The sequence below is a fragment of the Thalassotalea sp. Y01 genome (assembly GCF_012932945.1).
Lineage (GTDB): Bacteria > Pseudomonadota > Gammaproteobacteria > Enterobacterales > Alteromonadaceae > Thalassotalea_A.
Genome location: NZ_JABBXG010000007.1, coordinates 1 through 230,686, shown reverse-complemented (window position 1 = coordinate 230,686; position 230,686 = coordinate 1). Strand labels below are relative to the sequence as shown.

Annotated in this window: 191 protein-coding genes, 1 tRNA gene and 4 pseudogenes (1 of these 196 cut by a window edge); 85 read left to right on the top strand and 111 right to left on the bottom strand. The window is 43.2% G+C overall.

All coding sequences use genetic code 11. From position 1 onward, the window contains the following. Window positions 1-1,083 carry the 5' portion of an AbgT family transporter gene (locus HII16_RS12060; protein WP_169130434.1) on the bottom strand. 480 nt of this gene lie to the left of the window's left edge, so 1,083 of the gene's 1,563 nt are visible here — the first part of the coding sequence; the start codon lies at window positions 1,081-1,083; the stop codon falls past the left edge of the window. A gap of 131 nt (window positions 1,084-1,214) precedes the next feature. On the opposite strand from HII16_RS12060, the gene HII16_RS12055 reads away from it, so the two are divergent. Continuing rightward, the gene (locus HII16_RS12055; protein WP_169130433.1) at window positions 1,215-1,754 is read left to right on the top strand and encodes a hypothetical protein; all 540 of its coding nucleotides are present in this window, start codon (window positions 1,215-1,217) and stop codon (window positions 1,752-1,754) included. Window positions 1,755-1,811: 57 nt separating this feature from the next. Here the strand turns inward: HII16_RS12055 and HII16_RS12050 are convergent, their stop codons facing one another. Next, entirely contained in the window at window positions 1,812-2,312 is a 501-nt protein-coding gene (locus HII16_RS12050; protein WP_169130477.1) for a lactoylglutathione lyase family protein, read from the bottom strand. A gap of 91 nt (window positions 2,313-2,403) precedes the next feature. On the opposite strand from HII16_RS12050, the gene HII16_RS12045 reads away from it, so the two are divergent. The 3 genes from HII16_RS12045 (at window position 2,404) to HII16_RS12035 (ending at window position 5,509) form a co-directional block, all read left to right on the top strand. Next, complete coding sequence (locus tag HII16_RS12045; protein WP_169130432.1) at window positions 2,404-3,279, top strand: LysR family transcriptional regulator; 876 nt, start codon at window positions 2,404-2,406, stop codon at window positions 3,277-3,279. 114 nt (window positions 3,280-3,393) lie between these two features. Next, complete coding sequence (locus tag HII16_RS12040) at window positions 3,394-4,941, top strand: ammonia-forming cytochrome c nitrite reductase subunit c552 (protein WP_169130431.1); 1,548 nt, start codon at window positions 3,394-3,396, stop codon at window positions 4,939-4,941. 37 nt (window positions 4,942-4,978) lie between these two features. Further along, a complete protein-coding gene (locus HII16_RS12035) occupies window positions 4,979-5,509 on the top strand; it encodes a cytochrome b (protein ID WP_169130430.1) in 531 nt (176 codons plus the stop codon). Window positions 5,510-5,885: 376 nt separating this feature from the next. Here the strand turns inward: HII16_RS12035 and HII16_RS12030 are convergent, their stop codons facing one another. Continuing rightward, window positions 5,886-6,485 (bottom strand): hypothetical protein, encoded by a 600-nt coding sequence (locus HII16_RS12030; RefSeq protein ID WP_169130428.1) that lies wholly within the window; start codon window positions 6,483-6,485, stop codon window positions 5,886-5,888. Then, window positions 6,485-6,961 (bottom strand): sigma-70 family RNA polymerase sigma factor, encoded by a 477-nt coding sequence (locus HII16_RS12025; protein ID WP_169130426.1) that lies wholly within the window; start codon window positions 6,959-6,961, stop codon window positions 6,485-6,487. The genes HII16_RS12030 and HII16_RS12025 overlap by 1 nt, the downstream gene beginning before the upstream one ends. Window positions 6,962-7,137: 176 nt before the next feature. On the opposite strand from HII16_RS12025, the gene HII16_RS12020 reads away from it, so the two are divergent. After that, a complete protein-coding gene (locus HII16_RS12020) occupies window positions 7,138-7,563 on the top strand; it encodes a DUF393 domain-containing protein (protein ID WP_169130424.1) in 426 nt (141 codons plus the stop codon). Between the two features lie 153 nt (window positions 7,564-7,716). Here HII16_RS12020 and HII16_RS12015 read toward each other — a convergent pair whose 3' ends face one another. From HII16_RS12015 to HII16_RS12005, 3 genes are read right to left on the bottom strand one after another with little or no spacing between them, the layout of a single operon-like run. After that, window positions 7,717-8,076 carry an MmcQ/YjbR family DNA-binding protein gene (locus tag HII16_RS12015; protein ID WP_169130422.1) on the bottom strand — a complete coding sequence of 120 codons (360 nt, stop codon included), beginning with the start codon at window positions 8,074-8,076 and terminating at the stop codon, window positions 7,717-7,719. 21 nt (window positions 8,077-8,097) lie between these two features. Then, on the bottom strand, window positions 8,098-8,523 hold the full coding sequence (locus tag HII16_RS12010) for a hypothetical protein (RefSeq protein WP_169130420.1): 426 nt from the start codon (window positions 8,521-8,523) through the stop codon (window positions 8,098-8,100). 12 nt (window positions 8,524-8,535) lie between these two features. After that, complete coding sequence (locus HII16_RS12005; RefSeq protein WP_169130419.1) at window positions 8,536-8,934, bottom strand: hypothetical protein; 399 nt, start codon at window positions 8,932-8,934, stop codon at window positions 8,536-8,538. A gap of 328 nt (window positions 8,935-9,262) precedes the next feature. Here HII16_RS12005 and HII16_RS12000 point away from each other — a divergent pair, with 328 nt between their 5' ends. Together HII16_RS12000 and HII16_RS11995 are read left to right on the top strand one after the other, a co-directional pair. Beyond that, window positions 9,263-10,516, top strand: coding sequence for a serine protease (locus tag HII16_RS12000; protein ID WP_169130418.1), 1,254 nt, complete (start codon window positions 9,263-9,265; stop codon window positions 10,514-10,516). Then, window positions 10,507-11,490, top strand: a complete 984-nt coding sequence (locus HII16_RS11995; RefSeq protein ID WP_169130417.1) for an FHA domain-containing protein — start codon at window positions 10,507-10,509, stop codon at window positions 11,488-11,490. Before HII16_RS12000 ends, HII16_RS11995 begins: the two co-directional genes overlap by 10 nt. A 95-nt stretch (window positions 11,491-11,585) precedes the next feature. Here HII16_RS11995 and trpS read toward each other — a convergent pair whose 3' ends face one another. Beyond that, entirely contained in the window at window positions 11,586-12,590 is a 1,005-nt protein-coding gene (gene trpS, locus HII16_RS11990; protein WP_169130416.1) for a tryptophan--tRNA ligase, read from the bottom strand. Window positions 12,591-12,608: 18 nt separating this feature from the next. Further along, a complete protein-coding gene (rpe, locus tag HII16_RS11985; RefSeq protein WP_169130415.1) occupies window positions 12,609-13,286 on the bottom strand; it encodes a ribulose-phosphate 3-epimerase in 678 nt (225 codons plus the stop codon). A 310-nt stretch (window positions 13,287-13,596) separates the two neighbouring features. On the opposite strand from rpe, the gene HII16_RS11980 reads away from it, so the two are divergent. Together HII16_RS11980 and HII16_RS11975 are read left to right on the top strand one after the other, a co-directional pair. Continuing rightward, the gene (locus HII16_RS11980) at window positions 13,597-14,250 is read left to right on the top strand and encodes a TorF family putative porin (RefSeq protein ID WP_169130414.1); all 654 of its coding nucleotides are present in this window, start codon (window positions 13,597-13,599) and stop codon (window positions 14,248-14,250) included. 91 nt (window positions 14,251-14,341) lie between these two features. Continuing rightward, window positions 14,342-14,554: a DUF2970 domain-containing protein gene (locus tag HII16_RS11975; RefSeq protein ID WP_169130413.1), complete on the top strand. Its 213-nt coding sequence runs from the start codon at window positions 14,342-14,344 to the stop codon at window positions 14,552-14,554. 15 nt (window positions 14,555-14,569) lie between these two features. On the opposite strand, the gene HII16_RS11970 is transcribed toward HII16_RS11975, so the two are convergent. The 8 genes from HII16_RS11970 to HII16_RS11935 form a co-directional block, all read right to left on the bottom strand. Beyond that, complete coding sequence (locus tag HII16_RS11970) at window positions 14,570-15,397, bottom strand: Dam family site-specific DNA-(adenine-N6)-methyltransferase (RefSeq protein ID WP_169130412.1); 828 nt, start codon at window positions 15,395-15,397, stop codon at window positions 14,570-14,572. Between the two features lie 53 nt (window positions 15,398-15,450). Then, window positions 15,451-16,512, bottom strand: a complete 1,062-nt coding sequence (gene aroB, locus HII16_RS11965; RefSeq protein ID WP_169130411.1) for a 3-dehydroquinate synthase — start codon at window positions 16,510-16,512, stop codon at window positions 15,451-15,453. Between the two features lie 5 nt (window positions 16,513-16,517). Then, the gene (gene aroK / locus HII16_RS11960) at window positions 16,518-17,036 is read right to left on the bottom strand and encodes a shikimate kinase AroK (protein WP_135438941.1); all 519 of its coding nucleotides are present in this window, start codon (window positions 17,034-17,036) and stop codon (window positions 16,518-16,520) included. 197 nt (window positions 17,037-17,233) lie between these two features. Further along, on the bottom strand, window positions 17,234-19,306 hold the full coding sequence (locus HII16_RS11955; RefSeq protein ID WP_169130409.1) for a type IV pilus secretin PilQ family protein: 2,073 nt from the start codon (window positions 19,304-19,306) through the stop codon (window positions 17,234-17,236). After that, entirely contained in the window at window positions 19,306-19,851 is a 546-nt protein-coding gene (locus tag HII16_RS11950; RefSeq protein ID WP_169130407.1) for a pilus assembly protein PilP, read from the bottom strand. Before HII16_RS11950 ends, HII16_RS11955 begins: the two co-directional genes overlap by 1 nt. Further along, window positions 19,851-20,450: a type 4a pilus biogenesis protein PilO gene (locus HII16_RS11945; RefSeq protein WP_169130405.1), complete on the bottom strand. Its 600-nt coding sequence runs from the start codon at window positions 20,448-20,450 to the stop codon at window positions 19,851-19,853. The genes HII16_RS11950 and HII16_RS11945 overlap by 1 nt, the downstream gene beginning before the upstream one ends. Beyond that, entirely contained in the window at window positions 20,450-21,028 is a 579-nt protein-coding gene (locus HII16_RS11940; protein ID WP_169130403.1) for a PilN domain-containing protein, read from the bottom strand. The genes HII16_RS11945 and HII16_RS11940 overlap by 1 nt, the downstream gene beginning before the upstream one ends. Next, window positions 21,016-22,095 carry a pilus assembly protein PilM gene (locus HII16_RS11935; protein ID WP_169130402.1) on the bottom strand — a complete coding sequence of 360 codons (1,080 nt, stop codon included), beginning with the start codon at window positions 22,093-22,095 and terminating at the stop codon, window positions 21,016-21,018. Before HII16_RS11935 ends, HII16_RS11940 begins: the two co-directional genes overlap by 13 nt. A 129-nt stretch (window positions 22,096-22,224) precedes the next feature. On the opposite strand from HII16_RS11935, the gene HII16_RS11930 reads away from it, so the two are divergent. Then, complete coding sequence (locus HII16_RS11930; protein WP_169130400.1) at window positions 22,225-24,834, top strand: penicillin-binding protein 1A; 2,610 nt, start codon at window positions 22,225-22,227, stop codon at window positions 24,832-24,834. A 133-nt stretch (window positions 24,835-24,967) separates the two neighbouring features. On the opposite strand, the gene argH is transcribed toward HII16_RS11930, so the two are convergent. The 5 genes from argH to argC are packed head-to-tail and all read right to left on the bottom strand — an operon-like array spanning window position 24,968 to window position 30,867. Further along, entirely contained in the window at window positions 24,968-26,854 is a 1,887-nt protein-coding gene (gene argH, locus HII16_RS11925) for an argininosuccinate lyase (protein WP_169130398.1), read from the bottom strand. A 1-nt stretch (window position 26,855) separates the two neighbouring features. Next, complete coding sequence (locus tag HII16_RS11920) at window positions 26,856-28,070, bottom strand: argininosuccinate synthase (protein ID WP_211183506.1); 1,215 nt, start codon at window positions 28,068-28,070, stop codon at window positions 26,856-26,858. Window positions 28,071-28,121: 51 nt separating this feature from the next. Beyond that, a complete protein-coding gene (locus HII16_RS11915; RefSeq protein ID WP_348981416.1) occupies window positions 28,122-29,036 on the bottom strand; it encodes an ornithine carbamoyltransferase in 915 nt (304 codons plus the stop codon). A 36-nt stretch (window positions 29,037-29,072) separates the two neighbouring features. Continuing rightward, window positions 29,073-29,849, bottom strand: coding sequence for an acetylglutamate kinase (gene argB, locus HII16_RS11910; RefSeq protein ID WP_248289614.1), 777 nt, complete (start codon window positions 29,847-29,849; stop codon window positions 29,073-29,075). Next, entirely contained in the window at window positions 29,842-30,867 is a 1,026-nt protein-coding gene (argC, locus tag HII16_RS11905; RefSeq protein ID WP_169130394.1) for an N-acetyl-gamma-glutamyl-phosphate reductase, read from the bottom strand. The genes argB and argC overlap by 8 nt, the downstream gene beginning before the upstream one ends. Window positions 30,868-31,102: 235 nt before the next feature. Here argC and argE point away from each other — a divergent pair, with 235 nt between their 5' ends. Next, window positions 31,103-32,263: an acetylornithine deacetylase gene (argE, locus tag HII16_RS11900; RefSeq protein WP_169130393.1), complete on the top strand. Its 1,161-nt coding sequence runs from the start codon at window positions 31,103-31,105 to the stop codon at window positions 32,261-32,263. Between the two features lie 62 nt (window positions 32,264-32,325). On the opposite strand, the gene metF is transcribed toward argE, so the two are convergent. Genes metF through metB form a run of 3 tightly spaced genes read right to left on the bottom strand, consistent with a single transcriptional unit; the run spans window position 32,326 to window position 36,834 of the window. Further along, window positions 32,326-33,216 (bottom strand): methylenetetrahydrofolate reductase, encoded by an 891-nt coding sequence (metF, locus tag HII16_RS11895; protein ID WP_135438930.1) that lies wholly within the window; start codon window positions 33,214-33,216, stop codon window positions 32,326-32,328. Continuing rightward, on the bottom strand, window positions 33,217-35,646 hold the full coding sequence (gene metL, locus HII16_RS11890) for a bifunctional aspartate kinase/homoserine dehydrogenase II (RefSeq protein ID WP_169130392.1): 2,430 nt from the start codon (window positions 35,644-35,646) through the stop codon (window positions 33,217-33,219). A 3-nt stretch (window positions 35,647-35,649) separates the two neighbouring features. Then, entirely contained in the window at window positions 35,650-36,834 is a 1,185-nt protein-coding gene (gene metB, locus HII16_RS11885; RefSeq protein ID WP_169130391.1) for a cystathionine gamma-synthase, read from the bottom strand. A gap of 196 nt (window positions 36,835-37,030) precedes the next feature. Here metB and metJ point away from each other — a divergent pair, with 196 nt between their 5' ends. Beyond that, a complete protein-coding gene (gene metJ / locus HII16_RS11880; RefSeq protein ID WP_135438927.1) occupies window positions 37,031-37,357 on the top strand; it encodes a met regulon transcriptional regulator MetJ in 327 nt (108 codons plus the stop codon). 75 nt (window positions 37,358-37,432) lie between these two features. Here the strand turns inward: metJ and HII16_RS11875 are convergent, their stop codons facing one another. After that, complete coding sequence (locus HII16_RS11875; RefSeq protein ID WP_169130390.1) at window positions 37,433-38,686, bottom strand: malic enzyme-like NAD(P)-binding protein; 1,254 nt, start codon at window positions 38,684-38,686, stop codon at window positions 37,433-37,435. Between the two features lie 326 nt (window positions 38,687-39,012). On the opposite strand from HII16_RS11875, the gene HII16_RS11870 reads away from it, so the two are divergent. The 3 genes from HII16_RS11870 (at window position 39,013) to HII16_RS11860 (ending at window position 41,470) form a co-directional block, all read left to right on the top strand. Further along, a complete protein-coding gene (locus HII16_RS11870; RefSeq protein ID WP_169130474.1) occupies window positions 39,013-39,594 on the top strand; it encodes a hypothetical protein in 582 nt (193 codons plus the stop codon). A gap of 89 nt (window positions 39,595-39,683) precedes the next feature. Beyond that, the gene (locus HII16_RS11865) at window positions 39,684-40,268 is read left to right on the top strand and encodes a TetR/AcrR family transcriptional regulator (protein WP_169130389.1); all 585 of its coding nucleotides are present in this window, start codon (window positions 39,684-39,686) and stop codon (window positions 40,266-40,268) included. An 11-nt stretch (window positions 40,269-40,279) separates the two neighbouring features. Continuing rightward, window positions 40,280-41,470 (top strand): metal-dependent hydrolase, encoded by a 1,191-nt coding sequence (locus HII16_RS11860; protein WP_169130388.1) that lies wholly within the window; start codon window positions 40,280-40,282, stop codon window positions 41,468-41,470. 56 nt (window positions 41,471-41,526) lie between these two features. Here HII16_RS11860 and HII16_RS11855 read toward each other — a convergent pair whose 3' ends face one another. From HII16_RS11855 to HII16_RS11805, 11 genes are all read right to left on the bottom strand, one after another. Next, window positions 41,527-42,825 (bottom strand): adenylosuccinate synthase, encoded by a 1,299-nt coding sequence (locus HII16_RS11855; protein ID WP_169130387.1) that lies wholly within the window; start codon window positions 42,823-42,825, stop codon window positions 41,527-41,529. 159 nt (window positions 42,826-42,984) lie between these two features. Then, window positions 42,985-43,173, bottom strand: a complete 189-nt coding sequence (locus HII16_RS11850) for a DUF2065 domain-containing protein (RefSeq protein WP_135438922.1) — start codon at window positions 43,171-43,173, stop codon at window positions 42,985-42,987. A 90-nt stretch (window positions 43,174-43,263) separates the two neighbouring features. Next, complete coding sequence (gene hflC, locus HII16_RS11845) at window positions 43,264-44,148, bottom strand: protease modulator HflC (RefSeq protein WP_169130386.1); 885 nt, start codon at window positions 44,146-44,148, stop codon at window positions 43,264-43,266. A gap of 2 nt (window positions 44,149-44,150) precedes the next feature. Beyond that, complete coding sequence (gene hflK / locus HII16_RS11840) at window positions 44,151-45,311, bottom strand: FtsH protease activity modulator HflK (protein WP_169130384.1); 1,161 nt, start codon at window positions 45,309-45,311, stop codon at window positions 44,151-44,153. Between the two features lie 91 nt (window positions 45,312-45,402). Further along, window positions 45,403-46,689: a ribosome rescue GTPase HflX gene (gene hflX / locus HII16_RS11835; protein WP_135438919.1), complete on the bottom strand. Its 1,287-nt coding sequence runs from the start codon at window positions 46,687-46,689 to the stop codon at window positions 45,403-45,405. 29 nt (window positions 46,690-46,718) lie between these two features. Then, window positions 46,719-46,961 (bottom strand): RNA chaperone Hfq, encoded by a 243-nt coding sequence (gene hfq, locus HII16_RS11830; protein ID WP_135438918.1) that lies wholly within the window; start codon window positions 46,959-46,961, stop codon window positions 46,719-46,721. Window positions 46,962-47,142: 181 nt separating this feature from the next. Continuing rightward, window positions 47,143-48,090 (bottom strand): tRNA (adenosine(37)-N6)-dimethylallyltransferase MiaA, encoded by a 948-nt coding sequence (gene miaA, locus HII16_RS11825; RefSeq protein ID WP_169130383.1) that lies wholly within the window; start codon window positions 48,088-48,090, stop codon window positions 47,143-47,145. Window positions 48,091-48,105: 15 nt separating this feature from the next. After that, entirely contained in the window at window positions 48,106-50,031 is a 1,926-nt protein-coding gene (gene mutL / locus HII16_RS11820; protein ID WP_169130382.1) for a DNA mismatch repair endonuclease MutL, read from the bottom strand. Continuing rightward, window positions 50,031-51,338: an N-acetylmuramoyl-L-alanine amidase gene (locus HII16_RS11815; RefSeq protein ID WP_169130381.1), complete on the bottom strand. Its 1,308-nt coding sequence runs from the start codon at window positions 51,336-51,338 to the stop codon at window positions 50,031-50,033. The genes mutL and HII16_RS11815 overlap by 1 nt, the downstream gene beginning before the upstream one ends. Window positions 51,339-51,377: 39 nt before the next feature. Beyond that, window positions 51,378-51,851 carry a tRNA (adenosine(37)-N6)-threonylcarbamoyltransferase complex ATPase subunit type 1 TsaE gene (tsaE, locus tag HII16_RS11810; RefSeq protein WP_169130380.1) on the bottom strand — a complete coding sequence of 158 codons (474 nt, stop codon included), beginning with the start codon at window positions 51,849-51,851 and terminating at the stop codon, window positions 51,378-51,380. Between the two features lie 24 nt (window positions 51,852-51,875). Beyond that, a complete protein-coding gene (locus tag HII16_RS11805) occupies window positions 51,876-53,366 on the bottom strand; it encodes an NAD(P)H-hydrate dehydratase (RefSeq protein ID WP_211183505.1) in 1,491 nt (496 codons plus the stop codon). 21 nt (window positions 53,367-53,387) lie between these two features. On the opposite strand from HII16_RS11805, the gene queG reads away from it, so the two are divergent. The 3 genes from queG (at window position 53,388) to HII16_RS11790 (ending at window position 57,833) form a co-directional block, all read left to right on the top strand. Continuing rightward, window positions 53,388-54,527 (top strand): tRNA epoxyqueuosine(34) reductase QueG, encoded by a 1,140-nt coding sequence (gene queG / locus HII16_RS11800; RefSeq protein ID WP_169130378.1) that lies wholly within the window; start codon window positions 53,388-53,390, stop codon window positions 54,525-54,527. A 176-nt stretch (window positions 54,528-54,703) separates the two neighbouring features. Continuing rightward, the gene (locus HII16_RS11795) at window positions 54,704-56,719 is read left to right on the top strand and encodes a DUF3857 domain-containing protein (protein WP_169130377.1); all 2,016 of its coding nucleotides are present in this window, start codon (window positions 54,704-54,706) and stop codon (window positions 56,717-56,719) included. Window position 56,720: 1 nt separating this feature from the next. Then, a complete protein-coding gene (locus HII16_RS11790; protein WP_169130376.1) occupies window positions 56,721-57,833 on the top strand; it encodes a hypothetical protein in 1,113 nt (370 codons plus the stop codon). 75 nt (window positions 57,834-57,908) lie between these two features. On the opposite strand, the gene HII16_RS11785 is transcribed toward HII16_RS11790, so the two are convergent. Both HII16_RS11785 and orn read right to left on the bottom strand, forming a co-directional pair. Beyond that, a complete protein-coding gene (locus HII16_RS11785) occupies window positions 57,909-59,567 on the bottom strand; it encodes a hypothetical protein (RefSeq protein ID WP_169130375.1) in 1,659 nt (552 codons plus the stop codon). A gap of 172 nt (window positions 59,568-59,739) precedes the next feature. Then, complete coding sequence (gene orn, locus HII16_RS11780; RefSeq protein WP_169130473.1) at window positions 59,740-60,285, bottom strand: oligoribonuclease; 546 nt, start codon at window positions 60,283-60,285, stop codon at window positions 59,740-59,742. A gap of 107 nt (window positions 60,286-60,392) precedes the next feature. On the opposite strand from orn, the gene rsgA reads away from it, so the two are divergent. The 3 genes from rsgA to HII16_RS11765 are packed head-to-tail and all read left to right on the top strand — an operon-like array spanning window position 60,393 to window position 63,084. Then, entirely contained in the window at window positions 60,393-61,424 is a 1,032-nt protein-coding gene (rsgA, locus tag HII16_RS11775) for a small ribosomal subunit biogenesis GTPase RsgA (protein ID WP_169130373.1), read from the top strand. Between the two features lie 50 nt (window positions 61,425-61,474). Beyond that, a complete protein-coding gene (gene asd / locus HII16_RS11770; protein WP_348981415.1) occupies window positions 61,475-62,350 on the top strand; it encodes an archaetidylserine decarboxylase in 876 nt (291 codons plus the stop codon). Between the two features lie 5 nt (window positions 62,351-62,355). Continuing rightward, window positions 62,356-63,084, top strand: a complete 729-nt coding sequence (locus tag HII16_RS11765; RefSeq protein ID WP_169130371.1) for a glycerophosphodiester phosphodiesterase family protein — start codon at window positions 62,356-62,358, stop codon at window positions 63,082-63,084. A gap of 24 nt (window positions 63,085-63,108) precedes the next feature. On the opposite strand, the gene HII16_RS11760 is transcribed toward HII16_RS11765, so the two are convergent. From HII16_RS11760 to gspC, 12 genes are all read right to left on the bottom strand, one after another. Further along, complete coding sequence (locus tag HII16_RS11760) at window positions 63,109-63,855, bottom strand: type II secretion system protein N (protein ID WP_169130369.1); 747 nt, start codon at window positions 63,853-63,855, stop codon at window positions 63,109-63,111. A gap of 1 nt (window position 63,856) precedes the next feature. Beyond that, entirely contained in the window at window positions 63,857-64,330 is a 474-nt protein-coding gene (locus HII16_RS11755) for a type II secretion system protein M (RefSeq protein WP_169130368.1), read from the bottom strand. After that, on the bottom strand, window positions 64,327-65,565 hold the full coding sequence (gene gspL / locus HII16_RS11750) for a type II secretion system protein GspL (RefSeq protein WP_169130366.1): 1,239 nt from the start codon (window positions 65,563-65,565) through the stop codon (window positions 64,327-64,329). Before gspL ends, HII16_RS11755 begins: the two co-directional genes overlap by 4 nt. Further along, complete coding sequence (gene gspK / locus HII16_RS11745; RefSeq protein WP_169130364.1) at window positions 65,565-66,692, bottom strand: type II secretion system minor pseudopilin GspK; 1,128 nt, start codon at window positions 66,690-66,692, stop codon at window positions 65,565-65,567. The genes gspL and gspK overlap by 1 nt, the downstream gene beginning before the upstream one ends. Further along, window positions 66,676-67,305 carry a type II secretion system minor pseudopilin GspJ gene (gene gspJ / locus HII16_RS11740; RefSeq protein ID WP_169130362.1) on the bottom strand — a complete coding sequence of 210 codons (630 nt, stop codon included), beginning with the start codon at window positions 67,303-67,305 and terminating at the stop codon, window positions 66,676-66,678. The genes gspK and gspJ overlap by 17 nt, the downstream gene beginning before the upstream one ends. Further along, entirely contained in the window at window positions 67,302-67,676 is a 375-nt protein-coding gene (gene gspI, locus HII16_RS11735) for a type II secretion system minor pseudopilin GspI (protein ID WP_169130360.1), read from the bottom strand. The genes gspJ and gspI overlap by 4 nt, the downstream gene beginning before the upstream one ends. Then, window positions 67,663-68,244, bottom strand: coding sequence for a type II secretion system minor pseudopilin GspH (gene gspH / locus HII16_RS11730; protein WP_169130358.1), 582 nt, complete (start codon window positions 68,242-68,244; stop codon window positions 67,663-67,665). The genes gspI and gspH overlap by 14 nt, the downstream gene beginning before the upstream one ends. 19 nt (window positions 68,245-68,263) lie before the next feature. Then, window positions 68,264-68,728, bottom strand: coding sequence for a type II secretion system major pseudopilin GspG (gspG, locus tag HII16_RS11725; protein ID WP_169130356.1), 465 nt, complete (start codon window positions 68,726-68,728; stop codon window positions 68,264-68,266). A gap of 9 nt (window positions 68,729-68,737) precedes the next feature. Next, window positions 68,738-69,952, bottom strand: coding sequence for a type II secretion system inner membrane protein GspF (gspF, locus tag HII16_RS11720; protein ID WP_135438898.1), 1,215 nt, complete (start codon window positions 69,950-69,952; stop codon window positions 68,738-68,740). Between the two features lie 5 nt (window positions 69,953-69,957). Further along, window positions 69,958-71,535, bottom strand: a complete 1,578-nt coding sequence (gene gspE / locus HII16_RS11715) for a type II secretion system ATPase GspE (protein ID WP_169130354.1) — start codon at window positions 71,533-71,535, stop codon at window positions 69,958-69,960. Continuing rightward, window positions 71,528-73,600, bottom strand: a complete 2,073-nt coding sequence (gspD, locus tag HII16_RS11710) for a type II secretion system secretin GspD (RefSeq protein ID WP_248289617.1) — start codon at window positions 73,598-73,600, stop codon at window positions 71,528-71,530. The genes gspE and gspD overlap by 8 nt, the downstream gene beginning before the upstream one ends. Before the next feature lie 61 nt (window positions 73,601-73,661). Continuing rightward, entirely contained in the window at window positions 73,662-74,621 is a 960-nt protein-coding gene (gspC, locus tag HII16_RS11705; protein WP_169130350.1) for a type II secretion system protein GspC, read from the bottom strand. A gap of 352 nt (window positions 74,622-74,973) precedes the next feature. Between gspC and hslR the strand changes: the two genes are divergently transcribed. The 4 genes from hslR to HII16_RS11680 all read left to right on the top strand — a co-directional run bounded on the left by hslR (window position 74,974) and on the right by HII16_RS11680 (window position 79,002). Beyond that, window positions 74,974-75,384, top strand: coding sequence for a ribosome-associated heat shock protein Hsp15 (gene hslR, locus HII16_RS11700; protein ID WP_169130348.1), 411 nt, complete (start codon window positions 74,974-74,976; stop codon window positions 75,382-75,384). A gap of 7 nt (window positions 75,385-75,391) precedes the next feature. Beyond that, window positions 75,392-76,243, top strand: coding sequence for an Hsp33 family molecular chaperone HslO (gene hslO, locus HII16_RS11695; RefSeq protein WP_169130471.1), 852 nt, complete (start codon window positions 75,392-75,394; stop codon window positions 76,241-76,243). A gap of 260 nt (window positions 76,244-76,503) precedes the next feature. Next, window positions 76,504-78,132 carry a phosphoenolpyruvate carboxykinase (ATP) gene (pckA, locus tag HII16_RS11690; RefSeq protein ID WP_169130346.1) on the top strand — a complete coding sequence of 543 codons (1,629 nt, stop codon included), beginning with the start codon at window positions 76,504-76,506 and terminating at the stop codon, window positions 78,130-78,132. A gap of 531 nt (window positions 78,133-78,663) precedes the next feature. After that, on the top strand, window positions 78,664-79,002 hold the full coding sequence (locus HII16_RS11680) for a hypothetical protein (protein ID WP_169130342.1): 339 nt from the start codon (window positions 78,664-78,666) through the stop codon (window positions 79,000-79,002). Between the two features lie 9 nt (window positions 79,003-79,011). Here the strand turns inward: HII16_RS11680 and envZ are convergent, their stop codons facing one another. From envZ to greB, 3 genes are all read right to left on the bottom strand, one after another. Further along, a complete protein-coding gene (envZ, locus tag HII16_RS11675; RefSeq protein ID WP_169130340.1) occupies window positions 79,012-80,307 on the bottom strand; it encodes a two-component system sensor histidine kinase EnvZ in 1,296 nt (431 codons plus the stop codon). 28 nt (window positions 80,308-80,335) lie between these two features. Next, window positions 80,336-81,058, bottom strand: a complete 723-nt coding sequence (gene ompR, locus HII16_RS11670) for a two-component system response regulator OmpR (RefSeq protein WP_135438890.1) — start codon at window positions 81,056-81,058, stop codon at window positions 80,336-80,338. A 100-nt stretch (window positions 81,059-81,158) separates the two neighbouring features. After that, complete coding sequence (greB, locus tag HII16_RS11665; protein WP_169130338.1) at window positions 81,159-81,635, bottom strand: transcription elongation factor GreB; 477 nt, start codon at window positions 81,633-81,635, stop codon at window positions 81,159-81,161. A 94-nt stretch (window positions 81,636-81,729) separates the two neighbouring features. On the opposite strand from greB, the gene HII16_RS11660 reads away from it, so the two are divergent. The 4 genes from HII16_RS11660 (at window position 81,730) to HII16_RS11645 (ending at window position 86,501) form a co-directional block, all read left to right on the top strand. Further along, entirely contained in the window at window positions 81,730-84,045 is a 2,316-nt protein-coding gene (locus tag HII16_RS11660) for a Tex family protein (protein WP_169130336.1), read from the top strand. 104 nt (window positions 84,046-84,149) lie between these two features. Continuing rightward, window positions 84,150-85,292 carry a glycerate kinase gene (locus HII16_RS11655; protein WP_169130334.1) on the top strand — a complete coding sequence of 381 codons (1,143 nt, stop codon included), beginning with the start codon at window positions 84,150-84,152 and terminating at the stop codon, window positions 85,290-85,292. A gap of 124 nt (window positions 85,293-85,416) precedes the next feature. Further along, on the top strand, window positions 85,417-85,992 hold the full coding sequence (locus HII16_RS11650; RefSeq protein WP_169130332.1) for an NAD(P)H-dependent oxidoreductase: 576 nt from the start codon (window positions 85,417-85,419) through the stop codon (window positions 85,990-85,992). A gap of 113 nt (window positions 85,993-86,105) precedes the next feature. Then, window positions 86,106-86,501 (top strand): BlaI/MecI/CopY family transcriptional regulator, encoded by a 396-nt coding sequence (locus tag HII16_RS11645; protein ID WP_211183504.1) that lies wholly within the window; start codon window positions 86,106-86,108, stop codon window positions 86,499-86,501. A 5-nt stretch (window positions 86,502-86,506) separates the two neighbouring features. Here the strand turns inward: HII16_RS11645 and HII16_RS11640 are convergent, their stop codons facing one another. From HII16_RS11640 to HII16_RS11630, 3 genes are all read right to left on the bottom strand, one after another. Beyond that, window positions 86,507-87,067, bottom strand: coding sequence for a hypothetical protein (locus HII16_RS11640; protein WP_169130330.1), 561 nt, complete (start codon window positions 87,065-87,067; stop codon window positions 86,507-86,509). Continuing rightward, window positions 87,067-87,585 carry an RNA polymerase sigma factor gene (locus HII16_RS11635; protein ID WP_169130328.1) on the bottom strand — a complete coding sequence of 173 codons (519 nt, stop codon included), beginning with the start codon at window positions 87,583-87,585 and terminating at the stop codon, window positions 87,067-87,069. Before HII16_RS11635 ends, HII16_RS11640 begins: the two co-directional genes overlap by 1 nt. 179 nt (window positions 87,586-87,764) lie before the next feature. Then, window positions 87,765-88,250 (bottom strand): Spy/CpxP family protein refolding chaperone, encoded by a 486-nt coding sequence (locus HII16_RS11630; protein ID WP_169130326.1) that lies wholly within the window; start codon window positions 88,248-88,250, stop codon window positions 87,765-87,767. A gap of 156 nt (window positions 88,251-88,406) precedes the next feature. On the opposite strand from HII16_RS11630, the gene HII16_RS11625 reads away from it, so the two are divergent. From HII16_RS11625 to HII16_RS11615, 3 genes are all read left to right on the top strand, one after another. Further along, window positions 88,407-89,102 (top strand): response regulator transcription factor, encoded by a 696-nt coding sequence (locus HII16_RS11625; protein ID WP_169130325.1) that lies wholly within the window; start codon window positions 88,407-88,409, stop codon window positions 89,100-89,102. Beyond that, window positions 89,099-90,514, top strand: a complete 1,416-nt coding sequence (locus tag HII16_RS11620) for an ATP-binding protein (protein WP_169130323.1) — start codon at window positions 89,099-89,101, stop codon at window positions 90,512-90,514. The genes HII16_RS11625 and HII16_RS11620 overlap by 4 nt, the downstream gene beginning before the upstream one ends. Window positions 90,515-90,602: 88 nt before the next feature. After that, window positions 90,603-91,616 carry an alpha/beta fold hydrolase gene (locus HII16_RS11615; RefSeq protein WP_169130321.1) on the top strand — a complete coding sequence of 338 codons (1,014 nt, stop codon included), beginning with the start codon at window positions 90,603-90,605 and terminating at the stop codon, window positions 91,614-91,616. 32 nt (window positions 91,617-91,648) lie between these two features. Here HII16_RS11615 and HII16_RS11610 read toward each other — a convergent pair whose 3' ends face one another. Continuing rightward, window positions 91,649-92,563: a cation diffusion facilitator family transporter gene (locus HII16_RS11610; RefSeq protein ID WP_169130320.1), complete on the bottom strand. Its 915-nt coding sequence runs from the start codon at window positions 92,561-92,563 to the stop codon at window positions 91,649-91,651. 70 nt (window positions 92,564-92,633) lie between these two features. Here HII16_RS11610 and trmL point away from each other — a divergent pair, with 70 nt between their 5' ends. After that, window positions 92,634-93,101 (top strand): tRNA (uridine(34)/cytosine(34)/5-carboxymethylaminomethyluridine(34)-2'-O)-methyltransferase TrmL, encoded by a 468-nt coding sequence (gene trmL, locus HII16_RS11605; protein WP_135438877.1) that lies wholly within the window; start codon window positions 92,634-92,636, stop codon window positions 93,099-93,101. Window positions 93,102-93,220: 119 nt separating this feature from the next. Here the strand turns inward: trmL and HII16_RS11600 are convergent, their stop codons facing one another. The 3 genes from HII16_RS11600 to HII16_RS11590 all read right to left on the bottom strand — a co-directional run bounded on the left by HII16_RS11600 (window position 93,221) and on the right by HII16_RS11590 (window position 96,525). Further along, complete coding sequence (locus HII16_RS11600; RefSeq protein ID WP_169130318.1) at window positions 93,221-94,495, bottom strand: amidohydrolase family protein; 1,275 nt, start codon at window positions 94,493-94,495, stop codon at window positions 93,221-93,223. Continuing rightward, the gene (locus HII16_RS11595; RefSeq protein ID WP_169130316.1) at window positions 94,492-95,913 is read right to left on the bottom strand and encodes an amidohydrolase; all 1,422 of its coding nucleotides are present in this window, start codon (window positions 95,911-95,913) and stop codon (window positions 94,492-94,494) included. Before HII16_RS11595 ends, HII16_RS11600 begins: the two co-directional genes overlap by 4 nt. A gap of 111 nt (window positions 95,914-96,024) precedes the next feature. Beyond that, entirely contained in the window at window positions 96,025-96,525 is a 501-nt protein-coding gene (locus tag HII16_RS11590) for a hypothetical protein (protein WP_169130315.1), read from the bottom strand. Window positions 96,526-96,725: 200 nt separating this feature from the next. Between HII16_RS11590 and ubiD the strand changes: the two genes are divergently transcribed. Continuing rightward, window positions 96,726-98,213 carry a 4-hydroxy-3-polyprenylbenzoate decarboxylase gene (gene ubiD, locus HII16_RS11585; RefSeq protein WP_169130313.1) on the top strand — a complete coding sequence of 496 codons (1,488 nt, stop codon included), beginning with the start codon at window positions 96,726-96,728 and terminating at the stop codon, window positions 98,211-98,213. A gap of 18 nt (window positions 98,214-98,231) precedes the next feature. Further along, window positions 98,232-98,927 carry an NAD(P)H-flavin reductase gene (gene fre / locus HII16_RS11580; RefSeq protein ID WP_169130311.1) on the top strand — a complete coding sequence of 232 codons (696 nt, stop codon included), beginning with the start codon at window positions 98,232-98,234 and terminating at the stop codon, window positions 98,925-98,927. A gap of 79 nt (window positions 98,928-99,006) precedes the next feature. Here the strand turns inward: fre and HII16_RS11575 are convergent, their stop codons facing one another. Then, entirely contained in the window at window positions 99,007-99,771 is a 765-nt protein-coding gene (locus HII16_RS11575; RefSeq protein WP_169130309.1) for a hypothetical protein, read from the bottom strand. Between the two features lie 244 nt (window positions 99,772-100,015). On the opposite strand from HII16_RS11575, the gene HII16_RS11570 reads away from it, so the two are divergent. Continuing rightward, complete coding sequence (locus HII16_RS11570; protein ID WP_169130307.1) at window positions 100,016-102,895, top strand: M14 family metallopeptidase; 2,880 nt, start codon at window positions 100,016-100,018, stop codon at window positions 102,893-102,895. A gap of 78 nt (window positions 102,896-102,973) precedes the next feature. On the opposite strand, the gene HII16_RS11565 is transcribed toward HII16_RS11570, so the two are convergent. From HII16_RS11565 to HII16_RS11555, 3 genes are all read right to left on the bottom strand, one after another. Continuing rightward, entirely contained in the window at window positions 102,974-104,269 is a 1,296-nt protein-coding gene (locus HII16_RS11565) for a hypothetical protein (protein WP_248289613.1), read from the bottom strand. Window positions 104,270-104,274: 5 nt separating this feature from the next. Beyond that, window positions 104,275-104,688, bottom strand: coding sequence for a c-type cytochrome (locus HII16_RS11560; protein ID WP_169130305.1), 414 nt, complete (start codon window positions 104,686-104,688; stop codon window positions 104,275-104,277). A 94-nt stretch (window positions 104,689-104,782) separates the two neighbouring features. After that, window positions 104,783-105,082 (bottom strand): c-type cytochrome, encoded by a 300-nt coding sequence (locus HII16_RS11555; protein ID WP_135438867.1) that lies wholly within the window; start codon window positions 105,080-105,082, stop codon window positions 104,783-104,785. Between the two features lie 151 nt (window positions 105,083-105,233). Between HII16_RS11555 and HII16_RS11550 the strand changes: the two genes are divergently transcribed. Together HII16_RS11550 and HII16_RS11545 are read left to right on the top strand one after the other, a co-directional pair. Next, complete coding sequence (locus tag HII16_RS11550; RefSeq protein ID WP_169130304.1) at window positions 105,234-106,694, top strand: protein adenylyltransferase SelO family protein; 1,461 nt, start codon at window positions 105,234-105,236, stop codon at window positions 106,692-106,694. A 93-nt stretch (window positions 106,695-106,787) separates the two neighbouring features. Next, window positions 106,788-107,075: a DUF3630 family protein gene (locus HII16_RS11545; RefSeq protein WP_169130302.1), complete on the top strand. Its 288-nt coding sequence runs from the start codon at window positions 106,788-106,790 to the stop codon at window positions 107,073-107,075. On the opposite strand, the gene HII16_RS11540 is transcribed toward HII16_RS11545, so the two are convergent. Beyond that, on the bottom strand, window positions 107,061-108,089 hold the full coding sequence (locus tag HII16_RS11540; protein ID WP_169130300.1) for a zinc-binding dehydrogenase: 1,029 nt from the start codon (window positions 108,087-108,089) through the stop codon (window positions 107,061-107,063). The genes HII16_RS11545 and HII16_RS11540 overlap by 15 nt on opposite strands. Before the next feature lie 117 nt (window positions 108,090-108,206). Beyond that, on the bottom strand, window positions 108,207-109,196 hold the full coding sequence (locus HII16_RS11535) for an aldolase/citrate lyase family protein (RefSeq protein WP_169130299.1): 990 nt from the start codon (window positions 109,194-109,196) through the stop codon (window positions 108,207-108,209). Between the two features lie 421 nt (window positions 109,197-109,617). On the opposite strand from HII16_RS11535, the gene HII16_RS11530 reads away from it, so the two are divergent. The 6 genes from HII16_RS11530 (at window position 109,618) to HII16_RS11505 (ending at window position 117,186) form a co-directional block, all read left to right on the top strand. Beyond that, entirely contained in the window at window positions 109,618-110,739 is a 1,122-nt protein-coding gene (locus HII16_RS11530; protein WP_135438862.1) for an aldolase/citrate lyase family protein, read from the top strand. Between the two features lie 10 nt (window positions 110,740-110,749). Next, on the top strand, window positions 110,750-112,390 hold the full coding sequence (locus HII16_RS11525; RefSeq protein ID WP_169130297.1) for an acyl-CoA synthetase: 1,641 nt from the start codon (window positions 110,750-110,752) through the stop codon (window positions 112,388-112,390). 14 nt (window positions 112,391-112,404) lie between these two features. Continuing rightward, a complete protein-coding gene (locus tag HII16_RS11520; RefSeq protein WP_169130295.1) occupies window positions 112,405-113,313 on the top strand; it encodes a CoA ester lyase in 909 nt (302 codons plus the stop codon). A 23-nt stretch (window positions 113,314-113,336) separates the two neighbouring features. Beyond that, window positions 113,337-114,392 (top strand): MaoC family dehydratase, encoded by a 1,056-nt coding sequence (locus HII16_RS11515; RefSeq protein WP_169130293.1) that lies wholly within the window; start codon window positions 113,337-113,339, stop codon window positions 114,390-114,392. Window positions 114,393-114,425: 33 nt separating this feature from the next. After that, the gene (locus HII16_RS11510) at window positions 114,426-114,845 is read left to right on the top strand and encodes a DM13 domain-containing protein (protein WP_211183503.1); all 420 of its coding nucleotides are present in this window, start codon (window positions 114,426-114,428) and stop codon (window positions 114,843-114,845) included. Window positions 114,846-114,996: 151 nt separating this feature from the next. After that, window positions 114,997-117,186, top strand: coding sequence for an OsmC domain/YcaO domain-containing protein (locus tag HII16_RS11505; protein ID WP_169130292.1), 2,190 nt, complete (start codon window positions 114,997-114,999; stop codon window positions 117,184-117,186). Between the two features lie 43 nt (window positions 117,187-117,229). On the opposite strand, the gene HII16_RS11500 is transcribed toward HII16_RS11505, so the two are convergent. From HII16_RS11500 to HII16_RS11480, 5 genes are all read right to left on the bottom strand, one after another. Beyond that, window positions 117,230-118,384: a CoA transferase gene (locus HII16_RS11500; protein WP_169130290.1), complete on the bottom strand. Its 1,155-nt coding sequence runs from the start codon at window positions 118,382-118,384 to the stop codon at window positions 117,230-117,232. A 30-nt stretch (window positions 118,385-118,414) separates the two neighbouring features. Next, a complete protein-coding gene (locus HII16_RS11495) occupies window positions 118,415-119,767 on the bottom strand; it encodes an amidase (RefSeq protein ID WP_169130288.1) in 1,353 nt (450 codons plus the stop codon). Window positions 119,768-119,799: 32 nt separating this feature from the next. Then, on the bottom strand, window positions 119,800-121,203 hold the full coding sequence (locus tag HII16_RS11490; protein WP_169130286.1) for a phenylacetate--CoA ligase family protein: 1,404 nt from the start codon (window positions 121,201-121,203) through the stop codon (window positions 119,800-119,802). A 69-nt stretch (window positions 121,204-121,272) separates the two neighbouring features. Continuing rightward, window positions 121,273-122,679 carry an MmgE/PrpD family protein gene (locus HII16_RS11485; protein ID WP_169130284.1) on the bottom strand — a complete coding sequence of 469 codons (1,407 nt, stop codon included), beginning with the start codon at window positions 122,677-122,679 and terminating at the stop codon, window positions 121,273-121,275. A gap of 3 nt (window positions 122,680-122,682) precedes the next feature. Next, window positions 122,683-124,023, bottom strand: a complete 1,341-nt coding sequence (locus HII16_RS11480; RefSeq protein ID WP_169130282.1) for an MmgE/PrpD family protein — start codon at window positions 124,021-124,023, stop codon at window positions 122,683-122,685. A gap of 116 nt (window positions 124,024-124,139) precedes the next feature. Here HII16_RS11480 and HII16_RS11475 point away from each other — a divergent pair, with 116 nt between their 5' ends. From HII16_RS11475 to HII16_RS17070, 4 genes and pseudogenes are all read left to right on the top strand, one after another. Continuing rightward, window positions 124,140-124,880 carry a GntR family transcriptional regulator gene (locus tag HII16_RS11475; RefSeq protein ID WP_169130280.1) on the top strand — a complete coding sequence of 247 codons (741 nt, stop codon included), beginning with the start codon at window positions 124,140-124,142 and terminating at the stop codon, window positions 124,878-124,880. 103 nt (window positions 124,881-124,983) lie between these two features. Continuing rightward, window positions 124,984-125,142: a hypothetical protein gene (locus HII16_RS16970; protein WP_248289612.1), complete on the top strand. Its 159-nt coding sequence runs from the start codon at window positions 124,984-124,986 to the stop codon at window positions 125,140-125,142. 12 nt (window positions 125,143-125,154) lie between these two features. Then, window positions 125,155-125,352: pseudogene (locus tag HII16_RS17075) on the top strand (cyclic nucleotide-binding domain-containing protein); the annotation flags it as partial. A gap of 51 nt (window positions 125,353-125,403) precedes the next feature. Continuing rightward, window positions 125,404-125,691, top strand: a complete 288-nt coding sequence (locus HII16_RS17070; protein ID WP_348981417.1) for a helix-turn-helix domain-containing protein — start codon at window positions 125,404-125,406, stop codon at window positions 125,689-125,691. 106 nt (window positions 125,692-125,797) lie between these two features. On the opposite strand, the gene HII16_RS11465 is transcribed toward HII16_RS17070, so the two are convergent. Together HII16_RS11465 and HII16_RS11460 are read right to left on the bottom strand one after the other, a co-directional pair. Beyond that, window positions 125,798-128,650, bottom strand: a complete 2,853-nt coding sequence (locus HII16_RS11465) for a choice-of-anchor D domain-containing protein (protein ID WP_169130278.1) — start codon at window positions 128,648-128,650, stop codon at window positions 125,798-125,800. A 139-nt stretch (window positions 128,651-128,789) separates the two neighbouring features. Beyond that, window positions 128,790-129,713, bottom strand: coding sequence for a LysR family transcriptional regulator (locus tag HII16_RS11460; RefSeq protein WP_169130276.1), 924 nt, complete (start codon window positions 129,711-129,713; stop codon window positions 128,790-128,792). Window positions 129,714-129,822: 109 nt separating this feature from the next. Between HII16_RS11460 and HII16_RS11455 the strand changes: the two genes are divergently transcribed. The 7 genes from HII16_RS11455 to HII16_RS11425 all read left to right on the top strand — a co-directional run bounded on the left by HII16_RS11455 (window position 129,823) and on the right by HII16_RS11425 (window position 140,957). Then, a complete protein-coding gene (locus tag HII16_RS11455; protein ID WP_169130274.1) occupies window positions 129,823-131,280 on the top strand; it encodes an NAD-dependent succinate-semialdehyde dehydrogenase in 1,458 nt (485 codons plus the stop codon). Further along, window positions 131,277-132,566 carry a 4-aminobutyrate--2-oxoglutarate transaminase gene (gene gabT / locus HII16_RS11450; protein WP_169130273.1) on the top strand — a complete coding sequence of 430 codons (1,290 nt, stop codon included), beginning with the start codon at window positions 131,277-131,279 and terminating at the stop codon, window positions 132,564-132,566. Before HII16_RS11455 ends, gabT begins: the two co-directional genes overlap by 4 nt. A 39-nt stretch (window positions 132,567-132,605) precedes the next feature. After that, a complete protein-coding gene (locus HII16_RS11445; protein WP_248289610.1) occupies window positions 132,606-134,462 on the top strand; it encodes a PLP-dependent aminotransferase family protein in 1,857 nt (618 codons plus the stop codon). A 132-nt stretch (window positions 134,463-134,594) separates the two neighbouring features. Then, window positions 134,595-135,449 (top strand): carbon-nitrogen hydrolase family protein, encoded by an 855-nt coding sequence (locus HII16_RS11440; protein WP_169130271.1) that lies wholly within the window; start codon window positions 134,595-134,597, stop codon window positions 135,447-135,449. A 121-nt stretch (window positions 135,450-135,570) separates the two neighbouring features. Beyond that, window positions 135,571-138,051, top strand: a complete 2,481-nt coding sequence (locus HII16_RS11435; protein WP_169130269.1) for a TonB-dependent receptor — start codon at window positions 135,571-135,573, stop codon at window positions 138,049-138,051. Between the two features lie 87 nt (window positions 138,052-138,138). Beyond that, entirely contained in the window at window positions 138,139-139,737 is a 1,599-nt protein-coding gene (locus HII16_RS11430) for a sulfotransferase (RefSeq protein ID WP_169130268.1), read from the top strand. A gap of 17 nt (window positions 139,738-139,754) precedes the next feature. Next, window positions 139,755-140,957 carry an MFS transporter gene (locus HII16_RS11425; RefSeq protein WP_248289609.1) on the top strand — a complete coding sequence of 401 codons (1,203 nt, stop codon included), beginning with the start codon at window positions 139,755-139,757 and terminating at the stop codon, window positions 140,955-140,957. A 32-nt stretch (window positions 140,958-140,989) separates the two neighbouring features. Here the strand turns inward: HII16_RS11425 and HII16_RS11420 are convergent, their stop codons facing one another. From HII16_RS11420 to HII16_RS11410, 3 genes are read right to left on the bottom strand one after another with little or no spacing between them, the layout of a single operon-like run. Further along, entirely contained in the window at window positions 140,990-141,913 is a 924-nt protein-coding gene (locus tag HII16_RS11420) for a polysaccharide deacetylase family protein (protein ID WP_169130266.1), read from the bottom strand. Continuing rightward, window positions 141,913-142,884, bottom strand: coding sequence for a polysaccharide deacetylase family protein (locus HII16_RS11415; protein WP_169130264.1), 972 nt, complete (start codon window positions 142,882-142,884; stop codon window positions 141,913-141,915). Before HII16_RS11415 ends, HII16_RS11420 begins: the two co-directional genes overlap by 1 nt. Before the next feature lie 8 nt (window positions 142,885-142,892). Then, entirely contained in the window at window positions 142,893-143,606 is a 714-nt protein-coding gene (locus tag HII16_RS11410) for an isochorismatase family protein (protein WP_169130262.1), read from the bottom strand. A 132-nt stretch (window positions 143,607-143,738) separates the two neighbouring features. Between HII16_RS11410 and HII16_RS11405 the strand changes: the two genes are divergently transcribed. The 4 genes from HII16_RS11405 (at window position 143,739) to HII16_RS11390 (ending at window position 147,444) form a co-directional block, all read left to right on the top strand. Then, on the top strand, window positions 143,739-144,920 hold the full coding sequence (locus tag HII16_RS11405) for an acyl-CoA dehydrogenase (protein WP_348981414.1): 1,182 nt from the start codon (window positions 143,739-143,741) through the stop codon (window positions 144,918-144,920). Between the two features lie 152 nt (window positions 144,921-145,072). Continuing rightward, window positions 145,073-145,912: a hypothetical protein gene (locus HII16_RS11400; protein WP_169130260.1), complete on the top strand. Its 840-nt coding sequence runs from the start codon at window positions 145,073-145,075 to the stop codon at window positions 145,910-145,912. Between the two features lie 75 nt (window positions 145,913-145,987). Next, window positions 145,988-146,272: a hypothetical protein gene (locus HII16_RS11395; protein ID WP_169130258.1), complete on the top strand. Its 285-nt coding sequence runs from the start codon at window positions 145,988-145,990 to the stop codon at window positions 146,270-146,272. Window positions 146,273-146,646: 374 nt separating this feature from the next. Beyond that, window positions 146,647-147,444: an outer membrane beta-barrel protein gene (locus HII16_RS11390; protein WP_169130256.1), complete on the top strand. Its 798-nt coding sequence runs from the start codon at window positions 146,647-146,649 to the stop codon at window positions 147,442-147,444. A gap of 20 nt (window positions 147,445-147,464) precedes the next feature. Here HII16_RS11390 and hpt read toward each other — a convergent pair whose 3' ends face one another. Beyond that, on the bottom strand, window positions 147,465-147,992 hold the full coding sequence (hpt, locus tag HII16_RS11385) for a hypoxanthine phosphoribosyltransferase (protein ID WP_169130254.1): 528 nt from the start codon (window positions 147,990-147,992) through the stop codon (window positions 147,465-147,467). A 146-nt stretch (window positions 147,993-148,138) separates the two neighbouring features. On the opposite strand from hpt, the gene HII16_RS11380 reads away from it, so the two are divergent. The 5 genes from HII16_RS11380 to HII16_RS11360 all read left to right on the top strand — a co-directional run bounded on the left by HII16_RS11380 (window position 148,139) and on the right by HII16_RS11360 (window position 152,695). After that, the gene (locus HII16_RS11380; protein WP_169130252.1) at window positions 148,139-149,536 is read left to right on the top strand and encodes a sodium/proline symporter; all 1,398 of its coding nucleotides are present in this window, start codon (window positions 148,139-148,141) and stop codon (window positions 149,534-149,536) included. 136 nt (window positions 149,537-149,672) lie between these two features. Beyond that, window positions 149,673-150,440 (top strand): peptidylprolyl isomerase, encoded by a 768-nt coding sequence (locus HII16_RS11375; RefSeq protein ID WP_169130250.1) that lies wholly within the window; start codon window positions 149,673-149,675, stop codon window positions 150,438-150,440. A gap of 98 nt (window positions 150,441-150,538) precedes the next feature. Next, on the top strand, window positions 150,539-150,844 hold the full coding sequence (locus HII16_RS11370) for a hypothetical protein (protein ID WP_248289608.1): 306 nt from the start codon (window positions 150,539-150,541) through the stop codon (window positions 150,842-150,844). Between the two features lie 214 nt (window positions 150,845-151,058). Then, window positions 151,059-151,268 (top strand): hypothetical protein, encoded by a 210-nt coding sequence (locus HII16_RS11365; protein ID WP_135438754.1) that lies wholly within the window; start codon window positions 151,059-151,061, stop codon window positions 151,266-151,268. A 137-nt stretch (window positions 151,269-151,405) separates the two neighbouring features. After that, window positions 151,406-152,695 (top strand): YdgA family protein, encoded by a 1,290-nt coding sequence (locus HII16_RS11360; protein WP_169130246.1) that lies wholly within the window; start codon window positions 151,406-151,408, stop codon window positions 152,693-152,695. Between the two features lie 163 nt (window positions 152,696-152,858). Here HII16_RS11360 and HII16_RS11355 read toward each other — a convergent pair whose 3' ends face one another. Genes HII16_RS11355 through hppD form a run of 3 tightly spaced genes read right to left on the bottom strand, consistent with a single transcriptional unit; the run spans window position 152,859 to window position 155,506 of the window. Beyond that, entirely contained in the window at window positions 152,859-153,866 is a 1,008-nt protein-coding gene (locus HII16_RS11355; protein ID WP_169130244.1) for a fumarylacetoacetate hydrolase family protein, read from the bottom strand. Beyond that, window positions 153,866-154,411 (bottom strand): VOC family protein, encoded by a 546-nt coding sequence (locus tag HII16_RS11350; RefSeq protein WP_169130242.1) that lies wholly within the window; start codon window positions 154,409-154,411, stop codon window positions 153,866-153,868. The genes HII16_RS11355 and HII16_RS11350 overlap by 1 nt, the downstream gene beginning before the upstream one ends. Window positions 154,412-154,420: 9 nt before the next feature. Further along, window positions 154,421-155,506: a 4-hydroxyphenylpyruvate dioxygenase gene (hppD, locus tag HII16_RS11345; RefSeq protein ID WP_169130240.1), complete on the bottom strand. Its 1,086-nt coding sequence runs from the start codon at window positions 155,504-155,506 to the stop codon at window positions 154,421-154,423. 133 nt (window positions 155,507-155,639) lie between these two features. Here hppD and HII16_RS11340 point away from each other — a divergent pair, with 133 nt between their 5' ends. Both HII16_RS11340 and HII16_RS11335 read left to right on the top strand, forming a co-directional pair. Further along, a complete protein-coding gene (locus HII16_RS11340) occupies window positions 155,640-156,089 on the top strand; it encodes a MarR family winged helix-turn-helix transcriptional regulator (RefSeq protein WP_169130238.1) in 450 nt (149 codons plus the stop codon). A 284-nt stretch (window positions 156,090-156,373) separates the two neighbouring features. Next, on the top strand, window positions 156,374-157,030 hold the full coding sequence (locus HII16_RS11335; RefSeq protein ID WP_169130236.1) for a hypothetical protein: 657 nt from the start codon (window positions 156,374-156,376) through the stop codon (window positions 157,028-157,030). Window positions 157,031-157,125: 95 nt separating this feature from the next. Here HII16_RS11335 and HII16_RS11330 read toward each other — a convergent pair whose 3' ends face one another. The 5 genes from HII16_RS11330 to HII16_RS11310 form a co-directional block, all read right to left on the bottom strand. Next, window positions 157,126-159,705, bottom strand: coding sequence for a DUF748 domain-containing protein (locus tag HII16_RS11330; RefSeq protein ID WP_169130234.1), 2,580 nt, complete (start codon window positions 159,703-159,705; stop codon window positions 157,126-157,128). 74 nt (window positions 159,706-159,779) lie between these two features. Beyond that, a complete protein-coding gene (moeB, locus tag HII16_RS11325; protein ID WP_169130232.1) occupies window positions 159,780-160,523 on the bottom strand; it encodes a molybdopterin-synthase adenylyltransferase MoeB in 744 nt (247 codons plus the stop codon). 36 nt (window positions 160,524-160,559) lie between these two features. After that, the gene (gene thiD / locus HII16_RS11320; RefSeq protein WP_169130230.1) at window positions 160,560-162,125 is read right to left on the bottom strand and encodes a bifunctional hydroxymethylpyrimidine kinase/phosphomethylpyrimidine kinase; all 1,566 of its coding nucleotides are present in this window, start codon (window positions 162,123-162,125) and stop codon (window positions 160,560-160,562) included. 175 nt (window positions 162,126-162,300) lie between these two features. Beyond that, window positions 162,301-163,998 (bottom strand): mechanosensitive ion channel domain-containing protein, encoded by a 1,698-nt coding sequence (locus HII16_RS17145; RefSeq protein ID WP_169130228.1) that lies wholly within the window; start codon window positions 163,996-163,998, stop codon window positions 162,301-162,303. Between the two features lie 200 nt (window positions 163,999-164,198). Further along, window positions 164,199-166,460, bottom strand: a complete 2,262-nt coding sequence (locus tag HII16_RS11310) for a cellulase family glycosylhydrolase (RefSeq protein WP_169130226.1) — start codon at window positions 166,458-166,460, stop codon at window positions 164,199-164,201. Between the two features lie 590 nt (window positions 166,461-167,050). Here HII16_RS11310 and HII16_RS11305 point away from each other — a divergent pair. Continuing rightward, on the top strand, window positions 167,051-168,268 hold the full coding sequence (locus HII16_RS11305) for a helix-turn-helix domain-containing protein (protein ID WP_169130224.1): 1,218 nt from the start codon (window positions 167,051-167,053) through the stop codon (window positions 168,266-168,268). Between the two features lie 260 nt (window positions 168,269-168,528). On the opposite strand, the gene HII16_RS11300 is transcribed toward HII16_RS11305, so the two are convergent. The 6 genes from HII16_RS11300 to HII16_RS11275 all read right to left on the bottom strand — a co-directional run bounded on the left by HII16_RS11300 (window position 168,529) and on the right by HII16_RS11275 (window position 186,548). After that, entirely contained in the window at window positions 168,529-171,090 is a 2,562-nt protein-coding gene (locus HII16_RS11300; protein ID WP_169130222.1) for an exo 1,3/1,4-beta-D-glucan glucohydrolase, read from the bottom strand. A gap of 23 nt (window positions 171,091-171,113) precedes the next feature. Then, a complete protein-coding gene (locus HII16_RS11295; RefSeq protein ID WP_228445587.1) occupies window positions 171,114-172,280 on the bottom strand; it encodes a sugar MFS transporter in 1,167 nt (388 codons plus the stop codon). Window positions 172,281-172,557: 277 nt separating this feature from the next. Continuing rightward, window positions 172,558-176,196, bottom strand: a complete 3,639-nt coding sequence (locus tag HII16_RS11290) for a carbohydrate-binding protein (protein ID WP_169130220.1) — start codon at window positions 176,194-176,196, stop codon at window positions 172,558-172,560. 474 nt (window positions 176,197-176,670) lie between these two features. Beyond that, window positions 176,671-180,738: a ThuA domain-containing protein gene (locus HII16_RS11285; protein WP_169130218.1), complete on the bottom strand. Its 4,068-nt coding sequence runs from the start codon at window positions 180,736-180,738 to the stop codon at window positions 176,671-176,673. Window positions 180,739-180,908: 170 nt separating this feature from the next. Continuing rightward, a complete protein-coding gene (locus HII16_RS11280) occupies window positions 180,909-183,983 on the bottom strand; it encodes a TonB-dependent receptor (protein ID WP_169130216.1) in 3,075 nt (1,024 codons plus the stop codon). Window positions 183,984-184,073: 90 nt separating this feature from the next. After that, entirely contained in the window at window positions 184,074-186,548 is a 2,475-nt protein-coding gene (locus HII16_RS11275) for a carbohydrate-binding protein (protein WP_169130214.1), read from the bottom strand. 767 nt (window positions 186,549-187,315) lie between these two features. On the opposite strand from HII16_RS11275, the pseudogene HII16_RS11270 reads away from it, so the two are divergent. Continuing rightward, window positions 187,316-187,572: pseudogene (locus tag HII16_RS11270) on the top strand (IS4 family transposase); the annotation flags it as partial. Window positions 187,573-187,618: 46 nt separating this feature from the next. On the opposite strand, the gene HII16_RS11265 reads toward HII16_RS11270, so the two are convergent. Further along, window positions 187,619-189,745 (bottom strand): family 16 glycosylhydrolase, encoded by a 2,127-nt coding sequence (locus HII16_RS11265; RefSeq protein ID WP_169130212.1) that lies wholly within the window; start codon window positions 189,743-189,745, stop codon window positions 187,619-187,621. A gap of 368 nt (window positions 189,746-190,113) precedes the next feature. Here HII16_RS11265 and HII16_RS11260 point away from each other — a divergent pair, with 368 nt between their 5' ends. The 3 genes from HII16_RS11260 to HII16_RS16770 all read left to right on the top strand — a co-directional run bounded on the left by HII16_RS11260 (window position 190,114) and on the right by HII16_RS16770 (window position 192,988). Next, window positions 190,114-191,292, top strand: coding sequence for a helix-turn-helix domain-containing protein (locus HII16_RS11260; RefSeq protein ID WP_169130210.1), 1,179 nt, complete (start codon window positions 190,114-190,116; stop codon window positions 191,290-191,292). A 335-nt stretch (window positions 191,293-191,627) separates the two neighbouring features. Then, entirely contained in the window at window positions 191,628-192,284 is a 657-nt protein-coding gene (locus tag HII16_RS16775) for a phospholipase D-like domain-containing protein (protein ID WP_211183501.1), read from the top strand. Window positions 192,285-192,652: 368 nt separating this feature from the next. Further along, window positions 192,653-192,988 (top strand): hypothetical protein, encoded by a 336-nt coding sequence (locus tag HII16_RS16770; protein WP_211183500.1) that lies wholly within the window; start codon window positions 192,653-192,655, stop codon window positions 192,986-192,988. A gap of 130 nt (window positions 192,989-193,118) precedes the next feature. Here HII16_RS16770 and HII16_RS11250 read toward each other — a convergent pair whose 3' ends face one another. Genes HII16_RS11250 through HII16_RS11240 form a run of 3 tightly spaced genes read right to left on the bottom strand, consistent with a single transcriptional unit; the run spans window position 193,119 to window position 195,358 of the window. Continuing rightward, the gene (locus HII16_RS11250) at window positions 193,119-194,303 is read right to left on the bottom strand and encodes an NAD(P)/FAD-dependent oxidoreductase (protein ID WP_169130460.1); all 1,185 of its coding nucleotides are present in this window, start codon (window positions 194,301-194,303) and stop codon (window positions 193,119-193,121) included. A 13-nt stretch (window positions 194,304-194,316) separates the two neighbouring features. Then, window positions 194,317-194,847, bottom strand: a complete 531-nt coding sequence (gene ftnA, locus HII16_RS11245; RefSeq protein WP_169130208.1) for a non-heme ferritin — start codon at window positions 194,845-194,847, stop codon at window positions 194,317-194,319. 37 nt (window positions 194,848-194,884) lie between these two features. Further along, entirely contained in the window at window positions 194,885-195,358 is a 474-nt protein-coding gene (locus HII16_RS11240; RefSeq protein ID WP_169130206.1) for a peroxiredoxin, read from the bottom strand. Window positions 195,359-195,482: 124 nt separating this feature from the next. Here HII16_RS11240 and HII16_RS11235 point away from each other — a divergent pair, with 124 nt between their 5' ends. Beyond that, complete coding sequence (locus HII16_RS11235; RefSeq protein ID WP_169130458.1) at window positions 195,483-195,956, top strand: NYN domain-containing protein; 474 nt, start codon at window positions 195,483-195,485, stop codon at window positions 195,954-195,956. A 216-nt stretch (window positions 195,957-196,172) separates the two neighbouring features. Here the strand turns inward: HII16_RS11235 and HII16_RS11230 are convergent, their stop codons facing one another. Beyond that, the gene (locus HII16_RS11230) at window positions 196,173-197,075 is read right to left on the bottom strand and encodes a hydrogen peroxide-inducible genes activator (RefSeq protein WP_169130204.1); all 903 of its coding nucleotides are present in this window, start codon (window positions 197,073-197,075) and stop codon (window positions 196,173-196,175) included. 213 nt (window positions 197,076-197,288) lie between these two features. Here HII16_RS11230 and ahpC point away from each other — a divergent pair, with 213 nt between their 5' ends. Further along, window positions 197,289-197,852, top strand: a complete 564-nt coding sequence (ahpC, locus tag HII16_RS11225) for an alkyl hydroperoxide reductase subunit C (protein WP_211183499.1) — start codon at window positions 197,289-197,291, stop codon at window positions 197,850-197,852. A 123-nt stretch (window positions 197,853-197,975) separates the two neighbouring features. Further along, window positions 197,976-199,535, top strand: coding sequence for an alkyl hydroperoxide reductase subunit F (gene ahpF / locus HII16_RS11220; RefSeq protein WP_169130202.1), 1,560 nt, complete (start codon window positions 197,976-197,978; stop codon window positions 199,533-199,535). A 78-nt stretch (window positions 199,536-199,613) separates the two neighbouring features. Here the strand turns inward: ahpF and HII16_RS11215 are convergent. The 3 genes and pseudogenes from HII16_RS11215 to prlC form a co-directional block, all read right to left on the bottom strand. Next, a pseudogene (locus HII16_RS11215) lies at window positions 199,614-200,276 on the bottom strand (class I SAM-dependent methyltransferase); the annotation flags it as partial. 131 nt (window positions 200,277-200,407) lie between these two features. Beyond that, window positions 200,408-201,115, bottom strand: a complete 708-nt coding sequence (locus HII16_RS11210; protein WP_169130200.1) for a DNA-3-methyladenine glycosylase I — start codon at window positions 201,113-201,115, stop codon at window positions 200,408-200,410. 69 nt (window positions 201,116-201,184) lie between these two features. Beyond that, a complete protein-coding gene (gene prlC, locus HII16_RS11205) occupies window positions 201,185-203,239 on the bottom strand; it encodes an oligopeptidase A (RefSeq protein WP_169130198.1) in 2,055 nt (684 codons plus the stop codon). Between the two features lie 285 nt (window positions 203,240-203,524). On the opposite strand from prlC, the gene gorA reads away from it, so the two are divergent. Next, window positions 203,525-204,874, top strand: a complete 1,350-nt coding sequence (gene gorA / locus HII16_RS11200) for a glutathione-disulfide reductase (protein WP_169130197.1) — start codon at window positions 203,525-203,527, stop codon at window positions 204,872-204,874. A gap of 543 nt (window positions 204,875-205,417) precedes the next feature. Next, window positions 205,418-208,147, top strand: coding sequence for a DNA polymerase I (polA, locus tag HII16_RS11195; RefSeq protein WP_169130195.1), 2,730 nt, complete (start codon window positions 205,418-205,420; stop codon window positions 208,145-208,147). Between the two features lie 237 nt (window positions 208,148-208,384). Here polA and HII16_RS11190 read toward each other — a convergent pair whose 3' ends face one another. Further along, entirely contained in the window at window positions 208,385-209,086 is a 702-nt protein-coding gene (locus HII16_RS11190) for a hypothetical protein (protein ID WP_169130193.1), read from the bottom strand. 101 nt (window positions 209,087-209,187) lie between these two features. Then, window positions 209,188-209,841, bottom strand: coding sequence for a ribosome biogenesis GTP-binding protein YihA/YsxC (gene yihA, locus HII16_RS11185; RefSeq protein WP_248289607.1), 654 nt, complete (start codon window positions 209,839-209,841; stop codon window positions 209,188-209,190). A gap of 258 nt (window positions 209,842-210,099) precedes the next feature. Here yihA and HII16_RS16765 point away from each other — a divergent pair. Further along, window positions 210,100-210,717 (top strand): annotated as a pseudogene (locus tag HII16_RS16765) (c-type cytochrome); the annotation flags it as partial. 111 nt (window positions 210,718-210,828) lie between these two features. Then, window positions 210,829-211,332 (top strand): c-type cytochrome, encoded by a 504-nt coding sequence (locus HII16_RS11180; RefSeq protein WP_248289615.1) that lies wholly within the window; start codon window positions 210,829-210,831, stop codon window positions 211,330-211,332. Window positions 211,333-211,401: 69 nt separating this feature from the next. On the opposite strand, the gene HII16_RS11175 is transcribed toward HII16_RS11180, so the two are convergent. Next, on the bottom strand, window positions 211,402-213,048 hold the full coding sequence (locus HII16_RS11175; RefSeq protein ID WP_169130189.1) for a serine hydrolase: 1,647 nt from the start codon (window positions 213,046-213,048) through the stop codon (window positions 211,402-211,404). 161 nt (window positions 213,049-213,209) lie between these two features. On the opposite strand from HII16_RS11175, the gene HII16_RS11170 reads away from it, so the two are divergent. From HII16_RS11170 to HII16_RS11160, 3 genes are all read left to right on the top strand, one after another. Beyond that, window positions 213,210-213,494 (top strand): hypothetical protein, encoded by a 285-nt coding sequence (locus tag HII16_RS11170; RefSeq protein ID WP_169130187.1) that lies wholly within the window; start codon window positions 213,210-213,212, stop codon window positions 213,492-213,494. A gap of 112 nt (window positions 213,495-213,606) precedes the next feature. Beyond that, window positions 213,607-217,749, top strand: a complete 4,143-nt coding sequence (locus tag HII16_RS11165) for a hybrid sensor histidine kinase/response regulator transcription factor (RefSeq protein ID WP_169130185.1) — start codon at window positions 213,607-213,609, stop codon at window positions 217,747-217,749. Between the two features lie 157 nt (window positions 217,750-217,906). Continuing rightward, on the top strand, window positions 217,907-218,065 hold the full coding sequence (locus HII16_RS11160) for a hypothetical protein (RefSeq protein WP_169130183.1): 159 nt from the start codon (window positions 217,907-217,909) through the stop codon (window positions 218,063-218,065). Window positions 218,066-218,087: 22 nt separating this feature from the next. Here HII16_RS11160 and HII16_RS11155 read toward each other — a convergent pair whose 3' ends face one another. From HII16_RS11155 to HII16_RS11140, 4 genes are all read right to left on the bottom strand, one after another. Continuing rightward, window positions 218,088-218,531, bottom strand: coding sequence for a RimK/LysX family protein (locus tag HII16_RS11155; RefSeq protein ID WP_169130181.1), 444 nt, complete (start codon window positions 218,529-218,531; stop codon window positions 218,088-218,090). 29 nt (window positions 218,532-218,560) lie between these two features. After that, entirely contained in the window at window positions 218,561-219,562 is a 1,002-nt protein-coding gene (locus tag HII16_RS11150; RefSeq protein WP_169130179.1) for a succinylglutamate desuccinylase/aspartoacylase family protein, read from the bottom strand. 1 nt (window position 219,563) lies between these two features. Further along, window positions 219,564-220,460, bottom strand: a complete 897-nt coding sequence (rimK, locus tag HII16_RS11145; protein ID WP_169130177.1) for a 30S ribosomal protein S6--L-glutamate ligase — start codon at window positions 220,458-220,460, stop codon at window positions 219,564-219,566. Between the two features lie 235 nt (window positions 220,461-220,695). Next, window positions 220,696-220,771 (bottom strand) — tRNA-His (locus tag HII16_RS11140). Window positions 220,772-221,061: 290 nt separating this feature from the next. Here HII16_RS11140 and HII16_RS11135 point away from each other — a divergent pair. Further along, window positions 221,062-222,870, top strand: a complete 1,809-nt coding sequence (locus HII16_RS11135) for a GGDEF domain-containing protein (RefSeq protein ID WP_169130176.1) — start codon at window positions 221,062-221,064, stop codon at window positions 222,868-222,870. Between the two features lie 74 nt (window positions 222,871-222,944). Continuing rightward, on the top strand, window positions 222,945-223,487 hold the full coding sequence (locus HII16_RS11130; RefSeq protein ID WP_135438714.1) for a DUF1285 domain-containing protein: 543 nt from the start codon (window positions 222,945-222,947) through the stop codon (window positions 223,485-223,487). Here HII16_RS11130 and hemN read toward each other — a convergent pair. The 4 genes from hemN to HII16_RS11110 form a co-directional block, all read right to left on the bottom strand. Continuing rightward, a complete protein-coding gene (gene hemN, locus HII16_RS11125; RefSeq protein WP_169130450.1) occupies window positions 223,484-224,824 on the bottom strand; it encodes an oxygen-independent coproporphyrinogen III oxidase in 1,341 nt (446 codons plus the stop codon). The two genes, HII16_RS11130 and hemN, sit on opposite strands and share 4 nt — an antisense overlap. A gap of 169 nt (window positions 224,825-224,993) precedes the next feature. Then, window positions 224,994-225,305 (bottom strand): TraR/DksA C4-type zinc finger protein, encoded by a 312-nt coding sequence (locus HII16_RS11120; RefSeq protein WP_169130174.1) that lies wholly within the window; start codon window positions 225,303-225,305, stop codon window positions 224,994-224,996. 30 nt (window positions 225,306-225,335) lie between these two features. Then, window positions 225,336-225,830 carry a DUF2489 domain-containing protein gene (locus HII16_RS11115; RefSeq protein WP_169130172.1) on the bottom strand — a complete coding sequence of 165 codons (495 nt, stop codon included), beginning with the start codon at window positions 225,828-225,830 and terminating at the stop codon, window positions 225,336-225,338. A 5-nt stretch (window positions 225,831-225,835) separates the two neighbouring features. Continuing rightward, window positions 225,836-226,429 carry a GTPase-activating protein gene (locus HII16_RS11110; RefSeq protein WP_169130170.1) on the bottom strand — a complete coding sequence of 198 codons (594 nt, stop codon included), beginning with the start codon at window positions 226,427-226,429 and terminating at the stop codon, window positions 225,836-225,838. A 690-nt stretch (window positions 226,430-227,119) separates the two neighbouring features. Here HII16_RS11110 and HII16_RS11105 point away from each other — a divergent pair. Then, complete coding sequence (locus HII16_RS11105) at window positions 227,120-228,694, top strand: polysaccharide lyase family 7 protein (protein WP_169130168.1); 1,575 nt, start codon at window positions 227,120-227,122, stop codon at window positions 228,692-228,694. Window positions 228,695-228,739: 45 nt separating this feature from the next. Further along, window positions 228,740-229,801, top strand: a complete 1,062-nt coding sequence (locus tag HII16_RS11100) for a polysaccharide lyase family 7 protein (RefSeq protein WP_169130166.1) — start codon at window positions 228,740-228,742, stop codon at window positions 229,799-229,801. Window positions 229,802-230,686: the final 885 nt, after the last annotated feature.

Sequence of the window (230,686 nt, the reverse complement as noted above, 5' to 3'; positions counted from 1 at the left end):
GAAGAAAGCCATAACAATATAGGCGCCCATGGTTTCCATGCTTTTGCCCATTGCTTTGACAACATCATTGGAATCTTTAAAAACGCCTGCCATTTTACCGTAAATTAACCCAGGGATAATAAACAAGACAAAAATAAGCGGCACGATCATTTTCATAAGCGGCGCATTAAAGGCGGTAATTTCGCCATCTGGCGAACGCAGTGGTGAGTCGACAGGATAAATTGCTAACGCCAGTAAAACACAACCTAGTATCATGGCCCATCCAGCCCAACGAAAAGCCTTGGCTTCAACTTCGCTAAACGCTCCTAAGTCTTGTGCTTCTTCTACGTCATCATTTAATTTGACGCTCGCTAAACGCGGCTCAATTAATTTTTCGGTTACCCACCAACCAGCCAGAACGATTGGAATAGAGCTTAAACCGGTAAAAAAGATATTTGCTAATGGGTTTACGATATAAGCGGCATCAAGCACCTGTGCTGAGGTTTGGGTGAAACCCGCCAGCAATGGATCGATTCCTGACGGGATAAAGTTTGCCGAAAAACCACCGGAAACACCGGCAAAGGCTGCAGCTATACCCGCTAATGGATGCCGACCTGCGGCATGAAAAATGATACCACCTAACGGGATTACCAATACATAGCCCGCATCAGCGGCGGTATGGGACACAATGGCCACTAAAATAACCATCGGTGTTAGTAATTTGGCCGGGGTGAAGGCCAACATCTTCTTCAAACCCGTGGTAATAAAACCGGAAGAGTCTGCGACCCCAACACCAAGCACCGCAACTAAAACAATGCCCAGGGGCGCGAATGACGTAAACACAGGCACCATATTGGCCATAAAGCTCGCCAAAGCATCACCGGTCAACTGATTTTGAACAACTAAGGCCTCACCGGTTCTTGGGTTGATCAAGTCAAAACTGACGTTAGCCAGTAACGCCGAGAGTACCCAAACCAAAATTAGCGCCCAAAAGAAAAGCACCGTGGGATCGGGGATTTTATTACCAACCACTTCAATTGAATTAAGAAAGCGATTCATGAAACCTGATTTATTATTATTATTTTCTGCCTTATCCAATTGCATAGCAGCTCCTTTCAGACTATCAATAGACACTATATATCAGCGGATTCAACGCGGAATTGCAAGCTCGATATTACTTGGCGCCGATCTTATTCGCTGCTTACATCGTACAAAATAGTATCGAGGTATGATAGATGCTTAAGGTAAGCCAATTGTTAAAACTAGACACATGCAAAGACAGTTTTGCCATGGATGGGTTGCCGTTACTGACTATGTACGACGATAACTTGTTTATACGCAACGATTACGACATCTTATCTTTAGGCCAGCGAAAACACATACAAACTCATCTAAAAAACATTGGCTTTACACAAGTGACCGGTAAAATAATGCGACGGGAGAGCACTGAAGTCGAGTTCCCCAAACCAAATCATATGTTAAGCCAGTCAGGTTTTAAGCCGCATTTCATTGATACAACGAGTGAAAAAATTAATGTCATAACGCCGACCATGTTTGCCGAATGCCTTTGTTATTTAAAGCTGCAAGATGGGACATTAGATTTGCAACAGCAACTGCAGGCGCTTATCGATACATGCCCATTTAACATCGAGTTATTGCAAATACTGGCCATTAATACCGATTTTGAGCAAACGATAAATCGCTTGGCAGGCTATTTAACGGCATATCAAGCGGATGTTATAGAACGAAAATTCAAACGCAAACGTGCCTATTAAGCGGTTTAAGTCGATAAAAAAGGCCGCTGCAGCGACCTTAATTGATGCCGAGTTTAACTAATAAGCACCTGCCGAATAGGTTAACTCATAGCTATGGCTGTAGATCTCAAGAATATTACCAAACGGGTCTTCCATATAAATCATGCGGTATGGCTTCTCACCGGGATAATAGTAACGAGGTTTTTCCATGCGTTTCTTGCCGCCGGCAGCGACAATCTGTTCCGCCAACTCTTCAACGTTTGGATCTTGCACGCAAAAATGAAATATACCGGTTTTCCAATACTCAAAGTTATCTTGCGGATTTTCTTGGTTGGCGAACTGAAAAATCTCAACACCTATACGATCACCGGTAGATAAATGGGCAATCTTAAAACTCCCCCACCCAGCACCAAAAACATCGGTACACATTTCACCAATTGGACTGTCATCTTCTTCAATATCGGTGGGCTTCATAATTAAATACCAACCCAACACTTCGGTGTAAAACTTAACAGCTTTTTCTACATCTGGAACGGAAATACCAATATGTGAAAAGGTGCGCGGAAAAGCAGACATAATTAACTCTCCTGTATTTAAGATGGACTAATTATAGGCTAAGATTAGAAGTGCAAAAATTTATCATTTTTAACATAAATAAGTAGATATCGTAATGATTAATGCACTCTGGCTCAAAACGTTTTGTACCTTAGTAGATGTAGGTCACTTTACTCACACCGCTGATAAATTGTTTATGACTCAATCAGGGGTAAGCCAGCACATCAAAAAACTGGAACAATTGCTTGATACCGACTTGTTATTACGCACCGGAAAATCATTTAGATTAACGCCTGCAGGCTTGAAGCTATACGAAGACGGCAAAGAGATTTTGCTCGCACTGCAAAACGCCGAGCAAGCTATTAAAGAGGATGATCCACATCAGGGCACCATTACCATGATGTCGCCAGGTAGTCTTGGCCTTAAGCTGTACCCTTTTTTGCTTGATAAGCAGCAACAATTTAAGCAGTTGGTGATAAATTATTCATTCGCGTCCAATAAAGGCATCATTACTAGCCTACTTGCCGGCGATAGCGACCTTGGTTTGGTTACCAGCCAAGTCGCCAATAACGATTTGATTTTTGCTGAAATCGCCCAAGAACCGTTAGTATTAGTGGCGCCAGCCACACAAAAAGATATTGATTGGCCGCAATTGCTCAAACTGGGGTTCATATCTCATCCCGATGCCGATCATCATGGCAGTATGTTGCTGTCGGCAAATTACCCTGAATTTGAACATATATCGCAACTCAATCAATCTGGGTTTTCTAACCAAATTAGCATGATATTAGAGCCGGTCAGTCGCGGCTTAGGTTTTACCGTATTGCCTTTGCACGCTGCAATGGCCTTTGCCGCACAATCTATGATATCTATTCACACCTTGCCAAACGCGGTAAATGAACCTATCTATATTTGCCGTAAAAAATACAGCCCACTATTAAAAAGACAACAATTAGTCATCGATTGGATCAGTGAACAACTGGCGTTATAGGGCCAAGCTATGAGCGTCGATTTATGCGAATAAATTCTTTCAAGTAACTGGTAAAGAGCCAATTTATGACTAAGCTTTTAATCACAAACAGTTATTTGCAAAATGTGATTGCCCATGAAAATTGCAGGTTTAACCCGACTATCCTTGCTAACTGTATGCGGTCTGCTGTTTGCTCATCATATGAGCTTGTCTGCCTACGAAAAAGCGTCCACCAGAAGTGATGCTGACCCGACCATAAAGTCTTGGGGTGAGGAATACCCTTTGCATGTCGAAATGTATATGGAGATGCAAGATACCAGCAAGCCAACGGAATATGGCGGTAATATGCCTTACAGTAAATTAATACGCTTTCCACAATTAACTGAATTGTGGGGCGGTTATGCGTTTGCTTTAGATTTCAATGAAGAGCGTGGTCACTACTATAGTCAAATAGACCAGTACGAAACCAAACGTAACGACAAAGAGTTTCTCAATGCGCACGGCTTGAAAAAATTTAACGGCCAACCGGGTGCCTGCATGAACTGCCACAGTGGTTGGGTACCAGAATTGGTGCGAGAAATGGGTTGGGAAAACTTCAATCGCACACCCTACTGGGATACGGTAGACAAACTTAAAAAAGATCACGGTGAAGGCATACATGGTTCGGAAATGGGCAGTACTTGTGCCGATTGCCACAACGCTGACGATATGAGCTTACGAGTGACCCGTCCAGCCTACATCAATGCCATGGCTGGTCGTGGTTATGAAACCGATAAAAGATTCGGCCTCAAAGCGACACAAACAGAAATGCGCGATCACGTCTGTAAACAATGCCATGTTGAATACTACTTTTTAGGCAAAGACAAAGTCCTAACATTCCCTTGGGCCAACTGGCCTAAAGACAAGCCATTAAAAATTGAAATGGTTGAAGAGTATTATGACAATGCCTATGAGTCTGGCAGTTTTGTTGCTGACTGGACCCACGCGACGACTAAGGCACCGATGTTAAAGATGCAACATCCTGAAGCAGAAATGACATCAAGCGGTCGTCATACACGTGATGGTGTTAGTTGCGTTGATTGTCACATGCCGGTGATAGAAAAGTCTGGCGAAAAGGTCACCGATCATAATATTCGTTCACCATTACATGATTTAGTCGCCTGTAAGCAGTGCCATGCCCACAGCACGCAATCTGAAGATGAAATCCGCAAAATGGTAGCCGATGTACAACGCCATACTGCACAAGAATTACACCAAGCTGAATTAGCAATATTGGCACTCATTAATGATATTGCCGAAGTGCGTTCAGATCTTCGCATGCACGAACAATTTATGGCGATTAAGTCACCTGAAGAGCAGCAAGCTGCGATTTCAAAAGCTATTGAACCGGCGTTGATGATGCACAGACGGGCAAGCATGCGGTGGGATTTTGTCGGTGCCGAAAACTCTACCGGCATCCACAGCCCAAGAGAAGCATGGCGCATTCTAGATGATGCTGCAGATCAGGCGCGCCAAGGTCAATTGTTGCTCAATGAGGCCGCAGCGAAATATGGGGTCAAGTTCAGAATGACTTCTAAAGGGCCGATTCCAGCAGCACCTGAAGTTCTGCACCCTGGTAATATTGTTGGTGCACCACCGCCAGATATCGCGTTAAATGCTGATGACAGATGTGCTGTTCCTTAAACAATGACAATAACGAGCTGATTATTGAGGTAAACTAATGAAAACTTGGATTCCAGTTAAAGAATTTAGTAAAACCAATCGCATCGTCCATCATATATCAGCAGTTATGTTTATCGGTGCTCTATTATTAATGGCCTACGACCAGTACGTAGGCTCATCCGATGCCATGCTATTACATCAATCATTTGGCGTCGTAGTATTTGTGCTGTATTTTGGCCGCATTGTGCTTATGGGTTGGTTTGGTAAACCTGAAGCGCTTGGCACACAAATGGAACAGTTCCTTGCCCACATGGCGCATTTGGCGTTGTACGGTATTTTATTATTAATGCCTTTATCCGGTCTGATGCTTAACATAGCCCGGGCACGAGATACCGTGGTTTTTGGCCTATTTACCATACCTGGTTTTTCTGAGCGGAATATGGATATCTATCTAATGGCCCTGGATGTGCACTCGTTTTTAGAGTGGATTTGTTATCTACTGCTATTCGCCCATGTCGGCGCGTCAATGTTCCATCACTTTGTGCTTAAAGATGACACCTTAAAGCGCATGTGGGGCAAAACCGATTAGCGCTAAACCTGACTCTCTACGAAAGAGAGATAGCACTATGACTAATATAAAGCCTTCATCCTTGTAGCCTTTTGCATTACATTGCGACTTACTGTGAATTATCCCATCCTATGCTAGGATGGGATCTCCATCAGTTTCCTTGTCGATAACTATATATCGAGCTATATAGATGCTTTGGTCGTGGTTACGCACAATATAATAAACAGATAATCTATATTGTAACCGAGTCACTATTAGCTTTTATTAGCCGTATTTATTCATTTTCATGCTATTCTCAAGCTGTTTTAAAGACACAACTTAGCCGTAACAAACTTAGAGAAATTTGCCGCGCGTAAAAGTGCTGGATTGAACGTTAATTGGTAAAGTGCTGGGCGAGCTAGTGGGTTAACTCGGCTAAACGTTGCTCAATATTCTCTAGTAGCGGGCCAAACTTTTTCTTAGCAGCGCGTTTATTCAAAAAGTAAACACCAACAACCAATAAGACTACGCATCCATAATAAAAAAATAAGTGGGTGTTAATTTGCACAAAGCCAGATTCATTCACTGTAGCTCCTAAAGTAATCAACAAAATGGCACTTGTTAATGGTGCGATATACCACCAAACAATTGATTCTAGCAGTTGCTTTTGCTGTTTCACTTTTTGCTTTTCTGTAAGTAAAAAGTCTCTAATACTGCTGTTTTTTTGCGGTGTAATTTGCTTAGCGGATACTAGTTTGTAGGGAATATAGACACACGACAATATCGCAATGCACAGGCCAATGGTTTGCATAGTACTTACCGAATTAAACAAACCATATACCCATACAGGTATGAGTAACACAGCAATAGATATTTCCAATATATCTCGACGTTTAACTTCTTTATCCATTTTTTTCGTTTCTTTCTCTAACATGGTAATAACCTCATCTAAATTGTCAGGCACAGAAGCAGTAATGGTTTGTTGCCAATCTTTTTTTAAATCATCTAGCTTCATCATCACTCTCCTATATATTGATTTTCAAAATCATTTTTTATGCGCTTTATGCGCGATCTAACTGCATTAGCGCTAATACCTGTTACCTCAGCACAATCTTCAGAAGACAATCCATCGAGGTACATCATCATTACACTTGCGTCTGTGTCGTTTAGGCTATTCATGAAGTTATTAAGAATCTCTGCCTGACAGCTTTCTTGTGAAGGCTGACTATCACTAATCACTTTATGCAAAGCCGATTGCTTGATTTCTTTATGCTTGATAGAACTGCGTACAAAAGTACATGCGGTATTTAGCGCAACTTTATAGACCCACGTTTCGCGTTTCGCAGTACCAGTAAAAGATTCAAAACTACGCCAAAGCTGCAATAAGATTTCTTGGTACAAGTCATCGAATTCTCCCGCATGACAATAACGAGAGGCGATATAACGAATGCGCCCCTGGTTATTGATGATCACTTGTTCAAATTCTTTATGCATTGTCTCTCTGCGTATCGTTAATGAGTTAGATATATAGTTAGTCGCTCTGAATACATCATTGTGTCATGACAGGTGAAAAAAAAGACAGCTGTTTCGTATTAATCAAGCTAGCTAAGCAATCTCTATCGGTTGCCTATGCGTATATCCGATATGACTCGCTATGACTCGGAAACCAGATGTTAACCATCTTTTATGACGCTAACTGCCCACTTTGCGATGCGGAAATGCAAAGCCTCAAGCGCTATGATACTAAAAACGTAGTGACCCTTGTCGACCTGCACGCGCCATCGCTTGCCACATCGTATCCTGACATTAATTTTGAAGAAGCGATGAAAGTACTGCACGGTGAATACCAAGGCAATATTTTACTGGGCCTTGAAGTGACGCACCGCGCCTGGACTTTAGTCGGTAAAGGTTTTTGGGTGGCACCATTGAATTGGCCAGTTGTAAAAAACATCAGCCATTGGTTCTATTTGCTCTTGGCTAAATACAGACACCCTATTTCTGCGGCACTAGCAAAGCTATTTAAGATCAAAACAAGGAAGTGTCATGAAGGTGTTTGCTACAACAAGTCTGCACACCAGAGTAGAAAACTAAAATAGTGCTAACCACTGCGTTAGCGCCGTGATATACAGCATGATTATTTTCGTCAATTGAACAATAGCGACAAAGATTGATTTAGAAAAGTGGTTAGCTTAAAACCTATATTGATAATGCACCAAATAAAACGGCATTCTAACGCGTGTTAAGGCCATTTATAAATGAAGTAATATTACGTGTTGCGCTTTCTTGGTCATTTTGCTGACGACTAATTTAAACGAGTTATCGATTAACCGATGCACCTCACCTTCTGGCACGGAGCCATCAAGGCAGATACTAATCCAATGTTTCTTATCCATGTGATAGCCAGGGGTTATCGACTTGAAGATGTCTTGTAGGGCGAGTGAGTCATCCGGGTCACACTTTAAGTTAATCATCAGGCAATCATTGCACCAAGTGAGCAAGGCGAACATTTTATTGTTCACCTTGTACACATGGACATCTTGATTGAACGGAAATGAAAGTGTAGTTTTCGGTTTTGCCAGTAAGTACTGACTTAGCTGCTGCATATCCATAGTTGTTTATGGACTCGAGCCTTAACCATAATCGAGGCTGTTGGCCGATTGATTTTGGTCATGAATATTAGACATCTCAGTTTCTAACCACTGCAATGCCTGTTCACGACCTAACTGCAAGCCGCAAAACTGTTTTAGGTGCCAGTTATCTTGTCGACGCTGATCTAAAACAGATTGGGTCTGAGCCTGAGCTTCTGAATTATAATGAACAACCGCCATAACTTTTAAAAACTCTAATGAAGCGATATGCAATTTAGCTTCAAAGGTGTACGAGTAGTTGTTTAATTTATTGATCAACAACCCAAATGGACGGTCGAACATATTGAGGAGAAACTCATCGTACTCTTCGCACATTTCCAAAGACATTATTACGCCTTCGTCGATAATTACTTCTGCTAGGTGATCACTAAGTAAGTTGATCACACCAAAACTCATTTGAAATTTCATATTCTTACCCAGTTAAACATTTTCACTTTGCTTGAGAATTTCAAGCTCTAACCACTGTCTAGCCTTCATACGGCCTAACTGGTATGCGGAAAATGTCCTCATGGGTAATCGATGGTCTTGGGCAAGATTGATAAATCGTTTGGCGACGCGCTCATTGTCGCGCCAGTATGTCACAGACGCAATGCCTGCAACGTCTTCATTTTTTACGATAGGAGTAACGACATCGTTATCAAAGTCTGCTTTATTTACCTGATTAATGATAACCCCATAAGGTTTTTCAAAATTTTGATTAATAAATTCACGGTATTCTTTGTAGGTTTCTATGTTAAAGACCGAGTTTTCATCAAGAAAAATTTCAACAATATTATTGGCGACCTTGTGGATCATGCCAAAAGTCATTGTGTATTTCATAAGCGCCCCAAATAAAAAGTGGATATGTTAATACACGCTCTAATTAATTGTACATTTATACAATAAAACTTCAAATAGAATCAATGACAGCCTGCTCTGTTCGTACCACTGTAAAGTAATAGAGAAAAGTCAGGAAATGAATTCTTAGCGCATTTATGTTTTTATATAAATAAAAGTAGGACACTATGAATAAAAACGCTAATCGATTTGTCAAAAAAGTGTCATATTTTTTAAATCAGGCCAACTTTCCACTTTAACTTACTGTTTTTAAGAACTTTCACCAAGTAAAAGAAAATGGCACAATGAAACAAAATATTTTGGACTTCACATGAGAGCATTCGTCGTATTGTTGTGCTTAAGCCTCAGTCAAATGAGCTATGCCGCTGATAAAGCACAACAAATTTTTCAAGATTTGGCGCCGGCATTATTTCAAATTCGCTTGATAGATAAAGCTACCTCGGAAAAATCGAGTATTGGATCTGGTTTTCAGTTCAGTGAAAACGGCTATATTGCTACCAATTATCATGTCATTTCAGGCTATGCGCAGCACCCAGAAAAGTATGTTATCGAGTACGAAAACCATTTGGGTGAAAAAGGTGAGCTTTCATTGCAAACAGTCGATGTCATTAATGATCTGGCCATCGTTTTACTGCAAGGGCAAGACACCGACAATTATTTTCAAATATCTCAATCCGTGCCAGATAAAGGCGAAGACCTGTATTCGTTAGGTAACCCCCATGATTTAGGCATGATAGTCGTACCCGGTACCTACAATGGCCTCAAAAAAGAATCGTTTAGTGACCGTATTCATTTCACCGGTTCAGTAAACCCTGGTATGAGCGGTGGTCCGGTGGTTAACCAATATGGCCAAGTTGTTGGTGTGAACGTCGCATCATCAGGCAACCAAATCGGCTTTTTAATTCCCCATGACAAACTCGTCATCTTAATTAATCGTTTTGAGCAACAAGTTGAGCAAAGCTTTACTGAACAAATCAATGAACAATTACATACCTACCAAGAGCGGTTATATTCGCAAATTCTTGCCAAAGAATGGCAGACTAAACCGTTTGCATCAGCGCTAATTCCTGATACTGGCGTAAACTATATTCGCTGCTGGGGTGACTCTAATGCTGACCGCCCAGATGAGTTAATATTTAAAGCGGTAACCACCTGTCAAATGGAAGAGTATGTCTATTTATCCGATAGTTTCTCTACCGGTACCATAGATATGGAATTTCATTATTTTGATGCTGACGAGTTAAGCAGCAGTCGCTTTTATCAAATCTATCAACAATACATAGAAGATGCGCGTGCCGGTAATAATGCCAGTAAAGAAGATGTCACCGAGTTCTCTTGTCAACACGACATCACCAATAACAACAGTAATACCATACGTAACAAGACCATTTACTGCATTCGCGGCTACCGCAAGTACCAAGGGCTATACGATATCCTGTATCTCTCGGCATCGATAGATAAACAAAACAAAGCCATTGTTGGCCACTACACATTGTCGGGTGTTAATAAACAATCGGCTCAAGGATTTAATCGCAAGTTCATGGAGGCTGTGACATGGAACTAATCATTGAAGAGATCAGCCGCAATAAAAAAATTAAAGCACGCCACAAGTTTGCCACCAAAGAGATCAGTATTGGCCGCGGCTTTGATAATGACATTATTTTATCTGACCCGCATATTTGCCCAGAGCATTTGGCGATAAAATGGACAGATAATCAATGGTATGTGCAAGATTTACAAACGTTAAATGGCACCATGCTTAGTGATCGCCAACATATTGCCGATTGGCACCCAATCAAATCTGGCGACATTATCTTGCTGGGTAAAACTCAACTCAGGCTGTTTCTACCTAACCATCCTGTGGCGCAAAGTATTGCCTTTACTAAAGTTGAACAATTTGTTGAAAACTGCGGTCGCTGGACCTTCCTCATTGCCATGGTTGCCTTATTTTGTGCGATATCGTTTGCCTTAACTTACTTGCAAGTAAGCCAAGTTGAAGTGCCTTACAGCCAAATTGTTATGTCCGTTGTATACAGCACCATTGCCTATGCAATGTGGCCGTTACTATGCTCTTTAATGGCGTTTCTAAACAAAAATGAATCTCGGGTTGGCAGTCAAATGGGCGTCAGCTTTTTAATGCTTAACTTGTTTTGGTTAGTCGATTTTATTGATGCCAGTTTAGCGTTTAATTTATCCAGTCAAATTAATTGGCAATGGCTGACGACAGTATTGTATGTTGCGTTAACGTTCAGTTTATTTTGGTTCAACCTGTATATCGCATTTTCTCAAAGTAAATGGCGCCGAGTGACCATTTCTGCACTACTCACGGTGATTATATTTGGTGGATTGTACTTACAAGATCGCGGCGATACAGTGGACTTTAATCCGCACCCTGTATTTGATAGCACCATTATGATCCCTGCCTTGTCAGTTAGCCCAGCCAGCAGCGTTGATGAGTACATTGAAGACTCAAACCGGTTATTTGAAGAGGTCGATAAAGCCTCGAAGAAAAAAGCAAATGGCGAAGATGGGGAATAAGCCGCGTAGATAAGCGGCGCGCGCATACGGAGATCAAAACAGACGCTACAAAAAAGGGCCACACGGCCCTTTTTTATGACATCAAATAAAGCGTATTACGGCTTGGCAATAAAGCCAACAGCGTCATATACAGACGCTAATACCTTGCTCGCTTGTGCTGAGGCTTTCTCTGCCCCTTCACGCATAACCTGATTTAGAAATGACTGATCTTGACGATACTCATGGTACTTTTGCTGGATAGGTTGCAACATCGCTACAACGGCTTCAGCAACATCACCTTTAAGATGGCCATACATTTTATCTTCGTATTTCGGCACGAGAGATTCGACACTGTCGCCGGTTGCACAAGACAACAAACTCAACAAGTTTGAAACGCCAGGCTTCTCTTCAAGGTTGTAATAAATACGCGCTTGTTCATCAGAGTCTGTTACCGCACGCTTTATTTTCTTGGTGATTTTCTTTGGATCTTCTAATAAGCCAATAAAGTTACCCGGGTTGTCGTCCGACTTAGACATTTTCTTGTGAGGGTCTAATAAGCTCATCACCCGTGCACCGTTTTCTGGGATATAAGGATCCGGTACGTTAAAGGTGTCGCCGTATAAGTTATTGAAACGGTTAGCGATATCCCGTGCTAATTCCAAATGTTGCTTTTGGTCTTCACCTACCGGCACTCGATTGGCGGAATACAAAAGAATATCCGCTGCCATTAGCACAGGATACGTAAACAGGCCTGAATTGATATCAGCACCGGCTTTACTCGATTTATCCTTAAACTGAGTCATGCGGTTTAGTTCACCCATTTGCGTGTAACAGTTTAACACCCACGCTAATTGGCTGTGCTCTGGCACTTGTGATTGGACAAATATGGTGCTCTTATTATGATCGACACCACACGCCAAATATAACGCAAGTCCATCAAGAACCGCTTTGCGTAAATCATCAGGATTTTGTCGTACGGTAATCGCGTGCAGGTCTACCAGTGAGTAGAAACACTGATGATCATCTTGCATGCCCACCCATTGGCGCAAAGCGCCGAGGTAGTTACCAATAGTCAGCTCACCTGATGGCTGACAACCACTTAATACGATTGGCTTAGTCATTTTGGTCCTTATAGAGTGCTAACCTAGATCGGCCTGCGCCAGTTCACTGCGCATTTGGTCAATCACGGCTTTATAGTCATTTTCAGCAAAAATCGCCGAGCCAGCGACAAACATATCCGCACCAGCCTCAGCAATTTCTTTAATATTATTCACTTTGACACCGCCATCGATCTCGAGGCGAATATCATAACCACTTTGCTGTATTTTCTGCTTTACTCGTTTCAATTTAGTCAAAGTTGACGGAATAAAGCTTTGTCCACCAAAGCCTGGGTTTACCGACATCAGTAGAATAACATCCAGTTTATCCATGACGTAATCGAGTGCATGCAATGGTGTTGCCGGATTCAATACCAGTCCCGCTTTACAGCCGTTGTCCTTAATTAATTGTAAGGTACGGTCAACATGATCACTTGCTTCCGGATGAAAGGTAATGATATCTGCACCAGCTTTAGCGAATTGAGGGATCAACGAATCAACGGGTTTGACCATTAAATGCACATCAATTGGCGCCGTAATGCCATAATCACGCAGTGACTTACACACCATAGGGCCAATGGTCAGGTTCGGTACAAAGTGATTATCCATCACATCGAAATGAACGACATCAGCACCAGCTTCCAGTACTTTCGCAACATCATCACCCAAACGCGCAAAGTCAGCGGATAGGATCGATGGTGCAATTAAAAATGACGACATAATAACAGCCTAAGGGTTATTTTTTACAGGTGCGTTACTTTACCAAAAATAAGCGCTAATAGAGAAGTAACAATGCGTAAATAGTGCAAAATATTAGCAAATTTCAACACGCACAAAAAATGCACAACTCGCACTAAAATAGAGCAGCGACTCTAAATTGGTGTGTCTTTTGATCTCCATGGGATCCTCTACCGCCCTTTAATTGTATGGGTTATAGCATTTTTTTAACATTTGGCATTGCCTTTGCAACTCCATTGTCAGTTCGTTAATAACAAATTTAAAAAAATAACTTTATACAGGTAGGAATAAAATGAAAAATATCTTCAAAACATCGTTGCTGATGGCAACATTAGGGGCAAGTTCATTTATGGCCAGCACCAACGTTGCTTTGGCTGAAGTAAGTGGTAACGCAGGTGTTGTTTCTCAATACTTCTTCCGCGGTATCATGCAAACAGATACGGCTTCAGCAAGTGCCGGTCTTGATTACGAGAAAAATGGTTTTTATGTTGGTACTTGGGGTGCTGATGTAACTGACGGTTTAGAAATCGACTTTTACGCTGGATACGGTTTTGAAACAGAATCAGGTTTAGGCTTGAGCATAGGTGCGACTAGCTACCAATATACTGGCGATTTTGACTCTGATTATAACGAAGTCAACCTAGGTTTAAGTTATGGTTTTGTGTCTTTGTCATATAACGTCGGTGTTCATGGCGAAGATGATGATCTAGGCATTGAAGAGTCAGATTATGATTTTGCCTCAATTACTGCTGAATACGAAGGTTTTTACGCGACGTTCGGTACCTGGGGTCAAGATTTCGAAGGTGACTACTTTGAACTAGGTTACGGCGCAGAAGTTGCTGGTTTTGATGTAGGTGTTGCCATCATTAGCAACTCAGAAGAATTAGATGTAGAAACCGGTGAAGGTGAAGAGTCAATGGTATTTAGTTTAAGTAAAACTTTCTAAGACCAATTACTTTGTAGAGAAGGCGGCATATCGTAATGATATTGCCGCTTTTTTGATTGCAATTTGATCACCCTGCTCATATTCTGACACTATGAATGAAAAACCATCAAAACCATCACTCGGTTTAAAGCAAGTGATCAGCAGTGTCGCTGCAGCACTTCTCGGCGTGCAAAGTGATGACAATCGACAACGGGATTTTAGCGAAGGTAAATTTAGTCACTTCGCTATTGTTGGCGGTATTGCAGTAACGTTATTTGTGTTGGCATTAATCGCCATCGTGCAGATAGTGTTGAGTCTAACCTAGCTACTACGCTATGACTTAACGCTTAGGCTTGTATAGCGCCAGTAACTCACCGACCTTATTGCGACCATTCGCCTTTTGACTGATGGTACGAGCGACCTTAATCGACTTTAGCTTATCGGCGTGTTCATAAATTTTGCGCGTCCAAATGGTATCGTGATTAGAAATAAGCACAGTCACTTTTTTATCACGCGTCACTTCTTCTGCTGCGTTAGCTAAATCCGCTTGTTCGTCTAGACCAAAGCCATTACCAGCGTAACTGGTAAAACTGGCGGTTTTGCTTAACGGCACATAAGGTGGATCGCAATAAATAACATCACCATCTTCGGCACGCGCAAAGGTATCACGATAATTTTCACAGACAAAATCGGTGATTTGCGCTTTGTTAGCAAACGCGAGAAGCTCTTTTTCAGGAAAGTAAGGGCGCTTGTACTTACCAAACGGTACGTTGTAGCCACCTTTTGAGTTATAACGACATAAACCGTTATAGCCATGGCGATTCATATATAAAAACATCAAGCTGCGTTGATAGGCATCATTGGTGTCATTAAATTGACTGCGTAGCAGATAATACTCTTCAGCGACGTTATATTCTGGGGTAAACAGTTTGCGCGCATCGGCGATAAATTTCTCAGGGTTTTTCTTTAGCGTCAAATATAAGTTTATTAAGTCCTTATTAATGTCATTCAACAAGTACTGATCATAATTGCTATTAAGAAAAATAGAACCCGCACCAGCAAAAGGCTCAATTAAACGCTTGCCTTTGGGCAGCATCTTACCAATGGTATCGCTAAGGGTGTATTTGCCACCGGCCCACTTAAGGAAGGCTCTTTGCTTTTGCGTCATGTTATTGTTCTTGTACTGCTTATGCCCGGCGGCTGATAGGGGTTGCGATGCAGTTAAATAACCTGCTGCAACTGTTCACGGCTTATGTTATCAAAAATCTCGGTTTTGCCAATAGCCGTCGGCACAATTAACCGAATTTTCCCAGCCAAATTTTTCTTATCACGAGCCATATGCTTGAGATAAGAATCAATGTTCATTTCGCTAGGTCCAGCAATGGGTAAATCAAAATAAGCGATTAGGTTTTTAATACGCTCGACATCAGCATCGGTTAGGTGACCTAATAATCTAGCTAAGTTTGACGCTTGCACCATACCAGTGGCAACCGCTTCACCATGTAACCATTTGCCATAACCCTGCTCAGCTTCAATCGCATGAGCAAATGTATGGCCAAGGTTTAACATGGCTCTTACACCAGACTCTTTTTCATCCGCAGCGACGATATCAGCTTTTGCCTGGCAGCATTTAGCAATCATGCTAGCGAGAATGTGTTGGTCACCTTGCTTAATGCTCTGCTTGTTGTCTTCTAACCAGCAAAAGAATGGGTAATCCCCGAGAATGCCGTATTTAATTACCTCAGCCATACCCGCGGCAAATTCGCGTGATGGCAAGGTATTTAAGCTATCAACATCAATGAGCACCGCCTGAGGCTGATAAAAGGCGCCAATCATGTTTTTACCTAATGGGTGATTGACTGCGGTTTTACCGCCAACAGAGGAGTCAACTTGCGACAATAATGTGGTAGGGATCTGAATAAAATCAATACCACGTTGATAACACGCAGCAGCAAAGCCGGTAATGTCACCGATGACGCCACCGCCTAAAGCAATTAAGGTTGAATCTCGACCATGGATATTAGCCAGTAGGTGAGCCATGATTTTTTCAAAATTAGCCAATGACTTTTGCGCTTCACCATCTGCCAAAATAACAACGTCTAGTTGGTAGCTCGCCAATTGTTGCTTTAACGCGTTTAAATAAAGTTTATCGACCACATCATTAGTTACAATGCAGACGCGTTGGCCTTTAATATAAGAGGAAATTGGGCTGTCAGTTAACAGCCCTGATTCGATAAAGATAGGGTAACTGCGTGAACCGAGTTCAACTATCAATTCCGACATGGATATTAGAAATCCAGTTTATCGACGATCTTGTTAGCAACGACTTTTGCGCTTTGATCATCTGTTTGAACAACGTGGTCAGCGATTTCTTCGTACATAGGGTTACGTTCTGCTGCTAAACGCTCTAAAACGGTACGAGAATCTTCTTCCGTTTGCAATAGTGGGCGACGACGGTCGCGTTGTGTACGGGCTACTTGCTTATCAATGGTGGTTTCAAGGTACACGACGATTCCACGCGCTGATAAGCGATTGCGAATAAGATCACTGATTACAGACCCGCCACCTGTTGCCAGCACGATACCCTGTAGTTCAGTTAGATCATCAATTACTTTCTCTTCACGATCTCTAAACCCTTCTTCACCTTCTAGATCAAAGACCCAAGCGATATCAGCGCCAGTACGGCGTTCTATTTCTTGGTCTGAATCGTAGAAATCTAAGTGAAGTCTGTCAGCGATTTCTCTGCCAATTGTGCTTTTACCTGCTCCCATAGGGCCGATCAGGAAAATGTTACGTTTTTCTGCCATGAGCTTACTTTACTACTCGAAAATTGATTGTTAACGGAAACTGAGGACTCTCCTCGACAAAATTAAGGGCGCAATTATCGCAATTATTTTAGACTAATTGCAAGCACCTGCCTTAAAAAAACACAATCTGAACTAACACTTACCATAATTGGCAGTGTAAGTTCAGACTGATTTTATAAAACCGTTAACTCTTCGGTTTAAAATTTCTCTGTAACAATGCGAGGCGTTACAAAGATAAGTAATTCTTTTTTCTCGTTAAATTCGCTATTCGTTCGGAATAACCAACCAACGTAAGGGATATCACCAAGCACCGGAACTTTAGATACGGCATTTATTATCTGTTGTTGATAAATACCGCCTAGCACTATGGTTTCACCATTATTTACCAACACTTGCGTACCAATTTCTTGTGTATCGATGGCGGTCGCTAGACCAGTACCCGTTGCAATCGTATCACCACGAGTATCTTGGGTAATCACCAAATCAAGAATAATTCGATTATCCGGGGTAATTTGTGGCGTTACTCGAAGTCCCAAAACAGCCTTTTTAAAGGTTACTGAGGTAGCACCACTTGATGCCGCCTGAACAAATGGTATTTCGGTACCTTGCTCGATATAGGCTTCTTTTTGATTCGACGTGGTAATACGTGGACTGGCGATGATTTCACCCTTGTTCTCTTGCTCCATTGCTGAAAGCTCAAGGTCAAGAATGGTGCCATCCGCTAAACGAGCCACTTGAAAGGCAATGCTACCAGCCGGATCAACAACCGGTAAGTTGACGTTTAAACGGTCATCCAATGATGGTACAACGTTGCCATTAGCAATATCGGCACCTTCTAAGCTACCAGAGGTCGACGTATCACCACCGTTATGTGTCACACCCCAGCGTATCCCTAACTCTTCACTGATGTTGTCCTTAACAGTCACCATACGCGATTCAATCACTACCTGGCGAATTGGGATATCCAACACATCAATCATGCGTTTGATGTCTTCAATACTTTTCGCAGTATCACGAACCAATAAAGTATTTGTACGCTCATCGACGGTTACACTGCCACGATCTGATAACAAGCTCGTGCCTTCATTCTTTAATAATGAAGAAAAGTCAGCCGCTTTGGCGTAATTAATTTGTACGTATTCGGCGTATAACGGTGCAAGCTCTGATACTTGCTGTTGTGCTTGAAGCTCTTTCGCTTCACGGGCAACCAACTCATCGTTAGGAGCGATCATCAGAATATTACCGTCAAGTCGTTTGCCTAAGCCTTTGACTTTAAGAATGATATCCAACGCTTGATCCCACGGTACACCGTCAAGACGCAAGGTGATGTTACCATTTACGGTATCACTGGTTACCAAGTTAAAACCATTATAATCGGCAATGATCTGCAATACGGTACGAATTGGAATGTCTTGGAAGTTTAACGATATCGCTTTACCGTTAAAGTCTTTACCATTTTCCAAATACGACTTTTCCTCTTCCTGTTCAGCGACAGTTAGTGAGAAAATATTATCAATTTGGTCGTGCTCATAGGTGACTGGTTTGCTAGTGGTAATTTCCAAGCGAGCATTATTACCTTCTTTAAAGGTCTCAATGCTGGTCACAATAGTACCAAAATCACTCACATCCAGCTTATAGAGCAAGTCGTCCATTATATCGGTATTATGAAATTCAATATTCACTTTACCTAAATTATCACTGACATCAACGGCGGACTTACTGTCATCAAGAAATACCAATACTTGGCCACTATCCGCTTCACCTTTGCGAAAATCGATAGCTTGAATATTGTTGATGAAATTTGCGCTACTGTCGGCTTGTACGTCGGCTTTATCGAAGCTAGACATACCATTAAGCAGCATCACGAACTTACCTTCGATCAATTCTGCTTGATACATTTTCAGTTCTTCAAGATAAATCGTTGCTTTTACTTTTCCTGCAACTTGCTTGACGTCGATATGTTTCACACCAGCATGATTGACCTGAGTATCTGAGAGGGGGGCAACAAATTCTTCAGCGTCAAACGTAACTTCAATACGTGCTGGGTCAGTAAAGGTTTTTACGACAGGTTGAGACGCAATATCTTGCTCAAAACCAAAAGTGAATTCAATCTCATCGGCAAGCAACGTATTGTAATAAATATCGTTTAATTTACCTTCTGCAAAGCTGGAAAATGAAGACACAGCCAAAGCCGCGCCTAAGGCGGATTGCAATAACCCTTGCTTTATTCGATTTGATGTTTTTATTTTTTTTCTATCAAGACTCAACATTAATTCCTTTGCCCCTCTAGATCCGAATCAACCATGGCAACAGTTGTTTCACGTTCTACCCAACAGCCTGCGCCGTCGGGAATTAATTCAACGATGATGATCTCTTCATCGCCAACGCTGGTAATTCGACCATTGTAAAGGCCCATATAACTGCCAATAGATACCCTATGTAAGGTAGTATCACCGGCTTGTATTAGTGCCCAAATTATTCCCTCTTCCCCTAGTGTGCCACGCATGCTCATACTTTCCAATGCAAACTTTTCTAAAGGTTGCTTGCGACGGCGAGGATCGGGATGTAAACAATCGGACATTTGTTGCAGCTTCTCTGTCATCGCTTCAGGCTTAGGCGCCACAAATGGGCTGCGCAGCGCAAATGCCGAGTAATCAAAATGATTAAATTCGGTAATGGCTGGCATTGGCTCAATACGATTTGGAGTAGATGCTTTTACTTTTTCAATATGTGCGTGTAGATCTGTTTTATCATCAAAACAAGCAGTTAGCAAAAATATCGGTAATATTCCGAGTAACGGTTTAGACAAACGCATTATTTTCCTGCCTCCCGATATTTGTAGGTTTTAGCCTGTAACGTCAGCGTTAACTCACCATCCATACCGGCCTTAGTGCCAGCGATAGAAAAGTCATGCAAAGTAACGATACGCGGTAATCCTGATATCTTACTTACGAACTCACCGAAGTCATGATATGAACCAGTAACCTGCACTTGAATCGGTAATTCCACATAAAACTTTTGCTGAATTTCAGGTTGCCAATTAAGCTTTTTAAATTCCAGTCGAGACGTTGTTCCAACAAAGGTAATATCGTCAAGCAAGCCCGGTGTTTCATGGCTCTCTGGTAGACGTTTAATTTGCTTAGCAAACAACTCTTCTGCCTCTTCCATTTGCTCTCGGAACAACTCGAGATTGGCAGATACGTAATATTTTGCTTCGTAATCGGTTTTTAGTTTTACTTCGTTAGCAATTTCTTGCTCTAAGGTGGTGATCTTGTCACTGACCAGCACGTAGTAAACCAAGTAAGAAACAAAAGCCACAACAACTAAGGCTAATATCGTTTTCGCCACTACCGGCCATTGACCGATATTATTGAGGTCTAAGTCATTTAATTCTGATAAATCAATATTTTTCATTAGCGACCCCCTGCATTAATAAGCGCTTGTTCATCTAGAAGACCTTGGATTCGCAAGGTCATCTTAAAATCACTTAATAATTTCTCAGATGTACCACTATTGGTAATCGATTCCAGCTCAGCATCAGCTAATAAAGTTGAACTTTGCACCTCACGAATCATGTTTGCTAAGTGGTTATTCGACTCACTTTTACCCTGCAGCAATAATTGGTTATCTTGCTTGGTTAATTTCGTGAGATACACACCAGGTGGCACAACTTTGGCGATTTCATCGAGAACTTGGGTACCGACGTTACGACTTTTCTGTAGTTGCTCGATTAACTTCATCCGTTGAATCAAGTCTTTCTTTTTCTGCTCTAGGGTTTTGATCTCGGCAATTCGCGCATCCAATACTTTAATTTCATTGGTTAAGAATTGGTTACGAGCACGCTGACCATCAATTTTAGCCTGGAAGTATTGGCTTACTAGGAAAACCACCAAAAAGCTAGTCAATGCTAAAAAGGTTAATAGTGAAAAATATTGTTGCTGGCGCAGTCGCTGAGCTTCTTCACGCCACGGCAGTAAATTTATATGTGGCATGGGGAAAAACTCCTTATAGCAAGACCCGTTGCAACCATCAATTGAGGTGCAACTTGAGAAAGCTCTTCTTCATTAATTTGCTCACCGACCAACATATCTTTAAATGGGTTAGCAATAATGGTGTGAATGCCAAGTTCAGCAGATAATAGTTCTTGAATACTTTCAAGTGCGGCGGTACCACCCGAAATGACCAGATAATCGAGTTTATCTTTGCCACTGAAGGTCAAATACATTTGAATCGCACGACGAATCTGCTGAATAAGGGTGGTCTGAAATGGCGCCAAAACCTCAAAAGTATAAGTCGGCGGTAATTCACCGGTTAGCTTTTCTCGCTCAGCGTCTTCAAAGGTTTTATTGTAATAAGACACAATAGAGCGAGTATATTGCTCTGAACCAAACAATTGGTCTCTACTGTATATATTCGACTCGGTTTCATTGACCGTAAACAATGTCATTGTCGCGCCGATATCAATAAATGCGACGACTTTATCACTTGCATCTTCAGGTAAGGCCGGCATACATAAATCAGCTGCACGGCTCAAGGCATAAGATTCGACGTCAACAACTTTAGTTTGAAAACCACCGGTATCGAGTGCTGCAACTCGTGCTTCAACCGTTTCCGTTCGAGCGGCACTTAACAGAACGTTCACCTTACTTGGGTCCGACTCGTTAACATCAAGCTTTTCGAAATCAAGACTAACTTCGTCAAGCGGATATGGAATTAAGCTGTCTGCTTCAATCTCAATTTGACTGGCAAGTTCGTCATCATTGAGAGCCACATCCATATAAATAATTTTGGTAATAACGGTAGAACCGGAGATTGCGACTGCGGCATCTTGCACAGACGACAGGACTTTTTTACGAATTTTGCGAATGACAGCGCCAACGGCCTCGATGTCTTGGATCTTACGATCGACAACGGCACCTTTTGGAATTGGTTCAACAGCGAAAGCTTCAAGTTGATAGCCATCTTTGCCTTCACCGATAAGAACAGCCTTGGCGGAATGAGAACCGATATCGATCCCGACCATTTTAGCAGCGCTTTTATTCCATAACTTACTAAGCATATCTTCCCGTGAATTATTATTATTTTTTGTCTATTAAAGCATATTATCGTTAAAAATACATTTATTACAGCTTTAATCGATATATACTGGTAATATTATTTCTATATTTTTTATACTGGCAGTATTTTTGTGAACATTATCAAGCGGTTAGTACAATTTTCCTTTGCTCTTGCCCTACTTGGAATCCTAACCATCGGCGTTTTTTATTGGTATATGAAAGACGATTTGCCAAGCGTCGACGTATTAAAAGACATTCAATTACAAATTCCCATGCAGATCTATTCGAGTGAAGGAAAACTGATCTCGCAATATGGTACAAAACGCCGAATTCCAGTCAAGCTAAAAGATATGCCGCCAAAGCTTATTGAAGCGGTTTTAGCCACCGAAGATAATCGCTTCTATGAACATTTTGGTGTCGATCCAATCGGTATGAGCCGTGCTGTGGTATTGCTTATAAAAAGTAAAATAACCGGCGGTGAAATCGAAGGTGGTGCCAGTACCATAACCATGCAAACGGCGCGAAATTTCTTCTTAACTCGCGAACAAACCATTGTTCGTAAAGTGCGAGAGATTTTTATTTCTTTGCATATGGAAAAGCTATTAACCAAAGATGAAATTCTCGAACTGTATCTTAATAAAATTGAGTTGAGTCATCGTGCATTTGGAGTCGGTGCGGCGGCGCAGGTCTATTACGGTAAAGATTTGCACGAATTGACCTTGGGCGAAATTGCCGTTATCGCTGGTTTGCCTAAAGCACCAACGACCTATAACCCAATCAGTTCACCAGAACGAGCTAAATTCCGCCGTACCACGGTACTGCAACGTATGTTGGTCAGTGGCTATATTAGCAAAGAAGAATTTGAGCAGGCCAATAATGAAGAAATTCGTACTAAACGCCACGGTGTAAGAATTGAAGTAAGTGCGCCGTATGTCGCAGAACAAACTAATAAAAAAGTACTCGAGCTGTATGGTAAAGAATTTGCCTATGGTAAAGGCCTAAAAGTTTACACTACGGTTAAAGCGGATTTGCAAAACGCAGCGAAGCAAGCGGTGGTAAATAACGTTTATGCCTATGATCAACGTCATGGTTACCGTGGCCCTATTCAGCGATTGTGGCTATCTGAGCAAGACCAACAAAAAGTACTCAGCCAATACCAAACGTTTGTCGATGATGAGCAATTAGACACCTTAACCGACAGTTTTGCTCAGCTACCGACTCAAGCTCCAGAGCAACAAGACATCGTTGAACAACTGCAAGAGGTTAAATCCTATAATGATTTGCAGCCTGCGGTAGTCATAGAAGTTGCTGAGCAGGCGGCTAAAGTAATCGATAAACAGGGAGAGATCGTCGATATCCCTTGGGATGGCTTAAAGTGGGCGCGTTGGTATATCGATGACAAAATCCAAGGTAAAGCGCCAAAACTTGCACAAGAAATTGTTAGCGCCGGCGACATGGTGTATATCCGCCCTGCTGCAGAGCAACAATGGCAGCTAGCACAAATGCCGGATGTATCCGGTGGCATAGTGGCCATTTCGCCAGACAACGGCGCAATCTTAGCCAGTGTTGGTGGCTTTAGTTTTAGACAAAGCCAATTTAACCGTATTACCCAGGCAAATCGTCAGGTCGGCTCAAATATAAAACCATTTGTTTATTCTGCGGCACTGGCGAATGGTTATACCCTCGCCTCTATTGTTAACGATGCACCAATCAATCAATGGGATAAACGCTCAGGTTTTGCTTGGCGACCAAAAAATTCACCTGCGATTTACGAAGGTCCGTTACGAGTCCGCACCGGTCTAGCAAAATCGAAAAACGTGATGTCCATTCGACTATTACGCGGTATGAAGTTAAGCACCTTAATTGAGCATTTAACAAAATTTGGTTTTGAGAAAAAATCATTGCCTAAAAATGAGTCAATTGCTTTAGGCTCAGCAGTCATGACGCCACTGCAAGTAGTGACCGGCTACGCCGCTTTTGCCAATGAAGGCTATTTAGTCGAACCTTATATTGTCGATCGCATAGAAGACGCCAGTGGAGAGGTTATCTATCAAGCAGAGCCTAACGTTGCTTGCTATGAGTGCGAACAAGCGCAACAAGAATATGCTAATAGTTTTGATTCAAGTGATGAACTTGACGTTGAATTATTAACCCAACCAATTGCACCGCGCATCTTAAGTCGTGAAAATGCCTTTTTAGTTACAGAAGCGATGAATAGCGTCATTTGGGGCGGTGGTGGCAACTGGTCAGAAGGCACAGGTTGGATGGGCACAGGTTGGCGCGCTAAAGCACTTGAACGTCGTGATTTGGCTGGCAAAACCGGAACCACCAATGAATCAAAAGACGCTTGGTTCACTGGTTTTAGTCGTCATCTGGTTGCGAGCAGCTGGATTGGCTTCGATGATCCAAGTCGCAACTTGGGTCGCACCAATGTCAATGCAAACCTAGGTCGTAACCAAACAGCAGGCGGCGAAGCTGGCGCCAATGCAGCGCAACCAGCGTGGATTTCGTTTATGAATATTGCTCTAAACGAGTTCCCGTACGCGCCATTTAAACAGCCGGATAATATTGTTTCGATTCGCATCGACAAAGAAACCGGTAAGCGCACCAATAAAAGTGATTCGAGTTCGACTTTTGAATACTTTATTCAAGGCACCGAGCCAACCGAATGGGTTGATGAAGACAATGTGGAAGATATTCTAGAAAACAAAAAGGCTCGTGAAGAAGAAGAAATCTTTTAAGCACAACTACTTGCTTGCGGATTTGTACTGCTAATCATCAACTAAAGACGTTAAATAGAGGCGTTAAGACACAACAGCCATTATAAAAACAAAAAAGGCCCAAACGGGCCTTTTTTTAATGCGGTTTTAGCAATCAGACTTCGGCAACTTCAATAGAGCCCAACATTTGCGGCATGGTGTGATGTTCGTTCAAGTCATATTTTAACGCGACTTCATCACAGCAATCTTTCTTCGGACAAATCTCACAATCTTTCATCACTTTTTCTGGCAAGGTGGCTTTATCGCTCATTTTGAAATCAAGCTTTTCAAAAAAACCTGGCTTGCGTGTTAACACAAACACTTTAAGCAGCGACAATTGTTGTGCACGATCCAGTAAGTATTGACATAGCTTGTTACCATAGCCCTTTCCTTGATGATTATTGGCCACGCCTAATGAGCGAATCTCCGCCAAGCCGGTACTGTAGATGTAAAGTGACGCACACGCGACCACTTGGCCCGCCACTTCAACTACAGCAAAGTCTCGAATTGATTTAATTAAGTCATCTTCACTGCGAGGTAAGTTTTCTTCTCGATCAGAGAAGTAATTAACAAGTTTTCCGATTGAACGTAAATCCGTTAATTTGGCGTCTCTAACAGTGTATTCGGTACTGCCCAGCAGTTGACGATTTTGCTCAATAATCTTGCTTACAGGCTCGATGCCGGTGCCGCCAAGTATATTGCGTTTATCAACAAGGTATTCCAACTCTAGAATCGGATAAACGTCTTCCTCTATTAAATTTGAGAACTGTTTAAACTCATCCAGACGCAGATTTTCTAACGGTTCACCTTGGCCTATCGCATAAAGCACGACCGCACCGGTAATATCATGTGCGGTTCTAAATGGCACGCCTTTACCAACCAGGTAGTCTGCCAACTCTGTTGCATTGGCATAACCGCCACGAGCAGCGCGACGACATTCAGCAACATTCACTTCAATGGAATTAACCACTTCACAAGACATTTCTATGCATGAAAACCACTGTTCAAGCGCATCAAATAGGCCTTGTTTGTCTTCTTGCATGTCCTTGTTGTACGCCAGCGGCAAGCCCTTAAGGGTTACTAATAATCCTTGCAGTGAGCCATAAACACGACCACATTTACCACGAATTAACTCCAATGCATCTGGGTTTTTCTTTTGCGGCATCAATGAACTGCCTGAGGTCACTTGATCGCCAAGGGTAATAAAATTAGCTTCGCCGGAGTTAAAGAAAATTAAGTCTTCAGCAAATCGCGATAAATGCATCATACCGGTAGAGGCTGCAAATAATAATTCCAATACATAGTCACGATCAGACACGGCATCAAGGGAATTCATACATGGGCCATCAAAGCCCAAACTATTCGCCAATTCAAAACGATCAATGTCATAAACGGTGCCCGCTAATGCGGCGCAGCCCAATGGCGATTGATTTAGACGCACTCTGGCATCTTGCAATCTCGACACATCACGCTTTAGCATTTCCACATAGGCCATACACCAGTGGGCAAAACGAATCGGTTGTGCACGCTGCAAATGGGTATAGCCGGGTAAGATATGCTGCTTGTTGTTATCGGCAAGATTCAGTAATTGCGCAATACAACTATTTAGCATGTTAATTAGCTCATCAACCTGCTCACGCGCCCATAATCGTAAATCGGTACTCACCTGATCATTTCGACTACGGCCAGTATGTAATTTACGGGCAATATCACCGATCATTTCAATCAATTCGCTTTCAACGAAACTGTGAATATCTTCGGCATTTGATTGCTCGAAATTGATCTCCCCATTATCGACTTTCGCGGCTAAATCCAGCAACGCTTGCTCAAGTTTTTGCTGCTCATCTATAGTCAACACACCTGCTTTGCAGATCGCTTTAGACCAACCAATTGAGCCCTGAATATCCTGATGTACTAAGACATGATCAAACGGTAAGGAATCATTAAACGCCTTAAACTTATCGCTGCTACCGGCTTTAAACCGGCCACCCCATAATGCCATGTTATTTCTCCTGAGCTTTCAGTGCCTTGATACGACTCGACAAACTAAACAGACGAATAAAGCCTTCTGCATGTTTTTGATCGTAAACATCATCTTCACCAAAGGTGGCAAACTCTTCTGAGTATAAGCTGTTTGGCGAACGACGCTGAGTAACCACAGCTTGGCCTTTATACATTTTAACTACGACATCACCGGTTAATTGCTCGGCAAAGGCATGACATGCCGCCATTTGTGCTTGAGCTAGTGGTGTAAACCAACGGCCATCATAAATAACATGAGAGAATTCTAAGCCTACGGACTCACGGAACTTCAGTGATTCTTTATCAAGAATAAGGGTTTCTAAGCCTTTGTATGCTGCCATTAATACGGTGCCGCCTGGCGTTTCATAACAACCACGAGATTTCATCCCTACCAGACGGTTTTCAACGATATCGACACGACCAACACCGTGAGCACCGGCTTTGTCATTTAGATAAACCAATGATTGATACGGGCTCATGGTTTGACCGTCAACGGCAACCAATTCACCTTTATCAAAACTAAGTAAAACAGATTCCGGTGTATCTGGCGCATCCAAAGGATCGGTAGTCATGGTCCACACTTCTTTTGACGGCTCACACCAAGGGTCTTCTAATTCACCACCCTCATGAGAGATATGCCACGCATTGGCGTCACGACTATAAATCTTGGTTAATGACGCCGAACATGGAATGTTGCGCTGGTCCAGATAGGCAAGCAAGTCTTCACGAGAAACCATATCCCATTCACGCCATGGCGCGATAACTTTGAGTTGTGGTGCCAGCGCGGCAAAACACGCTTCAAAGCGAACCTGGTCATTACCCTTACCGGTACAACCATGACACACCGCGTCAGCGCCTACTTTTAGTGCGACTTCAACATGTGCCTTGGCAATCACCGGACGTGCCATAGAGGTACCCAATAAATATTGTCCCTCATATACCGCACCGGTTTTCACGATCGGATAAATGTAATCTTTAACAAACTCTTCTTTTAGATCGACGACGTGACATTCTGACGCACCAGAGGCAATGGCTTTTTCTTGAATACCTTCAAGCTCTTCATCGCCTTGGCCTACATCGGCACAAAATGCGACAACTTCACAGCCATTATAGTTTTCCTTCAACCAAGGAATGATTGCTGATGTATCTAAACCACCTGAATAGGCCAGTACCACTTTCTTAATATCTTGACTCATAATATCTACTCTTAAATCTATAAATTCTTTACTAAAATCTTGAAACTCGGCCTAATCAGCCAACAAATTAACCAGCACGGAGTTTTGTGCCCACATACGGTTTTCGGCTTGTAAGAAAGCCAATGACTTATCCGAATCAAAAACCTCTGTGGTTACCTCTTGCTCTAAGTGTGCAGGCTGACAATGCATTAACGCGCTCGCGCCTGCCTTTTCCATCAGTGTTTTGTTGACCTGATATGGCATAAAGGTTTGCAGTATTTGCTCAACCTTGGTGTTATCTCCCATAGATATCCAAGTATCGGTATAAATCACCTGTTGCTCTGCTGCAGCATTAATGTCAGTGGTAATGGTTAACGTGCTGCCGTTGGCCTTTGCCAAGGCTTGCGCTTTATCAACCATTTTGGCACAAGGCTCATAACCAACCGGCGAAATAACCGTGACGTTGACGCCAAGCACTGGCCCCATAAGCATTAATGAATTTGAGACATTGTTACCATCACCGATATAACACAGATTTAATCCGTTAAGTTGACCAAAGGTTTCGGTTAAAGCCATGTAATCAGCCAAAGCCTGACACGGGTGATATAAATCACTTAAGGCATTGATAACTGGAATACCTGCGTGCTCCGCCATCTCATCGAGTACCGATTGTTTGAACACACGGGCAACAATGGCATCGCTCCAACACGCTAAGTTTTTGGCAACGTCTTTAACCCGTTCACGCTCACCTAATTGGCCATTTTGCTGACCTAAATATAAGCTATGACCGCCCAATTTATTAATGCCAAAATCAAAACTAACATGAGTTCGCAAGGATGGTTTTTCAAACAACATAGCAACGGTTTTACCGGCTAGGGCATTTTGGTATTTTGGTAAGTTATTTTTAATATCAATCGCTTGCGTAATTAACTGGGTTAATTGCGTATTATCAAAATCACTATCTGCAAGAAAATGTTGCATCGACATATGTATCTTCCTGTTATTAAGAAAATTTATTAAGTTTTAAAGTGTAGGAATAATGCGGGTGCCAAACTCGCCATTACTGTTTAACACAAACAGTTTTTCAGGCGATTTCCAACTGGCAACCGCGATACTTCGTCGTAATCGGTTGGCTGCAGCAAATGCAGCGTTAACTTTAGCGATCATGCCACCGGCAATGACGCCTTGTTCGATAAGGTGTTTGGCTTGCTCACCATCAAGTGTAGCAAGGTATTTTTGATCGGCACCTTTAACCCCGGCGACATCAGTTAACAACACCAAATCAGCATTGAGTAACTCACTGATAGCCACCGCTGCATCATCGGCATTCACATTAACTAACGTGCCATTGTCTAAGCTGCCAATAGAACTGATTAACGGCAAACAGTTTGCCGCGACTAATGAATTTAACAAGCTCGCATTGCCCGCTTGAGGTATACCAACACAACCTAATTTGGGGTCAGCAGGCAAACACACAATGGACTGTCCATCATGCAATGCTAAGCCGACTGTTTTTAAACCACTATGGTTCGCTATTGCCACCATATGCTTATTAACCGTACCCGCTAAGGCGCCGCTAATAACCGCCATATGAGCCTGTTCGCTTACCCGTAAGCCATCGATTTTTTTACTGACAAATCCAGCTTGTTGCAACATATCATCAGCCACACAGCCACCGCCATGGACGATAATAACGCCACGGTCTTGTTGTAACTGGCTAACAACCTTAAATAAATCTGACAGAGCCTGATCAGACTCCATTATCGCTCCACCAATCTTAATAACCAGAGGCCTAGTCATGCTGACCTCCAAGTAATGCTAAGGTCGGTTGCAAGCCAAAACTAATATTAAAACATTGCACCGCTTGTGACGCCGCGCCTTTTAATAAGTTATCAATGGCGCAACTAACCACCAAAACGTGTAACGATTCATCATATTGCCAATAAATGTTGGCAAACGGCGTATTGGCAACATCATCGATTTGCGGCCAGCTTTTACTGATACGCACCAATGGCGTGTGTTGGTAACACTGCTCAAACGCCATATCTACCTGTTGTTTAGTCACAGTGTCTTGCAAGTTAAGGGTTACCGTTGCCATTAAGCCACGTTTAAACGGCGCAATATGAGGATTAAAAATGACCTGAGCACCGGCTTCTTGGCTTATTTCAGGCTGATGGCGATGCTGTAATATATTGTAGGCTTTTAGGCTTAACTCATTAAAGCTGGTTGCTAATGACGCTTTGCGACCAGCACCACTGACGCCACTGATACCATTGACAACGATTAAGCCATCTTTTTGCTGTAAGCCGGCATCGATTATTGGTTTTAATGACAATAAACTGGCGGTTGGATAACAACCAGGCACGGCAACAATATGAGTTTCAGCGATGGCTTGCTGATTAAATTCGGCCAATCCATATACCGCTTGTTGCAACAAGTCGGTATGTTGGTGAGCAAAACCATAATATTTAGGATAATCGTCGGCGTCTTGCAGACGAAAGGCACCGGACAAATCAAACACTTTAACGCCTGCATCGACAAAAGCATTCGCCCACTGCTGTGAATATTCATGAGGAGTGGCAAAAAACACCGCATCAATTTCAGATTGGTGATCTTTTAACCATGCCGCTGAAAAAGCCTGAAGAGGCAGATCACAAACACCCTGCATCGCCGGATATAACTCGCTGAACTCAAGATCTGCTGATGCACTATTTTCAGATACAAGTAATTGCAAAACATCCACTTGGGGATGCTTTGTTAGGATTTTAACTAATTCAGCGCCGGCATAGCCACTAGCACCTATAATTGCAACTTTCACTTAACCTCTCACTTGCAATTTTATTCAACAAGAATAAATGTATGATTTCTATCAGCAGGGTATTATCCGCGATCCACATCCGCTCTGGCTACTATTTATACAAAACGGTTACAATAAAATCCGACAACCTATGGTCTTTACCCAGAAGCTTGATTAAACTGTCCAAAGAAAGATAACAGCGATAATATACTTATGCAATAAAAAAGCATAAGTATTTGCAATAAAGAGTAAGTAAATGTCAACAATTGTAAAGCTACCCAATTTTCAGCAAGCACTTAGTGAATTAATCGCCAGCCCATCGATCAGTGCTGATTCTGCATCACTCGACCAAAGTAACTTGGCGGTAATTGAAATATTAGCGACTTGGTTCAAGGATCTAGGCTTTGCAGTGAATATTCAAAAAGTGCCTGGAACCAACAATAAATATAATTTGCTGGCTAAGATAGGCAGCGGCGAAGGTGGCTTATTACTGTCCGGCCATAGTGATACCGTGCCTTTCGATCAACAAGGCTGGAACAGCGACCCGTTTGCTATACATGAGAAAGACGATAAGTTTTTTGGATTGGGTACCTGTGACATGAAAGGCTTTTTCGCGTTTATCTTGCAAGCCTGCAAGCAGCTACCATTAACCAAGCTAACAAAGCCGTTATATATTCTTGCCACAGCCGATGAAGAGACAACCATGGCTGGTGCACGCTTTTTCATCGAACAACAATTGGCCAAACCCGATGTGGCAATTATTGGCGAACCGACCAACTTAAAGCCGGTAATTATGCACAAAGGACATATGTCTCATCGTATTACGGTGGTTGGCAAGTCAGGCCATTCCAGCCAACCGGCGAAAGGCATTAATGCCATTGAAATCATGTTCGAGATTATTAAGAGCTTAATGACCTTAAAGCAAGAGCTTAAACATCAATATCAAAACACTGCCTTTTCAGTTACTGAGCCGACCTTAAATTTTGGTGCTATAAAAGGTGGTGACAGTGCTAATCGAATTTGCGGCGATTGCTACTTAGATATCGATTTACGAGCGTTACCTGGTATCAAAGATGAAGAGCTGCTGTTTTGGTTAAGTGAGGCATTAAAAGCAACGGCAGAGAAATATCCCGGTAGAGTTAACATGCAGGAATTGCATGCCAGCTCCCCTGCCTTCGCTGAAAATGAGTCCAGTGAGTTGGTTCACGTCGCTGAAAAACTCTCTGGGCATTGTTGTCAGGCGGTAAATTACGCTACCGAAGCGCCGTTTATTCAGCAATTAGGTTGCCAAACCATTGTCTTAGGCCCAGGTTCGATTGAGCAAGCACATCAAATAGATGAATTTTTAGCATTCGATCAAATCAAGCCAACGGAAAAAATCTTATTGGATTTTATCCAACACTATTGCCTGCGATAAACGAAAAGGACAGTTTGTCATGTAAACAAACTGTCCCTGTGAGATAGCACTATGTAGATTGCTTAACCTTGTTGCGGGCGAATACCTAAGGTGTGACAAATTGCATAGGTTAATTCGGAACGATTTAGCGTATAAAAATGAAAGTCATTAACCCCTTCACTACGTAATATCTTCACCTGCTCCATGGCGATATTGGCACCAACCATGTTTCGCGTTGTCGGGTCATCATCGAGTCCCTCGTACAATTTGCCCATCCAATCTGGAACGTGCACGTTAGTTAACCCTGCAAAGCGTTTTAAAGTGGCAAAATTTGATACCGGCAAAATGCCCGGTACAATCTCGACATCAATACCAACCGCAACACAACGGTCTCGAAAACGTAAATAGGCGTCTATATCAAAAAAGAATTGCGAGATAGCACGCGTCGCGCCAGCATCAATTTTTCGTTTCAAGTTGACCAAATCAAATTGCGCATTAGGCGATTCGGGGTGGGTTTCTGGATAGGCGGCAACAGAGATTTCAAAGTCAGCGACCCCTTTTAATACCTCGACTAAGTCGCTGGCATACATATTTGGTTTTTCACTGCTGTTTGGTAAATCACCACGTAACGCAACAATGTGACGAACACCGCTTTGCCAATAGTCTTTCGCAATATCGATTAACTCTTGTTTACTGGCATCAATGCAAGTCAAATGTGGCGCTGCAACTAAGCTAGTGTCACGTTGAATTCGTTTAATAACGCCATGTGTTCTATCTCGGGTACCACTGCCTGCCCCGTAGGTTACTGACACAAAACTAGGATTAAGCGGTTCTAGACGTTCTACCGAATTCCACAAGGTGGTTTCCATTTGTTCAGAGTTTGGCGGAAAAAATTCAAATGACACATTTAAGTCGCGATCCAAATCACGGACAGTACGATTTAACAAATCAAGTTGGCGAGCTTTAGCATTCATTTAATATATCCCCTTAATGACAACTTCTTTTTTCTTATGTTCTAAACGCTGGCACAAATTAACTAAGTCAGAATGCAAGCCGCCAGCGGTAACATCTCGACCGGCACCAGGGCCGCGTATGATCAATGGATTCTCTTGATACCAGTCACTCACCAATAAAAAGATATTATCGCAGGCTGTCAGATTTACAAATGCGTGGTCCGCCGGCAGTATTTCCAAACCAACCTTCGCGGTAAGATTGTTATTATCTATGGCAAATCTAGCCACATAACGCAAATGCTGTTGCTGACTTTTTGCCTCATTTAACTTATTAGCAAAATACTCGTCCAATTCTGTAATGCGAGTAAAGAATTCATTTTTATCAATACGTTGTAACGATGGTGGCACAAGGTTTTCAACTTCTATGTTGTCCAATTCAAGCTCAAAACCAGCTAATCTGGCCAAAATAAGTAACTTTCTTTGTACGTCCAACCCAGATAAATCATCACGCGGATCAGGCTCGGTAAAACCTTGCTCAAGTGCATTTAAGACTAAATCTGAAAATGCCTGCTCACCGCTAAAGTTAGCAAACAGCCATGATAAAGTGCCTGAAAATATACCGGCAATTTCATGAATATTGTCACCGCTTTGCAATAGATCATTAATGGCGTAATTCACCGGTAAGCCCGCGCCGACTGTGGTATTAACTAACCACTGACTGCCGGTATCTTTTTGCACGTCTAATAATTGGCTGTATTGACTCTGCTCGCAAGAACCGGCGCATTTGTTGGCGCTGATGACATGGATACCACGTTCAAAAAAACTTTGGTATAACTGAGCAAAACTCTCTGACGGCGTAATATCAACAACCACTAACTCGTCATACGGATGTTGCTCTAACCAACCAAGTAATTGTTGATTATCATAGTCAACACTGCCGTCAGCAAATGACGGTAGTGCCTGACTTGGGTCGATACCATCGTTGTTAATAAGCGCTTTTTTTGATGTCGCAAGGCCAACCAAATGCACGTTTTCTAAACTTGAGATACGTGTTAACTGTTTTGGCAGCATGTCTAAAAATTTGCTGCCGATATTACCTAAACCTGCAACCACTAACCCTATATTGCGAGCATTTTTCGTTATGCTGGAATGCACTTGATTAAGTAATTCGACATTGCAGCTCTCGTTTAAAAACGCCAGCAAGCTGTGACCATTGTCACTGCCGACCAAAGCATCCAATGCTTCGTGGCGCAATACTCGTTTAAAACGTGCTTTAATTTCACTGCGACTCGCCACTTGATAGCCAACCACAGCCACTAACGATACTTGCTGGTAACTGAACTCAAGTTGATGCTGTTGCAGATATTCAATCGCCAACTGCGAAAACTGCTGGCTCACCACTAAGCACGACTTATCAGGGCATTGGTAAATCGGTTCAAAGCGGGCAATCACATGCCGCAAATACAGCTCGCTAACTTTATTTGTGTTAATTTTCACCAGATCATTATTGTGAGTAACCGATAGCTCGCTTTTGGCGATATCACCAAAGACACCGATTTCAGTACCATTGTCTTCGGGTAAAAAACTACTGGCGACATTCAATTGAATTTGCTGACATTGCAAAGGCGTTAATGTTTTCGCGTGTAGCACTGGATTGCCCAGTCTACCTAACTCCGCTGCCACTGAATTTTCAATACGATGTAGCTTGCGTGCGGTTGAAATAATACGAGGATCGGCACTGTAAATACCGTCGACATCGGTCCATAGCGTGACACTTTCTGCGCCGATAAGTTTGGCAACAATTGTTGCACTGTAATCGCTGCCATTACGGCCCAATGTTTGCGTTCTATTTTTGCTATCTGTGGCTATATAACCGGTAATTACCGTTAACTTTTCTGCTTGCTTAGCCGTTAAAAACGCTTGTTGTGAGCTATGCTCAACCAATTGATAATCATTGTCACAGTCAAGATGTAAAACTTGACGTGAGTCAACACCAATACATGGACATAACTGTTCATTAATCAGCGCCGATAACAAACGCATTGACCAAATTTCACCATGCGCTAATAGATCGTGTCGCTGATATATATCATCAAAATCGGTTTCGGCAAGCTTGGTAATATCCTTAGCGATTTGCTGGCATTCGGTTGCTGCCGCTGATGTAGATAGTAATTCACAGACCAAATTTTGCTGCTGATTTTGTAGCTCTGTTAATAATAACTGGCGCTGTTCGCTCTGTTGACAGTTAATGATTGCAAACAGCTTATCCGTGGTTTTACCGTTCGCTGACACCACTACGACGTCATCAAGTTGTGCTTCTTGCTTTAAAATTTGTATAACTCTTAATAAACACTCAGCATTGGCCAGTGAACTGCCACCAAACTTATGCACATTTACCGGTAGTTGTACCGCGTTATTTATATTTAACAAAGATGAGTTTGCTTGGTTCATGACTTATCCTTCACCGGCTTTATCACTAGGTGCAGTATATGCAGCATCAAGGGCTTGCTGTAAATCAGCAACAATATCGTCAGCATCTTCAATGCCTATAGACAGGCGAATCAGTGTTTGTGAGATACCTGCGGCTTTTTGTGCAGCTATATCCATACCCGCGTGTGTCATGGTCGATGGGTGTGCAGCCAAAGACTCTACGCCACCAAGAGACTGGGCTAGTGTAAACAACTGTAAAGCGGCAAAGAATTTACGAACCTGATTTTCATCGCCTTTAATATCAAACGACAACATTGAACCAAAACCGGCTTGTTGCGCTTTAGCTATCTCATGGCCAGGATGTGTCGACAGGCCAGGATAATAAACCGCCTCGACAGCCTGGTGCTTGGTAAGCAACGCAACCACCGCTTGGCTATTTTGCTGATGGGCTCGCAAACGTACAGGCAAGGTTTTGATGCCGCGTAAAGTCAGGTAGGCATCAAAAGCACTGCCAGTAATACCAATGCAATTTGCCCACCAAGCCAGATCATCGCCTAATTTCGGGTCTTTAGTGACAACGGCACCGCCGACAATATCTGAATGACCATTAATAAACTTAGTGGTTGAATGAATAACAATATCAGCACCTAGCTCTAATGGGCGCTGCAATAAGGGTGATAGAAACGTGTTGTCCACGGCAATTAAGGCGCCTACCTGCTTGGCGGCATCGCAAACCTTTTTAATATCCACTAAACGCAACAATGGATTACTTGGTGTCTCAACCAATACCAGTTTTGGCTTTTTGGCTAAGGCGTCGGCTAGCGCTTGACTGTCGGTTTGATCAACGACATCTAATTCAAATTGACCACGTTTGGCTAGATGGACAAACAATCTGTAACTGCCGCCATAACAATCATGCGGTATCAGTAATCTGTCACCCGCGCTGAGCAGTTGGCAAATTAGGTGAATCGCCGACATCCCGGTGCTGGTAATAACCCCTTTGCTGCCACCTTCTAAATGTGCAATAACCTCGGCCAGCGTTTGACGCGTTGGGTTACCCGTGCGCGAATAGTCAAATTGACGTTTTTCGTTAAATCCTTTGAGGCTATAGGTGCTCGATAAATGCATCGCCGGCACGACAGCTCCGTGATGCTGATCACTGTTTATTCCTGCCTGTACCGCGATGGTCGCTAATTTATCGAGTTTCATAATTTTGTTACCGTATTTATCATTAGATGTTTAGACGTCTATAAATCTATACGGATTAATTACTCAGGTCAAGAAGTTTTAGCCATCTATACATCTTTGCTTATAGATGTTGACTCAAACAACATATCCAGTACAATTTGATCAGCTGAGTAAAAACATCCAGATATAATTAAAAAACGGTTATTAGGGAGCAAAAATGGCTGACTGGAATGGCGAGTACATTAATCCATACGCGCCACACGGCAAAAAAAGTGAGCAAGTGAAGAAGATCACCGTATCTATTCCACTGCGAGTATTAAAAGTATTGACCGACGAGCGTACCCGCCGTCAGGTAAATAATTTACGTCACGCCACCAATAGTGAGTTGTTATGTGAGGCGTTTTTGCACGCGTTCACCGGGCAACCATTGCCAAGCGATAACGATTTGGCGAAAGATAACGAAAACTTGTTACCTGAAAGTGTGCGTAAAGTGCTGGAAGAAAATGGTATCACCGACTTTTCAGACTTCGAGAACGATGATTAAACATCATTGATGTCAATTCATTGAATAAAAAAAAGCGCTGATATCAGCGCTTTTTTATTGTTGTAATTTAACTTACTAGCTATTGCCCATACCCATATAGTTTTTAGGCAAGTCTATGGTCGACACGCCGGTTTCAACAGCGGCATTGGCGACAGCGAAGGCAACGTTGGCCAATAGTCTTGGATCCATAGGTTTAGGAATAATGTAGTCCTTACCAAACTCAAGTTTGTTACAACCGCTCGCATGCAACACCCCTTCTGGTACAGGCAATTTGGCAATCTCTCGAATCGCATCAACTGCAGCAACCTTCATGGCATCGTTAATTTGGCGAGAACGTACATCTAAAGCACCGCGGAAAATAAATGGGAAGCACAACACGTTATTCACCTGATTTGGATAATCAGAACGGCCGGTTGCCATAATCAAATCATCACGAGTAGCATGTGCCAACTCCGGCTTGATTTCTGGATCTGGGTTCGAGCAAGCGAAAACAACTGGTTTTGCAGCCATTAGCTGCAATTGCTCAGCTGATAATAGATTTGGACCTGATACACCAACGAACACATCCGCCCCTTCTAAGGCATCTTCTAAGGTGCGTTTATCGGTGTTATTGGCAAATAATTTTTTATACTCATTTAAGTCATCACGGCGGGTATGAACGATACCTTTGCGATCTAGCATGTAAATGTTTTCACGCTGAGCGCCGCAAGTGATCAATAATTCCATGCAGGCAATGGCCGCAGCGCCAGCACCTAAACATACAATTTGAGCTTGCTTTAGTTGTTTACCTTGTACTTCTAACGCATTAAGCATGCCTGCAGCAGTGACAATGGCGGTACCATGTTGATCATCATGAAAAATTGGCACCTTACAGCGTTCAATCAAGGCTTTTTCAATAACGAAACATTCCGGCGCTTTGATATCTTCAAGATTAATACCACCAAAGCTATCCGCAATATTCGCCACGGTATTAACGAAGTCTTCAATGGTATTGTGTTTAACTTCAATGTCGAACGAATCAATATTAGCAAAGCGCTTAAATAACAATGCTTTGCCTTCCATAACAGGCTTAGAAGCCAATGGACCTAGATTACCTAAACCCAAAATCGCCGTACCGTCACTGATGACCGCAACCGTATTACCTTTGTTTGTATAGCGATAGACATTATCTGGATTTTCTGCAATCTCTCGTACCGGCTCTGCGACACCCGGACTATAGGCAAGAGCCAAATCATCCGCCGTTTCGGCAGGGGTAGTTAATGCAACACTGATTTTGCCTGGTTTAGGCTGTTCATGATAATCGAGGGCTTGTTGACGCAGATCTGTCATTGACGAATTCCTTTAGAAAGACAAGGGTAGCTTAAGCTTAGTTAGAATAGTGAATGTTACCTGAAAACTTTCACAAGGGTTACATTTTTTAATGGCTATTTTGTTATAAGAAAGCGTTATTAGTAACAAATGATTTACGCATATATTGAACCTTGCATATCTAGTTTATTGGCCTGCATAAATAACAAAACCTGTTGCCATATCGGTGCGCTGTTTATGGTTATTATGTTGCCAAAGACAGCGTAAACCGCTACCGTTGTTGACAGTTGCAATTCATGTTTAAGAGAACCTATATGAACAAATCTACCATCAGCATTGCCTGCCTATTGACGTTAATTACCAGCTCAACGATGGCGACAGAAAACATAGCCGAAGCGCCTTTGGTATCGATTACTAGCCAAGATGCATTTTTTGATGCGATAAAACAGCACTGTGGTAAAGCATTTGCAGGAAAAGTTACTGTCGATAACAGCGACAGTGATGCATTTGCCAATAAACCGCTGATCATGCACGTGCGCAAATGCAGCGATAGTCAGCTGCAAATTCCATTTCATGTTGGCGATGACTCATCACGTACTTGGCTTGTCACCAAAACCGGCTCAGGTTTGTCGTTAAAGCATGATCATCGACACAAAGATGGCAGTAATGACGCGTTGACTATGTATGGTGGTCACAGCCAAGATGCAGGTTGGCCGCAAGTTCAATCTTTCCCTGCGGACCAATACTCAAAAGAAATGTTTGTTGCCCAAGGGATCCCACAATCGAACGACAATATTTGGCAAATGTTTATCTACCCAGAAAGCTTTTCGTATCGTTTGATTCGTCATGGCCGTGAGTTTCGCGTCGATTTTGACTTAAACAAGCCGGTAACACCACCAAGTGCACCTTGGGGTTACAGTGATAAGTAAACATAACTAAGGTTTGCCGTGTCGTTAATGTTTCGCTCAATGAGTTACTGTTTTCTATACTTAATAGCAAATGTGTCAATCGAGCGTAAATGTCGATGCCTAACGAAATGGAGCGGCGACAACAGATCATAGATACCGCATTGCAATTAGCGAGCAAACGTTCATGGCAAGCTGTTGCAATGCATGATATCAGTAATGAGCTAAAGCTGCCGTTGGTGCAGATTAAACCTTTGTTCCGCAGTAAAGACGCTATTGCCGAAGCCATTTTCGATCGTGCCGACGATGCAATGCTGGCGCTAAATGACAACCCCACCTTTCAGCAGCAAAACTCACAGCAGCGTTTATTAACCGCCATTATCACCTGGTTTGAAGCCTTACCTAACAACAAGGCGGTGTTAAAAGCGATCATGGCGTACAAATTTGAACCTGGGCACATCCATTTACAAGCACACGGCGTCACCAGAGTAAGCCGCACGGTGCAATGGTTTATCGATATTGCCAACATTCGCCAACAAGGGCTTAACCGAATATGTATTGAAATTAGCGTCACCGCGAGTTACTTGTTCAGTTTTGCCCATTTTATCCATGACAAAAGTCCTGGGCACGAGCGCACAAGGCATCGCTTAGCAAAGATGTTGTCCCGAATTGTTCATGCCGACACTCGGCAGTTATAGCTGATTCGTTGATGGATGCATTAACCCATGCAATCGTTGGCGCTGGTGTTGGCCAATGGTTTAAGCACAAACAAGATGATAATCGACTTGCCTCATGGCAATGCAGCGCAATCGGCGCGGTAGCAGCGTTATTGCCTGATCTGGATTATCTATTATTTTGGCTTCATCCTTTAGAATTCCTCGCCTATTGGCATAGAGCAGAGAGTCATTCTATTGTACTAGCACCACTATGGGCCTACCTATTTATGGGTCTATTATTACTTTGCAAACGGTACCTATTTGCACAGGTTCGCATCAACCGAAAATGGCTCTACACATTGCTGTTGACTGCCATCATGTCACATCTGCTGCTGGATGCGTTGACGGTATATGGTACGCAGTGGTTTGCACCGCTAAGCAGCTATAAAGTCAGCTTTTCACTATTGTTTGTCATCGATGGCTATTTCACTGGCAGTTGTTTGCTCGGTCTGCTTATTTATTGTTGCTATGATTGGCGCAATAGCAACACCAACCTAGAACAAGCAACAACAGGTAATAAAACATCCGCCATTAATATGGCAAAAAATAAGATGGCAAGACATGCGATTTGGACTGTGCCACTAAGTTATTTATTGCTGGTTGCCGGCATCAAGCAATACACACTCACATTACTAAGCAAGCAACCTTCACAGTTAGCTAGTGGCAGCACGATTAGTAATAGCAGGGTGAGCAAAAGCACGGTGTTGTTACCACAACCGTTTTCACCTTTGCTGTGGTTGGCAATAACGCAGCAGGATAATGGTTTGCAATACAGCTATATTCGTCTGGCTAATGACAAAGTGGCAAGACAACTTAGCTTAAGCCTAGGCAAGTCGGGTTACCTTGACCGTTATAACGATATCAACAGCAAATTAAGCCGTGATGGAAGCCGCGTGCAATGGCAACACACTTATCACCCAGCCAGCAGTGATGATGTCAATATCGTTAATGCTTGGCGGCATCCCCTAATGCAGGGCTTTAGAGACTTTGCGGTGTACCCGGTATTTTTGCAGTACAGCCGAAGCAAGGAGCAAGAGTGTTTTTGGTTTAGCGATTTACGCTATCACTGGCCATATTTTTTACCGTCATTTCGCTATGGTGTATGTCGAGAACCTGCCGCGACAAATGATTGGCATCTATACCGAAAACGATATCTAAGTAATGAGACGCAGGTCGTTAATTAACAAACTAGGCAAACAAAAAAGCCGGCATTAGCCGGCTTTTTCTTATAACGAAATGATTATTCGTCGAACGGGTTAACCAAAATCATGGTTTCTACACGATCTGGACCAGTCGAGATAATATCAATTGGAACACCACAAACTTGCTCAAGACGTTTGATATAAGCTCGTGCGTTTTCAGGTAGTTGCTCTACCGTTGTTGCACCAATAGTCGACTCACTCCAACCAGGCATGGTTTCGTATACAGGAGTGATGTTTTCGTAACCTTCAGCCGCCATTGGTGGCACGGTCAAAACATCGCCTGATTGAGTTTTGTAACCAGTACAAATCTTCAATTCTTTTAGACCATCCAATACATCTAGTTTGGTTAAACAGAAACCAGAAATAGAGTTAACTTGTACTGCACGGTGCATAGCGACGGCATCAAACCAACCACAACGACGTTCACGACCGGTAGTTGCACCGAACTCGTGACCAACAGTACCTAAATGGTGACCGACTTCATCGTTTAGCTCTGTCGGGAATGGACCTGAACCAACACGAGTCGTGTATGCTTTGGTAATACCTAATACATAGTCAAGGTAACGAGGACCAAAACCACAACCTGTGGCAACACCACCAACCGTGGTATTTGAAGAGGTAACATATGGGTATGTACCGTGGTCGATATCAAGTAAGGTACCTTGAGCACCTTCAAACATGATTGACTCACCGTTTTTGCGTGCTTGATCTAAGGTTTCGCTGATATCGTCCATCATAGCAATAATGGTCGGCGCGATAGCCATAACATCTTTGCACACTTGCTCAACGTCCAAAGCTTCTGCTTTGTAGTAGCTCGTTAATACGAAATTATGGTATTCCATGATTTCAGTTAACTTCGCTTTAAATGATTCAGCATCTAGTAAGTCGCCTACACGAAGACCACGACGGGCTACTTTATCTTCATATGCTGGGCCGATACCACGACCTGTTGTACCGATTTTCTTAGAGCCGCGAGCTGTTTCACGAGCATTATCTAACGCAACGTGGTACGGCATAATAAGAGGACAAGCATCACTGATTAGTAAGCGCTCACGTACTGGTACGTTACGCTCTTCTAACATGTTGATTTCTTTCATCAAGGCTGTCGGACATAAAACAACACCGTTACCGATCAGACATTTTACGTTGTCACGTAATACCCCTGATGGAATCAAGTGGAGAACAGTTTTTTCACCGTCAACGATCAATGTATGACCTGCGTTGTGACCACCTTGATAACGAACGACGTACTTCGCCTTATCCGTTAATAAGTCAACAACTTTACCTTTACCTTCATCACCCCATTGGGTGCCTAGAACAACGACGTTTTTGCCCATAATATATTTTGCAAATCGGAAAGAAAATTAGGCGGGGATCTTAGCAAATACGCGGGTCTAGATCATCTGTTTTATGAACTTTTTTGTAGTTAAATTGTTAACGGTGGGGTTAACAAATGTAAGAACTTAGAGTTATCGCGGTGAGTATTCTACAAATTGTTAATAATTGGCCATAAACAATACCGCGCCAATGGTCACTAAAACCAAACCAATTTGCCGTATTGTGGTTGGTTTTTCCTTAGCCAATTGCATCATAAAATTGCGCCAACGGTTAGGGAATAGTAAAGGTCCTAAACCTTCAAACATCAGCATCAAGGCAAAGGCAATAAGCACAATTTCAATAGTCATGAGCTTTCATCGATATTTTTATTAATATAGTGAATAGGCTAACGTAACGAGGCACAAATAAAAAGCCCACATTGAAGTGGGCTTTTGGGTTTATCTATTTGCTTTATTGTCTTTTAAGTAATGGAAGAAATCACTGTCTGGTTTAACGATCATGATATCTCCTTTATTACTGAAACTCTTTTCATACGCTTCAAGACTACGAACAAAGTTGTAAAATTCTGGGTCTTGATTAAATGAATCAGCGTAGACTTTAGCAGCCAATGCGTCGCCGGAACCACGTACTTCAAAAGACGTTTTATGGGCAGTCGCCAATAGAACGGCAATCTTCTTATTGATTTCAGCTTCAATTACCGCCGCTTTCTCACGACCTTTCGAGCGATGTTCTTTTGCTACCGCAATACGGTCAGCACGCATACGTTGATAAATAGACTCACTTACCTCATCCGGTAAGTTGATTCGTTTAACACGCACATCGATAACCTCGATACCAAGTTCAGCTTTACTCGACTCAGCACTTAGCATGGCTTCTTCCATCAGCGAGTCACGGTCACCGGATACGATCTGTTTAATGGTACGAGCACCAAACTCAGTACGTAGGCCGTTATTCACTTTTTGCTTTAATAGTGCTTCAGCATTGGCAAGATCACCACCACTGGTACGAACGTAAAACGTTGGGAAATCAACAATACGCCATTTCACGTAGCTGTCTACCAATACGTCTTTTTTCTCAGCAGTAACAAACCGGTCAGCACGGTCATCCAATGTTTGGATACGGGCATCAAGTTTATTGACACGTTCAATTAACGGAATCTTAAAGTGTAAGCCTGGCTCGTAAATTTTTACTTCACCACCACTATCACGTTTGATCTTTGAAAATTGAAAGACAATACCGCGTTCCATTTCATTAACGACGAATACCGATGATACGGTCAATAAACCGAGAATAACCAATACGATTAAAGAGAAATTTTTCATGATTAGTTTCCTCCTCGGTTAAAGCGATCGTTTCGCGATGAACTTGAATTAACGCTAGAGTTTTGACCTTGCGTTGGGTTGCGTTGAATTAACGGCGCAACTTCACGTTTAAAGGTTTGTGGTAAGTTTGATGATTGTTGCTGCATAATTTTATCTAGCGGCAAATACATCATGTTATTCCCACCTTCAACATCAACCATAACTTTCGAGGTGTTTGAATAGACTTTTTCCATAGTCGTAAGATACAAACGCTGACGTGTTACTTCAGGTGCCGCCTGATATTCTGGCAACAATTTATTAAACTTAGCAACATTACCCTGTGCTTCAAGAACAACCTGCTCGCTGTAACCTAGTGCTTGTTGCTCAATGCGTTTGGCTTCACCACGTGCTTTTGGCTCTTCTGATAAAGCATATGCTTCAGCTTCCAAAATGAAACGTTCTTCATCTTCTCGAGCCGCGATAGCATCATCAAATGCGTCTTTAACTTGCTCTGGCGGGCGAGAATTCTTGAAGTTAACGTCGGAAATCAAAATACCTAAATTATACGGTTCAATGATTTTCTCAAGCTCAGCCCATACCGATTGACGTACTTGTTCACGTCCAGATGTTAGTACTTCGTCCATGTTAGAATGACCGATTACATAACGGATGGCACTGTCAAACGCATGTTCCAGGCTGTTGTCAGCATTGGTAACATTAAATAGGTAATTACGCGCGTCAATAATACGATATTGCACTTGCATCTCTACGCTGACCAGATTTTCATCTTCGGTTAGCATAAAGCCTTTCGCTGCGATATTACGTGTTGTTTGCACATCAACTGGGATAACTTTTTGAATAAATGTCGGTTGCCAGTGAATACCTGGATCCACGAGAGTATTGTATTCACCAAATTGCAATACAACGCCCTTTTGAGCTTCTTTAATGGTATAAAAACCACTAAAAGCCCAAACAACCAATGCAATGATGACCACCAAACTGGCGCCAAAACCAGAAAAACTGCTGCCACCGCCCGGATTGCCAGGTTTTTTACCACCAAACATTCCACCAAATTTATTGCCTAGGTCTTTTAATAATTCATCTAGGTCTGGTGGCCCCTGATCGCGCCCACCTTTATTTTTCCAGGGATCATTATCATTTTTCCCCGGTTCATTCCACGCCATTATGGTCTCCGTAATTACCCAATTGTTATTCTCTAGTCAGACTTTCGCCTGCCTATAATCAAGTATAGTAAGTTTTAATCTTATCAGTAGCTTAGTGCTGGATAAAGGTTTCCAGTTCGGTTTTTCCAGCTTTCAACAATTTATTCCATTCCCGTAAAGGCAATGTTACATCTAATAAACAGTTACCTTGTTCGTCATACTGTTCGTCCTTGATGCAATTTAACTCATATAAGGTACCACGCCATTTACCCGCTGTAGGCGGTATTTTAAGGCGATATTCAACAATATCAGTTGCCAGTACTTCAGTTAATGCTTGGGACAGTAACTCAAGTCCCAAGTTAGCTTGTGCTGACAACCAAACACGAATCGGTTTACCTTGTTCGTCTCGGTCAATACGCGGCGCAACATCATCAAACTTGTCAATTTTGTTACAAATTAACAACTGTGGAATGTCATCGGCTTCTATATCTTGCAGCACTTGCTCAACCTGAGCAATATTGTCTGCGCGACGATCGTCAGCAATATCAATGACATGCAATTGTAGATGCGCTTCTCTCGTTTCCGTTAACGTCGCTTTAAAGGCAGCAACCAAATCATGCGGTAAGTGACGAATAAAGCCCACAGTGTCTGCGAGAATTATCCGCCCTACATCTTCTATATGGAGTCGACGCAAGGTTGGATCAAGGGTAGCGAACAATTGATCCGCTGCGTAAACATCTGCATTAGTGATGCGATTAAACAAGGTTGACTTACCGGCATTGGTATAACCGACCAGTGATACTGTTGGTATTTCTGCTCGTTCACGCGCTCGACGCCCTTGCTGGCGTTGCTTTTCAACCTTTTCTAAACGACCACGTATGGTTTGCATACGTTCGCGCAGTAAACGTCGATCCGTTTCCAGCTGTGTTTCACCAGGACCGCGTAAACCAATACCACCTTTTTGCCGCTCAAGGTGAGTCCAACCTCGAATCAAGCGCGAGCTGATATGTCGCAATTGCGCTAATTCAACTTGCAACTTACCTTCATGAGTACGCGCTCGTTGCGCAAATATATCAAGAATCAACGTGGTTCTGTCAATGACTCGACATTCACATAAAGCTTCAATATTTTTTTCTTGCGAAGGTGACAAAGCATGATTGAACAATATCACATCGGCATTATACATTTGTACAGCGTCACGGATCTCTTCAGCTTTGCCTGAACCGACAAAAAATTTAGGATGAGGTTTATCGCGTTTACCGCTGACAACGGTTAAAGAGTTGACGCCCGCTGAGGACACCAACATTTCAAATTCTGATAAATCTTCGCGAGCGTTTTCTTGGGGAAAGTCTATGTGAACAAGTACTGCTTGCTCACCTGCTTGATGTCTATCAAACAAATGAGCAACTCCAATTCATTTTCATTTAATTATTCCGCGGGCTGAGTTCCATCAACCGGTGCTGTATTGACTGCACGCGATGGCACAACCGTTGAGATTGCATGCTTATAGACCATCTGGCTTACAGTATTTTTTAATAAAATAACAAACTGATCGAAAGACTCTACTTGACCTTGTAATTTAATACCGTTTACAAGATAAATAGCTACTGGAATTCGATCACGTCGTAATGCATTTAAAAACGGGTCTTGTAATGATTGCCCTTTCGCCATTAGTTTGGCTCCTTATTGTTATTGTTAATCCAATTAACTTACACTTAAATATTCAACGAAATCATCAAACTAGATGACTCTCCATGGTTCACGGGTAAGTCATAAATACACCGAGCCATTTAAGTATACACGAAGATTTTAACTTTGCTAATCAATAAGCTAAGTCGTAAAAGTTTTTTAACTAAGCCTTAAAACCTATGATATCCATGACTTTTTTAAGGTTGTCAGGATCATTAGTTGTCAGCCAGTTCAGGTTTTGCCAACTGCGCAGCCATGTTAACTGTCGCTTGGCTAATTGTCGTGTTGCGCACACACCGCGAAACACCATTTCATCATAGTCGCATTCACCATTTAGGTGCTGCCACATTTGTCGATAACCAACACATCGTATCGACGGTAAATCTTGGTGCAAATCAGCACGAGTCATCAATTGCTTCACTTCCTGCTCAAAACCTTGTTCAAGCATTATTTGATAACGTAATTCAATGCGCTCATGCAACTCGCTACGTTGGTCCGTAGAAATCGCAAACTGATAAATATCACCTTCGAGAGTGTCACCCTTTATTGCGGTTAACTCGGTCAGCGATTTACCACTAATGCGATATACTTCTAACGCACGTGTTAGTCGTTGTGGATCATTTGGATGGATACGTTCAGCCGATACCGAATCAACATCCGCCAATAACTGATGTACATGTTGCCAACCGTGCTGCTGTGCTAACGCTTCAATATCAGCTCGTATTGCAGGGTCAGCTTTTGGCAATGGTGAAATGCCCTCTAACAGACTCTTAAAATACATCATGGTTCCGCCGACTAATATCGGAATACGACCATTACTTTGAATTTCAGCGATTTCACGCTTCGCATCGCGACAAAAGTCGGCTGCAGAATAACTCTGTGCAGGGTCGATGATATCGACCAATCGATGCGGATAACGTTGCAATTCGTCAGGGGTTGGCTTGGCACTGCCAATATCCATGCCTTTATAAATTAACGCAGAATCAACACTGATAATATCGCATGGCAATACATCACTGAGCTTGAAAGCCAGATCGGTCTTGCCTGAGGCGGTTGGCCCCATAATACAAATAATCGGCGGTTTATCGCTTGCCGGTATACGTTGGCTCATGAACTTGCTCTGCAATTAAGACAATAACGACTGAATGTCTGATGTAAGGTCTACTGCCTTTGAATTCAAGCGCATGTAGGTAAAAAGATCAAAGTTTTGTATTTGATTAACATCGACTAACAATTGTGCCGCCTTGCCAAGGTCGAAGTTTTGGCTGCATTTTAACTGAGCAATTGCCGTCATCCAATCGTTATCCGCAAGCTCTTGCTTGGTCATCAAAATCGTCAGTAACTCGATAAAACTGTCGCTAATGTCTTGCTCACGCAGTTGTGCGGGGTATTGGCGAATGACGACTTTGCTGCCATTGACACTGAGATGCACGCCAATAAATTCAAAGCTGGCAATGTTGCTAGCAATAAATTTAACTTGGCTTGACTGCAACTTAACAGCAACCGGCAATAACAATGGTTGCGATACCAAGCCTTGTGGATAACGGCTGGTTAAGCGGTAATGAAGCACCTGCTGACGCAGTGCTTTGAAATTACAACAATACAGACTTTGCTGCCATTCTAGTAATAACACGTGGTCGGCTAATACGCTGAACAACTTAATATCGCTATCCGCGGTAATGGCAACCTGTGGTTGGCTAGTCGCTGGCGGCATAGCCGGTGATGGACTCGTTGCCGGCGTAGCATTTGAGTCATCAGAGTGGTCAAAATCACTTTCTGCAATAGCGACTCGCTCAGCAGGCGACATCAATTTTTGATAGTTGCTTACTGCTTGGTCGCTGATCTTGTCGCGATAGTTTCGCCCAGCACTTGCTGTCGCTGAGCGAGCTGACGACGGCGTTGTCGATGGCGATTGATAAGATGTGGCTTGATAAGGTGTGGCATTAGTGTCATTACGCAATGGTTGCACATAATCACGATTGCCATGGGGATCGCTTGTTGCTCCCGCATCAACGCTAAGTAACTCACCGGTTTCGGTATCAAGAGCTAGTGATGCGTCATCTTGTAATGTTTGCTCAACGGCTGCGGCAATAAAATCATGCACCAAACGCGCCTGATGAAAGCGAACTTCGTGTTTCGCCGGATGGACATTGACGTCAACATCACCGTGATTCAATTCAAAATACAGTACAAATGCCGGATAAACATCACTGCTTAAACGATGACCATATGCTTGACGGATGGCGTGATTTATCAATTTATCGCGCATCATACGGCCATTAACATAGCTGTAGCTCAAATCATTTTGATTACGTGCATAACGTGGCGAGCCTACCCACCCCCATAAACGCATACCCGAATGTTGGTATTGCAAAGGCAAAGCGTTATCAATAAACCCCTGAGAACATACCGCAGCAATACGTTTTTCAATTTGTTTATCGGTTTGAGCAGAACGATAAGAGCGTATGGTTTTACCATTGTGATTAAGAATCAAAGTTAATTGCAGCTGCGATAAACCGATGCGTTTAATCACTTCGTCAACATGAGAAAATTCGGTTTTCTCGGTACGCAAAAACTTTCGTCTTGCCGGTGTATTGAAAAACAAATCTTCGACATCAATGGTGGTACCATCAGGGTGCGCAGCAGGCTTAATATCGACCTGCATATCACGCCCTACGGCGATCGCTTGCCATGCCGCTTGCTGCGCTGCCGGCTTTGAGGTTAATGTAAGGCGTGAGACGGAGCTTATACTGGCTAACGCTTCGCCGCGAAAACCTAGGCTATCAATGGCTTCAAGATCATCCAATGATTTGATTTTACTGGTGGCATGACGAGACAAGGCTAAGGTCAGTTCATCTTTTTCGATACCATGACCATTGTCAGTTATACGTATACGCTTGCTGCCACCTTTTTCAATATCGATAACAATTTTCGTCGCTCCGGCATCAATTGCGTTTTCAACCAATTCTTTTACAACAGATGCCGGACGCTCGACAACCTCGCCGGCGGCAATTTGGTTCGCCAGGCGTGCAGGAAGGATACTAATTGTCATTAATTTACTCGAGGTATAGTCAGAGTCTGGCCTATACGCACCACGTCAGATTTCAGGTTGTTGGCTAATTTCAATTGTTTCACCGACACGTTATAGCGTTGTGCAACGACCGATAACGATTCACCACGACTGATTTTGTGCTTTTGCGGCTGTATGCTTGCCAACAATGAGTCTTGTGGTGGATAGCGAGTAAAATACTGCTTAATGCCTTTAAACATCGCTTTGGCTAGCTTTTCCTGATGATTCTTCGACATCAGATTTTTGAAATCATACGGATTAGAAATAAAGCCCGTTTCCACCAGCATCGACGGAATGTCTGATGACTTAAGCACCGCTAGGCTGGCGTTTTGCGGCTTAGTTTTATGCATGCGGGTAATTTTCTTTAATTCGGCAATGACATTACGAGCGATGCGATCACTGATTTCCAGTGATTTATCTTTGGTGAGATCCGCTAAAAATACCGCAAGATTATCGTCATTGGTTGCCTTGATCAGCTGACCACCTCCGCCAAGTAGCTCAGAGTTTTTCTCACGATGCTTTAGCCATCTCGATAATTCCGATTCAGCACGACTATCATTTACGATCCAAACCGACGCCCCGCGAGGCTTTGAACTGTGGAATGCGTCGGCATGTATTGACACCAAAAAGTCGACTTGCTGCTTGCGCGCCAGCTCGGTGCGCTTATTAAGATTAACGAAATAGTCACCGGTACGTATCATCACCGCTTTCATGCCTTTTTCGCCATTGATGATGCGCTGCAGTCGTTTCGCTACCGCCAGAGTAATTTTCTTTTCGTAGGTGCCATTTTTTGCAATCGAACCTGGGTCTTCACCACCATGACCGGCATCAATACCAATAATGACATCACGATTTTTCTGTTTAGGCTTACTTTTAACGACTTTAGTGGATTGTTTATCGTGCAAATCGACAACCAGACGATTGCCATACGGACCGGTCGGCGCCAACACAAACACTTTCTCTTTGAAGCTTTTGCTTAAATCAAGCACGATCCTAGCGGACTTACTGTTTTTGCCCTTACTGGTGCGAACTTTATTAATACGGTTGTCATTTTTTGCTAAGTTAGCAAGTGCGGCTATGTTGTCGGTATTCTTAAAATCAATGACCAAACGATTAGGATTGCTCAGAAAAAAGTAGGAATAATCGGGTTGTTCACTTAAATCAAACACAACTCGAGTGTTATCTGGCGATGGCCAAATACGCACACTCTCTATCATGTTTTGTGAAAACGCAGTAAAGCTGCATAAGGAAAACAACAACAGCAGTATTGTTCCAATACGTGTTTTCATTCTCAGCGACCTTAATTCTTATAGTTATCTTATTGTTTATTAGGTCAATTGTTTAAGGATTAGTTCACCAACAGAGGTGTTGGCAGTGACGTTAATCAACCTTTCATGACCATTATATGATAAGTCTATAATAAGATCCTCTGGTGGTAAAAGGCCAGCCCCTTTTTCAGACCATTCAACAAAACAGCAAGACTTTTGTAAAAAATAATCTCGAATCCCCATATATTCAAGCTCTTCCGGATCAGCCAAGCGGTATAAATCAAAATGATAAATATGCCATGGCGGCAGCTCATAAGGCTCAACCAGGGTGTAGGTTGGGCTTTTGACATTGCCATTGTGACCCATTGCTTGCACAAAGCCACGGGTTAAAGTGGTTTTGCCTGCACCTAAGTCACCATGTAAAAACACCACCAGACTTTGCAAATCGAGTGTTTGCAATGCCGCTGCTAATGTTGCACCGAACGCTACAGTTTGTTGTTCGTCGCGTAACGTTTTACTCAGAGAAAGAGCCATTTATTGATAAACCTTGACCAAATCTTAGTGTTGATTAACCAGCTGTCGGATATACACAAATAAGTCTGAAGGCAACATGCCTTTGCGACCGTCTAACGCCGCAATATCAGCAGCACGACCATGAATATAGACAGCGGTGAGAACCGCTTTAAATAAAGACTGCGATTGTAAACCTAACGCGGCGATGATTCCAGCTAATACGTCGCCCATACCGGCAACAGCCATCCCCGGATTACCAGACATATTGATAAATACCTGCTGGCCATCGCTAATTAACGTGCCTGCACCTTTTAACACACAAATGGCTTGATACTTATCAGCAATCGCTTTGACCGCTGCAAATCGGTCTTGTTGCACTTTGGCAACGCTACACCCCAACAAGGTAGCAGCTTCTTTGGGGTGCGGTGTTAATACCCAATTTTTCCGAGTCATCGGTTGATGTGCTAGTAAGGTCAAGGCGTCAGCATCAACCACTAGAACTTTATCCATGGCCAATAACGGTAAACGCGCTTTGGCAAACTGATCCAAACCAAGTCCGGGGCCAAGGCAGATACTATCAACTTTGTTGAGTAAACGCTGATTATGACAATCACTCGCAGTCGCATCCGCCATAACGAACTCTGGGCGCTGACTGCTCACCACGTTCTGCATTGTCGAATGGCAATCAACCGCTACTAAACCTGCGCCACTGCGCAATGCTGCTTCTGCCGCTAGTCTCACCGCACCTGAAAATCCTTGGTTGCCGCCGGCAACCAATACCGTACCAGAGCTTCCCTTGTGCGCTGACCAAGCGCGAGATTCTAGTTCGGGTACATACGGTGGAGCCAATAACTGCACATCGGCAGTAACCATGGCATTAAAGGCTTTAGCTAAACCTAAATCGGCTAGATATATATCACCACAAAATTCGATGCCGCGGCCAGTTAGTAAACCTTGTTTAACAGCAATAAAGGTCACAGTGGCATCGGCTTGTACACAGTCACCTTGCGGTTGGCCGGTTTCACCATTGAGTCCTGAAGGCAAGTCTAAACTAAGCACGGGCTGCGCCAACTTATTAATCAGACCGATTAAGTCTCGATAATTTTGCCGCACTTGGCCTTTGATACCAGTACCTAGCAGCGCATCTATGACAACATCAACGCGTTGAAAATCAACATCATTTATCTTGCAAATACTGCCGCCAGCCTTTAAAAACTGCTGACAAGCTAGCGCCGCGTCGTCATGGTAATTTTCGATAGCTTGTAGACTATGCAAATACACCCGCAGACCTTGTTTTAATGCCGCCGTTGCAAGAACAAAACCATCACCAGCATTATTGCCACTGCCACACACCACCAAAATGGTATTCGCTTTTGGCCATAATTGTTGCAACAAATGGAAACCAGCCCCCCCTGCTGTTTGCATTAACGACCACATACTAACGCCTTGCTCTCGAGCAACGATGGCCTCTTGTTGTCTAATGGTTTCTGCCCGATAGGCATATTGTGGTATGCTTGAGGCTAACTTTACTGGCAACATAACATCCTAAATCTTTCCATGACTGATTCGATATCTATTAACTATCAAGAACTTGCTGAAAAAATCAAGGTTTGGGGCAAAGAACTTGGCTTTTCCCAAATAGGCATAAGCGATATCGACCTAAGTAGCCATCAACAAGCCCTAGAAAACTGGCTAGACAAAGGCTATCAAGGTGGTATGGATTACATGCAACGCCATCAAGAGTTGCGTGCTAACCCCGAGCAACTATTGCCTGGCACCATTCGGGTGATTTCAGCACGCATGGATTATCTGATTGAAGATGCTAAATTTGCCAGCACCCTAAATGATGCCAATAAAGCCTACATTTCACGTTACGCGTTAGGCCGTGACTATCACAAGCTAATGCGTAACCGTCTAAAGAAACTCGGCGAGAAAATTGAAGCGTATTGCCAGCAACTCAACTTTCGACCATTTGTCGACTCAGCGCCGGTGCTCGAGCGACCGTTAGCCGAAAAAGCCGGTCTTGGTTGGGTTGGCAAACATTCATTGCTGATCAATAAAGAGGCTGGTTCTTGGTTTTTTCTGGGTGAATTATTGGTTGATATTCCATTACCGCAAGACAACAAAAGTGACAACCAATGCGGCAGTTGTGTCGCCTGTATAAAAATTTGCCCTACGCAAGCCATCGTTGAACCTTACGTGGTAGACGCTAGACGTTGTATTTCTTATCTCACCATTGAGTTGCGTGACGCCATCCCTATTGAATTTAGACCATTACTTGGTAATCGAATCTATGGCTGTGACGATTGCCAATTAGTCTGTCCATGGAACAAGTTTGGCCAACTTTCCAGTGTCGATGACTTCAAGCCTCGTAACAACTTTGATTCGGTAGAATTATTAGCACTGTTTGCTTGGAATGAGCAGCAATTCCTCGACAATACTCAGGGCTCGCCAATTCGACGTATTGGCTTTGAGTGTTGGCAGCGCAATATTGCTGTTGCCTTAGGTAATGCCCCACACAGTGCACACATCGTCACCGCGCTGCAGCAAAGCGACAACAACAGTGCCATGGTGCAAGAGCACATCGATTGGGCATTGAGCCAACAAAGCGAAAAACAGCAACGACAACAAGGTGAATCGCGGTTAACAGCCCGCCTGATTCGAACCATAGAGAAAGGTTTACCAAGAGACGCCTAGCACTAGGCGATTGCCCTAGCCAGATACGGCTTTATCCTACAAAAACAAGCGTATTATCAATAGCCTTTTTTGTAATTTTACGCTTACTTTTTAACCCTAATTGTGCTCAAATAAGACCTCGACCCCAAAGGTCACTGTACAGAAAAATAATTAAAAACAGACAGATTAGGATTATCATGAGCCTTACCCGAAAAACTCTGGCGCCCATGTTGTGCGCCATTATCTGCTTGCTTGCGAGCAGTAATCAGGTGTTTGCCAAGGATGCGCCAATTAAACAATCAACCCCAGCCTGGGTTGATCAATTTAGCCTCGACAGTGAGGTTGAGAACAGCCCGTTTGAACAGCTCACCTATCTATTGCTTGACCGCCAAGTAAATAACACGCTTGAGCAAAAACAAAAATATTATCGCTACAGTTATCGCCTCAACAATACCTCTGGCGTCGCTGAAAACGCCGATATTCGCATCAGTTTTGCCCCGGATTATGAAACCCTGCTTATCCATCAAATCAATATTATCCGTAACGGTAAAGTGATCGATAAACTGGATATGAGTAAAATTCGCGTTGTTAATGACGAGACAGAGCAAGACAGCCAAATCCTAAACGGCCAAGTTGCGGCATTGTTGGTATTAGAAGATGCGCGAGTTGGTGATATCATCGATTACAGCTTTACCATTGAAGGTAGCAACCCAGTATTTAAAAATAACTTCTCTTATATCAGTGGCTTAGGCTGGTCTATTGCAATTAACCAGGTGCGCTATCGCTTTATTCTCGACAAAGACATGCCGATATACAGCAAAGTATCTGATAGCTCTGTTGAAATTAAAACCATTCCCCATCCAACATACAAAGTTTTGGCTGTAGATTTGGCCAATACCAAAAAACGACATATGGATGACAATGCGCCAAGCTGGCACAATCCATACCCGTATCTGCAACTAAGCAGTTATCAGTCATGGAATCAAGTAGCGCTATGGGCCGATGAATTGTTTAGCGTTAAGCCTGACAGCAATAGCGAACTAGCAACCTACATCAACGAACTTAAGCAATTGCCAAGCGAGCAGGCAATAGATTCTGCAATCACATTTGTGCAAGATGAAGTCCGTTATTTCGGTATTGAAATTGCCGAGAATTCACATTTACCGCATGCCCCTAATGAAGTATTTAATAATCGTTATGGCGATTGTAAAGATAAAACTTTGTTGCTAACCACTATCTTTAGAGAGCTTGGTATCGAGGCATCACCGGCACTTGTGTCTACCGATATGCAACACAATGTGCGCGATTATCTACCAACTCATTCACTATTTAACCATGTCATTGTGAAAGCCGAAGTTGATGGCAAACAATATTGGATCGACCCGACCATAAACTATCAAGGCGGCAGTTACCAAAGTTTGCACCAGCCTGATTATGGCATCGCGCTAATTGTTGATGCGCAAACAAGTCAACTTAGTGACGCTAAGCCAACCATGAACAACCTGTCTGAAGTGACCATTGAAGAGAAAAAAATTGCGGTTGATTATTTTTCTCCGATTAGCTGGCAAATTACAACGACGTTTAACAATCGTGAAGCAGAATATTTGCGTTATCGTTTAGCTTCCAGCGGCGTTGACGAACTTGAGCGTCAATACCTAAACTACTATGCCAAAAAACATCCTCTGATTGTCTCTGCCAAGCCAATGCAGATTAATGATGATCGTGACAATAACCGCATAACCTTAACCGAACAATATCTTGTGCCGGAATACTGGCAATACAGTGAACAAGATGCAGAGTTTTCGTTAGTCGCTGATTATCTGGCCTCGTATGTGAACCCACCAACCACAGTAAAACGACAAGACCCTTTCTGGTTGCACTGGCCACTTAATGTCGATCATAAAGTCAGTATGCAATTCCCTGAGTTTATTCAGTTTGGTGATATGGAAAACGTGGCAGTCAACAATGACTATTTCAGTTTTAGCGCGGTATTAACACAAGACAGTCGTACCCTGACTTACCACACCAAGTATCGTAACCATAAAAATCATATTGAAGCTCAAGATGCCGGTACGTTTGTCCGTGATATTAACGAAGTTGACGATTATCTCGGTTACTACCGCAGCATTTTACAAGTCATGCAAGACCCAGGTATCAACGAAATGCAAACCTTGATGGAAATGCTCAACGAAAAATCGATGGGAAGCGAATAAGATGAATAACACCTTAAAAATTATTGCCGTATTGTCATTGCTGGCGATTACCGGTTGTAAATCAACTGAGACGGTAACAACACCCGTTCAACAAGTGAACTACCAAAATGTATTTCAATTTAATATGCATGTTGAAGCCTTGTTACAACAACAAGATGTAGCCGCATTAAAAGCCCTATACTCAAGCAATAAAGCATTAAAGCTGCGCCAACCAAGTCGTATTGAAAAAACCTTTGGCGCGAATTGGCAACAAGCGTATGCCAACAGCATTTTTAATCTATTTATGGAATCACAAGTATTCTGGTCTTATCAATCGACCCGCCAACTGGATAAAAACACGGTACGCACCCTGTTTCGCGGTGATAGCGATGACGGCTTTCACTTTGTCGAGTTAGAGATAGATAAAAACAGCTTTAAAATCATTGATGCCCACGATTTATCGACCATGTACAGTACCACTGTGTTCTTAAATCGCGTGTCCGATATTGAGTTTTGCCAAACCGATGCGAAACCCGTATGTCAGGCTGAAGACGCCTTCAAGGGCCTGTTGATGTCAGCCAGCAATAAAGACGGCGTTAATGTACTTAAACATTACGACAGTTTATCTGCTGAGCAAATGGCGCTGCCGTTTATTCAGGATTTAAATATTCGCCTTATCAGTTTGCATAGCAATTGGCTGCCAAAAACATTCGTTACTCGCGTCATCAACGACTTTACTCGCATGGATACGTTGCCTTACAGCTTTGAAGGCTTGTTGATTGAGCAGGGTAAGCTTGAACTTGCTCTTAAAGCACTTGACTCAGCACCACTGCAAATTCGCGACAATTCAGTCATGCTGTTGGAAAAGGCGGCAATTTACGGTGAGTTAAACAACCACAAGACATCGATTAAACTGTCTCACCAAGCCATCTTTAATGAGCCAAACTTGGTGGAAAGTTATGTCGTATTGCTGGTCTCAGCAATAGCAGATAAAGACTTTAAACTGGCCATGGCGACCATCAACGTATTAGAGAAACGTTTTGCCATTGAACTTGATGAGCAAGCGCTCAGTGAAATGATCAGTACCGACGAATTTGTGGCGAGTGAAGTCTACCAACAGAGTCGCAAAAGCTAAACACTCAGCAACATTGTTTTTACCATAAAAAAACGCCCTTATGGGCGTTTTTTTATGTGGCTAGCTTCGGTTTCGTTAGGCTTCAGCGACATACTCACTAACTTCTTTTATCGCTGAGTTCATTTCAATTAACAGCGGAATTGCCTGATGCATTTTTTGTCGCTGACAGACACTCTGCATTTGCTCACAGACTTTAATTAAGCGCGGCGCCGAAAGGATGTTAGCTATTTTAAGAATGGCATTATTAACTTGACTAACCTGAGGTAAATTCTCATGAGCCAGCGCTTCTTTTAATTTAGCGAAGTTCTTATTGTTGCGCTCAATGTAGTCATCCAACATATAAACCGCCATTTCAGCACTGCCATGATACTGATTAAATTTATCCAGATTCATCACCAAATTATTAACCTTATAAAAGCTTGGTGAACTTTCCTCAGATTCAAAATCTATCTCTTTAACACCGGCGTTTTCTGTTGCTTCCTTTGGCTTAGCAACGCCATCAAGAATATGCTCAAGTTGTTGCTTTTCTTTGACCTTCACATTCAACAAGGCTTGTTCCGCCGCCTTTTCTTTCTCATGCTCAGAGTCCATATATTTGGCACCGGCTTTATAACTGCGCGTCACCAACATAAACAAACGCCAAGCGATAAACGAGCTAAAGCTTAATAACACCAAAATAAACAAAAAAGCTACCGGCATCATGGTGGATTCTTTTACTCTGACACTGAATACAGGCAGGTTAAGTTCAAATTCCGGTAAGTCATAAAAATTTGGTTTTTCAATTAAGTCGACGGTTTCCGCTAAGAAACTTTGGTAATCACGTAATTGCTCAATCACTTTTGCGGTGGTGATGTTTTCGTCACGCCATTTGGCAAACAATTGCCCAGAGCCCATTAACTGATTGGTAATAGCGGCGATATCATCTTGTACCTGCTCGAGATCGGGATCGGCTTTACGTGAATGCAGCTCTTTATTGATATTACGGGTAAGGTTGGCAATTTGAGTCGAGACTTGATTGAATTTATGCGCGGTCACCATACTCGACAAGGCTGTGATCTGATTTTCTACCTTGAGTAATTCTTGATAAATGTGCTGATAAAATTGCGCTTTATTCATCACCGCCAACATTTCATTCAATGATTGGGTTTGTACTCGACTCTGTTTGTTCACAAATGCAAACGACTGACTATTCAGTTCATTTAACTTAGCGTTACGTAACAAATCTACCGAGTGGACAATTTCCTTTAAGGTAGCAACGTTGGCATTGTATTGATTATTGCGCGATTGGCGGATTAAGATCAGATCATCAACCAAGTTAACAAATCGTTTGTAACCGTTGGCAAAAGATTGCGCGGTGGCCGCTATTTCTTCGGCATTATTATCACGCAGATTATCATTGACCATATCCACATGATGCTTACTCAACTCAACAATTTCTTCCCAAGCCACTTTTAAATCTTCTAGGGGTTGTTCCAATTGCTGATGACGTATTGCTAACTGCTGCGCCACCAGCTGGTTTTCCAGTTCGGCTACGCTTTTCATTAACTGAGCGTTATTTTTAATAAATGGGATTTGTTGTTGCTTAAGAAACTGCGCTTTATTGGCTTGTTGGTTGTATAGCCACAAAGAGGTACCAACCAGCAAGGCCATGGTTGCCAGCAACAGGCCGAGGTATATCACGGCTTTAGATACGATGATACCGGGGGTTTTTAAATGCGATGTGGTGTCGGTCATTGCCACAAATCCTTTATTTTTATTTTTATAGGTGACGAATTTTGCCAAGAGCTAACCTCATAATAGCAACTCTTGGTCAAAAATAAATCACAATCCATTGTTATCTATATTTGGTATTATCGATCTGTTTGCGTGTTTGTGCAATTTATTGCAACAGCACAACGCTAACCGATCAAATTTTAAAGACCCATTTACGGTAAGTTTGTAATTCGGCTATCGATTCACGAATATCATCAAGCGCCAAATGGGTGCCTTGTTTACTCACTTTATCGAGTAATTCTGGTTGCCAGCGACGCACCAATTCTTTGATGGTACTGACGTCTACATTGCGGTAATGAAACCACTGTTCAAAATCTTTCATATAGGCATTAATAAAGCGGCGATCCTGCCCTATAGAATTACCACACATTGGCGATACGCCTTTATCAACATACTGCTCTATAAATGCGATGGTTTGTCGTTCCGCTTCTGCCAAACTCGTTGTTGATTGGCGACAACGTTCGGTCAAACCGCTTGCACCATGTTGTTTAATACACCATTCATTCATATTAGTGAGCACATGGTCAGACTGATGAATGGCAAATACCGGACCTTCGGCAAGGATATTTAAGTCGGCATCGGTAATAATTGTGGCAATTTCAAGAATAACATCCTGTTCAGGATTAAGTCCGGTCATCTCCAAATCTAACCATACTAGATTGTTTACATCTACTGCCATTTCTTTGCCTACCGATTGATAATTTTCATTCTTGTGCTGCTGCGAGTATAATACGGCATATTCATAACTATTCATATACTTGAATAAGCAACCAAAGCAATTTCATAGTGGCAAAAGCGAAAAAACTGACCAAAGGACAACACCGACGAATCAAGAAAAATCTTGCTGAAAAGTTGAATAAAAGTAAGCAAGAAGTATGGCAAGATTCTGAACTTGGCGATGCCGAACAAGGGATTATTATCAGCCGTTTTGGCCAACACGCCGACGTAAAAAGTCAAGCTGGTGATATCGTTCGATGCAACATCCGCCGCACGGTCGATTCATTGGTTTGCGGTGATAATGTACTTTGGCGTCCGGGCAAAGAAACCAAGCACAGTATCAGCGGTGTGATTGAAGCGGTGCACGAGCGCCATTCACTGTTGTCACGTCCTGATGTTTACGACGGCGTTAAGCCGATTGCTGCCAACATTGATCAAATTTTTATCGTCTCATCGGTAGTTCCAGCATTTAACCCAGATATTATCGATCGTTATTTGGTTGCCACCGAATTAACCGGTATCAAGCCTATTATTGTGCTTAATAAAATCGACTTGCTCAGCGCAGACAATCAAGAGCTTATTGACCGTCATTTAAGCCTGTACGATGAGATTGGCTATGAAGTACTTAAAATAAGCTCCAAACATCAGCAAGGGCTGCAAGCGATAGAGCAACGCTTGCTCAATCAAACCAGCATTTTTGTCGGTCAATCCGGTGTTGGTAAATCAACCTTAGTAAACAAGCTAATGCCAGAGCTGGATTTGGTCACCAATGAAGTCAGTGAAATGTCCGGTCTAGGTCAGCACACCACCACCGTTGCCCGTTTATATGACTTCCCAAGCGGAGGTCATTTAATCGACTCACCAGGGATTCGAGAGTTTGGTCTTTGGCATTTAACCCCTGACCAAGTCGATCAAGGCTTTATTGAATTTCAAGAATACTTTGGCTATTGCAAGTTTCGCGACTGCAAACATCAGGACGATCCTGGTTGCGCATTGCAAAAAGCAGTTGAAGATGGCCATATTAACCCATTAAGGTTTGCCAGTTATCAACGAATACTTGCCAGCCTGGGCAGTAATACACTAACATCCCGTTTTAAATAACCTATAATAACCAACCTGCGCTAAGGCCAGGTACGAAAAAGGAAAACCAAGTGTCTTTGGATAATTTAAAAATTGCCCTGCAATACGCACTACCTAAAACTGCGTTATCTCGATTGGTTGGCAAATTCGCCGGTGCCAAAGCAGGTGCAGTGACAACCTTTGCTATCAAACGTTTTATCAAGTCTTACGGCATTGATATGAGCGAAGCGAAACTGGAGAATGCCAGCGACTTTGCCACTTTTAATGAATTCTTTACTCGTGAATTGAAAGACGGTATTCGTCCAATCGATCCTGACACTAATGAAATATGTTTTCCTGTTGATGGCACCATAAGTCAGCAAGGCGATATCGTTAATGATCAAATCATTCAGGCCAAAGGCTTCAATTATTCATTAGAAACCTTACTTGGCGGTGATCCGAAAACCGCTGAACCTTTTCAAGGTGGTAAGTTCTCAACCATCTATTTGGCACCTAAAGATTATCATCGCATCCATATGCCAATCAAAGGTACCTTACGAGAAATGATTTTCGTTCCAGGTGAGCTATTTAGTGTTAACCCACTAACCGCTGAAAATGTACCTAATTTATTTGCTCGTAATGAGCGCGTAGTCACCATATTTGACACTGAAATTGGCCCAATGGCCTTGGTTCTAGTTGGTGCAACTATCGTTGCCAGCATGGAAACCGTATGGGCAGGTACAATCGCACCGAGTGGCGGTAAAGCACTTAAACGTTGGCACTACCCTGCCGCTGACGAAGCCGGTGCCATTACCCTAGAGAAAGGCGAAGAAATGGGTCGCTTTAAACTTGGCTCAACCACAGTATGTTGTTTCCCAGCAGACACCATGGATTTTTGCACTGATGATTGTCCTGGTACTATTACCCGTCTTGGTAAGCCATACGGATATTTAAACAAAAGCGAATAACTACCATGTTAGTTTTAGCTCACCGCGGTGCCAGCGGTCACGAACCTGAAAACACATTATTGGCGATAGAAAAGGCCTTGCAAATGCAGGTTGACGCCATTGAAATTGATGTGCACTGGGCCGATGGTGAGCTAGTGGTTATTCATGATCGAAAAGTTGATAAAACCACCGATGGTCAAGGCCAATTAAAGAACCTCAGCTTTGCGCAAATTCGACAGCTCGATGCCGGTAAAGGGCAACAAATCCCGACCTTAGATGAAGTGCTTGAGCTTGTTCAAGGTAAGTGTCCAGTAAATATCGAACTGAAAACGGATAATACCGTTGTTGCCACCTTATCCGCCATCGATAAAGCGGTTCAAGAATATGGATTCGACTACGATAAATTTCTCTTGTCGAGCTTTAATCACCACTTATTATTGCAGATAAAATCGCTAAATAAGGCGATACGAATCGGTGCATTAACCGCCAGCTGCCCTCTCGATTATGCCGCATTCGCACAGCGATTAAACGCCTATAGTGTGCATATCAGCATTGATTTTATTAATCAGGCTTTTGTCGACGACGCCCATAAACGCGGCCTTAAAGTATATGTTTATACCGTCGATGACGAAGAAGATATCATCGCCATGCACCAGCTTGGTGTCGATGCTATTTTTAGCAATTACCCGACCCGTTCATTACTGAAAATCGCCCATTTAAAAGGGGCACCAAAATCGGATGCCCCTATTAACTAAATCAATTTGTCACCGCAATATGTCTTACAGTCGTATTCGATAACGCCCTTGATTATCTTTTTTGCCCATAAAGCCTAGCATTGGTTGCAGCTGCTCTGGGAATTTAGCGCCTGGTTGTAGGAAACCCGTTGCTGATAAACGACGACCATTAAATATCGCATCGAGTTGCAAGCCGAGGTTATTTTCTGGTTTAACTGCCAGCAGCACGTTGCCTTTTTCACAGCTAATATCCGCAGCCAAATCGCCTAACGGGACATATTCGCCGGTTGCATCAAGTTGTGCTTGCTGCCAATTAACAACACCTGTAGCTGCATTGCATACGGCTTTGCCTGGGGTGTACTGTGGTAAGTCTAGCTGTACTTGCCCTGCAGCCTTAATATCAATCATTAGATTGAGTTTGCTGGCAATGTAGTCGGCATCGGCACTGATTTTGACATCTTGTAATGACGCCACAGACAATAGATCAGATGCGGTAAAGCGACCACTATAACCCAATCGCGGGTTACCAAATTCAACATCGGCACTCGGGTTAAAGGTTATTAATGACAAAACACTTAATGACCATCGCACATCTTCTATTTTGTGTTGACCTAAGTAAACGCTGTCGACGTTACCGGAAAATATAGAGCCAGAGATCTGACCTAGATGAACGGTTTTTGGCAATTTAAAATGACCAATGATTTTCTTTGCCGGTGCATTGGCTACAACAAATAGCAAATACAATACTAGAAATGCCCCGGCAGGGGCTAAATACTTCTTAACGATAGCCATCTTATCCTGCTTTAGCTAATTGTAAACGACGCACCGCAATAGTTCCCGGCGCATTACCTTCGGTAATATCTATGGATTCAATAAGTACACCTTCGTTACTATTCAAATTATTAAGCCAGCTAACGAAAGTATTAAAAGGCACTTCATCAATCCAAACTTGCAAATCGTCACCTTGCGGCTGCATGCGAGCAATAGCAATCGATTGACGTTTAGCCGTGCGATTAACAATGCTTGATAAACTGCCACCAGTGCTCTTAATACCACCAGCTTTTTGCAATGCTTGCAGTTTTGGTAGATTCTCATCAACCCAAGCCGCTAATTGCTGCTGTCTCTCAAGCTTCTGTTGTGCCTTTTCTACGCTGTTGTTCAATGGCTGCCATATTAAAAAATAAAATATAAATATCGCAACAACGGCGCCCATAATCGACGCTAATTTTTGTTCTCTTGGATTAAGTCCTAACCACCATTGTTTCATGACTTACTCCTGATATTAAACGAACCACTTATCTGGTCGCCTTGATTGTTCTGAGCACCAACTTTAACGTCAAAATTAGAACTTTCAAGTTTTTGCTTAAAACGTTCAAAACTCTGATAGTCATTGCCAACAACGGAAAGTCGCAGTTCTTGGCGCTTGCCATCGAAGCGAATCGAACTCGGTTTAATTTGCGGCACATCAGCAAATGCAGGTTGCACGTCAGCGAGGATGGGTAAAAAGCCATTACCTTCACCACTAGCACCTAGGGCTTGCAACTGTCTTTCAATTTGACTCTTAACCGTTGTTAAGCGGACACGCTTGGTCTTTGGGAACGCCTTTTTATAGCTGGCTTCAATTTGCTTGCCAACCGCGGTGTATTGATTTTCTAATTGATTAAGCTGAACCACTTTGCCGATCAAATTCAACAACAATGCAAAGGCGGCAATACCTGCCACCCATAACCAGTTTTGAATATGTGGTGAGCGCTTCTCTTTAACCTGAAAGTCACCTTGCAATAAGTTAAAGCTAACATCTTTGCTATGGCGAGCAAGTAATAACAAGGGCAATGGGTATGCTTCACTGACGACATCAACGGATTCAAGTTCGGTTTCAAACGGGCTATAACAATGCATACGCATTGGCTCGGCATCGTCTTCGCCTTCTTCATTAACCTGTGCTAAGTGCTCTACCGCCAACGGTAACAACGACTTATCGACCACAAACCCACTAAAGCCACCGTAACGCAATAAACATTGATCGTTGATAGCCACCATGCTCAAGCCATCGTGCAATGGCATACATAGCACATCAGGAATAATGCGTTTAACCACCAAGCCGGCCTCTTCAAACCAAGATAGCCAGGTATTTATTTGTTGATGGCTGCTGTAGGCAACAAAGCAATTCTCGTCGCCTTGAAAATCTTTGGGCTTATTGGCGTAGGCAAAAAACAACTCATCTACGTCTTCAGCTAGCTCTTCTTCCAACATATAAGGTGTTGCCGCCCGTATTGAGCGGTCATTTTTGCCTGGTACTTTTAGCTTGCGCAAACCAATGGCCGTACTGTCAACCAATACCGTCAGTTGGCGACCTTCGGCTTTCTCAAGCAATGTCGCTAACTGCTCTTTACTGTCAAGTTCGCCACTGGCAATCTCATCCTCATGTTCATGGGACAAAATCAGCCATTGCAGCGGAGCTTGTGGTTGGGCAGAGATACGTATAAATAATGTTTCCCGCATTAATTTGCTCCGATCGTCCTATCTACCACACTAATAGATTCATCTTCATTAATTTTCATCACAGATTTCATACTGAAATAACTGTCGTTAAATGACGTCTTTGTGGTCAACATAAAGTAGTCACTGTCGACCACGAATTGCTGACGCCACTGCTTTTGATTCTTGATACCTTTGACCACACTTAAATCATATAAGGCGCTCAAATCTTTAAACCCTTCTTCGCCACGTTCTGCTAGGATTTCTTCCGCAGTACTGGAGTCTATACCCCCAAACAAGGCTTGTAATAACTCAATCTTTTCTTCATCTAATGTATTGATATTAATTTGATGGCGATGTGAGTTCGGTATGACACAAACATAATCTTGCAAGGCTAATATTGCCTGGGCGCTAAAATGTTCAACTAAACGCAATTCATTACTGCTAACCATCAAGCTATTGGCTGCCAAATATGGGTACTCACGTGACGCATAATCATTGTCTTCGGCACCACCTGGCGCAGCAATCATCGAATCTTCATCAAGCCAATCTTGTAAAGCTTCAGCCATTGCTTCAGCAGTATAGCGATCAACACCTTCAATATCGAGTAAACTGACTAATTCGATAAAGGCTTGTTTCGCCTTGTTTTTAATTTCTTTGCCCTGCTGATTGTCATCATCATCATTGCCATTACCTGGATTTTGCGATTCTCCGTTATCGGGATCATTATCCGAGTCATTGTTCTCATCATCACCCTGATCCGGCGCATTATCATCGTAGTTATTGCTCTGGTTTGGGTTATTCAATGCGTTAAGATTAAAGCAAGATTGTAAATCTTTAATTTCACCGCTAATTTCACCCAAATCAACAGGAAACGCGGTTTCCCCAGCAGCCCAAGGTTGCCCTAAATGAGTGACCGTCTTGTCTTTATTGTCTTGAAAAGACAAGGCTAATACCGTCTTACCAAACGCTTCTGCGCCCATGGCGTACCAATAGGCCTGCTGATTGGAATTGATATTTTCCGTACGTTGTACTTGAAAAATTAGTGCCGCGCTCATGCGACTGGCGATGATCACACAAATTGCCAGCACCAGCATAACCGTAATCAATGCAACGCCGCGTTGTTGTTTAGTGCTAGTTTTGATCATCATTGCCCCCAGACTTATCAACGATGCCGGGAACCAAAAACTGGCGGCGAATCATACCAGTATCGGTTAGCGTCATTTCAATAGCGACAGCCAGTGGTAATTCTTTACTCGGAATTTCTTTAACCCATTTATTACCATCAAAAAATTCAAAGTCTACTTGTTCAACACCAGTTATCAAGGGTCTAACTTTTGGTTCGGTACCTATGACCGAATCAACGAAGATATAATGGAGACGATTTAAAGTCTGTTCCTCTAATTGATAGGATACCGCTTGCACATCAGAGCGTGGTAATAATAATGCAGGGTTGCGCCAACCTTGACGCACGAAGGCGATACCATGGGTATTACTTGAATAGGTCGATTCATTAGAAAAGACGAAACTTTCTAGTGGCTCTTCACCATTTAAGCGCACTGAGCGCTTGGTCATTTGTAGAAAATCTCGTTCCATAACCAAAAATGCGCGTTGTAATTCGGTTAAACGCGCGCCCTTTTCGGCATTAACTTCACTGGAGGCATTTATGGTCGATAATACCGCGGTACTGCCAAGAGAAATCAGAGCAAAAATGAAAATTGCGATAAGAATTTCAATAAGCGTAAAACCAGTTTGACGCATCATTTTCTTACCTTAGGGTTACTAACGTAAGTGACCAAACTGGCAAGCGGGTATTTGTCATCTTCGCTTTCCCTTACCTCAATGGTAATGGCACGCATGTTCTTGTCTTCAGTTTCCTGAATAATACTTTGCCAATGCCATTCATGGCCGGCCATTTCTTCCTTACCGTTTTTCTTTTTCGGTGGCCACTGTTGCTGCAAGTTTGCCTCAACCAGTTGGTTTGAAGCGACCCAAGTAGCGATGCTTTTAACTTCTAGATTGGCGGTACCGTTTAAACTGGTGGCAGCAACATTCATCACCGCGGTACCTGCCAAGGCAAATACCGTAAGTGCCAACAACACTTCTATAAGGGTGAATCCGTTAGCCTTGTTCATCTTCAAACGGCCCCTCGACTTTTAGCGGTAAGGTATATTCAGCGAGTACTTCGTAAAAAACCGGGATGTCATAGTTGTCATCGTAAATGAAGGTCAACTTAAATGGTGTAATATCACCACCTGACAAGATAAATACTTGCGGATAAACAGGCTCTTCCTCTTCCTTGAAACCTTCATCGTATTCGAAGTCTTCAAACATGCTTTGATTAACTTGCATAGCGTCTTCGTCGATTGGCAAGTCATCAAGGCTCAACTCGATAGCGAAAGGTTCATCAAAAGCGACTTCGGTAAGAATATCCTGATCTGGAACAGGCACCCAACGGGTACCATCAAAGGCGAGAAAACGATAGACGTTGTCTTCTACATGTAAGCCCAGCTCAAGATTATTGAGCAGGGCATACTCACTTGCCAATGAAAATAACTCGGCAAATGTATGGCTGTGTTTTTCCAACTCGTCGGCAGGCTCAGTACCACGTATATTTGGAATGACTGCGGTATACATCATTCCCAATACAACCAATACCAACATTATTTCAAGTAAGGTAAAACCCTTAACACGACGAGACACAAACACATCCTAAGCCAAATTAGCCTTCAGAACCCGGACCACCGGCTTGCCACTCTTTGATATTCCAGTTACCAATGTCATCATCAGTACCTGGTTCACCATCTTCACCAGAAGAGAAGATATCGTAGCGACCAAATTCACCTGGGCTAATTAAGATATATTCATTACCCCAAGGGTCTTGTGGCAGACTCGATACATAGCCACCCGGTAAAAAGCGACGCGGAAGAGGCTCAATATCAGTCTCTTCAACTAAGGCTTCTAAGCCTTGTTCTGTGGTTGGAAATTTAAAGTTATCGGCCTTATACGTGATCATCGCTTTTTCCAAAGCTTGTACGTCTGAAATTGCCTTTTGAACATTAGCACGGTCCAAGTTACCCATAACATTAGGCAATACCATTGCACCTAATAAACCGAGAATTACGATTACGATCATAATTTCAAACAAGGTAAAACCGCGAACATTACGGCGTTTTTGCACTTTCATTTTGACACCTTATATCATTGTATTTAACTGCAGTATTGGCTGAACGATTGCCATTACAATAAATAAAACTATGGTTCCCATAGTTACCATTAGCGCTGGTTCAAAGATTTTTAACGATATACTGACCAGCGCTTCAAATTGGCGATCTTGGTTATCAGCAGCTCGTTCGAGCATTGATTCCAACTCACCTGATTTTTCACCACTGGCTATCATATGGACCATCATCGGCGGAAATAGTTTGGTTTGTTTCAGTGAAGCTTGCAAGCTCGCACCTTCTCTAACCTTATCTGCAGCTTCGCTGACCCGTAATTTTATATAATCATTGGTCAAAACCTCACCTGCAATACGCATACTTTCCAGCAAAGGAACAGAACTTGCGGTCAGTATACTTAAAGTGCGGGCGAAGCGTGCAGTATTCAAGCCTTTGGTGACTTTACCTGTAATAGGCAAACTCAAAGACTTCTCATGAACCTTCATTCTAAAGCCGGCTTTTTTCATCATTTGTCTAAAGCCAAACATGCACAGCACAATAAATGCCAAGATCCACAACACATAATTTTTGAGAAAATCACTGACCGCAATCAACACTTGCGTAGAACCTGGCAATTGTTCGCCTAAATGATCAAACTGACCAACGATTTGCGGCACAACCGCGACTAACAACACGACGATTACCGATACCGCGACGAGCGTCATAATGATTGGATAAATTGACGCCTGAATGATTTGCGAACGCATGTTTTGACGTTGTTCGGTATAGTCCGCCAAACGATTGAGAACTTTATCCAAATGTCCCGACTTTTCACCTGCCGCCACCATGGCGCGAAACAGGTTGTCGAATATATTAGGAAATTCCGCCATCGATTCCGCTAAGGTGAAACCTTCATTGACCTTAGAACGTACCGACATGATCATACTTTTCAGCTTGTCTTTTTCACACTGCTCAGCAACCGCAACAAGCGTTTCTTCCAATGGTAACCCTGATTCTACCAGAGTAGCCATTTGACGTGTTATCAAAGCGAGCTCAGAAGATGATATTTTTTTGCTGCCAAAGGCACCGCCAGCGGCTTGTTGTTTGGCTTTGGCTAACGCCGGCGTCACTTCAATCGGGATCAGACCACGCTCGCGCAATATTGACCGCACTTGCTTAGCGTTATCGCCTTCAAGAACGCCCTTTTTATTTTTACCACGGTCATCGACCGCTTGATAATCAAATGCTGCCATTTAGACTAACCTTCTCGGGTTACACGTAAGATTTCTTCCAACGTTGTAATACCAGCTAGGACTTTATCAAAACCATCATGGCGAATACTTGGTGTTTTGGCGCGTACCGCCCTAACGATGGCTTGTTCACCAGCGTTATTTTGAATCAATTCTCGAACGCTATCATCAACCACCAAAAGTTCATGGATACCGGTACGACCGCGATAACCAAGATACTTACATTTCTCACAACCAACAGCTCGATATATGGTGTGTTCTTGTTGATCATGGATATCTAATAAACGAGCTTCTTCGTCGTTCACCACATGGGCTTCTTTACAATGTGGGCACAAGGTACGAACTAAGCGCTGTGCCAGTACACCGATTAAGCTCGACGAAAGTAGAAACGGTTCAATACCCATATCTTCAAGACGGGTAATCGCACCTGCTGCGGTATTGGTATGCAGCGTCGACAACACCAGGTGACCGGTCAAACTCGCTTGAACCGCAATTTGTGCGGTCTCAAGGTCACGAATCTCACCGACCATTACCACGTCTGGATCTTGACGCAATATCGCACGCAGACCTCGGGCAAAGGTCATATCTACCTTAGTATTCACCTGAGTCTGACCAATGCCTTCTATCGCGAATTCGATTGGATCTTCGACGGTAAGGATATTACGTTCGGATGAGTCTATTTGCGTTAAACCTGCATACAAGGTGGTACTTTTACCGGAGCCGGTTGGGCCGGTCACCAAAATAATGCCATGTGGCTTGGCAATGACATCGGTAAACTTCTTACGTGCTTCGTCTGTCATACCTAAGTCGATAAGATTTAATCGCGCGGCGTTTTTATCGAGTAGACGTAACACCACTCGTTCACCGTGACTTGAAGGCATGGTTGATACACGGACATCAACCGCACGACCACCGATAAGCAACGAAATACGACCATCCTGAGGGATTCGCTTTTCGGCTATATCGAGCTTTGCCATAACCTTAATGCGAGATACTAGCATCGACGCAAGCTTACGATTTGGCTTAAGGATTTCTCGTAACACACCATCAATACGAAAGCGTATTTTTAGCATTTTTTCAAAGGTTTCGATATGTATATCAGAGGCGTTTTCTTTAATCGCTTCAGACAACATGGCATTGATTAATTTGATAATCGGCGCGTCGTCTTCGTTTTCGAGTAAATCTTCTGCGTCATGGATTTCATCGGCCAATGAATACAAGTTTGCTTCATTACCGATATCTTCCATCAACTGTTGCGCTTCAGATGAATCGCGTTGATAAGCTAACGTTAATAAACGCTCAAATTCTTCTGGGCTGTGCTTGGTTATCGAAAACGGCTGCGAGACATAACGCTGCGCTTCTAACACAGCGTGCAAGTTGGCTTGACCTGCGGTATGCATCAGTAATCCATCTTCGGTTTGCTCGGTTAACACACCATGACGTTTGGCAAAACCAAAAGGCAAACGAATCGGATCAGCTAATTCAGCTTCCTCAGGGAGTTCATCAAACAACTCTTCCGGGCTGGCCAATTCGTCGGCCAGCTCGTTTGCTTCGTTGATAATATCGTTATTTTCGTTACTACTCATTTGTATCTTCTTGCGTATTTGATCCGTCAGATTCATCTAACTTATCAATAGCACGTTGTTGCATATATTCATCAAACGATGGTGGAAGCTCTAAGTTCTCTTCCCATTCAGGTAGCAATGGTAATTTAGCATCATCCATCAACTGCAAACCTGCTTCTTGTTTTTCCATCTCTACAGCACGCATGTAGTTGTAGCGTTTCTTGGTTATAGCATCCATTGCCGTACCTTCACGGATAATGGTTGGACGCAAGAACACCATAAGATTACGCTTACGCGTTGTACTGCCGGTTGAACGGAATAATGCACCAAGTAATGGAATATCACCTAAAATAGGCACCTTTTGCATCGATTCTTGTACGTCTTCATCGATCAGACCACCAAGAATAATGGTGGCGCCGTTATCGGCCATAACCGTGGTTTTTATTTCACGTTTATTGATTGAGATATCAACTCCTGTCGCACCACTCACCGACGACACTTCCTGTTCGATAGTAAGCTGTACACCACTGCCTTCATTAACTTGTGGCGTAACTTTTAGCTTGATACCAACTTCTTTGCGATCAACCGTGGTAAATGGATTCGAATTGTTACTACCGGTTTGCGAACCGGTAATAATAGGTACTTCCTGACCAACAATAAAATAGGCTTCTTCGTTATCTAATGTGGTAATACTCGGCGTTGCCAAAATATTAGAATTAACGTCCGTGCTTACCGCTTGCACGATAGCACCCCAATCGTCTTCAACAATACCAAACATCATACCGCTTACATTACCAAGTAATTGCGCAAGAATTGTGTAATCACCTTGAGTGTCAGGATTGTTTGATTCAGTTATAGAACCATCAGGGTTGGTAATAATGGTTTGCGACGCTTCTTCACCTTCAGCAGCAATAGCGCCGGCGGCAATACCTGAAATAGGCACAACACCATTGTTAAACTGGGTAAAGCCACCGTCTTCGTGATACCACTGCACACCAAGTTGCGCACCGTCAGATTCGAATACTTCAACAATAATTGCTTCAACTAAGACTTGTGCTCGGCGGATATCCAATTGACGAATAACCGCTTCCAATGAACGTAACATATCTGGCTCTGCGGTAATTACCAAGGTATTGGTATCATCATGCGCTTCAATCGATACATTACGATTTGAACTGTTACGACGTGCGGTTGTGGTTTTGGTGGTGCCGGTTGTTGTGGAACTGCGTTGGATACTGTCAGATACCGACTGCATCACCTGCACTAGATCTGCTGCTTTTGCGTATTTTAAGTAATACACGCGGGTATTACCTGAGGTTTCTAATTCACTGTCTAACTTGGAAATCAGTCTGGCAATACGTTCACGCGCTTTCAGCTCACCTGAGACAATGACCGAGTTAGTTCGCTCATCGGCAACAATTTTTGGTATTAGAAACGCTGGAGTATCCGATTTGCCGCTCTGTGGCTTATTGATATTTTCAATAATGCGCACCATTTCACCCGCTGATGCAAATTCAAGCTTGACGATTTGTACGCCTTGGTCACCAGCTCGGTCTACTCGTTGAATGATATTGACAAGTCGATTAACTACCGCTGCCGTACCAGTCATCATAATAACGTTAGATGGTTCATAGTGAACCACATTACCACCGCCGGCCTGATCACTTAGTTGACGAAGCAATGGCGATAATTCTCGAACAGATACATTCTTAACTTCAATGACGCGGGTGACCATTTCGTCACCAACACCAGAATTCTTATCACCAACAACCGGAATATTTGCGGTTTTAGCATCCTTATTAGGGATCACCTTGATGATATTGTTTTCCATTTCTACAACGGAAAAACCATAGACTTCTAGTACGTTAAGGAAAAACTGATAGTACTGCTCTTCGCTTAACAGGTCATAGCTGCGGACATTAATTTTACCACGAACTTTCGGGTCAACAATGATGGTTTTTTGCAGGTTTTTACCAACTATGTTGATAAATTCGGTAATTTCTGTGCCTTTAAAATTTGGAGAATATTGTGCTGCATAAGCGTTGCTGACGCTTAAGGTACATGCCATAGTCATGGCTGCCAACATACTCGCTGAGGCTCGTTTTAATTGTTTTGCGCAAAATGTTCGGCGCATGAATGCTCTCCAGTTAGTTATCCAGTCCCAATGAAATGTCGTGTAACACGCCGTCACGTTCAACTAGCAAATCGACATGTTCTGATTTTCTTAGTTCTGCTAATGCTTTTTGCGCTTCGCGCATATCGGTCAAATCACGACCATTTATTTGTACCGCCACATCGCCTGGTTGTAAGCCTACTTCCTGAAAAAATTCCGGATTTTTGCTCGGCATCAAACGATAGCCAGCGACTTTACCTTCGACACGGTACGGTGAAATTTTTATGTAGTCTGTTAATTTACCTGGGTTATCAAGGATCTCTGAACGCGCCTGAGCGACACGTTCTTTAATACGAGCCTGACGTTCAGAATCATCTTTGTTAACCCCAGGGTTATTTTTCTTGGTCGACTTAACCGTAGTTTTGATTTTAACTTCGTCAGCGGCTGGTTGATCCGCGCGAATTTCCTTGGTGTATTCAAAGCCATCAAGCATTAAGGTTTCCATACGACCTGAACTTTGGATTATGACGCGGTCATTGTGCACTTGTTTCAAAATTGCACGTGTGCCGGTAATTTTATCGTCAATGCCGTAGGTTTCCTGTACACCTTTTGATTCAACTATGGCGGCGGCCGTTGTTTGATCATCAGAGGCAACAACACCGGTTAATGTCAGTCTTAATTTTGTCTCTGGTGCCGACTCAATTGTCTCAACCGGCGTTTCAACTTCAACCTGTTTGTTGTATTCACCAAACAGGTTCAATTTAGTGATTGAACTAATATCAAGATTTTTGCTGCTACTTTTACCGGCAATGGTTTGACTTGTAGGAACGCCAGAAGTTGCTTTTTCCGCTTGCGGAACCAACATCCAGGTAAAGTTGGCTGCCCAAAAGGCAATATAGATAACAAGTAAAGTAATTAGCGCGCGCGTGAGTGCCTGCTGTGGCACTTTTTGCCATAAGCTCTGTAACTGAATTGTAATTTGCGCTAAATCCATAATTGCTTTTCGTTATATAAAATAATCATAATAAATATCCGTCCCTGATAATACTTAACGAAATCAACAGTAACAAGCGCTGTCATCGTTTTTTTGTGACAAAGTTTTTAGGTTTACAGTTGGTTTACATATTTATTGTAATCAGGTGTGTACAGATCGTTAAATTTACCTGCCACTAACACTAAATGATCTAGCATTAACAAGGATTTAACAAGTTTTTAGTAATAAAAAATTGTAACTGTTAAAAAACGTAACCAGAAAATTGACGATTTTACCGCCGAACAACGGCAAAAGTGGCTAAAATTTAACAACTATGGTAAAAATGCCGGCAAATTTCTAGGCTGAGAAAATCGTGACAAAAAAATCGACTCAAGACATTGAAAACGACTCTGTTCGCCTCGATAAATGGCTGTGGGCAGCGCGTTTTTACAAAACCAGAGCCATTGCCAAGCAAATGATTGACGGCGGTAAAGTGTTTTATAACGGTCAGCGCAGTAAATCCAGTAAAAGTGTCAGTATTGGTGATCGTATTCGTATACGCCAAGGTTACGATGAAAAAGAAGTTATTGTCGTTGCCCTCGCAGATCGTCGTCGCGATGCGACATTTGCGCAAACGTTATACCAAGAAACAGAGCAAAGTCTAAAAACCCGTGAAGATACTGCATTGGCGCGCAAGCAAGGTACATTATTTAGCCCAGCCAGTGACAGCAAACCAGACAAAAAACAACGTCGTAAATTAAGAGAATTTAAAGAAAGGATCTAATGTGACAATGCCAACAGATGTATTGAACCGCTACCTATTTGATGACCTACATGCCCGTGGTGAGTTGGTTCAACTTGATCAAAGCTTTAAGCAAATTATCGAAAATCACAATTATCCTCAGCCGGTAAGTAAATTACTTGGCGAGTTGATGGCAGCAACCAGTCTGTTAACCGCCACCTTGAAATTTGAAGGTGAGATTGCGGTGCAAATCCAAGGTGACGGTCCGGTAAAATATGCGGTAATAAATGGTAATCATCAACAGCAAATGCGTGGTATCGCCAAAGTGGACGGTACGATTGAAGGTGATAGCCTACAACAAATGCTGGGCAAGGCGAATATGGTGATCACTGTTATTCCTAATAAAGGTGAGCGCTATCAAGGCATCGTTGCCTTGCAGGGTGATTCATTAGCAGAATCGCTTGAGCATTATTTTGCGACCTCAGAACAATTGGCAACCAAAATCTGGCTGTATGCGGATACTGACACGGTAACAGCGGGTGGCGCTTTTGTGCAGGTACTTCCGGATAGCGAAGATAAAAACCAGCAAATGCAGGACTTTGAGCACATCAGTCAACTAACAGCAACGCTTAAAGCCGAAGAAGTGTTCAGTCTGCCTGCTGAAGAAATACTGTATCGCTTATATCACGAAGAAACGGTACGTATGTTTGAGCCACAACAAGTCAGTTTTGTTTGTGGTTGCAGCGAGGACAAATGCTTAACCGCCATCGCCAATATTGGACGTGACGGGATTGAAGAGCATTTACAAGAACATGGTGAAATAAATATTAATTGCGATTTCTGTTTACGAGAATATCGATTTGATCGTGAAAAACTCAAACAATTACTTAATCCTAACTAAAACAAACCGAATCCAAACTAAGTATCAATTACATCGATGTTTAAGAATGGTGTAATTTTACTACTTTTATGGCGTTAAACTGTCGAATAAGCGTGCAATTTTCGATAGTTAACGCCACTTTCGTTATCCTACCAAAAAACTTTCAAAACCACTTACATTTTCCTTTTATTTACAATTCATTTTCGTTACTATGCGAGCAATCTAACGAAGATTTAGAATTATTACTCTAACTTTTACTTGTAATGCCAGGAGCCGCGCTAATGAGTACTGCGAAAGCCATTGATTTAACGCCAAAAAATATTGATTTGTCGCAATATGGTATCAATGACACAACCGATGTCGTGTACAACCCATCTTATGACCTGCTATTCGCTGAAGAAACCAAAGCAGGTTTAGAAGGTTATGAACAAGGTACTGTAACAAATACCGGCGCTGTTGCTGTCGATACTGGCATTTTCACTGGCCGCTCGCCAAAAGATAAATACATTGTTCGTGATGACACCACCCGCGATACGGTTTGGTGGTCAGATCAAGGTCAAAATGATAACAAGCCTATGAGTCAGGAAACATGGTCTCAGCTTAAGGGTTTAGTTACAGAACAATTATCTGGCAAACGTCTATTCGTAGTAGATACCTTCTGTGGTGCAAACGAAGATACGCGTCTTAAAGTGCGCTTTATTACTGAAGTTGCATGGCAAGCTCATTTCGTTAAGAACATGTTTATTCGCCCAAGCGACGCAGAACTGGCTGAATACGAACCTGATTTCGTGGTCATGAACGGCGCCAAAACAAATAACGCTGATTGGCAGCAACAAGAATTGAATTCAGAAAACTTCGTCGCCTTTAACCTAACCGAGAGAATGCAACTTATCGGTGGCACTTGGTACGGCGGTGAAATGAAAAAGGGTATGTTCTCAATGATGAACTACCTATTACCACTAAAAGGAATTGCGTCGATGCACTGTAGTGCCAATATTGGTAAAGATGGTGACACAGCGATCTTCTTCGGCCTATCAGGCACAGGTAAAACCACGCTTTCAACGGATCCAAATCGTCAATTAATTGGTGACGACGAGCACGGCTGGGACGACAATGGTATCTTCAATTTCGAAGGCGGTTGTTACGCAAAAACCATCAACCTAAGCAAAGAAAACGAACCTGATATCTACAATGCTATTCGTCGTGACGCATTGCTGGAAAACGTTGTGGTCAGAACCGATGGCAGTATTGATTTTGACAATGGTTCAAAAACAGAGAATACGCGTGTTTCTTACCCTATCCATCATATTGATAACATCGTAAAGCCAATATCTCGTGGCGGTCACGCGAACAAGGTTATTTTCCTTACCGCCGATGCATTTGGCGTTTTGCCACCGGTGGCTAAGTTAACACCAGAGCAAACTGAGTACTATTTCTTGTCTGGTTTTACCGCTAAATTAGCCGGTACCGAACGTGGTATTACCGAGCCGACACCAACCTTTTCAAGTTGTTTTGGTGCTGCGTTCTTAAGCTTACATCCGACCAAATACGCTGATGTGTTGGTTAAACGCATGCAAGCGGCAGGTGCAGAAGCATACCTTGTGAACACCGGTTGGAATGGTTCAGGTAAGCGTATTTCTATCAAAGATACTCGCGCCATTATTGACGCTATCTTGGATGGTTCAATTGAACAAGCAGAATGCCAAACTCTACCAATGTTCAACTTATCTGTACCAACAGCATTACACGATGTAGATAGCAATATTCTAGATCCTCGTGATACATACAAAGATGCTGCTGACTGGGATGACAAAGCTACAGATCTTGCTGCTAAGTTTATCGCTAACTTTGACAAGTTCACAGATACTGAACATGGTCAAAACTTAGTTGCCGCAGGACCTACATTGTAAGCTCCGCTAACGACAGTAAAACGCCGCGCAATTGCGCGGCGTTTTTGTTTGTGCGAGATAGCAAAAACGCTGTGCCATAATTGAGTGACCATGGACAATATACGGATTAGCAATTGCTCAGTTGTGACTTACACGATTACCTCGAAATCATTTGCCTGTACCAAACCGAGGTAAAGTTAACCTTGCAAGATGGCAATAAAATAATTGCCGTCGCCGACCAGGTAGTGATTAACAAAGATCACCATGGCAATAAACAAGAACATTTACAAATAACACTTAAAAACAGAACCTTAAGTAGTATTAACGTTGAGCTAATCAAGCTAATTGAGTGCCTACAAGAGCCGCGCCCTTTTGGCTACTTAAACCTAAAAACCGGTGAGCGACGTTAGCGCTTCATAAATTCTCAACTACACTAAATTTTACCCCCACAACAATAACAGGAGTTTATGGCGATCATCAGCAAAGGGAGATAAGAATAACGACATGACGGTTGCGCTACTGTCTGGATTTTGATTAACCATCAAAACATATATGACCATTCTTGATCATCAAGTACCAGTAACAAATAATCTGGTATACGCGTTGCAAACACATCGTCTGCTTTGGTTGCTTTTGTGCCTTACTGCAACATTAGACTACGTTTCAACAATTAATTTTATGACCACTGGCGGAATACAACTGGAAGGAAACTGGGTGATACGACTATTGGCTCAGCAATTTGGTATTTTTAGTGGTGTCGCGTTCGGTAAAATATTACAGATTTTTGCTGCAATGGCGTTTTGCTCACTATCAAAAGAGATGTCACGACCGATACTTTGTATCATCATTATCTTAAACGCTAGTGCATATTACATTAATATCATGTATTAATTTTCAGCTTTATTCGGCAACTGGAAGTTCGACTCGAGCTTCCAGGCCACCACCTCGACGATTACTTAATGACACTCGCCCGCCATGACCATCAACAATACGCTTAATGATCGCCAACCCAAGTCCACTACCTTTGGTACCACGTGCGGTATCACCTTGAGTGAATGGCTGAAATAATCGTTCGACGTCTTTCTCACTGATACCAGGACCTCGATCCGATACCGTAAAATAAACAACACCACGCTGTTTATCATGGCCTGAGCGTACTTCAACGTCTTGTTCTGAGTACTTATAGGCATTTTGAATCAAGTTAGTTAATACCCTTTTTATCGCTGGGTAAACCATCGGCACTTTAGGCAGTTCACGCAAATCGAGATGCAATTGATGTTGGTCGGATTTTTCTAACTCCACCACTTCGCGAATCAGGGTATTCATTTGACAGATGCGCGATTTTTCCATCATGTCATGACGAATGTAATCAATAAATTGGTCGATGATCGAGTTCATATCATCGATGTCTTTCTCGATACCTTCTTTGAGGTAATCTTCATCTTCACTCATCATTTCAGAGGCGAGACGAATACGCGTTAATGGGGTACGCAAATCGTGTGAAATACCAGCCATTAACAAGCTACGGTCAGACTCCAATTGCTTGATACCTGTCGACATGCGATTAAACGCTTGGGTTACCGACACTATCTCACTAGAACCTTGCTCTTTAAGTGGCTCTGGAAATTTACCTCGACTGACGTCGATAGCGGCTTTTTGTAATGCCTTTAATGGCCTATTTAATTGTCGAACAAACAAATACCCACCGGCGACACTTAAGCCACCAATAACCACGAGGTAAAAAATAAGCGGATAAAAGCTCGCCTCTTCTAAACCATGCAATGGAATTTTCACCCACAATTGCGGCGCTTGTGGTGGTCTGATCCAAAATAAATACTCTTCACCTTGCGAGATACGAACTTCGGCTTCGCCCTCTAGCAATTCGGTCATTTGCATTGAAAGGTATGGATAATACGCAGCATCAGCCAAGCCAAGCATTAACGCATCTTGTTCGCGGTAAACACCAATTCCGGTTTCACGATGAAACGCCTCTGCCAATTGCGGATTAAAATTCGCGTCACCACCATCGATAAACACCACTTTGACTTGTTTTGCCAACAGCTGATTGATTTGTTCTAGGTTTGGTTTGATAACATAGATAGCGACACTAAGGTAAGAGACCACCTGATTGATCAGCAATAAAAAGCCGATCAATAACACGGTTTGGCCAAACGCACTTCGCGGAAACAGTTTCATTTAAGGTTTCAATTAACCAGTCATCGGATTAGGCCGGTGAGCCATCAGGAACAAACACATAGCCTAAGCCCCAAACCGTTTGGATATAACGAGGATTCGCGGGGTCTTGCTCCAACATACGACGTAATCTTGACACCTGTACATCAATGCTTCGTTCTAATGCCGAGTAATCGCGGCCGCGTGCAAGGTTCATTAATTTATCTCGAGACAATGGCTCTCTCGGGTGTGTAATTAAGGCTTTGAGTACCGCAAATTCGCCACTGGTCAGCGGCATGGCAAGATCGCCTTTGCGCATTTCACGGGTCGCAAGGTTTAAGCTAAAGTCACCGAATTCGATGACTTCTTCTGCCAACGATGGTGCGCCTGGCGCTTCATTGGTTTTGCGACGCAATACCGCTTTAATGCGGGCAAGTAACTCACGCGGGTTAAATGGCTTAGGCATATAGTCATCCGCACCTAGCTCGAGGCCGATGATACGGTCAACTTCATCACCTTTGGCCGTCAACATGATAATAGGTATTTCATTATCGTCTTGACGCAAGCGACGACAGATAGAAAGTCCGTCCTCACCCGGCAACATCAAATCAAGTACAATTAGGTGGAAATTTTCGCGTTCTAACAAGCGATCCATTTGCTCGGAATTGGCAGCACTGCGCACTACATATCCCTGTTCTACTAGATAACGTTCAAGCAATGCTCGTAAACGCATATCATCATCTACCACCAAAACTTTCGGTGTTTCATGTCCCATAGCTGCCTCTCGAAAACCCTATCCCATTGTTTTTATACTTTACTTTATTGAATTTTGGTGATGATTAACAGTTAATTAAGCGTATATTTGTTACAAACTATTAACGCTTATAGTGAATCTCGGTTATTTCCAAATAACGCTCACCATCTGGGGTTTTAACCATCACTTCATCATCAACCTGCTTACCCAGTAACGCTCGGGCTACCGGTGAATCAATACTGATTTCGCCTTTTTTCACATCCCACTCGTCGGGTCCAACCAAACGATATTCAAATTGCTGCTCATTTTCATCAATCACTTTTACCCACGCGCCAAAAAACACTTTGCCTTCTTGCTGTTTTTCTGGGTAAACAATGTTTAATTGATCCAGTCGCTTACTAAGAAAGCGAACCCGGCGATCGATCTCTCGCAAGCGTTTTTTACCATAAATATACTCGGCATTTTCACTGCGATCGCCAAGAGCTGCCGCCTCAGATACCGCTTTGGTTACCTTAGGGCGTTCATCTTTCCACAAAAATTTCAACTCTTCATCAAGACGCTGCCAACCTTCACGGGTAATGTAATTTGATTTACTCATAAACTTAAAAATATTGTAATTTAACTGGAATTATTGTCGTCCTAAAGGTATATACTCTGCAACTCCTAATTTTATATTATTAGCGACAACTCATATGCTAAATATCTCGCAAACGATTGCCAACGAGTTAAATGTTAAAGCAGCGCAAATTGATGCTGCGGTAAGATTACTCGATGACGGCGCCACTGTTCCTTTTATAGCACGCTATCGAAAAGAAGTGACCTCGGGTTTAGATGATGGTCATCTGCGTCATCTTGAACAACGTCTAGGTTATTTACGTGAACTGGATGAACGTAAACAACTGGTGCTTAAAAATATAGCTGATCAGGGCAAACTTTCTGATTCTTTACGTCAACAAATTACCAAGGTTGATAATAAAACCGAATTAGAAGACTTGTACCTGCCTTATCGCCCAAAGCGTCGTACCAAAGGACAAATGGCCATCGAAGCGGGTTTACAACCATTAGCCGATGCCTTATTCAATGACTGGCAACTTCACCCTGAGGTAGTAAGTAAAGATTATATCGACAGCCAAAAAGGCGTTGACGACAGCAAAGCGGCGCTCGAAGGCGCGACTTATATCCTAATGGAACGCTTTAGCGAAGACGCGGTTTTGATTCAAAAGCTGCGCCGCCATCTAATCAATAAAGGCCATATAGAGAGTCAGCTGGTTAAAGGCAAAGAAGCGCAGGCGAGTAAATACAAAGATTATTTTCAACACAGCGAAAAGCTTAGTAAGGTGCCTTCTCATCGTGCCCTTGCTATGTTGCGCGGCCGCAATGAAGGCGTGTTGCAGTTATCGCTAAATGCCGATCCTGGACAAGAGTTAGCAGAGCCTAGTGCGCAAGCAATGATTCGTGAACATCTGCACTTAAACGTTAATAGTCAACCTGCGGCGGACTGGATAAATCGTCTAGTACGTTTAACTTGGCGCGTTAAGCTATCGATGTCTCTGGAAACAGAATTACTTTCACAGATACGCGAAAAAGCTGAAAGTGAAGCGATTAATGTGTTCGCACAAAATCTTAATGATTTGTTGATGGCCGCACCTGGCGGCGCCAAAGTCACCTTAGGTATTGATCCAGGCATACGAACGGGCTGTAAATTGGCCATCGTCGATGCCACCGCTAAACTGCTTTATACCACCACCATTTACCCTCATGAGCCACAAAAGCATTGGGATAAATCAATTCGTACCCTAACCAACCTCATCAATCAATACAAAATAGAATTGGTGGCCATTGGTAATGGTACAGGGTCACGTGAAACCGATCGCTTATGTACTGAAGCGTTTGCCAAGCTAGATAAAGCACCGGCGAAACTGATCGTTAGTGAAGCTGGTGCCAGTGTTTATTCTGCCTCAGAATTTGCTGCCAATGAATTTCCCGAGTTGGATGTATCTCTGCGTGGCGCGGTCTCCATTGCAAGACGCTTACAAGACCCATTAGCAGAATTAGTCAAAATCGAACCTAAAGCCATCGGTGTTGGCCAGTATCAACACGACGTTAGTCAAAGCCAATTAAGTCGCACCTTGGATGCTGTGGTCGAAGACTGTGTAAACGCCGTTGGCGTCGATGTCAACAGCGCCTCAATGCCGTTGCTAAACCGCGTTGCCGGTTTAAGCAAAACCATGGCGCAAAATATTGTCGCCTATCGTGATCAATATGGTCGTTTCGATAATCGTAAGCAACTTAAAAAAGTATCTCGCCTTGGTCCGAAAGCGTTCGAACAAGCCGCAGGCTTTTTGCGCATTACTCAAGGCGATAACCCTCTTGACGCGTCCGCGGTGCATCCTGAAAGTTATAGCGTGGTCGAAGCGATGGCCAAAAATGCAGAGTGTCAAATCGACCAATTGATGACAGATCAACAGCGTTTAAAGCAAATCAACGCAAGTGACTTTGTTAGCGATCTATTTGGTTTGCCAACGGTACAAGATATTATTGCCGAACTGGATAAGCCAGGTCGAGATCCACGACCACAATTTAAAACCGCCAGCTTTAAAGATGGCGTCGAAACCATCAAGGACCTAGAACAGAACATGATTCTCGAAGGGGTAATCTCCAACGTTACTAACTTTGGTGCCTTTGTCGATATTGGCGTGCATCAAGATGGTTTGGTACACATCTCTGCGTTAACGAACAAATTTATCAACGATCCACGTGATGTGGTTAAAGCCGGTGACATTGTCAAAGTTAAAGTGTTGGAAGTCGATGCGCCACGCAAGCGCATTAGTTTGACCATGCGTCTTGAAGACGATGCCAACAATAACCAAGCGCAAAACAAGAAAAGCGCGCCGAAGGCAAAGGCCAAACCTAACCACAAAAATCAAACGAAAAAACAAAAAGCGCCTGCCAATAATATGATGGGTAACGCGTTTGCCGAAGCATTTGCTAAAGCCAAGAAACCTTAATTGAATTAATTTCAACTACAAAAGGGGCGACTATTGTTGCCCCTTTTCATTTTCACAGATACTCTTTAACTGGTAAATCTTATTGATTTAAATCGGGAATTAACGTGAAAGTGATCATCGCACCAGACTCATTTAAAGAAAGCTTAACAGCCTATCAAGTATGCTGCGCAATTAAACAAGGCATGCAACGGGTATTTTGCGACGCTGAGTTTGAGTTAGTTCCTATGGCGGATGGCGGTGAAGGAAGTGTTGATGCCATGCTCGCAGCAACCGCTGGCAACAAACGATTTGTGCAGGTCCAAGGCCCGGCAGGTGAAACGGTTGAGGCTTTTTATGGCCTAATCGATGCAGGCAAAACCGCTATTATCGAAATGGCTGCGGCGTCTGGATTACACTTGCTCGCACCACAACAACGTGACGCTCGTTACAGTTGCAGTTTTGGCACCGGTGAATTAATTAATGATGCTCTGCAACAAGGTGTTGAACATATCATTGTCTGTTTGGGCGGCAGTGCCACCAATGATGCCGGAGCCGGGATGTTGCGTGCGCTTGGTTTTAAATTACTTGACGCTAAGCATGACGATGTTGCTCCTGGCGGTATACATTTGTCTGAAGTAATGGCTATCGATGACAGTCATGTTAACCCCCTTTTGGCACAGACAAATATCACCTTAGCCTGTGATGTCGATAACCCATTGTGCGGTCCACAGGGCGCTTCACATATTTTTGGCCCACAAAAAGGTGCAACAGCTGAGGTGATTAAGCAACTCGACGGTGCACTAAAACACTTTGCCGAGCTATTACAGCAAACATTTCATTGTCAGATTATTGACCGCCCAGGTAGCGGCGCCGCCGGCGGTACAGCAGCGGCATTAATGGCGACAGTGAATGCGCAAATGCAACCTGGTATTGACATGCTAATTGAGCAATTACAACTCGCCGATAGGATCGCAACGAGCGATCTTGTGATTACCGGTGAAGGGCGAATAGATGGTCAAAGTGTGCATGGAAAAACGCCTGTCGGTGTGAGCCGAGTAAGTCGTCAATATCATGTGCCCACCATAGCAGTATGTGGTTCAATCGGTGATGACTACGAAAAAGTATATGCACATGGCATTGATGCGGTATTTAGTATCCTCGCCAAGCCGCAATCGTTAACAGACGCACTAATCGACGCCGAACAGAACCTAGTCAACACCAGTGAAAACATCGCCAGAGCCTTGAAATTAGCTGGCTTTAAGCGATAAACAGGCGCTTTTAGATGCATACTACGAGTTTTTATTAGTCGCTAAAAATGCGCTAAACGGGCTGGCAATAGGAGAAATGTTGTTCTATTGTAGTTTTTATATTTTTAATTAAATACAAACGTTTATGAGTAAAATACTGGCATTTTCTGGTAGCGCTCGAGGTGGCAGCTTCAACCAACAACTGGTGTCTATTGCGGCCTGCGGAGCACTGAGTGAAGGAAGTGAAGTAACGGTTATCAATTTGGCTGACTATGACATGCCTATCTTTAGCGAAGACTTACAATCGCGATACGGTATGCCAGAAAAGGCTTTGCAGTTTAAGCAGCTCATTGAAGACCATCATGGCATGCTCATCGCATCACCAGAATACAACAGTGCGTGTAGCCCTTTGTTACTTAACGCCTTAACCTGGGCATCACGAGCTACCAGTGCCGATGAAGTCCCTTTGGCAACCTATCAAGGTAAATTTGCCACCCTAATGTCGGCATCTCCCGGCCCGCAAGGTGGTATTCGAGGCTTGGTTGCTTTACGCATGTTGCTTTCAAATTTAGGCGTTACAGTAACGGCTGAGCAAATTACCGTGGCGAAATCGTTCGAGGCGTTTGCCCAAGGTAAATTAAAAGATGTGATGCGCCATAGTGAGGTTCGTAGTTTAGGCGCCAGCTTACATCGAATATTGGTTAAAATTCACGCGACTTAAATAGCTAATTAAATAACTAAATAACCGCTAAACAGCCGTTATTTATAACAATAAAAACAACAATAAAAACAACAATAAAAACAACAATAAAAACAACAATAAAAACAACAATAATGACAAATAACGTACTGGCAAAAATGAAGCTACCGACAGATACCGAGTTGGAACTTCTCAACATTCTTTGGCAACTTGGTCCGGCAACGGTACGACAGGTGCACGAGAATCTTAGCGCCTATCACCCTATGGGTTACACCTCTGTACTTAAATTGCTGCAAATAATGCATACCAAAGGGTTGGTATTGCGTGATGAAGATAATCGAGCCCATGTCTATATGACGGTAGCGAGTCGCGCACAGATTCAAGCGCAGGTTATTGCTGATGTCACCAGCAAAGCCTTTGCAGGTTGTCATAAACAACTCATTTTACAAACGCTTTCGCAAATAGATTGCGAGCAAAGCAAAGCCGATATCGTTGATATATTGCGTCAGCAATTGACAGAACCGGCCTAGGCTTATTATTCAGATTCCTGCATTTGCTGCAGGCGCAGCAAATAGACCTTTTTTTTCTGTTGCTGTTTTGCCCGATACCACTGCCCTGCTGCCACGACCACCGTGCTATAAATTGCCAACCAACTGACTATTTTGTTTATTCTCGTCTCTGGAATGGGATAAAATTGGTGCAGTACGACAAAGCCGATAACAACAAGCGCAGTAAACATATAGGTTACCGCCACTATTTGTATCGCACCATCGCAACGCATTATCGCTAATTTGAGAATGCTCTTTACATCAAGAGCGTCACTGCCCCAAGTCGAGGTTCGCAACCACAACAAATAGCCGGTGGCGACACTGACGGCGATAATGGTGAACACCCCAACGGCAAAACTTTCCGGTTGCTGATTATCGCGGATCATCAAGCTCGCCCAGATCACCATCGCCAACCAAACCAAAAAATCGATACTCATTAACACCAGCATACGCAACTGGGCGCGTTTAGCCTGCTTCAGCAACTCACCAGCGTTAGTATGTGGCTGTTGGTCACTTTGCCACAATCTTTGTAAATCCTGGTCTTTCATTATTGCTCCTGTTGAAACTTAACCGAAAACTGTTTTTTTAGACGACTCAAAATAACCCCAACATTACTGCTACCCGTACCACATATATCCGCGATTTGTTGATAGCTAAAGCCTTCAAGAAACAGAGTAAAAACCTGACGCTGTAGCAGTGGTAAATCATGAATTAATTTATCAAGCTGTTGTTTACGCATATCATGCTCAATCAAGGTGTGCTTGTCGGCGCTATGTTGTTGCTCAGAGTAGCCATCATCTATCGTTTGCGTCGCGACTTGCTTAACCGCTTTATCAACGTGACTAATGCAGCGGTTATGAGCAATACGAGCAAAATAGGTTTTGCTACTGGACTGCCCTTGAAATTTATCAAACGCGTTAAATATGGCTAAAACCACTTCCTGCATAACCTCTTCGGCGATAGCTGGATTTGCTTCATAGGAAGCGACAATACGCTCCAGCATTGGTAAGTGTTGCTGTAACTCTTGCTCCAATTTGTTGTTGGAACGCCATAGCTTAAAGAACAAAAAGTGCCCCTGAATCAATTAAATACACACAATTAACTATTGTTTTATAACAACTAACGACAGTTTGTACCAGTACTAAGTCACCACTGTTGTGCATCCTTTTATAACAAAAAAATGCAACCCTAAACTAGGGTTGCATTAATAGTCATAACACGAGCGAATTTATTACAAATTATTTTCTATTGTTCTGCTTGTTCTGCGCTGTCGCGTTTTTGTTTATGCTTTTGCTTGCGCATTTTGTGTTTCTCTTTGTGCTTTTGCATCATCTGTTCAAGTTCTGCACGCTGCTGCTCATTAAGTAGCTGATACATTTTATGCATAGATTGCGCGCGAATCAGCGCCATCTGCTTCTTTTTGGCCGATTTTTCATCGTATAGTTGTTCAAATTTGCCTTGATCAAATGTTTCTTGTTTCATTAATTCGGCCAATTGCTCACCCGACGCCGACTCATCTTGTTCATCTTTCAATGCTTTATATCGCTGCTTCGCATCGGCTTGTATTGCTTTAATATCGGTACGTTGTTGCTCACTCAAATCGAGTTTTTCGACAAAGCGGCCGAGTTCCAGACTGCGATGTTGACCATTATGTGATTTAGCGATTGCGGTTACTGAAACAAACATACATAGTATTGATACTATTACAGTTTTCTTGTTAACGAGTGTCATAAATGACTCCTATAAACGTTATTAGTTGGGGTAAGCTAATCATAGTCAATCCAACTGCAAGCTTGTGCAAAGGCCATGTAAAGATTTGGTAAATATTAAAGAACAAGGCAATATTGCGGTTAAAATAGGCATACAGACAACCTCGAGGCATAGCATATGACACCCAAACATTTGTTGCTTATTGACGATGATCGTGAATTAGTCGAACTATTATCTGAACTATTACAATCCGAAGGGTTTGCCATTAGCTGCGCATTTGATGGTGAGCAAGGCTTACAACAAATTCAACAACAACAGTTTGATATAATACTGCTCGATATTATGATGCCCAAAGTAAACGGTCTTGACGTGCTGCGCGCTCTGGGTGGTCGTCATCAAACGCCCATTTTAATGCTAACCGCCAAAGGCGATGATACCGATCGTGTATTAGGTCTTGAATTAGGCGCTGATGACTATCTAGCTAAACCATATAATCCAAATGAATTACTGGCGCGTATTCGAGCCATTTTGCGCCGTGTCGACATTATTAACAATAAAAATAAACAGCTTAATATCGAATTAAATCAAGTGCAGATCAAAGGTGCCAGCCGCGAAGTGTTATGCCAACAACAACAGGTTGTGCTGACCGGTACCGAATATGAAATATTGCATCTGCTAATGTCTTCTCCTGACAGCATTATTTCCAAAGAGCAAATAAGTGAACAAATTTTAGGCCGCCCTCTGGCGGCATTCGATCGCAGCATCGATATGCATTTATCCAATATTCGCCGCAAACTACAGCAATTTGCTGACGATGAAAAAATTAAAACCATACGCGGTGTTGGCTATGTATTTATAAGCGGTGACCAATGAAACGCCTACTCAGTATTTTTTCAATGTTCAGTGTCAAAATGTTCTTTGGCTTTTGGATCATAGCCATCTGTGCCATTCTTGCCACACGGTGGGTGTCGGTAAAATTTACCGAAATGGAAGAGATCAGACCGATCCCAAGAAGTGCGATGCACACCTTGAAAAAAGTGAATAATCGACTTATTCAAACCGGAGAACGTCACGGCGAGAAAATTTGGCGTTTAATAGACAACCGTGACAAACGAGTACCGAAAGAAATTTGGTTAAAATCCGCTGATTCGCACCGTATCGCCAGCAATGCTCGCAAGCAAACAGCGGAAATCAAAGACTATATATTAAACTCACAATTTGACCATCCTGTGGCACGTGTTTTTGGCAACAGCCAACTACTCGGACCAATCGATTTGCAGTTTAACGATCATTCATATCAACTGTTTGTATCACGCCCTCTGCATGGTAAGGATTTTTTAGGCCGCATTCATGCTATCCCATTTTGGCTGCGCATTGTCACCACATTATTGGTTACCGGTCTGCTTTCTTGGCTACTGGCTCGACTATTTATGCGGCCAATGAATGTGTTAAAGCAAGCCAGTGAAAAATTTGGTGGGGGTGAGTTAAATACGCGTATTCCGCAGTTTGATCAACGCATTGATGAATTTGGTCAACTTGGTCAGGCGTTTAATATCATGGCTGAGCGCATCCAAGAATCAGTCAGTTCACAACAGCGCCTGTTAGGCGATATTTCCCACGAATTACGGTCACCATTAACCCGCTTACAACTGGCTTTATCACTGGCAAATCGAGTCAATGACCGTTCTGACGAAATGCAGCGTTACTTGCAACGCTGCGAAACCGAAGTGGCACGTCTTGATGACATGATAAGCCAAGCATTGCAATTATCTCGACTTGAAAATCAGCTTGTCCATATGAACTCAGAGCCTGTAAATATCGGTAATATATGCGGCAAGTTAGTCAACGACTATGAGCTGGTACTAGCCGAAAAACAACTGCAATTGCACAGCGATATTGCACAGAACCTGATCATCGAAGGCGATGCGGCAATGCTATCTTCTGCTATCGAAAACTTGCTTAGTAATGCGATTCGTTACAGCCCAGAACAAACGCAAATCCAGTTATCGTGCCAAGTTTATGATGGCTTTATTCATATCGTTATTACCGATCAAGGACAAGGTGTTGAAGCAAGTCAGTTGCACCAAATATTCAAACCATTTTATCGCACCAGTGAAGCACGGGATCGAATCAGTGGCGGTACAGGTCTCGGTCTTGCCATAGCCAGTCGAGCTATTGCCGCACATGGTGGTGATATTTACGCGCAAATTGCCAGTAAAAATAAAACCAATCCAGGTTTGCAAGTAACGATAAAATTACCTTATGATGCTACACTAAATAACTAGATACCGTTATTTATTAGCAATTTACCAAAAAGTTGTGTTGCACATCATGACTCGTTTTCTGACCCTAATAATTTTTATTAACACCATAATGATAACAGCTCCGACATTAGCAACGACCTACTCATTTAGCCAAGAAGCAAACTTGATCGCCGCTCAACCCAGCATTGATCAGCTTTGGCAAAAAGGTGTGTTTGCCCACTTTAAATCAGGCGATGACTTAGATATTCATTATGCTTTATTCAATACCCATGACGATGCTGCGACAATCGTTGTTTCACCTGGTCGCTCAGAAAGCTACCTAAAATACAAAGAACTGACGTATGACCTGATCAATCAAGGTTATAACGTTGCTATGATAGATCATCGTGGCCAAGGGTTATCATCACGTGAGCTGGAAGATAAAGAGAAGGGTTATGTTGCTGATTTCCAGAATTATGTCGATGATTTTCATATTTTCATTGAGCAAGTTGTAAAACAACAGCTTGGTAACCAATTATATTTATTGGCCCACTCTATGGGCGGTAACATCGGTATTCTGTACATGCAACAACACCCGAAAACATTTGTAGCGGCCAGTTTATCATCACCGATGATTGCCATTAATGCCGATCCTGCTCCGGCATGGTTAGCCGCGCCGCTTATTCAAAGCTCGCACTTTTTTAATACTCTGTTTACCGACCAATCCAGTTATTTTATAGGTCATGGTGGTTTCAAAGAAAAGCAGTTTACCAACAATGATTTGATGCACTCAAAAGTGCGTTTTGATATTTTCCAAACCCTTTATAAACAGACTAAAAAGATCCAATTAGGCGGCGTTACTTTGGCGTGGCTCGATGCTGCAATTGCCAGTGATAAAGCCATTTTTGCCAATATTAAACAACTTAGCACGCCAATCATGGTCATGCAGGCGGAGTTAGACACTGTGGTAAGTAATGAAAAACAAGATGAGTTTTGCCAACAATTGCATCAGCACCATGCCGACTCCTGCATCAATGGCAAGGCGGTCGTAATTAAAGGGGCAAAACATGAATTATTGTTTGAGTCTGATGCGATGCGCAATCAATCGCTGACTACGACGTTAGATTGGTTCAACAAACACTAACCTTCTCTTTACCCTTCACCTTAACCTTTTGACTAGCGTTGTTGTTCACCTGACAACTCCTGCTTCACCACTGATTGCGGATCTTGATGTATTAGCACTTGCGCATTAGGAAACTCTTTAACAATGGCTTGCTCAATGTTATCTGCGATACTGTGTGCTTGGTATAATGTAAGGTCGTCTTTGAGCTCAAGGTGGAATTGAATAAACGCAATTTTTCCAGATTGGCGAGTGCGCAGTTCGTGAAAACCTAGCGCCTGTTCGTTGGCACGAATGAGATCGGTGATGCGCTCGACCTGCTGCTCACTTAATTCATGATCCATTAAGTCATGCACAGCGCGGATGCTAATTTTGATCGCTCCAACCCCTAAAAAAACACCAACCAAAACCGCAAATGCACCATCGGCATAAATAAAGCCGTATTGGCTTAACAGCAAGGCGATAATCACCCCGAGGTTTAGTAATAAATCACTTTGATAATGCAACGTGTCTGCGGAAATGGCGATTGAGCGCGTTTTGTTTATTACGTGTCGTTGAATAACAACCAAGCCTAAAGTCAGTAAAATGGCGACAATGCTTACCATGATCGCGGCAAAGTTGTGGCTAACAGGTTGCGGTGACACAGTGCGCTCGACACCGTGCAATATAAGCAAAATCGCCGAGCCTAAGACAAACGAAGCTTGCATCAACGCTGCTAAGTTTTCCGCCTTGCCATGACCAAAGCGATGTTCATCATCTGCTGGTGCCAGCGAATAACGCAAAATAATAAAGCTGGTTAATGAGGCAAAGACGTCGAGCAAGGAATCGGTACTTGAAGCCAACATTGATGCAGAACCCGATAACCACCAAGCCCACACCTTACTGAGTACCAATACCACGGCTACAAAGACCGCCGAGCCGCTAGCAAAGCGCACTAAACTTTCATAACTGCCTTTGTTGTTTACACTCATACCGACCTTGCATCTACTATATAGTCATCATCCATAGTATAATCGCTTTTATTTTTCGCTGTATTTCACTATGTTAGACATTGTTTTATTTGAACCGGAAATCCCACCTAACACCGGTAATATCATTCGCTTATGTGCCAACAGTGGTTTTCGTTTGCACCTTATCGAACCATTAGGGTTTGATATTGACGACAAACGTCTGCGCCGAGCGGGACTCGATTATCACGAGTTCGCTAATTTAAAACGTCACAAAAGCTTCGATGATTTCATTAACAGCGAACAACCTAAGCGCATTATTGCCTCAACCACTCGCGGTAGCCAACCACACACCGACATCACATTTGGTGAAGGTGACTACATACTCTTTGGCTCAGAAACTCGCGGGTTACCTGACGACGTTCATGCGCAAATACCACAACAACACAAAGTGCGTATCCCTATGGTGCAAGACTCGCGCAGCATGAATCTATCTAACTCGGTTGCTGTACTTGTGTACGAAGCATGGCGCCAATTAGGTTACCCTGGCGCCGACTTGTAAGGCATACTCAGCAATTGCCAGTGTATGTAGGATAATTAACGCAAGTCAATCGTTAAAAACAAAAAGCGCTAGCTATCAAGTTGATAACTAGCGCTTTTTTACAAGCTTACAACAATAAACTACGGTCGTGTATATTGCTGAGGTTTTTCTTTATCAAGGTTAAGGTAACGATCACGCAACTTGGTTTGACGAGACTCAAGCTCGATTTCTTCACCATTAATGATGACATTGGTCGGTGCTTCCATCACTTCTAGTGGGTCACCTGACCAAACCACGACATCCGCTTGCATACCAGCCTTAATTTGGCCTAGCCTGTCAGCCATACCATAAATCTCAGCAGGTACGGTGGTCAGTGATGCAAGACCGGCTTGATATGGCAAACCATTAGCAACCGCATTACCAGCATGCTGTGGGGCAAGGCGAATATTATGGGTATTCATACCAACAGCGACTTTCACACCCGCTTTGTGCAAGCGAGCAGCGTTTTCCATAGTTGCGCCGTTTTGTTCAAACGCATAAGGTAAATTCGATTCTGGGTTTAGAATCACTTCAACGCCAGCAGCGGCCAATTCATCGGCAACTCGCCACGCTTCTGCCGCACCGACTAAGGTGACGTTTAGGCGCTTAAAGTTTTGCATCATATGCAAAATGCGACGGATATCTGCGGCACGGTGGACTTTAAATAGTACTGGCACATCGCCTTGTACAACCGGAACCATAGCTTCTACATCGGCCTTAGATAATGTGCCGTGCCATTCGGTTTGTGGTGTAAAGCTAATCGTTTGAGCGTATAAGGCTTCGTTAAACGCATCGCGTAAACTTAACCACATAGCCGCTCGAGTGCCCCCCATTTTATTGGCACCAGAATTCGATACGTCGATGGCCATAAAAGCACGTTTCTTCAATAGTGGGTCAACATCATCACCTAAGGTGATAATCGCACCACGACCATGAAACATGGTATCTGAACCGCTTAATGCGGTTGCCGCGCTGGTAATACCTTCGATACGTGAAATATTGCGTAAGGTGGTATCTGGGCTGATAGCAACGGTAGCGTCTAACGAGGCTTGGTAGCTGCTTTTCGCTGCTGTTGCATCGACAGTATTAGCCCAAGACGGTACTTCGACTAAACCTAACGATGTGTATGCGCCAATAAAGCCAGGGGTGATGATTTTACCTTTGGCGTCAATCACGCGGTAGCTTTCATCGGTGCTCACTGTTTGGTCGATTACCTGAGTAATTTTACCATCATCAATTAACACGGTACCTTTTTCAATGGTGCCTTTTGCGCCCATGGTATGAATCGTACCACCGACAAGAGCGATTTTTTCAGCGTTTGCGCTAAACGATAACGCGGTTACTGCGGCAAGTGCCGTTAATGTCAAAGTTCTCATTTGCGATCTCCCTCACCTACTTGTCCTAACTCGTAATCGGCAATCGCCCAGGTTTCAGGTTTACTGCGATCAAACGCTAAACCACCGTCGATAAATACTAACTCAGCTTGCGCATAGGTAGAAAATGGCTCAGCACTCCATAACACCACGTCTGCATTTTTGCCCGCTTCTAAAGAACCGGTTTGTTCAAAAATACCTAGAGATTTTGCCGCATTTGAGGTTAACCAAATCCAAGCATCGGCTTTGGAAATATCGATACCAGCACGACGACCATCAGACAAGGCTTTGGCCGCTTCTTGGTTTAGTCGCTGAATACCTTGGTCAGAATCCGAATGAACGATAGCACATGCTTTCGCTTGGTGAACCATAGGAATATTTTCTCGGATACCATCGTATGCTTCCATTTTAAAGCCCCACCAATCTGCCCACATTGCGGAACAGATATTATTTTCCGCCAGCTTGTCGGCAATTTTGTATGACTCAACCGCATGTTGGAATGACGTTATTTTATAATCAAACTCTTTCATCACATCGATCATAGTGCCCATATCATCGGCACGGTAACAATGCATGTGCACTAAGATCTCGCCATCAAGCACACCCATAAGTGTTTCTTTATTTAAGTCACGTTTAGGTGGCTTGGCATTTTTACCTGCGTTGTAATCTTCTTCATACTTTTCCCAAGCGCGCTTGTAATCTTGAGCATCAGACCACGCTTGGCGGTAACCCGCAACGTTACCCATTCGGGTCATTGGCCCGCCTTTTTTACCGTATACACGTTTTGGGTTTTCACCACAGGCCATCTTCAAACCGTACGGCGCGTCTGGGAATTTCATATCCTGAATAACTCGACCAGGCAGGTTTTTAACGGTGACACTGCGACCACCCACCAAGTTAGCGGAACCCGGTAAGATTTGCATTGAGGTTACACCACCGGCAAGGGCACGACGAAAACCAGGGTCTTGCGGCCAAATTGAATGTTCAGCCCAAACCGCAGCGGTCACTGGCTTGGTCATTTCATTACCATCTGCATGGGATTCGGCGTCTGGAGTCGCGTAAACACCAAGATGACTATGCACATCAATAATACCTGGCGTTAACCATTTACCTGTGCCATCGATGACGTTAACGGCACTGGCTTCGTCCACGTCCTTACCAACGGCAACAATCTTGCCATTTTCCATTAATACCGAAACGTTTTCTGCCATACCACCAAGGCCATCGTAGATATTTACATTTGTGATTACGGTGGCCTGACTTGGCATTGGTTTATAGGTACTTGGGAATGGGTCTTTGTTGATTTCAACAAAGGCAGCCTGCTTTTTATCAACTTTAGTCTCGTTACCACCACAACCACTTAAAATGGCCGCGCTTAGTAAGGAAACTGAAGTCAATAAGACTTTATTGACTGTTTTCATAGTTTTCCATCTTTATGTGTTATTAGAACCAATTACTCTAACAAGTACGATTGCTAAAGTCATCGCAACTTGTCGTGAAAATGACGTTAATCATCGGCAAATCAATGACCATTACTGTTTGATTTTTCTATACATACCATCAAATAGTGTCGACCATGTTTTACCTTCATCGAGGCTTTGCTGCCAATGCTGGCGCACGCTACCATCACTATTTGGGGTCCAGCTAATTTTATGCCACAGTAAGGCGCCTTCAGCACTCTTACCACGACCTTTTAGTACCATTGACTGACCTTCCAATACTCCCTCAAGTTGCAATAATAAACCGCTGTTATCCATCCATGTTTGGTGCCAAACCTTGCGCTGTTTATCATACATATTGAGGCTCTTGCCTTTAAACCCGGTTGGCGTTTGATATTCTTCAAGAATGACGCATGAATCGAGAATCGAGCTGATTTTACTGGCAGAGACATTATCATTTTGCTTGTTAGTGACTTGCCACTGCCCTAACCAAAAATCAAATTGTCGGTATTCTGCTTCGCTGCAATTACCGTTAGCCCATGCATTATTGCTTTGTATTAACAAGATGCTGATTAATATTATGATTTTTTTCATGACCGTGCCTTAAACGAGTTACTCATTGCGGTATATACTGTAATCACGTTAAACCGCTTTTGAGCACAAGGCAATCACAATTACCGCCGTCCGTATACGGTTTTTGGCGAAAATAAAATACATTGCTTTGCGACGATTGCCGATTGGTATTATAGCCTTTACTGGTTATAATGCCCGCAAATCAATGCAAGATAGATACTATGAAATATAAGGACTTGCGCGACTTTATCGACCAATTAGAACAAGTCGGTCAGTTAAAGCGCATCACACAACCTATATCGACCGAATTGGCGATGACAGAGATCAGTGATCGTACCCTGCGTGCTGGTGGACCGGCTTTGTTATTCGAAAACCCGATTGGTTTCGATATGCCAGTATTGACCAATTTATTTGGTACGCCTGATCGGGTTGCGATGGCCATGGGCCAGCAAGATGTCACTGCCTTGCGTGACGTAGGCAAACTGTTGGCCACCTTAAAAGAACCTGAACCACCAAAAGGGTTTAAGGATGCGCTGGATAAATTGCCGATATTTAAGCAAGTATTGAATATGCCGACCAAGCGTTTGAAAAAGGCGCCATGTCAGGAAATTGTCTATCAAGGCGATGAAGTAGACTTAACCAAGTTGCCAATTCAAAAATGCTGGCCAGGCGACGTTGCTCCCCTGATCACATGGGGCTTAACGGTCACTCGCGGTCCCGAGAAAGAACGTCAAAACCTTGGCATTTATCGTCAACAGTTGTTGGGCAAAAACAAAATCATTATGCGTTGGTTATCGCACCGTGGTGGTGCCTTAGACTTTCAGGAATTTAAAAAACGTCACCCTGGCGAAAAATATCCGGTATCGGTTGCCTTAGGTGCCGACCCTGCGACCATATTAGGCGCGGTTACACCAGTACCAGACACCTTATCTGAATATGCTTTTGCCGGTTTATTGCGTGGCAGTAAAACCGAGGTGGTAAAAAGTCTGAGTAACGACTTAGAAGTGCCAGCATCGGCTGAAATCATTCTTGAAGGTTATTTAGATCCTGAAGAAATGGCACCGGAAGGCCCATACGGTGATCATACCGGCTATTATAATGAAGTCGATGACTTCCCAGTGATGACCGTCACGCACGTTAGTATGCGCCAAGACCCGATTTATCACAGCACCTATACTGGTCGCCCGCCAGATGAGCCAGCGATTTTAGGGGTCGCACTTAACGAAGTGTTTGTGCCTATTATCCAGAAGCAATTTCCTGAAATTGTCGACTTTTATCTGCCACCGGAGGGTTGTTCATATCGCCTTGCCGTGGTGACCATGAAAAAGCAATATCCAGGACACGCCAAGCGAGTAATGATGGGTGTATGGTCATTCTTGCGCCAGTTTATGTACACCAAATTTGTCATCGTCTGTGATGACGACGTCAATGCCAGAGATTGGAAAGACGTTATTTGGGCGATGACGACGCGCATGGACCCAGCACGAGATACCGTTATGGTAGAAAATACACCCATTGATTATCTCGACTTTGCCTCTCCGGTATCCGGACTCGGCTCAAAAATGGGCCTTGATGCCACCAATAAGTGGTCGGGAGAAACCGACAGGGAATGGGGCGAACCAATTACCATGGATGATGAAATCAAGCAGTATGTTGATGGTATATGGGATGAATTAGACATTCTCAATACACCGCCGTCACAAGATTAATTATTAGTAAGAAACAATATGAACAGAATCCGTTGTCAGGTTGCTTCGCTACAACCACTGACAAACACCGTTTTTCAGGTATTACTAAAACCTGAACAGGCTGTCTCGTTTGAAGCTGGCCAGTACTTAAATTTCGTCATGAGTGACGAAGATAAGCGTCCATTTTCAATCGCATCAAGCCCGAGCGATGCGCTTATTGAATTGCAAATTGGTGCGTTTGCCGCCGACAGTTGGGCGATGCAAGTTATTGAACGCATCAAAGACAATGAGTATGTTGAGGTAGAAATGCCCGGTGGTGTGGCGCAACTACGCCGAGACAGTAACCGCCCTATCGTACTATTAGCTGGTGGCACCGGTTTTTCTTACATTAAGTCGATTCTAGGTGAATTGGTTGAGCGTAATTATCAACAACCTGTATTGGTATACTGGGGCTTACGGGAGCCTGCGGCCTGTTATCAATTAGCAGAAACGCAAGCAATGACCGACAAATTGGCACATGGTCAATTTATCCCTGTGGTCGAGAGTGCCGATGAACACTGGCAAGGTCGTGTCGGCAAGGTACACGAACCGCTGTTAAAAGACGTGGTATCGCTAGAGTCTTATGATCTTTATATGGCCGGTAGATTCGATATGGTCGGTTTTTTACGCAACGAATTTATCAATCATGGCGCGCTATCCGAGCACATGTTTGCCGATGCTTTCGCGTTTATCTAAACGCCTTAAAAAGTTTAAATAACGTGTATAAAAAACGGGGTCATTACGACCCCGTTTTGTTTTTTGGCGTCAAACGCGTTTAGTTTTCTTTAACAATCGTCCATAGGTAATCGCTGTGTGACTTACACATCTTACTGAATTCTTGCGCCGGCTTTTCATTGGCTTTGTCTGAATAAAGCTGCTCTAAAATGACTTCTCGAGCCGCTAACAAATCTTTGTAATTGGCTGCCGTCATGGTTGCTAATTTACGATACTTGCCACCGACAACATGGGTATTCCAACCCCAAGACGTTAGTTTACCTTCGCCGACATTGGCATCATAGACTTTGGCAAACGTGGTTTTGACGATCTCATCAATTTTTTCATCTGCGGTAATATCACAGTAGAAATACACCGACATTGACGCTGTACCGCGATCAGCCGGACCTTCTGGGTTAGACCCTGTGACATATTGCCAAATATAGTCTTCATGGGTTGTACAACCTTTAGATAAAGCATCGGGTCCATCGCCTATGGCCTTAGTGAGCTTCTCACCAATGACCTCTTGCGCGTCCAGCAAGGCGTTTATATCTGCTGCTGTGTGGTACAAAATCCGACGCCATTTACCACCGGTATGGTGTTGTAACCACCCCCAGCCTAAAATCGCGCCTTCTTTTTTTGCTTCATCATATGCTTTGGCATACGTGGTGGTCACCAATTCATCAACATCGGCTTCACTGGCAGGTGAACATTGAAAATAACTGGCGTATGAAAACGGCATGCTTTTTTCTTCTTCCGCGGCATGTGCTGTGGAAAAGCAAAAAGCGAGACAACTAAATAGGTAGAATATAGACTGCTTGTTCATCGTGTGCTCCTTTGTTTTTTGTTAGGACACCCGGATACAAAGGCTGAATATACTGCGAAATATTCTTGTACAAAGGTCAAATTTACACGCTAAGCATAGTCTATTTCAAAGATGCCACAACTTTTCTCTTCCACGTATCCTAGTATTAAATTCAATTAGTTAAAAGTCGTACGCATTGTATGGTTGCACTAGAGTGGCGATTGGTTATAGTTAGAGGTGATTAAAAAAACAACAAGAGCAGATCATGATAAAAACGGTTATGCACACTTTTCTGGCAATCCTTGCCAGCCTAATGATCAGCACATCGGCGAATGCCAGCGTGTTGATGAAACCCACTCCTTTACCCGATGCCGAATACCCTAGCCTGTTTAGCGGCAAACACCATCAAGACATTAGCAAACCGGAAACGGTTCTCGGTTTTTCTGCCGGTGCACGCACCGCAACCCCGGAGCAGATAACGCAATTAGTGACCCTATGGGCTACGCAAAGCAAAAGGGCCAAACTGGTTGAATACGCGCGCAGCTATGAAGGCAGACCATTGCATTATTTGATTGTCAGTAGTGAACAAAACTTGGCAAACATTGACACCATTAAAGACAATATCAGCCAGCTCAGTGAACCAAAAAGTTTGGCTCCAAACAAAGTAAATGAATTAATCAACAGCACACCGGGTACTGCTTGGATGGCCTATAGCATTCATGGTAATGAATCCTCAGGTGCCGACGCCGCCATTGCCTTGCTCTATCATTTGCTCGCCAGTGAAGAGAGTGATGTCAGCGACTTACTCAATAAGTTAGTGATATTTATCGATCCGATGATGAATCCGGATGGTCGCGCACGCTTTACCAAACAACTCGAACAAAACCGTGCAACCAGTCCCAACTTTGATGTGCAATCAACATTACACAGTGGCATTTGGCCGTTCGGGCGCACCAATCATTATGGCTTTGACCTAAACCGCGATTTTTATTACGCGGTTAACCCAGAGTCACGCGGTCGTATCAAAGCCATCAATCAATGGTTACCGTTACTAATGATTGACGGTCATGAGATGGGCGCCTTAGATACGTTTTTATTTGGGCCTCCGCGTGAACCGATTAACGAGCACATCGCCGATAGCATCAATCGTTGGAGCAAAGTATTTGCCAGCGAACAAGCCGCGGCATTTGATAGTAAAGGTTGGCCATATTACACCGGTGAATGGTTTGAAAACCTATATCCTGGTTATTCTAATTATTCAGAATACAAAGGCTCCATTCATATTCTTTACGAACAAGCCCGTACCGCAGAAGATGGGGTGCGCTTGAACAATGGCCAGATTCGCAGTTATAAAAAGTCCGTTCATCATCAATTGCTGAGCTCGATAGCAAACTTACAAACATTGGCAAACAACAAGCAAAAAATCTTTGCTGATTTTGTCAAAAACCGTAATTCACATATCTCCGCCAAAGGCCCTTATGCCAATAAAAGTTGGGTAATATTACCGAGTAAGAATCAGTCTCGTTTACATAAATTTCTTGATTTGCTCGATTTGCAAGGTATTGAATATTATAAAAATGATAGCCGTATCAGTGTACGTAATGCGGTCAATCAATTAGGTCAAAAGATTAGTAGTCAAATGATTGAACCCGGCGCAATTATCATCCCAAATCGCCAATATGATGCGCCGTTAATCGCCGCCATTCTCGAATTTGACGCCAACATAAAAGATTCTGTATTGCTTGAAGAGCGACAAAAAGTGCTGCGTGATGGCAGTTCCGTTATGTATGATTCTACTGCCTGGAACCTTACCATGATGTATGGCCTTGAAGCGTTAGAAGTCAATCAAAACCTCAGGTCTGGATTGGACGTCTACCAAGCAAAGACATCGTCATCGTTTACGGATATCGATAATGCTATCGCTTATTTAGTCGATGGTGCCAATGATAATTCAGTTGGCTTTGCCGCTCGCTTAATGGAATTAGGGGTGAATGTTCGCGCCCTAGATAAACAAGGTGAATTTAACGGCACCAGCTTTAGTCGCGGGTCAATAGTGGTCAGCAAGCATGATAATACTAACTGGCAACAAATTGTCGATACCGTAAAACAAGTGGCTCAAAATACCAAGGCACAGGTTATAGGTATTAACCAAGGACTTGGTGATGGTGACTTACCGGATATCGGTGGTGACCACTTTAAGTTGCTGCAACGTCCGCAAATAGCCCTATTAAGCCACGCTGGTATCAGCGTATATGAGCATGGTCATATTTGGCATATGTTGGATACCGAGTTGGGTATTCGCCACTCACATCTAAATCAAGAGTTGCTAAGCAGTATGGATTTACGTCCATATAACGTATTGATCGTCCCTGGCCGCTGGTACGGTAAATTATCCGCAGGCAATATCAAAGTCATTGATACCTGGGTAAAAGCCGGTGGCACCCTAGTGGTCACAGGCAATTCAGCCAATCAATTCGCCAAAGCCAAAGACTTTGTTAAAACCGTAACCCTTGACGATGCCTTTGCTGATATGGAGCAATATAATGTTGCCTTATATCGAGAATGGTTATCGCAGCAGGCCAGCATATCGAATCAGAAATTGACTAAAAACCATAAAGTCAGTGATCAAATATGGTTCCCATGGCAAGGGTTGGCGGACATGAAGCCAATGAACAAAGAACAGCTTAAACGCTGGAACACCTGGACCGCGAACTTTATGCCATCAGGTGCACTGGTTGCATCCCGCACTGATCAAAAGAGCTGGTTAACCTTTGGCGTCAACGAGGTGTTACCTGTATTGACCGACAACCAACCGTTGTTGATGAGCAAATCACCAACTTCAGCGGTGGTGCGTTATGGTGTGCTTAGCGACAATAAAAAAGCCGAAGAACGGCTGATAGGTTGGTCAACCATACCTGCTGGCAAAGATCTGTATTTACGCATGAGTGGTTTGTTATGGCCAGAGGCTGCGCAACGCATCAGTAATGCTGCGTATCTAGTGCGTGAAAGTAAAGGCCATGGTCAGGTCATTCTATTTGCTAATTCGCCTAACTTCAGGGGCGCCACCAAAGGCACGGCGCGATTATTATTAAATGCCATCGTCTATGGTCCAGGTTTGGGCAGTAGGGCCGCACTTAACTTATAAACTGATAAGTACAAAAAAGGCGGTTGCAAACAATATGCACCGCCTTTTTTATTATGTGTTAACGCTAATCTGTAACGATTAACGGACCACCATCATTGACGCACTTTTTGGGTTTGCCAACAATTCAGCAAACACTTGCCAACGTTTATCCATATCGCCGCCACTTTGGTACTCAACGTAATCTTTCACTAGGTCCTGACCAAGGTTATAGTTGATAACGTATGCGCGGTAACGCTCAATAAAATCAATGCGTTGCTTTGATTTTTTCTCGTTACTCAAAGCATATTTCATCAGAAATGCCACCGCTTTTGGTTTATCTATTTGACCATCGAGATAGCGCTTTGCTGCGACATTACCGGCATAAGATAACTGGCCTAAAATGGCTTGTACTTGGTAGTAGAGTTCTACTTTACTGGCGTCAAGACCGGCTAATGTAAAGAGTACCTGTTTTTCAAATTGCAGGCGTTGCTGCTGTGGAAACGCGACCTCAATTCCGTAATTGGCACTGCCTTCTGCCAATAAAGATAAAGGCGAATAAAGTGGATATACCGAGTACTCAATCCAACCTTTACCATCAACCAAATGCTTTTCCATCAGAGAATTGAACACGTGATGACCAGGGTAACCTTCATGACTGGCCAAATCGATAGCACGATCAATTTGAATCGGTAAGTCTGTATTAACTTGAATCAGACTAAAGCTATTGCCTTTATACCAGTTATAGCCACTCCAAGGTTTGTCAGTGACATACTCAATAGTAAAGGCTTCATTTTCTGGCAATTCAATCATCGCCTTGGTACGTTTTTGCGCTTCTTCTATGGCAGCGACAAAGACTTTACCAAGCTTATCCTTAGGGATAACGAACTCACTTTGAAAGGCCTCAAGACGACTATTGAGATCGCCCTCACCTGGAACTAACCCATTCAATTCAAGTAATGCCTTATCGAAATCGGCTTCGCTTAAATTAGGCGATTTTGCGTCATACAGTGCCATCGACTCATCATCGAAGCTAAAGGTTTTACCGTTTAACTGTTCAATAAACGCCATCACCGAGCGCGTTTGCACCATAAGCATATCTTTGCGCAATACTTCGGTCTCTAACGGCTCAGTCTTATCAATGTCGTCAATTAAACTCTGTGCCTGGCTTTGTAATTGCTCAAGCGGCAGTTTTTGGGCCTGCTGCTGCCATTCACTCGGTCCATAGTAAGCGTCGATGTAATAGTCTTGATGTTTACCGACCAATAGCGCCAATTTAACGTAACGTTCAGCTAATTGGTTCATACTATCCTCGCTTGGCGATTCGCTATTATCGGTACAAGCAATAACGCCAATACAGCATAAAGCGACGAGCCATTTATTAAATCGTGTCAACATTGTGATTATTCCTGTTCCAGAGCAAAGCCCGCAAAGTACTCTGCTAAGGCCAACATATCTTCGTCGTTAAAACGCACCATCATGGTTTGCTTTATATCGTTTTTTAAACGTCGGTATTTATAATTTTGCATCTGCTCAAACAAGTAGTCTTGGTTATGGCCAGCAAGATCAGGATAAATCGCGAGTGCACCTTTACCATTACCACCATGACAAGGGGTGCAATAAGCAACATTCTGCTTAAGCTTTTGCTGTGCCAACCGTTCGGCTTTTAACTCTTGCTCAGCAAATGCTAGGCCTTGTTCTAGTCGTTTATCGACAACACTTTGCTCGATAACATCCATGCTTAATTGAGACGCTTGGCTTTGCCCTGTCAGCCATAACAAAGCACAAAGGCTAAAAATTCGTTTATTGTTTACCATAATACATTTTTGGATATTTAAAAAACTGGTAAGATTTTGTTTGAGCTATAAAAAAAGCGCATTAACATGCGCTTTTTTACAGAATCTATTTAGCTTATTTCAAGCTAGCGTAATATGCAGAAAGATTAGCAATATCTGCATCAGTCAAAGGCATCGCCATTGGTGCCATAACTGGGTCTTTACGAGTACCAGATTTGAAGTCTTTAAGTTGCTTCGCAATGTAAGCTTCTTTTTGACCTGCAAGGTTTGGGTACATTGGTACAGCAGAGATACCTTCAGCACCGTGACATGCTGCACATACAGCAGCCTTGGCTTTACCAGCTTCAACATCAGCAGCCATTGCAGGGGCAGCTAAAACAACAGATGCAGCTAGAGCTAGAGTTAATTTTTTCATAGTCACTACTCTTTTTTGTTTAATTAAATATTTGAACACTGTGTTGATTATATGGAAAAAAACTGAACATGTCTGTGGTTTTTTCGCAAAAACATATATCTTTGTTCTATCTCAAGTAAAATAACAGTGTTGCTCACTAATCAAGGCCATTATGCTCGAATTTCAAAACAGCTATTTAACATTAGGTTCACAATTTTACCAAAAGGTTGTTCCGGCGCAACCAGACAAACCTACAACACTGTTATTTAACATTAAACTCGCGCAAGAATTGAATTTTCCGAACGCTTTGATTAGCGATAAATCAGCGGTTAGTAAATTGTTTTCTGGTGATCTCAGTGGCCAGCAAATCACACCGATTGCATTGGCTTATGCCGGTCATCAATTTGGTCATTTCAATCCGCAACTAGGCGACGGCCGTGCGCACTTACTTGGCGAAATAATTGATCAACATAATAAGGTACAGGAAATTCAGTTAAAAGGATCAGGTCAGACACCGTTTTCACGCCAAGGCGATGGCAAATGTGCGCTAGGGCCGGCGGTTCGTGAATACGTTATGAGCGAAGCCATGTTTGCGCTTGGTGTGCCTACCAGTCGGTGTTTGAGTGTGGTGCGCACCAATGAAATCGTGTTTCGCGAGCAAGCATTACCGGGTGCCGTTGTTAGCCGAATAGCGAGCAGTCATATACGGGTTGGCAGCTTTCAATATTTTGCCGCTCGTAACGATTTTGACAGTGTAAAAACCCTAGCCAATTTTGCCATCGAGCGACATTACTCACATATCGACATAAGCAACAAAGATTATTTACTTGAGTTTTTAGCGGCGGTTATCGACAAACAAATCGAATTGGTAGTGCATTGGCTGCGAGTCGGCTTTATTCACGGCGTTATGAATACCGATAATACCGCCATTAGCGGCGAGACCATTGATTATGGTCCATGTGCCATGATGGCGGACTACCACCCGGGTACCGTGTTTAGTTCGATTGACCAAAATGGTCGTTATGCTTATGGTAACCAACCGGCTATTTGTCAGTGGAATATAGCACGTTTCGCCGAAACATTATTACCGCTGATTGATGCAGATAGCGAGCAAGCTGTGGCTAAAGTGAAACCTATAATTATGGCGTTTAACGATAAATTTAATGGCGCTAATAATGCCATGATGGTCAATAAAATTGGCTTACTCGATGTAAACAAGACGACGCTGCAATTAGTCGAACAACTGCTGAATATCATGCAAGAAAAGCAGCTCGACTATACCGCGACTTTTGTGCAGCTCGAGCAATCGTTATCTGGCCAGCAATCGGCCCAGGCCGTACCGCAGGTTTTGCAGACATGGCTGGTTAGTTGGCAGCAACAAATAAAAGATGTGCAGCAAGCCGTTGCCATGATGCGCAAAACCAACCCACTGGTGATACCGCGTAACCATCATGTTGAGGCGATTATAAGTCAAAGCTATGACAATGCCTTAAAGCAAGTAGATGATAGCGCCCACATTGACGAGTTTTTGACGGTGATGAGTTCACCGTATCAGCAGCAACAAGATACAGGAAAGTATCAGGATTTACCGGCAGATGGTGATCGTCATTACCGTACCTTTTGTGGCACGTAACTACAAGGCGGTAAGCGGCATGATCAACATAACAGAGCGAATGCAGTAAAAACGCTAAACACGATAAAGGCGCCAAGCACTTTGAAGAAAATAATGAAACTAACAAAAATTAATAGTCATACAGTTAGCCTTGATTTGGCTAACCAATGGGACCAAGAACAAGCTCTTTCCTTAAGCCAGGAGATCCTCGCCAAACTTGGCCAACATCAAGTCATTGAAACGATAGCCGGAGCTGATCGATTTGATTGTCGTTTTCGCTTTGCCGAGCAAGACTTTGTCTTACACTTTGAGCACTATAGTGAATCATGCTGGATAGAAGCAGACGATGAGTTTAATGAGCTTGGTATTGCGCCGCTTTTGCCTGTTTTAATCGAACATTAGCAATACCTTGCCATCACTCTTGTGCACAGCATAATGCTCTAACGCCGACAAAAATTGTTGTGGTTTAAAGTGGCCGTAAACATCGGTCTCAAAAATACCGTCACTGAACAGCTTTTGCACTTTGCGCGATAAAGCCAAAACTTGTAATGGATTGGCTTTACCAATATAAGTCGCTAGCCAAAACCCTTCGATGTGCTGATCTTTAAACAATAAATCCGACACCGAGAAGTAACCGCCAAAAGGGTGTAATGTTTCTGTGAGTCGACCATAAACAATCGCTGTTGCGCCCTTGCCCATTTGTGACATCACCCGCGGTGTCTCTTTATCGGCAACAGCGTCAAGAAACACACTCGCCTTTAAATCATTGCACGCTTGTTTTAATTGCACTTTAAAGTCACTATCTTCGGTTAAAAGTACGCGATCTGCGGCTAAATCTTTTAAAATGGTAATGTTTTTTTCTGAACGTACCGTCGCAATGGTTTTGATTCCTTGCAATTTCGCATAGCGAATAACGCCTTTACCGACTTGGCTCGCTGCGGCATTTATTACGATCGCCTTAGCGCCTAATTGTTTGGCGCGTTCAACCAAGCAAACCGATGTGCAGGGGTTAACGATCAGGGTTGCCGCTTGCGTATTGGTCAATTCTTTGCGAACAGGTAAACAGTAGTTCGCGTAGGTAATAGCGTATTTACCCCAAACCCCATCGCCGCCCGGTGCTGCCGATAAAGCGACACGTTTACCTGTTAAATATTTGCCATATAATCCGGCGTTGGCATCAATAACTTCACCGCATCCTTCGAATCCAGCGTACGCACCATCAACCGGAGGCAAGCCATATTTGCCCATCAGATAGACTAAATCAGATGGATTGATTGGCGCCGCCAACATTTTCACCAACACTTGCCCAGGCTTTAGTGCTGGAATTGGTTTTTCAATTAATTCTAAGCGTTGCGATAGTGGCGTTTCGACATCGTCGATTAATTTAAGGGCGAAGCCCACATTGGTCTTAGTCATAGGTGGTCTGATCAGTAACTATTGAATTTATAATGCCATATATAGCAAAGCCTTACCACTTGATAAGGCTTTGACCCTAATTAAATCAATCGAGCTGCGAGAGGTAAGATTGGCGCCTTAGAAAAACGCCGTTCGAGCAGCTTGCCCTATATCAATGCCACTGACTTGTGCACGTTGCAATAATTGCCAATAGTAGCGATAAGTCGCACGATCGTGCAGTTCACCTTTGTGTTGAATCGGTCCCCAAGCATTTTGCTGCGCCGCTAATAAAATCGCTTCGGCGTCTTCTACTTCTTCATAGTTTGGTTTCATCGCGTCAACGATGGCTTGAATTTGTGTTGGGTAAATGGACCACATACGCATAAAGCCGAACTCATCACGAGCGCGCTTGGCATCATCTAATGTCTGCTGCACATTTTTTAAATCTAAGGTGACATTGTGGGCGGGTATCACGCCATGCGCTAACGCGGCTGCCACCATTTCGGTTTTTGCACGATACAACAACGCATGGTCAAATTGTCCTGGGCTGCGCATACAACTCGCTGGAATCGCACCGTAATGACCAGAGACAAAATCCATCATACCAAAGTCCAATACCTGCACCCATGGTGTTGCTGCAATTTGCCACACATCACGCAAGGCGCCGTGGGTTTCAATTAACACGTGAATGGGAATTTCGCGGTCGATAGAATGGTATTCACATAGTCCCTGAATATATTTAACCATCTCTTCGATCTGACTGCCCGCAGTACACTTGGGCAAGGTAATGTAGGCAACTTTATGACCACAAGCTGGGATCAGTATTTCCAGGTCTTTCTTCCAATGTGGGTGCGAATAATCATGCACCCTTACTCCCAACATAGCGAACTGATTGTCATCAGAGGCAATCAAGCGTGCCACCATTTCAGCGTGTTGTTGTTCACTGCCAGCTGCTGCGCCATCTTCACAATCACAAGTGATATCGAAAACCGGTCCAAGCTGTTGTTGCATAGCCATTGCCTTGTTGATTAGCTTTTCGCTACCAGCAAAATGCTCACACGATGGGATCACTGGAAATGGTTTCTCCGCTTCAAATAAAGCTTCGTTTGGGTGAACAAGAGCGCTCATAAAAATCTCCGCTATTTTAATATTAATGGCGTCGCCATTATGTAATTTTATTACATACTCAATGAAAGTTAGATATTTACACAAAACAAGCCATGATTAGATTATGTGCTTACCCCTGTCTCTAGGTAGCCATTGGTGACAAAGGTTTATACTGGCCACTAATAATCAAATATCGCCTTATTCACTCAAACAATGCCCTTTAAAGACCTTTAGTGTCAATGCATTGGTGAGTAAATAAGCAACTTGTTGTTTTTTACCCTAGCCTCTGCGCAAAAAAAATTCAAACACTTTTTTAAAACATTTGATTGAAATAATTACTCTAATAGTGTAATTGTTAATAAAAGCTTTCATTTTTTGGTCAAGGTATGACCAGAAGATATTAGCAATAAAGCGCTTAAATAGCTCAAACAGGGGAGAGAAAATGAATTACCACAATGAATTTTTAGAGCAGGTAGATGAGCAAGATGTACTCGGTGGCTTTTGGCCTGGCATTCAATTGTATTATCCGCCGGTTAAGTATTCTCCTAAAGATGGCACCTATGAATCGATGCAACAAGCCAGCGAACGTATTCGCAAGCACGCTCATAATTGTCAAGCGCACACGCTATTGTTCGACTTAGAAGATGGCTGTCGTCAGAAAGCCATGAGTCGGGAGTTATTACTTAATGAGTTGCCTAAGTTTCCACAACGAGATTTTCAAATTGCCGTGCGTATCAACCCCTTTCGCACCGAAGAGTATGAAAAAGACTTAGCGATGATTATGCAAGTGGCTGAACACATCGACGTTATTGTTCTCGCAAAAGCTGGGGAAATGTATGGTGCCGCGGAAATCCGAGATCTGTCGGCCTGGCTATTAGGTGTAAACCCGGATATCGAAATACAGCCGATTATAGAACATCCACGCAGTTTGAAAATTGCCGCCGAACTAATGGCATTTCCATCGGTTAAACATGTGGTGTTTGGTATCCACGATTTCTCTAAAGCGATGGCGATTCATCTAACTCCTGAGGGTTGGATTGATGAGTTATTAACTTACCTACGAAACTTACTGCTGGAAGCGAGAATTGCCGGTAAAGGGGTTATCGGTGGTGTTGAAGTATTAATTAACGATACACCGATGCCAGAGCATTTTATCGAACCAGACGATGTTAGACGTTGGCTCGATTTGCATGGCGATCATGAATCTCATGTAGTCCATGACCATGCGATGGTAGAAACCAAAATGGGCTTAACCGGTAAACAGTTGATTCACCCGTATCATATTCATTTATGTAAAGTGGCGTTCACCCCTTCTCCAAAAGAAATCAAACGCAATGTTGAAATATTACAGGCGGCAATTGATGCCGATGCCTTGCTCGGAGGTGCCATTAAGTTTGAAGGTGAAATGCTCGACCCGCCAATGTTTGGTAAAGCATTACAAACACTACTGCGAGCCTACGCATTAAAATCTCTCGATGATAAAGACAAACAATTTGCCATGGACGTGCTTAAACGCCTGCCTATTACGGTGATTCGCGAAAACTGGCCATACGGTCGCATATAGGAGGTCGATTATGAACTATGAAGACTTACTTACAGAAAAGGATCACGGCTGGCAATGGCATATCCCTGAGTATTTTAATATTGCCCACGCTTGTGTGCGTCAACATGTTGAAGCCGGTAACGGTGCGAAAACGGCACTTATCGTAGAAGATGATTGTCTTGGTAGCAGCGAACTAAGTTATCAACAGCTTGACCAACTATCAGGGCGACTGGTTTATGTGTTGCGTCAATTGGGTTTACAACAGACGGATCGAGTACTTATTCGTTTACCCAATTCAGTGGATTACCCAACCAGCTTTTTCGGTTGTTTAAAATATGGTGCCATTGCGGTGCCAACCTCAACTTTATTATCCGCGGCAGAAGTGGCCTATTTAGCACAAGACTCGGCAGCGAAAGTACTGATAACAGCCAAGTCTATGTGGCCAGAGTTAAAAGATATCGCTAACAGCGACAGCCAATTACGCACCGTGTTACTTACCGGCGACGGTGAGATGCCAGTCGATGACAGCAATTTAGAGCTCATCGACTTGCACACCTTGTTAACACAGGTGCCGGTTGATGACAGCATTGTTGCCAGTAAACCCGATGATGCCGCGTATCTGGTATATACCTCAGGTACAACCGGTTATCCCAAAGGTGTGTTACATGCGCATCGGTCACTAATAGGTCGCTTGCCCGCCAGTCGTCATTGGTTTGATTTTAAAGACGGCGACCGCATCATGCATTCTGGCAAATTTAATTGGACCTATGTGTTGGGCTCTGCGTTAATGGACCCGTTATTTCACGGCCATACCGTGATTGTTCATGAGGGTAAAAACGATGCCTCAACATGGCCAAGACTGATAAAAAAACATAATTGCAATATTTTCATTGGCGTTCCAACCATTTATCGACAAATCATTCAAAAAACCGATTTTGATCAACAGCAGGTACCTAGCTTGCGTCACTGTATGAGTGCTGGCGAACATCTTAGCGATGAGATGTTAATCGCTTGGCGCGAGCGTTTTGGTATGGATGTTTATGAAGCCATTGGTATGAGTGAATTCTCTTATTACATCTCACAAAACAAGCGTCGAGCGATTCGACCAGGTGCCGCAGGCTTCGTGCAACCGGGTCATGAGGTGGTACTACTAAATGAGCAAAATCAGCCGGCCAAACCTGGCGAAGAAGGCATGATTGCCATAAAAGATAATGATCCTGGACTGTTTTTAAAATATTGGCAATTGCCCGATGAAACCGCAAAGTCTCGTCACCACGGTTACTTTTATACAGGCGATTACGCTCGTATAGACGATGACGGTTATATTTGGTTTGTTGGTCGTAAAGACGACATCATTAACACCTTTGGTTACCGCGTCTCACCACATGAAATAGAACGTGTCATCAAAACCCATCCCGATGTCGCCGATTGCGTTGCCTTAGGCCAGCAATTAGAAGGCGATAAAACTTTGGTTAGTGCCTGCGTCATATTGCAGTGCAACGTCAGCACCACCGAACAAGATATTATTAACTTTGCCAGTGACCGATTAGCCAAATACAAAGCACCCAAGCTGGTGCATTTCTATCAGGACTTTCCTCGCACTAAAAATGGCAAAGTACTGCGCAAACAAATGCTAAACGATTTACATAACTCAAACCAAAAAGCCGTTTAATGCTGGAGAACACGATGACTTGTAATACTCAACCTAAGTACCGCCCTCGTCGCAGCGCGCTGTATGTGCCGGCACACCACCAACACTACATCGAAAAGTCTCGAGACTTAAAGTCCGATGTAATCATCTTTGACTTGCAAGAGTCGGTTCCGCCGGCACGCAAAGAGCAAGCACGTCAATTATTGGTGCAGCAATTAAGCGATTATGATTTTGGTTATTCAGAAAAAATCGTTCGAGTAAATCGACTTGATTCCCCATGGGGTAAAGAAGATATCGCCGCCATCGCCGCACTGAATATTGACGGTGTGTTATTCCCAGATATTGAAAGCGAAGAACAGTTAGCCAATAACATTGCCATATTAAACCATCACGGTGGTCACAAGTTGTCAGTGATGGCCAATATCGAGTCGCCATTAGGGGTATTGCGCTGTGAACAAATTTGCGCATCAACGGATAGACTCACCACCATAGTCATGGGCACAACCGATTTAGCCAACTCATTGCGCATCAATATGACCCTCGATCGCCAAGGTTTATTGACTTATCTATCAATGTGTATCCTTAGCGCGCGAGCACACAATAAAGCGATCATCGATGGCCCTCACTTTAACCTAAAAGACGCCATGGCCTGTGAATTTAGCTGTCGTCAAGCGCGCGATTTAGGCTTTGACGGTAAAGCGGTCATTCACCCAGTACAGCTTACCTATACCAATGATGCTTTAACACCAAAAGCGGAAGACATTAAAAAGGCAAAAGACATCATCACTGCCATGGAGTTAGCCCAACAGCAAGGTCAATCGGTCGCGGTTATTGACGACAGACTTATCGAACCCTGTCTAGAGCAATGGGCGAATCGGGTTATTTGCCTATACAACAAAGTCAGTGAGATGGGTCAAGATGAATTGTTTGGTAAACCCTGTTAATTGACGCTCGAGGAGTACAAATCATGGATACACAAAATCAAGGTATGTTTTTTGAAGACTTCTATATTGGTCAACAGATCAAACATGGCGTGCCACGTACCATAACCGATGCTGATTGCAGTATGTATTTAGCCCTTACCGGCTCTCGTTTTGCCTTGCATTGTGCTGAACCTGTCGCCACTAGAGTCGGCTTTCGTACCACACCTGTCGACAACTTTTTGCTGTTTAATATTGCCTTTGGTAAGACTGTCAACGATGTATCTCGCAATGCGGTTGCTAATCTTGGTTACGCCGAAGTGCAGTTTTTTACCACCGTATATCCCGACGATACCATTTACGTCTGCAGTGAAGTGATCGGCAAGAAAGCCAATTCCAATGGTAAAACAGGTGTGGTATATGTGCACTCCAAAGCCTATAACCAACGCCAACAGCTGGTATTGCAATTTAAACGCTGGGTAATGATCAACAAGCGTGATCCTTTTGCAAACGATAGCAGCGATAGCGTACCAGACTTACAATCTGAAGTTGAAGCCAGTAGTCAGCTTATCCCGCACTGTATGAATCTGTCTCGCTGGCAAGATTATGTCAGCGATAACCAGTTACGAGCCTCACAATTGAATGTCGGTGACAGTATTTTTCACCAAGACGGCGTGACCTTAAACGATTCTGATCACAGTATGGCGACTCGTCTATATCAGAACAACGCCAGAGTACACTTTGACCAACACTTGATGCAATCACAAAAGCATGGCAAACGCTTGGTATATGGCGGTCATGTTATCAGTGTTTGCCGGTCGCTAAGTTACAATGGTTTAGCTAACGGTCTGTATCTGACGGCGATACACTCAGGTAAACATACCAATCCGAGCTTCGCCGGTGATACCATTTACGCGCAAAGCAACATTATTGCTATAGACCAATATAGTGACAGAGATGACCTGTCGCTGGTTAAGGTACAATTACTGGGCTTTAAAAACAATCACCCGACGACAATGTCTTATATTCAAGACAGTGACAGCGGGCGTTATCATCAAGATGTGATCTTGGACATGGAGCTTAGCTACCTCATGCCCAAGTAGATAAGTGCTGACACTAGCGCAAGGCGATGGCGGTTGTGTTCGCCAATAACGCCTGCGCTGCCGATTTTAACTGCACCTTCTTCGCCGGATGCCGAACGTGTTAGCTTAGCCACCGCCGCGGCGGAATTTGAAGCCAAATTTGATCGTAATCGTGCCGGTAGCGATTTTCTCCATTGGGGTGAGGGTAAAGTAAGCATCAATAAAGACAGCATTGCTTTTGTTGGCGAACTGGCACCTGGTCCAGATTACAAAGTCTATCTATCACCAACTTACGTTGAAGATGAGCAGCAGTTTTTAGCCAACAAAGCCAATATGGTACAAATCGGCGATGTGAAAACGTTTGAGAACTTTTTACTGGACTTGCCGGCTGGCACCGACCTCGCCCAGTTCGATACTGTGGTTGTCTGGTGCGAATCATTTTCCGAGTTCATCACCTCAGGACAATACCGATAAGCCTGTCTGCTAATCTGAAGATATAAACGAGCGGCATAAGTTATTGCCGCTTTTTTACAATTAAACCAAGACTAATCCCGCAAAAACAACGATAATTAGCGCCATTAAACACATATCGCCGTTTTTCGGCATGCTAGTGCGGTAATTATCCATGGAAATCAAAGTTAACTTTCTCGACAACTTAAAAGTTGAGGCCAAATTCGACGACTTTACCGTTGTCGCTGATCAGCCAATTCGCTACAAAGGCGACGGCTCAGCACCAAGTCCGTTCGATTATTTTTTGGCGTCATCAGCCCTTTGTGCGGCCTATTTTGTCAAGGTGTACTGTAAAGCTCGTGATATTCCAACAGACAATATTCGCCTGTCGCAAAATAACATTGTTGATCCTGAAGACAGATATAATCAAATATTCCAGATTCAGGTAGAACTACCTGACAATATTTCCGATAAAGACCGCCAGGGTATCTTACGTTCGATCGAACGCTGTACCGTGAAAAAAGTCGTACAAACCGGCCCTGAGTTTAAAATTGAACAGGTTGATAGCCTGGATGAAGACTCACAAGCGATGATCATGGGCCAACCTGAAGGCGATACTAACACCTTTATTTTGGGTAAAGACTTACCTCTTGAACAAACCATCGAGGATATGACTTCGATACTTGAAGATCTGGGTATGAAGATTGAAGTGTCTTCATGGCGCAATATCGTACCAAATGTCTGGTCTTTGCATATTCGCGATGCTGCCTCATTTATGTGTTTCACTAATGGTAAAGGCGCAACAAAAGAAAGTGCTCTTTGCTCGGCATTAGGCGAGTTTATCGAACGTTTAAACTGTAACTTTTTCTATAATGATCAGTTCTTTGGTGAAGATATTGCCAACAGTGAATTTGTGCATTATCCAAATGAAAAGTGGTTTAAGCCCGGCGCCAATGATGAGCTACCTGAAGGCATCCTTGATGACTACACGTTGGATATTTATAACCCGGATGGCGAGTTGCAAGGTTCGCACTTAATCGATACCAACTCTGGTAATGTTGAGCGTGGTATCGTTTCGATTCCATATACCCGCCACAGTGATGGTGAGACCGTTTATATCCCATCAAATCTGATTGAAAACTTGTATCTAAGTAATGGTATGAGTGCCGGTAACAACCTATTCGAAGCCAAGGTTCAGTGTCTATCTGAAATATTTGAACGGGCGGTAAAACGCCAGATCATCGAACAAGAAATTGTCTTACCTGACGTGCCTCATGAAGTATTGGAGAAATATCCAAGCATTCTTGCTGGCATTGACGCACTGGAAAAACAAGGTTTTCCTATCGTCGTTAAAGATGCCTCATTAGGCGGACAATTTCCGGTGATGTGTGTGACTTTGATGAATCCACGTACCGGTGGTGTATTTGCCTCTTTTGGTGCACACCCAAGTTTTGAGGTGGCATTAGAGCGCAGTTTAACTGAGCTGCTGCAAGGCCGCAGTTTCGAAGGTTTGAACGATGTGCAAAAACCAACCTTCAATTCAATGGCAGTAAAAGAGCCAGAAAACTTTGTTGAACACTTTATCGATTCAACCGGGGTGATTTCATGGCGTTTTTTCAGTGCCGCCACTGAGTACGACTTTGTTGAATGGGATTTCTCCGGGACAAACGAAGAAGAATGTAATGCGCTATTTGCCATTCTCGAACAAATGGGCAAAGAAGCCTACATTGCCGAATACACCGATATCGGTGTTGCCTGTCGAATCTTGGTTCCAGATTATTCGGAAGTTTATCCGGTTGAAGATCTTATCTGGGATAACACCAACAGGGCACTACAGTACCGAGAAGATATCTTAAACATTCACAGCCTGGACGAAGATCAACTGGCCGATTTAGTTCAGCGTTTGGAAGACAGCCAGCTGGATAATTACATTGATATTATCACCCTGATCGGCATTGAATTTGACGATAATACTGCTTGGGGTCAATTAACCATTCTTGAGCTGAAAATCCTGATTTATCTTGCCCTTGGTGCACTGGATGAGGCGCAGGAATTGATCGGTGAATTCCTGCAATACAACGACAATTCGTTAGCCGGTCGCAGCAGCTTTTATCAGGCAATGCAGGTTACCTTACAAGTCGCTATCGATGATGATTTAGAATTTGATGATTATCATACCGCCTTCAATCGCATGTTCGGTGAAGAGAACATGAACAATGTTATTGGCACCATTAATGGTGATATTAAGTTTTACGGTTTAACGCCTACTAGCATGAAACTGGAAGGGATCGACAAGCATTTAAAACTTATCGAAAGTTACAAAAAACTGCATGCAGCTCGTGCTGCCATTGCCGCAAAAAAATAACACTGATGTAATTTTTATAAGCGACTTGTTTATTAAAGTCGCTTTATTTTAATTTGTTGCCTAACGTTGGCGCCAAATGTTTGTACTCAATTGGCGTTTTTGAAAACTTCACCGGGTTGGCCACTTGCGGTACCGTACCGGCGGTAGGGTGCTCCAATTCAAACAGCATTTTCCGGTGTTGAATCTGCGGATTATCGAACACTCTGTCTATGGTATTGATTGGTCCGCATGGTACATGCGCAGCCGACAAATGCTCAAGCCAGTAATCAATATCATGGCGTAAGAACAGCGCTTCTAATTTATTAATTAATACATCTCGGTTGGCAACGCGCTGATCGTTGCTGGCGTAGTCCGGCTGCTGCGCTAATTCAGCCGCCCCCAATATTTCACAGCACTTCTGAAACTGACGATCATTACCAACCGCCAGCATGATATGGCCATTTTTTACCTTCATCGCCTGATACGGGACGATATTCGGGTGGGCGGTACCTAATCGTTTTGGTACATCACCACCAATCAGATAATTACTGGCCTGATTTGCCAACCAGGCCACCTGAGTATCGAGCAGGGCTAAATCGATATGCTGGCCCTCGCCCGTTTGATTTTTATAATTCAATGCCGCCAAAATACCAGATACCGCATACATACCGGTCATCAAATCAGCAACGGCAACACCTACCTTTTGTGGCCCGCCACCGGGATTATCGTCTTTTTCGCCGGTAATGCTCATCAAGCCACCCATGGCTTGAATCATGGCATCATATCCGGCTTTATTGGCATATGGGCCTGTTTGCCCAAAGCCGGTAATTGAACAATAAATAATGCCCGGATTCAGTTGTGCTAATGCATCATAATCAAGACCGTATTTCTTCAGACCACCGACCTTGTAATTCTCAACAACGATATCCGCATCTAGCACCATCTGTTTGATTTGCGCTTGCCCTTGTTCGCTAGTGATATCAATGGCAAAAGACTGCTTACCACGATTGGCAGCAACATAATAAGCGGATTCCTGAGTATCAGTGCCATCACTATTTTGCACATAAGGCGGCCCCCAATGACGAGTGTCGTCACCACTTACTGGGCGTTCAATTTTGTAGACTTCTGCACCATAGTCAGCCAATACTTGCGTCGCCCAAGGGCCGGCAAGAATGCGACTTAAATCCAGTACTTTGATTCCGGTTAATGGACCTGCCATAAAGTCTCCAGAGATTACCTTACTAAAAGATTAAATAAATGCGCTTATCGCGCTCGGAATGTCGCAGCTAAAACCGGTGCTTTGTTGCCAGCGCTCTGCAATGGCTAGAATCTGCAGATCGCTGCCACCCGGGCCAACCAGTTGCATACCTGCCGGTAATGGTCTGTCGCTGATCATGGGCATAGACAATGCGGGTAACCCTGCCATGTTGGCAAAACCTGTAAGGTCGGCCTGATTAGCCGGAACATCTGCGTTCATCGCAAATGCCCGTTGCGGTGCCGTTGGCATTAACAACATATCGCCTTCGTTAAACAACTGCTTCGCCATCACCACAGCGGCCTCAATTGTTTGTTCTGCGCGCATCACATCCATCGGTGTTTTACCGTCGATGTAACTCAGCAAATTCCGTAAGTAGGGAGAAAATAAATCAGGGCTATTTAGCCACGCCTGCTGATGGGTTAAGCGCATATCCGCTTCGCAAATGATTAAACCTGCACGACGGGCAGCAGAGAAGTCATAACCACTAAAATCAACACCTTTAAGGCGACAACCCATTTGGGAAAATGTATCGATATTGCGTTCAAAATCATCGATAACGTCGCTATCAACAGAAAATACAGACAAATCATTTGGTATCAACAAGTTTGGCATTTGTTCATTAGGCGAGGCATAATTCATGCTGAGCGACTGCGCCGATTGCACATCGTGTCCTTGCATCAGGGTAAATGCCAACGTTAAATCTCGTGCACTTCGTGCCAAAGGTCCAATGTTATCTAGGCTGCGACCACAAGGCACACTGCCTCGATTAGAGATAGCGCCCTTACTGCCTTTAAAGCCGAATACGCCACAATAAGATGCCGGAATACGTACCGAACCCATGGTATCGGTGCCAAGTGCTAACGGCGTCATCCCCGCTGCCACCGCTGCGCCACTGCCACCCGAAGAACCGCCGGGGGTTAACTCAACATTATGAGGATTGTAGCAATTGCCAAAATGAGTATTATGATTACTGGCACCTAATGCCCCTTCATGCATATTTAATTTACCAATAAAGCTGGCACCGGCTGCGCGCAGTTTGGCGACACTAAAGGCGTCTTCATGGGGTCGATTGTGACGCAAGATTTCTAGACCTGCGGTGGTATTAAAACCATGGACATCAATATTGTCTTTCACGGCAATAGAGACACCATGCAGCGCTAAGTCATTGTCTTTGACGACCTGATTAGATTGTTCAAGACAGATAAATGCATTAACTAACGGATTGATTTTTTCATTAAACGACAACTGCATAGCAAAGAGCTCATTGGCAGAGATCTCGCCTTGCTCAATCATGCTAATTTGTGATGTTAAATCACTGAATAACAGCTTGCTGTCTAGTTTCATGTTAAATCCGTGTGTTTCGCTTGCCTTGTAAATTAATTAAAACGCTTATCGATCAGGCGAACTGGCTTTTGTCTAACATCTACTTGGGTCAATGGCGTTAATTCACCTTCGCCGAGCAGCTCTACTTGAACAGCAATACCAATCTTCTGTTTCAATAGGGCTTTATATTCAGACAAAATAGCGTCTCGTTCTGCGCCTTGAGCAGAGACTTCTACTTTGACAATCATCTCGTCTCGGCCGCTGTCATCGCGCACGGCGACACAGATAAATTCCCCGAGAAAATCGTCTCGCTCATCCATCATTGGACCAACACCCTGAGGATAAATATTGATGCCGCGCAGTTTTACCATATTATCGCTTCTTCCCATAAAACCACGAATGCGCTTAAACGGCAAACCAAGTTCACTTTCACCTGTAACCACTTCGGTCAAATCATAGGTATTAAAGCGAATGATTGGGTAGACATCGTCTTTATACAAACAAGTGACCACCATGTTGCCCTTGTCCCCGTCTTTTACCGGGCTATTATCTTCTGGGTCTAGCAGCTCTAAGAAGTGTGCGTCCTCCCAAACATACATACCATTATGGTCGGGGCCTTCGGCGGCAATACAACCGGTATCACCAACACCGTACCAATCAAACATTTTCGGGTTACCCCATGCTTTGGCGATGGAGTCTCTGGACTCCATACCAAAGTGACCAATGATCATATCGATGTTGATGTCCTTTCCTGGCTGCAAGCCTTCTTCTTGTGCAACATCCGCTAAACGCTTGATGTAATCGACAAAGCCAACCAGTACATTAACATCAAAGGTTTTCATCAGATTAACTTGCTGTGCTGAGCGAGTCTCAACACCGGTGCCGGCACTTAAAAACATCGAATTGGTATAATGGGTAACTGCTTCACGAATATAGTGACCACCGTTTATCATGCCGTGACCATAACAACTCTGAATGGTTGAGGCTGCCGGCAATCCCATAAATCGGTATGAACGGCCAACAAGTAGAGACTGCACTTCACGACTTTTTGGACCAAATAATAACGGTTGTGGTGTGCCTGTGGTGCCACTGGTGGTATGGAACACTATGGGGGGACGTTGTTGTTTAGGAATATCATCGAGACCGTGAAAATCGCCGATTGGTGGAAATTGCTCAACACTGTCCATAATATCTGTCTTCGATATTAAAGGCAGTTTTTCAATATCATCGAGTGACTGAATGTCCGCCGGTGTCACCCCAGCTTTGCCCCATACACGCTGATAAAATGGGATCTGCCAAGCACGCTCTATTACTTGCATAAATCGCTGGTTTTGCAATTGCTTTAGCTCGGCTTGACTCATGCCCTGAAAGTGACTGATCAAGTCATCGCCAATCGGGTAATTTTCAAGAAGGTTGTTTACGTCAAAACACTCTAGATAGGTTGGAAAACTGCTCATTATTAATACTCGCTCATCTCGGCTCTTGTCTCTGACAACCTTATGTTATTGTCGCTGTCAGGTCGCTGCTTAAATAGGAGAAACCATTTGTTTAATCAGGGTGTTAATATTCTGGATTTGCTCTAAAGCGTCTATGCTATTTATCAATTTATCGGTATGCTCGACACTAAAAGCGACACTGGCGCTGGCACATGCGGCGCGAAATTTGTCAATCTGCATGGCCTTGCTCATCGGCCGAACTGGATTACCCAATATCGCTGGCATATCGATTGCCAACTGACGCCCATCAGTCAATGCCACCTCAACAGAAATCGGCGCCAAGGCATTAGGGTCGGTGCAATTATTGACTCGGATAGTGAATTTTTTTGCCAACGATAGACGTTGCTTATCTAGCAAACACTTATCGTCAAAATCTTCGACGGTGACATTACCGCTTAACAATGCGGTTGCGCCAATATAGCCATTACACAATTTTGCGTAACTTACATCCATATCGTCTTTTACTGGGCGGCCAACAAGTCGATTAATCAATGGCGTGGCGTACACCACCACGGATTCAATATCCGCCGCACTAAAACCATGCTCCGCCTGTAAACTTTGTAGTGCGTCGACGGTACCATGAGCGGCACGGCCCGTCGGAAACGGTTTATGACTGACCTGCTCGATTTGATATTGGTGGCCTAGTTTTTGATAAAAGTCATCCAACGCATAGTCGTCTTCAAATAGGCGATAATAACCAAAGGGGCCTTCAAGAATATCGTGTGGACCTGAAAACCCAGCGCGCGCCATATCCACCGCCATTACCGCGCTTTGTGAATTGAAACCAATTTGCATCGCTAACATCGGCGAGCCTTCAACATGAGATTGCATGGTGCCACTGATTTGGCTGTAGGCAATCCCCAATGCATTTTTAAGTTCAATGCCTTTGATGCCTAACATGGTACAAATACCGGCGGTTGCGCCTAAACAGCCACATACCGATGGCCGGAAAAATTTCAATCCCGAGGTTACTGCCCCGCCGATTAAGGTTGCAACATCAACCGCAACGATGACACCATGAATAAGATCTTTCCCAGACAAGCCTTCGCGTTGACCATAAGCGGTCAAGGCAGACAAAATGGTTGCCATTGGGTGAACAACAGCGCCTTCGTGAACACAATCCCATTCTTGATTATGTATTTGAAAACCATTTAATAACGCCGCTGAACTTGCAGGCAGCCATTCCCCTGTCACCCACACTTGTGCTTGTTTACCCTGCCCCCACAAATTAGCAGCGGCTTTGACCTCATTAACCCTTTCAACTCGTGAGCCACTGATACCGACTCCGATGGAGTCAAAAATAAATATTTTCGCCGCATCGATGGCTGATTGTGGCAATGTGCTGTATTCACTACACTCAATATATTCAATCAACGCATCAATTGCTGCCGGTTTTGCTTGCGGTTGTGTTGCCGATGGAGTTGGCGATTGTGTCATTGTTTAATCCAATAATTTGCTCAAGGCGGTAATGTCATTGTGTTGTTGCCACTGCATGGCGACGATGTGCTCAATACGATGCTGGTCTATGTCTGCAGCAGCAAACAGCATCTGCGCTTTATCACAAAATTGTTGTTCGCTTAACGGCGTTTCCGGATCCCCTAACGTATCTTGACGATAACCACTGAGCTGAATACCGGATTTCAGTGTGATCTCGCAGCGAGCACCATAGTGTTGTGGATAATCCGCTTCAATAGTCGGCGACACATCGACGCTAATTTTCTCACGCAATTTGCCAATGTCGGAACGTTGATAAACCTTCGCACTATAATGCTCTAGCTTAGGTTTACCAAAAACAACTATCGCCGCCAGCGCATGCTGAATAGAAAATTTTGCCGCTACATCACTGTCTATATGCAAGCGATCACAAAACAGTTTCGCATCCTGATAGGTTTCAACGCGCACCGCGTCGATATCCTCGACGTCTACAGGCTGCTGTGCGCTGGCGAGTGCGTGGTTAAAGGCATCAATCGCCGGATGGGCATGGCGACATGCCGGCCACGGTTTAAAGCTAACATCATAGATAAGCCAGTTATCGTGCTTGGCGACAAATGCTTGTGGGTTTGCGGCGTCGCTTAACGCATTAAAGATGCCAAGTTCACCTTCTAAAATCGTTTTCGGCCCAGTCAGTCCATAACTGGCCATAATCGCTGCATTAACACCACTTTTTGCCGCTTCGCTGTTATGCCATTGCTTGCTCATCACATTTTCATGACGCATTTGCCATAAACCTCCGGTACGAGAACCAGCATTACCTATGGCATTCACCGTTTGCTCAGCATTCAAACCAAGAATGACCGCGGCGGCGGTTGCCGCATCTAATGCGGCACAAGTTGAAGTATTATGAAAATACTTGTAATGACTTCGGCCAATGGACTGGCCCATACGTATGGTCACTTCATAACCTTTGATAACCGCATCTAAGAAACATTGCATGCTCACCTGCTGTTGTTCCGCAAGAGCCAATGCCGCCGGAATCACAACTGGACCTGGGTGTAAAATTGAACTTCGATGAATATCGTCCATTTCCATAACATTACCGATGGCCGCGTTAAATGCCAACGCGGTTTGTAAATCGCAACAGCGATTAAACACGGCGCTAATAGAGCCAGAAGCTGCCTGCTCAACAAGCTTGGCATACACCAAACCTTGTGCGCTTTTAGCGCCAACCGCAGCACAGGCCAAATAGTCAACCACATGCTTGGTAGCACGCTGCCTATCGGCATCGGTGACAGAAATTTGCCAAATATCAATTATGAGCTGTTCTGTTAAAGATTGTTTCATCGTTTGTTGTTATAACCTTGAGTAGTCGAACAAATTTGTCCGTACCAATTTACTTCCTAAGATATCGTCTATTTCCAGAAATAGGCAAGTAACAAACTCAAGCAAGCAGGTAACAAATGACTAATATCAATTTGTCACAGCCAAAATATCGACAAATCGGTGAGCAACTGCAACTGCAGATTTGCGCTGGTCGCTATCATATTGGCGTATTGTTGCCGACCGAAAAGCAATTGTGTGAGACCTATCAAATCTCGCGCCACACCGCTCGCGAAGCATTGCGTTATGTTGAACAGTTAGGTTTGGTAGAAAAGCGTCAAGGCTCAGGCACTCGCGTGATCAATAATGAGCTGCCAGAGAAAGCCAGCCAGCATGTAAACTCTGTTGAAGACTTGCTATCGTTTGGCAACAATACTCGTTTTGAAATCATACAAGCAAAGTATTTGCCACTAACCTCTGATATTGCCAATCAGCTTGATCAAGAAATGCCCGGCGTGTATTTGCATATCACTGGCCTGCGCTGGGGCTCAGATAGTCGACAACCACTGTGTTACTCGATCTTATATTTGCGCGTTGACAAGCCGAGCGACAAACAAAACATTGCCAAAGACCAAGCAATTTATGCGCTAATTGAGGCGGTAAAACCTGAGCATATCGGCTCAATTGAACAGCATATTAGTGCCACCAGTTTAGACAATGATATGGCGCACATCCTCGATTGCCGCACCGGCTTAGCGGCATTGCAAATAAGCCGTAGATATCAGTACAAAAATGAACAAGCGATTATCTTAATTGCCACCAGTTTTTACCCACAACAACGATTTGTACACTCCAGTGTGCTTTATCCCAGTAAAGACTAGTTTTTGCATACGAAAACACTAGCGTTGTCCAATCTTCGAGTGTAAATTAACCGCTAAGTCTTATTGCTAGATGCACAATAATTACAAATAAGTAGTAGATATTATGAGCCTAGATATTTGTAAAATTTCAATTCGCAACGCCTTATCAAGTTGCTTTGGTAGTGCTATTGACACCTTAAGCGGTGGCGATGAATTCGTGAAACTTATTTCCGAAAAAGCGGAAGAAGTCACGGTTTCTGCAGAAAACTATTTGATAAAATAAGGTAAACAAGCCGACTACGTATATATTCCAACATCCGGCACTGTCATGCTTGAACGTACCGCGTCCAATGGTGCTCGTCAGGTTTACGCATTTTTGTTTACCGGCAATATTCTTGGTTTATCAACCGCCAGCATTGATAGTTATAATTTTAGTGCCAAGGCGTTGACCGATTTAAGCGCGATTAAAATTCGCCGCAAAGACTTAGAAACCTATTTTGATGCGCATCATGATGTGGCGAAGAAATTCCATAATCGCACTGAAATGGTTCTTGCTGGTATGTTAGATCATTTATTTGTTATGGGGCAGCGTACCGCACATCAGCGTTTAGCACACTTTTTATTGGACATGGAAAAACGCTTGTTTTGCCATAAAGGCCAGTATCATTTACCGATGAGTCGTCAAGATATCGCCGATTATCTTGGTATGACCGTATCGACGGCCTGTCGTGGTTTCACTAAGCTGAAGAAGAAAGATTGGATTAACATAAACAGTAACTCGCTGATCACAATTGTTGATCACGATGCGATAACCGATTTTATCCGCAGTTAAGTTTAATACTTTGGCTCCGTTTCCGTTATTCAGAGCCCTTCTTTGACCATGAATAAACAAAAGGGGCTGAGTATTGCTACTCAGCCCCTTTGTTATTGGTTAACGATTAAGGCGTTGGACAAGCATTACTGATGTTGGCAAACACATCATTAATGGTGCTAATAAAACCAATACCACCACCATCGGTTAACTGAGTGATAATCACCTCAGGCAAAATAATGCTGGTATGGCCTCCATAGCCCGACATCACTGGCACCTGCGTGGCACTGCCACAAGCACTCATATCGGTAGCAGCACCGACATGGTAGCGCCAAAAGCCATTGTCATAGTTGAAGTTAGATAACTGCGCATACAACCCTTTGCTCGCACCCGATATCACTTCATTGACCATGGTGGCATCCAATAATCCACTGGTTACTGCTTCATCACGTAAGAATTGCGAAAAACGCACCACGTCATTGAGTGTCACCGACAAGCCATAACCACCCCATGCGTCCATGGTATCTGAGGTGCGTTGTATGCCTTTGATGTAATCACTTAAACCAATCGCTTCATAGACTGGCACTAAAACATCGTTAAATGCTTCGGCCGAACCACCGAGTTGGTTGTTGGCGAATTTCGCTGCTGCATAGCTCACCAGTTCAGTGTCTGTGGTGTGATAGACATGATAAGTTCCTGGTGCCACTTTGTTTGGCCACCCGGTACAAGAGAATGCCGCTCGTTGACTACGGGTTGTTGGGTCAAAAAAGCCGGCAACGATGGCAGAACTGCCTTCATCGACTTCGTAATTGGCTGAGGTGTAATTACCGGTCGCCATATCCAATGCATGCTCTACCGTTACGCCATTCCAGCGACTGTCATTTTGACATTCTGGTACTAAGTCTTTAATCAGCTGACTCTTAAAGCCCGGATATTGTTTTTCCAGTGCCGCAACCACTAAAAAGGCATGCATTGATTTCGTGAATGAATAAATACCGATGGTTTTATCCATGCAATATGGATGAGTACCATAACGCGTGCCACAGCCATCAACATAGCTGGTGCCATTGACCAAGATACTGTAACCATTTAGGTCGGCAGCATCGATGGCATAACCATAGTTACTTAAATCAACACCTGGAAAGTCTACTGCCAAATCGGCAAGTGGTTTGGTCGGAAGCCAAGCAGCTTCTTCAGCATCTCGTCTGGCAATAACCTCAGTGGCATTAGCGACACTGTGCTTATTATAGCTAGCCGATAAGGTGCCATAGAACTCAAAGCCGTAAAAAATACACGTTTCTGCGACGTTTTGAACATGCACGTTGGACATTGACCCGTCATCTTTAAACAAAAATGTAGCCAGACCATTATGCTCACAATTGCTGTTATTTTGCTTAATGGTGTATGGGAATGCAGCACGAGAATAACCGTTATCAGATACTTCATCCCAAACCGCTCCTACACCAGCACTGATAGACCAAGCACCATTACCAACAAAACTATGACCACGATCGACCGGAATCAAGCGATTACCATCTTGCACAAATTCGTAATCAAAACCAGGCCACTGACTGTAACCGGTTGGTAAGTCGCCGGTCACACCATAGTTTTTGCTAAATACTGGGGTGCCAGTGATCACCAAGTTACCGCTAAAGGTATTAGCTGGGGTATTGTATTTGGTCGCAACAAACGCAGATGTTGAGAAGGTTTGATCTGTACTGCCCATCAAATAGGCATACGTTGCCTCATCACGAGGTACGCCGCCTGGGATAGGCTCAATAGAAATGTTGTCAAAATAACAATCATCTGAATTAATATTGCCACTGGCTCTTAAACGTAAGGTCAATGTAGTGTTATCGAAACTGCCGTTTGATGCCGCGACATTATAAATACTGCTGTCATCTTGGCCGTTTTCTAACATACCAACGGTCACCCAACTGCCGCTGCCTTGTGCTTCAGCAATACAGGTATCACCTTCTTCAAGCGATGCAGCAACCATTTCTAACGACACCACCACATCGGTCTTATTGGCGGTGGATACGGCGATAGTCGCTTGCGCGGTTTTCGCGAGGTTTAACATATTAGACCCAGATTTACTGACCACACCACTGTCACCATCGCCAGCGATGCTCCAGCCATCCGCAGCCGATTCAAAGTCTTCACTAAACAGTGGCCCACTGCTACTGCCCGGATCGACACCGGTTCCAGTAACACTAACCTGACTGGTTGGCTCGGAACTGTCGTTAGATGGAATCGACAATGTCGCCATACTCGCTTGCGCTACGGTCGGTGTAAAAGTAAGGGTTATGGTACATCCACTGCCGGCAGAGACCTGACTATTAGAACAATTATCGCTGCTAACATTAAATGGTGACGTTAACACGGAAACGCTGCTAATAACCAAATTGGCATCACCTAGATTATTGACCGTCAGTACGCTAGAGGCTGTTTCACCAAGGTCAACATTGCCAAAGGCGCTGTTTCCAGAAACCTCTATTTCTGGTTGTGGATCTGGGGTTTCTGGGTCGCCTGAGATGACAATGTTGTCAAATAGGCAATAGTCTTTGGTACTGTTATTGTTGGCTCTAACGCGAACCACCAAATCACTATTATTATCTATCCCTGATGGGCTAGCGACAATTGTTTGACTGGCTTTTGTGGTAGTGCCAACGGTGGTAAATGAATTGCCGGCATCTAATGATAATTCGGATATGCAGCTATCGCCCGATTCAAGCCCTTGCGAGGCATGGTCAATGCTGATTTGCACGTTACTAAAACCACTAGCAGACACCGTTTGCGTCATGGCTGTGGTGCGTGATAGTTGCGCCTGATTGTTAACATTTTTGGCTTTTCCTAAGCCTGAGACCGTCCATCCCGTTAGGTTTCCGTCATTAAAATCATCGGAAAAAATAGTTTGTGCTTGAGCCGAAGCGGACATTGCCAACAACACCGCACCGGTAATATCTATAAAAAGTTTCATTGTTGATACTCTTGTTTATTGTTATTAATCAGAGCATTTGCAGTACTGCTGGCAAACGAAACTGATACCAGGATCAATTCACCTTATACAGAACAAAAAATAAACAATAGAGCCAGTTTGGTTAACTTTATCGTACCAGTTAGCATCGACAATAGGTTTCAGCGACGTCTTTGATAAGCTGGATTTTATGGGGTTCTCGAGCGGCTTTTCGGGTCACCAACGACAAGTCAAACTGATAATTTAAGCTGTCTTGGAACAACAATTTTATTTCGTCGTTAGCTAGCTCATTGGCAATGGTTTGTGTCGGTAAAAAGCCGAGATAGCGGCCAGAAAGCAGCATCGCTTTGCGAGCATCAAATTGATAGGCGCGAGCAGTAAAATTGAGGTTTTGCAGGACCTGCTTACCTTGTTTGTTTATTTCGATACCAGGATGAATTGCAGGGTATTGCTGCAGTATGTGCGGTTCAATCTCGCCCTGCTCAGAGTTAAACAAAGGGTGCCCTTTACCGCAACATAAATAGATAGGTTCACTACTAAATGGGTGATAATCAAAGTTATCAATTTGTTGATAACCAGGAAATATTCCCGCATGAATTTTGTCATTAAGCAGTTTCTTTTCGATACTGGCAATTGGCTCTTGATCAACCACCAAGTGCAGTTTCGGCGCTACGTCATTAATCGCATCAATCATTTGTGCGAGTACTCGTTGCTTATTATCGTCTAACTGATCAGCGCATAAGATAACCAGCTCACCCGCATAGTCGCCTTCAAGCCCGCTGACCAACAATGAAAAGTCATTAAGGGATTCAAACAAGGCTAAGGTCGCTCGATAAACCGCTTGACCGGCATCGGTTAACGCAAAACCACCACGGCCGCGTAAACATAGGGTCAGCTTCATTCGAGTTTCTAAACTCGACATATGTATGCTAATGGTTGACCGAGTAATGCCTAATACCGATTCAGCCGCAGCAAATCCACCACTTTCAACAACCGCTTTAAAAATTCGTAATAGGCGAATGTCATATTCGCTGATAGGCTTGGGGATAGTGAAACTTTTGCTCATCCTTATACACCGATTTAATGTTTGATAAACATCAAACTAAAGATTTAATGTTTTATATTTAACATAATTAGCTTTTGTACTTCAATAACTAAAACACTTGGAGGTACACATGCTCAGTTTAACTAACCCTGCTTTATTAAAGTCTGGCTCATATATTGACGGCAATTGGCACCAAGACAATCAACACTTGGGCGTTAGAAACCCAGTCAATGGTGAATTGGTGCATACTATTGCTAATGCAAATGCACAAAATGTTGTCACCGCTGTCGAGGCCGCCAAAAAGGCTCAAAAAGCGTGGCAACAAATGCCGGCGGCCAATCGCGCACAATTGATGCGCAAGTGGTATGACTTAATGATGCAAAACCAACACGATTTGGGCATCATTCTCACCGCCGAACAGGGCAAACCACTGGCGGAAGCGAAAGGCGAAATAGCTTATGGTGCCGCCTTTATTGATTGGTTTAGTGAAGAAGCCAAACGCGTCTATGGTGATACCATTCCTGCTCCTGCAGGCGACAAACGTATCGTTGTTATCAAACAACCTGTCGGCGTTGTCGCGGCTATTACCCCATGGAATTTTCCAAACGCCATGATTGCCCGCAAAGCAGCCGCGGCACTTGCTGCCGGTTGTACCTTTGTGGTTCGTCCGGCTACACAAACACCGCTATCAGCGCTTGCAATGGCCGAGCTTGCTGAACAAGCTGGCATCCCTAAAGGTGTGTTTAATGTGGTGGTCGGCGATAACGCCAGAGCCATGGGACAAGTACTGACCACTCATCCAGATATTGCTAAGTTTACCTTTACCGGCTCCACCGCGGTTGGCAAGTCATTGATCAGTCAATGCGCATCAACGGTTAAAAAAGTCTCGATGGAATTAGGTGGTAATGCGCCATTTATCGTCTTTGATGATGCCGATATCGACGCCGCGGTGCAAGGTGCGATCGCCTCAAAATACCGTAATGCAGGACAAACGTGTGTCTGTACCAATCGAATTTTTGTGCACAGCAAAATTGCCGAACAATTCAGTGAGAAATTTATTGCTGCGGTTAACCAATTAACCGTAGGTGACGGTATGCAAGAAGGTGTGCAAATTGGCCCGATGATATCTAAACAAGCGGTCGATGATGTTGATACTTTGGTGCAACAATCCATCGCTGAAGGTGCACATTTAGCCTTGGGTGGTGAACGCCACCCCTATGGTGAGCGTTATTACAAACCAACGATTATGACGCAAGTTAGCAATCAAATGGCGATTGCATGCAATGAAATATTTGGCCCGGTAACACCTATCATAACTTTTGATGATGAGCAGCAAGTGATTGCAATGGCGAACGATACAGAATACGGTCTAGCCGCATACTTTTATAGTCGCGACATTGGCCGTATTTGGCGCGTCGCTGAAGCGCTCGAGTATGGCATGGTAGGTATCAATGAAGGCATTATATCCAATGCCGCAGCGCCATTTGGCGGCGTTAAACAATCGGGCAATGGCCGTGAAGGGTCTATGTATGGTCTCGATGATTATCTTGAAATCAAGTATTTATGTATGGGAGGTATCGATAGATGAGTAAGCTAAGCAATCAACAATGGCAGGATAGAAAGCAAGCAAGCATTGCCCGCGGCCAAGGAAACGTTTACCCGGTCTATGTCGACCGTGCATTAAACAGCGAAGTGTGGGATGTTGAAGGCAATCGTTATATCGACTTTGGTACCGGCATCGCGGTATGTAATACCGGCCATAGTCACCCTAAAGTCGTTGCTGCAGTAAGTGAGCAATTAAGTCGTTTTAGCCACAGCTGTGTGATGGTTAATCCCTACCCAGAGGCCATTGCGCTCGCTGAAAGGTTGTGTGAAATTGCCCCAGGTGATAGTGACAAAAAAGCCATATTCGTTACCACCGGCGCTGAGGCTGTGGAAAACTGTATCAAAATTGCTCGTGCTCACACAGGTCGTCGCGGCGTCATCGCCTTTAATGGGGGGTTTCATGGACGCACCAATTTAGCAATGGGATTGACCGGTAAAATTGCACCGTACAAGAATTTATTTGGCCCGTTTCCTGGCGATATTTATCATGCGCCATTCCCAATTGATTGCCATCAGGTCACGATTGAAGAGTCTTTAAACGCGCTTAATAATTTGTTTAAAGTCGCTATAGCACCAAGCGATACCGCGGCGATTATCGTCGAGCCGGTACAAGGCGAAGGTGGCTTTTATCAAGCCCCAGTGCAATTTTTACAGGCATTGCGCGATTTGTGTGATGATCATGGCATTGTGTTAATTGCCGATGAAATACAAACCGGATTTGGCCGCACCGGGGCAATGTTTAGTTGCCAACATGCCGCTGTTGAGCCCGATTTAATCACCATGGCAAAAGGCATCGCCGGTGGCTTTCCTATTGCCGCTGTTGTTGGCAAGTCAGCGATAATGGATGCGCCATTACCCGGCGGTTTGGGCGGAACTTACGCGGCATCGCCAATAGGTTGTAGCGCCGCACTAGCGGTATTAGATGTTATCGCCGAAGAAAATCTAGTAGAGCGAGCCAACTTTATTGGCGATACCTTTAATGAACATTTGAGCTTGTTGCAACAACAATACCCACAGTTGATTTTGCAAGTACGCAATCAAGGCGCAATGATCGCTATCGAGTTAATTAAAAACGGTGATGCCAAGCAAGCCAATGTTGAATTGACGCAAAAGATTATTGCCCATGCAGCGCAGCACGGTTTGATCCTGCTCGCCTGTGGATTCTATGGCAATGTGATTCGCTTTTTGCCGGCTTTGACCATCAGCAATGAAATTATGAATGAAGGCCTAAATGATTTTGTACGTCTGTTTCATAAACTTGCAAGCTAGGTAGCCATTGAGTTAAGTTATTATTTAATAAGCAATAATATGTCTAGCTTCTCAATGCTTAATCGACTAATACATATCGACGCCAGTTTATCTGAATCGCTGCAAACGCAGATTCGGCAAAAACTGGTGGAAGGTATATTAGTTGGCGCTATCGCCCCAGGCAGCAAGCTACCATCAAGCCGAAAACTCGCGAGCCAGCTTAATGTGTCGCGTAATACTGTGGTACTGGTTTATCAAGCGCTCATCGCAGAAGGTTACATTGAATCAAAAGAGCGCAGCGGCATTTTTGTTAGCGAGGCGATCAGCCAAGGTAAAGTGGAACAATCGCCAAGCGAAAAACGCTTTAATGGCACCAACAGTTCGAACAAACATCGCTTTAAAGGCGCGATTGCCACCACCAATGCGACATCCTGTCCGGCAGATTGGCGCAACTATCGCTTTCCATTTATCGACGGTAAATACGACTCATCATTGATGCCAATAAAAGAATGGCGCGAAGCCAATGCGAAAGCCAATGCCAGTAGCGAAATACAAGCTTGGGGCAAATTACAGAGCACAGAAGATGACCCAATGCTGCTCGACCAAATTCGCACCAAACTGCTACCACGCCGTGGCATTCAAGCCAGTACCGATGAAATATTGATCACCGTTGGTACGCAACAAGCGCTACATCTAATCTGTCAGTTATTTGTGAATAATGAGGTTCAAGTCGCCGTTGAAGAACCTGGTTACCCGGAAATGCGTGAGTTATTGCAACACAGTGGGGCGAAAATTCAGTTACAAGCGCTAGACGACAAAGGCATTATCGTCGATGACAAGTTAGATCAGTGCGACATTATTTACACCACACCAAGTCACCAAACCCCGACCAGTATCACCATGCCAATGGATCGACGAGACGAGCTACTGAGTAAAGCCCAGCAACAAGATTTATTGATTATTGAAGATGATTTTGAATTTGAGAGTAATTTTTTAGGTCAACCACACCCGGCATTACGCAGCCTAGATAAAGACAATCGAGTGGTTTACATCTCATGTCTGTCAAAGGTCATCGCCTCTGGTGTGCAGCTTGGTTTTATCGTTGCCGATCCAAGCGTCATTACCGAGCTTAAGAAAATACGTAAGCTGATGTTACGTAATCCCCCCTTGAACAATCAGCGTTCAGTGGCTTACTTTTTGTCGATGGGCTATTACGACGCCTATATGATGCATTTGCATCAGGTGTTTTTTGAGCGTTGGCTGACCCTGCGAGAGGCATTAAACATCTACCTTCCCGATTGTATCAATACTGGACCTATCCAAGGTGGTACCGCTTATTGGATTACAGGGCCAAAACAATTAGACGGTGAATATTTGCGCCAAAAGGCGGTCGAACATGGCATCTTAATCGAGCCTGTAAAGCGCTATTTTGCCGGTACGTCATACCCGAGCAATTGCTTTCGCATGGGTATCACCAGTATTGCTAACGATCGCATTCGTGAAGGCGTAGAAAAACTCGCCGACTTAATCCACCAATTGACCCAAGAGCATGAAGAAACCTTGTCTAGCGCCAAAGGTAAATTACTCACTGATGATGAGTTACAACAGGTGCTGCCTGGCTCAATTCTTGAGTGCCAAATGGTCTATGGTGTGCCATGCACCATAGAGCTTAAAGAAAATGGCGTGATGTTAGGTCGTACCGGCGGCAACGATAATGAAGTCGATAGTGGCCGTTGGTGGATCCATAACGGCATGTATTACCGAAAATGGAATTTATGGGGTTATGGTGAGATGAAAGGCTTTTATGTGATCATGGACGGAGATGAAATGAAGTGGTTCGATCAAAATTATTGCTTTGTACGCCAACTGGACTATTGCCGCGAACACCCCGCCACGGCCCATCTTTCAAGGTCTTGATAGCGGTGCCAAGTGCCTCACCATAAAACTGGTACCATACATAACAACAATCTGGTACTAACCAAAATCTAAGCATTCCTTTAGCTTAAAAATCATTCATTCAATCTATACGACCCATAAGAGGCGAATTTCATGAGTCATTTTGCCATTGCCGGTTTACAACTGCGTTTACCCGAGCAAGACAACCTGCCATTGATAACCAGCAAAATTAAAGAAACCAAACGTCGGTTTCCTTGGGTTGACATGATAGTGCTCAGTGAATTGGCCACCTTTGGTACAGATAAAGCCCATGCTGAGCCGCTCCCCTCAAAAACAGAACAATTTTATTGTCAGTTGGCAAAAGACCTTAACGTTTGGTTAATACCAGGCAGTCATTACGAACAACTTGATGAGCAAATATACAATACCGCCAGCGTTATCAACAACCAGGGTGAAGTTATTGAAAGATATAGAAAAATATATCCTTTCTATCCATATGAAAGCGATGTAGCCGCCGGATCAGAATGTATCGTCTTTGATGTACCCGGAGGCCGTATTGGTGTGGCGATTTGTTATGATCTGTGGTTCGGTGAAGTGGCACGCAGCATGGCTTGCCAAGGTGCAGAAGTGCTTATTTACCCAACACTGACTGGCACCATTGACCGACCAGTAGAGCTGGCAATGGCGCAAGCTACGGCAGCCAGTAACCAAGCCTATGTATTTTCCATTAACGCTGCGAGTGACACGGGTAATGGTCAATCGATTGTGGTTGGCCCAGATGGTGGGGTGGTATATCAAGCTACGGCCGACAGCGAAATTATCCCTATCGAGATTGATTTTAACCAAGTACGCCATAATCGCGAGCGAGGCTTGCATGGCCTTGGACAAGTATTAAAAAGCTTTAGAGACAACGCGGTTGAATTCCCCATCTATCAAGACAAAGCAATTAAAAACAAAGAGTTAAATAAATTTGGCGCACTGGAAGTGCCAGCTAAAAAAACTAAGTAATGATTTAAATTAGCGAGCCTCTGAACTGGACCTATTATATCTCTTGAACTGGTACTAAGAGATAGTGGTTGACTGGTCTACTCTCAAAGCAGGCGAAAAAAACAACAATACGGAGCCCACTATGACAAGAGTAACCTTTAATCGATCGAGTATTGCCTCGGCTATCAGCACAGCGCTGTTGGTCAGCATGCCAGCACTGAGCTATGCCGAAGAGCAAGCCAGCGTAGAGACTGATGAGGCACAAATCGAACGTATTCAGGTAACGGCTACTCACCGCCTGGTTGCGCAAGAAGAATTGCCTTTTAATATTTCCTCGGTATTAGGCAGCGACATCGAACGCAACAATATCGTCGACAACACCGAATTACTGCGTAACGTCGCGGGTATCACCATCATTGACCGCGGTCACCGTAACGGCGGACTTGCCAATTCTATGGTGGTTCGAGGTATCAACGTTGATAACGGCGTCGCCGGTGCCAACGTAGGTTTATCTACCGCACCAACCGTTGCTACTTATGTCGATAGCACGCCTGTATTTGCTAATTTCTTACTGAAAGATTTACAACGTGTGGAAGTATTGCGTGGCCCACAAGGTACGCTATACGGCTCTGGTGCCTTAGGTGGTACCGTGCGTTACATCATGAACCGTCCTGATGCAGATTTAACCGAAGGTAGTTTCAAATTTGATATCGGCCAAACAGACGGTTCTGATGGCGAAAACATGGCATTTGACGGTATGTTCAATATGCCTATAACCGACAAGTCTGCGGTACGTATTGTGTTGAGCCACATTGATAATGACGGGGTTATTGATCACCCGTTATTGTATAAGCTCGACGACAATGGCATCCCAATGGTCGAAGCTGATGATGGTAGCTGTACTAGCCCTCGTGACAGCGGTTTAACTGCCGACGAAATCGTTTATAACGGTGCTTGTTATGAAAGCAAAGACGATGTTGATACCGTTGAAATCACTTACGTTAAGGTTGCTTTTGGTTGGGAAATTACTGATAACGTCAACTTACTTTTGACACATCACTACCAAGAAGATGAAATCGGCGGTCGTCGTGCAGTAACTCGTGGTGCAGACTATCTTGGCAACGAATACGGTGAATACGATAACGGTTCAACCTTACTTGAGCCTTCTGAACGCGATATGTCATTGACCAGTTTAGAATTAAGCGCAGATCTTGGTTTTGCCACATTGACATCAAACACGTCGTTTTATGAACATGACGGTAACGGCTGGCGAGATAACACAGGTTTATGGGTATCTGGCGGTCGTGACTGGTACAACGCATGGTATCGCGGTAACCCAAGACCTGCATCACATGTTGAAGCGGGTTTTGACGAGGAAGCATTGGTTCAAGAATTACGCCTCGTTTCCAATAATGATGGCAACGACAAGATTGATTGGATCCTTGGTGTTTACTATATGGACCAAGATCGTGAAACCAATAACTTTTCGCACTTACGTGGTTTAGAAGAATATGGTGTTGCCTGTAATGAATTACCGGATGATGCACCATGTTGGTCTTGGTGGGTCGGTGCGCCAACAGATAAGGATTTTACCTATATTCGTAAAGAAACCTTTGAAGATTTGGCGCTTTACGGTGAGCTTACCTATCATCTAACCGATGACTTGCACTTGACTGCTGGCGCGCGTTGGTTTGATAACAGCCTGGAAAATGAAACAGCGATTAATGCATACTATGGGCAACCTCGCGAGATTCCTTTTGAAGACTTTCCAGACCAGGATGAAGATGATGTATTGCTGAAGTTTAACTTGGCTTACGACATTAGCGATACCTTGATGACTTACGCAACCTACTCTGAAGGTTTCCGTCGCGGTGGCTCAAATGCAATTCCGACAGACGGCCCATTCGCAGAGCTTAACCCAGAGACCGTTGAGACCTTTGAAAAAGATACCGTGAAAAACTATGAGCTTGGTTTAAAAGGCTTTGGTGATTGGTACTCTTTCTCAGCTGATATTTATTTTGTTGATTGGGAAGATCCGCAGCTAAATACCGGTACCGCCTGGTGGGCATTTTTTATGGCACAAAATGGTGAGTCAGCAGAAACCAAAGGTTTTGAAGCTGAATTCAACATTGCTGTATCGCAAAACCTTAACATGCACTTTGGTTACTCTTATACCGATGCCGAGCTTAGCGATGATGTGATTCAACCGCAAACCGGTGGCATAGTGGCAGAGTCAGGTGCAAGTTTACCGGGCGTTGCTGAGAATGTATTTTCAGCCAGCTTGAATCACACCATGCAATTAACCGATGAAATTGAGATGTTGTCTAATATCTCCGCTTACTATCAGTCAGATACAACCAACCATATTTCAGAAACCAGCACGATTTACGATGAGTTCGATAGTTTCACTATCTTTAACGCATCAGTGCAGTTCCTAATGGATAATTGGGGTTTGACTGTATACGCGAAAAATATCGGCAATGAAGAAGGGGTTACCGCCAGTTACCCAGATGCTTACTTATCTACCGATACAGGCGCATTTGAAAACTACTACGGTAATAACCAAAAAGAATATATAGCCACACCTCGCACTATCGGTGCGGCAATTTCCTATAAATTCTAACTCCCAGCAAATAATGGAGCCATGGCAAACGTCATGGTTCCATTGTTTGTATTCTGTCGCTATGATAAAGCAAAAAGAAATGCTTAAATGAGTCAATTCAGCTTAAAACAACAACGGCTAAATCAAGGTGTTGAATACCTTAAAAACAAACAATTACAACAAGCTATCGCTGTAAGTCGGTCGTTAAATCACGACTATCCCGATTGCGCCAACAGTTGGTACTTTACCAATCAAGTTGCCCTAGCTAGCGGTAACCTCAATGTCGCTTTGACTAGTTTAGACAAAGCTTGTGCACTCAATAACAACCCTAACTGGCAATTGCAATTAGCCAAGCTTGCACTGCAAGGTCAACAATATGCCAAGGCCAAAAAACTGGTGCAACAACTCAGTTCGCAGACCTTAAGCGCCAATCAAGATAATCAATTAGCGCTACTGCTGAGCCAACTCGATTCACCAAAGCTCGCCATTCAACATTACCAATCGGCAATCAATAAAGATGCCAGCAATCATCAACATTATTACAGTCTCGGTGCGGTGCAACGCCATCAAGGCGACTTGGTTGACGCCGAACGTAGTTTAACGAAAGCCATCGAATTAAACCCACTAGATGTTGACGCCCATTGTTTGCGGGTGGACTTGCGCAAGCAAACCAAGCAAGGCAATTACATAGAACAATTGCACAGCCTTCTTGGCCGATCATTGTCAGCCAAGGATACGGTGCAAGTGCAGTTTGCGTTGGCAAAAAGTTACGAAGATTTGCAGCAATATGGGCAAGCATTTAAGCATCTTGATGAAGGTTGTCAGCTGCGCCGAAAACACCTTAATTACGACATAAATCAAGATATTAAAATAATTGATAGCATCAAAGAGGTATTTGATGCCAATTGGCTGCAACAACATGGTTCAACACCAATAGACAACAATTCATCGGCACCTGTGTTTATCATCGGCATGCCTAGAGTCGGTTCAACCATGGTGGATCAGCTATTAGCGATGTCGCAACAGATTCAGCCCCTGGGAGAATTAAATCATTTTTCCAGTGTATTATCACAACTTTCCCGACAGCTGAAAAAACCGATTAATAGCGCAGAACAATTTGTACGTTGCGCCAGTGAGGTAGATTTTGCTCAGCTTGGTCAGCGCTATAGCCAATCAGTACAGCAACAATTTGCGGAAAAACTCGTTAATAAGCGCATGTTTAGCGATAAATTACCACTAAATTATTTATATGTTGGCTTAATTAAAGCCGCCATTCCTAATGCCAAGTTTATCCATGTTCAACGCGATCCTATGGATACCTGTTATGCGGTTTACAAGACCTTGTTTCAGCAGGTTTATCCATTTTCCTATGAGCAAACCGAGTTGGCACAATACTACGTTGCCTATCGCCAATTGATGCAACATTGGCAACAACTTTGCGGCGACAGCATGTATCAGCTGCAATATGAAGACTTGGTTGCCGATCCACAGCAACAAGGCAAAGCCTTGTACCAGTTCTTACAGTTGCAGTGGCATGACAACTACGCCAACATTGAAAACTCATCGACTCATGTGACCACCGCCAGTGCCAGTCAAGTGCGTCAATCCATTCACAATAAATCAGTCAATAAATGGCGTCACTATCAGCAGCAACTCCAGCCTATGCAGAACATTCTTCAGCAAGCTGACTTGCTTGATAGCGAATAAACAATGGAACAAATGACATGACGGCAACATCAACCAGTAATGAGAATCCCATGAACAAAAGCTATAAATTGGCACCAAATTCAGCCATCGCCCGGGTTTGTTTAGCCTTTTTGGCAACCGCAGGAATATTCTACGTCAATATTATGCCTGCCCTTGTGAACGGTTTAAAAGAAGGTTTGATGTTTACTAATCAGCAAGCTGGGTTTGTCAGCAGTGCCAATTTATATGGTGCGGCTATTGGCTCGTTTGCTGCAGTATTAATGATCAAAAAAATCAATTGGCGTCGCTGGTCTTATGGCTTACTCATGTCGTTGTTAGTGATTGATTTACTGTGTGTCTATATTGAGTCGGCGAGCGTTATGATCGCTGTTCGTGGTTTGCATGGTATCACCGGCGGCCTGTTGGTAGGTATTGGCTTTTGTATTATGTCGCGAACCACCGAGTCCGATAAGACCTTTGGCTATCTGTTATTTATTCAATGGGGGTTGGGTGGCTTAGGCATTATGTATTTACCGGCCATGGTACCGGTATACGGCACAGGTATTTTATTTATATCATTGATTGCCTTTACCTTAATAACACTGCTTATGTTGCCTTTTTTACCGTCTTATCCGGTATCGAAAGAGTCAAGCTCAACAGCTAAAAGCAAAGTATTAACGTTGCCATTAATGCTCACTCTCGCGGCAATATTTTTATTTCAAGCGGCTAATATGGGCTTATTTGCCTATGTCATTGGATTAGGTAAAGCAGAAGGTCTTAGCCTTGACTTTATGAGCCCGGCGCTTGCTATGGCGAGCTGGATTGCTCTGCTTGGTTCGTTCTTAGTGATCATCATAGGGACTAAGTTTGGCCGCTCGTTACCTATTTTATTATCGGTTATGCTCACCGCAATCTGTACTTGGTTATTGCACTACAGTGAAGTGGAAAGCATCTACCTGATCACCAATGTCGTTATTGGTATCACCTGGGCATTTGCCTTGTCTTATCTATTTGGCTTGTGTTCTGAATTCGATAAAGCCGGACAAATGGCTGCATTAGGTGGTTTCGCTTCAAAAATGGGCTTAGCTTCTGGCCCTATGGTCGCTGCCATGTTGTTAGGTGACGACCATTACGGTTTGGTTATCAATATTTCTGCTATGGCCTTGATTGCTTGTGCTCTTATTGCCATGCAACCAGCAATAACCATCGACAAGCGTATTTCAAGGGGTCAGAACAGTTGAAATTTCAACTGTTCTGACCCCTTGAAGTTTTTTTATTGCTGTTCGATAAACTGATCAAGAATTTCGCCTGCATGAGCAAACCATACATCTTCGCGACGGGTTAGCTTGTGCAATAACGCCTCTAATTTAGCGATACGATGTGGTTGGCCCATTAACCATGGATGGATTTGAATCGATAAAATACGACCACCTTGCTGGTTAGCCTCTCGGGTCAGCATATTGGTGGAGTCGATGATTTGTTCTAACCATGAATCTTCCGAGTGAAGATTACTCACCAAGATAAACTGATCGCTAAGCTCCGTTGATAATGGCATTGACCATAAATCACCATTGGCGGTTTTAAATCGATACGGCATATCATCATTAACCCAATCACAATGATATTCAACACCGTTTGCATGCAGCAATTCTGGGGTATTCTCACTTTGATTTTTCGCCGGTGATAACCAACCTCGTATCGCTTGACCACTCAGTTCACGTAACGTGCTAAGCGACTTTTCCACCAACTCAGTTTCAGCGCTCTTATCTTGACCACCATAATGCAAGCTGTCCATATTCCAACCATGACAGATGATTTCATCACCATGTTCACAGATGGTTTCTAACAAATAGGGATTGTTTTGCGCCAATTCAGCGTTCATCGCAAACGTCGGTTTAATGTTGTACGCATCAAACGCTTTGAGCAAACGATAAATACCAACACGGTTACCGTAATCACGTAAGCTGTAATGACGTAAATCAGGATACGGCATGGTCATGCCACCAGGCACTTTAAAAGGGACACCCTTTTGGTCTAATGGAAAATGCTGCAGGCCAACATTGACCCAAACCGCTAAATTTTTACCTTGTGGCCATTCAATCGCTTTGCGTTCACTGAGCATACTCCAGTCATAATGATCATGGTCCATACCGTAGCTGCGTTCAAGGTACTGTATATAGTCTTTATCTAATGCCATTATCGCTCTCCCGCAGATTTCACAGAGTGCCTAAGGCCGGCAATACGATCATTGATATCTTGCTTGGCTAACTCAAAATAATGCTCGCGATAATACTCGGCAATTTCTCTGCCGGTCGCCAGCCAAACATCGTCATGTGAAGTAATGTATTCAAGTGCCTCTTCAAATGCCTTTATCCGATGCGGGCAACTGATTTGGTAATTGTGGGTTGGGATGCACATCACCGTGCCTGATTCTGCACCTTCTGCGTATAAGCGGTCAAAGTTATCTTTAAGCATCTGACCATAACGGCGTGGTTCAATCTTATTCACGACAAAGGCAATGGTATCGTTCATTTCTAATGAATAAGGAATAGAGACAAAACGCTTACCACTGCGGGTATGAATCGGCGTTGGTTGATCATCGTGAAATAAATCACAGGTATATATACCACCATCATCACCAAACAGCTCGGTGCCGACTTCAGCAAATAAGTCGATGGTGTGATCAGAATGAGACAGCGCTGGTGCTAAATAACCGGCACATTGTTGACCGGTATGCTTGAGTATGGTTTCCATCGAGTCTTTGATCATGTCGCGTTCTTGTTGTTCGCTCATGCCATAGGTGTAGCGGGTGTTGTAAATACCGTGCGAGAAAAATTCCCAATCACGTTCTTTACACATCTCGATGATTTCTGGGTGATGATCACACAACGCAGTTGATAACGAAATCGAACCGCGGATACCGTATTTTTCCAATAGTTTCATCTGTCGCATATGACCAACACGGTTACCGTAATCACGAATAGAGTAACCAGCAACCGCAGGGTTAGGTTGCGGCCATGCAGCGCGATGTGGATTGACTGGCGGATTTAACTCATAAAACTCAATATTAGGTGCCACCCAAAAGGCAATCTTAGCACCATTAGGCCACGTAATTTTTGGCCTACCTTCATAAGGCCAATAATCATAATATCCTGGGTTTGGCTTCATCGCTGCTCCTAGCGTTGCTGTTGAGATGCCAACCAGGTTAATACGTCATCAACCTCTTCAACATCAGCATATTTAAGTAATAAGTCAGTTAGATTAGCGTAATGGAAGCTTTCGTGTTTGTCAGCAACACATTGCTCCGGCACGATAGTTCGGTAACCTCGAGATAGGCTATCAACAGCAGTGGCACGGATACAACCAGAGGTTGAACCACCAGTTAGAATCACGGTATCAACCTGATGCCAAACCAATAATGACTGCAGTTGCGTTTCGAAAAATGCCGATGGCATCTTCTTCAAATAAATGACATCTTTGTCTTTATCAATATCTAGGCGATCGTCAAACTCACTGCGACGTGAATCAAACTTTATGTTTTGCAGCGAATCCTCAGTGTCGGTACGAGTGCCCCAAATACCTGCATCTTCACCAGAACCCATATAAGCAACATGAGTCCAGACCACGGGCCAACCTAGACGACGAAACTCTTCCGCCAGTTTATTAACATAATGCAATTGATTTGGGTCGGTTTCATACGCGGTTTTAAACTCATCAACACAGGTATACGCTTTTTGCGGATCGATGTTAACAAGTACGGCTTTATTGCCAAAACCAAACTTCTTGCGAGCAGGGTTGGCTTTTATTTCCAAATAGATTCTTTTGCTGTTTTTGTCGTCGTTTCCATTTATAGTACCACCATGAATATCGGCAAATTTGATATTTGACATATTCTTATAACATTTGCCTTGTTAAGCTTGCAATCATTATTGATGAGTCGCAGTTACAACACAAACAGCGGTATTTTGAATATAGACATTTGTCAATTTCCATAACAATAGGCCGCTAGCAGGAGAGAAAACGTGAGCGAAATACAATCTAATTGGGAAGACATTCTATTACTAGATGACCAATTAACAGAAGACGAGCGCATGATACGAGACATGGCTCGTGATTTCTGTCAAAACGAACTACAGCCTGGCATTTTAATGGCCAACCGCAACGAGGAGTTCGACCCTAAGATCATGCGTCAATTTGGTGAACTTGGTTTATTGGGTGCGACCATCGACGGTTATGGCTGCCCTGGCGTATCCTATGTTTCTTACGGTTTGGTAGCGCGTGAAGTTGAACGTGTCGACTCAGGTTACCGCAGCGCCATGAGTGTGCAGTCGTCACTGGTTATGCATCCTATTTATACTTGGGGTAGCGAGGCACAAAAAGAAAAGTATTTACCAAAACTTGCCACTGGTGAGTGGATTGGCTGTTTCGGCCTAACCGAGCCTGATGCAGGTTCTGACCCGGCCGGCATGAAAACCCGTGCCAAAAAGGTTGATGGTGGTTATAGCCTGACCGGCAGTAAAATGTGGATCACCAATTCACCTATCGCCGATGTGTTTGTGGTTTGGGCTAAATCTGCAGCCCACGATAATCAAATTTGTGGTTTTGTTCTTGAAAAAGGCATGCAAGGCCTAAGCGCACCCAAAATTGAAGGCAAAATGTCGCTTAAAGCATCGATTACCGGTGAAATTGTGATGGACAATGTGTTTGTCCCAGAAGAAAACATGTTCCCGGAAGTACGCGGCTTAAAAGGCCCATTCAGTTGTTTGAACATGGCTCGCTATGGTATCTCATGGGGTGCCATGGGTGCTGCTGAAGATTGCTGGCATCGTGCGCGACAATATGGTCTTGATCGTCAACAATTTGGCAAACCTTTGGCGCAAACCCAGCTATTTCAGAAGAAATTGGCTGATATGCAAACCGAGATCACTTTGGGTTTACAAGCATCTCTTCGCGTAGGTCGCTTGATTGATGAAAAACGCTTCAAACCAGCGATGATTTCACTAGTAAAACGCAATAACTGCGGCAAGGCGTTGGATATTGCCCGTATCGCTCGCGATATGCATGGTGGTAATGGTATTGCCGATGAATTCCACGTTATTCGTCATATGATTAACCTAGAAACCGTGAATACCTACGAAGGTACCCATGATATTCACGCACTGATCTTAGGTCGTGATCAAACTGGTTTGCAGGCATTTTTCTAACGGCAAAGCCATCATAAGATAAGCAAAAACGCAGGGCCTAGCCTGCGTTTTTTTATTTATAAAAAAATCTACTTAACAACCGACATGCAAACCTATACATTTGATTTTTATCAAAATAAAATGGTTTTAATTTTTTACAAAGGACGTTAAGCATGCCTCACACGGACAAACCCCCTCTGAGCTATTCACATTTTCTGGCCACCCTAGCCTGCTGCACAATGGTCGCCTGTGGCGGTAGCAACCCAAACAAAAATTCACAAGAACTGAGTCTATCATCTAAAATCACGCTTGAGGCTGAGTTTCTATTTACGCAAACCGAATCGGATGCAGCAACAGAGCAGAAAACGGTAACGTCATTACAAATCAACTTGTTTATGGAAGATGAAACCAATAGTCGAATTCGCGTAGGCCCGGCCGATGAATTCTACTTGACCCTAAATGGTTCAGATTATAATTTGCGGGAATATTACGTCGAAAATAGCAGCATAAAGTTTGGTTCATCACCCGGTTTCTACCGACTTGAGATAGCTGACATAGACAATGTTTCATCGGCAAAAATCAGTTTTATCTATAAAGGTGCTGAACGCAGTGCTGAATATCAGCTGCCTACTCAATTAGATGTATACAACCACGCCACAGATATCGTTGAGTTTAACCCCTTTGTCAATGATATTTCTTATCAATGGTCGCAAGGAAAGCCTAATGAGATCAGCGCTGGCCGCCACATATCCTACGAAAATGGCGAAACCTGCTCGGCTGATTTTGCAGAGACTCTTGCTGACCACTATGTGAGTTATACCATAGAGCCACGGTTCTTAAGTAGTGATTGTCGTAATCCATATCCTAGCGAAACCAGAACCATCATAACCATAGCGAATGTAGCTCAAAAAGAGCAACTTAAAGCGGTCGAAGAAAACTTTTCAGATCTTGAATTCACATATCAAAGCCTGTATACCTGGCATATAGAGACAACCCATGTAGCTAGCGAGTAGCTATTAAAAGTGCTTTTGGCTATCCCGTCATTAGCACATATACTAAAGGTAAAGGCCCTTCATCAACCAAATATTATGAATCAAGGTTTATTGCGCTATATGTCGCTGATCAGTCTAATCGTACTTTGCAGTGCTTGCGTTTCTATACAGGAAAAATACGAGGCGAATGTCACGCCTGAATTAGACAATCATCTCGACGAAGATAACTACCATCCAGATCGAGAAAACGATGACTTTGTCTTTGCCTTGGGTAATTGTAAGGGTTTGGAAAATTCAGCCTATTGCGACAAGCTAAAGCAACAAAAAGAAGACAATAAAAAACAATTAAAGCAGAGCTTAGATAAGCACACCAAACAATAATTAATCTCACTTATTGGAAAAAATAAACGCAAGCATTCACTTGCGTTTTTTATTAAGGAAACCGGCTCAGCAAATCAATCCCCAGAGAAATTTGCCGATGGTGGTAGGCACGCCTACTCCCTTGCCGTGTACATGTGAAGTTTAAATGATTTAACCGACTCTCCTTAAAGTGTCGTTAGCAATTGGTTAATACTCAGTGTTAAATCAGTTTCTAATGTAAAGAGCTGGTAAGAAAAAGATGTCAAAAATCGTTAAATTAATTCTGACGGCTACAAAACCGCTGCAAAAATAATTCTTATGCCATTGAAAAATAAGTTATTTACTTAATATAATCCGTATTAAAATCGGATTCTAATAACGATAAAAAGGAATGTATGAGCATTAAGCACGCAATTCTAGCGACTTGTTTAGCACTATTTGTCAATCAAGCGCAAGCCGCACAAGACTCCCCGTATCATCATCAAATTGAAATTGGCAACGTTACCAGTACCGATGACATCTCCGATGGATTTTTCTTTGCCAGATATACCTACTACTTAGATGAAGTTGAACAAAACGGTCCTTATCGCTTGAATGGTTTCCTCGCGCAGTCGAGTGAGCTTACGGTGGAAAACTTCGATGGCGACAGTAACGGCATTTCCGGTCGTTGGGTAGTCGATAATCAATGGTACATCGGCGGCGGCGTATTTTTACCAAACGACGACAGGATTGGTGATATCTATAACATCCGTGGTGGCTATTTTATCAATGCTTACACTGAAGCTTATGGCAGCTATTCCTATCGAGAAAGCGATAACGATTTTAACGATAGCGAGCAAGATGATATCAGCATTGGTATAAAAACCCTGTTACCCATCGCCAATAGTGCAGGCATTTACTTATCGGCCAGTTATGAATATAGCGAATTAAACGTGTCGTATAGCGATAACGATCGCGGCGACTTTTCGTTTGACGATGATTGGTGGCGATTTAATGCCGAATGGTTTTTAAATAAGCGCTGGAGTATTGGCGCATTTTACACCTTGAGGGACGATGATGATTTTTACGGTGTTAAAACCGATTACACATGGCGTATCACCGACTCATTCTCCTTGTATACCGGCGTCGTAAACTATATCGAACCAGATGCTGACGATCTGCAATTGAACCTTTCATTGGAATGGCGTTTATAACAGGGGATAAAAAACCTTCTCTATAAAGGCACCACTTTACCTATGTAAGGTAGGTGCCGATATTTTTGCGCATAATCAATGCCAACGCCAACGACAAATTCGTCGGGAATATCAAAGCCCACCCATTTAACCTCAACAGCCACTTCTCGGCGCGATGGTTTATCAAGCAAGGTACAAATGTTTATCGATTTAGGGTCACGTAAATTGAGAATTTGTACCACCTTGCTTAAGGTATTACCGGTATCGATAATATCTTCAATAAGCAGCACATCTTTACCAGCGATATCGCCATCGAGATCTTTTAAGATATGTACATCACGAGAGCTTTCCATGCTATTGCCATAACTGGACGCTGTCATAAAATCGACTTCATGATTAACGCTAATTTTGCGGGCTAAGTCGGCCATAAACACAAACGATCCACGCAATAGACCAACCATAACCAAATGCTCACTGCCCTGGTAATGCTCACTGATTTCTTTGCCTAAACGGCTAACTCGATCAGCAACGTCTTGTTCAGATATCATGATATCGACTCTGTGCTTCATAAATTATCTCTATTTCGCGACATATTAACCAATAACTATAGCCAAGATAACAAGATTTGCTGTGTCACTTAGACTTGCCTATAGTCAGTGCATTTAAACAATATAGTTGTTATTCTGCTCCTATAAATAACAATAATAATAACCACATGGATTACACCTCTACTGTCCTTGCGACCCTCATCATATATAAGCTTGTGCTGATAGGCATTGGCTTCTGGGCCAACAAAAAAACCGATAGCACTGAAGACTATTTTATTGGCGGACGTGGTCTCGGTCCATGGGTAGCCGCGGTAAGCTCAGCCGCCAGTGCCTCCTCAGCTTGGACATTGCTCGGCATGAGTGGCGCGGCTTACGCAATGGGCTTGTCGGCTATTTGGATCGTTCCGGCGGTTGTCTGTGGTTATATGTTTAATTGGATGTGGTTAGCACCGCGCTTGCAAAAGAAAGCACAACAACAACGCTCAGTGACGCTAACCGAATTATTGGCCAGTGATGGCAAAAGCATGCAAAAGCCGATTATGTGGCTGTGCTCGTTATGTATCGTATTTGCCTTTACCTTTTATATCGCTGCGCAATTTCAGGCCGCAGGCAATACCTTTGCCTCTACTTTTGACGTATCGATGCAAAACAGCGTGTTTTTGGGTACGGCAATCATTGTCATATATACCTTGCTGGGAGGGTTTTGGGCGGTATCTGTTACCGATACCCTGCAAGGTCTGCTGATGGCGGCAGCAGGCTTGGTGTTGCCAATTGCCGGTTTAATTGCCGTCGGAGGTCCCAGTGATTTATGGCTGCAAATGCAAAGCGCATTTAACGACGTTCAACTGAGCTGGACAGGGCAACATCAAGGTCTGATTGGTCTGGCGTTCATCTTTGGCTTATTGGCTATTGGTTTAGGTAATCCAGGTCAACCGCATGTGGTTAATCGTATGATGGCAATCCGTGATGAAAAATCGGTTCAACAAGCAAAAATGATCGCCATCGCGTGGTCGGCTATTGTTATCACCGGCATGTTAATTGTCGGTTGGTGTGCAAAAGTATTGCTAGAGCCGTTAGCCAATAATGAACAAGCCCTGTTAGACGTCACTAATTTGCTGTTTCCACCGGTTGTCGCCGGCATTATTATTGCCGCTATTTTGTCGGCGGTGATGTCGACAGCTGACAGCCAGTTACTGGTTTCGGCGTCCGCAGTATCCTACGACATGGGCAACAACAAGACACAGAAAAACAGCTTACTTATCTCCCGTATTACTGTGGTTGTGATGTCGCTTATCTCGATGTTTATTGCGCTTTATGCCCCAGAAGATATCTTTTCTCGAGTTCTGTTTGCTTGGAATGCACTGGGCGCCGCTTTTGGTCCATTGTTAATTGTTAAAGTTATGAGTAAATCCGTTGATGGCAAATACGCCTTTATGGCTATCGCCAGCGGTTTCTTTATTGCCGTCGGCTTAAGTTTTTTACCGTCGGCACCAGGCGATTATATCGAGCGCATCACACCGTTTGTCGTGGCATTCATCTTTGCTTGGCTCGGGAGAAATCGCTAAATCATCGGTTTTATCACCGCTATTGGCGGCTAATCTGTTAAAAGCGTAACCAGTTTGTAACCAAACCTTGATTTGTTGCAACAATTCGTTAAGCTTGCGCGACTATACCAATAACTCAAAATCATAAGCACTAATAATGAAAAATTTAATCGCATTTTTAGGTAAGGCAGCATTATGCTCGGCCCTATTAACCTCGGCAGCTCAAGCTACAACAGTTCTATTTAAAACTTCAATGGGTGACTTTGAAGTTGAACTATTGGACGAACATACACCGAAAACCGTAGAAAACTTCTTAGCGTACGTGGAAAACGGCAGCTATAATAACGTGCTATTTCACCGCAGCATAAAAGGTTTTATCGCCCAAAGTGGTGGCTTCAGCTACGATTTTGACGAACACGAAGTCAGTGAAATCACATCACTGCCGACAGTTATTAACGAACCAGTGTTTTCAAATGTTCGCGGCACCATCGCGATGGCAAAAGTTGGTGGTGAACCTAACAGTGCAACCAGTGAATGGTTTTTTAACGTTGGCGCCAACGCAAGTAACCTAGATTTCCAAAACGGTGGTTTCACAGTATTCGGTGTCGTAACAGAACCTGGTATGGAAATTATCGATGCCATCAATGATTTACCAATTTATAACCTAGGCTCTTCTGCATTTAGCGAAACACCAATTCAGCATGAACCTGCTGAAGGTGAAGAGTTGACAGGTGACCACTTGGTTGTTGTCGAATCAATAACAGTTATCAATTCTGAACCAAACACGATTGATGAATTGCCATTGCCTAGCCGAAATACCGGTGAAAAAGACGATGGTGATGACGACTCTTCATCTGGTGGCGGTAGTTCAAGCTGGTTATTGGCTTTAGCTGGTTTAGCATTAACAGCACGTCGGAATAAGTAATCTCAACATAGATGAAACTCAGGGTATTTATTTTTAAGGCGCCTGTAAGGGCGCTTAAAATAAAGCGAAGGCGCAGTGTTTATCGTTTCAAACGACAAATGCTTACCCTGAAGCTTGCTCTTGCTCAAGAAAAGCAAGAAACACGCGAAATGCTCACGATTTACGGTAAATATACCCGCAAAAAAGCCAGCAAAGAAGAAATGCATTTGGCCAATCAACAGTTTCTTGACCTGATTAAGGGTTTAGGTATTGGTGTCGTTGCTGTATTACCGTTCGCACCGATAACCATCCCTGTGATGATCAAAGTCAGCCGTATGGTTGGCGTAGAAATCCTACCAAGCTCGTTTGGTGAACAAAAAAAAATCACTAACTCATCTGAAAAAGCTAATTCATCAAAACGCTAATAACTAAAATCTGGCATGTAATTGGCTTTCATTTTTAATCACCTGCTAAATTGTCTTTTATTATCTACCTAACTTGGTTGTTTTATTACCGCAGAGGGTATTAATATGGCTATAGCGATGGTAAATAGTCTCCATCGCTTGAGGTGGCTTTTACAATCACCGATGTGTTTAATTACCCCAATGATGAGGTATTCCATTATAAAGAGGTATCTGAATGAAGCTAATAATGCGCACTGAATTCGACGACTTACGTTTAAATGAAAACCACGCCTACGATGTCGACTCAAATGGCGATAAGCAAATCGTAAAAATATACTGTGATGAAAAACTGATCGCCAAAAAAGTAACGCAAAAGAAATCCATTCGCTATTTTGGCGTTAAAGAATACCAAGACTACCTTAGTGAAGAGTACATCTGCGAATAAGCTAGGATGCGTTAGTCGAATCCCAAGCCACTGAAAACAGGAAACAAAGTCGTTTATCAGTGACGAAAAGTAACTGAATTAATGTAAACACCGTGATAAGGTGTTAGCTTAAAATCATTTATTATAAGGATGGATTCATGAAATTGCGCTACCCTGTCGTTGCCGTAGCAGCAGGTTTATTGGTTGCCCCATATTTTACAGGCAAAATAGTCGAACAAGAATTCAATAGCATTTATGAGCAAATGTCTGCCTCAATGCCATACCAAATTAAGGTTGATAATTATCAACGAGGCTGGTTTTCTTCGACTGCTGATGTATCGGTCACCATAGAGCAAGATATACCGGATATGGTGCAACCGTTAACCATGACATTTGTTGCCAAACACGATATCCAACATGGTCCAATTTTAACACAATCCAGCATCGCTTTAGGTCTGGCTGATATTGTAAACAGCTTTGATTTTGAGCATAACATGCCAGAAAATGCCGACATCATTCATGATTTTAGCAAAGACAAAATCCATTACTCGACCCAGATAAGCTTTACCGGTGGCATGAATTCGGTGATGGAATCCGAGCAAATTAACGTCACCACGCCAGACGCAACCATTGCCATTTTACCATTGCAACTGCAAGCTGACCTTAGCCGTGATGGCGCCTTGGTCTTTGATGGTAACTGGCTTGGTATGACGGTCACCGCTGCAGATGTTGAAGTATTACGCCTTGGTAAAATGGATCTGGTCGGTGATCAGCAAGTGGTTCGCGGCGATATTTTTGCCAATACCGCGGTTATGGTCGGTGATACCAAAGTAAATTTAGCCAAGATGAATTTTATTGATGAGGTGACCGGCCAAAGCGTCAACATTTCTGATATCGAGATTATATCCAACAGCCAAGACAAAGAAGGCATGATGTATGCCGACGCAAAAATGACGGCGAAAAGTATCGATGCTATGGGGGTTAAGTTCAGCGACTTTAATTACACCGCCAGCATCAATAAAGTCGATTTGGACGTTTATGCTGAATTGCAAAAGCTGCTAGTTAGTGGCAGCTCAACAGAAGATCCTGCGCTATTTGCGATGGAAGTTCAGGCATTGATTCCAAAATTCTTCGAGTCATCGCCGGAAATAAAAATCAATAATCTTGGCGTCAAAACCGAGCAAGGTGATATCGCTAGCAAAATGGATATTACCATCGATGAAAGTAAAGTAGACGCCAGCAACCCGATGTCATTGATTATGGCTCTCGATGCCAAAGCCGATGGCAGTGCACCTATCGAGTTTTTTGAACAACTTGGTATGGGTGAAAACATCGAGGCGTTGATTATGCAAAACATGTTGGTGCAAGACCAAGAGAAAGTGAAGTTTGATTTCAGCTTTAATAATGGTCAGGCCCTAATCAATGGAATGCCAATGCCGCTTGGCTAAGCTGATTTTTGCTTAAACCAAATAAAGAAAACCGCAGCCTAATCAATTTAGACTGCGGTTTTTTAATGGGACGCTTTATTTTTTTTATTTTATGTTTTTTCTGTATTAGCGCTGATGTCTGTTGTTACACGTCAGACAGTTAACTTCCCCAAATTTTTAGCAATTAAGCTTTTACAATATTCTGATTGATTTGACCAAAGATAGACTGGCCATCGTTGTTAAACATTTCAATTTGAATGTTATCACCAAAGCTCATAAATGGTGTCGTTGGTGCACCGTTCTCAATAGTTTCGATCATGCGGATTTCAGCGATACAGCTATAACCAACACCACCTTGAGCCACTGGCTTACCCGGGCCACCTTCCATCTTGTTAGAGACAGTACCTGAACCAATCACGGTACCCGCTTCTAATGGGCGGGTACGAGCCGCATGGGCAATCAATTGACCAAAATGGAACGTCATGTCAATGCCCGCATTCGGGTTACCAAATAATTCGTTGTTGTACTTCGAACACAATGGCAGGTGTAATACACCACCTTGCCATGCATCACCCAGCATATCCGGTGTTACACATACCGGGCTGAATGCACTCGATGGCTTAGACTGGAAGAAACCAAAACCTTTGGCAAGTTCACCTGGAATCAAACCACGAAGTGATACGTCATTAACGATCATGATAAGTTTGATGTGCTGTAGTGCATCGTCCGCACTAACACCCATAGGAACATCGTTGGTGATAACCGCAATTTCGGCTTCAAAGTCGATACCAAAACCTTCGTCTTTTGGCATAACGATGTTTTCACGTGGTGCTAAGAAGCTGTCAGAACCACCTTGATACATTAGTGGGTCGGTCCAGAAGCTTGCCGGCATTTCCGCATTACGAGCGCGACGTACCAGCTCAACGTGGTTTACATAGGCACTACCGTCAGCCCATTGATAAGCACGAGGAAGCGGAGATTCACAGTCGCTTTGCTCAAAGGCTTGACCTTCAACATCACCATTTTCAAGCTGTATGAATAAGGCTTGAAGTTTAGCTTCAACATCCGCCCAGTTATCGATAGCAAATTGCATCGTAGGTGCAATCGCTTCAGCTGAAACCATTTTTGTAAGTGCGGTATTTACCACGACTAGGGCGCCATCGCGACCCGCTTTAAGACTTGCTAATTTCATTATTTTTCACCTGGAAAATCTTCGCCACTGTGCAACCATGCTGCATGCTGAGGTGCGCGCTTAGTTTCAGCCCACTCATCTAGCATCTCTACAGATACACGTTTTAACTCTGCTAACATACCCGGCTTCGCCGTTTGTGCGGCAAGCTCAATACGATGACCGTTTGGATCAAAAAAGTATATCGATTCAAAAATAGTATGGTTTACTGGTCCTAGTACATCCAAACCAGCTTGTTCAAGCTTGGCTTTTTGCTCTAGCAACTCATCCATAGATTCTACTTCAAAGGCAATATGCTGAACCCATTCAGGCGTATTCTGGTCACGGTCCATTTTTGGCGAATTTGGTAATTCAAAAAACGCTAAGACATTGCCCATGCCAGCATCCAAAAATACGTGCATATATGGATCTGGTGCTTTGGTTGAAGGAACTTCATTCTCAGCAATCGCCAATTGAAAATCCATACCCAGTAAATCGCGGTAGAATGCTACCGTTTCTTTGGCATCGTTACAACGATAAGCTACATGATGAATACGCTTGATAGCCATAAATACCTCTTAAGCAGTTTCTTTGTCGCCGATTACGCCACGCTCTAACTGATCACGTTCGATAGATTCAAATAGCGCTTTAAAGTTACCTTCACCGAAACCATCGTCTTCTTTACGTTGAATGAATTCGAAGAATACTGGGCCTAATACCGTATCAGAGAAGATTTGTAGTAATAGACGAGGCTTTTCACCTTCCGTTGTACCATCAAGCAAAATACCACGAGTTTGTAATTCTTCTACTGGCTCGCCATGACCTGGTAAACGCTCTTCAAGCATTGCGTAGTAAGTCGAGGGTGGCGCTGTCATAAACTTAATACCTTGCGCTTTTAGACGATCCCAACAGGCAATGATATCATCACAAGCAAATGCAATATGCTGGATACCTTCACCGTTGTACTTCATTAGAAACTCTTCTATTTGACCACCGCCACCGGCAGCTTCTTCATTAAGAGGGATACGAATTTTACCATCTGGTGCTGTCATCGCTTTTGATAAAAGACCTGTGTACTCACCTTTGATATCGAAGTAACGAATTTCACGGAAGTTAAATAAGTCTTCGTAGTAGCTCGCCCAGTAGTCCATGCGGCCACGGTATACGTTATGAGTTAAGTGATCTAAGGTGTGAAAACCACAACCTTCAGGATGACGGTCAACACCTTCAATCCAGTCAAAGTCGATGTCATAAATGGTATTCGTACCTTCATAACGGTCAACTAAATATAACGTTGCCCCGCCAATACCTTTGATTGCTGGTAAACGTAATTCCATAGGACCTGTTTCAACATGAACAGGCTGAGCACCTTTTTTCAAACAATTTTCGTAAGCAAATGCGGCATTTTTAACGCGGAACGCTAAACCACATGCTGACGGGCCATGTTCTTGAGCGTAATAGTCGGCGTGACTTTTCTTTTCGTAGTTAGCGATAAAGTTAATATCGCCTTGACGCCATAACTGTACGTCTTTTGATTTATGATTAGCTACGTGAGTAAAACCCATGCTGTGAAATACTGGTTCTAAAATACCTTTTTTTGGTGCAGTGAATTCTACAAATTCAAAACCATCTAAGCCCATTGGGTTTTCAAATAAATCAGCCATGCTAACTCTCCATCTCTTGTTTAGAATATCGTCTGCGCTCTGGTAAGTGCGACAATATCGTATTATTCTATTATTAGTTTCAATTGAAACTATTTTAATCGTTAACAGAGCTTTGCTCAAACCGAGTTACAATATGTTTGATTCTGACAATGGCACCATATCTTTACAGGATTTTCTGCCCTATCGATTAGCGACCTTAGCAAATCGAATTTCCCAGTCTTTGGCCAATAAATATCAAAGCCAATTTGGCATAAGTGTTAGCGAGTGGCGAGTAATTGCAGTGCTTGGAGAAAAACGCCAAGCAAGTGCGGTGGAGATCACCCAAACAATAGCCATGGATAAAGTTGCAGTGTCCAGATCAGTAAAAAAACTCATTGAAAAACATATAGTTAAAAAAATATCCAGCGACCTTGATCACCGTTTGTTTTACTTGCAATTAACACAAAAAGGCAAACAGTTGTATGATGAATTGGTGCCGTTAGCCTACCAACATCAGCAATTGGCACTGCAAGAATTTAGTGCTGAAGAAAAAATATTATTGGCCAAGATGTTGGATAAACTGGATCACAGTAACGCCACTTAACACCATTGCATTGCTTGACCTAGCAACGCACCGTAAACTATTGAGTACACATGCTATTCTGCTTAGTTACGCATTAAACTTAAAAGTCAGTAGATTGAGTCATAACAACAGGGCAAATGGTTAGCTGCAATCTTAGCAAAAACCCGCTGTATCAGCTTTACAAATGCAATAGTTGAGCATTGATAGCGTGCGGACTTCAGTCCTCGCCATTCGCAATATTAGCTAAACCATCTAAACTATCTACAACTGACATAGAGATTTTCGCTGAAATAAGTTGGACAGGTATGTTGAGCTCATCTTCTAAGAACTCCGAACAAAGCATAATCAAGCGCGGCATATTCCACACCTTGATACAGGTTATTGTGGTGTTTATCGTCGCGATGATAATACGTGTCGATATTATGCTGTTGAGTTCGAATATTAATGAAGACTCATTGACTGAAATAACACAACAAACATTGCTGTTACTTGTGGTTTGTTGCTTTCTTTCTATCTGTTTATTTACCCAGCAACATCGACATTTTCATGTGCTGCTTGCTGGCTTTTTCGCATGCATGTTAATTCGTGAATTAGATGCTTATTTTGATCAATTAATTCGCCATGGTTTCTGGGTTTATATCGTTCTATTCGTTGCCTTGGGATCTATAACCTATGCTTGGCAAGAAAAGCGAGACAATATCACAGCGCTGACGAACTTGATAAATCATAATTGTTTTTACAGTTTTTGTACTGCGCTAGTGATCATTCTAGTTTTTTCTAGGCTATTTGGCATGGGGGATTTATGGCAAGAATTAATGGGTGATAATTACGTGCGACAGGTCAAAAATAGTTTTGAAGAGGGCATAGAATTACTTGGCTATTCATTATTATTTTACAATACCGTGGTCTATACCACAGACATCCATAATCATCAGAGACAAGTGGCCATTTCTCACAAGTAATCGATACCAATAGTTACTTTTTAATCTAGTAGCAACCGCTTTTCTGAATTCACAAAGCATTTTAATATTTTATATTAAAGTATATTTGTTGCCTGTTAATTAAAATTAAACGTCAGTCCAACCACGCCTTTTTCAACAATTTTTGTACGACACGGTATCAATCGCTCATCTGAAATTTGATATTGTTCAATCATCGCGTCAATAAACAATTCACCACGAAGTTGGCCTACTTTGCGCAACTCTCTCGCTTGTGCTTTGTCATCAGAATTACCTATCACAACAGGACAAATGGTTAGGTGCAGCTCTTCTTTACTTTGCATTAGCTCGGCTAAAGGCTGGATAAACTCTTTTTGTATCGGCCGCAATTCTGTCTGTCCTGTTTCATAGGGCAAGTCATTGACCGATACTTTAAATAGGCTGCCGGATGCGAGCATGGCGACATTGACCACACTGGCGTAGGGCACTAACGCTTGCAAAAGATAGGTTTTCGCCCCCTCTTTAATCGCTTTCGTGGTCACCAGTGAAATAAAGCCACTCAAACCAAAATTTGGATCATCAATGCGTCCTGTCAGGGGTACGTCAACATTTACATTGCCGTGTTCATCGCTAAGTTGCGAAATAACCACATTGATGGGCATTGTCGATACAGAGCCCGACTGTTTGTTGTTTTGCAATTCACTGATTTCGATGCCTTTAATACGGGTGTCGACATCACCTTTTATAACGTCGTTATTAATGGCAAATTGAAAGTCCGCATATAGCAAACCTTGCTTGATTGCATACCCCGTAGCGTCGACAACATAAGGTGTATATCGCTTCAAATCGATGGCCTTAAGTTGGCCTTTTGCTTCTAAATCACGCTCATCCGCAAATGGATACAAGGCACCGTCAATATCGATACGCGCGCGTTTACCAATGCGACCTTTAAGACTAAATTGAGCTTTTTCGCTTTTGCTTTCATCGTTGGCTCTGTCAACATTGCTTAGGCTTAATTGCTCAATGATGACATGTTGTTCAAATGTCTCGGATAATGAATGATCATACAAGGTTATCACTGGCTCACCGGTAAGGTTAATGCGATCAACATGTATCGATAAGTCATGCTCTTGCGCTGGGTTTAGTGTCGACTCTTGTTTACCTGTGTTATTTGCCTGCTGGCCGTTTTCATCCTGAACATCCCCCGCGACAGATTGCTCTTCGTCACTGGCAAAAAGGTCGACAAAATTGGCTATGGCATTGTCTTTATTCTTATAAAAAATGACATGTTTGGCATCAATATCTATACCACCAATGACCAGCTCGTCATTTGCTAAACTGAATTTGTCTAATGACAATTGGTTAAACTCAAGTAAGGGTTCTATGGTTTTGTTTTTGTTCAGCTCGATCAATGGCATCGCAATAACCTGTGAGAAAATCCCTGTTTTTAAAGTCATTTTATCCATCGCCACTGTCGGCGATTGAGAGTTTTCGGTCTGACTTATATGAATGCCAAGCAATGTTGCCGCATCAAGATGCAGTACCAAGGCTTTTGGTTCATTATTTAACGCAAGTTGATGCCAATCGAGACGTTCGCTGTCGATATTCACTGTTGTGTCGAGCTGTAATGGCTGGTTTTGCTGATCGAGGCTAATCTGGCTCTTTGTTGCTGATATCTGGATTTTACTAAATTCAATTTGCGAATCGGCATTGTCTGAACGCAGCACCCCACTAACCAAACCATTGGCGATGGCCATGTCCATTTGCTCAATATTGATTTTGGTTGCGCTCAATGCATCACTTTTCATCTCAAACAGGCTGTTACTGAGGCCAAGTTGAAATTGCTCAAAGCTTATTTCCAATTCACTGTTATCAGCGCCTGCAGCGTTTAACAAGCCATCGCTAATGCGTAAATCACTTTGTCCGCTATCAATGCTTAAACCTTGTTGCGAATATGACACATTGGCCATTGTATCAAAATCAATGTGGCCTTGAATTAATGGCAAATTAATTTCACTAAACTCATTGAGGTCGGTAACATTTAACTGACTATTAAGCTTTTTCAGATTTATTTTGATCTGATCATTGTCACTGTTAAGGGTGCCAGCCATAGATAAGCTATTCTGCATATAGTTTAGTGCCGCGTTTAGTTTGGCTTTATAGCCTTGCTCACCATATGACACATCATTGGCGGCAAAATCATTGATAGTAACGGGCTCTTTATCCTCGGCAAACAATAGCTCACCTGAGGCACTGACATCATCAATAATCAATAAAGGTAATGATGATTGTTCAATATCGTCATCAGTGTCTTGGTCATTGGCCAGCTGCTCCAGTAACTCAAGAAATGTCGAGTTATCAAAATAGAACGAACGAATATGTAAATGATCAAAGTGAAGCTCTTTATCGGTCAACGCATGTGAATTTAGATCAACACTCAATTGCTCAACGCTAAGCATGGTTTGACTTTTATAATCGAGCTGTAATTCTTCAATTGTCACTGACAAATCAAATGGTGATATACGAGCCGATTTATAGTCAATCGATGCATTCATATCGGCTAATTGGCGATTGGCGAAATGTTTGATGAGAGGGTCACTAGCGAGCCATAAAACCAAACATAGCCCAGTAAATACTGCGAATTTAACTAATAACTTACTCGAGCGATTCATCACTTTCTCATCTGACAACGATAACATTTAGTATGTATTGAATTTGGCATTAAAATCCACAGTTTCTTATCACAACTCGACGTCAATATATTACCCAGTGCTTATCCACACACAGGGCAATTATCTCTTTTGGGTAAGCTAAACTGTTGAAACTGCATGGTAAAGGCATCAAATAACAATAATCGACCAATATTGTCTTGTTTGCCGAGTAACAAACGTAATGTTTCAATCGCTTGCATGCTGCCCATGACTCCTAACAGCGGCCCCATGACGCCCATATTAGCGCAGTTAAGTTGTTGTTCATCGAGATCAGGGTGCAAACAATGGTAGCAAGGCGATTTAGCAAGACTAAAATCAAAACTGGTGAGTTGTCCCGAGCCTCGAATTGCCGCCGCACTGACTAATTTAACCTTAGCTTTAACACTACAAGCGTTGATGTATTGTCGAGTTTTAGCGCTATCGGTACAATCCAAAACGACATCAACGCCAGCTAAAATGGTCGTCAAATCAATATCAAAAATTGATTCCTTTAAAGAATCGATTTGGCAATGTGGATTAAGACTTTCTAGTTGTTGTTGCGCGACCTCTACCTTAGCCTCACCCAAATCAAAATCACTGTACAGTATCTGTCGTTGCAGATTGGTGATCTCTATATCATCATGGTCAACCAAGGTTAAATGACCAATACCAGCGGTTGCCAGATATTGACTGGCTGGGCAGCCCAAGCCCCCCATACCAACAATGAGCACGTGCGCGTTTTTAAAGGCAAGCTGACCAGCTTCACCTATCTCATCCACCATGATATGGCGGTTATAACGCATATACTCTTTATCAGTTAAGCTCATTTTGGACTCACTTGTTATCTACTCTATCTGTCCAGGCTAAATATGACGACCTAGTATCCGCTGCAATTGTTCTATAACGTGCTCAGGCTGTTCTGCTTCGCTAAGTGTTGCAGGAACTGCGATAGCATCAATGCCTGCTTCGACAATATTCGCTGTGCTTTTTGTACTGATGCCCGCTTGCGCCTGTAACATGGCTAGCAAGGTTATTTGCTGCGCATCATCATTGAGTGTAACCAATTCGCGTAATCTTTTCAGCTCTACTTCGATATTAGTTATATCGTTGATTTCTTTATTAAACATATCAATTATTAGCAAATAAGATGGCTGGTATTGCTGTGCTTGCAGAAGGTCATAATGGCCCTTACCGCTTATCCCTAAACATAAGCCGGCGGCTTGTATGGCATCGAGGTCAACGTCATCTAAATCGCTTATCCGAATGTGCACACCATAGGCGTGATGCTGTATTGCCAGCTGCCAGTGATCATCTATAAACATATTAGCCTGATATTGTTGCGCCAGCGCTAAAGCCGCAATCAGCGCATCTTCTCGTTCTTGCTCGTCGGCATTATTGGCTTGATAGCAAATGGTCTTTATACCCATTTTTAGCAAGCGCTCACACCATTCTAAGCAGTCAACATGAGGATACAATGCAAGTTGTTTACTGGTTAACGTGTTAAATCCAGTGGCGTAATGTGCGTCATTGTCGGCAAATTCATGATGCCAATCCAACTCATCAGCAAGCTCTGAGCCTGATACCAATACATGAGGGAAATCCGAGGCTTTATTTGGCCATGTGCCCTGCCATATCGGGCCGCCATTACCGTGCTGTTTGTTAACGTGGCATTGCGCTTTTAAGCCTTGATTGACGTAGGCTTTTGCTATGGAAAAGGCATCTCGCAACAAGTAGTCTTGTGCTAACAATGTGGCAATGGCACTAGCAAAGGTACAACCAACACCATGACTGTATGACGTTTCGATGCGATCGCTTGCCAACCAATAATGATGTTCCCCGTCGGTACAATAATCGACAGCTTTCTCAAGATCGATATCAATATGCCCGCCTTTAATGATCACCGCACCTACGCCCAGATCAAGCAAACTGTTGGCGGCAGTGCGCATGCAATCCCAACTGAATACATATACGCCAGTTAGTTTTTGCAACTCTTGGTTGTTGGGCGTAACCACATCTACTAACGGCAACAACCACTTTTTAATAGCCGGTACAATGTCATCTTCGGTTAAGTCATCGCCGCTGACAGAGATTGCGATCGGATCGTAAACCACTCGAGGTGCGCTATCCCATGTCTGCTTAAACTGGTTGATTTGGTTAGCGACTAGTTCAACTTGTTGTGGATTGGCAAGCATACCTATTTTAATAACCTGAGCAGTTTTATCAGCAGCCAAGGCAGCAAACTGAGCCAATAAAATAGCATCGCTAACCGGATTTATACTCGCAACAGCTTGTGAATTTTGCGCCGTAACAGCAGTAATGATGGTGCAAGCCTCACTGCCGAGGTTATGCATGGTTTTTAGATCAGCTTGAATTCCAGCACCACCGGTAGGATCGCTACCAGAAACACTCCAAACAATGGATGGGTTCATATTGATTTCTCATACTACATTTTTGAATTTTTATTAGCGTCAGTGATTAGCATTTATTGTTACCAACGACTGCATTGTAGCGGCTAACTTGCCTGTAAAACCAGTTTCTAAACCGCTTTCAAAAATCTATTTAGCCGCAACGGTCATTTAGGTTTTGCTTAAGAGCTACTAATTATTAACTACCTTTACCGATACCAATATTATCAAAGCGTTGTTTCACCGCTTCAGATATAGACCACTTTGCTTCATCGATATCATCCGAACTCACCCAAAAACGGGCGATATACTTAACTTCAGACTCACCAAGCTCATACACTCGGGCATGCTTATCGCGGTCTTGTTCAACCACCTTATTTTGATTCAATTCATCGTCAATGGCACTAAGTATCGCTTTTGAATCCGATGCAAATGGCGCGGTAAAAAACAAGTCCATACGCACATGCGGTTGTGAGGTGATGTTTTGAATTATATCTTTCCAAATGGTGTTATTAGGCACCGTTAAATGATGGTTCGCAGAGGTAAAAATGGTCGTTGTCACTAAGGTCATTTCTTTGACCCGTCCCTCAAGACCGGCAACGCGAATTTTATCGCCAATATCATAAGGACGATAAATAAGTATCATCAACCCCGAGGCGAAATTAGCCAAGGTTTCTTGCAGAGCAAAACCGATTACAAACCCCATGATACCTAAACCAGCTAATAACGGCCCTATTTGCACACCTAGTTGCGCCAGCGCATAAATAATACCGAGCAATATAATTAACCGCCCAGAACTGACAATTAAAAAGCTACGCGCCAATTCAGACATACTCGGGCGACTGCGATGCAAACTGATACTGACAATACGGCGTACCAATTTCGACAGCAAATAAGCGACAACAAAAATACCAATTAAGGTAATCGCGCTACCAATTAAACTTGGCGCTTGTCGACGCATCCATTTTTTGAAATCAAGCCACCATTCGGTCACCAAATGTGAAAACACCTGACCATCCAACACTTCTTTACTTAAACTGTCACGGGCCTGAATTACGGTTTTCTTGTACAAGGCGGTCGATAGGCCCAACTCGTTTAGCAACGTCACCATATGCTGCAAACGATTAGCGTATTCCTGTATTTCTAAATTGACTAATGCCGACTGAGAAATAAGTGCTTTACCGGTATCAGACTCAGTGCGCACTACCGCTTTTTTCTTTTCGAGTTGCAATAATTTGTCTTCATTTAAACCAATAAAACCCGATAAGGTATCTGCTTGTTTACGAACTCGTTGTTCCGCTAAGGCCAGCGATTTATCGGCGTTTAGTCCCAACGATTCGGCGCTTAGAGAAAGGTACACCAAAGCATGAAACACATCCTCTTGATAACGGCGAATGAGATTAAGTTTCCATAGCATTTGCGCAATGCGATCTTTGGCTGGGGCTTCATTGAGACTGAATATATTTTTGCGCGCATCGGCAATGCTTTGCTCTAAATCATCGATGGCTTTATCGCTAAGCGCCAAATCGTCGTATATTTCCTGCAATGCTTTCTCAACTAGATTTATCGCTTTTGCATAATGTTTTTTAACAAACGCTTGCTCCTCTATCGCCGTGATATCTTCGATGTATTGTTGCAATAGATTGCGATAACGCGTCAAGGTATTCAGACGTTGCTTACCCAGTGCGCGTTTTTGAAAACCAAAGGCATCTTTTTGTTCCGATTCGATTTGTTCAATCAACTCACGATAATCGGCTATTTCTGACAGAGTTTGTTTAAGTTGTTTCGCGGCGCTTTTAGCGTCCTCAGCATCCGCTGGCAACGACTCTAGAGCGAATGCAAAAACAGGTAAGCAAACAAATATGAAAACAATAAAACGACGAGTATTGCCAAGCACGAAAACACTCCATTTAATGAACTGGATTTTTAAATTTAAGTTACTGCTCTACTAAAAATAGCAAATTCTGCTTGTTCTGCTGCGAGGAGGGATATTTTGTTACGGCGAATGCATGCTTTTAACTGCTTGCCTAGCTTAAAATAAAAAGGCTGTGCAATGAACCCATTACACAGCCTTCGCAGGTTAGCTAATAATGCCCATTAAAAGCTAAGTGAATCCGATGTTTCAGTATTGCTTGCCGCATTGTATGGCAAACCACCGGTAATATCGGTTACCGTGAAGGTAAACGTACCACTTGGGTTGCGCACTGTGCTTGAGCTAAAGCTTACTTGACCAGACGAATTGGTTATCGCCGACGCTGAAGAGTTAGATAAACCACTCCAATCACCAGATACGGTGATACCTTCGAGAGGCGTGCCTTGATCATCAACCACGGTTACTGTTGCATACGCTGTCACTCGACCACCATTACCGCTGCTCGATGTCATGGTAATGTTGTTCACTGATGACTCTGTACCTTCAGTTGGCGGTGTTACCGTACCAGGTTGTAAATCAAAGCTAATCAAGTTAAAGCCGCCGGCACTAACCATCCTAAATTCTTGCACACCAGCATTTAGACTGACAGTTACTTGCATGTCTTGATAGCTATTCCAAGCACCTGTGTTAGGTGTGATCACAGGACCGGTAACGTCTACACCGTCCATTTCAATATGGAATTGACCATCATTTTGTGCTGATGCCACGCTCATGGTTAGTACATAATCGCCTGCGGCTTGCACATCAATGGTGTAATTCAACCATTCACCTGGATCGATCCAGCCAACATTGGTGAAACCATTTGACGCTTCAATATCAACACCTACGTCCCAACGGTATGCACCACCCCAGTTTTCATCATCAATATCATGATACGCAACACCTTCACCACCATGGTCAAAGTCAGAAGCATAAATCACATTGCCAGGGGCAGAACTATTGAATGGGTGTGCTTGCGATGGGTCGGTTGGTACTGGCATTGGCGCGCCATAAAATGGTCCCGCCGCTGGTGGTAGAGGAGCTTCACAACCGGCAGGTGCAGATGCCGTTGCTGAGGTGACAAAACCTAATTCAGCAATACCGTCATAGGAAGCATCATCGGCATTTGCCGATAACTTACCCGCATCTTTACCACGTGTTACTTTACCAATTAAGTGACCATCTCCGCCCCATGGGCGTAATGTCATGGCATCGACATCTTGCTCAGGACACAGTTGTAGCCATTCCCACATTTCGTTAACGCCAATCGTCGCAGCGGTCACAGTCAATGGATTGCCATCGCCGGTCGCACTCAAATAGTTACCAGCATCGGTTTGCAAAGCAACGCGACCATTACCAGCATCAACAATGGTGAACGAGTCATTCGCACCAGCACCATATGCAGCGGCATTAGCTTGCAAGTTAGTACCATCATGAGTAATAAATTGACCATCAATATGACTGTAAATACCAAGTTTTGTGCCCATTGCCGGGATGGCTGGGTCACCGGCAGTAGGCCAATTAGCAAGTGGTGAGTCAGGTTTCCAAACCGTACCAGCGTTATCAATTTTACTCTTGATGTTATCCAGATCTAAATCTTGTGCATTTAGGTATTGGAATTGCGCCCAACCCATGTGGTGCGATTCAAATGCGGCGTTATAGCCGTTTTCAGTGTCACCAGGCCAAAATTCGGTACACAATAACCCTGGGTAATCGGTACCAGCATCTTGAATAGGATTAATGGTCGACTCGATACCAGGTAAATCCCAGTAGCCATGCCATGCAAATGCGGCATTTTCCCAGATGTTAGCATCACCAGTGCCCGCTTTTATGTAATCAGCACCGTACATTGCCGAAGATGCACCATTAAACGACATGAAGCTACCAAGGAAGATCATGGTATCTGGTGCCAAAGAACGAATGTGGTTGTACATTTCGACTTGCTTGTCCCAATCAGCATCGGACCAAGCATGGTTTTGCCCGGCAACAGGTTCGTTATGTGCTTCAAACAAAACATGAGTTTCATTGGCGTATTTGGCGCCATATAAGCTCCAAAAGTCTAATGTCTTTTGCATTGAATGAATCGCGCCATTCTCACCATTGTTGGCAATGGTAATCATCAGGTAAAGATTAGCAGCAGCGGTACGAGCGACGAGAATATCAGCCAACTCTTCATTTATACCTACAGGGTCTGGGTTCTGCGCAGCATCACCTTCAAGGTAAACATGCAACAAGTTATAACCGTATTCGGTTGCTAATTTATTTAACGATTCTTGCGACGGCAGAATAGGTTCGATTGACCCGTATGGATCACCACCATCTAATGACACACTAACACCACGCAAAGTGGTGTTTTGATCGGATAGGATGACATTATAACCAAGTGATGTATCAATATGGACACGATCACGGGCGGCAAAGGCGTCGCCACTAATCATAGCTGCCATAGTCAGCGCTGCTGCGATAGTTAACCTTTTATTTGTTGTTTTTATAGATGAGCTTTTGTTCATTTTTTATAAACCCCATTATTATTTTTAGTTATTTATCAGTCATCTACCGCTTTTAAATTCCTTACTAAATAAATCCTTGTTGTTGCAGTCGATAGATGACAACCAAGAGACATTTTTCCCTTGATAACTATTTAATTAACCGTATTGATAAGAAACTGTCGTCCGCCTGCATTACTCAAACAGCAAATCAACCAACTTTCTAAGTTCGAATAAAGCTAATCAATACAAACTATTGGCGAATCATTGAAGCGAAGTAAGGATTTCAAGGCATGTAGATAAGGTGTAAAAGAGGTGTTCAAAATAAGCATTAGCAAGTCGATTAAAATAAAAAAAATCCACTAACGAAATAACCTTGCTAAAAAAGCATAATCGTAGATTTTCAACTAAATACAGCGACGTTTTATGACCAATTTAGCAAAGTATTGAAAGCGCTATCATTTACATTGGATAAAATGCATTGCAACAAAGATTTAGCATGATATGCTCAACGTTAATAATTATAAAATCTGCCTTGAAAAAGGGAAAAGATGAATCCGTTTGAGTTCCAGACTGTATTGTTCAATTTTCATGACGTAATCCTGATCATGACCGCGATCCAATGTTTGTTTTTTGGTGCGTTGTTGTATGTTACAAATACCAGTCGTTTAAAAAGTACGTGGTTTCTTATTGCCTTTTTGCTTGCTCATGCGTTGATCCCGATTAATGAATTAATGATGTGGGGAGCTGAATTTAAGTTTCAGGTACGATCCCAATGGCCACATTTATATTTTATTCCACAATTGGCGTATTTTTTGGATGGCGCATTGTTATATTTGTGCATCAAATCATTAATTTATAAAGATTTTACCCTTAAGAAAAAAGACCTTATCCACCTTGTTCCATTGCTTATTTACGTAGTGTTTATGTCGAGTACGTATTTCTCATACAGTGAAAACGTACGTATGCAAATGTTGCTAACCGAATCGTTTGTATACAGTGGCGGCTTTGTTAGTGTCGACCTGTTCAGTAAAGTCGTTCGAGTTTTCTATGTTATCTCTTGCTTTGTCTTGATTAGTAAATACAGCAGTCGTTTACAGGACACCCAATCAAATATCGAAAGCGGCCATATCCATTGGCTAACGAGCCTAGTCATTGGTTTTATGGCGGTGATGCTTGCCGAAGCCGTGTTATCGGCGGTTAAGGTGCTTAGTTTCTTTTTTACTCTAGGTGACGGTGTATATTTTTATATAGGCCTTACCGGCAATTACGCGTCATTTATTTTAGTAAACTTATTAGTGTTTTTAGCTGTTCGCCACTTTATAACCTTCAAAAAAGTGAGCAATAAAGAGCCAACCAATAAACCGGTAGAGGACCCTTTCTTTAACCCAGAAAAAGCCAATGAAATAGAAAAGGCAATGTTAGCGAGCAAGGCTTATATGGAACCAGATATTACGCTAGATAAATTGGCGGAAACTCTTAATATCATCCCTCGTGATTTATCGATGCTGATAAATCGTCATTACGGTATTAACTTCTATGAATTTATCAATAAATACCGCATAGAAGAAGCCAAAAAAATGCTGATCTCGCCGCTCCATAAAGATACCACTATTACCGATATTTATTTGGATGTGGGCTTTAATAGTAAGTCAGTGTTTTATACCTTCTTTAAAAAATTTGAAGGCATGACACCATCGAAATATCGACAATCGGTAAAGGCAACTGACAAAATAACGGACAAGCTCATACCTGAAAGCAGCGGTTAAGCCGCTGCTTTGCGCTGCAGATTTGTAGCAATAGCAGTGTTCACAAAGTAGACAAATAGCACTATAGTAAATATAAAAGCTTCGTCCATGAAGCCATTTGCATTAGCACATCCTGTGCGTCACAAATATAAGGCCTTCGATGTTTCGAAGCGGCCTGAGCGACACAAGATGTCAATCACTTAACAATCTGACCAAGCTCAGCAAACAAAAAAAATCCCAAACCAAGGTCTGGGATTTTAAGTTAGTTCACGTTAGTAAAATTACTGACAACTTATCGTTGCATGTTTTGCTAAGTGCGGGACTAACTCGATATCGGCAATACCAAACTCTGCTTTACCTTTTGAAGTTAACTGAAATGGTGTATTTAAGTCTGCAAAGCTCATGCCTTGTTGCTTAAAGCAATTAAGGTCAATAGAAACATTTTGCCAACTATTTGGCTCCAGTTTGGCAATCATCTCGGTGATATCCAGATCCGCTGTACACGCTTCATTAAGACCGACTTCACAAATCATCGACAACATCACAGGTGCAGTTGGCGACTGTAATACGTTGACGTTAAATGATAAGGCCGACTCAAGCGCCATTTGCGGCCGTAAATCTTCTCTAAAATTACTTTCGCTCGTAATACGCAAGCCGGCATTTGCGCTGCCATCTAAGGTAATTTTCAAGGCGTCTTCTTGAACTGACTTATCAATAGTACGATAACTTACTGCACCGACTTGGTGGGCGTTTGATTCAACATCAATTGATTGCTCACCAGATTGCAAAAACATCAACCAAGGCTTATGCAATTGGCCACTAAAAATCTTGCGATTTTGCAATGTATCAGCATCAAAGGTTACCGTTTCATCCAAGTTATTCGCCAATGTAGATTTGTCTTGATAGGTTAAGCCAAAACCATATGGCAGTAGCGGTTCGTAAATCGTATCACCTTTATTTACGACGGCTTGCTCAGAACTTTTTGGCCAGCTGTAAGATAATTTTCCGACAAAGTCGTACTGCACATTACCATCCGCATCGGTCATCAATACTTCAGCAACACCGTTACCTTCTGAACCAGGTAACCAAGCAGCAACAAAAGCATCCGAGGCATTGAGTTCGGCGTTAACCCACAATGGGCGACCACTGATAAACACAGACACAACGGGAATGCCCTGATCTTGCAAAGATTTTAATAAGGCTAAATCGGTTTTTTCACCACTTTGATAATCAAGATTGTTGCGATCGCCATGACCTTCAGCATATGGCTCTTCTCCAATTACCACGATCGCTACATCAGGCTTTTCTTCAAAACGGCCATCAACGGATAACGATACCTTACCGCCCGCAGCAGTAACATGCTCAGATATACCATCATAGATCGAGCTGCCACCAGGAAATTCTTCATTGGAATTATTGGTACCTTGCCACGTAATGGTCCAGCCACCGGACTGTTTGCCAATGTTGTCTGCCGCATCACCTGCTACCAATACGTGTTGGTTTGGCGATAGAGGCAATAGACCATCATTATTCTTCAATAACACTAAAGACTCACGCACCGCTTGACGTGCAACGTCTCTGTGCTCTTTGGCACCAATCAACTCAGTTTTTCCAGAAAATGGACGTTTCGCAGGACTTGGTTTATCAAACAAACCAGCACGCACTTTGACTCGCAAAATACGCTTAACCGCATCGTCAATTCTGGCCATTGATATGTCACCAGCTTCAACTTGGGCGATGGTATTTTCATACAATGGCTTCCACGCATCGGTCGGTACCATGAAGATATCCAATCCAGCATTTACAGCTTGCGGGCAACTTTCATTGCTACAACCTTGCACTTGTCCGTGACCGTTCCAATCACCAACAACAAAGCCATCAAAACCCATCTGCTCTTTTAACACGTCGGTCAAAAGGTATTTATTGCCGTGATTTTTTTTGCCATGCCACGAATTAAACGATGCCATAACCGATTGTGAACCTGCGCTTAAACCACCAACATAACCTTGTGCATGAATATCGAACAGTTGTTGTTCAGACGCCAAATTATCGCCCTGATCATCGCCTTTCTCAGTACCGCCATCACCTAAAAAGTGCTTAACTGTACTAATAACACTTTGATCAGAAAGAAAATCTCCATCAGCACTGCCTTGTAAACCCTTAACGATAGCGGCTGAATACTCACCAACTATTTGAGGATCTTCGGAGTAGCCTTCATAGGTTCGCCCCCAACGGTCATCACGAACCACGGCGACGGTCGGTGCAAACACCCAATCAATGCCGGTCACCATAACTTCCTTTGCCGTTATAGTAGCGATTTGCTCGATAAGCGCGGGGTTATTCGCTGCCCCTAAACCGATGTTATGTGGGAACAAGGTGGCACCAATGACATTATTATGACCATGCACAGCATCAGTACCCCACATGGTTGGAATGGTTGAACCATCTTGCGAGTCATCAATGGCCGCTTGATACATATCTTCGGCAAGTTTTATCCAATCTTGTGGTGTTGCATGCTTATTGTTGTCTGGAAACGCGCCGCCACCGTTAAGGTATGAACCAAAACCGTATTTGCGCATATCTGCAACACTGATATCTCTAATTTCAGGTTGAATCATCTGCGCAACTTTGTGCTGTAAAGTCATTCCTGCCAAGATCTCGTTAACACGTTCTTCGACAGCTTGATTTGGTTTTACAGCAATGTCTAACTTAGGCCATACGACAGACGCATCTTGCGGCGCTTGCGCAGCCATATAGGCTCCGTCATTAGTCGTCTCACTGCACCCGAGGGCGAGCAAACTCGTCGCCAGTCCTAGGGCAATTTTTTTAAGCTTAAAATTCATAGCATCCCTTTTATACGTATTCATTACGCTTGCTTTAATTTAGGTTTTGAACCGACCAAACCATAAAACACGATAAACGCATAACAGATAATCGGTAAGAAAAATGACGTTTGTACGCCGAGCATATCGGCTAACAAACCTTGTGCTAACGGAATAATCGCACCACCAACAATGGCCAAACACAACACCCCAGAACCTTGAGATGTATGACGACCAAGTCCGGTAACCGCTAGCGAGAAAATGGTTGGAAACATGATTGAGTTACATAAGCCGACCAATAAAATAGACCACATTGCCAGTTGCCCATCGCTTACCATAGTGATGGCAATCAGCAAAATGGCAGCGACCGCATTAAAAGCAAGCGCTTTACCGGCCGCTATTTTTTGCATCGCCAGACCACCGATGAAACGACCAACCATGGCGCCGCCCCAGTAATAGGCAATATATTTTGCCGCTTGTGCTTCTGTCTCTAAGCCTGGTATTTGTAACTCATGAAAATAGTTAACAAGGAAACTGCCGATGGCCACTTCGGCACCAACGTAAACAAAGATACCAACCGCACCTAACACCAAGTGTGAATATTGCCAAGCACTGCCCATGCTGCTCGAAGAGCTTTCCTGTGCTTGTTGGTGTTCGATATGAGGTAATTTCAATTTCGCGAATATCGCCGCCAAAATAAGCAGCATAGCGGCAAGTAGAACATATGGCATTTGCACTGCTTCTGCTTGCTGTTGTGCATTGACCATAGCTTCAGCGGTTTCGTTAAGAATAAGGTAGGCACCGAAGAAAGGCGCAACCGTGGTACCCAATGAATTAAACGCTTGGGTTAAAGTAAGACGAGAAGACGCGGTTTCAGGTTTGCCCAAACAACTCACATATGGATTAGCTGAGACTTGCAGCACGGTAATACCTGCTGCCAGTACAAATAACGCGAACAAGAATACCGGATAGCTGTGCATTGACGCCGCAGGATAAAATAACAAACAACCCATCGCAGCGATGATCAGACCGCTGACAATCCCGTATTGATAGCCCAGTTTTTTAACCAGTACACCCGCAGGTAATGAGACAATAAAATACGCACCAAAGAAACAAAATTGAATCAACATAGCTTGCGCATAAGTCAGATCAAAGATGCCTTTCAAATGCGGTATCAAGATATCGTTTAAGCAGGTAATAAAACCCCACATAAAAAATAATGAGGTTAGAGATGTTAACGCAAAACGGTAATTTGCATGACCATTTGTGGTCGATGCATTCGTCGGTTGCTCAGCAGAAACAGGTGCTGTGGCCATAATAAATCCCAACTTATAATTATTCTAATAGCAAGTTACAACAACCAAATCAATGTCAGAATCGCCGTAAAGCAATGATTTATATTGTTGCTGTAACGCTTGGATTGATTTGAAAAAAGCATCAATTACTGAGCGCTACACTCAGCAATCGATGTTCATTAGCTAGTGACGATTATTCAACCGCAACTAATGACCAGTTATCTAGAATGACTCCTGTTGTACCGTAGGTATTAGCGCCTGAACGGAACAACAAGTAATGGGTACCGGCTTCTGTGATCTCAAATTGACCAGGGTTATCACTGCCATCACAACCAGACGCAGTAGCGGCGCCGGTATACGTTATAGCATCTGGACAATCCCACGAGTTATAAGCAACAAGCACTTGTTGATCGCCATTGTATTCACTGTGATCTTCAGGTTGCGTGGTACCAATATAGACTTCACCCCATAGCTCGTTGATATCGGCATAGGACATGTCCATGTCAAACTGATAGGTACCTGGTTGCAAATCAACAACCGTATACATACCCATGTGCTTAGTCCAAGGACCAGCAACAGTTTCACCGAACGTGGCGACACCATCGGCGATGGTGACCACACCATTACCATCGACATCTTCACCCCATTGGCTTACAACTGTCCAACCACTGTCATCTTCAAATGAACCGTTGGTAATCAAGTTTGTTGCTACCGGCGGCTCAGTAACCGGAGGATTGACTTGCTTTACTGTCCAGTTATCCAAAGTCACACCGGTTGTACCATAAGTATTGGCACCCGATCTAAACAGTAAGTAGTAGGTGCCCGCTTCAGTTATTTCAAAGCGACCTGGGTTTTCATTTAAGTCACAACCAGATTCTGTTGCCAGACCTGTATAGGTGATCACATCAGGACAATCCCAAGAGTTATAGGCTTTGATTACTTGCTGATCACCATTGTACTCACTATGATCTAGCGGTTGCATGCTACCTATGTATACTTCACCCCATAGTTCATTGATATTTTCATAAGACATGTCCATATCAAATTGGTAGGTGCCTGGTTGCAGCTCAATAGTTGTATAAAGACCCATATGCTTAGTCCAAGGACCGGCTACGGTTTCAGTAAACGAAGCAACACCATCAGCAACGGTTACAACGCCATTACCATCAACATCTTCCCCCCATTGACTAACGACCGTCCAACCAGTGGCATCGTCAAACGCACCATTGGTTAGTAGGTTGTCACCAAGTACAACTTCGCCTTGCTCTTCACATTCACTGGCATCAACCAAGTTAAATTCAAACCAGTTTACATTTTGTGCACCACCAATCGCATCAAAGCGCATGGTTTGCATACCACCGTTAAGCTCTATTGCATTGCTTAAGGTGATCCAACTTTGCCAGCCACCTGTAGGTGGAATGGTTACCGTATCTTTGACCACACCTTCAAAGCTTAAAGTGAACCCTTCACTGCCGCTTTCAGTCGCAACTCGATAATCAGCGATGTAACAACCGGCTTCTGGGATTTCAACGCTATATTCCATCCAATCGCCTGGATCGATGTAACCAACGTTTTGGTTACCATCAACATCTTGGGTGGTTTCTAGCACAACTTCGCCATCAGGCAGTTCAATTACGCTGGTCCACTCTTCCGCTTCAACACGAACGTCGGCAGGCTCTTCGGGTGCCCATTGACAACCTTCGCCAAATTCAGTGCTACCTTCACCACCGACTTGAATATCCATGTTCATCAAGTTAAAACCACCGCCACTCACGACGCGCAGCTTTTGCACACCGGCTTCTAATGTGACTTCAACGTCGATGTCTTGCCAGATATCCCACCAACCTGTATTAGGAGTGGCTACGGTACCGGTCAAATCAACACAATTTGACTCAAGATTGAATAAGCCGCCTGTCGCTGATGCTGTACGCAGAGTGACAATGTAGTTACCAGCTTGGGCAACATCGATGGTGTATTCCATCCACTCTTCGTCCTCGAAGAATCCAACTGCTGTATAACCTTCGTTAGTCGCTTCGACATCAACTGCTTCTTCAAAACGGTATGCATCACCCAAGTTCACAGCACTGCTATCGTGGTATGCAACACCTTCGCCGCCAAAGTCATAATCAGCAGCCCATAAGCGACCGTTCGGTGCATCCATGTTATATGGATGTGCGCCTGCGCCGTTGGTTGGCACAGGTAAAGCTTGCCCATAGAAAGGTCCCGGTGGGTTATCACTAGGCTCATCCAACATAGGTAATGGAGCATCGGCTGCCTCGGTTACCACTAAAAAGGTATTGCCACCGTTTAGCATTGCACCATCGCCAGCGGAACCAATATAACCCGTATGAGCATCGTCACCATCGCTGATCAAGCCAACCAAGTGACCAGAGCCTGCCCAAGGTCTAAGCGCAATATCCCCGCTAGGCAGTTCAAGCCATTTAAGTTTTTCTGTACTGCCAATTTCATCGGCGGTTGCCGTCATTGGCGTGCCAAAATCAGCAACCGTTAAGTATTTACCGTTGGCAGCTTTAAGCGCGATATGACCATCGTCACCGGCATCAACGACAACAAAAGTGTCTTGCCCTTCGCCATCAAAACTGTGATCTGACACCATTAAGTTGCCGCTCTCATCGACACTTAAAAAGGCATGACCGGCACGGTTATATAAGCCGATTTCTTCACCAAATGGCACCGTTGGCGTACCCGCTGAAGGCCAAGTTGCAACACCACTATCAGGGCGCCACACTGTGCCAAAACTGTCTAAGCTGTATTTAATGTGGCCAAGGTCAAGGTTATTTGCACCTAACCATTCAAATTGCATCCAGCCAATATGGTGACTTTCGAATGCTTCGTTATAGCCATTCTTGGTATCACCTGGCCAAAATTCAGTATTTACCAATGCTGGGTAATCAGTACTGCCTTTAAATGCGGCAATCGTCGATTCAACACCTGGTAGGTCCCAATAGGCATGAAAAGCAAACGCGGCATTGTCCCAAATGTCAGGAAACTGCTCTTTTAAACTATCAGCACCGGCAATGGCTTCAGAGCCACCATAGAAAGACATAAATGAGCCAAGTAGAATCATGGTATCTGGCGCAACGGTACGAATTGCTTCATACATTTGTGCTTGTCTTTGCCAATCTTCTTCAGTCCAGTTTTCATTAATTAATGAAACAGGTTCGTTGTGAGCTTCATAAATAACATGGGTTTCATCTTTATACTTAGCACCGTATAGATTCCAAAATGCCAAAGATTTTTCCATGCTATGGATAGCACCATTTTCACCATTGTTACCAATGGTGATAATCAAATACATTTTTGCCTGACGTGTCAGCTCAACAAGCTCATCCGCCAGTGTTTCATTAACACCAACAGCATCAGGGTTTTGTTCTGCATCACCTTCTAGGTAGACATGTAACGTATTAAAACCGTAGTCATGTACTAACGATTCTAATTGCTCAATTGTCGGTATGGTTTTAGCTTGCTCGGCGTTATATGGGTCTCCGCCATCTAACGATAAACTGACACCACGTAAGCTGGTGTTCATATCCGTTTGGATAACGTTATAACCTAGAGATGTGTCAATATGAGGACGGTCACGTACCTCGATATCCGCCAATGCTAAATCGGGAATTTCCGGTTCCGGCTGAGATGAGTCATCTGGTTGTTGCGTCGTTGTATCTGGGGCACTTACTGCACTTTCGATACCATCGTTATCGCTATCGACACCGAAACACCCTGATAGAGTGACTATGGTGGCACCTAACAAGGCTGATTTAATTATTCGAGCCAGTTTATTGCCAGCCAGATTAATATCGTTACTTGCCATTGAACTTTCCTCTTTATTGTTATTGGAAACCTTAGGTCAAGTTTATTGACTGATATAAGCCAAAATTGCCAACTTGTGTTTCTCTTTAAATTCGAAAATATCGCTGATAATGCAATGTCACCTAAATCCTATTAAGCCGTCGTCCTGATAACGTATTCGAACCAAGATTTTCTGACATTTCGATAGTTTGACTAAAAATACATAACCTGAACTTCGCTACAAACCCTATAAAATAAAGGATAGGCGCAATCCTCCGGAGTTCGTTATGGATAAGATAAAAAGAGTAAAAATCGATATAAATTGACGTCAAAGACAGACATTGATGGGGTAAATGAGGCGTATAAATATTACCAAGCAAGGGAAATGAACAACAGGCATAACACATAACTGAGCAGCCTGACAAAGGGAACCAAATCCAGGAACAAAGTCAGGCTGTTTTTAACGTCCTTACAGCGTGTTTATGCTGCAAGCAATTCACTCTAAGCTGTTTATCCAGCGCTCTAACACTGCCATGTATTCACTGTCTTCTAGTAATCGTCCTAATGGCGGCATACGGTCACTTGCGTTGGAACTTTTATCACGAATATACATAATTGAATTATTGATATTGCCAGGGTCTACAACCTTTGGGTCGACCAAGCCATAGTCAGCAAAATAATCGCGCTGGTTTGCTAACTCGCCATCAATAACACCTTGATCCGCCAATGGCGTTTCGTATCTTCCATCCCATAAAGCGGCAATGCCTTGTGGCCCATGGCAAGATGCGCAGTTAATATCCCAATATGATCTCACTCTGTGGGTTAACGTTTTGCTTTCATCATTTATGTGGGCATGGGCGGGAAAGGCAGAAATGTCAGCCTCATTAAGAGCCGCCGTAAAGAGACCAAGATGATTGAGCGTGCGCAATTGATTATCACTGATATCTGACGGGTATTGATAATTGCTATTTAGCGATGCGGTTTTTACGCCCAATACATTCTCGGCATCATCATTGTGACAATTAAGACAGTCGCTAGGGCTAGGATACATCCAGGTTTGCGTCCAATCTCCATCACTCGAATGGATGGTAAATTGTTGTGAGTTGCCGCTAGTTAGCAAGTCCGCATCTGAATTATCTTCTCGCCATTGGTAGGTAACACCATAGACCTTTTGCTGTTCGCCAATAACCAATAAGCGAGTCTCCAAGCGGCGCACTGCGCTTGCATCCTGCTCGCGTGTTGGCAACGAAAAATGTTTAACAAACACAGTGCCTGCTGGCCATTGCCACTTGCCTTGCTGTTGCCACTGCACTTTTTCACCTGATGGCACACTAACCCAACGTTGCTTTACCGCTCTATCAGACCAAAGTGGCGCTATAGGCGCAAATGGAATCAAACTGCTGCTTGGCGTTAAGTTGGCCACGTCACTAAAGGCACCTGTTTGCGACAGCAGTGCCGGCACATTACTCAAATCAACGGCAGCACGTTTTGGCATGTCCAAATAGGCCTTAGCATTAGGTCGACACGCTATGGCGTAGCTGAAATCTGGATTACATACTTCCGCCTTATTAATGATAAAGGTTTCGCTTAAATCGACAGACTCTCGATTGGCAATAAGCGCACCGGTTGCACCATCATCGACAGCAACAAACAGCCCGTTAATAGCCGCTTTTAATGCAAACGAACCATCGTCATTTTCAACCAAGGTAAACCATTCGTGTTCACTAACCGAAGAGGCGCTCGCTGCAAGACGACCATCAGGCAATACCGTGACATAGTTGCCTGTTGCTGATGATTGCAAGGCAACGAAGCCATTGCCAGCATCAACCAAAATAAAGGTTTCTGCTTCGGCAGCAGTCTCTTGTGTTGCGCTTAGTTGGCCATCGACGTTGGTGACATATTGGCCATTTACCGCGGCAATAAAGGTAACCGCATCGCCAGCAACAAAACGACTGACAGGGATGACTTTAATGCCACTGACCATAGGGTTTTCGATGACCGGAATAAATTGTAAATCAAGGCTGCCATCACTCACTGTGACGGTGGAAACGACTTGATAGGCACTGGCAGCGCCGACGGTGGCAAAGACATCCAACTGCGAGATAATTTGGCTATTCTCGGCATCAACATTAAACACCCGTAAGCCAGCATTGTTAAAATAGGTTTCTGCAAATTCTAACGTCAGCTGATAATCACCATTATCAATTGGCAAATGATATGAAAAGCCACCTTCTTGCCAATGGTGAGACTGGTAAATGCGATCATTATCGGTACCCGAAATCGCTAAAGACGAGCCACTACCGTGACCGCCACTGAAAAAATCATCGGCTTGATAAAAGGTACCATCGGCAGCATTGACCGCCGCGCCACCGGCATTTATGGCATAGGTGTTTTCGGCACTGTCTGTGCTACCAGCATTATTAGGTGTGTATTTCACTTCCACCAACAAGCCAGCATCATTAGGCTTACCGCAGCAATTTCCGCCAAATGAAATTAAATACAATCGATTATTATGCGGTGAAATGACACCATCGATGATGCCAGCCATTACGGAAGTATCAAGCCAGCGTCGTAACGTTGGCTCACTTTGTTCAACGGACGCTTCAAACATCTCATCATTATTAAAGTTCCAATAGATAAGACGACCATCGAAATAACTCGGTAATTTATACTCATCTTCAACACTGTTATCCCAACGATAAACACCTGCCACCATCAAGGCACGATGGCTCATGGTGACCCAAGCGGGTTTGGCATTAGGTAAGTTGCTGGCACCCGTATTGTTAGGTGAGTCGTTAATAACATTACTGGCATCAAATGCAGCACCACTTACCGATGTGGCAAAGTCATAATCTCGATAAGCTTCGTTGTTACCGGAAAAATAGGGCCAGCCAAAGTTGCCGGCACTGTCGGTAATGTTTAACTCATCATAACCCGCAGGACCACGGCTTGCATTAGAGCCACCTGCATCAGGGCCTATTTCACCCCAAAGTAAATTGTCGTTGCTCGGATCAATGGCGATACGAAAGGGATTGCGATGACCCATGGTGTAAATTTCCGCTCGATGCTGCTCATCTTGGGCGAATAAATTCCCTGCGGGAATGGTGTAGCCATCAGCGGTAGGCTTAATGCGTAATATTTTACCGCGCAAATCGTTGCTGTTAGATGAAGATTTCTGCGCATCCCAGGCACTGCGTCCAGGGCGCTCATCAATAGGGGTATAACCGTCTGACGCAAAGGGGTTGGTATTATCACCCACGGCAATATATAAATTGCCCTCGCTATCAAAGTCCATCGACCCTGCTACATGGCAACACTCATCAATTTGCACAGCAAAGCTCAACAAAATTTGCTCGGCAGCTAAGTCTAGGGTGTTATCGGTTTTTATGGGGATGCGAGATACATTATGCTGAGCCAAGCTGGTATCGGTATAGTGAAAGTAGCCAAAACGATTGCTGCTAAAATCAGGGTCGAGGGCAAAACCAATCAAGCCGCCTTCATGGGAAGCATTTACATTAAGTACGGATTTTTCTGCTAATTCACCATCTTCCATGGCATAAAACTGACCTTCACGACCAATAATATAAATATCACCCGCGGCTGAGATATCCAACTCCATCGGTTGGTTGATAGAGCTGGCCAATACGGTATTGGTAAAGTCGGCATCACTTGGCGCCGCCCCATTCCATACCGGCGTACCAGCAGCTAATTGTCCCGCCCACATCATAGCGCCTGCGATATGATCGATAAAATCTTGCTGTTGATAGGTTTGCTGAGTATGACCTAAGCCAGTGTAAAATGATCGGCCTTCGCCTACCAGATGATACCAAGTAATAGGATGATCATCCCCCATGGCACCATTACCTGGTTCATAGCTGGTCTCATCGAGAGCCATCAATACATTTACATTCGCTCTCGGATTTTGCTGAAAGTTATACCACTCATCGGTATGGGTCCAGTTTTCAGCAAGATGCTCTGTCGCCGGATGTTGATCATCTTCAATGTTTAAAGTGGCTGATTGTACATGCGGATGAGCACTAAAATAAGCTCCAACCAAATCGCCATACCAAGACCAAGAGTATTCAGTATCACTAGCGGCATGAATACCTAAGTAACCACCGCCCGATTCAACAAAGTCCTTAAAAGCTTGTTGCTGGTCACTGTTCAACACATCACCGGTGGTGTTAAGCCATATAACTAGCGAATAGCCCGTTAAATTGCTGCTATTAAAATCATTACTGTCTTCGCTGAAAGTGATTTGCCAACCCATATTATCGGCGATATTGGTCAACATAGTTTGCCCAGCAGATATCGATTCATGTCGATAGCCAGCGGTTTTGCTGAACACCAATATCGGTTTATTAGCCTTGGCATCAGGTTCTGGTTGCGGGTCTGAATCGTCACCATCGCCTGAGCCATCGTCAGAATTATCACCTGAATCATCCGGGTCGGGCTGCGGATTGACGATCGGATCCGTGTCGTCGCTACCCCCCCCTCCACCACAGGCACTTATCATTAAAATTGATAATGAAAAAAGCAGATACTTTAATAGTGACTTCATCATGTTAATGTCTTCTTATTGTTAACAACCTACCATGCATTAATTTTTGCATGAATATCAATTAATATATACAACTCGAGCAAGTGTCTAAAAAACCACCACTTAGTTAAGCTATATAAATGACAAAGCCGCTGACAATAGCGGCTTTGTTATTTTGTGCTTAGCAAATGTGCTTAGAACACATAGCGCGCACCAAAGTTATAGCGAGTATGACCCACCGAGTACTCACGTACTTGATACTTCGAACGACCATGTATTCGCTGGTCTTCTTCGGTCAAGTTAATGCCTTCAACAAATACCGAAAAGTGTTCATTGATATCGTAACTGATGTTGGCATCCCACTGATAATACTCTTCAACAAAGCGCGGATCGCGACCTGCAGATTGCAAGTAATCATCACGCCAGTTATAAGCAACACGCACCTGGAAGCCGTATTTCTCATAGAACGCGACTAAGTTAGCGGTATCACTCATACCAGGCACAACCCATTGGTCTTCGTTTTTATTGATATCGTACTCAAGATCACCTTCAACAATAGTGAAGTTTGCTTGTACACCAAAACCGGTGTCACCAAAGGTGTGTTGTATCGCAATTTCCCAACCATCTACTGTGGTTTCGTTTTGGTTAATTGGAATATTCACATCAAACGTCGCCACAGGATCGGTAGGTAAGCCGGTTACCACAACTTCAATTTCATCACCTTCGCCGGTCACTTCAACATTCGCTTCATCAGCAAAGTGTTCAGCAAAATAGGCGTTCACATCTTCAGGTGTGTATTCAAAGAATGGGTCACCACCGGTTATATCCTCGATAGCTTGATTGTACAGGTCGCCTTCAATCGGCGTCGTTAAGTTGCCAAATAATGGCTGATCTTCAAATGTTTTAGTAACAATGAAGTTCTCCACATCTTTGGTCCAGTAACCTACCGACATATAACTCGCTTCATCGAAGTACCACTCAAATGAAAAGTCTAAGTTGGTAGATTCCATTGGCAAGAGTTGTGGGTTACCACGACGACCACCGCCACCACCTGAACCAAACCAATCGATAAACAAGGCACCCTTAATGTCGTTATACGTTGGGCGACTGATCGTTTGGCTATAAGAGGCTCGGATTATGACATTTTCAACAACTTCATAATCAATATCGATGCTAGGTAACCACATATCGTAGTCACCTTTGATTTCAGAGAAACCTTGAACTGAGCTGCCATCTGCATTGGTTTGCTTATAAAGGTCAAAACCGTTGCTAAATACACTCCATTCAATGCGATCGTATAATGGTACTAACGCTTTTGAGTGAACTTCGGTATCTTCATAGCGAATACCGACGAAGATATTAAGCGGCATCTCAAACAGTTCCATTTCATAATGGCCCTGTATGTAGAAAGAGTTTGATTCTTCGCTCGTTGTTTCATCAACGTCAAAATTATAAGTTGGACAGAAGTTGGTCAAACATGGACCGCCATTTCCTTCAACACTGCCATGGTAACCGGATTTTAACAGCTGCTCACCACGTTCAATAAGCGCATCAAAATCCCATGTAACATAATCGGTGGTCATGCGCGGATCGTTACTGCCTTCAATGCCATCAAAAACGCCATCGATTGATTCGATACTGAGTAAGTCGGCAATATCTCCTGGTTCACCTAAACCACTCCAAGCATTTCGCGGTACCCAAGCGGTACGACCGGCGTTGTCCACTTCGACACGGGCGGCACCAATTTCAATGGTTAAGCCATTATCAAATACGTATTCACCGCTAATTTGCAGTTGTTCTACGTCCATTTGGTTATCAATAGAGCCAAAGCCACTACCTGATAACTGCATGTCATTTACGTCCAGTTCATCGACGCGGATAATTTGGTTGTTAGAATTACGCTCACCTAATTCAATATCCAGAATCGGCATTCCATCGGCACTAAAATAACCATCGGTCGTGATTCGGTTAAGTGACGCTACGGCAACAAAACCACTTGAACCATATTTACTGTTTGGCTTTTGCTCACCACGAGAGTCATGGTAATCAGCGATAACCTTTAGACTATCGTTAGGTGTCCATTCAAAATTAACACCTAAAGAGTTGTTTTCATCTACAGTCGCGAAGCGGCCAACACCTTGAATTCGATCGACAGCACAGCCAACCACAGAATAACGCGTTGGCGAGTAGATATTGCCTTCTTTAACCCATTCCGATTCACGGGTACTACAAGACGGCTCAAACCAGGCTGATAAATCTTTATGTTCCGTGTCAATTTCGTTTTCAGCGTAGGTATAGTCAATGGTTGCTACCAAGCTATCAATAGGTTTCCATTGCATGGTTAATTGAGCATTAACACGCTCACGATGAAAGTCATCCAAGTTGTATTGAATATTGGTTGGCACGGCATAAATACCGTCTACGGTTTCAGTTGGGAAGCCGATAGCTTTTGGATCACCAACAAATATCGTACCCCACTCATTATCTGGGTGTGGTTCACCAAATTCCAATTCATAGGCTTCAACTTCAGCTTGGCTGACGAAGTTGCGACTCATAAAGTCTTGTGTGGTTGCTGATTGCCAGCCACCGTCACGCTCTTGATAACTAAATGACAGACCAATACCGAAAGTATCATCGGCAAAGGTGTCACTAAATAACGCCGCAAATTCTGGTGTTACATCGTTACCTTCTCGTGTACCTTTGTCGTGCACACCTTTTGCACTAAAAGCCGCTTGTAAGCCTGGTCTTTGCAGTGGTTTGCTGGTGACAACATTGACCACCGCACCAATACCACCAGTCGGAACATTGGCTCGACCTGATTTGTAAACTTCAACCGCTGAAATACCTTCAGACGCGATATTACTAAAGTCGAATGAACGGCCACCTGTGGTCGGCATTTGACGACCATTAAAGGTCACCAAGTTGAAATCTGGACCAAAACCACGAACGGTAATCTCTGAACCTTCACCGCGATCCCTTTCGATAGCAATACCGGTAATACGTTGCAATGATTCTGCTAAGTTGGTGTCAGGGAATTTACCGATATCTTCAGCGGATATACCGTCTACAATACCTTTTGCTTCCCTTTTTAAATCCATCGAGCGTAAGAAGACACCTTTGATACCAGTGACTTCAATGACTTCCATTTGCTCCGCTTCATCATATTCTTGTTCGTTGTCAGAGGTTGCGTCTTGAGCATAAGCACTGGTCGCTAGAACCGTCGCGATACTCATCGCCAGAGCACTTTGCTTAAATTTTTTATTATACATAATCGTTAACCCTAAATATGCGAGTTACCTCCTAGGTCGTCGGCTCACCGCTACTACAAAACGATGAACCGACATAGGAGATACTGGTGCTTAGTTTGTTATTTTTATCCAGTTGAGATTGATTGCGCCGCCAACAAAATCAAGGCGAAGAGTTTGCTCTCCAGCAACCAAATCTACCGCTGCAGTTTGAGATACCCAGTTTTGCCAGCCGCCGGTATCGGCAACTTCTTGTGTATCTACTACAACACCACCAATTGAGGTTTCAAAGCCATCGCTACCACCCTGACTGGCTAGTCGATATGTAATAAAATAGGTACCGTCAGCAGGGATATTTACGGTGTACTCCAAGAAGTCACCGCCATCAATCCAACCAACATTTTGTCCGCCACCTTCGTCTGCCGTATCTTCGGTAGCGACGTCACCCGCGGCTTCCCAATTTTCGGCTTCAACTAAGATCTCAAATGGTGGCGCGAATAGCTCAAACCAGTTGATGTTGATAGCACCGCCGACAAAGTCGAATCGAGCAATATGCTCGCCTGCAGTCAAATTAAATTCAGCAGACGATTGAGTTGCCCAGTTTTGCCAGCCACCGGTATCGGCAACTTCTTGTGTATCAACCACAACGCCATCAATTGAGAATTCAAAACCGTCACTACCACCTTGGCTGGCAAGACGGTAATCAACATAGTAAGTACCTTCGCCAGGGGCGGTTATGGTGTATTCAAGGAAATCGCCAGCATCAATCCAGCCAACGTTTTGACCACCGTCTTCATCTTGAGTATCTTCGGTCGCGACATCACCCGCGGCATCCCAATTTTCGGCTTCGTAGCGAATACCTGCTGGGCCCGTAGATTCAACTTCTTGTTCTGCTAGAGGAGCTTGGAAACAACTTTCGTTTGAAACACAGCTAACTTGAACGTTATCAAGTTGGAAATGTACTCCACCGTGAAATTCAATTACGAGTAAGGCACCAATATTAGCAGTGTCTAATGGCAGAGGGTCACCTTCGCCAACACCAGGGATCCAAGTTAACCAGTTTGGCGCAAGAAAGGGGCTCGCAACAAAGTCACTTACTGGGATTTCATAGGTTACCCAGGTATCAAGCGCTAAGTCGGCAACATTCCAGACAAACATGCCCATATAAGGCCAGCCTGTCTCCATGCGAATATCTAGGGTTTCGGTCGTGGTATTGGCGCTATCGATGTATAAATCAAAGCTTAATACCGCATTGTGACCAACCAATTCGACACCTGGTGTCAGAATACCTATATTGGCATCACCTTCAGGATGGCTAACATCGATAACAAGATTGTGCTCGCCTTCTGTTTCAACCATCTCGATTGTCGGCGAGTTAAAGTTACCAATTGATAATTCAGTAACAACGTCGGTGTGGTGCCATATAAGCGCTTCCAAGTCTGATACTTTGACGTCTTTTTTATCATAGAAACCGTCATTAAAAATCTCGGTTACAACTGTTTCAACAGACTCAATTCGATCGGACGCTGCTTTGCTGATTGCCGATTTAACATTAGACGCACAGTTTTCAACACTGGCTTCTACACTTGGGTCACAAGACCAAACCTTGACGTAATCAACCAGTAATTGCGCATCGCTTTCAGCGGCTGCATCAAGTTTTAAAACAACCTGAAGTTCTTGGTTGAAAGGACCGTCGTTGTCAACGACAACATCTTCACCGGCCATATTGTATGCCCAGGTGTTTAATGGATTAACCGTGTGAACGTGAACGCCATTGATGTACCAACGAATTTGGTTCTCGTCCCATTCGATGGCGTAATTTTGAAAATCTTCTTTGGCAGCAGAAACACTGTCACCGTTAAACTCAACACCGCTGGTTAAGCCAAGACCATAATGAGCACCGGCGATAAAGCCGTTGCCGTGACTCTTCAATGCCGTTAATGCATTGTAGCCATCATACATATCATTGATTGGCATTAAGCCGAATACCGACATGGCATCAGTGCCTTCTGGCACCATGATGCTGGCTTCAACACGACCAGATGAAATACCGGCAATGGATTTAAGTGACGACGGCATATCTTGTTGTGCTGCTATTGCTAGCTGGCCATCAGCCATGCTGGTGTTTTCACCTGCCCAAACACTATCATCTAATGCTTCGCCATCAAACTCATCTGCCCAAACCAAATTCCAGCCATACTCAGCTAGCGTTTCAAAATCACTCTCAATAAGGAAAGTAAGCTGGGCGCTATCGGTTTCGCCAGTGCCTTCTTGAGTTACCGTATAGGTAATGCTGTCTTCACCACTAAAATCAGGATTTGCTGTATAAACAAATGTACCGTCACTGTTAAATTCCAGGACACCATTTGCCATCGCCGCACCTTCTGGCACTGCAAAGCTAAGTCCGTCACCTAGATCGTTCCTGCTGACATCCCCTGTAACCGGATCACCATCTTCTTTACCCTCAAAGATGTCGCCCACAGCAAACAATGTGCGTTCTACATTATCATCTGCATCCCCATCTCCACATGCCGTAAGAGACAACAAAGCTGTCACCGACAATGTGAGAAAAATTTGGTTTTTTCTCATTGTAAACCCCATGTTTTACATTACTGGTATTGTTTTCTGAATTTCATCTCTGCGAGGCAAGTTGCGCTGTCAGAGGTCTCCAGTTTTAGTTATTTACACTTCATTGGTTGGCATCAAATTAGCAAAAAGAAGTGCATGAGAAAGTTTTTATAACAGCAGTACAATGATGTCGTCCGATTGAACGATTCGAACAAAAAAACAGACAAAAGTGAAAGTTCGAGTAAGTGAAATTATCACGAACATCAGGCGAGTAAAGGGCTTGATAGATTTTTGAAATAATCAGTAAATATTAACAATAGATAAAAAAGTTGATCTTCGGATAAAGATTCAAATGATAGTGACGATATATCAACTCCAACTTCAGCTACTGATGGTTCTGGAAATGTTCATAATTTTAGGCAACAACTAATAAATACCATTAGTCCTGAAGAGGCTTGGGGGGGTATAACAAATTTACTGTCATTTTGTGGGCCAACAGGAAGAGCCATATGAAAGGCTCATATACGCTAAAGAAGTTGATATGTGGCATGGTCACTCACATTTTTTAGAAATAATCGAAGCAAATAAAATTGAAGTAACCTAGGTAGATTTGAACGTTAACTCATGCCGCTTGTTTGTAAAATTTGTTCGTTCAATTTATGTCTTGCCAACTTGTGTATTGACAATTTAGTTCGCCCGTAGACCTTAAACTAAATGCCTCTAAAATACATTCAAAATACTTAAATGTTGCCTTGGGTTAAACACCTCGGTTGTTGGCTGCGAATTGATTGGTTCAGAAATTTCGCAGCCGTTTCCCACCCAAGAGCACCTAACGAAATCAGTTTCAAATATGTATGCCAATTCATCGCCAGCCAATTGAGCAAAAGCGCTTTCACCAGGTAATACACCCAAGCGGCTAGCCCAGCTTCGAGGTGACTTGACCATGCTCTTTAAAGAAAACCGCCCTAGGCCATCAAGACCTAGGACGGTTAATATATCAAAGACCCGTTATCCTGTTAATCGCAAAGCCGCTTCTCTAAAGTGAACAGCATTGCGCGACAAGCGGGCTTTTTCAATGAAGCGGTTAAGGCTTATGGGCAGACATTGCTGCTAGCTTGAACGTCAAATGGCAGGCCCGCGTTTACATCACTGACACAGAAATTCACGCTTACTCCTCCAGACGCTGGTGAACTGGTCTGGAAAACGGCAACACCATTGTTATCCGTAACAGCTACGTCTGATTCGTTCCAGGTCCCTGAGAAGTTGCCATTAACCGTTGCACCAGCAACAGGTTGACCGAGATTATCCAAAATAGTGACGTTGGCAATTCCGTATTTTTGACCTCTTCCAGCACCTTGGGTTGTGGTAGTGACACTGCTAACCACAACCGATGTTGCTTCGCCGCCGCCCGCCGTTACTGTGACCGAAGACTGAGTTTCATTGGTTGCACTCAAATTATCGGTTACGGTTAGTGTAACCGTGTAAGTCCCAGCCTGAGCAAATGTGTGACTAACATTTTCACCAGAGCCAATATTGCCATCACCAAAGTCCCAGTCCCAGGAGGTTAAAGAACCATCGATATCAGTACTGCCGCTGCCATCAAATGTACAACTTAGATCTGTACAGTTAAATGAAAACTCTGCAGTAGGAGGGTTGTTCGATGTGCCTCCGCCAGCTCCAAGAATTTCAATATCGTCAAACGTGTAGGTATCTGACGTGAAATTGCCTGGATCAGGCATAAGCAGGAAGGAATCAACGGCAGAGTCTGATGTCGCGCCATCTATGCGACTAGCCAACTGGAACCGCAAGGTTTGCCAGCCGTTCGCATGCTCAATGAAAGAATTAAAGCTACTATGGCGGCCATTAGGATAGTTATCTGGCGTGGCAACGCTTCTATCTTCAAGTTGAATCAATATCTCTTTACCAACCATCGTAGGATCTGAATTATTAACCTTTAATTCGAATGCTTTATCACCGGAAATGAATGGACCTGCGTCAGCAATCGCGCTGGTATTGTAAAGCACTACATCCCATTGAAATTCGGCATTTCGAGTGTAAGTTAGTACACCATTGCTGGCATCATAAATACCATCACTCTGAGCCAGGGTCATGTTGCTGGTGCCATCAAAATTTTCCAGTATTGTTTCGCTGGTTAAGTTTTTACCTACATAAATATTGGTCGATACCTCACAACCCGCTGTGGTTGCGGTAAGGGTTTGCACAGTTGAAGCACTAGCTGTATCCCAGGTGATATCTACGGTTGAACCCGATCCTGAAACCGTCCCCCCGGTGACACTCCAGGTTGTAGTAGAGCCGGCATTAATGACAGAGTAAGACTCTGTTGAACCTGGCGCTGGTAAATGATTCCCCTGTAGATTCGGTTGAGGTCCGGCGTAGATTCTCACATAATCGACCTGCAGAGTTTGCGGCAACGCAGAATCGTCAACGGTACCTCCCCAGGTTCCACCAACCGCTAGATTAAGCAATAAATGAAAGTTATTGCGGCCGTCAAAAGGCCAGTCTTCTGGTGCCACATCGGCGAGTGTTTTTACTGAATACAGAAGATTATCGACATACCATCTGATCTCTTCGGCTTCCCACTCGATGGCGTAAGTATGAAAATCATCAGACCATTTACCTGGTTGCATAAGAATACTGCCACCTTGGTGCGCATTGTCTGGCCAGGGCTGACCATAGTGAATAGTGCCGTAGGCGGTATTTGCACTTTGTCCTACAGATTCAAAGATATCAATCTCGCCGCTCGTAGGCCAACCCACCGCTGGATCAGTCGGTAGCATCCAAAAAGCAGGCCACATCCCATGTCCGTCAGGGATCTTCATTCTCGCCTCAAATCGGCCGAACGCCCATTCGCCGCCATTCGGCATATTCGCTGTTCGAATTCTTCCCGATGTGTATTGTGAGCCGCGAATTCGTTCTTTCCGGGCTTCTATAGTCATAACGCCATTTGCCAACGTAATGTTATCAGCCTGATAGCTTTGCAGTTCTTCGTTACCCCATCCGCAAAGTCCGGCACCCTGGTCACAGCCATCACCGAGCATAATTTCCCAGGCAGAAGTATCTAGGCTAGCCTGATCAAAATTATCCTCAAAAACAGGAATCTGACATTGTTGTGCTGAAACGTTAAAACTTAAGCCAATGAGTATCGCTGCACTCGATAACAGTGTTGATTTTATCATTGGTTTTTTTCGGTATTTCATAATGAACACTCTCTTTCTTTTTGTTTCGATAAGCCTTCAACCCTGTACTGCTAAATTAAATCAATATTAATTACAGCGATTTCCGGCCTCCCCAAAACAATATTGGGAGGCTTTTAGCAATTAGTCGTTCGGATTTGAGTCTTTTGTTAATCAATGAGAGGTTTTAAGGTTCGAATAATAGATCTTTATACCGAACCTTATTGTAAATAAAGGGCTGCAAAGGTGTTTTACTTAGCCAAGGCTTTGCTCGGTAAGACTTATATTTTCAAGTGCTAGATTGGTATGAGAAGTTAGGATATTATCGAAAGAGCATACTAAATATAAATATGAAAAGCAGATACTGATATCAGGTCTGCGAAGATGGGTTGATGAGTACAATAATATTTAATCTACACGACCTTATTTTGGCTGCAACCGCGTTGCTTTGCATCTTGGCCAGCGTGTTTTTATTTGCCTTTCACAAGCACCGCTCATCGAGTTTCCTGTTACTCGCTTTGTTTTTGTTAAGTCATGGGCTGATCGCTATCCATGAGTTAACTTACTACGGGATTCAGTTCCGTTATACGGTATTGGAAACGTCACCTAATTTATTTTTTATTGGCAGCTTTGCGTACGTATTTGATGCGCTACTTTTCTATTGGTACGTAACCGCACGAACGGGCAATAGGTTTTCCTTTGCTCAGTTAGATTATCGCCATTTCCTGCCATTTTTCATTTACCTTGTATACATGTTGTCGGCTTTTTACCTACTAGATGATTTAGAAAAGACACGATTAGTACATACCTGGAAATTAACGGAAAGTTGGCATTACGTTTATTCTGAAGCCGCCATTAAAATGCTTCGTTTGATTTATCTGCTGGCTGCGTGGACTTTATTCAGTCGCTATTTGTATTCATCTTCTGTTTCTCAGGAAAAACGTGCAGAAGCTATTTTCTTAAAATGGCTGATATTGATTTTTGCGGTGATCACATTTGCAGAAGTGGTTTTAAGCAGTGTAAAGGTTATTGATTTATATGTTCCTATCGATAGCAGTGTGTTGAGTTTTATCGGTGTTAGTGGCTATTACCTTACCTTCCTGTTTGTCGTAGCTATGATTAGTTTTGCTTTTGCCAGACTTATCATGAAAGTACAGGCAAGACATTCTAATACAGCTGAACCAAAAGATACTGAAAGTGACTTTAAACCGGATTTTGTGACCAGTATCGAAACGCTTATGAGGGAACAGCGGCCTTACCTTGATACTGAAATTTCTATCGAAACACTTTCAAACCAGCTTGGGATTTCCAGTAAAGAATTGTCTATTACTTTGAATCGCCATTTTCAGATGAACTTTTACGAGTACGTTAATAAATACAGAATTGAGGCCGCCAAAGCGTTGCTTATTGATGAGCCGGAACGTTCTATTACGGAAATCTTCTATGATGTAGGTTTTAACAGTAAATCTGTTTTTAATACTTGTTTTAAAAAGTTTGAAGGTATGACACCTAGCCAATATCGCAAGAGTGTTTTAAATACCAACGTTTCCCTGGTCAGCCAGAGAATTTAGCGGTATCTAGAGCGTAGGGGTTCCGAACGATTTGCTTACTTAGTAGAAAGTAAATTGAAGATTTTAGACACAAACCTAAAGTTTTAAATGCAAATTAACACTGCTCAAAGTAACGACAGAAATCGATGAATATTTAAAGCATAAAGCACGATGTACCAATGGCGGTAACCCTGTTGCCCGTGAAAAGGTTAGGGCACATTGCGTAAATATTAGAAATATGACTCTAGACTAGGCGGAATTATCCTCTGTCGCTCGGTGGTGTGTATTATTCCGCAATGATCGACAATTGGCTCGCTTAGTCGCTTAACTTTAGCAACATGGACGTAATTTAATATATGAAACTCATTGCCAGCGGAATCAATAATCAATTCTTATCTTCCTGCTTGCCTAATAGTGGAGAAGAAGTGGATGGCGTTTTAGCTGCTATTGCATATGGCCAAGACTCCGACAATGTAACTCTATTAAAAAATTGCTTGGATAATAAGTTCAGATTAGATATTTGGATGCGCCATGATGAAACAGTCCCTGTTAGCATAGGGCTGCTAACTAAGCTTTTAAGAAATATGAAAAATAATATTTTCTGTCAGCTAATCCCCGATGTAATGCATTCAAAGGTAATTTGGTGGCAAGGTTATGGGGCTTATATTGGGTCAGCTAATCATACTAATAGGGCCTGGTGGACAAATATTGAAGCAGGAATGTTTTTTACTGAGGAAGAATTAATTTGCAATGATCTTATTCCTCAATTGGAGTTTTTTTTCGAAGGCCTTAGAGATATAAAAGAAGCAATTCCATTATCTCAAGAGTTAATCGAGGAACAAAAGTTACTTTTAGAACTGAGAAAAAAGCTAGGTGTTGATAAAATCGATGAGAAGGTAAAAAAACAGCGAACAGTTCCTATTTTTAATGGAGTCAACGATTATACAAAAGGCTCCGTTGTTGATAAGAAAAAGAAAGCTTTAGAAAGGAATGGCAATCAACTATTTCAATAATTGACAACATTGCATCGCAAATCAATGATTATCGTCCAAACTGGATTTCAGCAGATACGCCGTCTTACTGGCAAGTAGATCAATTTTTACATGCCTATTACTACAATAAAGTTAAGCAAAAAAATAATACTTACCCCTTTGAAGAGTTCTATCAAAAGCATGAGAAATCTCCTAACTCTGCTTTAGCATATGCCTTAAATTGGTGGAAAGACCAGCCAGAAGCTCCTTCTCATGAAGATGACACGTTTAATTATAGTGCCCCAAAACTTAGGGAGTTACTTGCCAAAGATAAATTATTAACATTGACGGTTGATGATATTGAAGAGGTCTGTTGGTGTACCCATGCAACAAAAGATCATGTAATAAAGATGAAAACAGCAACATTGGGAAGACCTGAAGCTTCAACTCTCACAAGGAAAGAGAGGATGCCACTTTTCGCCACTTGGCTTATGTCACAAAGAAATAAAAAGGGGCAAAATATTCGTCAAATTCTGTTTGATATTCTTTATACAGGTAAACCTGGAAGCATTTGGGAAAGAATATATGCAGCAAGTAAGACAGAGGAGCTATGGGTATCACACTATGGCATAAACTCTATAGCTGAAGTAATAGGCTGGGCTCAGCCGGAAACTACTCCTCCAAGAAACGGTCGAACTAATAAAGCCCTTAGAGCTTTAGGCTACCCAGTAAGAATTAATTTTTAGGTTATAAGTCAAAGCGAAGACTATCTTTAAATACTAACTATCAATAAGTTAAGCGTTTTTGGGCTGCATTCGAAGATAAGATTGTCTTCGTTGTTGTGTCAAAAGTCTTCGTTTTATTTATCAGAAAACACTAAACCACTTGCCCAGCGGCCCAGCCTGAGCTCCACGACCATTGAAAGTTATAGCCGCCTAACCAACCGGTGACTTCGGTTACTTCACCAATAAAGTATAAGCCTGGAACTTTTTTACTCTCTAAAGTTTTTGATGAAAGTTCATCACTGTCGACGCCGCCTAATGTAACTTCTGCGGTGCGATATCCTTCAGTGCCATTCGGTTTAATTTGCCAATTGTGGAAGTAATCCTCAATGCTATCAAACTCGCTATGGTCAAGTTGCTTTAATGGTTTATCGGGTAATTCGTTGGCGTTATACAGGCTTTCAATAAAACGCTTCGGTAAGATGTGACTTAACGTGGTTTTTAAGCCGCGTTCAGGATGCTCTTTGCGGATTTGTTGCAGTGTTTCACTTAGGTTGATTTCTGGCAGTAAGTTAATGCTTACAAACTGACCAGCCTTCCAAAAAGAAGATATCTGTAATATCGCAGGTCCAGATAAGCCACGATGAGTAAACAAGATGTTTTCTCTAAAACTAGTGCCATCTTCACTGCTTACATCACAATCAATGCTAATGCCTGACAAGCCATCAAAACGCTGTTTGTCACTATCATGTAAGGTAAATGGCACAAGCGCAGCACAGGTTGGTAAAACCTTAATATCAAATTGCTCAGCAATCTTATAGCCAATTGGCGTGGCGCCCAGTTTAGGCATGGTTAAACCGCCGGATGCGACCACTAATGATTGGCAGTGATAATCCTTGCCCGAGGTGGTGACGATAAAACCATCGTCAACTTTGGCCACTTTAACCACTTCCGACTGCATTTTAACCTTTACGCCGGCCCAGTCGCATTCGGTCATCAGCATCTCGACAATGTCGTGAGCACTGTTGTCGCAAAACAATTGGCCTAAGGTTTTGTGATGATATTCGATACCATGGCGTTCCACCATGTCGATAAAGTCATACTGGGTATAGCGGCTTAATGCCGATTTAACAAAGTGTGGATTTTGACAAAGATAATTATCGGGGTTGGCGTTTTGATTGGTGAAATTACATCGACCACCACCGCTGATAATGATTTTTCGACCGGGCTTTTTGCCCATATCGACTACCGTTACACTGCGGCCACGGTAACCGGCGTTGAGAGCACACATTAGCCCCGCCGCGCCGGCACCGATCACAAGTACATCTAAATGTTGCAAAGACATCTATTAATTATGCACCGTCTGCTGGTACTTCAATGGAAGTTGGACCGTTTTTCGCCATCTCAGCTAGGTCTTTATCGACGAAGAACAGTGCATGACCGTCCGCGCCAACCAATTCAATTTTATCGATGATCGACTTGAATAAGGTTTCTTCTTCGTGCTGCTCTGCAACAAACCACTGTAAGAAGTTAAACGTAGAATAGTCTTGAGTGGTAAACGCGGTATGCGCAAGGGCGTTAATACGTTCAGTGATCAAACACTCGTGCTCATAGGTTTCTTTAAAGACATCAACTAACGAGCCAAATTCATGTGGTGGCGCTTCAATTGCACCTAGAATTGGCATTGCACCTGTTTCACTCACGTAGTTAAACAAGCGGTTCATGTGCTGCATTTCTTCAATTGCGTGCTTGCGCATAAACGCAGCAGCGCCTTCGAAACCGGCGTCTTCGCACCAAGCACTCATTTGTAAGTACAGGTTAGAAGAATAAAATTCCATATTGATTTGCTCATTGAGCTGTTCAATCATAGGTTGCTTTAACATAATACGTCTCTATGTTTATCTGATTTGAAATTAGCGTTTAAAGGTTTGCAAGTACGTTTTCTGCGGTACTTACTTCAAATTGTTTTGGTTGTTCTACAAACAACTGACTGACGATACCATCTTTGATTACCATGGCATAACGTTGTGAACGAATGCCACCAAAGCCACCGGTTTCCATACTAAGACCAAGCGCTTTATGGTAGCTACCATCACCATCGGCTAGCATCATTAGGTTTTCAGCGTTAGCAGATTTACCCCATGCATCCATCACAAAAGCATCGTTAACCGCAACACAAACTACACGATCAACGCCTTTAGCGTTAAATTCGTCGAAGTTAACCACAAAACCCGGCAAATGTGCTGCCGAACAGGTCGGTGTAAAGGCGCCAGGTACAGCAAATACGACACTGGTCCCTTTGGCAAATAATTCGCTCGCTTGATGAACTTGTATACCATCGCTGGTAAGTTGCTGTAATTCGCCAGCAGGTACTGCTTTGTTAACTTCTATCATGATGTTCACTTTTGTTCTGGTTAAGTTATTGAATCTGATTATAAAGCCTTGCTTAACATTTGTCTGAATTTTTACATTTTTTCCCGTAGACTTAGAGCATTCATTGTTTAGAGAAAACTTCGTTATGCCTAGCGCAGCTATTTTTGTGGATGTTCAGAATATTTACTATACGTGCCGACAAGCGTTTGGGCGCAGTTTCGATTACAACAAACTGTGGGCTTACATTGCTGCAAGCCACCAAATAGACCATGCCTTTGCTTACGCCATCGACGCCGGCAATGAAAAACAACAGCAATTCCAGAATATCCTACGTGCCATCGGCTTTACTGTGAAGCTAAAGCCGTTTATTCAACGTAATGACGGCAGCGCCAAAGGCGATTGGGATGTTGGTATCACCATTGATGCCTTAGAGCACGGCAGCGATGTCGATAAAGTGTATTTGCTCTCTGGTGATGGTGATTTTGATTTATTGGTCAACAATTTAAGGCAAAAATATAAATGTCAGGTTGAGGTAATCGGCGTTGAGCAACTTACCGCAAACTCGTTGTTAATTGCCTGCGATCGTTTCACCCCTATCAATAATGAGTTACTGCTTTAGTCTGAGCAATTAACGCTACAGACACAATTGGTCGCCATAATAATTATCTTGATAGTTGCACTGACATGCATGCTTTGTTGGTTTGCTAATGAGTTGTTTTATCACATTGATTAGATTGCTCATGGTTTGCTCCATATGAGATGTTATAAGTTGTCACCATTAAACCGAATCGTTACAACTTGATACAGTGATTAAAACTGATGTTGAGGTTCGATTTTATCTATCGTGCTTTTTCAACTCTTGATTAAACAGTTTTTGCAGCAAGGTGATATCGTTTACTCGCACATAGTTCGGACGCAACACCAGTGCGATTGAGCGATGTGGACCGGGTTCATTTAGGTGTACGGCCTGTAATTCCGATTGTGCGCTAACCAACTGATCTAATGCCATTTTTGGTACAAGTGTGGTGCCTAACTTACCGGCAACCATCTGAATTAAGGTGTACAAGCTGGTGGAATCAAAGTCTGTATGTTGATTTTTAGGCTGCAGTTGGCAGGCAGCCAAGGCATGATCTTTTAGGCAATGACCATCTTTAAGTAACAATAGTTTATCAATCTCTAGGTCTTTGCTGCTGATTTCTTGCAGTGATGCGTTGTACTCATCACGATGACTAACCCAATAAAAATCCTCTTGCCAAAATTCAAAACTCAACAAGCCATCAATGTTATAAGGCAGCGCTAAAATAGCCACATCAAGTTCACCGTTACGCACCTTTTCAACGAGAACATGAGATTGCTCTTCAACAATTTTAAGCGGCAGTTCTGGGTATTGTCGGCGCACTTCAGGCAATACTTTGGGCAGTAAATACGGACCAATGGTCGGGATAACCCCTATGGTTAGTGGCGCAGATAACGGCGCGTTATTGACATGCGCAAACTGTAACAGCTCATCGACTTCTAAATTAATAAATCGAGCTTTGTCTAAAATCTGCTTACCGAGATTGGTCACTAATACTTGTTTATTATTACGCTCAAATATTTGCAGGTTTAGCTGTTTTTCAAGTTCATTGATTGCCGTACTTAACGCCGATTGCGAGACATTACATAACTCGGCGGCTTTTTTAAAATGTAGGGTCTTCTCGACCGCTAACGCATAACGAAGTTGCTTAAGAGAGATCATGGCAATGTGCACGCTGTTAAATAATACCTGTGAATAGCGATACTATAAAACAATACTTGGCTTTTGTAATTCAATTTTATAGAACATAAAAATCAATTTAATCAATTATACTAATCAAACCTCACATCATACTATAGCCACATCGAAACGCAGACAGCTGCGAATAACACACAGTTAATCATATATTAATTTTAAAAATAGAGGTAAATCATCATGGCTAAGATCGGTCAAACTATTCCAGAATTCAACGCACAAGCATTCCACAATGGCGAGTTCACAGAAGTAACTTCAGATTCTGTAAAAGGTAAATGGAGCATCTTCTTGTTCTACCCTGCTGACTTCACATTTGTATGTCCGACAGAACTAGAAGACATGGCAAACCATTACGCAGAATTGCAAGAGCTAGGTGTTGAAGTGTATGCCGTATCGACCGATACCCATTTCTCACACAAAGCATGGCACGATTCTTCAGAAGCGATCGGCAAAATCAAATTCCCAATGTTAGGTGACCAAACAGGGCATATTACTCGAGGTTTTGATGTGATGATTGAAGAAGACCATATGGCACATCGCGGCACCTTCTTAGTTGACCCAGACGGTGTTATTCAAGTCGCTCATATTCACGCCGGCGGTATTGGTCGCAGTGCAAAAGACATGGTTCGTAATGTAAAAGCAGCACAATATGTTCGCGAAAATGACGGTGAAGTATGTCCAGCCGCATGGGAAAAAGGCGAGCAAACCTTAACACCAAGCCTTGATCTTGTCGGCAAGATCTAACGCTTAATACGACTTACTCATTTACTTCCTTCGTTCGGCGGGCATTAGCAAATTCAATTGCCTAATCGGCCCGCCATTTTTTTTGCACTCAGTCCATAACCAAACTAACAAAAAGGTATTCGTATGTTATCTCCAGATATTCTCAACACATTAAAAACTTACACTGCCAACATGAAAAACCCTGTGACATTGGTATTGCAAACCGGTGCGCATCAAAAACGCGACGAATTACATGACTTTTTAAGCAAGCTTTGTTCGATTTCCGACAACTTGATTTTACAACAGGCGGATATCAATTTACGCAGTCCAATTTCATTTGCACTGCAAGTCGATGGCAAGCCTAATGGCATTATTTTTTCTGGTATTCCCGGCGGTCACGAATTTAACTCCCTAATTTTGGCGATTTTGCAGTCATCAGGTTCACCAATCAAACTAGATGACACCTTAACCGGCTTACTCAAGAATATTGATGAACCATTGCATTTTGAGGTGTTCGTCAGCCTAAGCTGTCATAACTGTCCGGATGTAGTGCAATCTTTGAATCAATTTGCGCTGATTAATGACAACATTAACAGTGAGATGATTGATGGTGGTTTATACGAACAATTAATCGCTGAACGCAATATTCAAGGTGTGCCAAGCGTTTACCTTAACGGCGAGTTATTTGCTAACGGTAAAATCGATACCGCACAGCTTATCGACAAGCTACTTAAACGCTACCCACACATTGCAAAAACCAGTCAAACTGAACAACTACCAACGCAAGATGTAACTGTCATTGGTGGTGGTCCAGCGGGTGTCGCCGCAGCCATTTATGCCGCCCGCAAAGGCTTAAAGGTAACCATGATTGCCGATCGTATTGGCGGTCAAGTGAAAGACACGGTCGACATTGAAAACCTGATTTCGGTAAATAAAACCACAGGCACTCAACTGACCAATAACATGCAACAGCATATGTATGATTACGACATCACCTTAAAAGAGCATGTTCGTGTTGAAAATATCGATAAAGGTGGCGACGATAAGTTGAAAACCTTGCATTTGTCATCCGGCGAAACCATTACCAGTAAAACCATTATTGTTGCCACAGGTGCTAAATGGCGTGAACTTGGCGTGCCAGGTGAAAAAGAAAATGTCGGCTCAGGTGTGGCTTATTGCCCACACTGTGATGGGCCTTTTTTCAAAGGCAAAGACGTGGCTGTCGTTGGTGGCGGTAACTCAGGTATCGAAGCTGCGTTAGATTTAGCCGGCACGGTAAATAAGGTAACGGTCTTTGAGTTTATGGATGAATTTAAGGCTGATCAAGTGCTGCTCGACAAAGCCAGAGCAAACGATAAAATCACCTTGATCAATAATGCCGCTACCAAGCAAATTATTGCCAACAATGGCAAAGTCAGCGCGATTGAATATACCGATCGTAGCACTAACCAAAGCCATCAAGTTGAACTAGCCGGTGTGTTCGTCCAAATCGGTTTGCTGCCAAACAGCCAATTTCTGCACAACGTGGTTGAAAGCACCCGTTTTGGCGAAGTGATTATTGATGAAAAGTGTCACACCACAGAGCCCGGTATTTTCGCCGCGGGTGACGTGACAACAGTACCTTACAAGCAAATTATTGTTGCCATGGGCGAAGGTTCTAAAGCCGCATTATCGGCCTTTGATTACCTAATAAAAGAGTTTTAATCGGCTATTAACCGATAGCTAACTATGGTTATAAAAATGCTCGCGCATGCCACTAAAATCAAGGACGATCTGGTGGCGTTAATTTTTGGGGATACCCTGATTAACATAGATATCAAATCGGTTTTTCTTCATTTTGATGGATGTGCTCGGCTGGCGATTAGCCAACGGCTCGGCATAATTAGGACGTTTCACAACAACTCGATACTTGGCCAACGCCAACGCTTGGTCGAGCAGATCGTCAGCATCAGGGTCGCTGCCCACCAAACCTTGAAAGACGCGCATTTCTTTTTTCACTGCGGCAGACTTTTCTCGGTGTGGGTACATAGGATCAAGATAGACCACATCGATATCATCTAGTTTGCCCATGGCATTGATGCTCGACGCATTAATAAGCTGCATACGTTGGCCTATCCACTCGCCCACTTCATCACTGGTTTTAGCGCGTTTCAGTCCATCATCTAATAATGCGGCAACCGGTCGTTGACGCTCAATCATGGTGACCTTACAACCAAGGTTTGCTAATACAAAGGCATCTCGGCCTAATCCTGCTGTAGCATCTAATACATTTGGACTAAAGCCATGCTTTAAGCCAATGGCTTTGGCAATATCTTGGCCTCTGCCACCGCCAAATTTAGCCCGATGTCCCACCGCACCGCCAACAAAATCAACGTGAATACCGCCTAATTTGGGCTCGTCGGTTTTATGCAGGCTAATAAGGTCGTCTGTGGCTAATAAATAATATGGGCTTTTAACCTTGTTGATATCCCGTAATTCACCGCCATAAGGTAACTGCCAGTTGTTAGCAACCTGCTGCGCTTGCATCACATTGGCAAGATTATCTGCGAAAATTAGGCAGTGTGGAGTATCGCTCATTATTCACCGTCCAAAGTAATGTAGTTATCACCCGTGCTGAGGGCAATAAGGCGGGAAATCTCTTTTAAACTATAGCCGCTTTGCTGCTGCCACTCATTAAAACACCGCTGTATGCTGTTAAGGCTTGTCTTTGAGGTTAAGCCTCCAGAGATCAAATCATGAGCTCGCAAATAGGCCTCGACATCACGGCTTAATAAAAAGGTGTCTTTGCCTAATGCTCTTAACGCGTAAGGGCCGGTGTTGCCACCTAAACGTTGACCGTGTTTTTTCAGGTGATTCCATAAGCCGATAATGTCGGTTTCTGGCCAATCGGCGATAAACGACGCAAAACTGCCATGTTCCACTTCAGTTTCAAAAATCATCTGCGCATTGGCTTTAATCGTTTGTACTTTTTTATAGTTACGAATGATGCGTGGATCAGATGCTTTTTGCTCAAGCATTTCTTCTGGCATCATCAGCATTTTCTCAATGTTAAATTCAAAGAATAACTGTTCGAAGTTAGGCCATTTGTTTTCAACAACGCGCCAAACAAAACCCGATTGAAATACCTTCTTTGTGAACTCAGCCAAAAAACGGTCACTGCTAAGCTGACGTAATTGCTGATTGTTATCTACCAAAGCCGGATACGGGTGCATCAGCGCCTGTAATTTCTCTTCGCTGCCCTTTCTCTCAAGCGCACGTTGATAAATTGTGCTGATTTTTTCCATATTTAACGTCCAAATAATGCAAATAAATAAAGGGCGCCAATAGGCGCCCTAGGCAAATTTATGGCTTTACTATACGCCGATACCAGAATGGCGCAATAGCGCGTCTACTTGTGGTTCACGGCCGCGAAATGCCTTAAATAATTCCATAGGTTCTTCACTACCACCTTTTTCGAGTACACATTCAAGAAAATCTTTACCGGTGTCGGCATTAAAAATACCCTCTTCCTCAAACCGTGCGTAGGCATCTGCAGATAATACTTCAGCCCATTTATAAGAGTAGTAACCGGCGGCATAGCCACCAGCGAAGATATGACCAAAGCTGTGCTGAAAACGATTAAACTCAGGAGCCTTTACCACAGCGTATTTATCACGTACTTGATTAAGCACCGATTGGATTTGATCACCCTTGCTCGGATCATATTGCGCGTGAATGGTGAAATCAAAGATGCTGAATTCCAATTGACGGAGCATTTGCATGGCCGATTGAAAATTCTTTGCCGCTAACATTTTATCAAGCATGGCTTGTGGCAATGGCTCATCGGTTTCATGATGACTTGATAAAAACGCCAACGCTTGTGGTTCCCAACACCAATTTTCGAGGAACTGGCTTGGCAATTCTACTGCATCCCAAGCAACACCGTTAATGCCGGCAACACCAGAGGCATTCACTTGCGTTAGCATGTGGTGCAACCCGTGACCAAACTCATGGAATAAAGTCACCACTTCATCATGGGTAAACAACGCAGGCTTATTACCTACAGGTTTCGTAAAGTTACAGGTTAAGAATGCAACAGGCAGTTGCACACTGTCATCGTTGAGCTGACGACGGCCAACGCAATCGGCCATCCACGCACCACCACGCTTTTTATCACGGGCATATAAATCTAAGTAAAAGCTACCACGTAAATTATCATCACGATCAAAGACTTGGTAAAAACTAACATCTTGGTGCCAGCTATCAATGCCGTCTAATTGTTTAATGCTTACACCGTATAAACGATGCACCACTTCAAATAAGCCGGCAATGACCTTATCTTCAGGGAAATATGGACGTAAATCTTCGTCCGAAATCGCATAACGCGATTGTTTTAGTTTTTCCGAATAATAGGCCAAATCCCACGGTTGTAAGTCAGTTTTGGCAAACTCTTGCTGTGCAAATGTGCATAACTCTGATAAATCATTCTCGCCTTGGCTTTTAGATTTTTGCGCTAAGTCTTGCAAAAACGTCATAACTTGGTCGCTGTTTTCAGCCATTTTGGTCGCCAAAGACTCTTCGGCGTAACTGTCAAAGCCCAACAGCTGAGCCAACTCATGACGCAACGCCAAGGTTTCAGCCATAATATCTGTGTTATCAAACTCACCGGCATTTGGGCCTTGATCAGAGGCGCGTGTGACATAAGCGACGTAGAGCTTTTCTCGCAATTCAGCGTTGTCACAGTACATCATTACCGGCAAGTAACTTGGAATATCCAACGTAAATAACCAACCTTGTTTTTGTTGGCTTTCAGCCATTTGCTTGGCACCCGCTAACGCACTGTCGGGAAGACCGGCTAGATCACTTTCATCATCAATCAACACACTAAAGGCGCCAGTTGCATCAAGCAGGTTGTTACTAAACTTTGATGCCAGTTCGCTCAAGCGCGTTTGGATCTCACCATAACGCTGCTTCTTGTTTTGCTCTAAGCCAATACCCGACAATTTAAAGTCACGCAAAGCATTGCTTATGACTTTCTTTTGTGCAACATCAAGGCGATTAAATTCATCACTTTCGGACAACGACTTATAGGCGTTGTATAGGCCTTCATGTTGGCCCACCCAAGTACTGTACTCAGATAATGTCGCTAGGCAAGAATCATAGGCATCGCGTAGCTCATCACTGTTCACTACCGAGTTCATATGCGATACCGGAGACCAAATCTTTTCGAGAATATCATCGACATCATCTAAATAAGCCACCAGATTTTGCCAGCTGTAGTCCTGGCCTTTGGCTGCGATCAACTCTATCGCTTGCTTAGCATCATTAATGGCCTTTTCGACCGCGGGTTTAATGTGTTCTGGTTTAATTTGAGAAAATAACGGAAGAGCACCTTGTTGTTGGGCTTGTTCTAATAACGGGTTAGTCATGAATTACTGGCCTAGTTTTTTTAGTCATCTATTAGTACAAATAAGATCGAATAGGGCAAGAATCAAGGTGTGGTGGCAATAAAAAGCCAACGAAATCACATTCAACAGTATTTTCATTGGCCATGGACACAGAAAATAACACTCGATTTGAATAGAAAAACCTAAATCACCGCTCTAATAAACATTGATTTGTTTGATGGTCATCCGCGATGAATTGCCTACGGCGCTTGAAAATTTGCCATTTGGCCACCATCTTGTATGCATAATCGCGATTTGGAGTGAATAATGAGTAAACATTTTGACTATATTGCCCTTGGTGCCGGTTCAGGTGGCATTGCCTCAATAAACCGTGCTGCCATGCACGGCAAAAAGTGCGCATTAATTGAAGCAAAAGCCTTGGGTGGCACGTGTGTTAACGTCGGTTGTGTCCCTAAAAAAGTGATGTGGTATGCAGGTCAGATTGCTGATGCGGTGCATTTGTCAAAAGATTATGGCTTCGATTTAACCGCTGGCAAGCTGGACTGGGCTAAGTTGGTTGATAGTCGCGAAGCGTATATCTCACGAATTCACGCCTCCTATGACAATGTACTCGGTAAAAATAACGTAGAAGTTATCAACGGCTTTGGTAAGTTTGTCGGTAGCAATGCCATTGAAGTCAATGGTGAAGTCTATACCGCCGACCACATTCTTATCGCCACTGGCGGTCGACCAAGCATTCCTAACATTCCAGGTGCCGAACACGGTATAACCTCAGATGGATTTTTTGCATTAACCGAACAACCACAGCGGGTTGCAGTGGTCGGCGCTGGCTATATCGCCGTTGAAATCGCCGGGGTATTAAACGCGCTAGGCAGTGACACCACTTTATTGGTGCGCAAACACAAGCCACTACGTGATTTTGATGACATGCTGTCAGACACACTCGTTGAGATCATGGCGCAAGATGGTCTGACATTGAAAACACACAGCACCCCTAAAGAGCTGATTAAAAATGACGATGGCTCATTAACCTTGCACCTTGAAAATGGTGAATCATTGAGTGTTGATAGTGTTATCTGGGCCATTGGCCGTGAGCCAGCTACCGATAACATTAATCTACAGGCAGCGGATTTAACCACCAATGAGCGCGGCTTTATTGAAACCGATATGTACCAAAACACCGCGGTTGATGGCATTTATGCGGTCGGCGATAACACAGGTAGAGCCCAACTGACGCCGGTAGCCGTTGCCGCAGGTCGTCGCTTGTCTGAGCGACTATTTAATAATAAGCCAACGGAACACTTGGACTATTCGCAAATTCCAACCGTGGTATTTTCGCACCCAACAATTGGCACCTTAGGTCTAACTGAAGCTGAGGCTATTGCACAGTATGGTGAGCAAGATATCACCGTGTATACCTCACAATTTACCTCGATGTACACTGCGGTAACCCAATATCGCCAGCCATGTCGAATGAAGCTGGTATGTCAAGGCGACAATGAGAAAATCGTTGGCATGCATGGCATTGGTTTGGGTAGTGATGAAATGCTGCAAGGGTTTGCGGTGGCGGTTAAGATGGGCGCCACCAAAGCCGACTTTGACAACACTATCGCCATTCACCCTACTGCTGCTGAAGAGTTTGTTACCATGCGTTAGTCAGCTCAGTAATTACCGTTACTATTTGATATAGCTTTAGAAACCGGAATTTAGTTCCGGTTTTTTATTGTCTGCTTGGCAATCATGTAAGCCCTTTCATTTTTGCTGATTAACGTCAGCCCGCGCCACATCTAGCTATACAACTTTTTCGTTTAAGAAGGTGAATTGCAATCTGTTTTATTTATTAATATTTTTTGAAAAAATCGTTTTTTTTAAAAAATAGTTCTGATAGTATCAATATCCCCTTTGCGAAAAATGAATGTTTTTTAGTCAATCGCAAACGGGAGCTGGGAATAATTATCCACATCTATTTTTGCCAATAATAATAAATAGAAAGTGCATTTACATCATCCCCACACCCTATTCTTAATGAGCTTGAGCAAAGCCACACTTGACAATTGCCTTTTTGTCAGGTGGCGTCATATATTGTTTTCACAGAGTTATCCACAATTAACAAGGTAATGTGAACATTTTAATTCTGGTCTGAATTTTCTATCTGTGGCATTCTAATCGGCATTATCATTGAGCTAAACCTAGAAATTTATGAGCCAGTCATCTCCTTACATTCTTGTTGACGGATCTTCGTATCTGTTTCGTGCCTATTACGTTCCTTATTTACAAGCATTATCCACTAAAGACGGTCATCCAACCGGTGCAATCACTGGTGTATTAAACATGCTCCGCTCTTTAAATAAAGATTATCCTACCGGCAAGGTAGTGGTGGTTTTTGATGCCAAGGGCAAAACCTTCCGCAATGACATGTATCCGGAGTACAAGGCGAACCGTCCGCCGATGCCAGATGATCTGCGCTGTCAGATTGAACCACTGCATAAAATTATCAAAGCCATGGGTTTACCATTATTGGTTATCGAAGGCGTTGAAGCCGATGATGTGATCGGTACCTTAGCCAAACAGGCCAGTGAACAAGGTTTAGAAACCATTATTTCCACTGGTGATAAGGATATGGCGCAATTGGTAACGGAGCATGTGCGTTTAATTAATACCATGACCAACACCATGACCGATGTCGACGGTGTTGTTGAAAAGTTTGGCGTACGTCCTGATCAAATCATCGACTATCTCGCCTTGATGGGTGACAAAGTAGATAACATTCCGGGTGTTGAAAAGTGTGGTCCGAAAACCGCTGTTAAATGGCTCGCTCAGCACGACACGCTCGAAGCGGTTATGGCTAATGCCGACCAAGTGAAAGGCAAAATCGGTGAAAACCTGCGCTCAGCATTAGAGCAACTGCCACTATCATATCAATTGGCCACCATTAAAACCGATGTAGAGCTTAAACAGACATTGGCTGAAATGGAAGCCAAACCCGCGCAAATAGAGACGCTACGAGAGCTGTACAGTCAGTTTGAATTAAAACGATTGTTGGCGGATCTCGATAAAGGTGCCCCAGAAGCCAGCGTTGACGAAGAAAGCGAAAACGAAGAAGTCATTGAACAAGTCGACGCTGACTACGACATCATATTGACCGAGCAACAATTAGACGATTGGTTAGCACAACTTGAACAAAGCAAAACTTTTGCTTTTGATACCGAGACGACTTCAGTTAACTATATGCAGGCTGAATTGGTCGGTGTGTCATTTGCAACCGAACCTGGCAAAGCCGCCTATTTGCCATTCGCCCATGACTATATTGACGCCCCAAAGCAGCTCGACAAAGAGCTTGTATTGGCAAAGTTAAAACCATTGTTAGAAAGCAGCGAGTTAAAAAAGATTGGTCAAAACTTAAAATACGATGCCAACGTGCTAATGCGCCACGGCATTAAATTAAATGGTATTGAATATGACACCATGCTCGAGTCATATTGTTATAACAGTGTCGCCACACGTCATAATATGGATGCGTTGGCGGCTAAATATCTCGATTATAAAACCGTGCACTTTGAAGATATTGCCGGTAAAGGTGTAAAACAATTAACCTTTAACCAAATCGATATCGACAAGGCCGGTCATTATGCCGCAGAAGATGCGGACATCACCTTACGTTTGCACAATGTATTGTGGCCTAAGTTAGAAAAAAATAGCGATCAACAGCAAGTATTCCGTGAAATCGAAATGCCATTAATGCCGGTATTGGCTCGCATGGAGCAAACCGGTGTATTGATTGATTCTGATTTGCTCAACCAGCAATCACTGCACATCGCTGCCCGCCTTGATGAGTTAGAAATGAAGGCCCATGAAATCGCAGGCAAGAGTTTCAACCTGAGCTCACCAAAACAATTGCAAACCATTTTGTTTGAAGAGCAAAATATTCCGGTGATTAAAAAGACACCAAAAGGCGCGCCATCGACAGCCGAAGAGGTATTACAAGAGCTAGCACTTGATTATCCACTGCCTAAATTGATTCTTGAGCATCGAGGATTGGCCAAACTAAAATCAACCTACACCGATAAACTGCCGTTAATGGTTGATTCGCAAACTGGCCGAGTTCACACCTCGTACCATCAAGCGGTAACAGCCACAGGTCGATTGTCATCAACGGATCCAAACTTGCAGAATATTCCTATTCGTTCTGATGAAGGTAAAAAAATCCGTCAGGCATTTATCGCCCCACAAGGCAGCAAGATTGTCGCCATCGATTATTCACAAATTGAATTGCGTATCATGGCGCACTTATCTAATGACCAAGGCTTGTTAACCGCATTCGCAGAAGGCCGCGATATTCACCAAGCGACCGCAGCGGAGATTTTCGCGATTCCATTAGAGCAAGTAACCGCCGATCACCGTCGTAGTGCTAAGGCAATTAACTTTGGCTTGATTTACGGCATGTCTGCGTTTGGCTTGGCCAAGCAACTGCATATTGGTCGCAACCAAGCACAAGATTACATGAACAAATATTTTGAGCGTTATCCTGGGGTAAAAGAGTATATGGAAAATACTCGAATGGACGCCAGTGACAAAGGTTATGTCGAAACTCTATTTGGTCGTCGCTTATATTTACCAGAGATTAAATCAAAAAATGGTGCTCGTCGCGCGGCTGCAGAACGCGCTGCGATTAATGCGCCAATGCAAGGTACCGCTGCGGATATCATTAAAAAGGCGATGTTGGCCGTTGATGCTTGGTTGTTAGAACAAAACGATTCGCGCATAAAAATGACTATGCAAGTGCACGATGAACTGATATTTGAGGTGGATGAAAGCATCATTGATGAAATTGTTCCAAAATTAGTCGAAATTATGGACGATGCAGTGCAATTAAATGTGCCGTTGATCTCAGAAGCCGGTACAGGCGACAACTGGCAGCAAGCACACTAAATGTAATTTAATTACAAAAAATTGAGTTAAAAAACAAAATAAAGGCTTTTTTGCATACGTATGTAGCGTATTTTTGAAAAAAATGTAATAAAAGTTAGAATAAATACTTTACAAGCTAGAGTGAACACTCTAAACTACAATCATTCCTAACGGAATTCTTGTTGTAATAACTTTTGTTTTCTAGCTTCCCCATAAGCTTCCAACCGACGGCACATTGTGACGTCGGTTTTTTTTATGCTAATTTTCCTGCAACGTATCCAATTGTTGCTGATTAATCGTTAAACGCGTCACTTGCATTTTCATCTCTTGGGTAATGCTGTTGTCGGTAACAATATTATCGGCAAACTCAATCTCACCGACACCAAGCAGTACTAAAGACTGTTGATCATAGGTCCAGTTGCCAGACGGGACTTGGGCTTTATATGGCGAACGCTGACCTATTACCGTGATCAATTGATTGACGCCGATCATCGTGAAAAAATCTTGTTCTTCAAAACGCCATTGCTCGAGCATGTTGGCAGCCTTGTCCTCAGATATATACCAAGGAATCTCCCAATCATTTTGCAGTGCGCCGCCATGCCAAGCGATAACCGTATTTGGTCTAATAATGCGACGCTTAGCAGCGGTAAAAACATAATTAGCACAGCTTGATGCGCAAATATCACGAACGGTTACGCTAATTTGATTATTAAACACCCAATAACCTAAACGCATGCCGGCATCGGTGAAACCACCAACACTAGATATCGACAAACTTTCAATTGGCCTATCACCAACTAAACGCAATGCCGCCTCGACATCCTCTAGGGTTAGCGGGCCAGTATAAGAAAGCTGTTTCTTATCTTGTGCATAATCAAATTGCACTTTCTGTTTTTCGTCTTCTATCACCGAACACGCCGGCATTAGCAACAAAACAATAGTTAAGTATATGTATTTCATATGAAACCTCTTTTCGTTTAATATTGGCATATTGCGCCCAGAATGCCAGCCAACAAAAAAGGCGCCGAAGCGCCTTTGTCTGCAATAACGATAAATTGACGTTATTCAACGTCGACTAAATCGGCTTCATCGCCTTCATCGCCTTCACTATAGCTGCTAAACCAATCACCGATGATTGAGGTCGCTTGTTCTAAACCGACTTTATTTAATGACGAAAACGCTATGACTTTTATGTCAGAGTGCAATTCTTTACAGACTTTCTTCACTTTCAGCACTTCAGAGCTGCGTTTACCAGATTTATATTTATCGGCTTTGGTCAACAGTGCCAAAACGGGTAATTGGCAATCATTTGCCCACTGAATCAAATCTACGTCGAGATCTTTTAGTGGATGACGAATATCCATAAGCACCACCAAGCCTTTCAAGCTTTCACGCTTTTCTAAATATTCCGCTAACGATTTCTGCCATTTCTTTTTCATTTCCAATGGTACTTTGGCATAACCGTAACCAGGCAAATCAATCAAGCGGCGATTTTCGCGAATATCAAAAACGTTAATAAGTTGAGTGCGACCAGGGGTTTTACTGGTTCGGGCCAACGACTTTTGATTCGTCAGCGTATTAAGTGCACTTGATTTACCAGCATTGGATCGGCCAGCGAAAGCCACCTCGACGCCGGTGTCGTCAGGTAATTTGCGAATATCAGGCGCACTAAGAATAAATTGCGCGACATGAAGATTTACGTCAGCTGTTGTCAAAATCATCTACCAAGTAAAAAATAACTTGTTCAATTATATCCTGTTTTTTGATTTGCTTCGTATTGTTTTTTTGTAATCGTTAAATAGCGGTCAATTTGACAATTTTTTTGCGGAAATTTTGTCAATAACCATTACACCTGCGCGGGAATTGTGTAAAATACCGTAAATTTTTATATCTATTTATTAAACTAATCGCGCTATTAGAGAGAATTTGGCCTGTTATAGGCTGTTTCTCGAGTAATAACAGGCAGAAAAAATATGAAAAAACTTGTTCTTTCAGCAATCCTAGGTTGCGGATTACTTGGTAACGCATTTGCCGCCGGTGATGCAGATTCAGGTAAAACTAAAGCAGCTACGTGTGCAGCATGTCACGGTGCAAACGGTATCGGTATCGCCGATAGCTACCCTAACCTTGCTGGCCAACACGCTGACTACATTGTTAAGCAATTAAAAGCCTTTAAAGACGGCTCTCGTGTCGATCCGGTGATGGCACCAATGGCGATGCCATTGTCAGAACAAGATATGTTAGACCTGGGTGCTTACTTTGGCTCACTATCTCTATCAGGTGATGCGCCAGCAGCCGGTGGCGAAGATGAAACCGCTGCAGCAGCGCCTGCACCAGCAGCACCACAAGTTGTTGCCGACCCAGTAGCAGGTAAAGGTTTATACGAAGACGGTGACGTCACACGAGGCATTACTGCTTGTGTTGATTGTCACGGCAAAGAAGGTAATTCAGAAGTTTTGATTAACCCGAACCTATCTAACCAACATCCTGAGTACATTGAAAAACAGCTTAAAGCGTTTCACGCTGGTGACCGCGTAGATGCATCAATGAACGCTGTTGCAATGAACTTAACTGAGCAAGATATTCTTGACTTAGGTGCATACTTTAAAGCACCAGAAGCGGTTGCTGACGTAGTTGCTAGCAAGCCTTCTGCTGAAAAACTTACCTTTGTCGGTGATGCTGACGCTGGTGAAGCAAAAGCAATGGTTTGTGCAGCGTGTCACGGTGCAGATGGTAACCAACCGTTACCAAATCACCCGAAACTAGCTGGTCAACATGAAAGCTATCTTGTTAAACAATTGCAAGATTTTAAATCTGGCGATCGTGAAGACGCAATCATGGCCGGTCAGGTAGCAAGCCTTAGTGATGATGACATGCAAAATCTTGCCGCTTACTTTGCCAGCAAAAAAGTAACTCCAGTTACTGCTGAGGCAAATGAAGTTGGTAAGAAGCTTTATCAAGGTGGTGACGCCGCTCGTGGTATTACCGCATGTATCGCTTGTCATGGTACTGACGGTAAAGGTGCCGGCCTTGCTGGTTTCCCTAAAGTTGGCAGCCAAACAGCCGACTACACCAAAGTTCAACTTGAGAAATTCCGCAGTGGTGTTCGTAATAACGACATGAATAGCATGATGGCAAATATTGCTGCCAAGCTTACTGACGAAGATATCGCTGCACTAGCTGAGTACATGGCTTCTCTGAAGTAATTGACTGGCTATACAGCTAATAAAAAAACAGCGCCTTGAGGCGCTGTTTTTGTTTGTAGGGTTTAGGTTTTAATCTAGCTTGTCTGCCTTCATATCACGCCCGCCTTGCGTCAATATCAAACTTTGTTTGCCGTCTTGCTCAACAAATTCGATTTGAGCATCAACTTCTTTATAAAAGTAGCTGGTTGGTGACAGAGGGTGGATTTGCAGCTTTTGTTGCCCGGTAGCTTGGGCAAACAACTTGTCGCCGTCTCGGCTTATTTCAAGGATGAAATTATCCGCCAGCTTGTAACGACCAACTAACGAGTCATAAACAGCGGTATCTATTTCGACCGCTTTCTTTGGCTCAGGTAATTCGCTCCCTAAATAACTGGCAAACTGTTCATCGTCGCCACCTTGGCGCATAAGCATGCCTGTGACATCCCCTTGCTCATTCTGTTCGATAGTAAAGTAAGACAGCGAATCTGGATATACAAAGGTGGCCTGGTCAACTTGTCGTACTTGCATTACCGAACCACCGGTTCGTTGGGTAAATACGCCATCGCCTTGTAAAAACAATTTGCGGGTGTTGTTATCATCGATACGATACTGGCCAACAAACGGCGTTAACGCCTTTTTATCGAAGTCGACATTCTTATCAGAAAATTTAGGGTAAGATTTACCTAACATATCAGCAGCAATGACTTTTGCCACCATGGTTGGATTTGGCGTATGCATGTGATTCGACAATACTGCTACGTATAAGTCTTGCGAAGGGATATATTGGCTGTAAGTTATAAAGCCATTAATGCCACCACCGTGAGCAATAGACTCACTGCCTCGTACCGACGATAGTGACCAACCGTAACCGTAATCCACTTCTTCACCGTTGCTGAGCACGGTTTTAGTGTGCGCCTTTTGCGTGGTCTGCTTTGAAATAAACTTGTAACTGTTAACGGCCTCAACCCATAGCGCCAAATCTCCAACACTAGATAGTAAAGAACCCGCAGCATATGGTTGAGTCATACTGATATAGTCACTGTTTTGCCACTTGCCATGAAATTCATAACCGGTCGCTCTGTTCGCAACGACTTCTTTGGGGTGACCGTAATAAGACTCATTCATGCCTAGTGGCGTAAAGATGTTTTCTTCGATAAACGCTTCGTAACTTTGGCCACTGACCTTCTCGATGATCATGCCCAACAAAAAGTAGCCTGAATTGTTGTATTTAAATTGGCTACCAGGGGTAAATTCAAGCGGTGCATCTTTAAAATAAGCCAGCATTTCAGTCGGTGACTTATCCTGCTTCATTTGTGTCAACCAATTTGGCATACCGGTATAACTTGGTATGCCGGAGGTATGATTCAATAGCTGCTCGATGGTCACCGCTGCAGTATCTTCTGCTAGATCGCTAACATACAAATCAATACGATCATCAAGTTTTAGCTTTTCTTGTTCCATTAACATCAAGATAGCGACTGCGGTAAATTGTTTGGAAATAGAGCCGATACGAAACACGGTATCTTTATTATTAGCAATCCCCCATTCCATATTGGCTAAACCATAGCCTTTTTCTAATAAAACCTGGTCTCCTTGCTTAATAATGATTGACGCTCCTGGGCGATCATCAGCGTATAGCTCAAGCAAGGACTTATCGATTTCACTAATATCTTTAGCCTGTGCGCTGAACGCTAACGACTGTAATCCTACTGCTATAAGAGCCTGTTTTAATTGCATTATTAGTATTCCTTTTGGTTATTTCCAAATGCTTGTACAAGTTATAATCGAAAATCAGTTAAAAACAAATTAACACAAAGGATAAAACTAAATAACACCCCGATTGGTTACAATTTATGTCACGCTGCAACATAGCAGCCAATATATAGGGGTATTCGTATATGCTAGCTGAACAGCCAAGAAAACCTGATGCGACAACGGCCATGCAACAATTGATTGTTGCGGTGCGTAATGACTTTCCATTTAATGAAAGCGAAGCCAATATCTGCGGCATTAACTGCATTGGTTGCCCAAAAAAGTTACTGGAAATCGTTGATACCGAGTTATGTGATTGGCAAGTAAAACTAGAGCATGGTGAAATTCCTAAATTAGGTGAGATTTCTCGTCTGGCTAAGCTCTGCAAAAATGTGCGCCGCGGCCTTAAACGTAATGGCGTAGTTAGCTAACATATCGGCAGCGAATTTAATCTATAGCTGCCGGCAATAAAGCATTGTGCAGACCGAAAAAGCAAGGTAAGTTAGTAAACAATGTACATATAAACGGCTCCTTGTTTGCTGATTGGGATATCAAGAATTGGTTGCTGCCACCCCTCTATCGCCTCACATTCTCATTCAAAAGCTGCACTTTAGCTGTTTGTTTTTATTGTTGTTATTAGCACTTTCACCGTTAACAATTAGAGCGGAATCGTTTCATAATTTAAGCATTGAAGACGGTCTGTCACAAAGTATTGTGTTCAACATTACTCAAGACAAAACCGGCTATATGTGGTTTGCGACACAAGATGGCCTAAACCGTTTTGATGGCAGTACTTTTAAAGTATTCAAAACCGATACCGATAAAACCAATGCCATTGCCGATAACTATATTTACCCTCTGGCTTATGATGATGACAACAACCTATGGTTAGGCACTCGCTCGGCAGGCATCAACAAACTGGCGTTGGATAAGTACTGGTTTAGTCATTATTCGCCTGCCAATAGCGCATTAACTAGCAACCGTATCACCGCATTACATGCTAATGGCAATCGAGTATGGCTAGGTACCTACCAAGGGCAATTGCACTATTTCGATAAATCCAACAATAAAGTATCCGAAGTATTGCTACAGACGCAAAAGCCAATATATAGTTTATTAATCGATAGTCATCTGCAATTGTGGGTAGGCACTCATGGTGATGGTGTCTATCTTTATGACCTAGCAAGCGGCCAACAAAGCCACTTCGTCTCAGGCACGACAAGTAGTATGGGCTTAAGCCACAACAGTATTTTTACCATCCATGAAGACAACAACAAACAAGTCTGGCTCGGCAGTCAGGGCGGTGGTCTATTTCGATACGATCAACAGCAAAAGGTGTTTAGGAACTGGCGCCACGATGCCAATAACAATACCAGCTTGTCTCACGATCAGGTACGGGTGATTTTCTCCGATAGACAAAATCGACTGTGGGTTGGCACCCGTGGTGGCGGTCTCAATTTATATCAGCCTAATAGCGATAGTTTCAGCCATTTTAAACACGATATCGGTGACAAATATAGCCTGGCTCATAATCGCATTTATTCCATCTTCGAAGATAACAACAGTATGCTGTGGATTGGCACTGCCAATGGTATTAGTAAGCTGGATCCACTATCGTTAGTCTTTAAAAATCTAAAAGCACCTAAAGACCTCAACAGCAAAGATATTTGGTCACTATATCAAGACACTAACGAGCATTTGTGGGTTGGTTCATGGGGAGGAGGTGTTAATAGCTTTGATGGCGATCTTAACGCCAATGACGCACAAAATCGTATCAATACACTGCTTAATAATAACGCGATTAAAGCGATGCTTGAAGACGAGCAAAAGCGGCTATGGATAGGTACCTGGGGCGGCGGTCTGGAGCTCATTGATGTCAACCAAAACAGCACCATACATTTTGTTGCTGACGATACCGATATCCACTCTCTTGCCGATAACAATGTTTTGTCATTATTGATTGATGACAAACAACAACTTTGGGTCGGCACCGATGGCGGCGGCTTAAACCGATTTAATCAACAGCAACAGAGCTTTAGCCATAAAGATAATAGTGCACATTTGCTGCTCAATATTCCGGCACAAAAAATCAACAGCCTATTTCAAGATAAAGATCGCAATTACTGGGTCGGCACCGATGGCTATGGACTGTATCGATATAATCGCGCACAACGCACCTTAGTGCAATATACCAAAGGCGAGCCTGGCAAATACCACATTAGCCATAATACCGTACGTACCATATATGAAGATAAACAAGGTTATATCTGGGTTGGTACGTCAAATGGTTTAAATCGCATTACTCAAACCACTGGCGAAACACACCACTTTGGTGTTGAACAAGGGTTAGCCAATCAAGTCGTTTATGCCATTGAAGCAGACCAACAAGATAATTTGTGGTTGAGCACCAATAAAGGTATCAGTCGCTTTAACCCTAATGTTGGCTTATTTACCAATTTTGACAGAACCGATGGGCTGGTCGGAAATGAATATAATGCTGGCGCCAGCGTCGCCTTAAAAGATGGTCGTTTGGCATTTGGTGGCACCAACGGCGTGACCACGTTTACCCCAAAATTGCTCAAGGTCAATAACAGCGCTGGCGGTATATCTGTTACCAATGTTTTATTAGATCAGAAGCCTTTGCACCAGCACAGCCATGCCAATTTATCATTGTATGCAAGTCTACCTGAGCAACAACAAAGCATCGAATTAACCCATCAAGTAAATCGTTTGTCGCTATCCTTTGCCCATCTAAGGTACGTAAAAAACATGGGCAGCGAGTTCAGCTATCGATTAATAGGGTTTGATCACACCTGGCAATACCATCTTGGCAAAAGCTTAACCGTTGACTATACCAATTTAGATCCTGGCCAATATCAATTGCAGGTCAAAGCAATTCAACATGGCATGACTAATAATACCGATAGGCTTTATATCAATATCAATGTGGTGCCTGCACCATGGAATACCTGGTGGGCCTATGTAGGTTACGTCGCGCTAGTACTTGCCATCATTTACCTGCTGATTCGCATGCGTATTTATCGCGTTGAACAGCAAAGGCGTCAATTGGCAATTCAAGTAGAACAACGAACAGAGGAAATCGCCGAGCAACGCAAGGTCATTGAACATCAAGCGCATGAGCTGCAGCTGACACTGGATGAAAAAAATCGCCTGTTTACCAATGCCTCACATGAACTGCGTACGCCGCTGAGTTTAATTATTGCGCCGATTCAAAGATTGCTCAACGAAGAGCAAGACAGCGCCAAGAAACGCCATCTCGAAATCATATTGCGCAACGGCAAACGATTAAAGTCGATGGTTAACCGAGTCTTGACTTTATCTCATATCGAGTCATTTAAAGACAAAACCAATGAACGCATTAATGTATCTCATATCGCCCGTAAAACCGCAGACCAATTTAACTCAGCCTATCAAAGCCATAGCGTCGAATTTCACAGCAATATTGAAGACAACTTGTATATCGACGCCCACGAACATGGCATAGAAACAATTCTGATTAATTTACTCGGCAACAGTTTCAAGTTTACCAAGCAAGGTCATATCAGCTTAGAAGTCGGTAAAGATGAGCACGATAAGATTGTCATAACTGTTACCGATAGCGGTAAAGGTATCGCCAAGGCCCAGCAACAGCATATCTTTGAGCCATTTAATCGTGGGGATGATTCTGATCAAACCAGCGAAGGCTCAGGTATTGGTTTAGCCATTGTCGGTGAATTGGCTAAGCAGTTTAACGCGACCATTGAACTCGAAAGTGAGATAAATTCTGGCTGTTGTTTTAGGTTAACCTTTGACCAAGCAGCAACGATTGATAACCCATTGCCACCGCAATATGCCACCAATCCAGCAGTCAGCGCGCAGTCATTGCCTGTGTTGGAATATACTGATAATTTAGACAGAGACTATGTCACCGATGCAACCAAGAAGACCTTACTTATCGTTGAAGATAATCTCGAGCTAAATGAGTTTTTACGCGCAGATTTTCGAAACGACTACAATGTTTTGGTTGCCAATAATGGTCAACAAGGGCTTTTGCTCGCACAGCAAGAATTACCGGATTTGATCATCTCAGATATCATGATGCCAAAGCTAAACGGTATTGATATGTTGAACAAGATAAACGCACATCAACTTACCTGCCACATTCCGGTTATTCTATTAACAGCAAAGAACGACAAACGTACTCGCCTCACTGGCTTCAAATCTCAAGCCATCGACTTTATTGATAAGCCTTTTGACTTGCAAGAGCTGCAACTAAAAGTCGAAAACTGGATAACTTGGGCTGAGAAAATGGCGCAGCGTGATGTCAGTAGCAAACCTAGTCGCCAGCAAATATTATTACCACAAGATTATGAATTGTTAAGTAAGTTAGATGGACTATTAGAGCAACACTTTGCTGAGCATAATCTTGATGCTGAGTTTATTGCCCGTGAAATGGCAATGAGTAGCAGGCAATTGCAACGAAAACTTAAAGCGATTACCGATCAGTCACCGATAGAATACTTACGTAACTTCCGTCTAGCAAAAAGTCAGCCGTTATTAATTGAAGGGATGCAGGTCAATCTTGTTGCTCATCAGGTTGGCTTTAGCACCAGTTCTTATTTTGCCAAGGCGTTCAAGAATAAATTTTCGGTGACACCGAAAACCTATCAGCAAAAAAACCTATAAAAACATTTGTTTTTTCTCATTATGTCGTTTCTATTGCCTTTTTTGTCCGATATGTCGCACTAATATAGACACGGTTAGTTTAGGCTGTTCTAAGTCTATTAAAGAGGTTGTAGGCAACAACAATTAGCATTAATTGCGATCTGCCTAGGAGATAGTTATGACGGACAATAATAAACCACCGAAAATGATCGTTAAAACATTATTATTTTTAATCGATCACAACGATATTCCAGACTCGGTCAAACAAGAAAAACGCAATACGCTGGTTAAAATGTTTGGCTCAGTACAAAAAGCACACCAATATATATCTGAATAAATGCTCGCTGCATGATCTAACCTTACGCTTTCATCTGAGGCGTACTATCGACCAAAAACGTTGCTGAAGGGTCAACATAAACACGATCCCCCATCCCTTCTCGGCCTAATAGCATCAGATAAGTCATATCTTGCCGATTACTTAAGGTCAACTCAATCAACCATTGTTGGTCACCTAGGCCAAACCGAGTGTGAATAACGCATCGTTGCTCACTGTTACCATTGGACGATTTAATTCGTCTAGAATCGTAGAGTGGCGCAGTACAATGAACAATTTTATCAAGATTGTAGACATCAGGGTGCAGATCAAAGCTCACCAAAGGTTTAGCCCTAGTAGAAAGCACTGTAATATTATCAACGTGCAATGCCGAGGTTTTAGCACCGGTATCTACCCTCACCGGCAACTCATAAATACCTAAGTCAGGTAAACTGCAAAGTTCTATATTACCTATTAATAATCTACCCATTATATTATCCAGTATTGATCTGTTCTGCGCTATACAATATCTTCCTGCAATTGCTCAATATGCTCAGCGACTTCTTCATCATCTGCGCCAAAATAGGCGATATGATATAGCGCTTCCCCTTCTTGTACTAAAGGGATATTTTGCTTGCCAATTAAGATCCCTGAACGTGATGAGCACACTTGCTCGATAAGTTCGCCCATGGGGCTGTTAATTTCAGCAAGCACCTCGCCTTTTTCAACCCGAGCCCCCATTTTAACCGACTCTAAAACAAAACCACTGGCGTTGGCGCGGGTCCAATCGCTGCGATTGGCAATAAAAGGCTCTAGTTTTCTCTTCGATGACCGCTTGCGAATCAACTTTAATTCAGACAACACATTGAGCACCCCCTTAACGCCATATTGAATGGATAATTCGTCAAACCTTAAAGCTTCGCCAGCTTCATAAAGCAATACTCTGGCACCATTATTCACCGCCGACTCTCGCAATGAACCATCGCGTATATTAGCATTTAACATAACAGGCACACCAAACGCTCTGGCAATGTTTTGCGTTTGTTCGTCATCCAAGTTGGCTCTAATTTGTGGCAGATTAGAACGATGTATCGCGCCGGTATGCAAATCAATGCCGTACTGACAGTGCTTGACGATCTCATTTAAAAACGTATGAGCCACTCTGGATGCTAGTGATCCTTTGGCCGAACCAGGAAAACATCTATTTAGATCTCGGCGATCAGGTAAGTAACGACTCTGATTTAATACCCCATGTACATTTACCATAGGCACCAAGATTAATGTACCTCGTAATAATTTGATTTTTTGCTTAATTAGACGACGAACTATTTCGATACCATTTAATTCATCACCATGTACCGCGGCGCTTATAAAAACCACATCACCAGCTTTTTTGGCATTGATGACATGGACAGGGATAGACACTTCGGTGTCTGTGTAAAGGCGCGCTACAGGCAGTGCGAGTTGTTTTGATTCACCGGCAAGTATTTGTTCGCCGCCAATTATAATTGTATCTGTCATTTCACAGCCCTTCGTCATCATGCGCTATGACTTGCTTTTCAATAAAATCGATAACCATACCGGCGACATCTTTACCGGTAGCCCCTTCAATGCCCTCTAATCCCGGTGATGAATTTACTTCCATAACCACAGGGCCACGACTGGATTGCAAAATATCGACACCACATAAGTTCAGACCCATAGCTTTTGCTGAATGAATGGCTGTAGCCTTTTCTTCTGCCGACAACTCAACCAACATGGCACTGCCACCGCGATGCAAGTTTGAGCGAAACTCACCCTCTGCGGCTTGACGTTTCATCGCTGCGACAACTTGGTCGCCAACCACTAAACAACGAATATCTGCACCATTAGCCTCTTTGATAAATTCTTGTACCAGTATATTTGCTTTAAGCCCCATAAACGCTTCCATAACACTTTCTGCCGCCTTATTGGTTTCAGCCAAAACCACACCGATACCTTGCGTACCTTCTAGTAGTTTGATCACCAAAGGCGCCCCTCCTATGGTTTTGATCACATCCTGAATTTTATCTGGCTTGTTTGCATAGCCGGTTCTCGGTAATCCTATTCCTTTTTGTGACAGTAATTGCAAAGAGCGTAATTTGTCTCGTGAGCGACTAATGGCATCTGAGGTATTAACACAATAGGTGTTCATCATTTCAAACTGCCTAACAACCGCCGTACCATAAAAGGTAATTGAAGCACCAATTCTAGGGATAACCGCATCATACTTAGGCAGCGCCTCGCCGTGATAACGGACTTTAGGGTGATTACTGGTAATGTCCATATAGCAATGCAAAGTGTCGATTAGATCGACCTGGTGGCCACGAAGTTCTGCTGCCTCAATTAAGCGCCGAGTTGAATAAAGGTTGTCGTTTCTAGATAAAATGGCGATGCGCATGCAACTATTCTCCCGAAAGATCATAAATAGAATTGAAAAAGCGATACGGTACCCAATAATTCTGGCTCAATAAACGGCAATTTCCAGTGACCGTAGGTATATATTAAATAGACAATAATTAGCTAAAGGCTGATGGGACTTGAACACACGCCAATCCAGAATGGCAGAATCTCCTGTGATTTCGCGAGGTGGCGAATCAAGACATCTGAAAGTGGATTTGTTTTTAGAAAATAAGTGGGGTGGCTGATGGGATTTGAACCCACGACAACCGGAATCACAATCCGGGGCTCTACCAACTGAGCTACAGCCACCACTGAAGAACACTGTATGAAACAGTGCGCGGATTATAGTGCAGTATCCTTATTAATGGCAAGTGTTTTTACCAAGATAGAAGTCAATTTACGCAAGCAATGGTTAAGCTTGCTAAATTACACTTTGTGTTTTGCTTTTTTGCAAAAACTTTAACGATAAATTTACAATAGTGGTTGATTTCTGTTAGATTTTTAAAGTGTAACTAAAGATAATAAAAATATTAGGGAATGTAAGTTACGATAAATCGTGACGATTGCAACGGACATGCTGTCAGGAATAATAATAATAAATGAATAGAGTTAAGAGTTTTTATCAGGCACTCGTCGTCATTTTACTATTTAGCATTGCAAAACAAGGGTTTGCAAACAGTCTAAATAATGAAATTTTTGTCGATGGCTCTGAACATGGTCAATCTTTATCGATAAAAGGTAATTATTATCTCGATGAAGCATCCGATCTTACCGCGCAGCAAGTCTGGCAGCAGCGGTCGCAATTTCAGGTCAATGATGACAGCAATGCATGGCTTGATGAAATTAGCGGTTCTGTATGGAGTTATTATACGGTCAGTAATCGCAGCGATTCAGAAGTTACCGTTTATTTTGAATACCCATATCACCAACCAGCTACCCTCGCCCTCTACCAAAAACAACCGTCTTCAGCCGAGTTCATTCGTCAAAAAACAAGCCAATTTGAAACTGGCAGCGATCGCGCCATGGCAATTGCCCGCGTCACGTTACCGGTTGTGTTGCAAGCCAATGAAAGCAAACAGATTCTGGTAGAGTCATACAGTGACATTGGCACCGCGCGATTTACCGATTTTCGATTGTGGTCTACCAAAGCCATTGTTAAAGCCACCAATCTAGAACACTTAATCTTTGCTGCGGTTGTTACCTTTATTTTGTTATCGAGCCTAATAAGTTTTGGCTTGTATAAATTTTTGAAAGAGAAGTTTTTCTTCTGGTATTCATTGTTTGCAGTGAGCTCCATACCTGTGATGGGTTTGAGTACTGGTATCTTAAACCTGTATGTCGCCGGTCTCGATTACCACCCTCTTGGTACCATATCTATGGTGGTTATGATGGCCGCTGGCATTCAATTTATTCGAGTCTATTCAAACGCGTCCTATCATTCATTACTGGCTGATAAAGCGATGCACCTAACGATGGTCTTGGTGTTATTAGGACTGCCTGTTGCCATTATTGGATTCCATGAACTGGCCATGCAAATCCAACAAATTGCTATCTTTACCTTTCCTGTGGCGATCATTGCCGCCATTTACTGTGGCAGTTTAGGGGAAAAGCAAATCACCACTATGGTGTTAGCGAAACTGCTATTTTTTGTGGTTTTGATCAGTACTAATTTGCAAGCCTGGGGCTGGGTCAAGCCGAGCTATGGGTTAGTATTCTTACCAACCATAGGCATGTTAGGCCAACTGATTTGTTTGATTTGGGCTATGTATAGCAAAGCCTTAGTGCATGTCAAAGAAGGCTCTGCGGAAGAAATTAACACCATCAATGATGCATACGAACGCGCATTTGAACTGCAAGAACAAGTTAAGCAACAAAACCAAATGCTCAAGGCGGCAAAAGAACAAGCTGAATTTGAAGCACGCACCGACATGCTGACTCATTTACCAAATCGACGTGCGTTTATGAATTTAGCAAAAATGGCCATCGCTCAAGCTGTACGCCAAGAAAAGCCACTGTCGTTTATTGCCTTTGACATTGATAACTTTAAAACGATTAATGACCAATACGGGCATCCGGCCGGTGATAAAACCTTAAAAGAAGTGGGCGATCTTACCCGCAGTATTATTCGTGCCAGTGATTTTTGTGGTCGTATCGGTGGTGAAGAATTCATGATCGGTTGTCATAATAATTCCATGGGTGATGCTTATCACTTAGCCGAACGTATACGCAAAGCAATTGAAAACCATGTCATTGTTTACGAAGACATGGAATTTTCGACCACAGTGAGTATTGGATTAGCACAATTAAGTGAAGAAGACGATCTAGAGTCGGTCATCAAAAAGGCTGATGAAGCGATGTACTTGTCTAAATCTAATGGCAAGAACAAAGTCACCCATTACGCTGCTTAACTACAAGACAGCAAACTATGATTCGATAAGGCTATAATTAGGTTATAGCCTTTTTCATTTAAGAGCCGTTATTGATGTCTTTAGAACGCCTATCTAAACAACTTTCCCAGCAACAACAAGAGCTGCCCCCCGTCGAGTTGTGGGATCCACCCTATTGCGGCGAAATGGACATGCAAATAAAGGCCGATGGTCGTTGGTTTTATATGGGCAGTGAAATAACCAGACAACGCTTGGTAAAGTTATTTTCAACGGTATTAAAGAAACAAGATGACGAATACTTTTTAGTCACCCCGGTAGAGAAGATTAAGATTCAGGTAGAGCATTTGCCTTTTGTTATTACCCAATGGCACTGGCTTGATGACGCGATTGATAAAACCATGCTGCTCACCACCAACTTGGGCGATCAAGTGATACTCGATAGTGCGACAAGAATACAGCTTAATACTGATGGCACGCTGCAAGTCAATGTGCGCCGTAACTTGGATGCTAGCATCCATCGTAATGTATTTTATCAGTGGGCCGAACTGGCAGAAGAAAAACAAACTGGCCAGCAGCAACAATTGGTGATTAATAGCGGTGGTGTTGAGCACACCATCGGCGTGCTCGAAAACGACTAAATCACTTTAGAAAAGCGCTGCTGATGTAATTTGGTTTTTAAATAGGCATCAAACGACATACAAATATTACGAATTAACAGCCTCGCTTTTGCGTTCACGACAATGGCATTATTATCATTAACCAATAATCCGTCATTTATAAATACCAAAAGCGTTTGCAAGTCATCAGCAAAGTAGTCATCAAATACGATATTAAAACGTTGCTCGACATCGTGTTTATCAACCCGAAAATTGCACATTAATTGACGAATAACAAAGGCACGAATAACGTCATCGGTATTGGTGACAATGCCTTTTTCCAATGGCTGACCATAACCATCAATTGCCTGATAGTATTCTTTTAACGTTTTCACGTTTTGGCTGAAGCTTTGCCCCATTGCACTAATTGCAGAGACACCAAGCGCCAACAGATCGCAGTCACCTAATGTGGTATATCCCTGAAAGTTACGATGCAAGGTGCCTTGGCATTGAGCCTTGGCCAGTTCATCATCTGGTTTGGCAAAATGGTCCATACCAATAAACTCATAACCCATATCCACCAGAGACTCGATTGCAAATTGCATTAACTCTAATTTTTGTGCCGAGCTAGGCAACCATTGATCACGAATTTTGCGTTGCGCGGCGAAGCGTGACGGCAGGTGTGCATAACTAAACAAAGAAATCCTATCCGGATCGATGTTCTTTACTGCAGCAATAGTATTGGCAAAACTTGTGGTGGTTTGATGCGGTAAGCCATAAATTAAATCGATGTTAACAGAGTCAAAACCAACCTTTTTAGCACGTTTTACCAAGTCAATTATAAACTCGGTACTTTGTAGACGATTTATCGCCTTTTGTACTTTGCTATCGACATCTTGTACGCCAATGCTTAAACGATTAAAACCGACTTGGTATAAGTGATCAACCAAGTCCAACTCTATTTCACGGGGGTCAACTTCAATCCCCATCTCGATGTTTGGGTCAAACTGAAACGCCGATTTAAGCTTGTCCACTAAACGGGAGATTTGCTGTTTACTAAGAAACGTTGGTGTACCGCCTCCCCAGTGCATTTGCTTTACGGTTTTGTTGCTTACTAAAGGTGCGCGAGCATCTATTTCTCGACACAAATAATCGATGTATTCATCGGCTTTTTCTTTGTGGCGAGTGACTATTTTATTGCAACCACAGTAGTAACAAAGACTGTGGCAAAATGGGATATGAAGATAAAGAGACAAGTCATCGGTGTCAGACGCGGCAATCGCATTGACTAAATCGCTGTTTTGAAAGTCGTCACTAAACTCAACCGCCGTCGGGTATGAGGTATATCGAGGACCACTAACATCATACTTACTTAACATTTGCGGGGAGAACATTTCACTAAAAATGTTGTGAGAAAATTGAGTTGCCGACACAGAATAAAACCCATTAGTAGAATTACCGGCAAGTATAAAAAACTAAGCGCCTGATTTTATTGATCGAGCGCAATGTTTTTGCAAATGATTAACAATTGATAAGGGCTAGCGGGCGCTAATCGGCGCAATTAATGCACTTTGTTGCAGAAGGTTGTACTTCCAATCTGGCGACAGCGATATCGTCGCCACAGGCACTGCATATGCCATAGGTACCGGCTTCGATTCGAGTTATAGCATTGGATAGTTGTTGAATTTCAATTTTGGCTTCAACTTCCAAAGCATTTAGTACTTCGTCGTTCTCTCTTTCACCGGCTTGTTCAGACCAATCGGCGGCGCGACCTTCAGCAAAATCATCATGAATTGAATCTACCCTTGCCTGCAAGGCAACGATACGCTTGGTAAATTCTGCTTTTAATTGCTCTCTCATCACGACCACCCAATACGTTGTTATTGTCCGTTAGCTTTTTTGCAACGATTCAATCAACGTTAACGTATAAGGCAGCAACTTTTCTACCTCATCGTATATCGCATTTTCATGCTCTTCTTCATGGCCGGCACGCTCTATATCAAGTTTAAAGCGTTCTTTTTTAGATAACTTCTTTCGTTCTTCCAGAATCGGCATATGATTGATCTTGCTATATAAAGTAAATATAGCAGGAAAATTAGCTTTCATCTGAGACACGTAATTTGGCAACGATTCCATCAACACCGATAAACGCCAACTGCCTTCCGACACCTCGCATTGTCTCTCTACCATCGCCCGACAGATGTGACTAATAGACTCTAATGCTTTTAAATCGCGCTTTATGTGTTTTTGCTTTTGTTGCTCTAACGCTAAAGCCTGCTGTTGGCGTTGATGTTTAAGCTGAAAAAGCAAATAGCTCGCATACGCTGCTAAGGCAAATATGATTATGGCCGCGACTACCAACAAAATAATGTTAGATGTTTGCATGACGACTACTCTTTATAATCAGAGAAATCACTGTCATCAAGGCGATCCCATAACGCCTCGTCGTCGTCGTCATCGGCAAGTTCATCGTCTTGCTCAGGTTGCTCGTAGCCAAGTAAATCCATAAGCTCCTGATAACGGCTTTGCGCTTTATCAAGCATATCCATTTGTTCAGGGCTAATTTCCTCACCAGATTCAACAAGCGCAGAAATAAGCATTAACTGTTCATTGTTTTCCAGGTTATGCAATTCCTGTTCATAGGCTTGCATCACCTCTTCACTGGTCGCTACATCGTTACTTTGCGGCGCATCTTCAACAACACGAACTGGGGCTATCGGTGCTACGGCAGCTTTTTTCGCTTGCGGCTTCTCTGATTTAACCTTGACGCCTAAATCAATCGCTTTTTTACTGCCCAAGCGTGGATCTTTATTACTGCTATCCACTGTCGCTTCGGTATTGTTTTTAGCAACATTCTGACGTGTACCGGCTTTATTTCCGGTCATTTTACGTTTTCTTTGCTCTTTCTCTGCCTTTTCAGGGCGTTTGAGATTGAGCTTCTTCATTAACGCGCCTTCTTTGCGCGATTTTTTCGATCTGGCCATAACGAGTCATTTAAATTAACAAGAATAGCTCTATTTTACGCGAAACTAGCCAATAAGGATAATAGTGCGTCGCATTTTAATACGATTTTGTTGGCTTTCTGAGTAAATAAAACGACGGCTTGCCTTCGCTGGTCTATAAAGTGGTATAACAACGTATTGGTAAAACCAATATTATGCCCCCTGGTCACAAACTTAGCGCCGATGACCTAAGTAAAAGCAACGCAGATAATAACGCGCGCCAATAGCTCGAGCCCTACATCTTCGTTAACTAACTGATATCAGCGGGTTATTGGGCCGCACGAAATAAAACTTACCAACAAGCAGTAATTGGTAATAACTAATGAAGGATCAATACAACCAAAAACCCGCATTTGGCTTGACATTTCGTGTTGAAAAAACCTATATTGATGTAAGACATTACGTGTGAATAAAAACAATAATAGATTTGCAACAAGCTATCCCCAAATAATGAAATGTCGTAACCTAATGAATCAAAAGATAAAAACCATCGATTCACAGAGTATTGCTAAGATTCAGATCCTGTCTGTTTAGGCGATATTATTGGTCAGCAGTTAATAAAGCATAAATCGTTTGTTTTTATAGCGTTATGACCAACATGGGTTGGGGAATGCATTGCTAAGTAAATCATTACAAAAACAAAAGTAGCAATACATTAAGGACATAACCAACATGATTCGTGCAGGTTACCTCGCTATCGCAATAATCAGTTTAACTGGTTGCGGTTCAGGTTCTTCTAGTAGTTCTAGCGACAAACAAAACAAAAATATCAACTATGCTGCCGATATTGGTGGTGTGTTATCTGCGACCGTAAGTGAAGATGACTCAGCCGTTATCAATCGCCAACTTACCATTACAGACCCAAATAGTAATGAGAGTAGCTTTCGAGAGATTACCGACTTAAATAGCCAATATGGTATTTTTAGTTTAGATAGCGATGGCAACTGGACATATCAATTGCACAGCGATGATGCTCGGGTGCAATCATTGCAACAAGATCAGCAGCTAACCGACGACATCAGCATAGAATCAGCGGATCGAACAGCGGCGACAATCAGCATTACCATCTTAGGTCAAAACGACAGCCCGACATTTAGCGGCGGCGACAATGTCGATTTTGCAGCGATTGATGTCAATGAGGCAAACCAAGTTAGCGGCCAAATCATAGTCACCGATATAGACACCAACGAAAGCCAGTTTATCGTGCAACAGCAAAAAACAGGTAACTATGGCTGGTTCAGTATCAGCAGCAATGGTGAATGGCAATACCAACTCGATGAAAACAACGCGACGATTAAAACCTTGAGCCATCCACAAGCTATTGATGAAGCATTTTCCATACAGTCAGTAGACAATAGCAAACATCAAATAAGCATCAATATATTCAATAGTGTTACTCGAACTGATCTAGGTACCCATGAGCTTGGTATCGAGCTTAACGATTGGTATTTAAGTGTACCAACCGATACAGACAATAATGGTCGCTCCGACTCAATCAGCGAAAACAAGTTAGCCAATGGCTATAGTGATGAATTCTTTTATGTATCCGAAGACAATGGTTTGGTATTTCGCTGCCCAGTCGATGGCTTTAAAACCTCGACCAACACTAAATATGTGCGAGTTGAGTTGCGAGAAATGCTACGTCGCGGTAACTCCGGCATTAAAACCCAAGGCGTAAATCTAAATAACTGGGTGTTTGGCTCTGCTCCAGACGAAGATATCAATGCCGCAGGCGGTGTCGATGGCGAACTTACTGCGACCCTTGCTATCAATAGTGTTACCACTACTGGTGAAAGCTACCAAATTGGCCGTGCCGTCATAGGTCAAATCCACGCCAATGATGATGAACCGATTCGGTTGTATTATCGAAAGCTACCTAATAACAGTAAAGGTTCGGTTTATTTTGCCCATGAGCCAATTGGTGAAGATGACGATTATTATGAACTTATCGGTAGCCGTGATAATGATGCCGCCGATCCTGTCGATGGCATAGCACTTGATGAAAAGTTTACTTACGTGATTAAAACAGAAGGCAACCAATTAACCGCGACAATTAAACGTGATAACAAGCCGGATGTTAGTACCAGTATTGATATGAGCGGCAGTGGTTATGATCAAGGCGGTCAATACATGTATTTTAAAGCCGGTGTATACAATGGCAATAACTCCGCTGATAGCAGTGAATACACCCAAGCGACTTTTTATGAGCTACGCAATAGCCATACCGGCTATGCCTATAGTGAATGATATTCACCAGTAAATACTAAAAATTATAAATATAAGAGGATAGATATGAAGCGTTTCACAAAGCCATTTAGCGGTTTAGCTGCATTGGCATTGACGATGATGCCAGCATATGCAGCAAGCGATATGGTTCCAGGCGAAAAGTTTGCCTTACAACAATGGAAAATCACTCTGCCTATAGACCAAGACGGTAACGGTAAAGTAGATGAGGTTGATACCAACTATTTGAAAAACTATCAACATGAAGACTTTTTCTACCTAGACGAACAACAGCATATGGTGTTTGTCGCACCCAATAAAGGCCTAACAACGCAAGCGTCATCAAATACACGTAGTGAATTAAGACAAATGATACGTGGCTACAATACCAAAATAGGCACTAAGGATCGTGGCAATAACTTTGCATTGAAGGCGCATAGACGAGCGAAGAAATTTGGCTCTGTCGGTGGTCAATTACAAGCGGTATTGAAAGTAGACCATGTTGCCCTAAATGCAGGGCACCCGGATAAGAAACCCGCCTATTCTGTTGTTGTTGGCCAAATTCACGCCGGTAAAGACCAAGAGCTAATTGAAAAAGGAGATGGTTTTGGCTGGGGCAATGAGCCAATTAAGATCTATTATAAAAAGCTTCCAGGTCATGAAAAAGGCTCAGTGTTTTGGACGTATGAGCGTAACCTAGCAAAGGATGATCCAAACAGAACAGATATTGCCTTCCCAGTGTGGGGTAATACTTGGGAAAACCTAGACGATCCAGGCAAAGAAGGTATCTCATTAGGTGAATACTTTAGCTATGCGATTCTTGTTCACGAAAATACCATGTATGTGAAGTTTATTGCCAAAGATCATCCTGAAGTGGTGTATCAGGTCGATTTGTCTAATAACATAGACCCTAATGGTAAAGAAGATAAGCTTGATAATCCTAAAGGCTATAGTCAGGATTGGTTTTACTTCAAAGCGGGCGCTTATAACCAATGTAGTACCAAGAATGATACTTTGTATTGGTATACTGCATGTCCAGGCACAGGTAACTGGCAAGAAGATAAAGCAAACGGTGATTACACCCAAGTTAGCTTTGCTCAACTTACCGTGAAAAATATCAAGAAAAAGTAAGTTTAGATAATATTATTAAAATTTAGACAGAAAAAAAGCGAAGGTTATTAACCTTCGCTTTCGACAACTACTTTTGTCTATGTCTGGTGCATTAGTCTCCAGCCCTGACCTATCCTTGCAACGTCATCCATGTCGAGTTACGTTTCCATACATTGTTTTTTCTTTTCGGTCTTCCTGACACCTTATAGGCTTTCCGTAACAGCACACATCCTTGATAACAACTCTTCCTGAGTCGATTAATGTTCCTTTAAGCTATCCCTATAGCATCCCTACCAAAATTCCTTTGATTGATTTCTGACTAGTTACATCCTGTAACTGTTTTTAAGTTTACGTTAACATTGATTTGATACAAGCAAGTTATTGGCTAGTAAATAGGTAATCGACACACACTGTTCTTAAATCACTGATTAAACTAGTTATTTTGAAATGTAGTCGGGCATTAATAGCCAATACTCCACTTTACAATGGACAATGTCTTACAAAGTATATGGAGATATTCCTAATCGCTAAAGCTCGAGTTATTTAGTCGGGTATTTTGTACATTAGAACTAATAAGGGCTAAGCAATATTATTAGTAAGGCGACAACTTAAGTACCTTAAAAACTTATTCTTCTTCTCGTGTAGTAGCTGGAAAAGATGTGCGGTTTGTAAAGCCACCTTGAGACGAATCGAGGTTGCTGCCTTCGCCGCAATGACGTGCAGGGACGCACTAATGCCGCGGGTGCATGGATGCACAGGAGCGGTGACGTACAGGGACGCATATTTTCGATAACGACGTAGTAGGTCGAGACTTCACAAAACCCAGAAAGTAAAAAGCCCGCTCTAATGAGCGGGCTTTTCTAAATAGGAGCCTGGCGATGACCTACTCTCACATGGGAACTCCCA

Coding starts and splice junctions, on each gene's coding strand:
- HII16_RS11620 (WP_169130323.1), top strand. CDS start 89,099: ATGAAACGCCTACTCAGTATTTTTTCAATGTTCAGTGTCAAAATGTTC.
- hflC (WP_169130386.1), bottom strand. CDS start 44,148: ATGAAAAATTTCTCTTTAATCGTATTGGTTATTCTCGGTTTATTGACC.
- HII16_RS11795 (WP_169130377.1), top strand. CDS start 54,704: ATGAGCCTTACCCGAAAAACTCTGGCGCCCATGTTGTGCGCCATTATC.
- greB (WP_169130338.1), bottom strand. CDS start 81,635: ATGAGTAAATCAAATTACATTACCCGTGAAGGTTGGCAGCGTCTTGAT.
- HII16_RS11305 (WP_169130224.1), top strand. CDS start 167,051: ATGAATCCGTTTGAGTTCCAGACTGTATTGTTCAATTTTCATGACGTA.
- HII16_RS11350 (WP_169130242.1), bottom strand. CDS start 154,411: ATGGCTATCAAGCGTATTCATCATGTAGCTTATCGTTGTAACGATGCC.
- HII16_RS11995 (WP_169130417.1), top strand. CDS start 10,507: ATGGAACTAATCATTGAAGAGATCAGCCGCAATAAAAAAATTAAAGCA.
- polA (WP_169130195.1), top strand. CDS start 205,418: ATGAGCCAGTCATCTCCTTACATTCTTGTTGACGGATCTTCGTATCTG.
- HII16_RS11300 (WP_169130222.1), bottom strand. CDS start 171,090: ATGAATTTTAAGCTTAAAAAAATTGCCCTAGGACTGGCGACGAGTTTG.
- HII16_RS16775 (WP_211183501.1), top strand. CDS start 191,628: ATGAAACTCATTGCCAGCGGAATCAATAATCAATTCTTATCTTCCTGC.
- HII16_RS11335 (WP_169130236.1), top strand. CDS start 156,374: ATGTTGAGCTCATCTTCTAAGAACTCCGAACAAAGCATAATCAAGCGC.
- HII16_RS11875 (WP_169130390.1), bottom strand. CDS start 38,686: ATGACAGATCTGCGTCAACAAGCCCTCGATTATCATGAACAGCCTAAA.
- envZ (WP_169130340.1), bottom strand. CDS start 80,307: ATGAAACTGTTTCCGCGAAGTGCGTTTGGCCAAACCGTGTTATTGATC.
- HII16_RS11850 (WP_135438922.1), bottom strand. CDS start 43,173: ATGACTATTGAAATTGTGCTTATTGCCTTTGCCTTGATGCTGATGTTT.
- HII16_RS11330 (WP_169130234.1), bottom strand. CDS start 159,705: ATGTTATCGTTGTCAGATGAGAAAGTGATGAATCGCTCGAGTAAGTTA.
- HII16_RS11555 (WP_135438867.1), bottom strand. CDS start 105,082: ATGAAAAAATTAACTCTAGCTCTAGCTGCATCTGTTGTTTTAGCTGCC.
- HII16_RS11560 (WP_169130305.1), bottom strand. CDS start 104,688: ATGGTAAACAATAAACGAATTTTTAGCCTTTGTGCTTTGTTATGGCTG.
- HII16_RS11525 (WP_169130297.1), top strand. CDS start 110,750: ATGAACTATGAAGACTTACTTACAGAAAAGGATCACGGCTGGCAATGG.
- HII16_RS11430 (WP_169130268.1), top strand. CDS start 138,139: ATGAGTCAATTCAGCTTAAAACAACAACGGCTAAATCAAGGTGTTGAA.
- HII16_RS11515 (WP_169130293.1), top strand. CDS start 113,337: ATGGATACACAAAATCAAGGTATGTTTTTTGAAGACTTCTATATTGGT.
- gspI (WP_169130360.1), bottom strand. CDS start 67,676: ATGAACAAGGCTAACGGATTCACCCTTATAGAAGTGTTGTTGGCACTT.
- HII16_RS11155 (WP_169130181.1), bottom strand. CDS start 218,531: ATGGGTAGATTATTAATAGGTAATATAGAACTTTGCAGTTTACCTGAC.
- HII16_RS11610 (WP_169130320.1), bottom strand. CDS start 92,563: ATGAGTGTAAACAACAAAGGCAGTTATGAAAGTTTAGTGCGCTTTGCT.
- HII16_RS12045 (WP_169130432.1), top strand. CDS start 2,404: ATGATTAATGCACTCTGGCTCAAAACGTTTTGTACCTTAGTAGATGTA.
- HII16_RS11190 (WP_169130193.1), bottom strand. CDS start 209,086: ATGAAATACATATACTTAACTATTGTTTTGTTGCTAATGCCGGCGTGT.
- aroB (WP_169130411.1), bottom strand. CDS start 16,512: ATGTCGGAATTGATAGTTGAACTCGGTTCACGCAGTTACCCTATCTTT.
- HII16_RS11490 (WP_169130286.1), bottom strand. CDS start 121,203: ATGAGCAGTTTTCCAACCTATCTAGAGTGTTTTGACGTAAACAACCTT.
- HII16_RS11625 (WP_169130325.1), top strand. CDS start 88,407: ATGACACCCAAACATTTGTTGCTTATTGACGATGATCGTGAATTAGTC.
- ahpF (WP_169130202.1), top strand. CDS start 197,976: ATGTTATCTCCAGATATTCTCAACACATTAAAAACTTACACTGCCAAC.
- HII16_RS11355 (WP_169130244.1), bottom strand. CDS start 153,866: ATGAAATTAGCAAGTCTTAAAGCGGGTCGCGATGGCGCCCTAGTCGTG.
- gspL (WP_169130366.1), bottom strand. CDS start 65,565: ATGCGGGAAACATTATTTATACGTATCTCTGCCCAACCACAAGCTCCG.
- HII16_RS11290 (WP_169130220.1), bottom strand. CDS start 176,196: ATGGCAAGTAACGATATTAATCTGGCTGGCAATAAACTGGCTCGAATA.
- HII16_RS11545 (WP_169130302.1), top strand. CDS start 106,788: ATGAAACTAACAAAAATTAATAGTCATACAGTTAGCCTTGATTTGGCT.
- HII16_RS11105 (WP_169130168.1), top strand. CDS start 227,120: ATGATTCGTGCAGGTTACCTCGCTATCGCAATAATCAGTTTAACTGGT.
- metF (WP_135438930.1), bottom strand. CDS start 33,216: ATGAATGCTAAAGCTCGCCAACTTGATTTGTTAAATCGTACTGTCCGT.
- HII16_RS11950 (WP_169130407.1), bottom strand. CDS start 19,851: ATGCGTTTGTCTAAACCGTTACTCGGAATATTACCGATATTTTTGCTA.
- HII16_RS11375 (WP_169130250.1), top strand. CDS start 149,673: ATGAAAAATTTAATCGCATTTTTAGGTAAGGCAGCATTATGCTCGGCC.
- HII16_RS11380 (WP_169130252.1), top strand. CDS start 148,139: ATGGATTACACCTCTACTGTCCTTGCGACCCTCATCATATATAAGCTT.
- HII16_RS11370 (WP_248289608.1), top strand. CDS start 150,539: ATGCTTACCCTGAAGCTTGCTCTTGCTCAAGAAAAGCAAGAAACACGC.
- ftnA (WP_169130208.1), bottom strand. CDS start 194,847: ATGTTAAAGCAACCTATGATTGAACAGCTCAATGAGCAAATCAATATG.
- metJ (WP_135438927.1), top strand. CDS start 37,031: ATGGCTGACTGGAATGGCGAGTACATTAATCCATACGCGCCACACGGC.
- HII16_RS11340 (WP_169130238.1), top strand. CDS start 155,640: ATGTTTGATTCTGACAATGGCACCATATCTTTACAGGATTTTCTGCCC.
- metL (WP_169130392.1), bottom strand. CDS start 35,646: ATGAACCAAGCAAACTCATCTTTGTTAAATATAAATAACGCGGTACAA.
- argE (WP_169130393.1), top strand. CDS start 31,103: ATGTCAACAATTGTAAAGCTACCCAATTTTCAGCAAGCACTTAGTGAA.
- HII16_RS11240 (WP_169130206.1), bottom strand. CDS start 195,358: ATGATAGAAGTTAACAAAGCAGTACCTGCTGGCGAATTACAGCAACTT.
- HII16_RS11935 (WP_169130402.1), bottom strand. CDS start 22,095: ATGCTTAGTAAGTTATGGAATAAAAGCGCTGCTAAAATGGTCGGGATC.
- argB (WP_248289614.1), bottom strand. CDS start 29,849: ATGACTAGGCCTCTGGTTATTAAGATTGGTGGAGCGATAATGGAGTCT.
- HII16_RS11275 (WP_169130214.1), bottom strand. CDS start 186,548: ATGAGAAAAAACCAAATTTTTCTCACATTGTCGGTGACAGCTTTGTTG.
- HII16_RS11485 (WP_169130284.1), bottom strand. CDS start 122,679: ATGACACAATCGCCAACTCCATCGGCAACACAACCGCAAGCAAAACCG.
- HII16_RS12035 (WP_169130430.1), top strand. CDS start 4,979: ATGAAAACTTGGATTCCAGTTAAAGAATTTAGTAAAACCAATCGCATC.
- HII16_RS11280 (WP_169130216.1), bottom strand. CDS start 183,983: ATGTATAATAAAAAATTTAAGCAAAGTGCTCTGGCGATGAGTATCGCG.
- hpt (WP_169130254.1), bottom strand. CDS start 147,992: ATGAAGCACAGAGTCGATATCATGATATCTGAACAAGACGTTGCTGAT.
- aroK (WP_135438941.1), bottom strand. CDS start 17,036: ATGGCAGAAAAACGTAACATTTTCCTGATCGGCCCTATGGGAGCAGGT.
- HII16_RS11435 (WP_169130269.1), top strand. CDS start 135,571: ATGACAAGAGTAACCTTTAATCGATCGAGTATTGCCTCGGCTATCAGC.
- HII16_RS16770 (WP_211183500.1), top strand. CDS start 192,653: ATGAAAACAGCAACATTGGGAAGACCTGAAGCTTCAACTCTCACAAGG.
- HII16_RS11175 (WP_169130189.1), bottom strand. CDS start 213,048: ATGCAATTAAAACAGGCTCTTATAGCAGTAGGATTACAGTCGTTAGCG.
- HII16_RS11550 (WP_169130304.1), top strand. CDS start 105,234: ATGCTCGAATTTCAAAACAGCTATTTAACATTAGGTTCACAATTTTAC.
- HII16_RS11630 (WP_169130326.1), bottom strand. CDS start 88,250: ATGACACTCGTTAACAAGAAAACTGTAATAGTATCAATACTATGTATG.
- HII16_RS11975 (WP_169130413.1), top strand. CDS start 14,342: ATGAATGAAAAACCATCAAAACCATCACTCGGTTTAAAGCAAGTGATC.
- queG (WP_169130378.1), top strand. CDS start 53,388: ATGACTGATTCGATATCTATTAACTATCAAGAACTTGCTGAAAAAATC.
- HII16_RS11420 (WP_169130266.1), bottom strand. CDS start 141,913: ATGGCATTAGATAAAGACTATATACAGTACCTTGAACGCAGCTACGGT.
- HII16_RS11265 (WP_169130212.1), bottom strand. CDS start 189,745: ATGAAATACCGAAAAAAACCAATGATAAAATCAACACTGTTATCGAGT.
- gspD (WP_248289617.1), bottom strand. CDS start 73,600: ATGTTGGCAGCCATGACTATGGCATGTACCTTAAGCGTCAGCAACGCT.
- HII16_RS12040 (WP_169130431.1), top strand. CDS start 3,394: ATGAAAATTGCAGGTTTAACCCGACTATCCTTGCTAACTGTATGCGGT.
- HII16_RS11425 (WP_248289609.1), top strand. CDS start 139,755: ATGACGGCAACATCAACCAGTAATGAGAATCCCATGAACAAAAGCTAT.
- HII16_RS11150 (WP_169130179.1), bottom strand. CDS start 219,562: ATGACAGATACAATTATAATTGGCGGCGAACAAATACTTGCCGGTGAA.
- HII16_RS11475 (WP_169130280.1), top strand. CDS start 124,140: ATGACTAATATCAATTTGTCACAGCCAAAATATCGACAAATCGGTGAG.
- HII16_RS11615 (WP_169130321.1), top strand. CDS start 90,603: ATGATAACAGCTCCGACATTAGCAACGACCTACTCATTTAGCCAAGAA.
- HII16_RS11540 (WP_169130300.1), bottom strand. CDS start 108,089: ATGACTAAGACCAATGTGGGCTTCGCCCTTAAATTAATCGACGATGTC.
- argH (WP_169130398.1), bottom strand. CDS start 26,854: ATGGCATTATGGGGTGGCCGGTTTAAAGCCGGTAGCAGCGATAAGTTT.
- gabT (WP_169130273.1), top strand. CDS start 131,277: ATGAGTAAGCTAAGCAATCAACAATGGCAGGATAGAAAGCAAGCAAGC.
- mutL (WP_169130382.1), bottom strand. CDS start 50,031: ATGACAATTAGTATCCTTCCTGCACGCCTGGCGAACCAAATTGCCGCC.
- HII16_RS11500 (WP_169130290.1), bottom strand. CDS start 118,384: ATGGCAGGTCCATTAACCGGAATCAAAGTACTGGATTTAAGTCGCATT.
- hfq (WP_135438918.1), bottom strand. CDS start 46,961: ATGGCGAAAGGGCAATCATTACAAGACCCGTTTTTAAATGCATTACGA.
- HII16_RS11660 (WP_169130336.1), top strand. CDS start 81,730: ATGCTAAATATCTCGCAAACGATTGCCAACGAGTTAAATGTTAAAGCA.
- HII16_RS11970 (WP_169130412.1), bottom strand. CDS start 15,397: ATGACGCAAAAGCAAAGAGCCTTCCTTAAGTGGGCCGGTGGCAAATAC.
- hemN (WP_169130450.1), bottom strand. CDS start 224,824: ATGTTAAGTAAGTATGATGTTAGTGGTCCTCGATATACCTCATACCCG.
- HII16_RS11110 (WP_169130170.1), bottom strand. CDS start 226,429: ATGGCCAGATCGAAAAAATCGCGCAAAGAAGGCGCGTTAATGAAGAAG.
- HII16_RS11785 (WP_169130375.1), bottom strand. CDS start 59,567: ATGACCGACACCACATCGCATTTAAAAACCCCCGGTATCATCGTATCT.
- HII16_RS11410 (WP_169130262.1), bottom strand. CDS start 143,606: ATGTCAAATATCAAATTTGCCGATATTCATGGTGGTACTATAAATGGA.
- HII16_RS11600 (WP_169130318.1), bottom strand. CDS start 94,495: ATGAGAACTTTGACATTAACGGCACTTGCCGCAGTAACCGCGTTATCG.
- HII16_RS11535 (WP_169130299.1), bottom strand. CDS start 109,196: ATGAGCGCTCTTGTTCACCCAAACGAAGCTTTATTTGAAGCGGAGAAA.
- gspE (WP_169130354.1), bottom strand. CDS start 71,535: ATGAGTAGTAACGAAAATAACGATATTATCAACGAAGCAAACGAGCTG.
- HII16_RS11915 (WP_348981416.1), bottom strand. CDS start 29,036: ATGTCGATGCAACATTTTCTTGCAGATAGTGATTTTGATAATACGCAA.
- HII16_RS11365 (WP_135438754.1), top strand. CDS start 151,059: ATGAAGCTAATAATGCGCACTGAATTCGACGACTTACGTTTAAATGAA.
- HII16_RS11640 (WP_169130330.1), bottom strand. CDS start 87,067: ATGAAAGACCAGGATTTACAAAGATTGTGGCAAAGTGACCAACAGCCA.
- HII16_RS12030 (WP_169130428.1), bottom strand. CDS start 6,485: ATGATGAAGCTAGATGATTTAAAAAAAGATTGGCAACAAACCATTACT.
- HII16_RS11210 (WP_169130200.1), bottom strand. CDS start 201,115: ATGGAAAAAATCAGCACAATTTATCAACGTGCGCTTGAGAGAAAGGGC.
- HII16_RS12020 (WP_169130424.1), top strand. CDS start 7,138: ATGTTAACCATCTTTTATGACGCTAACTGCCCACTTTGCGATGCGGAA.
- HII16_RS11865 (WP_169130389.1), top strand. CDS start 39,684: ATGTCGATGCCTAACGAAATGGAGCGGCGACAACAGATCATAGATACC.
- HII16_RS11130 (WP_135438714.1), top strand. CDS start 222,945: ATGTCTTTAGAACGCCTATCTAAACAACTTTCCCAGCAACAACAAGAG.
- HII16_RS11230 (WP_169130204.1), bottom strand. CDS start 197,075: ATGATCTCTCTTAAGCAACTTCGTTATGCGTTAGCGGTCGAGAAGACC.
- HII16_RS11940 (WP_169130403.1), bottom strand. CDS start 21,028: ATGCCACATATAAATTTACTGCCGTGGCGTGAAGAAGCTCAGCGACTG.
- HII16_RS11790 (WP_169130376.1), top strand. CDS start 56,721: ATGAATAACACCTTAAAAATTATTGCCGTATTGTCATTGCTGGCGATT.
- HII16_RS11980 (WP_169130414.1), top strand. CDS start 13,597: ATGAAAAATATCTTCAAAACATCGTTGCTGATGGCAACATTAGGGGCA.
- HII16_RS11520 (WP_169130295.1), top strand. CDS start 112,405: ATGACTTGTAATACTCAACCTAAGTACCGCCCTCGTCGCAGCGCGCTG.
- HII16_RS11360 (WP_169130246.1), top strand. CDS start 151,406: ATGAAATTGCGCTACCCTGTCGTTGCCGTAGCAGCAGGTTTATTGGTT.
- HII16_RS11415 (WP_169130264.1), bottom strand. CDS start 142,884: ATGAAGCCAAACCCAGGATATTATGATTATTGGCCTTATGAAGGTAGG.
- HII16_RS11460 (WP_169130276.1), bottom strand. CDS start 129,713: ATGAGCAAAAGTTTCACTATCCCCAAGCCTATCAGCGAATATGACATT.
- hslO (WP_169130471.1), top strand. CDS start 75,392: ATGCCAACAGATGTATTGAACCGCTACCTATTTGATGACCTACATGCC.
- gspK (WP_169130364.1), bottom strand. CDS start 66,692: ATGATGATCAAAACTAGCACTAAACAACAACGCGGCGTTGCATTGATT.
- HII16_RS11645 (WP_211183504.1), top strand. CDS start 86,106: ATGACAAATAACGTACTGGCAAAAATGAAGCTACCGACAGATACCGAG.
- HII16_RS11235 (WP_169130458.1), top strand. CDS start 195,483: ATGCCTAGCGCAGCTATTTTTGTGGATGTTCAGAATATTTACTATACG.
- gspJ (WP_169130362.1), bottom strand. CDS start 67,305: ATGATGCGTCAAACTGGTTTTACGCTTATTGAAATTCTTATCGCAATT.
- HII16_RS11505 (WP_169130292.1), top strand. CDS start 114,997: ATGGAAATCAAAGTTAACTTTCTCGACAACTTAAAAGTTGAGGCCAAA.
- HII16_RS11760 (WP_169130369.1), bottom strand. CDS start 63,855: ATGGCTATCGTTAAGAAGTATTTAGCCCCTGCCGGGGCATTTCTAGTA.
- pckA (WP_169130346.1), top strand. CDS start 76,504: ATGAGTACTGCGAAAGCCATTGATTTAACGCCAAAAAATATTGATTTG.
- HII16_RS11160 (WP_169130183.1), top strand. CDS start 217,907: ATGACGGACAATAATAAACCACCGAAAATGATCGTTAAAACATTATTA.
- HII16_RS11590 (WP_169130315.1), bottom strand. CDS start 96,525: ATGAAAAAAATCATAATATTAATCAGCATCTTGTTAATACAAAGCAAT.
- HII16_RS11855 (WP_169130387.1), bottom strand. CDS start 42,825: ATGGGCAAAAACGTCGTTGTTCTAGGCACCCAATGGGGTGATGAAGGT.
- HII16_RS12000 (WP_169130418.1), top strand. CDS start 9,263: ATGAGAGCATTCGTCGTATTGTTGTGCTTAAGCCTCAGTCAAATGAGC.
- HII16_RS11570 (WP_169130307.1), top strand. CDS start 100,016: ATGATAAAAACGGTTATGCACACTTTTCTGGCAATCCTTGCCAGCCTA.
- HII16_RS11115 (WP_169130172.1), bottom strand. CDS start 225,830: ATGCAAACATCTAACATTATTTTGTTGGTAGTCGCGGCCATAATCATA.
- HII16_RS11455 (WP_169130274.1), top strand. CDS start 129,823: ATGCTCAGTTTAACTAACCCTGCTTTATTAAAGTCTGGCTCATATATT.
- HII16_RS11755 (WP_169130368.1), bottom strand. CDS start 64,330: ATGAAACAATGGTGGTTAGGACTTAATCCAAGAGAACAAAAATTAGCG.
- HII16_RS11765 (WP_169130371.1), top strand. CDS start 62,356: ATGTTAGTTTTAGCTCACCGCGGTGCCAGCGGTCACGAACCTGAAAAC.
- HII16_RS11445 (WP_248289610.1), top strand. CDS start 132,606: ATGTCTAGCTTCTCAATGCTTAATCGACTAATACATATCGACGCCAGT.
- ubiD (WP_169130313.1), top strand. CDS start 96,726: ATGAAATATAAGGACTTGCGCGACTTTATCGACCAATTAGAACAAGTC.
- HII16_RS11440 (WP_169130271.1), top strand. CDS start 134,595: ATGAGTCATTTTGCCATTGCCGGTTTACAACTGCGTTTACCCGAGCAA.
- HII16_RS11575 (WP_169130309.1), bottom strand. CDS start 99,771: ATGAACAAGCAGTCTATATTCTACCTATTTAGTTGTCTCGCTTTTTGC.
- HII16_RS11170 (WP_169130187.1), top strand. CDS start 213,210: ATGCTAGCTGAACAGCCAAGAAAACCTGATGCGACAACGGCCATGCAA.
- HII16_RS11260 (WP_169130210.1), top strand. CDS start 190,114: ATGAGTACAATAATATTTAATCTACACGACCTTATTTTGGCTGCAACC.
- HII16_RS11285 (WP_169130218.1), bottom strand. CDS start 180,738: ATGATGAAGTCACTATTAAAGTATCTGCTTTTTTCATTATCAATTTTA.
- rimK (WP_169130177.1), bottom strand. CDS start 220,460: ATGCGCATCGCCATTTTATCTAGAAACGACAACCTTTATTCAACTCGG.
- fre (WP_169130311.1), top strand. CDS start 98,232: ATGAACAGAATCCGTTGTCAGGTTGCTTCGCTACAACCACTGACAAAC.
- hflK (WP_169130384.1), bottom strand. CDS start 45,311: ATGGCGTGGAATGAACCGGGGAAAAATGATAATGATCCCTGGAAAAAT.
- trmL (WP_135438877.1), top strand. CDS start 92,634: ATGTTAGACATTGTTTTATTTGAACCGGAAATCCCACCTAACACCGGT.
- gspG (WP_169130356.1), bottom strand. CDS start 68,728: ATGAAAGTGCAAAAACGCCGTAATGTTCGCGGTTTTACCTTGTTTGAA.
- tsaE (WP_169130380.1), bottom strand. CDS start 51,851: ATGGCTCTTTCTCTGAGTAAAACGTTACGCGACGAACAACAAACTGTA.
- HII16_RS12055 (WP_169130433.1), top strand. CDS start 1,215: ATGCTTAAGGTAAGCCAATTGTTAAAACTAGACACATGCAAAGACAGT.
- HII16_RS11595 (WP_169130316.1), bottom strand. CDS start 95,913: ATGAAAACAGTCAATAAAGTCTTATTGACTTCAGTTTCCTTACTAAGC.
- HII16_RS11815 (WP_169130381.1), bottom strand. CDS start 51,338: ATGAAAACACGTATTGGAACAATACTGCTGTTGTTGTTTTCCTTATGC.
- HII16_RS16970 (WP_248289612.1), top strand. CDS start 124,984: ATGAGCCTAGATATTTGTAAAATTTCAATTCGCAACGCCTTATCAAGT.
- gspC (WP_169130350.1), bottom strand. CDS start 74,621: ATGGATTTAGCGCAAATTACAATTCAGTTACAGAGCTTATGGCAAAAA.
- HII16_RS11180 (WP_248289615.1), top strand. CDS start 210,829: ATGGTTTGTGCAGCGTGTCACGGTGCAGATGGTAACCAACCGTTACCA.
- HII16_RS11100 (WP_169130166.1), top strand. CDS start 228,740: ATGAAGCGTTTCACAAAGCCATTTAGCGGTTTAGCTGCATTGGCATTG.
- HII16_RS11955 (WP_169130409.1), bottom strand. CDS start 19,306: ATGTTGAGTCTTGATAGAAAAAAAATAAAAACATCAAATCGAATAAAG.
- HII16_RS11120 (WP_169130174.1), bottom strand. CDS start 225,305: ATGAGAGAGCAATTAAAAGCAGAATTTACCAAGCGTATCGTTGCCTTG.
- gspF (WP_135438898.1), bottom strand. CDS start 69,952: ATGGCAGCATTTGATTATCAAGCGGTCGATGACCGTGGTAAAAATAAA.
- HII16_RS12025 (WP_169130426.1), bottom strand. CDS start 6,961: ATGCATAAAGAATTTGAACAAGTGATCATCAATAACCAGGGGCGCATT.
- trpS (WP_169130416.1), bottom strand. CDS start 12,590: ATGACTAAGCCAATCGTATTAAGTGGTTGTCAGCCATCAGGTGAGCTG.
- HII16_RS11135 (WP_169130176.1), top strand. CDS start 221,062: ATGAATAGAGTTAAGAGTTTTTATCAGGCACTCGTCGTCATTTTACTA.
- HII16_RS11310 (WP_169130226.1), bottom strand. CDS start 166,460: ATGGCAGCTATGATTAGTGGCGACGCCTTTGCCGCCCGTGATCGTGTC.
- HII16_RS17070 (WP_348981417.1), top strand. CDS start 125,404: ATGGTTCTTGCTGGTATGTTAGATCATTTATTTGTTATGGGGCAGCGT.
- HII16_RS11465 (WP_169130278.1), bottom strand. CDS start 128,650: ATGAAACTTTTTATAGATATTACCGGTGCGGTGTTGTTGGCAATGTCC.
- HII16_RS12005 (WP_169130419.1), bottom strand. CDS start 8,934: ATGAAATACACAATGACTTTTGGCATGATCCACAAGGTCGCCAATAAT.
- metB (WP_169130391.1), bottom strand. CDS start 36,834: ATGAAACTCGATAAATTAGCGACCATCGCGGTACAGGCAGGAATAAAC.
- miaA (WP_169130383.1), bottom strand. CDS start 48,090: ATGAGCCAACGTATACCGGCAAGCGATAAACCGCCGATTATTTGTATT.
- HII16_RS11395 (WP_169130258.1), top strand. CDS start 145,988: ATGAATCAAGGTTTATTGCGCTATATGTCGCTGATCAGTCTAATCGTA.
- HII16_RS11495 (WP_169130288.1), bottom strand. CDS start 119,767: ATGAAACTAGACAGCAAGCTGTTATTCAGTGATTTAACATCACAAATT.
- HII16_RS11860 (WP_169130388.1), top strand. CDS start 40,280: ATGGATGCATTAACCCATGCAATCGTTGGCGCTGGTGTTGGCCAATGG.
- HII16_RS11920 (WP_211183506.1), bottom strand. CDS start 28,070: ATGAGTCAAGATATTAAGAAAGTGGTACTGGCCTATTCAGGTGGTTTA.
- gorA (WP_169130197.1), top strand. CDS start 203,525: ATGAGTAAACATTTTGACTATATTGCCCTTGGTGCCGGTTCAGGTGGC.
- HII16_RS11400 (WP_169130260.1), top strand. CDS start 145,073: ATGCCTCACACGGACAAACCCCCTCTGAGCTATTCACATTTTCTGGCC.
- ompR (WP_135438890.1), bottom strand. CDS start 81,058: ATGGGACATGAAACACCGAAAGTTTTGGTGGTAGATGATGATATGCGT.
- HII16_RS11295 (WP_228445587.1), bottom strand. CDS start 172,280: ATGTGGGGTTTTATTACCTGCTTAAACGATATCTTGATACCGCATTTG.
- rpe (WP_169130415.1), bottom strand. CDS start 13,286: ATGTCGTCATTTTTAATTGCACCATCGATCCTATCCGCTGACTTTGCG.
- HII16_RS12015 (WP_169130422.1), bottom strand. CDS start 8,076: ATGGATATGCAGCAGCTAAGTCAGTACTTACTGGCAAAACCGAAAACT.
- HII16_RS12010 (WP_169130420.1), bottom strand. CDS start 8,523: ATGAAATTTCAAATGAGTTTTGGTGTGATCAACTTACTTAGTGATCAC.
- HII16_RS11945 (WP_169130405.1), bottom strand. CDS start 20,450: ATGAAAAATATTGATTTATCAGAATTAAATGACTTAGACCTCAATAAT.
- thiD (WP_169130230.1), bottom strand. CDS start 162,125: ATGAACCCATCCATTGTTTGGAGTGTTTCTGGTAGCGATCCTACCGGT.
- HII16_RS11390 (WP_169130256.1), top strand. CDS start 146,647: ATGAGCATTAAGCACGCAATTCTAGCGACTTGTTTAGCACTATTTGTC.
- prlC (WP_169130198.1), bottom strand. CDS start 203,239: ATGACTAACCCGTTATTAGAACAAGCCCAACAACAAGGTGCTCTTCCG.
- HII16_RS11650 (WP_169130332.1), top strand. CDS start 85,417: ATGAGTAAAATACTGGCATTTTCTGGTAGCGCTCGAGGTGGCAGCTTC.
- HII16_RS11480 (WP_169130282.1), bottom strand. CDS start 124,023: ATGAAACAATCTTTAACAGAACAGCTCATAATTGATATTTGGCAAATT.
- HII16_RS11565 (WP_248289613.1), bottom strand. CDS start 104,269: ATGTTGACACGATTTAATAAATGGCTCGTCGCTTTATGCTGTATTGGC.
- HII16_RS11530 (WP_135438862.1), top strand. CDS start 109,618: ATGAATTACCACAATGAATTTTTAGAGCAGGTAGATGAGCAAGATGTA.
- orn (WP_169130473.1), bottom strand. CDS start 60,285: ATGGCAGTAGATGTAAACAATCTAGTATGGTTAGATTTGGAGATGACC.
- ahpC (WP_211183499.1), top strand. CDS start 197,289: ATGGCTAAGATCGGTCAAACTATTCCAGAATTCAACGCACAAGCATTC.
- moeB (WP_169130232.1), bottom strand. CDS start 160,523: ATGAGCTTAACTGATAAAGAGTATATGCGTTATAACCGCCATATCATG.
- hppD (WP_169130240.1), bottom strand. CDS start 155,506: ATGGCTGATTTATTTGAAAACCCAATGGGCTTAGATGGTTTTGAATTT.
- HII16_RS11680 (WP_169130342.1), top strand. CDS start 78,664: ATGACCATTCTTGATCATCAAGTACCAGTAACAAATAATCTGGTATAC.